The organism is Vibrio hepatarius (assembly GCF_043642085.1).
Lineage (GTDB): Bacteria > Pseudomonadota > Gammaproteobacteria > Enterobacterales > Vibrionaceae > Vibrio > Vibrio hepatarius_C.
In genome coordinates, this window is record NZ_JBHZSA010000002.1 from 461,372 (window position 1) to 692,057 (window position 230,686).

Consider the following 230,686-nt stretch of genomic DNA (forward strand, 5'->3'; position numbering starts at 1 on the left):
GTCCGGACTGAGCAAACTCGATGATTTGGACACCTTCGGCTGCAAGGTTATAGCCGCACTGGTTAGCAAGTTCATTGAACAGCCAAACTTCGGTTTCACCTTCAACCAATAGCCAACAGCGAGCAAATAGTGCCCCTGGGCGATGAAAACGAATATGAAAACCAATTCGACGAAACTCGTCACGGCCTAATCCTTGGTCTGATAAATAGGTGGTAATAGTGCGATCGGACTGCCTGACTAATCGACGAATACTATGCAGTGGAACTTGACCTAATAGATCGCCACTGTTGGTGGTGAGAATCTTCTGCATCGGCAATAACTGCAGTAGGCCCCAAGCGCGAGCCAAGTGAGTAGGGTGCAAACGTCCTTCGGGATCTTCAATGATCAATAGAGGGCGGGCACATCGCCTTAATGTAGTGGGACCTTTGGCTTGTAAGTATGCGTTGAGTAACCCCATAAACAATAGCCGCGTCTGTTTATCTTTGGTTTCTTCGACAACCTCAGAAATACTCTTACTACCGGGTGAGGCATTGAAAAAGATCCCATCGCGCTGTTTGCGCAGGTTACTACGAACGTTGGGTTTAAATGAGAAATAGTGCTCGACCAAAGCATTCATGGAGCTCAAGCTGCTTCTCATTTCCCCCTTATTGACATGTCCCGGGATCGCCATCAAACGTCGACAAGTGTTATCGATTCGTTTCTCAACTCGTGCATTAACATCTTTAGTGTTGTTGATTGGTCGTTCAAAGCGGCGAGAGTCTTTCAAGCGAATAACTGGATGCAACGACATCAATTCTTGAGCGAGTTTCTCTGAATGGTGGAGAGGTAAAGGCATACCTTCCAAATCAAGAAATGAATAGCGAGTCACGATATCGTAGCCATCTCTTGACGCACTTAACCGATAAATAATCCGATTTACACCATTACCATCTTGAACCCAGATAGGTTTGATTCTTCTGTATCGACCAGAATGGATTTCGTTTTTGTCCGTAGAAACTAGGCTCAATACGATTTGTAAGTGCTGGGTCTGAGGATGCGAGACGGAATAGTCGACATGAAAGTCCGCCATTTCAAAACTGTAAGGGTCACCTTCAGGTGGGAGTGCGACAGAAAGCGCATCCAATAGTGATGATTTGCCCCAAGTGTTCTCACCAATCAAAGTGGTGAGCTCATCAAAGGCAATAGATAAACGTTTGATTCCGCGAAAACCAGAAATTTCGATTCGCTCAAGCTTCATTGAATCACTCCATTACGCCATTTCTATATTAAGCATAATAGAATTTTCCTGTTATAGCAGACATTTAGCTCACAAACTCGCATCAATACTGGATTGGGTATTGTCAATAAGTGAGTGATTTTGCTCAAAGATATCAATGTATATGAAACGTCATGTTTAATATAAGTGTGAAATATAATGAATCTGTCACATTGGTTGCGGTAGGATGTGAGTGAAAAGAGAGATGAATATGACAGATAAAAATAACAAAACGACAAAGCTAAGAATAGCGCACATTAATGACACACACTCATACTTTGAACCAACGTCGCTGCAACTCACCATTGATGTAAACGGAGAAAAGCTCGCTCCATTTGTCAGTGCTGGTGGCTTTGCACGTATCGCGACACGCGTAGAACAATTACGCCAACAAGCTCAATCACAAAGTACAGAACTCCTATTTTTGCATGCCGGTGACTGCTTTCAAGGCACGCTTTACTTCTCCTTGTTTAAAGGTGAAGCCAATGCGACCTTGCTCAATAGTCTCAAGATTGATGCAATGGCACTGGGTAATCATGAGCTTGATATGGGTAACGAACCCGTTGCTCAATTCGCTCAACAAATCGAATTCCCATTACTTGCGGGTAACTGGGATCTTTCAAATGAGTTAAAATCCAAATCGATTCGCCTTGCTGATAACCCGAGTGTTATTGCCTATAACCGCGCAACCAAGGCCGCCAATTGGATTGAGAAATCGGTTGATGATGACAAGGTGGCGATATTCTCCTTAGCGCTCGACAAAATGGCTGATATTTCTAATCCAGATATCGATACACCCTTCACCAATGCGATTGAAACGGCGAAGCTCACTGTGGAGCGGATACACGCTGCGGGTATCAATAAGATTATCTTGTTAAGCCATATGGGCTATGATGCAGACCTAGATCTCGCCAATCATGTTGATGGCATCAGCGTGATTGTTGGCGGCCACAGTCATAGGTTACAGGGTGACTTTAGTAGCTTAGGGTTAGTTAAAGACGATGAGTACGGTGTAAGAGTTAACAATACTTACGTCGTACAGGCTGGTTATCACGCTCTGAGCCTAGGTCACTGCGATATTGAGTTTAATCAAGATGGTTCTGTCGCCACGTTCAATGGCAAAAACGAGTTGCTATTAGGGCGACGCCTGTTTATCGACGCCAGCATGAGCCAAACACACAGCGAAACGCCATACCAACGGGCAAGAAATTTTATTGATAACCATCCGAATGTGGTGGTATGTAAAAAAGATCGCGCTCTGCAATCGATACTTGAAGAAAAATATATCTCGCGCGTACGAACTCTACAAAAAGAGATCATTGCCAGTGCCAACCAAAAATTGCGTCATGTTCGCGTTCCAGACCAACAAGGGCCTAGTCAACTAGCGCCGCTAGTCGCGGAATCCTTTACCTATAAAATGATGCAGTTAGGTCATAAGGTCGATTTCGCCATTCATAATGCGGGTGGCGTTAGGAACTCACTTAATGCCGGTGATGTTTCGGTGGCAGACGTTGCCGGAAAGCTGCTGCCATTTGCCGTTCCCATTGGTGTATATAAGATCAAGGGAGAATTCTTGCCTCTTATCATCGAAGGGGCGATTAATAATGCTCTGAATAATGGCGTCAATGGTACTGGGGACGGTTCTTATCCATACACAAATAACCTTCGTTTTAAGTACGTCTACGAAGCTGAAGCTGGCAATAGAGTGCAACAGATGGAAATTCGTGATGTACAAGGCGTTTGGCAACCTGTTGAATCAAATAAAATTTATACAGGGACATCGTCGGCTTATACCATGAAGGGCAAAGAAGGCTATGAAGCGATTCTAAACATGCAAGGGGAAGGGTTAATCACAACTGTTTCCATGGCGGATTGTTTTATTGAGCTACTTAGCAAAATGCCTGATGTACTCAATCGCGATCAGCGCAGCGAACAAAAAAGGCAATGGCATAAAGGTTGCTAAATAATCTCTGGGTTCATGCTATGTATGAATAATACTCAGGGGGTATTATGTGGAGTCGAGATTGGATTGATGTGGCTGTCGTTGTTAGTTGGATTGGCGTATGGTCTGCACTTGTCTACTTTGTTCCTATTGGTGGCGTATAGGGTTGAAATAACCAAGCCAATAGCGTTGAGGAAAAGGAGCATTTTTTTGCTCCTTTTTGATTTTTCTTATAGACGAATTCAATTTTCAGGCATAAAATCCGCCTTGTTTGGGGAGTAGTCGCCTCTGGTTTACTTATCGTCATCTCGTTAGACGTCGTTCTATCCGGTAAGTATAAGTATGTACACTGAATCACTCAGTTAGGCATATTTCGACGAGACCAACGCAATCAATGTTACCTAGCTTTCACGCTGGGTAATGAGTTTGTTTGCGGTAGGGATCGTCACACATCTTTAGTTCCTCGATCCCTCCGCCTTTGGAGGATACATGACCCCAATTACTTACTTCAGTTTCGGTTTATTGACGCTTACTCTGGTCGCTCTGGACATTTGGCAAACTCGTGGTGGAAAGATAACCATCAAGAAAGCCGCTGTATGGAGTCTATTTTGGTTTGCACTCGCGTTTCTGTTTGCCGCTACTATCTACCTATTTTGGGATGTGTACGCACCTGGCAGTGAATACACAGCAGAAAAAGCGACACTATCGTTTATTACCGGCTATTTGCTTGAGAAATCCCTCAGTGTAGATAACTTGTTCGTGTTCGCGATTATTTTCCACCAATATGCGGTGCCAGAGCATTTGCGCCCTAGAGCGCTGTTATGGGGTGTGATTGGTGCATTAGTACTACGTGCAATTATGATTGCGGTCGGTGCTCAGCTGCTTGCTCAGTACCATTGGATTCTTTACCTATTTGCTGCTTTCTTGATTTGGACAGGTATCCAGTTAGCACGCGATAAAGGTGAAGATGAAATTAACCCATTGCCTGAACGCATCATTCGTAAATTTGTACCGGTTTCCGATAGCTACGCGGGTAACGCGCTGACAATCGTCGAAAAGGGTAAGCGAATCGCAACGCCAATGTTCATCGTGATCGCGGTTATTGCGTTTATGGATGTGATGTTCGCACTAGACTCGATTCCTGCGATATTTGCGGTAACAAGAGAACCGTTCCTAGTCTTGGCTGCGAACGTATTTGCGCTGCTTGGTCTACGTTCACTGTACTTCGTACTACAGGGTATGATGGATAAGTTTATCTACCTTAAACCTGCGCTATCTTTCATCATGGTATTTATCGGTATCAAGATGATGCTAGTAGGGTCGGCGTGGGAAATCCCAACAGCCGTGTCATTACTTGTGCTATTGGCGACGATGACAGTGGCGGTGATCGCTTCAATCATTAAACAAAGAAATAGTTTGGTAGAAACAACAGTAACTGCTGATAAATAAACTAATTAACTTGCGAGTGACTTCCTGCTTTCGATTGCGAATGTTTGTAAAATATTTGTGATCCAAAGCAGGGGTTATTGCTGTGTCAAAAATAATAATGCACTAGTAGTGGTTACTTATGCTGCTTGTGTGAGTCTTTTGTGCATAAATGCAAAGTTACACTGTTAATGCATTGTTTCATTAGAAAAAGTAATTCGAAAAACCAAAAATAGTCATTTTTTGTGCAAATAAATATTGCCTATTATTGCCTCAACAAAACGAATTACACCAGTTTATAGAGAGGCAATCATGGCACAAGCAATGCAAATGGGTACTATCGACGCACCTATCTCTATGGATAAAAAAACCTACGCGGTTTCTTTCAAAGGATTGATTGCACACTTATTAGATATTCTTTTCACTGACAACAGCGAACCACGTGCGTACTACGCAAATGATTTGTCTGGTCACATGCAGAAAGATATCGGTCTATATCGTTAATTCGAACGAGCAGATTTTAAAAACGCCAGCTAGGAATAGCTGGCGTTTTTTTATGCTTGTAGGAAATGAAAAGTGCGTCGTTAAGCATTGGCTTACGATGTGAATTCGATAACAGACATAGCACAAGATCATGTTTCTCATAATTGAGGCACTTTGTTGTAATCCTACAGCTCGTCATCGCTCTACTGCTACAAAGTGTTGTATAACTCACTTTTTTTGCCATAGCTGTGTAATGTACTGATCTAATTCATCCTCTTCAATGTGAGCTTAAATCCAAAACTGAATCTACTCCTTTTGATCTACGCCCATGGATCACTTTGCATAGGATGAGGTGTTATTTCGATATCCACATATAACGTCAACTTGAGGCTTTTTGACTTTATTTCAAAGAGTTCAACCTCACGACGTGAATTTAGAATGGATATAACAATGAACATCAAGCTAACCAAACTCAGCATAGCCATGGCATCGATCGGGCTTCTAGCAGGTTGTAATGATCAACTAGAAGTACAGGTGATGGATGGCTACCTCGAAAACGCCGAAGTGTGGCTCGACGTTAATGGCAACTATAAACAGGATGACCATGAACCGTCAGCGACGACAGATGAAACCGGATACGCTGCGATCGATATTAGCGGTTTATCTAAACAAGACCGCAACGTCCACCTTATCGCCCATGTTACGCGCGGTATTTCAATAGATAGTGACATTCCTGGCGTTACAGCCACAAGAGATTACTTGATGCTAGCACCGGCAGAGCATAGCTACATCACGCCACTCTCTACGTATGTTTCACTTCAGATGAAGGATGGTCAGAGTGAAAAAAGAGCAACAGCTAAGCTTAGACGTCAGCTAAAACAGCCCAAGCTGGATTTGGACGCAGATTATATTGAAAATGGCCAAAGCTTAGTTGCGAGAACCGCAAAGGCGTTGAGCCAAGTTTTACCTGATAACATTGAAGAACACAGCTTAGAAAACCTTTTAGAAACGGTGGAGATCGGCACAAAGGCCTTAGGCCAAGAGAAAAAACAGGGCAACCGCCGTCTAGAAGGCGTGACCTTGATGATTAATGGCAGCGGCCAGCCTGTTGTCGCAAAAGATACCGACGGTGATGGCGTTGCCGACTTAGGCGATGTGTTCCCAACAGATATCCAAGAGTCTGCCGATAGTGACAAAGATGGCATTGGCGATCATCGTGATTTAGACGATGACAACGACGGCTTTGCCGATAGCGTAGAATTTAGCTTAGGTACGGATCCTTATGACTCAGAAAGTCAGCCAAACGACCTTGATGGGGATAAGATTCCAGACAGTTTAGACTCTGATATCGACGGCGATGGTTGGAGCAACGCCGATGAAGAGCGCTTAGGTAGCGATCCATACTCGGCTGAAAGTAAGCCAAGCGACTATGACGGAGATGGAATTGCGGATTCAGAAGATCAAGACCTCGACGGTGATGGGGCGCCAAACGCCAGCGATGCTTTTCCAAAAGATAAGTTCGAAAGTACCGACACCAATGGTGATGGTTTAGGAGACTTTGCATCGAGTGATGACGATGGAGACGGCATTCCTGACTCGATCGATCCAAATCCTAAGAGCCCAGATAACACCTCGACCGAACCGGCACCAACGTACCAAGAAGCTGTTATCTACTATAAGCGTGATGATGGCAACTACGCCGATTGGGGCTTACACCTATGGAACAACGCCAGCTGTGACGCGGTTAGCGATGGCGCATTAGATGGCGTAGATTGGGGCAACCCACTTATCTGGCAGGAAATTCACCCTGAATATGGCGCAAAATATACAGTAGCACTTAAAGAAGCTCACGGCGCTTGCATGAACTTAATCGTGCATAAAGGTAACGACAAAGCGCTGGGTGGTGACGACCTAAAACTTGAGTTCACTAAAGGCAATACACTCTACACCACGCATGGCAGTTCAACGCTTAAATACTCACCTGATGAACAAACTATTGTCGAGCTATCTGGAGCAGCGGTACATTGGTTAGATCTTAATAGTTTCGCTTGGTTTGATCACTCACAAGCAAAATCTTACCAACTTTGGTCAACGTCGGCAGGTGCAGGAGATATTAGTAAACCGGAGCAGTTTACTAAGCGTGAACTTGCGTTAGCGGGCATTGTTGATAATGCTAAATTTCCACATCTAAAAGGTCGAGTCCAATTTGACTTGGCGATAACAGGCGAGGAAGCAAAGGCACTAGTAAAACAGCAGCTAATTGCCGTTGCACTCGATGAACAAGGCCAACCCCTTGTTGCAACACGCGTTCAAATACCGGGTGTGATTGATGTCCTGTACACCAGTGGTCCGAACGATGCTGACGAAGCGAAGCTCGGTAGTTGGATTGAGGCTGATACAGCAAACTTCGCACTTTGGGCACCAACCGCTCAAGATGTAGAGCTTTATCTATACGATAATGACAAAGCACTTGTTCAAGAGTCGCCGATTAAGATGACACCAAACTCAGATACAGGTGTTTGGAGCTATCAAGGAAGTGCTGCGCTAGAGAACATATTCTATCGCTACCGCGTCAAAGCTTACCATCCAAAAACGGATCATGTTGAATGGATGATGAGCACAGACCCTTACTCACTGTCTCTCAGCACCGATAGCTTACATTCGCAGCTTGTGGACTTAAACTCGGCGCATACTAAGCCAAACGGTTGGGATAGTCACGATATCCCTGAGCTCGAAAATCCAGAAGATCACATCATTTATGAGTTACATATTCGTGACTTTAGTGCGAGTGACCAGCTTGGCACCCCAGAGAGAAACGGCAAGTACACGGCATTCTTAGAAGATGAACGTGACAGTGTTAAGCAGCTTAAGTCATTAAAAGATTCAGGCTTAACCACGATTCATTTACTGCCAAGCTATGACTTAGCCTCTGTACCTGAGCATGAGTCTAAAACCGTGAATCTTAACGATACGGTCGGTAAGTTGTGTTCCGTCAATCCGAAAGCGAAACTGTGTGAAGATGGAACAAACCATGGTGCGACAATTCTATCGCTTCTTGAACAAACCGATCCAAATACCGGTGAAGCTCAGGCTTTACTGGCAGATATTCGACCGTTAGATGGTTTCAACTGGGGTTACGATCCGTTCCACTACAGCGCGCCGGAAGGCAGTTATGCGGTATTGAAAGATGGCACTGATCGAATCCGCGAATACCGTCAAATGGTTAAGAAGCTCCACGATATGGGTTTCCGCGTCGTTCAAGACGTGGTGTACAACCACACTTATTCATCGGGTCTTTATGATAAGTCGGTACTCGATAAAACCGTTCCGGGCTATTACCACCGTCTAAATCCAATGACAGGTGTAGTAGAGAACTCAACGTGTTGTGATAATACCGCTTCTGAAAACCGCATGTTTGAGAAGTTAGTGGCTGACAGCGTCATGATGTGGGCGCAAGACTACAAGATAGATGGTTTCCGTTTTGATTTGATGGGCCACTTAATGAAGTCGAGCATGTTACATATCTACGACAAAGCGAAGCAAGTTGATCCAGATACTTGGTTCTATGGTGAAGGCTGGAACTTCGGTGAGGTTGCTAACGGTCAGCGCGGTGAAAACGCTACGCAGTGGCCGATGGCAGGCACTGGGATTGGTACTTATAACGATAGACTTCGCGATGGTGTCCGTGGCGGTGGGCCATTCGATAGTGGCGATGCACTGCTTCAAACTCCTGGATTTGCTAATGCTGGCAACCGATTCGATGAAGGTCTTAAATCGAAAATGGATCTGATTCGTTACGGTATGACAGGTAACCTGCAAAACTACCCATTAGAGACTTACAGTGGCAGCGTGGTATATGGCAAAGACTATCAGTATGGTGGTCAAGGCGCTGCGTATACTCTCGATCCACAAGAGTCGATCAACTATGTATCTAAGCACGACAACCAAACGCTGTGGGACTTTAACCAGTACAAAGCCTCGGCAGATATGACCTCTGAGCAACGTGCTCGAATGCAGATTGTTGGGCTATCAACGGTGATGTTAGGCCAAGGGGTACCATTCCTGCATATGGGCTCAGAGCTACTTCGCTCTAAGTCAATGGAACGCGATAGCTACGACAGTGGTGACTGGTACAACAAAGTCGATTTCAGCAAACAAACCAATAACTGGAATATTGGCTTACCGCGCGCAGACAAAGATCAAGCTAACTGGAACGCGATCCAATCCGTGATTAGTAATCCAAACACCGTCGCTTCTGCACAGGATATCGAATGGACAGACAGTGCATTTAAAGCATTGCTGCAAGTACGCGCGTCAACGCCACTACTTAAGCTGGTATCAGAGCAAGAGGTGGTCGATCGAGTTCGTTTCCATAATACCGGAAGCAACGCGCTACCGGGCCTGATTGCAATGTCTGTGAACGATGGAGTTTCAGTCGGCTCGGACTTAGACCTAAACAATGATGCGATCCTTGTGTTGATCAATGCGAATACCTCAGAGCAAAGCATCAAGATTAGCGGTGCACAAGGTTTTGAGCTGCATAGTGCGCTTGTAAAGTCGACTGATGACGTAGTTAAGCAAGCTAACTTTGCTAATGAAACCTTTACGGTTCCACCACTGACTGCAGCGGTATTTGTACTACCACAAGCTGGTGAACAGGGTGAAGGCTTAGTTGTTGATAACAAACCTGTTGATGTTGCGCCATATGGAAGTACCCAGCTCTATGTTCGTGGGTCAATGAACGGGTGGAATACTAGCAATGAAATGCACTACCAAGGTGAGGGTATCTACACATTTAATGGATACTTAACCCCTGGTGTGTATGAGTTCAAATTGGCGTCTGCAGATTGGAGCGCGGTAAACCTTGGCTTTGGTGCCTTCACTCAAGCAGATGGTTCGGTCACGCTTGAAGATGCGGGTAATGGAAACATTAAAGTTACCGTCATCGAGCAAGGTGTTTATGACTTTAGTTTAAATGCCAAAGACCAGTCATCTCTACAAGTTGCGGTGAAAGATACAGGGCTAGATTACGGTTGCTACAGTGATACCAATACGGCTTGTGATTTACGTATCTATCAAGTCATGGTTGAGTCCTTTGTTGATGGTGACTCAAACCACGACTACGGCGTAGGTTATGGCAACTCACATCATAAAGGGGATCTTCAAGGGATCATTAATAGTCTCGACTATATCAAGAGCCTCAATATGAATGCGCTTTGGTTAACACCGGTGTTTGATTCATGTGCTGGACAAGGAGGCGACGACAAACTCGATGCGACAGGCTACTTTGCTTGTGACTTCTTTAACGTTGACCCTAAATTTGGAACCAACGAGAAGTTAAAAGAGCTGATTGATACGGCACATTCAAAGGGACTGTATGTATTCTTAGATGGCGTGTTTGGCCATACCAACATCAATGGTGCTAAGCCTTCACCAACCGGTAAAGTGCCTAGTTTAAGAAAAGAGTCAGGTTACCCAGGACAATATGTCATCTATCCAAATACTGATAGCGAAGCCTTCTTCACTGAAGTGGCCACATACTGGATCAAGGAGTATGGGATTGATGGGTGGAGATTGGATCAAGCTTACCAAGTCCCTCTAGATAGCTGGCGTAATATCCGCACTGCGGTAGAAGCGGTATCTATGGAAAATGTGCTAGCCGGTAAGGCGTGGGGGACACTTGGTTACATGGTCGGTGAAGCATGGAGTAGTGCTGATGAAATCACTGGCACTGTCTATGGAAGCGACGCTAAACCAGGCCTTTCATCTGCATTTAACTTCCCACTTCGTTACGGCTTAGTTCAGGCGCTTGCTGTGGAAGAGTCGGGTGCTAAGGGCACCGCTCGCGTGCTTGATGCAGAATGGAACTCTAGAACTAAAGCGCCGTATCATGCGATGCCAAACTTAATGATTGGTAACCACGATCTGGTTCGCTTTGGTGACTTGATTCAACGTGGTGGATTAGGTGACTACTTCCAACGCCATAAAGCCGCATACAGTTTCTTAGCCGCATATTCTGGCCCAATTACCTTCTACTATGGTGAGGAAATTGGTGATGAAGTAGAAAACTTTGCCGCTAAAGTAACCTCACATTGTGTAAGCCAAGGGCTATGTGATGACCACGTTGCTCGCTCAAGTGCTAAAGTTGAAGGCGTTACGTCTACAACGCTTAGCACTGATCAAAGCGATCTTAAGCAATACGTCGCTAAATTGATGAAGGTTCGCAGTGAGCATTCAGCGTTATTCAACGGTGAAAGAAGAAACCTTTGGCTAGATGATACGCTCTATGCCGATCTTAAAGTTGATGGTGAGCAGCAGGTTATCTACGTTCTTAATACGAGCGAAAGCCAACGCACGCTCAATGTGGATTTATCGCGTATAAAATCAGCGACAGAGTTTGTTGATCTTATGACGGGTGAGAGTATTAGCATTCAGTCTACTAATGGAGCTGTTGAAGTTCCGCCATTAACAGGTCGATTGCTGTTGGTTAAATAATAAGCTGGAGATATCAAGCTAAAACAAAAAAGGCGCTCAATTGAGCGCCTTTTTAATATCTGTCGAAAGTAACTGGTGATTACTTCTTACGGCAGTATTCTGCGATAACGTACATAGATTGGCCGCCGTTCGCTTTACCAGAAACGAGCTTAGGATCGTCGCCGATGCTGATGCCACGGATAACCGTGCCTTGCTTGATTACTTGGTTAGTACCTTTAACTGGTAGGTCTTTGATAACCGTTACGTCGTCACCTTTTTTAAGTTCAACGCCGTTGCAATCGAATGGTTTGTCATCAGCTGACATCCCCGTCATTGCCCAGTTCATTTGATCTTCTTCCATGTACATCATGTCTAGCGCATCTTGCGCCCAGCTTTCAGTGTTTAGACGAGTTAGTTGGCGCCATGCAGTTACTTGAACAGCAGGAACTTGGCTCCACATGCTGTCACTTAGACAACGCCAGTGGTTGATGTCTTTTGGCTCTTCGATTTCACCTAGACACTTGTCACATACCATGATGGCGTAATCTACTGTCACGTGGCTGTGCGGAGGAACGGCATAAGCGGTTAATGGTGCATCAGCAGCACATAATTCACATTTTGATTGGCAGCGTTCTAGCATAGTAGCTTCAGAAGACATAATGGACTCACATTAGTTAGGTGTTAATTACGCGGCTATTATGCACTTTATCCATCGAAAAGAAAGGGGTATACCGAATAGCAAAGGTTTAACTGATATAAAATTGCTTTACTCTGACTTTTGAATACTAAAGGTAAACAAAATAAGCCTCATCAATGGCTTAATCTGTGTGACATTGTCACATTGTTAGCATTTTCTTTACCTCATTAGTCAGGATAGGCATAATCAACGGCGTCTTTATAGCAAATTAATAGGTTACGAGCGTTGGAACTTCTCTCGATTGAATTTTTAGGTAAGCCGCTTCGTCTAGAAGGCTCTATGGCTGGTTGGCAGCAACTGTTTTGGAACAACCAGTTGGTCTCGCAACTTGATGCCAATTCAGAGCGTGGCGATAACTCGCATCATCAGTTTACTTTGATGAATGGAGAGCAAGAGCTGGTTTGTAAACTTGAAACGACTCTAATCTGGCAGCCTTTCACTATTGATTACCATGCAACGGTGAACGGAGATACTATCCAACAGGGGAGCCGTGATACCAAAGATATTGAGAAGCAGGTTCCGTTCACGCCACCGACACCAGAAAAACGTTTTAGCCTAATTGGTTTACTCTCTTTAGGTATGAAGGCGCTAAAGAGTGCCAAGTTAATTAAAGTGGTGTTGGCTTCAGCGAGTTTAGCTGCTTATTCATGGCTATTTTCATTTCAGTTTGCCCTCGCATTGATTGCTTGTTTGGTATTTCACGAATACGGCCATGTTAAGGCGATGAAGTATTTTGGCATGAAAACAAAAGGAATTTACTTAGTGCCATTTCTAGGTGGTTTGGCCCTCAGTGATGAGAAGATCAATACCCGTTGGCAAGATGTTGTTATTTCGATTATGGGGCCAATGTTCGGCTTGATCCTTTCGATTATTCTGTTAGTTGTCTACTTAATTACTGGCGAGATGTTTTTCGCGGGATTAGCGGTGTTTAACGCCTTCTTAAACCTGTTCAATCTACTGCCGATCTTACCGCTTGATGGCGGGCATGTACTAAAAAGCATTAGCTTCTCAATGAATAGCGTTGCGGGAATCATTCTTTGTACTGCGGCAGCGGCTGGTGGAGTGGTGCTTAGCTATTCGTTAGGCCTGACCTTATTTGGATTCTTACTGATTATGGGTATGCTAGAAATCGTCATTGAATGGCGCGGCCGTCACCATAGCCATTTGTTACCACTAGACAGATACGGGCAAATTATCTCAGCTGTTTGGTATGTTGGTTTGGTGGCATCGCTGATTGGCATTATTTGGTTCTTTGCGTCAACAGGGGATCAATTACTGCAGCTACCATTACTTATCTTAGGAACTTAACCGAATTAAAAAGGGAGCATGATGCTCCCTTTTACTTATGAACAATTTGGCCGTTTAGCGTTGTAGTTTGGCAAGCTTTGGATCTTCGCTTTTAAATCTTGGATACGCGTACTGTGAGAAGGGTGCGTAGAGAGTAATTCCGGTGGTTGTTGGCCACCTGATGCTTTGGCCATGTTCTTCCATAAATCGACACTTTGGTTAGGATTAAAGCCTGATTTTGCCATCAATTCTAATCCGACAATATCTGCTTCAGACTCTTGCGTTCGACCATAAGGCATTAAGACGCCATATTGTACCCCTAAACCCAGTGCTGCCATGGTGACACCTGTGTATTGGGAATACTCTGACGAACCCAACGCAAGATTAGTAATTTGTAGACCCGCATTGGCGATTTGAGACTGGGATAAACGCTCGTTACTGTGGTCTGCCAGAACGTGAGCAATTTCATGACCGATCACGGTCGCTAGCTGATCTTGGTTGACCGCAACATCTAATAGCCCTGTATATACGCCAATCTTTCCGCCGGGGAGTGCAAAAGCGTTAACTTGCTCGCTGTCAAATACCACAACCTCCCATTGATTGAAGCCAGGCTGAGGCGGAACGTGCTTAGTAATTGCTTGTGTAACACACTGTACGTACGCGTTTTTCTTCGCATCTGTGCTGACTTTCTGATCTTTCTTCATTTGATCAAAAGACTGTGCACCCAAGCTACTCATATCATTATCAGAAAATAACAATAACTGATTACGTCCCGTTGGAGAGGCGCTACATGCCGCAATAGCAAGTGTTGTAACGACGGTTGATAGCTTTAGCCACTTTTGCATTGAGTTCCCTATAGCAAACGTAAGAATCTAATTAGGTAAATCATAACATTAGGTTACAATCCTTGTAACTGTAGTTGCTATTGGAAATATAAATGAGCATTTGGAAACGCCCGATTGATCTAGAAGTGCTAAATAAAACCTCAAAAAATACATTGATAGAGCATCTCAATATTATTTATACCGAATTTGGGGATGACTATATTTCGGCGACCATGCCAGTTTGCTCGTTTACCCACCAGCCACTGGGCATGTTACACGGCGGGGCTTCTGTGGTATTAGCGGAAACTTTGGGTTCTGTTGCGGCAAACTTTTGTGTGCCTGAAGGTAGCTATTGTGTCGGGTTAGATATCAATGCTAACCATGTCCGCTCAATGCGTAGTGGCCACGTGATTGGGACTGCCAAACCGATTCACTTAGGTGTTTCTACTCAAGTCTGGCAAATCAATATTACCGATGATCGCGAAAGACTCGTCTGTACCAGCCGATTAACCATCGCGGTAAAAAACAAAAAGTCGACTACCCGACGTAAAGAGGCGGAGTAATGGTTATTCATTTCAGTGCCGGAAAGGTTATTGTTACGCCTCATGAAATTGTCGTAAAACTTGAATCTGCTTCGATGGTGACGCTTCAATCTCAAGTCGATGCAATTACTTTAATTGGACGCGGTGCGAATGTGATTGCTGCGAACGGCAGTGAGACAAAATGGTCAATTAAGCTAGATAGCGAAGATCAGCTTCAACAAATTGCGCAAGAAACAAGCATTGCGATTCAATAATCCAATTAGCACTTGATCCTATCTACATAAATGAGGAAACTCATTAACATCCCAATGTTAGTGAGATTTCCTCTTTATGAGTAGCCCCCGCCTAAGAGTTCAGTTTGAAACGCTATTTGAACACTACAAAGGACAAGACTCCGGTGTTCAATTAGAAGAAATTACCGAAATCCTATTTTGTACCCGTCGTAATGCACGAATCGTACTCAACAAAATGGAAGAAGAAGGGTGGCTAGAGTGGCATCCTGCCCCTGGGCGTGGAAAGCTTTCCCAACTCAACTTTAAAAGAAGCCGAGCTGACGTTAGTGAGAATTTAGCTAAACGCTATTTGGAAGAAGGCAAAATCGGCCAAGCGTTAAAAGTGCTGGATCATGATAGTGCCAAGCTTGCTCAAGTAGTTGAAAAGTATCTAGGTATTGTCCATCAAGAGGGACAGCAAGTGGTGCGCCTTCCTTACTATCGACCGCTTTCGAACCTCAATCCTTTTGATCAAATGAGGCGTTCTGAGCTGCACATCGCTCAGCAAATTTTTAGTGGATTAACTCGTATTGATGAACAAGAGCAATTACAGCCTGATCTTGCACATACATGGGAAATGGTTAGCTCAACTCATTGGCGCTTTTACATTCGCCCGAGTGTACGATTCCATAATGGCGACCTCCTGACGGTTGAAAATATCCTCGACTGCTTAGCTGAATTAAAGCAAAAAACGCTGTTTTCCCACATTGAACGCGTGGAGTCTCCGGGTCATTTGATCGTAGATATTCATCTAGATCGTGCAGACTATAAATTGCCTCTTTTGTTGTCGGAGTCATGCGCGAAAATCACCTTACCGCTAGAAAGTAGAGCGGATAACTTTGATGAGTTGCCAATCGGTACTGGGCCTTATCGTATTGTGCAAAACGATCAAAAACGTTTGGTTTTACAAGCGTTTGATGGATACTTTGGATTTAGGCCATTACTCGATCGAGTAGAGGTTTGGGTGATTGATGAAGCGCATTCATCAATGGTGTTTCCAAGCCTAGCAAATCCTGTTCGACCTGAGACGGCTGAGTTTTCCGATGAAGTTGAGTTGGACCCAGGTTGTACCTTATTGATGCTCAACCGAAAGGATGGCTTGGCTGCTACAAATGATTGGGCAAATTACTTTAGCCAAAAACTCACCACGCTGAATCTGTTCCAGCAGCTTCCACAAGATAAATTGGCCGAGCTCGGCGTGTTACCTGCTCATGGTTTAAAACCGGGTTGGTATCACCATACCAAACAAGGCTACACATCACCGCCGTCATATCGCACGGTGACGATTGCCTACCACGGACAACACCCAATGTTCCCAACACTGGTTAAGTGTATTGAGTCATTGCTTAAGCAAGATGGGTTAGGCGTCAATCTGATTACTTATGATCAAACTGTCGAAGAGACGTCTGCTATCGATATATGGTTAAAGCCAATGGGAATTTCAACCAACCGTGATGATGCATTAGCAGGCTGGCTACTTAACTACAGTGATATTGCTGCGCTAAGTAAAGAAGAAGACTTTGATTATTGGGCACAGCTAGTAAGAGACTGGCAAGCGACGCCAAACGCAGCGTTTCCTTCAAAAGCATTGGGTAAGTCGTTAGCTGAAAAAATGCAGTTGATCCCGATGTTTCACTGCTGGCTTGGGGTAAGTAAAGATCAGTGTGGCTCATTACAAAATGCAAAGTGTAATGCACTGGGTTGGTTTGATTTTAGCAAGGTGTGGGTTAAGCCTCAGCTTCTTGAAAAGGGCGACGGTACTGAGTAGTGGCAAAACCAAATAAGAAGCAGCCAAGTAAAACGGTCAATATCTACTGTGCAAAGTGTAAAGCGCAATTGTTTAAGTATCGCAAGGGAGGCAAGGGCGCTCTGGTTAAGTGTTTTAAAGAGCGTATTGTCGAAGATTTCACGAAAACGTCCTGTTTTTGCCCCGAGTGTGGCGGTGAATTTGCGCGCGACACGCTAGTTAGGGGAACGCCTGCTTACAAAATAATCGGTGGAAAAGTGACCATGAAATAGTGGCGTTCTAGAATATTATTTTGGCAAACCTGCTGATTAAAAAGGATACAGAAAGTGTAAATAACAGAGCACTCAAGGTTAATTTTGATCTGAATCGATAAAATACGTAAAAACCTTGTTAAGAGCTATCAATGTTATTTAAAACTGTTAGAATATCCGCAGTTAATCTTCGGTTTTTCCAAATATATCTCAGAGGTACACAATGGAACTAGGTCTGATCATCACTTTTATCGTTGCAGCTGCTGTTATGGTAAAGAAAGAGATGGCTAGCGCTAAGTAATTCTCACATTTGCTCCATTTTTTATAATCTTTTTAGCAAATGTCAGTGATTAAAGCTCCTTAAACGGGAGCTTTTTTGTTTTGTAGAGCTTAATAATCAATTGGTTATGCCCATAAACGTAAAAAAGCCAGCATTGAGCTGGCTTTTGTTCACTAAATGGAAATTAGAATTGGTAATCTAAGCTAACACCCCAGTTACGGCCCGGCTCAGAGTAACGATCATTATATGAAGCTGTGCTAGCGCTAGAATCGACCGTAAAGTTGTCATACTGCCAATACTTCTTATCGAACGCGTTAAACAGACCTGCTCGTAGCGTAAGATCTGTCACTGGTTGATAATATGCTGTGATATCAACAACGCCATAACCCGCTGAATCTTCATAATCATAAGTTTCTGTTGGCCAGTCAGTTTTGCTTGCTACCAACTTCAAAGTAGCCAAGCCACCAAATTTGTGTTCAAAGTTGTCATAACCAAGGCCAATAACAGATGTTAAAGGTGCTACAGAGGTCAGTTTCTCACTGGTTTTCTTATCTTCCCCTTCAGCGTACGCAATAGAGAACGTAGTGTATGTACCTTCAGGCGCGCTAAACATCTGATCGAGTAGCAATACATTACTAAATTCAACCCCTTTGATTTCTACTTCATCGAGGTTAACCAATGTGAAGTGCTCTTTGCCTGGCGTCTTTTCAGGTAGTTGTTCTGTTGAAATAAAGTCTTTGTAGTCGTTGAAGAAGCCAACTAGCTCAAATTGAGCGAACTCGTTTTTGCCACGGAAACCGATTTCGTAAGATGTGCTTTTCTCTGCTTCAAGATCTGAGTTTGGTGTAAAGTCAGAACCTTTATCGTACTCGTAATACAGTTGCTCTACGGTAGGCGCTTTGAAGCCTTGACCAATTTGAGCGAAGGTACTCAATTGATCATTAAAGTGATAAACCGCACCAACCTTACCAGTGAATGCATCGTCTTCGTTTACCTTATGCGCTGTCGAGAATCCGTCATCTGTTGATGGGTTGGCCTCATAAGCGTCATAACGTAGGCCTACGTTAAGAACTAACTGTTCATCAAGTAGGAAAATGTTGTTTTGCGCAAATACACCCCATTGATCCATCTTTGCGTCTGGAACATTTGTCGCGCCTGGTGAAGAAGCACCATTGTCGTGGAAGTAATCGACATTGTTTAGTGAGAAATCAGTATTGACGTAATTCAAGCCATAAGTGATCTCATGAGTTGAGTTACTTAAGGCAACGATTTTATCGAACTGTGCATCGAATTGAACTGTTTCGTCTTCAGCGTAACGTGTTCGTGTACGCTCGCCGCTGTAACCGATCATTCCAAGGTGGTCAGTGACTAAAGCGTAGTTCTCGTTAGTACTTTCTGTCGTTTGGAAATTCAGATTAAGCGCCATGCTATCGAAAGCAACGTTATTACCAAGCAGCTCATAACTGATACCGATTTTTTCACGTAACGTTTCATCGTCAGAAGTTGAATTGTCGTACGTAACAATGTCGCCAAACATAGGGTGGCTAGATGTGTAATTACCACTTAGCTTGTTTTCTTCAAAGTTCTGGTTATTGCGCTCGTACGTTAAGCCGATACGGTTTTGTTCGTTTAATTGGTAATAGACTTTTGCAAGGATATTGCTCATGTCTTTATCAGCAGGGTTTGAAATTCCGCGATCTTCACCTTCGACGTCAGCACCATCACCATAAGCTTCTGTTTCATGACCTTGCGCATATGTGCCGATAAGAATGGTTTCTAGATCGCCACGTCGCATAGCCCAAGTTAAGGTGTTTTTAAACTGTTCATCGCTTGATGAGTATGAGGACTTAATACCAAAGCGAGATTCATCTCCGTCAGTTACAAGAAAGTCTTCAGGATCTTTAGTTTTAAGAACAACCACACCGCCCAACGCATTTGAACCATAAAGGGTCGATGAGGCACCCTTGTTAATTTCAATCGCTTGAAGGGTATCGACTTCAATTGTGTTCGGGTAAATTGCCTGAGTGCCACCGCCTGAGTTGTATGGGGTAACTTGTTGAACACCATCTACAACAACTTTAACTCGGTCACCATCCATACCACGGATATTGAAGCCTGAAATACCGAAGCGACCAGAAGTCGTCGCATCGACCCCAGGGGTATTGAGAAGAACATCTTTTAAATCGTTTGAAAGAGAGTTGTCGATATCTTCAGAGGAAAATGAATCAATAGAAGCAGCTACGTCTTCTTTGTTTTGCTCTGTACGCGTTGCAGATACCACAACTTCGTCAAATAGGGCATATTCTTCGGCGGAGGCAGTTGACGTCAGCGCGAAAACGATTGAAGCTGACAGTAGAGATTTTTTATACATTATGGTTATTACCTTTTATCCATATAGGTTTTCGTTGAGCGATACGAATCTTATTGGATCTAAATGATAATTACTATTGTTCGCATTGGTGTTTTTTTGGGTTTTCGTACGTCAAACTTGTCTTAATTACGAGAAAATCTTTAAATTACAGCGAGATATGCATTTATTTAACATTTGTAAAGGTTCAATTAATACGTTTAATGTGTGATTTTTATCACACTATGTGCAGTGGGTATAGATAAGGAAAGCAGTTGTGCAGAGTCCAATAACATTAGAAGCACTTCATATATTAGATGCGATCGAAAGGAGAGGTAGCTTCGCAGCGGCAGCCAATGAACTTGACCGAGCACCTTCATCGCTGAGCTATCAAATTCAAAAGCTCGAACAAGACCTCGATATCATGATATTTGACCGATCCGGGCACAAAGCGAACTTTACCGAAGCAGGGCGACTTATACTTGAGCGAGGAAGAGACATTCTTGCCGCGACGGAAAAGCTGGTGAATGATGCGAGCGTATTGGCCAATGGTTGGGAGCTTGATATTACACTTGCGTTTGATGGCATTATTCCAGTTAAAAACTTCTTTGGCTTAGTTGCTGAGCTTGGCAATGTGAGTTCGACACGCATCAAGCTGCAGGAGGAGATTCTCGCGGGTTGCTGGGAGTCATTAAACAATGGTCGGGCTGACTTACTTGTTGCCCCGAGAATCGATACCTTACCCCAAGATGTGAAAGCGGAAACCATTGGCACAATGGAAATGATTTGGGTCGCAGCGGTCGACCATTATGTACATAAGCGTGTGGGTGAGTTTGATGAGCAGGCGCGCGAAAAATATCGAATCGTTGCCATCGCAGATACGGCGAGAGAGCAACCTGCGCTAACGGTTAACATCACCCAGCGTCAGCCACGACTTACTGTGACAAACTTTTCAGCCAAAGTGGATGCACTTAAGTTGGGGTTAGGGATTGGCACCTTACCAAAGGAATTGGCGCAAGAGCTCATTGAAGAAGGGGTAATCAAACAAATTGAAGGGACCAAACCTCAGCCTATCGACATCATACTGGTATGGAAACGCAATAAGATTGGTGAGGCAAAATCTTGGTGCATTCAATACTTGATGAAGCACTGGAAGAAGCAATCAAAAGTATAAACAATAAGGGGAGCTCAATGGCTCCCCTTAATCTATTCCGTTAAGCAAAGGCGCATATCTGCAACGCCATCTTCAAACTGAACATCTAACTCGAATCCTAGCTTTTGAGCCAACATTAACATGCCTCTGTTAGTTGGCATTGTCATCCCCGACATTTGTAAGGTGCCTTTGTGGCGACAATATTGGATTATCTTATTCATCAGCACCTTACCTAAACCATTTCCCTTAAGATCAGAACGGATTAAAATAGCAAACTCGGCATCGGTGTTTTCTGGATTGATCAATGCACGTGATACGCCAATGATGGGTGAACCAGGACGAGACTGGCTCACGGCGACGAATGCCATTTCCCTGTCGTAATCAATTTGAGTCAAGTTTGCCAGTGCTTCATGGTTGAACTCGCCAACATCGGTAAAGAAGCGCTTATAGAGATCTTCTTTTGATACATTATGAATAAAGTCCGCATGGTGAGGCTCATCTTCAGGAAGAATAGGGCGCAGCAACACTTGCTCACCGTCTTTGAGCTCAATAAGCTCTTCATACTCTACAGGGTAAGGACGGATCGCCAATCTTTGTTGCGCATCCCCCTCATATCGTTTCAATACTAAATCTGCATCGATAATGGTGAAATTGGACCCATTTGCGAGTACTGGATGAATATCCAGTTCATGTACTTGAGGGCAATCAACCACCATTTGCGAGATTCGAACAAGTAACTCTGACAGACCATGAATATCCATTGGTTCAGGCAGTTTCTGTGGGCGAATCTTGCCATTTTTGATCGCTCTAACGATAAGGTAACGCGCTAGGGCCATATTGAGTGGCGGAAGAGCAGAAGCAGCATCGAGAGATTCATCCCACTCAGAACCGCCTTGACCCAGCAAGATCACCGGACCAAACGTATCGTCATGTTTAACCTTGATACGTATTTCTTCACCACCGGCAAGCTTTGCCATCCCTTGTACCAACAGGCCGTGTATGTTCGCAGAAGGATAGGAGAGTTTAGTACGATCAAGTATCGCATCGGAAGCACTTGCCACCTCAGTACTGTTTCTTAAGTTAAGCATGACACCTTGTACATCTGACTTATGAGCGATGTCAGGGGAACGCAGCTTGACCGCAACTGGATAGCCGATTTGCTCCGCAACGTGAACCGCTTCGCTTGAATCTGAAGCAATCCAAGTCGGCAGCACTTCAAAGTTAAAGCAGCGCAAGAATGGACCGATTTGATGAGTATCCAGTGATACTGTGTTTTTATCCAGTAGCTTTTCTTCTATCCAATTATTCGCTTCTTTTAACTCTGCGATGTGCACGGGTTCTGCGGTGGTTGGCGTTTCCATCAGTTGTTTTTGGTTACGTCTGTACTCGACAAGGTGCATGAAGGCGACCACGGCACTTTCAGGCGTGCGATAAGTAGGAATACCGGCTTGGGTGAAAATATCGCGAGCTGGTTTTGCGGTCAGTTCACCAGACCAGTTGGTTAGAAAGTTAAAGCGCTTGTGGCGTGGGTGCGCTTTAATCGCATCGACCACCGCTTTGGCTGTTAACTCTGAATGCGCGACAGCAGACGGGCTGTGCATGATCAAAATGGCATCAGCGCAATCCGTATCCATCAGTGCGTTGAGTGTATTCACATAGCGTGACTGATCCGCATCGCCAACCATATCAATAGGGTTGTTGTAACTCCAGCTGGTGGGCAAAAGCGAAGTCAGCTTATCCAACGTCTCATCAGATAGCTCTGCTAATTTTCCGCCACGTTCAAGCAGTGTGTCGACGGCCATGATTGCAGGGCCACCACCGTTGGTAATGATGGCAAGCTTCTCACCACGCAAAGGGACCGAGTGCGTCAGAGTTTCTACCGCTGCAAATAGCTCATGAGAGTTGTTTACGCGCAGCATACCCGTACGGCGAATAGCGGAATCGTAGATGATATCGAGCGTGTCGTCGCCACCGGTGTGTGCTTTTGCGGCAAGACGCCCAGCAGACGTTCTACCGCCTTTCAGTACCAAAATACGGCGGTTACGAGACGCAGCACGCGCGGCAGACATAAAGCGTCGTGCGTCTTTGATCGTATCAACATAAAGCAGGATGGCTTCGGTATGAGTGTCGGTACTTAAATGATCAAGCAGATCAGCGAAATCGATATCTAGAGCATTACCTAATGAGATAAACGCCGAAAATCCGATGTTTTTGTCATTGGCCCAATCAAGAATTGTCGTACACATTGCCGCTGATTGAGAAATAAAGGCGATTTTCCCTTTTTCTGCGGTAACAGGAGAGAATGAGGCGTTGAAATTCACCCAAGGTAGAACCAAGCCCAAACTGTTCGGGCCAAGTATGCGCATACCACTTTGTTTTGCGATTCGAAGACAGGCAGACTGAATACTTTCGCCATCGTCATTGGATAAATGCATATCGGCAGAGAGGACAATAACCGATTTTACCTGCTTGTCTGCGAGCTGTTGAAATAGAGCCTGATTGTATTTCGCATGAGTACACAAAATGACGACATCGGGAACGATCGGCAGTTGATCAATCGAAGGATAGGCGAGCACACCACACACCGATGAGTATTTTGGCGTGACGGGCATGATTGCACCTTCGAAGCCGCCATGAAGCAAATTCTTCATTACGATATTGCCGGCTCGCATCGGTTTAGTCGATGCACCAATAACGGCGACAGAACGAGGTTTAAAGAGTTGGTTCAAGTTGCTCATCTCATGCTCCCAATACAGCGACAACACTCATCCTAGCGAACCTAACTGGTAAATACTCATCGATTTTGATGTTGTTTTAATCAGATCACTCCGGTGCTGGTTAAGTTTGTGCCATGCGTCACAGTGTATTGATATATAATTAGAATGTTGGGTTGATTCTCTTCCTTTCTAGCGGCATGATTTACAGTAATTTCTAGTTAAGGCATTTAAAATTTCATGAAAAAAATTGCGATTGTTGGCTTATCAGTGGTGCTTTCTGCATGTGTGTCGAGTGATTATGTCACCGATGTAAGCTCGGAAAGCTATCGTGAGGATTACAAAACAGCTAAGGTTGAACAACCAGTTGTATCACAGCAGGGAATGACCAACGGCATTTCAGAAGACAACGTTGCTGTTGTTAATATGTCTACTCCAGAAAAACAGGCTGTGAAGACGCAGGCTAAAGCGAAACCAGCTGTAGCGATTATTCCGCCTACCGCTAAGCAGAAAGCGATGAACCCTCGTTACGGTTTCACTATCCAAGTGGTTGCTGTCGGTTCACAAACTAAGGTTGATCAGTTTGCACGTAAATTGCCACGTGACAACCAACCTATCTGGGAAAACTACAAAGTAGTGAACGGTACTAAATGGTACTCAGTACTTTACGGTGACTATGCAACTCGCACAGATGCTAAAAAGGCGATCGGTGAACTTCCAAGTGAATTCCAATCTATGAAACCTTTTGTGAAGAGCATTGATGCTATCAAGAACTCTCAATACCCAACTTTGAACAAGTTGAATTAATACCATTTTTATAAGAAGGGGCTCTCGCCCCTTTTTTTACGTCTAAATTGTAAGCACTCAGAAGCCAAATTCAGAAATTCTTTGCGAAAACCGTGTAACTGTATGCGCTTTTGATTATCATGTTTTTCTAATCCCTCTGTTGTGTCACGGAAAGATCGATTAATGACTAGTACGACAATTCTTCTTCTTTGCGGTGGTGGTTCATCTGAACATGAAGTATCACTCGTTTCTGCAAACTTCCTTCAATCTCAGCTAGAACAGACGTCTGACTTTAACGTTGTACGCGTAGAGATGAAAACAGATGGGTGGTACACCGACAGTGGTGACCTTGCATACCTAGATACCAACTCTGGTACATTGAATACCGACTCTCAGCAGATAAAGTTAGACTTTGTCGTTCCTTGTATTCATGGTTTCCCTGGTGAGACTGGCGACATTCAGTCAATGCTAGAGCTATCGGGTATTCCTTATTTAGGTTGTGGCCCTGAAGCGAGTACAAACAGCTTCAACAAGATCACATCTAAGTTATGGTATGACGCGTTAGGCATTCCGAATACGCCGTACATTTTCCTTTCTGAGAATAGCCAACAAGCTTATGAGCTAAGCGCGCAAGCTTTTGAAAAATGGGGAAGTGTCTTCGTCAAAGCTGCACGACAAGGTTCATCTGTAGGTTGTTATAAGGTAACGGAATTGTCGCAACTACAAGCTGCTCTAGATAATGCGTTTGGTTATTCAGACCAAGTACTTGTTGAGCAAGCGGTTAAACCTCGTGAACTTGAAGTGGCTGCGTATGAAATTGATGGTCAGCTTCATATCACTGCACCGGGTGAAGTAATTGCACCGGAAGATGCGTTCTATTCTTATGAAGAGAAGTACAGCACAACAAGTCACTCTACAACTAAAGTGGTGGCGACTGACTTGAACGAAAATCAGCTAGCGGTGATTCGTACCAGCTCAGAGAAAGTCTTCACGCAAATGCGCCTTCGTCACTTATCTCGAATCGATTTCTTCTTAACGCCTAGCGGTGAGATTTACTTGAATGAAGTGAATACGTTCCCAGGAATGACGCCAATTTCGATGTTCCCTAAAATGCTAGAGAACAACGGACACAGCTTTGCAGAATTCCTCGCTAACTGTGTCAAAACATCAATTTAAGTCCAAGGCTTAATTGATTTAAAGACTATCTTTTCTTCTTCTGCCTGTGCCTTATTACCGAGATAGTGATAAGGCATAGCTGCACTTTGCCAGCGACCTAGTTGCTGGATCTCCCTCACTTTTTTTCCCTGTTTAGCAAGGTTCTCAACTGCACCAACTCGCAGTGATTGACCGGAAAACTGAACATCTAAGCCAAGCTTGCTACTCGCGTTACGTAATATACGAAAGATAGAAGAGTCATCTAATGGGTTATTACTTGTGACACCATGCTTATCAATGGCTGTAAAAAGTGGCCCAGAGGAATAAGCTTTCGATTCAATCCATTTGTCCAAGAAAAGGCTAGCAGATTCAGATAATGAATAGATTGCAGAGCCAACGGATAGTTGTTTGGCGTGTTGGTCACCGATAACATCTTGATGGGATAACACTTTTAGCTCCCCACGTTTCAACATGCACTCGAACATGATGTAGTAGATCGCGAGGTCTCGTTTGTCTTTCAACTTCGTGGAAGACTCAAGGCGTTGAGTAATCATCTTTAAATGCTTGAGAGTAAAAGGTTGAGCTGAGGTTGCATCGTGCTTTTTCTCAAGCCTTAGCCGTGCCATAAGGGTTTGAATGCCTTGGGTGCTAGTAGGATCGACAATCCCTAGGATTCTATGAATCAAACCAATAGTGACGCCGTAACGCTTAATGGTCGCATATTTTCTTTTCTGAGCTTCACGTTCCAAAAATAATCGAACAGCAGTCGATGAGGCAGGAATAGGGCGCACATGCTTGCTCTGACAAAATTCAGTGAATAGATTCCAATCTTTTCTCATAGCTAACAGTGAGTTATGAGAGTAGGAGTTATCTGTTAAAGAATTGATATCTTCCAATTCGATAGGACTAGAAAATGTAGAAGCAAATTGATTTCTTTCGTCTTTGCATGTGATGACGCGAACGATTTTCTTCATTTATACGCACTATAACCAATAAAGTTATGATAAATATACTTGATAATGAGCAATTTACAATTATTATTAAACTAATCTACTACAACGATAATAATCATTATGGCTGCTGCTACTTACAGAGGCTTTGTCCTCAAAACTGCTGGAAATTCAACGGAAGTTTGGCAAGTTCAAATCAAGAGCCACGTGCTGTCAGGCAGCATGGCTGCTGTGAAAAAGAGTATCGATTGGTTCTGTGATACGGCTACCATCATCGACCCTAAAGAGTTTAGCTCGTTGGCTGAAAAGAAAACGCCGACAGGGAGCCCTGTACAGGAAAACTTTAACGGTTATACGCTCAAAAATGACACCGGTGACGTGAACAGTTGGTACTGTTTCTTCAACGGTCGTCTAATTAAGGGTGGAAAACTTGCTATACAGAAGCATATAGAGGCATACTTGCTGGCTAAGCAAAAAGCCGAACAGCAACAGAAGAAATAACACTTATGACTCTTGTATATAGTACTGATGTAGGTCGAATCAAACCTGAAGAAGAAAAGCCACAGCGTGAAAAAGGCGATGGAATCGTTCGTATCATTCGCCAAACGAAAGGACGCAAAGGTAAAGGCGTTTCTATCGTAACTGGTTTAGATTTGGATGATGCACCTTTAAAGCTGCTAGCAGCAGAGCTTAAAAAAGTATGTGGCTGTGGTGGCTCAGTAAAAGATGGCACAATTGAAATTCAGGGCGACGCACGTGACAAGATCAAAGCGCACCTTGAAAAGAAAGGCCACACAGTAAAATTAGCCGGTGGCTAAACCTAAGAACAGGTTTGTTAATCTCTGATTATCAAACTAGTTATTAGGTATTTTATGTAAAATTCGATTATGTTGAATCAGACAGCATATAGAGCGTAAAGCAGGCTAGTAGAATCAGAGCACTTCATTGTGCTCTTTTAATTTGATACGATATTAAACTATTCTTGGTTGCGATTAAGTACGCGAGTGAGTTAGTCGTTAAACCTTACTAATATCTAACATTCTAAATCCCATGAAGTGAAAATTGATTCATGAAGTTGTTTTTTCTTCATCAAAGCGCAAGCTAAAGAGGAAAACAGAAACAGTTAGTTCATGAACCTCAGTTTCTGTTTTCAATGTCATATACTCGTTTTTAAACACCAGTGGTTAGCCATCATTTGGTCACAGACTTGTCTTGCTGTGGTCGTAATTCGAAATTGGACATAAACGAGTTTCAGGAATTCTAACATTAGCGATTCATGAATAGCTTTTTATAAGGCAAATATTGCCAATTAACACGCCTCTCAACTCGATTAGCTTTATCTCATTCAAAAGAGTGGGATGGTTTTCGAATGTGCAATCAGAAGCTAGAGCTTCCTACTGGTCGCAAGGTGTCCCCGCAAGAAAGACTCACCGCTGTTTGCTTATTAGATATCAAGTCCGAATTTGAGGTAAGAACATCCTCTAAATTACTTAAAGTTGCTAGAGCGTTGGCATTGGTACGATGTTCTGATGATTAAAGAAAGAGCGTAACCCCTTGAATTGTTTTTATGCATATCGTTGATAGAAAAAAAGTTATATATTATCGAGCAATAAAATTAGAGTCACAGAGCTATACATAATGAAACATATCAAAAATCGAAGTGCTCTCAATATTGATCAGACTAATGGAAAAATTGTTCATATTAAGACTGATCCAGCTTCAAAAGGGGGAACCCATTTTTATTGGAACAAAAGCCGTTCTGAGCTGATTTGTGGTAGTAAGATCCAATTTCCTGTTGAGTCTCTAGCGTCGGCTTCTATAACAAGAGAAGCTTGTTATGCATTCCCTCGTAGTGAAATACAGATTGGTGATTCTGTCGTGTATCTTTTGTACGCGGAAGCGTTGCCAATAATGTGTGCTACAGTGATTGGGAAAAAAAGGGAAGACGGTAAGCTTTGGCTTTATCTTGAGCCGACATCAGCTCAGTGTCCTATAGCTGGTACTTTAGCTCCTTATGATAAATCTCTATTTTTTATTGTGTCCAATAACAAAAAATTCAATAGAAGGTTAGCGACAAAAAACAAAGTGTTTGCAGCTTACGAAGATGAATTGGAAAAAATTGAGTTCATATATTCAGCTATCAAGTCTAAAAAACTGATTGAGGAATATATGACACAGAGCAAAAGTCTTGGCGAGTCTATTTTCATAAAATGCCATACTGAGCTTTTTGGAGGGATTTATGACTGGGGTGGCAAGTATCGAAATGATGAAGTTGTTATTTCTGCTCGAAACTTTCCAACAATGCACCCTGATGAAGTACCCGAACAGATGAGATCTTTTTGTGCTGATTTTGCTTCACAGTATTTAAGTAAAGTAAAACATGACAAAGAAAAGTTGATAGATGCTTTAGTTTTTGCTCATGAAAGGTTGGCTTGGATTCACCCTTTCTCCGATGGGAATGGAAGGACAATTCGCTTGTATCTTGAAATCGTAGCTAGGACTCGTGGGTTTGAATTTAACTTAGCGAAGGCGCTTTCAAAGAACAAAAGATACTATCATTATGCAGTACGCTCTTGCGTTAGAGAGGGGAGCAAAGACAGGAGTCATTTAAGAAGAATCATTGCAGCAGCCCTAGGCTAAGGGCTGCAAATAACCTATATCAAAGTAGCTAAACGACTACTAGCGTTTGCGATTCGTTTCCAATCCGCGTCAGAGATTTTATGTCCTTCTAGTTCGAAAGATAGACGCACATTATCAAAGATAGATTTCTCAAGCTTTTTAAGATTCATGGACACTTTGCTTGGAGTGTTTGAACCTCTAATTATTACATCGATGCAATTGCTTGAATTTCTAACTGCTTTCATAAATTCTCTCAAAACTCGGGATACGATAAAACCAAAACATAGTTAACACATGGTTATCAAATTTGATTATTGACCTTAGCGTCAATGTTTGTCAACTTTTTTAAGTCACTTTTAGGTCAGGCTAGAACTTGGAAAGTGAAGGATATCAGTATCCCTTATCTAAGAGCTTTAGTCAAAAGAACTCCATGAGGAGCCTCTGTTAATTTAAGGGGGAGAAGTTATTGAGAGTTCTATTTAAACGGTGAAGGGCTTTTTACGAAACAGACCAAAAAAGCTATCAACAGGTAGCATTTAATGGTAACTATTGTCGTTTCAGCGATCCAAAACAAATTTCTGATAGGGGCGCAGAACTCGGCTTTTGAGCCTTGTCATCACTCCAGTAATGCAAACTCAGCAGCGAACATCATACTAAGCAGAAAAACTTTAAGGCTTAAGGATTAAGAACCAATATGTTAGCTGAATACATAAAAGTAATTCGTCCTTAAAGGGAATTGAGCGTAAGTCATGTTCACCGAAGCCTAAAAAGTACTGTACCGTTGCGTTTTTCTAATAATGGTACAGTACTCTATAATCAGAATTCCAAACGTAGTGATCAATATTTATATATAGATATCTAAACGAGGTTGGGTAGTTCTGAGCTAGCCACATCAACTAGACTACCAAGACATTGTCTGGGCTGCGTCAAATTGACGTAGCATATAGCTAACCTACACCAGTTCTTATCCTAAGATTAACAGTCCAACATCTAGTCAAATTAGATCCCAACTTTGGCTTGGATTTTTCAGCACTAAGTTGCCGTCAGCTTACGTTTTTCAGGTGACTCCACAGCGAGTTTGTCGCTTTCATATACTTAACGTCTTCAACGAACCCTTTGGAAAGTTAACTCATATTAGGTTTATCCGAGCTACCCGCAAAATCATTACATAGTTCAGGTATAGCACTATGCAGGTGTTTAGTTACCCGCTATAGCTAAACTCGAAGATAACTCATCTATATGCTCGTAATGTCATGAATAAAGATTAGTTTTCTGAATAGCATCCGTTGAAAAACAATGCACCTATCACCATATGATATTTAGAATATTGCTATTCTCGAGTGACTAAATCTAGAAGCAGATAACCATGGCAGAAAAAGAAAAAATTGATGTGCTTATTGTATGCGCATTAAAGGATGAATTTGAGCAAGTCTTACAAATCAAGGACGGTATCGAGAGTACTGGTTGGATAGAGAGAACTTTATCAAGCGGGAGGTTAGTTGCTGATGCTCGTTTTGCAGGTAAAGATAATGCAATAATATCTGCTCGAGTTACTTGGTCTTCATATATGGGGCGAGAAGAAGCGAGCGCTCTAGTCCATAGCATGCTTTCCGAGGCCGACTTTAAGTGCATTGCAATGACGGGTATATGTGCAGGCCGAAGAGGAAAAGTCTCCCTTGGCGATGTTATTTTTGCGGAAAGACTTTGGTCTTATGATGCAGGTAAGCTCATTAAAGAAGGTGATATCGAGGTATTTCAAGGTGATATGCTTCAATACCGTCCTGACACAGAAATTGTTCAAAGAATGCAAAACCTCTCTGTAGATTTATCCGCTTGGCCGATATCTCGACCTAAGTACCCACTCGAAAATCAAGAGAATTGGGTAATACAGTGTTTAGCAAATCAAATTAAACCATTTGAACATGACGAATTTGATACCAAATGCGCAGATTGGCAGTCTGTGCTAGCCCGATTACTAAAGAAAAAATTAGTGACTAAGGAACTTACTTTAACTGACAGTGGGATCGAGAAAGCCACTGAGTTGAATCTATGGCACCCGAAAGGGTTACCTGAGCCTGAGCCATTTAGAATTCATGTCGCTCCTATAGCAACTGGGGCTGCTGTTGTTGAGGATTCAGGCTTGTTTTCAAGGCTTTCTCATTCTATGCGTAAAGTTCTTGGTGTTGATATGGAAGCAAGTGCACTAGGTGCTTTAGGTAATATAAATCGAATTCCTGTAATTGTAGTAAAAGCAGTTTCTGATTTTGGGGACACATTTAAAGATGATCAGTACAGGCACTTTGCTTCTCAAGCATCCGCTCAGTGCATGTTGAAGTTTCTTCGAGATAATGCAGATATGTTTACTCACCACCAGGAAGTCGAGTTGATGAATGTTTCAACTGATGACCTAATTGTTTTTTTAGCAGAAGAGTACCCTGATATTTCAGATGCTAGGGCTCTTTGGAAGAGAGCTGGCGGGCGAAATAGTGATATTGCGAGCAACTCGAGACCAAAAGATATGTGGTTGAATATTTGGCAAAAATCAGTCAATGGTGCAGCGGTGAAACCAACTGACCTGTTGAATACTGTTGCTCATGACTATCCTGAAAGCGATTTAATTGAAAGCTTTTTAATTCATTTATCCGTCAACGAAAAACTGTACTAAGGAGCTAGCATGGATACTATTTTAAATTCATTTTTAAGTTTAGGGATGATCGACAACATTGATGGTAATGATGAACGTTATGCGAAAATAGAACAAGCTGCCACAAATTTGTCCGAATATTATCGAGAAGAACGAGAACAACTGATTCCAGCAATTTTATCTGGAATAAACCCTAATGTTTCATTAGATGAGCCTACTATAAAAAAAGCAAAAGAGCTTCTTCAGGATGAGTGGAAAGCTTTCTTGACAGCATATACTGATGAACCAATTAATTTATATAGATCTATTATTCTCGAAGCGTGCTCCCTAGTATCAGAAGAAGACAACAATGCAGCAATAATGTGGCTCACCGCTTGTGACGTTTTCCCTTTGTTAAGGTGTGGAAAAGAAGAAAATCTATTGCGAACCTTTTTGCAATCATTAGGGCGTACTGCTGAGCAGAATGCAATCGTTAGTGCGCCAGATTTGTCATTTAACAAAGCGAAAACAATTAAGCTAGGTGAGCTACCAACTCCTGTTGTTAATAAAAGAGATGTTGATAAAAATGATCTTCGCGAGCGTATAGGTGGGGCTGCTAATAATACTTATGTCGATAAGGATGGCCAACATGTTGCTGGTATAAACCCCAATAGATACGCCGCTCATCAGTACCCAGCCCAGTGGGCTGGCGATTTTGCTGCAAGAATGTCTGACATTATTACTTCGGAGCTTGCTTTAGTTGAGGAAAATTCAATTGCTAACAACAAATCAATGGAGAATCTTAACTTACTGAAGAAGTCCGTTGAAAAAGCGCTAAACGAGCAAAGGTTAGTCCTCCAAAGACAGCAAAATGCATTTTTAAATTATCAAAAGCAGGAGCAGACGAGGCTAAATGTTTTATGGTGGGCTGAAGCTCTCTATTCAACCTCTCAAAAAGAGGGCTATCGATCGTACCCTCCTGAAATAGCTTCAGTTTTAATGCCGTATGATTTGCTCGAAGAAATCCAGCTGCCGTCACCAGCTAGTGTTGCATTTACGTTAGCTGAGGCGGTAGGCAAGTTACCTGAATGCGGCCATAACAGTGACTATAGTTTTTGTGAAATTTTAACTGAAATCCGAAACAAACGTTCGCAGCTCGCCCCTTGTTGGTTAGAAGCACTTACTTCTAGATCAGATGAGAAAAGCTCAAATATAGGGGGGGTGGTTGTTCGAGCTTTAGTTGATGAGAATTGCGATTTGGATTCGTTGATGGAGAGTTCTTTTATCCCTCAAGAGTGGCGTTGTAGTTTGCCCGAACTATCAAGAGCAATCTTTAGGCAGGAACAAGCATACCGATTGGTCACGGAGGTGTAGGTATGATTCGGTGCTCAAATCCGAATTGCTTCGTACATGAAGGTGATACTTGCTGTATGGGGGAGCTCAATCATGAAGATTGTCCTTCTTGGAGCAGGAATATAAGAGTTGAAAAAATTGACCCAGAAAAAAATGAAAACGATATTGCTTTTCGGGTGCCTTGGTCATCTTCTGCTCTAGGAAGCTCAGATTTATCACGTCTATATCAACAAGGTCCGTCCATTTTTATTGGATTACTTGGCGCCCAAAACACAGGGAAAACGACTTTTCTAGCTGCGAATTATTTGCAATTACTGTCAGGTGAAAAGTACAACAATTTTGAGTTTTGTGGCTCTCAAACTCTTGGGGCATGGGAATCAATAGCATCATGGGCTCGAATTAACAATGAGAAGCAATTGCCATCATTTCCTCCTCATACTCCACGTGGGGTGGATCGAACGCCTGGTATTCTTCATCTCGTGTTACAAGATTCCAAAGATAAGCTTAAGAACATCTTTCTTACGGATGCTCCTGGTGAATGGTTTACAAGGTGGGCTATTGATGTCGACGCTATAGATGCAGAAGGAGCAAAATGGACAGCATCGCAGAGTGATGCATTCTTAATATTTGCTGATTGTGAAAGGCTTGCTGGAGAAGAGCGCAGTGTGGCAAGGAGAGAGCTGCGGACAATTATCGAACGCTTAGGTGAATCTGTCGGTTCCAGGCCAACAGTACTTGTTTGGGCAAAAAGTGACAAACAACCTACAGAGGGAATAAAAAAAGCAATTCAAAGGGCTTTAGAAAGCAATATTCCTCATGCCAAAGAGTTTGAAGTGACAGTGGAAGAGCCTGCTTCTTTTACAGTAGTGTTAGAATCAATCTTAAATGAGGCTTGGATACCTAGGTTTTGTGAGCCTATCGCGGAACCTATTCTAGGGAACACTTCATTTTTCGCTTTTAGGGGGCACCATGGAAAATACTGAAATACTGCTTCTTGGTGGTCCTAATAGTGGTAAGACACACTATGCAGGACAGCTCTATGGAAGACTGAAACGGCGGCCAGGTAAGTTGAAAATCAGAACTGGTGATGGTGCGTCAGTTAATTTAAGTGCTTTAGAAGATGTACTAACCCAGTTGGAAGACGGCAATGCAGCTGAGCACACTCACGCCGAACAGTACTCCGAAATACTATTCCCGTTAATTGATAGCAATCAGATAACAATTGATATGTACTGGCCTGATTACGGTGGCGAGCAATTATCTCAGGTTTTTAAGCTGCGAGAGATCTCTTCAGATTGGCGTAGTAGGTTACAAAGCACAGACGGGTGGTTAGTATTTATTCGCCTTAGTGGAGAGAAAACATACCCTGACGCTTTGTCAAAGCTAACTTCTATACCAACTAACACTCCAGGTGAAACTACAAGACCTGAAATTTGGGATGCTAACGTATATTGGATAGAACTTCTTCAGATGTTGTGTCACGTGGCAGGCTTAAATCTAAGCTCTAAGGAAAATAAGCCTCCGTTAGCAATCGTATTATCTTGTTTCGACGAAGTACTTGAAGAGGGTCAAGTGCCTTCAGAAGTCTTGAAAAGTAAATTACCGTTATTCTTTTCATTTATCCAAGCAACTTGGCCGAAAAAGATGACATCTATATGGGGGGTGTCTTCCTTGGGTAAAACTCTTCAACCAAATAGCAATGATGATGATTTCATCGATGAGGGCCCAGAATATCAGGGCTGGGTAATTGCTCCTGAGCAGAGTAACAAGGATTCTGACTTAACAGCTCCACTCTCTTGGATACTAGATAATATATGATGATGAAACCACTAAAAGCTATTTATGGTTGCAGGAACAATAGTCATGATTTGCTATTCTGGGAGGGAGATTCTCCCCTTCCTCCTGAGTTACTTGGTTTGACTGACAAACCAGGGGGATACGTTACCCCTAAAGAAAAATGGTGGCCAGCAATCAACTGTGGACCTGTTGGTAACTGGTGGGCGCTGTGGAGTATTGAGCCTGATTTAGGTGCGCCGCGCAGTGGTATGGTTAAAAGTACGGTTTTACTTTGGGAACTGGATAAGGTGCCTCAAGTGCACTGTCTAGAAGAATTTATTTATCAACTAGTTAACCATGATGAGTGCAAGCCGCCTTACTCCAGCTTGTTGCAAAGTGTCGCAAACGAACTGATTTGTACCGATAACATCCTAGCCATAGAAGCTGACGAAACCTTACCTTTATTAATCGCTCACCTATGGGAGAATTTGTGGGGAGAAGCACGAAAAGAATTTTCTGTTAGAAGCGCATTCACGCCTCCTCAAGCATTAGTACGTGCTAAGTTGCCTACATTTTACTATGTTCCCGCATCAGTTTTGAATCAATGGTATCTGCCTAATGTATCCTTAATTAATAGTACAACTACCACTGAAACCTCTCGAGCAGCTAACTACCTGATTAGTAGAACCAAAAATGATTCTATACTTCATCAACTACTGCTTAACTGTTCCGAGTTAACTGGTGATTTGAAAGTATTGAATAAGCTAGGAAGAGCAGCTGACAACATCGATCAGTTTAGTGCAAATTCTACTTTGACTAATGCTATCGTGGCACTTAGGACTTTAATCGCTTGCTCTCCTTCACCAGATAAAGCTACAGATATAAAAAACGAGCTCTTGAGTTCGATTAAGATGCTAATGGTGAGCAAAGGCGACGCTTCTGATATTTTGACTATGTGCAATTTATCAAGTGACGCCGTTCCTAAAGGAGCTATGCCGGAAGTGGAACTATCAACTTGGATAGAGCACAACTTAATAACTCTTAGTCATGAAGACCTTAACAAGTACTTTGAAAGAGCGTTGCCGGATAAATCAACGCAGTGGTGGTCACAGTCAGTAGTCAATGGGATCAGCACAATAGTTAATAAACCCGAAACCAGTGAACATATATTGTTCTGGCTTTCTATAGTCCACTTTCAAAAAACTTTCTTACGGCTATCTTCTGTGCGGCAAGATCTTGAGCAAATGTTGTTTGAGAGCGCAAAAACAAGTGATATGACAGCAGTTAGCTTAATGGCGCTAGAGCAATTTTCTATCTCTCAGGAATGGGCAAAGCTACACGCTTGGGCTGTTTTCAACCTATATGATGAAGAGCAAGTATACAATAAGCACTGCAACTCCATGCCCAATTGGACTGAAGGTGTACCATTCATAGTTCAAAGTTTGTCCCACAGGCATGCGATTAATCTACTCAGGGATAGTGCTTTCTCTCCATTCATTAATTTATTGGCTGAAAGATCCCTAAAAGAGCCAATTCTTCTCAACTATATTGACGTCGCAGAACCGAATGCGTTTCTAATGTGGCAAAAACAGTTAGATATAGGCGGACGATTTTATCCTCCAAACATAGAAACAGAGGCTTTTCTAGCAAAACTCTGTGATTGTCTTCAAACTAATATTTTACCTAGAGTTTTTGAGCAGATATCTCAGGAAATTTCGGAGTATCTATTATCAAATGAAAGTAGAAGTAAGGTTTGGTCTCAGCTCGACCCGACAAGAAGTAATATTCTAGCTAAAGATATGACTAAAAAAGTTGTGACAACCCCTCAGGCTTTACAGCACTTAAGTGACACAGAACCTTATTTTATCAATGAATTGAAAGCCCACATGACTGGCAATCATATCGAACCTGCTTTTCTTCTTTCATACTTATCACAATCGATTACTCATCGTGAAGATGATGTCTTGAACTGGGTTAAAAAAGCTCACTCGAAAAACTTCCACTCTCATGCTCATATGCTTGGGAATGTAATATTAGAAAAGCGTTGGAGCAAAGTTGCCAATTACTTGTACCAAAGTAGTTATGGTTGGCTACCGGACACACCATACTTCAAGCCTGCAGTAGAAGCTTGTTCAGGACTATTGAATGCGAGTAATAAGTTTTGGTTTTCATTCCATACCGGCACTTCAACCCAACCTCACCAAAATGAGATCATTAAGAAGTTTTCGGAAGTCAGTGCCGATCTCGCTTATGATAGGCTTGACTATATTTGGCAGAAGGCTGGCGGTAAACCAAGTAGATTAAAAAACTCTGGAACAGAGTTAGATAAATGGTTTTATGCCGCCAGCGAAGCAGAAAAAGGGGCCTTAAACCGAGGTTTAATAGACTTGTTAGACGTCTTAATAGAAGAGTACCCCCATAATAAACGATTACGTGAGATCCATTATATTGTTTCAAATAGATACTAATCAGGTAGTGTAAAAAATGTCAGCTAGAGAATACGGCACAGAACAAGCAGAGCACTTTAAGAAAAAAGCGGATCACAATAAAAAAGAATCACTTTGGTGTTTTAGAATTATCATGTTTGGCACTCTATCTGCCCCTCTTTTAGTCGGCTTAGGTGAGGGCGTATTGTACGCAAAAGTGTTACCATCAATCTTGTCGGCTGTAGCTGCATTTTGTACAGCATGGCTACAGTTACGTAAGCCTCAAGAGCTATGGTCAATTTACCGGAATGCACAGAGACAAATTGAAGTACAGATTACCCACTTTGATTTCAATGTGGCAGAGTACACTGGCTTAGATGAAAGCAAAGCAAGTGAACTGCTAGCGTTTACTGTTAGCAACTTGGTACTGGAAACCAACAGCCGATGGACAAAGCATGTTCCTAATCCATCTAACTTGAAGTTAGAGAGTAACTAGCATGAGGAACGGTTATTAGCTGACATTGTGTATTAGTGAAGTGAAGACTACCAGTTTCGTTTCTACAATATCTAACAGGTACTTCTATTTGAAACGACTCAAATACTTTGTTGAAGTTAAACCCCGCAACTGAATGCTCACCTTTTTGCATAACGATGCTTACTGTAGATATTAAGTTTGCTCAGGAAACTCAAGAGCACAAATACTGATTTTCTATAGAAGCAAGACTCAGAAAGGAGCAAAGTTAATTTACGAAACAGCTTGTTTCGCAATTGTGCAAGAACCTGTTGCACAATTAGGTTGGTAAAAGTCGTCCAGCAGCAAAAACTATTTTAATAGGCCTACCTCTTCCACATGCAGCACGTACAAGAGTCATTAACGGTGGCTCTTGTCGTTTCTGGGTTCCAGAACAAACTTCTGAAAGATAGGACTCAATGACCCTGCATAACTTCTTTTAATTCAAGCTCATAAGTGATATATATTAATAAATAGCCTATCGATTGCATATGTAAAAGTAATTCGTCCTTAAAGAGAATTTGGCGGACATCACTTTTCATCGAAGCCTAAAAGTACTGTACCGTTGCGTTTTTCTATAAGTGGTACAGCACTTCATTAACAGAACTCCACACGCAGTGAACAACATTAAGTACGGATATCCCAACGGCTTTGGGGGAAGAAACAATTTACAGCACCTGGATCGGACCAAGGAAATGAAACTGACAGGTTTCACTTTGTTTTGCTATCCACTCTTCAAGCTTTTCTACATTTATTCAGCAGATATGTTTAATCTCGTTTTTTAGCAACAGCTAGTTCTCTAACTAAATATTCACCCAGAACTTCCTCTACTTTCATGGGCGTAATCGATTCGACGTAATGAACTATGTCTGCTACCGCTAGTACGTTAAGCTCATATTTTTCTTTGAACTCATCTCTCTCTTGTTTATACCTCTCAGCTTTTTGGACATAGGCTTTCGATACTCTACCTTTTGAGAAGTTTTCATGCTCTTCATCAGTGAATTCACTGGTGTTGTGCTGACGTTGCTTTGCATCCTCAATCATTTTCTTGCGGTGAGGTGTACTTAAGGTGCTCAGACCACCCTTGATAATTCCTCTCGCTACGAGTCGGGCGTGCACAGTGGATGGTTGGATAGGGGACTTCTCCAAGCCTTCTCGAATCATCATCAGCAATTCATTTTGGATGTACTGGTCGAGTTCTTTTCCCGCTAAGCGTTTCTCTCTCATTGTTGATTACTACCTTTTTTCAGCGCCATCACGCTCTATTCGTTTTTGTTCAATGTAGAAAAGGTCTGCCAAGGTCTTTGGAGTTTTCCCTACGAGGTCTTGTTCTCTTATGGTCTTTACAAGGTGAGCAAGAGGATTTTGTGGTTTGTCACTTAAAAGGGAAACTAATTCTGACTCTTCTAGCGATTTGAGAGCTTTATTCTTCAGCGCCTCATAAAGCAATAATGATTGCTCTTGCTCATCAAGAGCTAGTTGAAAGGCTGGGTTGGTCGAGGTTAATTCTCTTAGTGTTTCTACTTCTTTTTGTTTGCGTTCTAATCTAAAGACAATCTCTTCTGCTTCTCCCATTCGGCCAGAAAGCTCGAAATACCCACAAGGTACACCTTCCTGGCATCGCATTGCGAAAGGGCAGCACCAGTTAACTAAATGTCTAGTGCATACCCCAAAGACAAGCGGGTAAATTCGAGCTTGACGTTGAAGTAGGCGTTTAGCTTCCAGCTCTTGCTTGTTATTGATGAGCTTATCGTGCGCTTCTTTTAGTTCAGGTATGAAGCTTTTTGACATCGAGTCACTAACAAACCTCACCATCTCTTCACTGGTTGCACCATATGTTTGCATAGCTCGCTTTATATTGGTCTCAGTTGATAAGTCTTTTGAGATAATTATATTCGCAGTGCTTTTGATGGCTTCAATACCCGTATGAGTGCGATTGGATTTTGCGTATGCAGCCATTCGCTGAGTTACTTCTGACTTATCCTTATCTTGAACGGTTAATGAGTGCTCAACTGGCGTGTATAAACACGATATTTGAACATCTTTAGTAAATACATCTTTCTTGGTATTAAAGGTCTTCTCTAGTGAGACCATAGCCATAGCTGATGTTCTATATTCAAGGGATTCGACCCCATGCTGATAATGTTTGTTCTGTGTGAGATCTACTCGACCCATCAAGATCGCTTGTAAGTGATCTGTTACGCCAGCAATTGCCAAAAAAGTATTTATGTTGTGGCGAGGGGTGTGCTTAGGGACTCGTATCTCTGAGCCATCGTCTTCAGTCATTCCAAAGGAAGAGAAAATGGATTTACCTCCAGATACGTTGCCGAGCCACTTTCTGAGGTCTATTTCCTGTAACGGGAGGATTACTGACAAATGACGGAAGTCATTAACTTGATTTCCATTACCATAGGGAGCCAAGAATAGTAATTCTTCGTAGTTAATGTTCCAGAATGTACCATTGTCGTTATAGGTATGTACCCCTCGGTGTCCTTGTTCGAAGTTGGTGGTCTTTGAATATTGAGCGGTGATGTAGTCATTTATCTGAGCTTTTGTGTAAAAGTAGTGTTTGAGTTGTTTATGTACCTCGTGAACTCTAGGGCTACATCCAGTGAGGGATTTGATTGATGTCTGAATACTTCTAACGATCGCTCCTCTAGCGCCGCCACTCCCAGCAACAACATGATCAACTAGCTCTCTGGATTCTACTTCATCTCTCGACATATTACGGATAGCAGCAGGCAGGAGATGTGTGAAATCTGACTCTCGATAGTGAATTAACTGTGTGCGTTGTTTGTTTGTTAGTTCCGTGACCCTCTTAACTATCATTTCGACAATAGGATAGGTTGAAGGGGCTAACCAGTGTATGCGTTTGCCAGCGACCTTTGCTCCGATATAGTCGATGCCTAGATAATAACTAGGGAAACCCATATCCTTGGCATATCGCAGTTTATCGGGCTCGGTTATTTCTCGCCTGACAAGACAATTAACTTTCAAGTTCTGCAACTCTTGGAATCGAAAACCTGTAATTAGTAACAAAAGCAAGCCTGATAACAACACGTTATCTTCATCATTCTTGGTTAGATGAATCAGCTCAATAACTGACATGAACGCCTTAATCGAAATTAAGTGTTCATCGTCGGTTTTCAGAGGATCTAGCTCAGCTATATCAACTGACTTATTTCGGTGAGGGTGTAGGTTTTGTATGTTGAGAGTTATTAAAGTTAGCGATTTTGCATTCAGCACTCTCGCTAGTGCGACTGCTTTGTCAGCATAATCACTAACAGTAATTGGCGATGCCGCCTTAGCGTGGGTGTCCATTGCAGCGTGAATAATGTCTGACGTCAAATACATAGGGTGTGATTGCCCCTTAGCTTTAACAAGCTCAACGTACCAACGCTTCATGACCAATAACTCTTGACGAAAAACAGATCCCGATGGAGTGCGTTTGCCGTTCATGCGCAGTGTCTCAACCAACATTGCTTTCATGAAGTATTGATATATGGGGGTGATGTCCATATTTTCGACACCCCTCACTTGGTCGGTGTTGCTAAAGAGTAACCTTCCCCTAGCTGCACCCTTAAGCCACGCGTAGCCTGTTTGACCAAAGTCCCAACCCTCAGACTCCCATAAAAACACATCCTCAACGCCGGCTTCCTGTGCCTTTATACGGAATACATTACAGTTTTCGCTTATATAGGTATCAACATTCTTGCTTACATTAAGCATATTACTTTCTCACATCTCGATGATGTTCTATTCGAGTTATTACATTAGCAACATTGGTTTGGCGACGAATTAAATCATTGCCAAGAGGGTGGCTTTGAAGGTTGGTGTCTACAGATAGTTTTATCAATTCGTCCACTTCTCGACCAAATGCGTCGTAAACTTCCTTATGTTGGCCGTCCAGGAATGGGTGGAAGTACAGACACCCATAACAAGCTCGCCCTTGGCTGAATGGGCAAATCAGTTCTTCATAGTTGCACCCACCAGTGTGCGTGTGTAGGGTGCCTCCAATTGAACCAGCTACTCTACGCCCATTCCAATTTTTACTATGAACAAGATTCCCTGTTAGTATCAAAGCCATCATGTTCTTGAATACAGGGTTTCGACCTAGGACTTGTTCTCGAATATCAGCTATATCAGGCGTCACAGCAATATAGCGAGAAGCTACCCTCGTATTACTGTGTCCTAAAATATAAGCAATGTCAGTGGCACTAGCGCCGCTCATTGCCATTGAGTGCCCGACATTATGCCTAAAGAGAATAGGTGTATAGCGAGGAAGCTCTAGCAGACCTTCGTTAACTGCGTCTTTGGTTTCTTGAGGCGAAAAACGAAAGAGCATTTTATCGATAGATGCAATCGCTGCTTTTGATGTTGATTTCGACTTTGGAAATAAAGCTTGATCAGGATTAATATTAGCCAATCGTATATAGAATTTGATTAGCTTTCCTAATTCATCGGGTATTGCAACCAATACCGGATCTGGGTTTTTTCTTGATTTTTTTGATAACGGGATCAGGATCGAAAATCGATTGCCTGTTTTATTTTGGGTATCCAAACTCAAATCGCTGGCATAAAGTTTTGCAAGTTGTGCAGGTCTAGCTCCAGTGTAATAAGTCAGGCCAAGAGTAACGCAATCACGGAGTGTATCGACGCTAATTTGGGTCTTGATTCTGCTTAGGTGCGCTTTGATTTCGGCTTTACTTTTCAAGCTAGGTGTCAACTTGGATGCCCAGCGAACAATACCAGCCTGAATCATCGAGCACACTTCTACTGGAATCACGTTATCAAGATTTTGATAAACCCCGAAGCTATCAGTGAAAGGACGAGGGATAAAAAGCAGTTGCTCTTCAAGATCTTGTTTTGAATCATCCGTACTTTTAAAGAATTCAGCACGATCTAGCGCCCTTAAAGCATATAGAATATGATAAAAGTCCTTATTATCTGAAGCGTTAGGCTTATTATTTCGAGTGGCTAGATGCTCAAGGTGCGCTAGAAAAGAGGCTTTAGTGAATTGCTCACAACCCTTGAAATAATGAGCTAGGGAGAGACATAACTTAGGTACATTCGTCGCGCAATTCTCCCAGAGATAACAAAGGGCTACGAACTTTATTAAGCTTAATTTGAAATTATCAAGCTCAGAGAAGGCCGGGGAACTTTTAAACCGAATGTAACGCTCTTCACCTGAAAAGTAGTAACGCCAATCGTCGTCCAAAGTTATGGTTTTATCATCGGTTCTTTCAGCATGCTTGAGGAACACAAGCTTTGGTAGATCAATCTCGCTGATCCATGTTAGTTGCTCCGCAGAAAACGCAGCGTCACTGACTGCATGAGGGCTTACAAAATCAAGGGTTACTACATTAGAAGAACTCATCGTAATCTCCAAAGTTGTTGTCGTCATCGATAGCACCTACATTGCTCGTACTCGATAGATCGCCTTTAGTTGAAGTTGATGGTGTTTGGGAGCGTTTTGTTACCATATTCGTTCTCTTAATATTGCTTTCATTTGCTACTTTTTCAATGAATCGGTTAGCGTACTTCATTGGCATTGTACTAGTGAGAGTCCACCCACCGAGGGCTCTCAACTTGTCAACAGCAACGTCTAGTAACCCCTTCATTCTTGACCGAATCCCATACTCTCGCTTCAATTCTAACTCTTCAATAAATAGCTCGTTATAGATGAACTCGAGCGTTATATAAGCCCACGTATGCCTTCCTACATGGGGGGTGATTTGGGGCATGAATTCGATATTCACCTCTGGCATCGCCCTGAAATGCGGATGTTCTTTTATGAACGCACTATCAATTTTTCGATAGTAAGTGTTGACGGCATCGTAGGATAGGGGAGCTAATTCACCACGTACCCCAATGAAAAGAAAGCCATAGTCAAGTGTCTCGGGCTTTGCTTTAAATAGCGCAGCTCTCTTTTCACAGTAGATAGTAAGCATCGTGTAGTCACTAGGCTCTAATTGGATTTTTCGTTGGGAGTTCTTGGTTTTTATTGAAGGAGGATTTCTTCTAGGGTCATTGAAACCATCGGGTAGGTTCTGGACAAGAAGGATATAAGAGCGTTCTCCGTTTGGGTCTGGGATGGTTGGGCCGAAGGATCTCAGTGAGAGCAGCAAACACTCACCGATTCTAAGTCCATACTGAAACATTAGCCTATGAATGAGGTAATTTCGGAATTGCTCAAACTGACTTGAAAAAGGGTTTTGAGGGTTTGTAACGGCAGGATGAATCTCGCCAGTGTCTGAGTCTACAAACTCTTCTGTAGATGGTACAAGCATGTTATCCAACAACAGTGCTTGTTGCTCGGTTAGACTCTTGTATCGTGTTGTCGAAGAATTAGAGTCTACGTCCAGTGCAGAGTATTCCTTTATAATGTGCTTGATTTTCTTATCTATTTCACGATGCATTATAGAGGCATCCAGTGGAGAGCAGTCTTGATAATCCATACACGTATATCTGTCATTCAGGAACTTGAAGTAACGCGTAACCACATGAACATAAGCCACATACGCTTCTTTTACTGAAGCGGATGAAGAAAGAGGACTTACGGAAATGTATGAAGAAGAGCCATCGATATGTTGTTTTGATAGAAGATATTCAAAGAAGTAATCTACTTCTTTCAGGAATGGTTCAATATAGTACTTGGCATCTATGAAGGCACCGTCAAAGGTACAGCCATGCTTTCTTTCATAGAACTCGTAGAAGAAGCGCAGTGCTTTAAGGGAGTTGGATTGAGTTCCAAGTGCTTTCTTTGTGAGCCGACTAATCGTATAAATCGTTAAGAATAGTGATGGCAGCGTCGTGACATCATCAACAACCAGTTTTAGGTGCTGTCCGTTACGCTTTGTGTGGGCAATGCTATAACTCATATTCGCTCAAAAATCCTTTTGGTCAACTTCTGTGAACATATTCGCTAAACGACATAGTACCTAGGTTAAACCTCGTTTCTAATAATCAATTAATCATCGCAAGATGATCAACTGATTATTAGGTACTTTATGGTAAATCTGAATACTGTTAAATACGCCTTCTTATGAACTTACCAGAAAACCTTGAACATCGACTCATAAACTCAGTGTAGACATAAAACATTTAATTGTAAGCATTGAGGGGTGGGACATAAGTTATTGATTAGTGGTTGTTCGTGAACCTAGGAAGTAACCATCAATATTTAACATAATATACATAATGCGCACTGAGAGTGTAAGCGCAAAGTTGTAATGTCACTATTTATCAAAGTTAAAATGTCTCTTTAGCACCAGCTCACTAAACTTGGTTCACAGCCCTTAGCTAAGGACATTGAGATGCTAGTGACTATGAGTGCTTCTGACCGTCGAATTCGCAGAGCCGATGCTGCGGATATTTTGAGTTTAAGTGTCCGGCAAGTTCAACGACTCATGAACCGCCTTCGTAAATCTGGTGCAGCTGGACTCGTACATCAATCTCGAGGTAAACCAAGCAACAATCGCTATCCGAATGACTACCGTAAAACAATTCTAAAATTAGTTCGCACCCATTACGTAGATTTCTCACCAACATTAGCTAGAGAAAAACTCTACGAGTTACACAACCTTCCAATATCAAATGAAACTCTCCGCCAATGGATGATCGCCGATGGCCTTTGGGTTCCGCACTCCAAGCGAAAACCTCGAATCTATCAACCTCGTTATCGCCGAGACTGCTTAGGTGAATTGATCCAAATTGATGGCTCTCACCATGATTGGTTTGAAGGACGCTCTGACAAATGAACGATTTAAATCTTATCCAATAGCACCTTTAAATATGTTCGCATGTGGACATTGTTCATTAAAGGTCTTTGCTTGATAAATGACGTTTTAGATGCATACAGGCTTATCGTTACTATGACAGTATAGCTAGCCTTCCCGGTTATGTGGACATCAGTTGTATGCAAATAAGTCAAACCAAACGAGCTAAGTCATTCTGCTTGAGCGCAAAAATAGTATAGGTTGCATATACCTGTGATACATTATTGATGTCTTAAAAATTGGTGTATATGGATACTTTTAAATGATATTTGATGAGATCGACTTAACCGGCTTATCTAACAACGAACTGAAAGATGCTGCGATCGCTATGAAAACACGTGTGGAATCTCGTAGGCAGTACTACAATCAGGTTCGTAATTGCATTTTCGAAAGGGAAAAATGGAGCGAATATAATATTGCTTATAACGAGTTTGAAAAAAATTTCTATCCTAACTGGAATAACCAGTGGGGTCAGTTACAAACAAATAACCATTTAAATAGTTATGAAGCGTATTTTGAGCGATTAAATGAAGCTAGCGCCAAGGTCGAAGCAGTCCTAGATAAAATAAATCCAACCTCAGAATTACTCTTAACTACAGAAAGTTTAAGGGATAAGCTATTAGACAGCGTTCGTTCAGAAGTTAATGACCTTAAAGATATGGTCAAAACTGAAATCGAGTCAGGAATAAAAGATCTTATAGGTCTTAAAGCTGAATTAAGGCTCTCTGGAAACTTTGCTGATTCCATCGAGAAGGAACTTTCAGCTAGTGAAACTTATAAGTCTAGATTTATGTGTGGCTTTATCGGTTCTTTAATTTTGATACCTTTATTTTGGCTAGGAATTGCCTACATCAACTCTTTGCTCTCCCTTTCTACGGTTGATGTTAACGTGTTAAGGTTAGGTGTTTCCATCCCCCTTTTCATTCTTTCTTACTTCCTCTTCAACCAATATAAGCTTTATCAAATGATGTCTGTACGCTATACGCATCTCAAAGGCTTTGTTGGTGGTGGTGCTAGTTTCATTTCTACTTTAGTAGATTCAGAAGATAAAGCAGTCAAACTAGAAACGAACAAGGCACTTGCTGAACTATTTATGCGTAACGATGAAGTTTTCGGATTGGTTAAGAAAAATGACCACCCTGCAGATTCGTCAATTGAGAAAATGACAAAATTAGTTGCTGCAATCCATAAATCTAAATAGGCTCCAGTTGCAGCCTAACATTACTTTAATGTATTTCGGCCAATTTTGTTATAGCGTAATACTAGTCCGTTTCTTGTATTAAAAGCCCGAAAAGTTCGGGCTCTTTTATGGCTTTATTTTTGTGATCTAAAAGCATGAAAGTTACGACGTCACTCATTTCAGCACTTCTTTAACCGGCGCTAGCTGCCAATCGTTATATGCATATGACCTTGCACTCGCCATGTAGCGCAAATTCAGGTTTCTACTCTTTAATAAGATCTCTACAAATAGATCGTTTTCACTGCGGTTAATTGGTTCAAAGGCCAAGACTGAATCGTGACACGTACGGGAAAATTCAAGTGGCGTTCCGTTCGCGAGAATGCTGACGTTGGCTTTATCAGTGAAATATTCATTTTGACCACACTCTACACCCGCCAAAGACAACTTAAGCTGTTTGCCACTCAAGACGCTCAATGTTGGTAGCGCGATAGATTCAGCCAATACAGCTTGAGTTTGAGCAGATACCGAGATTGGTGCAGCTAAACTTAAGGCTGCGAGTGCGAGTGTTTTGCACTTATTAATAACCATGTCTATTCCTAACCCTGGATTATGAAAACGAATAATCAATAGGTTAGCACATCAATCCCACCATGTTCAGGTGGCACTTCTTAGTTTTGAAGATTTTCTAATTACACGTCTGTTAAACGATTCAGTTAGTGAACACTTTTGTTACGCCATAACCACGCAGAGTATTACACTGGCTGACAGTAAGCGCTTACACCGGAAACTTACAGGTATGTAATTAAATTACAAATCGGTTTTTAAAGGTGTTGTGCTAAGTGTTTTGTGCTTTTGTAAGTTATTGATAACTAGTGCTTTGGTCGTAATTGTTGGTTTATTTGATCGGACTTTCAGTTTTATTACAAATGGATATTTTGTTGGTTGTGAGAGGTGTTAGGAAGGTAGCGGTTGGAGTGTGTCACCTAAGAGCGATATTTTGTTCTGTTATAGTGCGCATTAAAATTTAGGCATAAAAAAAGAGCAGTGCCCTGCTCTTTTTAATGATGTGTGGTCAGTTATTGTTTTGCAGCTTCTGCCCTAATCTGCTCAGCAACAACTTTGATTGCTTGGGCTGTACTCATGCCCTCTGCCATGAGCTGTTGAATGCGCTCTACGGCTTTCTGTTGTTCTTCGTGTGATAGTGGCGGTAAATCGTCAAACATAAAAAAGGCTCCTAACATTTAGGAGCCGACTATATTACGAATTGTACGATTAGGCTAGTATCACCTACCCCGTTGCTTAGTAACTGGTTAAGAAGTTTACGTAAGCACCCATAGAGTTTTCATTGGTGTAGCTCGCACCGATATCTAGTTGGAACAGATTTAACGGAGATAAACCAATACCTGCCGTCACGGTATCGTCGAGATCATCATAAGCTAGGTTACGTTTCCAACCGGCGCGCAGCTTTAACTGACGCATAATATCAATTTCACCACCGACGCGAAGCATTTGAGTGTTGTCATCAAAGTTAGTGTAACGCTCTTCTTCATTAAGATCGTAATCAACACTTATAGTTGCGTAGTCTGCAACTAGGCCAACACCGACTGTATAAAGTGGACGCATTTGGTATGCATAAGATACAGGATCAAATGTCCGGCTTTGTGAACCATCGATACTTGATGTAACAGTTGAACCCGCAAGCTCTATGGTTTGGATATCACGAGAGATAAGGTTTGTTGCAGAAAAGCCAACGCGTAACGGCCCATGGAACCATAAGAAACCCGCGTCCATATTAAACATGGTTTCGCCAGTGCCATTATCGCGTACGTCTTTAATGTCGTAATTGTTTAGGTTCGCTGAGTAAACGTAGGTATAGATACGTTGGATCTTAGGCGTAATACCGAACGAAATGTGTTGGCCAAGGAATGTTTGGTATTTTGCTAGTGAAATACCTACTTCAGTTACCCCTACACCTACAGCGTTGACCGCACTTAACTCAGCATTGATTGCTGGGTTTAAAGCCGGATCAATGCCGCTGTTAGCGCCATCATAAATATCAGTTTGTGCGAACGATTCTGCGTAGGCTTTACCAAAGACGTTTGCAGCAACATAGCGGTTCGGAATAGCAAACGCGACAACGCCACCGAATTCAAGCTTAGCGATATCACCATTTAGGGCATCTAGAGTACTTTCGAGCTCAGAGATATTTGAATAGTCCCCACCAATAGCTTGATCAATTAGGCCAGCAGCCTTATCGAGATCATCAACCATCATATGCTCATCGCTATATGATAAACCGAAGCTTGGTGTGATCATGCCAACATCGTCGTTACGACGGTAAATAGCAGTCAGTGCTGGGTTATAAAAAGGAGCGGTCAGAAAGTTTGCTGAAACAACGCCAACACCACCCATCGCATCGCCACGGGCTTCAATTGCATAGTTTGCTGCAGACGCGGATGAAGCAGCAAACATAATAGACAACGATAAGAGCTTTAATTTATTTTCCATATCGGTATAAACTTTTTCTATTCCATGTGTTTATATCGACATATTGTGAATTAACTTGAGCTATTCATCCACTGAAACATCATACGTTTTACTGATTATTTGTGATTGCTCTACAATAATTGGCCCTTGCCAGCGTTGATGTTTCATTGATACAGCAAGAACGTATCGTCCTGGCTCAATTGGCACGTTACCTAATGCGGTCGGATAGTCGGAGTCGTAGCTCTCTCCCCACACTTGGCTATAAGTCCCATCCACATAGTCATAAACGGCCGTTTCTAACTTAGGTAATGGACAGTGTCGATTGAGTAATGCGTTCTTTTCGACTTTCCACTGCGCTTTTGAGTTCCAGCGTACAGACACTTTTGCCTTTGGCTCACCAAGTAATAGCCATGAGCTCCATGATGTTTCATCAGCAGCAGTAATGTCGATACGGTAGAGCCCCATTTTAACGCGACTGTTTAAGTTGTAGCGTTTGACGTAACGAGTGAATTTACCGTCGTCTTCGTTTGGCGTTTCGGTAACCGTCGTATCAGTGGAGAGTACTTTTGATACCCAGCGGGTTAATGAAATCTCTTTCAGCTCTTTGCTTGAACCAACTTCAACGATCGCGCGGTAAGAGTCTCTGCCTGGGCTTTGAATTTCTGTGCGACGAACCAAAACGGTATTGATCCAATCTGGGAGAGATTTGTTGTCTAGTCCTTTTCCGCAGTCCACTTCAAGAGATTGCAAAAAGAGATCGTTTAAGTGTGGAACAATGCTTTCGTTCTTCTCAAGCTGCCAAACTTCGACTAATGAGCTGAACATACCAGGCAAGTCGCCATCAAGCAGATGCTTGTGCGCTTGTATTAAAGGTGAGTTACTTTCAAACCAAGGTATTTGCGCGGCTGAAAGAGGTGCACTTAATACCAGTGCACCGATTAATGTTGCTGTTCTAACCATTAAGCTTTCATTTTGTAGCCAACGCCACGAAGCGTTTCAATCTCGAGGCCAGGCAACTTCTGACGCAGCTGTAGTACGTGAGTATCTACAGTACGTGTTGTTGGGAAGTGGTTGTAGCCCCAAACGTGGTCAAGTAGCTCGTCACGTGTGAATACTCGACCAAGGTTGCTTGCTAGGAATAGCAGCAGATCGAACTCAGTACGCGTTAGCGTGATCGCTTCGTCTTTGTACTGAACTTCACGAGTTGCTTTATCAATAACTAGGTGTTCAGTGATTACTTTACTGTCATCAGCGGAATCACCTTCTGGCGCGCGAAGCTGTGCACGAATACGAGCAAATAGTTCTGCTTCAGCAAAAGGTTTAGTTAGGTAATCATTCGCACCAGCGTCTAAGCCCATAACTTTATCTTTAACGGTAACTAAAGCCGTTAATAGAATGACAGGCACTTCTTTGATGTTCTTCCATTCAGGTAAGTGTGTCACTGAATCACCATCAGGTAACTGACGGTCAAGAATCACTAAGTCTGCCTTGTCCCAGTACTGAGCAACATCAGCGATGGTTTCTGAGTGGAAGCATTCGTATCCCGCTTGCTCCAAACTTACTAGAAGTCCATCAGCTAAGTTTTTGTCGTCTTCAACAAGAAGCAGTGTCTGTTTCACAGGGTATCTCCAAAATAAACGTTGTCGGCGGACCAACTAATGACATTTTACCGCCCATTCGTCCGACCATTGATTCAACGATGGTTAAGCCTAAGCCAAGGCCGCTTTTACTTACAAAAGGTTTTCTGAGCTGACGCCAATCTTTTGAAGACAGCTCACCTTGGTCAATCACTTTAACCGTAATCTTTTGCTTAGATGTGGTGACATCAAGCACCACAGGCGCAACGCCGTACTTAACAGCGTTACGTATTAAATTGTCTATACACGTACCTAACCAATATACATTAAGTTTGGCCGCGATATCTTCATTGATAACGAATTCGATATTACTATTAAATTCTTCTTCAATTTTAAACTCAAGCCACTCTTTAACCGATGGAACCCAGTCAGTTGCTAGCGGCTTATTGTCTGATTGTAAGTAGTCTTTACTCGCTTCAGCTAATTGCCTTAAGCGTCTAGAGTCTTCACATAAACGTCGGAACTCATCATAAACCGTTTCAGGTAGCTGCTCAAACTCACGTCTAAAGCCTTCTACTGTTAACGACAAGCTCGCAATTGGTGTTCGAAGCTCATGCGTAAGAATCTGCAAGATGAGCATGCGACTTTTCATCTCTTGTCGCTTGGTGTTCCAACGGTACACTGACCAACCAAGCACCAACAAAATGTTAGCGATAACAAGAGCGACCATGCTCATGCGTAGTAGATCGGAATGATCTTTAGCATCCCAACAAAGGTTGCCTCGACGCACGAAACAGCTGCTCGACTCCTCACGAAGAGTAAATGACAGCCCTGCCGTTTCGACATTTCGTCTCCAGATATACTCTGGGAATATTAAATAGTTATCGCTTTGTCTCAACCAAAGCTCATTACGTTCAATGAACATGCTTGACCCAGAAATCAGCGCAATGATGGCGTCTTCATCCATGCGTTGTAAACGCCCTAGTAACGTAGAATCTGGCGCTAATGAACGTTCTTTAATATGCATGTATTGCAGAAGTTCATCTTTTCTATCTGGATAAACGTCAACATAGCGACTCGCATAAGTCCCCCCGCCTGGGTGTATTAATGCACTACGCGTGAACCATTTGTTTGTTAGTCTATTACCCTTACACATTGCACGTGTGTATACCAGCGGTTCTGTAATCAGCGGGCTTAGGGGTAATTTACCAGTACAGTTCTTGGCGAGTTGATAAAGCCTCTGGATATCTTTCAAAGGATACGCAGAAGTCTGAGGCAACATGGACTCAGGGGTCAGTAGGCGCGTCGGGTAATCTGTTTGTAGACTGCGAATATCATAAGATGCAGTCGCTTTTTCTTGATCAAAAAGATCGACGAATTGGTCAATACGCTCGGGTAATGACTCTGAGTATGCGTTACCACTTAGCAGTACCAACGAAATTGACAGTGTTTTAATCGTCGTTTTAATCAATGTAAAAATTCAATAAATCAGTGAGTTAGATTTAGAGTAAAACATTATCGCAAAAAGATAAAACTGAAATGTGATATCAATGTCAGAAATAATGCGGACAAATGAAAAGAAGCCAGCTGTTATAGCTGGCTTCTTAGTTAGGAAGGTTGCGTTATAGCGCTTTAGAAATCGCGTCTACGCTCTCTTTCGCATCGCCGAAGAGCATATGCGTGTTCTCTTTAAAGAACAGCGGGTTTTGAACGCCAGCGTAGCCAGTATTCATTGAACGCTTAAACACGATTACGTTTTTCGCATTCCAAACTTCAAGCACCGGCATACCTGCGATTGGGCTGTTTGGATCTTCAAGCGCCGCTGGGTTTACCGTGTCGTTTGCACCGATAACAAGAACCGTATCTGTTTCGCCAAAGTCATCATTGATTTCGTCCATTTCTAGTACGATATCGTAAGGGACTTTTGCTTCAGCAAGTAGTACGTTCATGTGACCAGGTAGACGGCCCGCAACTGGGTGGATACCAAAGCGAACGTCAATGCCTTGTGCGCGCAGCTTCTCTGTAATTTCATGCACTGGGTACTGAGCTTGCGCTACCGCCATGCCGTATCCAGGAGTGATGATTACAGATTTTGAGTCTTTCAGCATATCAGCAACATCTTCAGCGAACGTTTCGCGGTGCTCGCCATGCTCTACGTCATCAGAAATAATCACTTCTTGACCAAAGCCACCTGCGATTACACTAACGAACGAGCGGTTCATCGCCTTACACATGATGTAAGACAGAATCGCACCAGAAGAACCTACTAAGGCACCTGTTACGATCAGTAGGTCGTTTGCTAGCATGAAACCTGCTGCCGCCGCTGCCCAACCAGAGTATGAGTTAAGCATTGAAACAACCACCGGCATATCCGCACCACCGATTGAAGCAACCAAGTGGTAGCCAAATGCAAAGGCGATAAGCGTCATTACGATAAGCGCGAACATGCTACCGTCAGCTTTTACGAAGTAGATCATAAGCAGCGTTGAAACGACGATAGCCGCAAGGTTCAGCTTGTGTTTGTGAGGTAGGTTTAGTGGGGATGATGAAATCACGCCACGTAGCTTACCAAACGCAACAACAGAACCTGTAAATGTTACCGCACCAATGAATACGCCTAGGAATACTTCCACTAAGTGAATCACGTGTGCCGCGTGCGCTTCTTGAGGGTTCAAAGAAGCAATGACGGGGGCGTCAATGTAGCTGTTGTAACCAACAAGTACCGCTGCCATACCAACGAAGCTGTGCAGAATTGCCACAAGTTCTGGCATTTCTGTCATTTCAACTTTCTTAGCGTAATGGATACCGATACCACCACCGATCACCATAGCGATGATGATCCAAACAAGACCTTCTGACTCTGGGCCAAAGATCGTTGCGATCAACGCGATAGACATACCAGCAATACCGTAGTAGTTCCCCGATCTTGCTGACTCTTGCTTAGACAATCCTGCCAAGCTCAAAATAAAGAATAATGCAGCAACAATATAAGCTGCTTGTACTAATCCTGCAGACATTCCCTGTTACTCCTTAGTCTTTACGGAACATTTCAAGCATACGCTTGGTTACGGTGAAACCACCGAAAATGTTGATACTTGCTATAAGCACGGCGATGAAAGATAAGAATGAGACGACCCCATTCCCTTGTCCTATTTGCAGTAATGCACCTACGACGATGATGCCTGAGATAGCGTTCGTTACCGACATTAGAGGTGTATGCAATGCATGCGTTACGTTCCAAACAACGTAGTAGCCAACTACACACGCAAGTACGAATACGGTGAAGTGAGATAAGAACGCAGCAGGAGCAACAGACGCTACCCAACCGAAAGCACTTAGGCCGATGGCAAGAGCAGCTAGCTTCTTAACTGGAGAAACTGGCTCTTCAACTTTTGGCTCAGGTTTAACTGGTTGCGCTGCAGGTTTTTGCTCTGGTTGAGCTGATACTTGGATCGGCGGTGCTGGCCAAGTAACCTCACCTTCTTTAACGACTGTTACGCCACGTAGAACGACATCTTCAAAGTCGATGTTGATGTTGCCATCTTTTTCTTTGCTGAGAAGTTTTAACAGGTTAACAATGTTGGTTGCGTAAAGCTGAGAAGATTGCGTCGGTAAGCGACCAACCATGTCGGTGTAACCCACAATCTTAACGCCGTTAGCTGTCGTGATAACTTGGTCTGCGACTGTGTATTCACAGTTACCACCATTGGCAGCTGCAAGGTCAACAATCACGCTGCCCGCTTTCATGCTATCTACCATCTCTTTGGTAATTAGCTTAGGAGCAGGTCGGCCTGGAATAAGTGCGGTAGTGATGATGATATCAACATCTTCTGCTTGCTGCGCGTATAGCTCAGCCGCTTTTTTGTTGAATTCATCAGACATCTCTTTCGCGTAGCCGTCACCAGAGCCAGAATCTTCGTTGAAGTCGACTTCTAGGAATTCTGCACCCATTGACTGAACTTGCTCTTTTACTTCAGGGCGTACGTCGAATGCGCGAACAATTGCACCTAAACTACCTGCTGCACCAATTGCAGCAAGACCAGCAACACCAGCACCAGCAACGAGTACTTTCGCTGGTGGCACTTTACCTGCAGCCGTAATTTGACCTGTAAAGAATCGACCGAACTCATGAGCCGCTTCAACGACTGCACGGTAACCAGCAATGTTCGCCATCGACGATAATGCATCTAGAGCTTGTGCACGCGAAATACGCGGCACAGCGTCCATCGCCATGACGTTAATGTTCTTGCTAGAAAGCTGCTCCATTAACTCTGGGTTTTGGGCTGGCCAGATGAAGCTGATAAGACTCGCACCTTCTTTAAGCAGAGCAATCTCGTTGCTCTCTTCAGAATACAAAGGTGCATTCACTTTTAAGATAAGATCGGATTGCCAGACTTCTTCAGTCGTAACAATCTTTGCCCCTGACGCTTCAAATGCTGAGTTGTCGAAACTCGCTAGTTCCCCAGCTCCTGTTTCGACGACAACGTCGAAGCCTAGTTTTAATAACTGCTCAACCGATTTTGGCGACGCAGCCACTCGCGTTTCTCCGGCGAGTATTTCTTTTGGCACACCAATTTGCATTAGCTATTCCTTGACTATTCGCAACAATGATTGTTCTGTTTTTATCCAACGGTTAGAGATACTTCAAGCATTTTGTAAGAAAAACACAAAATATCATTACATATAACCATTGGTAATGAGCCTGCATGCTGTTTAATTAGTTTTTCAACAACGAATTACATAAGTTGTAAGAGGTCTAACCAGGAGCAATAATTCACCATAAAAACAAAGAATTACGTTCATTACATAAACAAAAGAGCCATCAGCATAACGACTAATGGCTCTTAAATTTATGATGTTTATCAAATTGGTACGGATCTATTGAAAAATATTGTCACCCATTTGATCAACGAACATTTGCGCTTTTTTGAGCATAAACTCATTTGCATCGCTTTCACTGGGAAGTACGTCTGAACGAATAAAGCGATGTGTTTTTGTTTCATCACCAAATTGTTTTGTAATGCGCCCTGCGATTCGATACTGCCCGCCTTCCGACAGAGCTTCTTGATAGATTAGATAGCCTTTGTATTCCACCGGCTCAACTTCAACTTTCGGTTGCTCTTTCGAGCCCCCAAACAAGCGTGAAAACAGTCCCACTAACGACTCCTCGAATTTACTTTTCTTTCTTCAAGATTGGTTTTTCAAACCATTCTAGCTCAATGTCATCATCAAATCTTTGTTTACTAAAGATAACGGGAACTTCGTCCTTACGGTGCTTGCGGCGATCATCGACTATCATGCCTACAGCAGCGTCTACGGCTACCTGAGAATAAGTTTTCAACGTAACTAAGCGTTCTTCAGGTAACGCGGATAGAAAATCGATATCATGCCGTATATACACTGGGCGAAGTTGGCTGAGTGCTAGACAAGCGAGATCGGCAAGTTGCTCATGATCGAAGTGATCGACAAATTCCGGCTTAGCGAGTACTTGCCCTACGAGAGTTTCCATATAGTTATGCACATCTACACTTATTTGCATATGGCTTAGCTCCTTCTAAGATAATGCGCTGATTATACAGTATGGCTAAAACGTTCAATTGATACTATAGGTTGCACACTCTATCATCAACTTTTGTCCGCAATTTATCCATGCCCGCACTTTTCATAGATAAGTTTAGTAAAAAGCTTGGAAATTCATCAAATAAAAGTATTCTTAACAAGCATTCAATCAATAATTCATTCGTCTTAGGCTGGGTTTCATGTCGTTTTCCATCGTCACAACTAATTGGTTCCGTGTTGCGTTACCTCTTCTACTGTTGACGTTTATTGCTTTTGGCATGAACAACGTGATTCTATTAACTCAGTCTAATTTGGGGATTGTTTCTAAACTTCCTTTCGTTCTGTTTGCAATTACCATTGTGTTGGCTAATGCCTTTAAGCAGAGCCGGATAGCTATGGTTGCCTGTGCACTAGCACTTTCGTACTGGGTCATTCAAAATCGATTACAGTCATCGCTCTCTTCAGGTACGACGATATTAGAGCTGTCACTTCTTGCGGCGCTTCTGCCGATTGCACTGCTTTTTGTCTTTACTTATCGTGACTCGACACTGTTTTCGCGCTCATTTGGTATATATCTAGTTACACTGTCACTATTTGTGTTTTGGTGTTACCTCATTCTCAGTCACTTTTATGATGGTGGGTTTGATAATATCGATGAAACCTTCCTATTTGTTCTGCCTGAGGTCTCTAAGCTGCCGTTTATCTTAGTGGTTTACTCGCTCGCTATGGTGTTGCTATTCGCGATCTGCGTGTTGAGCAAAAATCGTATCGTCGATGTTGTTATTTACTCGGCTACCCTTCTCGCATCAACAACGTTTGTCTTTTTCCACATTCCTCACATATCCAGCACTATGTTCTCACTGGCCGGTGTGTTGCTGTTGGTCTATTTGCTATCCGCCAGTTATGAGCTTGCTTTTACTGACTCTCTAACCGAGATACCGGGCCGCCTTGCTCTTGAATCTGACCTAAAGCACTTAGGCCGTCGTTATACGATTGCTATGCTTGATATTGACCATTTCAAATCGTTTAACGATACGTACGGACACGATACTGGCGATGAAGTTCTTAAGCTTGTTGCATCGAAGATGTCGCACATTGGCGGACGCGCAAGAATTTACCGTTACGGCGGTGAAGAGTTCACGGTGCTCTTTAAAGGAAAGTATGCTGATGAAGCGCAGGATCACTTAGAGCTACTACGTGCATCAATAGAAAATTACGATATGGTGCTACGAAACCAAGATGCCCGCCCTAAAGACGACAAGCAAGGGAGTAAGAAACGTGGCGGTAAAAAGGCCAGCGATACTGTGAATGTCACCATCAGTATTGGTGTAGCGGATAGTAGTGAGACATCAAAGGTTTCTGAAGTAATGAAGTCTGCCGATGATGCCCTGTACAAAGCTAAGAAAGCAGGTCGCAATAAGGTTTGTCTTGCTTAATCGACTTGGTTAAAGAACAAGACGATACTGCCCCCTTTTAGATTGCTGCCGTAGTTAATATTCAGTCCGATACCCACGTTATCAATCCAATCAGATTCAAACGGCGGCGTCATTAACCATCCTATCGAGCCCTCATAGTAATACGGTGTACCCAGTGGTGTACTGGTATCTCCACCAATATCGATACGTCTAAAGCTACTGTAGACCGACTGTACAGAACGACCTAATTTACTGACGTTATAGTAAGCTTCGATTCCATTGGCCATATACCAGCCCTCAGGGTTGCCTACGTCGCCGTAGTTGGCTTCACCCCATCCTTTGCCATAGAAGTAATGGTATGAAGACGTGACATTCCAACTGCCCCAATTTGTCGGTTTGTCGTATCTAAGCTCGGCGTGAGGCTCAACAGAGGCTGCCCAAGCGTCAGTATTGAAAATGACCTTGTCTAAAGCGGGTTTTACATTCTCATTAGAAAAGTCACTTCGATACTCGTGATTATTATTGAAATACTGCAGGTGCATACCAATACCTGGTGTCAGAGCCCAATGTTCTGATAGCTGGTAACGGAAGCGATAAGCAGTAAATGCCCCGAGGATGATCTCGTGTTGGAAATCATCTGCGTCTGATGGCCTGATCTCAAAATCCTGGCGTGAACCAAGAATTGAAAAACGAGTGAATATTTGATGCTTGTGAACCGCATCATCATCGCTTAGGTCTATCGTAAATGGGAGTGTTGAAACTGCGATTTGCTGGCGCAACTGAACCGACTCTTGAGAGCCGATATCTTCATTATCGAGGTTAAACCAATCATTTGGGTCAAAGTCATGAACCCCAACAGTGAAGACATCACTGTCAGTCAAAACAATGGCTGCGGAAAAAGCCTGTTCTAAGTAGTCTTGGAAGTGAGGGTTGCCTTTGGCTAAAGCAATCGGTGAAAAGCACGCTAACGACAAGCCTAGATAACGGCAAGATTTAAACGTTACCATCTAATCAAAATTCCAAATTCATTCGCAATTAGAGTAAGTTACTTGAAAATCGGGTTCAAAACAATCACTGATGACTATTGGTGAACGCTAATATATTGGTTCCGGCCAGCCTGCTTCGCTTGGTAGAGTTGCTTATCGACAAGCTCATAAATTTGTTCAATGCTCTCTTTGCCACTTGGAATAGTTGTGAACACACCCTGTGACACTGTCACTATACTGGCGACTTCGCTGTACTCGTGAGGGATGTTCGCCTCAGCTAGCGCAGACTGTATACGCGACGCATCTTTAATGGCCTTTTCCTGATCGGTATAGCCGAGAATAATCACAAATTCTTCACCACCGTATCGCCCAACAACTTCACCACTACGTACAAATAGATTGCTTAAGAGCTCCGCTAATAAAATTAAGCACTTGTCGCCTTCGATGTGGCCATAATTGTCGTTAAATAGCTTAAATTTATCTACGTCGAGCAATATCACGCTGAGTGGTAACTCATGACGCCCATGAAGCAGAATCATCTCTTGTAGCTTTTGATCGACAAATCGGCGATTTTTAACCTTAGTTAAGCCGTCCTCTTGTGCGAGTTGCTCAAGCTCTTGATTGGCTTTGGCCAGTGCTGCTGACTTTTGCTTAAGCTCTCGACGCATAAAGGCGATTCTTTGCATCGCAATCAATTTGGAGTTAAGGACAATTTTGTTGACGGGCTTTATTAAGTAATCATCGCCCCCTGCTTCGATTGCATTGGCGATCATTGAAGGTTCGTCGTGACTACTTAAGAAAATAATCGGTACCCACTCAGGGTATTGCTTACGAATTTGAGCTGAAACTTCAAAGCCATTCATATCTGGCATAGAGACATCGAGTAGTATTAACTCAGGTTCAAAATCACGATAGAGCTCAAGCGCACGGCGGCCAGAATCGGCCATTTCAACCGTATGCCCTAGCTGCTTTAATCGAATTGCCAGTTGAATACGTTCCATTTGAACATCATCAACCAGGAGTATCTTCATAGAAGAACCGCGTACATCCACTCTAATTGCTCCAAGGTTTGATAAAAAGAGTTACAAATAAGAAATAGGCATTAGATTAAAACTAATAAGAAATCACATGCTTAGACTAAAAATACTACACAATTACATAATCCTCCATTCAAGGTTGACATTTGGCGCCAATTTTTTACGATAACGCCGTCATATACACATATAAGAGAAGATCAACATGTCTGACGTTAATCAATCAGAACAACCAAAAGTAGATTTAGCAGAAGTTTCTGCAGAACTGCGTCAAGTTATTGAGTTTGACGGAGTACCAGAAGCAATGCACTACATGGTGACGTCAATCCATGATGTTTCCGAAGAAGCTGTTCGTGAAGCTTGGAACGAGCTACCAAATAGCGCACAAAACGTTCTAGACAACTTCGAACAATTTCACGCACTTATCTCAGTAAGCCAAGCATTTGCAGGCTTAAATGTGATGGAAGAGTTCCCAACACTGAATCTTCCACAAGACATGACTGAAGAGCAAAAAGAAGAGTACCGCGCTCAGCTGCTTGACCAAGTTTTACACAACTGTGTTAAAGACATGGTTAAACAAATTAAAAAAGCACGACGCGACCCAATTCTTAAGCGTGATTTCACGGACGTATTTGCTAAGTAAGCTGATGCAAATAAAGAAAACGCCGCTATATGCGGCGTTTTTTTAATGGGATAACACAATATCTTTCTGGGTAACACTCACCCCTTTGATCTGAACATAAACGCTCATACCCGGTGAGAGTTGCAATTCGTCTTTCGCCCATGCCGTCACTGTGGCATTCAAATGGCAGCTGTCAGCCAGTTCTATTTGCACTGAAACGCTCTGTCTTTCATGACCATGAGACTGAGTCTCAATTTGGCTGATCGTACCCTTAAGAATGTTTCGTATAGACGTCTGCTTTGGCTCTTCTAACATCAATGAAACGTCGTTGGCCCTCACTTGTAGTCGCACTGAGGAGTCAATATCACCATCAATTTTTTGCACCCAAAGCGTAATGTTTTTGGCTAACTCAATTTGAGATAAAGCATACTCTTCGTTATGACGAATCAGTTTGCCTTCAAACAGCGTACTTTGCTCAGAAAAAGATTGCCAAGGGCGCATGGCTTTCGATGCCCATACTTGCTCTATAGGCCCCGCTATCGCCACTTTACCTTTTTCAATGATAACTAAATGGTCAGCCAGTCTCAGCACCTCATTTAAGCTGTGAGACACATAAACAATGGGAATTTCGACCTGCAAAGCCAGTTGTTCAAGAAATGGCATCACTTCTCTCTTACGTGGCAAATCCAAAGAAGCTAGAGGTTCGTCCATTAAAAGAATATCGGGCTTAGACAGTAGTGCACGACCAATAGCAACGCGCTGTTTTTCCCCACCAGATAACTGATTCGGATAGCGTTCAAGCAGTGGCTTTAAGGCCAATAAGTGCGTTATTTGCTCGAAATGCTGCTCATCGTGAGCTTTCACCCCGTAGGTCAAATTGCGTTTAACTTTGTAATGAGGGAATAACCGCGCATCTTGAAAAACGTATCCAACGTTACGCTTAAAGGTTGGAATATCGACCTTTCGCTCAGAATCATAAAGTGTGGCGTTGTTTATTTGGATCAGGCCAGTGCTTGGTTTGCTTAATCCGGCGATGACGTTGATTAAAGACGTTTTGCCAGCACCTGAACGACCAAATACGGCAGTGATTCCTTTCTCTGGCAACTGTAGGTCAATATCAAAATCTAGCACCCCGAGGCGCTGTTTATACTGAATGGTTAAGTGACTCATTTAGCTCCTCCTAAACGACGAGCCGTAACACGACTCAATTGTTCGGAAGCAATCAAAGACGCTAAAGCAATCACGATCGAGATAATACATAGGCGCATTGCTTCTGCTTCAGAGCCAGGTGTTTCAATAAAGTTGTACATTGCGAGTGGAATTGTCTGAGTCTCACCAGGGATGTTAGAGACAAAGCTGATAGTTGCACCAAATTCGCCTAGACTACGGGCAAAAGCCAGCATGGTACCAGTGATAATTCCCGGGATAGTCAATGGTAAAGTAATCGTGAAAAAGATCTTAATGGGAGATGCTCCAAGGGTCGCCGCGGCTTGCTCTAACTTCGTATCAACCGACTCTAAGCTCAAGCGAATTGAGCGCACCATTAACGGCAATGCCACCACAATGCAGGCTAATACCGCTCCTTTCCAACTGAATGAGAATACAACGCCGAAGTATTGGTACAGCCATTCACCAAGAAACCCTTGGCGTCCCATTGAAATCAGTAACAAATAGCCGACAACGACAGGAGGAAGCACGAGAGGCAAATGAATCAAGCTATCAATGAAGCTTTTACCGTAAAACTCCTTACGAGCTAACAGCCAAGCTAACCCTATTCCTAAGGGGATAAGCCAAACAATCGCGTAAAAGGCTACCTTTAAGCTAAGTATCACTGCTTGATATTCGTACTCGGTCAATATTTCCATTGGTTATTGCGTACCTTGATTAAATCCGTACTTTTTCAGTATCTCTTTCCCTGCCTTTGAATGAACAAATTGGGTAAAGTCCACCGTTGTTGGCTCACTGTTCATGATAGCCATTGGGTAAATAATGGCGTCATGGCTTGTTTCAGGAAGGCTAGCGACAACTTGGACATTGGGACTCGATAAGGCATCTGTCTGATAAACGATGCCAAGTGGCGTTTCTTTGCGCTCAACTAGCGTTAATGCAATCCTAACGTTCTTTGTTGGGGCTAATTGACGCTTAAGCTGTGACCAAACATTCAGTGATTCTAGCGACTGCTTTGCATAAATACCGGCTGGAACCGCATTAGTCTGTCCAATTGCCAAACGTTGGCCGTTTAGTGCTGATTTCCAAGAATTCTCGTTAGTGACATCGAGTTCAATTGCAGTGGCTGCGATAACAACAAGCTTATTGGTTGCAATATTGGTGACGTTGTCACCTGAAATAAGGTCTTTGTCGACCAAGTAATTCATCCATTTCGTATTTGCAGCGATAAACACATCAACCGGCGCACCTTGCTCTACCTGTCTAGCTAACGAAGAGGTACCACCATATACAGTGGTCACTTTTACCTTGTTATTGCTTTCATAAACATCGACTAATTCATTAACAGCATTCGTCATCGATGACGCTGCATAAATTCGAAGTTGCTCTTGCGCAGATAATGACGCGCAAAATAGCAGCGCAGCCGTACCAATAATATGGCGAAATTTGGTTATTTTCATTTAATCTTTTAATTGTGGCCAAAGAACATTGAGTTTGAGATGGCTTTCAATTGCATCTGCTATGCGGTCAATGGCTTGTTGTTGATTGGTTTGATGATCAATCTGAGCGATGTTATCAGCGCCTGCCCAGCGGCAAATATCATTAACCGCTGCAGGAATATCGAAGATACCATGTAAGTAGGTACCAAACACTTGATTGCAATCACTAATTGCCCCGTCCGCTTGTCCAGACTGCAAATAAACAGGCGCCTTTGATTTCACCTCGGTGATACCTGCATGGATTTCATATCCGCGCACCGGGATATCTGAGCCATTTAGATTAAGTTGACCTGTGACATTAGTCAGTGTTTTATTAGGTTTGAGTTCGGTTTCCGCTTCCAAATAGCCAAGTCCGGTCGTTGAGCCGGCTTCGCCTTCAATCCCCTGTGGATCATGAATCGCCTGCCCCAACATTTGATATCCACCACAGATGCCCATAACTTTACCGCCGTAGCGCAAGTGACGCTGAATGTCTTGATCCCATTTTTGACTGCGGAGATAGTCCAAATCGCTTCGGACCGCTTTAGAACCTGGAAGTATGATTAAATCGACATTTTTTATGCGTTCGCCATTACCGACATACTGCAAATCGATATCTGGATTGACTCTTAACGCATCGAAGTCAGTGTGATTACTGATTCTTGGAAATACAGGTACCGCAACCCTTAGCTTGGTCTCTTCGCCGGTAAGCTGCTCTGCGTTAATCGCATCCTCAGCTTCGAGATCAAAACCATGAATGTATGGTAGGACGCCAATAACAGGCTTGCCTGTTTTTTCTTCCAGCCAATCAAGCCCAGGTTGTAGAAGAGAGATATCGCCTCTGAAACGATTTATAACGAACCCTTTTACGCGCTGTTGTTCACTTTCCGATAGAAGTGCCAACGTACCGTACAGATGGGCAAATACGCCGCCTCGGTCGATATCTGCCACGATTATCACGGGAACATCAGCCTCTTCAGCAAATCCCATGTTGGCGATATCATTTTCGCGCAGGTTTATTTCTGCTGGGCTCCCTGCTCCTTCAATCAATACCGTGTCATATTGCTGCTGTAAGATCGAAAAAGATTCCATAACGACAGGAAGAGCGACTTTCTTATACGATTGGTAGCCAATAGCATCTACGGTTGTCGTTGCCTTTCCTTGAAAGATTACTTGTGCGCCCATGTCCGTATGGGGTTTAAGCAACACTGGATTCATATGAACACTTGACTCAATGTTGCACGCTAGAGCTTGAACGGCTTGAGCTCGGCCTATTTCACCACCATCCGCCGTGACTGCACTATTGAGCGCCATATTTTGTGGCTTAAAGGGGGCGACATTTACCCCCTTTCGCGCTAACACACGGCATAATCCTGCCACTAACACACTTTTTCCGGCATCAGAAGTGGTGCCTTGTACCATTAATGCTTTTAACGTCGACTGCATTCCGTTTCAAACTCAATAAACATTTGTTCTGCTTGCCATAATAGCGGCTTTTATAGCAATGACTCAACAAGATGAATCGAATATGAACCTTGTCCTCAGTATCGATTCAACTTCACTCTGTTTTAATAGCTCCATCGAAACAAACACTACCGAATAAAACAGAGGAAACCTCAATGAAAAAAGTAATTTTAGCGACTGCTGCAACCATCATCCTAGCTCCAACATTGGCGATGGCAAAAGACGACGACAGAAACCATCAATCCGCGATCCAATATACGGGTCCTGTTGAAGTAGTAACGGTAGACTCATTACTTAAAGACACAAGTATGTTTACTGAGAAGAACGTTGTGGTTGAAGGTGTACTTGTGCGTCAATTAAAAGGCGATACGTTTATCTTTTCCGACGGTAAAGGCGAGATTCAAGTTGAACTAGACGATGATATTCACATGACTCAACCTCTTGATCATACGACTAACGTACGTCTATTTGGCGAATATGAAGGCGGAAACACCCCGGAAATTGAAGTAGATCGTATCCAAGTATTATAAATCGCCTGAATTAGTCTTTCGATTAAGTTATTATTGGCTTGCTTATTGCAAGCCATTTTTATAACTACATTTTAATGTTAGTCGGAGACTACTTTTGAAAAAAATTATCTTGGCCAGTGCCTTAGCGATCGCAGGCATCAGCGGAAATGTTCAAGCAAACAATTTTAACTACAACTACCTTGAAGTGCGTACCGCCATTGGTCCAGAAATGACTGGGGTAGAATTTAGTACACTCTTTACTGATAACTCCCACTTCATCGTGCGTGTAGACAGCCAGTTTGACAGCGATTACGACTTAGCGGGCGGTATTGGTTTTAATGGCCCAGTAAACCAATTTGTAGACGTATATGGTCAGCTACTTATCCACCAAGTGAAGCTTACGGAAGAAGCCGGTGGCGACAGCAATACTCAAGCAGAATTCAACATCGGTTTAAGAGCTTGGCTGACGAATCAAGTAGAAGCTACGGGGCGACTTGGTCGTAACGACGACTCTTCTGTTTTCCACGCAGGTGTTCGATTCCATTCGACAGAGCAACTATCGCTTTCTGCAGAAACTCGTAACAACGGTCTTTACGGCCCTCAAGTTACGATGTCAGTTCGTTTCCAATACTAAACCATTTCGGCTACTCATAGTCGAGTAGCCACCTTATCGAAAGATTGGATACGCTCGCATATATTGGGAGGACAAGTTTTACCGATATATGACCGCGATACATAAGCTATATAGCTTACTTAGATAGAATAAGGCCCTGACTAGCAATAGTCAGGGCCTTATTGTTATCAGATTGATTTAACGAACGACGATTTTTCGTGGGATAAGCTCAACGCCTGTTTGGTATCGTTTCGACGCCGCATTTAGCGCGAGCGCCATTGCACTGTCGGCGATAAGCTCAAACTGCTGAGGCAATGAATTGATTTTCATCGGCAGAAAATCTAACAGTCGATTGTCACCGAACGTGGCAATTTTGATTTTCCCTGCCAGTTCAGGACGTTCCAGAAGCACATCAAGCACCCCTTCTAGTAGCGTGTAAGAGGTAGTGACAATAGCATCAGGAACGGTATCACTTGCTACCCATTGATCGAGTACGCGCTTGCCTTCACTGCGGTTAAAGTGATCGCCATAGCCGATTATTGACGTAATTGCGTGGTTCTTTGCAGCAGAAGCAAAGCCAAGTTCGCGTTCCTTTGAGATGTTTAGCTCTGGCAATGCTCCAATAAGTCCAATTGAAGTGACATTGTCACTAATAACGGATGAAGTCAGTTCAAATGCACCACCAAAATCTTCACTGATAACGCAGCAAAAGTGCTCATCATCTAAAGGACGGTCGAGCGCAATCACTGGTGTGCCACTATTTTGAAGGTTTACATAATAGTCGCTGGCCTCTGGGATGACGCTTGCTACGAATAACGCATCCACTTTGCGACTGACCAATGCACGCACCACGTTTTTCTCCGTTTCCGGATCATCATCAGAACAGGCAATCAATATTTGATAACCGGCTGAACGTGAGTTTTGCTCTAGTAGCTTGGCTAAACGTGCGTAACTGGTGTTTTCTAAATCGGGAATAATCAGCCCAAAGGAACGGCTATGCCCCGCTCTCAAAGTACTTGCGGCAAGATCCGGACGGTAATTGTGCTCTTCTACTACGGCCATTACCTTACGCTGAGTCTTTTCACTTATACGGTATTTTTGCGCTTTTCCGTTAATCACGTAACTCGCTGTAGTTTTTGAAACCCCCGCTAATTGGGCTATTTCATCGAGTGTCATATCACAAACCTCTTTATTGTGCGCTGGATCATAATCCGCCACTTACGATCTTTGACGAAGTTGAATTATAAGCTGAAACGATTCAGTATAAAAGCTGAAAGGATTCAGCAAGGCTAATAGAGTGACAAGAGTCACCTATTTGTTTCTTCTTTCAACCCGACAGGAAACCTGTTGTTTAGGTGATTGCTGAATCCTTAATTTATTTTCTTTTTGCTGAATCGATTCAGTTATATTCAGCAAATGAGTTCGAAGCTGATTACCGACCGTGTAATTAGTATGTTTTTAGAAAGCTGGAGAAGCCACCATGCTTAAGTTGTCCACTAGCGATATTACGCTTGCACAAGCTGCAAATGACAAATACGAGGCAATTCGTAACGTTGCGCGTAGCCTTACCACTAACGAACTGGTCGATGAAGGCTATGTAGAAGGAATGCTGAATCGCGAAAAGCAAAACTCGACTTTTTTAGGCAACGGCATTGCCATTCCTCACGGGACAATTGAAACAAGACCTTTAGTTAAACAAACGGGTGTGGCAGTTCATCACTACCCTAATGGTGTCGACTGGGGGGACGGTAACATTGTTTACGTTGCAATCGGTATTGCAGCTAAGTCTGACGAGCACTTAGGTATTTTGAAGCAATTGACCAAAGTTTTGTCTGCGGACGGTGTAGAGCAAGCGCTTAAAACAGCTAAGTCTGAGAATGAAATTGCTGCCCTACTACTTGGTGAAACGCAATTTGAAGCCGAACTTGATGCTTCGCTTGTTCAACTAAACTTTCCAGCAAGCGATATGGTTCAAATGAGCGCGGTTGCCTCTGGATTGCTAAAAAATACAGGCTGTGCTGGTAGCGATTTTGTCGCTGATATCGTCGCCAAAACACCGACTCATCTAGGCAAAGGGTTGTGGCTAGTAGGCAGTGACAAAGATGTAACTCGTACCGGCGTTTCATTTGTCTCTACCGCTAACGATTGTTCACTTCAAGGCACTCCTGTTCGTGCTTTGATTGCATTTGCTGCTTGCAATAGCTCGCACAGTTCAATCCTACAAAACCTGTCATCAATCGTTTTTGAGAACAAACAAGAAACTCTGATTAACGTATCAACTGAGCAAGTTATTGCTCTGTTAAACGGTGAAACCGTAAGCGCGCCAAGCAAAGAAAATGACGAAAACACTGCGGTATTTACGATTAAGAACGCTCATGGTTTACACGCTAGACCAGGCGCAATGCTGGTAGCAGAAGCGAAGAAATTCGAATCCAATATCCGTGTTGCTAACCTAGATGGTGATGGCAAAGAAGTGAACGCAAAAAGCTTGATGAAAGTAATCGCATTGGGTGTCAAACATGGGCATCAACTTCAGTTCAGTGCTGATGGCGAAGATGCTGTAATGGCACTTGAGTCGATCGGTGTTGCCATCGCATCTGGCTTAGGCGAAAGCTAAGGGTATCTCATGACTAAAACAAATAAAGTTGTGACAGTAACACTGAATCCAGCACTCGATTTAACAGGCTCTATCGAGATGTTAAGCGCTGGTGCAGTGAACCTAGTTTCTTCAAGTAATCTCCACGCAGCGGGTAAAGGCGTCAATGTTGCAAAGGTACTCAGTGAGTTAGGTGCAAATGTTACGGTCACTGGCTTTTTGGGAAAAGAAAACCCAGAGCTATTCCATCAGTTATTTGCCCAGATTGGTGTAACGGACCGTTTTGTCGAAGTTGCAGGTGCGACGCGCATCAACGTCAAACTGGTTGAGAAGAATGAGCAAGTAACGGATATCAACTTCCCTGGCGTGACCGTGTCACAGAGTGATATTACACGCTTTGAAGAGACTTTGTACGCACTCGCTGAAGATCATGAGTTTTTTGTCTTTGCAGGTAGCCTTCCGGGTGGCGTATCTCCTGAGCTGTGTGCGTCTTGGATTTCAGAGTTACGTAAACGCGGCAAGAAAGTGCTGTTTGATAGTAGCAAAGCTGCGCTACGTGCGGGCATTGATGCTCAGCCATGGTTAATTAAACCCAATGACGAAGAACTTAGTGACTTCATCGGCACCAAACTCTCAACGGCAGACGAGTGTAAATCAGCAGCGCAGAGCTTAAGCAGCAAAGGTATCGACAACATCGTGGTATCGATGGGTAAAGATGGCGTCATGTGGCTTCATGAAGGTGAATGGATTTCAGCTCAGCCGCCAAAAATGAAAGTCGTGAGTACCGTTGGTGCCGGAGACACATTAGTTGCAGGGCTTTGCTGGGGCCACATGCAAGAGTTACCAAAAGAATCATTAATTCGCTTCGCCACTGCACTATCAGCACTTGCTGTTAGTCAAGTTGGCGTGGGCTTAACCAGCCAACAAGAGCTGGATGAGATCAAGAGCAAGACACAAGTTCAAGCACTTGACTTAGCAACAACTCATATCGAGAACTAAGGAACAAAGGTTACCATTATGAAATTAGCAATCATTACTGCGTGCCCTAGTGGCGTAGCCAATAGCATCTTAGCAGCGGGTCTATTAGAACAAGCGGCTAAATCACTAAACTGGGACGCGAAAATTGAGTGTCAATCATCAGTCATGGACTCTGCAGTCCTTAGTGCTGAAGAGATCGACCAAGCCGATGTTGTGATTATTGCGGCAGACAAAACTATCGATACTAGTCGTTTCGTCGGTAAAAAAGTGTATGCGGCTTCAATAGAAAAAGTTGCGGCTGATTCAAAGGCTTTTTTACAGCACGCAGTTGAACATGCCAACCTACTACAAAAATCAGATGTGCAAATTGAGTCGACTCAAATTCAAGTCACTAGCGAACTGAAGAAAATCGTCGCGATTACTGCTTGCCCTACAGGGGTTGCACACACGTTTATGGCTGCAGAAGCACTTGAAGAAGAAGGCAAGAAACGCGGTCATCAAATTAAAGTTGAAACCCGTGGTTCAGTTGGCGCAAAAAACCAGCTGACTGACCAAGAAATCGCTGATGCAGACCTTGTGATCATTGCAGCAGATATTGAAGTGCCCCTAGACCGTTTTGATGGAAAGCTAATGTATCGCACCAAAACGGGTCCGGCACTTAAAAAGACATCTCAAGAGATGGATAACGCTTTCTCTAAGGCTACTGAATATAAACACAGTGGTGCAACAGCTTCAAATAACACTGATGAAAAGAAAGGCGCGTATAAACATCTAATGACCGGTGTTTCTCACATGCTACCCGTCGTAGTTGCTGGCGGCTTGATCATCGCCCTCTCTTTCGTGTTCGGCATTGAAGCCTTTAAAGAAGAAGGCACATTAGCGGCAGCACTCATGACAATTGGTGGTGGTTCTGCGTTCGCACTGATGATTCCGGTTCTTGCTGGTTACATTGCATTCTCAATTGCTGACCGTCCGGGTCTAGCTCCTGGCTTAGTGGGCGGTATGCTTGCAAGTTCAACTGGTGCAGGCTTTTTAGGTGGTATTGCAGCAGGCTTTATTGCAGGTTATGCGGCGAAGTTCCTAGCGGATAAAGTGTCGTTACCACAATCAATGGAAGCTCTAAAACCAATCCTGATCATTCCTTTTGTTGCCACGCTATTCACTGGTTTGGTGATGATTTATATTGTTGGCGGCCCTGTATCAGGCGTGATGAACGCATTGACTGACTTCTTGAACAACATGGGATCTGACAGTGCTGTTCTTTTAGGTCTACTACTTGGCGCAATGATGTGTTTTGACTTAGGTGGCCCTGTAAACAAAGCGGCATACGCGTTTGGTGTTGGCCTGTTGGCATCGCAAACTTACGCACCGATGGCTGCAATCATGGCTGCGGGTATGGTCCCAGCTCTAGGCATGGGTCTAGCGACATTCATTGCAAAGAGTAAATTTGAGAAAAGTGAGCAGGAAGCAGGTAAAGCATCATTTGTTCTGGGTCTATGCTTCATCTCAGAAGGTGCTATCCCATTCGCAGCCAAAGACCCTATGCGCGTAATTCCTGCATGTATGGCTGGTGGCGCGTTAACAGGTGCACTGTCTATGTTGTTTGGCGCAAAACTTATGGCACCTCACGGCGGCTTGTTTGTATTGCTGATTCCAAATGCAATTACCCCTGTCTTCATGTATCTAGTTGCTATTGCAGCCGGTACAGCGGTGACAGGCTTCAGCTACGCATTCCTTAAAAGTAAGGCAAAAACGAATGAAGTTGCTGCATCAGCACTGTAATTCATAACCCCCAAGATAAAAGCACCTACTGCAGGTGCTTTTTTTGTATCCGTTTACACACATAGCAACAGATTGCTATGTGTGCATAGGAGATGACATACTCAATAGCTATATACTCAACAAGGCTCACAGTAAATGGTATAAAATATGTGTATAGTCGTCGGCTACTGATTAATTTGAAGTTTACATCGATATAATGCGCCAACGCAGTTCCAAATTTGTTCTTCAATCTATCGCCGTATTTAGCGTATTGGCGTTCGTGCCCTTTTTATACTTTTTCAATCAACTCTCCTTAATTGAGCTTAAAACCGAATCCAATATTGAGCAGCAGAGCCGCAATAAACTCGAGTATTCAAAGGTTGAATTACAGTCTTCGTTAGACAAAATGTCTGCGTCATTACGCTACCTTTCTCACAACAACATACTGTTGCAAGCTGTGACCAACCCATCAGAAGACAATTTGGAAGCCCTCCAAGATTTCTGGGTTCTGATTGCACGCACTCAAGGGTATTACTCGCAACTTAGGTTTATTGATATCGATGGTAATGAGGTTGTTCGTATTAATAGTGGTAACAACTTCATCGAGCTTGTTGAAGCAGAGCATTTACAAAATAAGAGTGATAGAGACTATTTTGAGTACGCTAGAAACTTAGGAGACCGCGAGGTCGGTACGTTTGGCATCGATCTAGAACAAGAAAATGGTGATCTGGTCTACCCGTTAACTCCTACCTATCGCGTCATCTACCCTATTTCATTTGATGGTGAACGCTTAGGCTATTTTGTAGCCAATTTAGATATCGTCAGAATATACAACAAACTCGCTTATAAAAATCGCGCTGTCAATTTGCCGAAAATAGCCACTCAAGAAGGCTATTACTTAATGACACCAATAGGCACCGACATTATGGGGCATTTGGTTTATGAAAATCAGGAAATGAACATAGCCAAGCAATACCCAGCGCTTTGGAGTAGCATTCAACAAAGTGACTCAGGAACAGTAAAAGATCAAGACGGTTGGCTTTCTTACACTAAAACTCAGATAGATAACGTTGATAAAATCAGCAATATGATTCTTTTTCTCAAAACTGATTTTTCTGAAGCAAACGCGTTCACACAAGATGAAAGGCAAGAGCTATATCAGCAAGCAACTTTTATTCTGATCATATTGTTCCTATTAACCTTTACCTTCGTTACATGGAACTATAACCACGAGAAAAACAGTCTAGACAGTAAAATTGCGCGCGCAGCGATGAACGGTATGTCTGCGGTGATCATTACTGATCGCAACAATCGTATTATTCAGGTTAACGAAGAGTTCACACGTGTCAGTGGATTTGAGTTAGAAGATGTTAAAGGTCACAAGCCTTCACTATTTTCATCCGGTAAGCACTCACAAGAGTTCTACTTAAAGATGTGGAAGCAGCTAGAAAATACCGGTCTATGGGAAGGTGAAGTCATCAATAAACGCAGAGATGGCTCACTTATCACTCAGATACTGCGTATCCAAACAGTAAAACACAATAGCGATACGATTCAGTTTTATGTTGCGTCATTCGTTGATATTTCTCATCGTAAAGAGCTCGAAAACCGTCTACGCGCTTTAAGTGAAAAAGATTCCATGACGTCACTTTGGAATCGTCGCAAATTTGATTCTGAAATGCAGACTCACACAGCGCGTGCGAAACGCTATCAAAACCAAGCTGAATCTGTTCTTGCGCTTATCGATATAGACCACTTCAAACGTGTCAATGACCGGTATGGGCATGACAAAGGCGACGCGGTCATCAAGCAAGTAGCGCGTTCGATCGAAAAACAGTTAAGGGAAACCGACTTGGTTGCGCGTATTGGTGGTGAAGAGTTCGCTCTTATCCTTCCTCACACTGGTTTACGAGAAGCAGAAGTCGTGTTAAATCGAATTCGTATTGCGGTAAATTTAGAAAGCGACTTAAACATCACTGTCAGTGCCGGGCTTACCGAAATTTGTTCGCACCAAGATGAAACCTATAAACGCTCTGATATTGCACTCTATGAATCAAAATCTTTAGGACGCGATAAAGTCTCTATCCTGTCGATGACTGAAAATGATTCAATTGCTTAAGCGTCATCAGATTAAATCGAAAAAGGCCTTGGATATCCCCAAGGCCTTTTTATTAGTGTTTGACTATCATTTTAACTACTGTGGACAAGGAACTTCATCCCAGAACCAGTTTGATTGCGTCGGAGACTCCCAAGTACCTGGGTTGTTCTTAGCAACGAAACATTGGCCGTTATAACTGTATGTGTCACCGTTTGTTGCTTGAGTAACACCTGGTTCCCACGCTGTAACGGTTCCAGAGCCTGTGTTACCGCCAGTGTCTCCTCCGTTACCACCTGTATCACCGCCATTACCTGCTGATAAATCCGCTAAAGGTAAGTCTGGTTGTTCGAACTTAAATGCGTAATCTACCCCGTTAATATTCACCGTGTAGTTAGCAGGACCTGAGATCGGTAGGTAATACACCATATCTAACTCGTAAGTGCCACCAGCAGGTAGATCTTTCCAACTTGGTAAGCTGAACGCAACGCGGTGCATTGTTCCTTCTAGCCCACCAATGTTGTTTGCTTTTGTATGACCAGAAGCAATAACTTTAAGGCCACCACCTGACTGGTCTTTTGCATTATCTGGCGCCGAGACTGGAATATCAAATTGGAACTCAGTACCACCAGGGATCGCTTGACCACTGTTGTTAGTGAACGTCACTTTCGGGTTAATTGGATAGTTCTGATCGCCAACTTTAAAACCGCCGATTGAAACGGAGATATCAACAGCTTCGGATGGGATTGCACCTGTCGCGATCTTATTGCCATAAGGGGTTGCAGACTTAAACTTATCGTAGATAGCTTTCGTCATGGTATTACCCATATGGTATTCACCAGTACCCGATTTACAGGCCTGTTCGCTAACATCGACGTTAATACGCTGACCATTAGCATCGAGTTCATAACAGTTATAGTCACCTGCTAGTTCCCAGAACATGATACCGCCGATCTCTTTATCAATAACGTAATCCGCTTTGACGCTGACAGAGGCTTCATCTTCCGTCGATAGGAATACGCTCTTCTCTGCGTTCCATAGCCATGGCGCTACCGCCACACTGTCATAATTACGTTGATACGTACCGACGAGTCGATCCGTCGGATCATTCACAGGATCTAGTTTATAGGCGTCGCTGTAGCTACCCCAAATACCATTTTCTAGGTTTTTCGCATGCCACATTGGTCCTGAACCTGCGCCCATTTCGTTGCCGTTAGGGTCTAGGTCATGCCACATATTGTCGATGCCCATTGCACCGTTACCACAGTTGTTCTTCTCACCTTCACCTGTACCTTCCGCACACTGGGTTTGATCAGGTAGCGCTGCGCGGCCCCATAGGCCATTTGTTCCGCCTGTGACACCTTGCCAACCGCGAGTATAGTATGGAACACCAATGTTAATGCGCCCTGCAGGCATTGAACCACGGAAGTAGTGATAAGCCCAGTCGGTATTTAGGTAACCAATACCACCATAAGCCGCGGTGCCGTATACGTTCCACTGCGCTAACTCTGAATCTTCACCTGTATCAAACAGCGCCGCATTGTGACCAACATGATCATTCCAAGCTCCGTGCAAGTCGTAAGACATAATGTTTACGTAATCGAGATACTTAGTAACATCAAATGTCTCCATACCACGTAGCAAGTAACCTGATGACGGAGCCGCAATGGTTAGCATGTAGTGAATGCCATCTAGAGCTGAAGCTGCATCGAGTTTTTCACGCAGTACTTTCATCAGTTCTTGGTATGATGCCCATAGATATTGGCGACGTGGCTCCATAAACGCCTTATCATACGGATTACCAGCCCCTGCCATTGAGGTTGGGTATTCGTAGTCAATATCAAGACCATCGAATTTATAGGTACGCATCATTTCTACGGCAGATGCCGCAAATTTCTCGATACCCGCATGGTTAATAGAGCCATCTTCATTAGTGGTCATTGTATAGAAACCACCATCCGCGACTCGGTTTCCATCAGCGCCAAAGTGGCCACCGGTTTCAGCCCAACCACCGATAGAAATCAGCGTCTTGACACCGTAGCGTTCTTTGTATGTTGCCAATGCACCAAAGTGCCCTTTGAAACCTAGGGTTGGGTCGATGTTTACCCCAGCCCACTCTTTGCCTGTTGCAGCGTTATTTGGATCGTTAACGTCGCCTAGGTTGACCTTACCGTCCGAGCCAATACCCACAAACGCATAGTTAATATGAGTTAGTTGCTCCCAAGGAATGTCTTTAACCAAATAAGCCGCTTGAGGATCATCCCCCGCACGCCAACTTGTGAAGTAACCTATCACGCGTCTAGGGTGATCCGCTCCCATCAATTCACGGCCTTCTTCGTCGTAAGTCGTACAGTATGGAACGTCAACACCTTGTGTTTGATAAAGACCATCCGGTCGACATGTCGCCACGGTTGGCGCGCTGTTTACTTTAAGAGAAGTTGATGCAGAATTGGTTGACGCGCCTAAGTTATCGGTCGCCTTCGCGTAGACAGCTAGGTTACCTGATTGAGTTGTTGTGTAATCGAGCGTGTAAGGCGCAGTTGCGACAGTGCCAACTAGCGTACCCGCTACGTAGAAATCAACTTTCTCGACGCTTCCATCGCTATCGTCAGCCATTGCGCTTAGAGCAACTACGCTTCCTAACTCCACTGAAGCCGCAGACAGAGTAAGGTCAACGGTTGGCGCAATGTTGTCTGGATTAAGCGACGTAACCGTAATATTTACATCACTCGCAACGCTCTGCGCACCTTTATCGTCGTAAGCGACAGCCGTGATTTTATGGTTACCTTGGATTGCAGTCCAAACGGCAGCATATGGCGCAGATGTGCTCAGAGCAATGACTGCATCATTCAGTAAAAACTCAACTTTAGTTATTGTTCCATCGATGTCTGCTGCATCTGCAGACAGAGGAACGACATCGCCTTCTGCAATACTATCTGTCGCTGTAGGAGAAGTAATCGTAGCGCTAGGAAGTTCATTACCACCCGTCGCATCACAACTGCCAATCTCTTTCCATGGTCCCCACTCGCTTGCCGTCTGAGCAGGGTCATTGGCTTGAGTCCAGTGGTTTGCTTGATAAGCATTTCCTAAGTATTCAACCTGGTCTCCAGAATTGTAAACTGTCGTTGATTCCCAAGTACTTAACGTTGAACAATCAACAGCCGCGTAGCTATTAAATGCCATCAAGCACGATGCGCTCAGGGTACTTAGCGTAAAGACTCTTTTTGCTGCATTCCTTTTTGATAGGTGCATATTGCGTTATCCTTAAGTTATTGTTTACACGTAATAAAAGTGGAATAAAGATCACCACGAACTTAAATTACTCAGTGAAATAACATTAGATAACAGCCGCAGAAACACACGTTTAAAATCGTTAGACTTCAAATTCACTCGCAAATCCAAGTGTCACTTTTGCAACAATGAGACGCTTATTTTGCATCAATAACTAATAACTGATTTATTTTACTTATAAAAAATAAGCCCCTTCACCGAATCGATGAAGGGGCTTGGTTAGAAGATTGACTAGATCTCCTATAGGGGTCTTTAGAGCTTTGCTCTTATTTCCTCTAGTATTACTTAAAGAATTTTCAAAAAACACTGCAAACTTGTAAAATCCAATTTCCTCTTTTAACAAGTTTTGTCGTTAATCATCAGCCGTTGCATTTATTTCAGTCGGCGTTTGATTAAAATGTCGCTTAAATTCGCGCGAAAACTGCGATGTACTGTTGTACCCAACACTTCTTGCCGCGACTCCTACCCGAACTCCCTCTAATTGAATTAGCTCTCGCGCTTTGTTTAATCTTACTTTCTTCATGTATTGAATTGGGGACTCAAGGGTTACATCTCGAAAAGCTTGGTGAAATGCTGACACACTCATGTTTGCTTGTTGCGCCAAGTGCTGAACGGTCACCGTTTCATGGTAGTTGTTATGTAAAAACTCCAGTGCTTTTGCAACTCTCGCGTAATGACCATCATGTCGTGCTAGATCAAACAACACTTGCCCTTCTGAACTCATCAAGGCTCGATAGGCCAGCTCTTCCATTAAGCTATCCGCCAAAATTTCCGCTTCTATCGGACAACATAATGCTTTCATAATGCGCTTGCAGACATCAAGCATTCCATCATCCATTTTTACAGCGCCTAAGCCTGCTCCTACGCAGCGTTCGTCATGTGGCTTATAGCAATGTAGTGATTCCAGTTTGTTGACAAGCCGATGAAGAACTTGCGGATCAATGCTGATACTCAAACCTAGTAAAGGCTCGCCGTTATCAGGAAACGACTCACATTCCAATGGCATTGGCACGCCGACAACTAAATAGTCTTCAGAACCATACCGAACAGGCTTATCCCCTAGGTAGATATTCTTATGCCCTTGCCCGAGAACAATCACACCAGACTGATAAACAAAAGGCTGGCGGTTGTTTCCCTTACTGCTGCGATAGAAGAATACACCTTCAATTTTGGTCTTTGAAATCCCTTCAAGGTTCTCTAGTTGGTTTAACTCAACGTATTGCTGCATTAAATTAGCTAGCGACATTAGCACTCCACAAAATGTAGTAATAGGCAATAATATTAGAGAAATTGGCCTTTTATGATTATAAAGTCAAGACTAATATGCACAATACAAACTCAGCATGTATTCACATAGAACTGAAAGGCACCCTATGAAATTTACCTATGTAAACCCTACCCAAATCCAATTCGGTCAGGGACAAATTCAAAGTATTAATTCGATTATTCCTCAAGGCAGCAAGGTTATCGTGATTTACGGCGGTGGCTCAATCAAACGAAACGGTGTTTACGACCAAGTTAGTGCAGCGCTTGAAGGCTACGATTGGGTAGAGTTTTCTGGCGTAGAGCCAAACCCAACTAAGGAAACGCTCGACAAAGCGGTTTCCATTGTTAAAGAAAAAGGTATCGACTTCATTCTGGCTGTCGGTGGCGGTTCAGTGATTGACGGTTCTAAATACGTTGCAGCGGCGTCTCATTACGATGGTGATGGTTGGGATATCATGATCGGTAAGCACCCTGTTTCGTCTGCCGTTCCGCTAGGTGCCATTCTGACGCTACCTGCAACAGGTTCAGAGTCGAATATGGGTGCTGTAATCACTAAAGCAGAGACTCACGACAAACTTCCTTTCATGACGCCATACGTACAACCAAAATTTGCCGTGATGGATCCTGATGTGATGAAAACGCTGCCTGAACGACAGCTTGTCAATGGTATCGTCGACGCATGGGTTCACGTCTGTGAGCAATACTTAACGAATGTTCACGGCGCTATGGTGCAAGATGGCTACGCTGAAGCATTGCTTAAAAACCTAAAGAAACTGGGTGAAGAGTTCGAAAGTCGTGACAACGATGCGTGGCGTGCAAACCTAATGTGGAATGCCAACCAAGCGCTTAACGGACTAATTGGTTCTGGTGTTCCTCACGACTGGGCAACACATATGATTGGTCATGAGTTTACTGCCCTTTGGGGAGTTGATCATGCACGTTCACTTGCTATTGTTCAGCCATCACTACTTCGTAATCAATTCGCAGTGAAAAAAGCCAAGCTTGAGCAAATGGGCAAAAACGTATTTGGATTGACAGATTCAGACACGCTTGCTGAGCAAACGATCGATGCGATTGAAGCCTTCTACCAATCACTCGGGGTTACTACAGAGTTTAATGAATACCAAGGTAGTAAAAACGATGCTGTTGAAGCGGTAGTGTCACAGTTAGAGCAGCATGGAATGGTAGCATTAGGTGAAAATCAAGCGATTACCTTAGACCAAAGTCGCAATATTCTCGCAAGCGCTATTGCGTAACAGATCGCCAATCATTACTCTAAAAAAGCAGCACTTGCTGCTTTTTTTTTGAGAGAAGGTTTATGTGGATAGCGATTTGCCTGATATGTTTCATTCATATCTGGAGCATTGATAGAAAAAATAGAACGATTTTCTATCTGACTAAAGCAACTCCTATCCTAATGATGGCCTATCTCGTGTTCTCTTTCGAAGGCCATACAAATCAAACTTACGCACTTCTAATTGGAGCGGGCTTACTGTTTTCAAGTATTGGTGACCTCTTCCTGATGCATCCAAAAGACAAGTTCATTCAGGGATTAAGTGCGTTCTTCCTCGCCCATATTGTTTACACCGCAGCATTTTTTAATGAGACCACTAGCTTTAACTACACCACTTTAAGTCTTTTGCTTGCGATTGGGGTCATCGTCTATTTGTTTCTTTTGCCCACACTCGGCGAGATGAAGATCCCTGTTGCCGTTTACAGTATCGCTATTCTATGGATGGCCTGGGGAGCGATCGAGCTGTGGTCAGCTTCTCCGTATATTAGTGCCGCCTATGGAGCACTTGGAGCAATTGTGTTTATCGCGTCAGATTTAGTATTAGCCATCGACAGATTTCGTAGTAGTTCCGCTTTCTCACGACACGTGATTATGGTGACTTACTACACCGCACAAGCGCTTCTGACCTTATCTGTATTGAGTTAGCACTGAGGCTCTTCTACATGGTAGCGGTAAATAAGGTCGTCATAATAGTGTTCGCCTATTTTGTACGCGTCTTTTTCACGCTCAGCTAGAGAAAACCCCGCCTTTTCAAGCACCTTACACGAAGCAATGTTCCCATCCGTAACAATCGCGTTGACGGTATCTATTGGGAAACTGTCAGTCATATAGTCAATGAGGCCGATCAAAGATTCAGTGCCGTAGCCTTTACCGTGAAACTCAGGAAGAAGCAGATAACCAACTTCCACATGACGATCATTTTGTTCTGAAATACATAGACCTGTTACTCCAATCGCTTTTCCTGTCTGCTTTTCCCTTATCACTAAACATAACCAATGATTGCTCGGCCAAGACCATACTGGTAAACGTGATTCAAAGCGTTCGCGAATAGCTGTGACAGACGGTTTATCAAAAGCATATCGAATGACTTCGTCATCCTGGTGTAAACGTTCGAATAGCGCCCAATCTGCTTCTGAGATTTGGGACATGTTTAAATGACTAGTTTCAATTACGTACATTAAAGCTCTCTAATCTAATAGTTCTTTTAAGGCTTGTTTTGACTGCTGGACCAATTGGGTAAGCGCCTGTTTGTTGTTGGTATAACAAGTTAAAGGTGCACTATCTTTCTCAATGAGTAGGCAAATATCAAACAGAGCATTGAGTCCCATACTTCCAGCAGAACCTTTGAGTTTATGCGCAAGTTGCTTGACGCCGTTATTATCTTGGGTGGCATCTAGGAGTTTAAGAATCTCATCCGCTCCTTGATTAAACAAGTGGCCAATGTCTCGCATTTTTTCTTTGCCCAGCACTTGCATGTCTGCATTAACGATTTTGCTGTCGATGATTACTCGTTGTTCCATCTCGCTGTCACCCCCACCTTCATAACATTCGGCTTGCTCAAGAATAAGCTCTTGCCCATCTAAGCTGTTTTGTACAATGACACACAGCGCGTCTTTATCGAGCGGTTTAGGTAAATATCCATCAAAACCTGCGGCAAGATAGCTTTGTACTTCTTCATTATATACATGGGCAGATACCGCGATCATAGGTGTTGGTGTTATATTGAGCTCAACCTCAACTTGTTTTAGCTCAGCGAGCAATTCAATACCATCACAATCTGGCAAGTTTATATCCATCAAGACTATGTCGAAGCGTTGATCGGTAAACACGTCCTTTGCTTGCTTGCCATCAATTGCTGTCTGGACAGTATGCCCCATACTTTCTAAGAACCCTTCAGCAACCATGCAATTGACCGGATTATCTTCGATGAGTAGCACTTTGGCTTTGAGTTTACATTCCGAGACGGCTTCAGACTCTTCAACTTCTTGGCCTGCAGCTAACGGAATCGAGAACCAGAAACGACTCCCTTCACCAACGTTCGATTCAACCAGCAACTCACCATCCATCGCTTCGACAATACGTTTACTGATCGCTAAGCCCAGCCCAGTTCCCCCCTTAGAACTTAAGCCCCCGGAGGCCTGAGTAAAGGCATCAAACAGTGTGACTTGCTCTTGCTCACTGATGCCGACGCCACTATCTGACACTTCAAACAAAACGTGGCCGTCACAATCAGGGTCGAGTGACACATAGATATCGACATAGCCCTGATCAGTAAACTTAATCGCATTACCAACTAAGTTATTGAGAACTTGGCTAATACGGGTGACATCACCATGCCAAAATTTCTCTACATCGCTTTCAATAGTACAAGCGAGTTCTAATGATTTCTCTTTTGCTCGTCCATCCAGCAGATGCTTAGTGTCATCGACCATAGAGTATAGGTTAAAGTCGACAGGTCTTATTTCTAGATGACCAGCTTCTATTTTAGAGTAATCAAGCACGTCGTTTAGGATCGCCAGCAATGTTGTGCCACTGCGATTTATCACATCAACGTAATAGCCTTGCTTGCTGTCTAAGCCTGCATCTTTTAATAGTCTTGCTGTGCCGAGTACTCCATTCATTGGCGTACGTATTTCATGACTCATCGTGGCTAAGAATGCAGATTTCGCTCGGCTTGCTTGCTCCGCGAGAGTGCGCGCTCTTGCGTGGTTTTCCACCTCTTCATTAAGGCGGACGTTAGCATCTTGTAATTGGTGAGTTCGTTCAGTCACTAGCTCTTCTAAGTGTTCTTTGTGTTCTTGTAACTCGCGCTTGGCTTTAGCTTCACTTTCCGCGACGACTTTTAACGCATGAGCGGTATTACGAGCTGTGATGATCGCTTGCCCCATATGTGCCAACTCATCGTTACCTTTAACCGTCACATCCACTTTCAGTTGACCTTTAGCGATAGACAATAGCGCCGAAGAGTATTCCGCCAAACGTTTGAGCACCGAGACATAAACCACTTTCCAAACGATCAAAACAACGATCACCATACCGAGCACTGTGATGATCGTTAGTGTCAGTTGGGCATAGTCTAAGGTGGTTTTTAGCTCTGATACAGCCACGGTTGTTGCTGCGTTGGATTCATCAACCAGTTTGTTTACCGTTGTATTCAGAGCCGAGAACTGATCGAGGGTGTTCTGCATTAACTGTTGTGCTAAGGCTTCGTTTTCATAACGCTGCAGCAAGACATCAAACACCACTTCTCGCTCATCAAGCTGCTTTAACAAGTCAACCATTTGGATTGAACGTGTCGGATCTTCTACTGCTTGTACGCGACGTTTCATTATCGATAGATTATTCACAAACTCTTGGCGAATCGTTTTAATACGGTTTATGTCTGAAATTGTGCGAGTTTCTTCAATGTGATTGAGAAGCTTAAACGCCAACAGATGCAGTTCATGGAGACGTTCAGAAAGATCAAGGTCGACTTCGACCAAGGTATCGAGTGCTTTATACGCCTGCAGAGTCTTTTGCTTAGACAACAAGTCGTAGATGTGGGTGACGTTAGCAACAGCAATGGTCGAGGTATTGGAAACCTGGGTACGCGTCAGTTGTTCCAGTTCTTGCGCCAGGTTGCGTAACTCTTCTGTACGAACGACCAACTCTTGATCTAGGAATAGACGCTTTTCCACTGTAATACCCAGCTTGGCAAGTGTATCAATGACAACCTGTAAATCAGTCTCTAACTTGGTCAGAAGTTTGGAATCAAAAGAGTCAGAGCCAAGTTGTTTTATATGCGTGAGTAAAGACTCCAACTGGGCGAACAGCTCCTGGCCGGCTTGTTGACGCTCTTTTTCGGTCTTAGCATTAGATAGGACCTGTACGGAAGATATGATCCGAGAGGAAAGCACAGAGACCTGACGCGCCTCGATCATAGAAGGAATCGCTGAATTAACGACGTTACGCTCTGTTTTAGCCACAAAGCTAAAACCAAACACACCGATAAGAGCGGAAATCAAAACCAGCAAGGCCATTGCCAAGAATGCAAACAATAACTTACGCCCAATACTGGCTTTAGCAAGTAACACGATGAATCTTCACTTCTTTAGTCATCTATAATGCGGTATATTTTGCAGTGTTTATAGGGCCTTTACCAACGAAATACTGCATGTCTTTGATCTCCGCTATTAAAAAGCGAGCTACAACCTTAAGTGCTGTGCTACTGATTGCTTTTGCAAATCAGGCTCAGGCACAAGAACCGCTACGAATCTGTGGAATCTACCCTCATTTAAAAGACTCATACTGGTTGTCGGTCAACTACGGTATGGTTGACGAAGCGAAAAAACAAAACGTCGACTTAAGAGTACTTGAAGCCGGTGGCTACCTTAATCTAGAGAAGCAGCGCCAGCATTTATCTCTATGTGTTCGTTGGAACGCCGACGCCATTATTGTAGGCACAGTTGCTCCTGACCTATTTTATGACTCTCTACGCCAGTACGTTGGCAGCACTCCCGTTTTTGCCACGGTTAATAAGTTCTTAGTCGATGACGAAAATAAAACCAACCTTAAAGGTGAAGTTGGCGTCGATTGGTACTGGATGGGTTACTACACTGGCGAGTATTTAAAATCTAAACATCCTAAAGGTTCAGGCGTTGCAAACGTATCACTTTTGCCGGGCCCTAAATCGAGTGGTGGTACCAAGCCGGTTATCCAAGGTTTCTACGCGGCAATTCAAAACAGTGACATTCATATCACGGAAACCTTATGGGCAGACAATGACAAGGAGTTACAGCGTAACCTAGTACAATCCGCTATCGACAACCCTGATGTTGATTATATCGTAGGTAGTGCCGTCGCTATTGAAGCGGCGATCAGTGAACTTCGTAGCGCTGGAAAAACTAACGAGATAGGCTTGGTTTCTACCTATTTAAGTCATGGCGTCTATCGTGGTTTACTGCGCGATCGAGTTGAGTTCGCTCCTACTGATAAAATGGTTTTACAAGGCCGGTTGTCTATCCAACAAGCGGTTAGCTACCTGCGCGGTGAGCCATACGAAAAAGTGATGGCTCCGATCATTGAGCCGCTCACGCCACACAAATTGAATCCAAAGGTGATTGACCAATCGCTGTCTCCTTCGGAATATCGACCCACTTTTTACGTCTATAACGAAAACAAATAATTAGGAAGTCTAAATGGAAAAAACGACTCGTACTCTACCGGAAAACAAACACATTGCTTTAGTTGCACACGACAACTGTAAGCCAGAGTTACTTCGCTGGGTTAAAGAGAACAAAGAAAAACTACAAGGGCACTTCCTTTACGCGACAGGCACCACGGGCTCGATGCTGAGCAAAGAAACTGGATTAGCCATTAAAAGCATGATCAGCGGTCCTATGGGCGGCGACCAGCAACTTGGCGCTTTGATTTCTGAAGGTAAAATTGATGTACTGATTTTCTTCTGGGATCCTCTAAACGCGGTACCGCACGACCCTGATGTAAAAGCACTGCTACGTATTGCTAGTGTGTGGAACATTCCAGTGGCAACTAACCGCGCAACGGCAAAGTTCATTATCGAATCAGAGCTGATTGAACAAAAAGTGGATATTGAAATCCCAGATTACGAAGCTTACTTAGCTAATCGTACTTAGGATATTCAGATTTAGAAAAGCCTGCATATTTGCAGGCTTTTTTATTGCGTGTTTATTGTGTAGAGAATTCTGAATTTTAAAGTTTGATCGCTGGCGTTATATGAATTGCTTCTCAAACTTTTGCAATTGATCTCGCTGACGGGCTTTCTGAAGAGGAATTAGACTAAAATAGAATTGTAACGACACAGGTATGTAGTTAACCTGTGAACATAATAAAAAAACAACGTTAAAGTCACTTTTGCTGCTAGGAGAACCTTTATGACATCAGAACATACCGACCATGATGTACTTTGTTGCCCACTTTGCGGTAGCGAAGAGTATTTGTTATCTAGCAACGACAAAATGTTATGCGCAGAATGCGGGTCATTCTTTGAAGACATCAAATCTATAGTCATCACCCAGCCCGTTATGCCGCATATATCAGCCTGTAGAGAAATGCCCCCTCTACTAACGTTACCTATGCATTAGCCTTCTAAGACTGCCTGCAATTCTCTAAGGTTTTGAATTTTAAGTAGCTCCAGCTTGTGACTTTTGTTATTCAAACCGACTAAGTGGACAGTTTTCACACCTGCTCTAACACCCGCTTCAAGGCCTTTAGGCGTATCATCAATATAGACACACTCTTGTAGTTTGAACCCCATGTTCATCGCGCTATAAAGAATTAGGTCCGGTTCAGGTTTCCAACTGTTGGTATCAAAAGCGGAAAAGATTTTGCCTTTAAAGAAGGGTAATAGTCCTGTGAGCTCTAAACATCTTTCAATTTTATGACTCGGTCCATTTGACGCTACGCAATATTCAACCCCTGCTCCTTTCAGGAACTCGAGTGTTTCAAATACGCCATCCATAGGTTCGAGCTGTTCTTCGAAAAGAGAGTCAAGAATTTCACGGTAAACGGGTTCAAGCTTATCAATAGAGACGTTGATGCCTAAGCGATGTTTTGTACTGGCTAAGATATCGGCAAGCTTGCCACCTTCAAAATGGCTAACCGCCTCTTCCATTGAAAGTTTGCCCCCAAAACGACTGAAGGTCTCACACAGTGCTTGACAGCAAAGTTTCTCACTATCGACAAGCGTACCGTCACAATCGAAGATTACACATTGAGCATTTGTCTTAGTCATTCAAATTACCTTCTTAATTCGCATTAAGAAATAATAAAAAAAAATGCTGTAATTAAAATGACGAAGTTAACAGTTTATTGGTTATTAAAACTCTGATGCTCAGAACTTTAGAGTACATCACCCTTTTACATAGGCTTTACTTTTCAACAATAAGCTCAATATCAGCGGTAATTTGGTCAGTTAATTTGCCTAGCAATGCCGACACAAAATGCGCAGAAGGCTCATCACTCTTAACGACAATGTCTGAAATCAGTATGCTTTGTTCCGTTTGAGTAACAATCGCAGCCGCTACTGGCTCACCAGACTGAAACCCTAGATACAATGAGCAAGGCTCTGAATAGATGATTTGAGTTAGGAACTCAACGATCATTTCTCGCTCAAACTCGTTTTGCCATTGACTAGCTTGAATAAGGGCGAACATCACCGTCAGGCGATGAAAATCAACGAGGAAAATGTCATCAGAATGAAACGATGTTTCTGCGGACGGTAACTCGGTGAGAACTTCATATTCACGCGCCGAAGCAGCTCGTTTATAGAGTTCTAAACCTTTAAGGCTTTCTTTGGTAGGAAATTGCACATCGACTTGTTGGTACAGCCATGAATTCTTAACTTGAGCAATTTGGGGAATCAACGTCGTCACGACTAAACCTGTCTTTGTACTATAACTAGCTGAAGCTTACTCGATAACACATTGAGCTCACAAGTCTTTTACATACATATTGCCCATCTAAACAAAAAAGCTGATATGCTAATTGTGTTTCACCTAAATATACTTAGCAAAGGACTCGTTAAAATGTTCAAAAAAACTGCAGTAGTCGGTTTACTCGCACTAGGACTAACCGCATGTGACAGCAGCGATGAAGTGGGTGATGTAAGCCTAGGTTTGTTTACGATGAAGGATATCAAACTAAACCATATGCAAGATCCTGTTGTAACAGGTGTTACCTGTCATGTCGCTTCGATTGAAGCAGACTTCAGTCTAGCTGACCCAAGCGACAGCTCAATCTCTTGTCGTCAAACGGGTGAAATAACTCCAGAGATGATTGCTAAAATCGACAAATCTAGCAATGGCGAAGTGGTATTTAAGAAATCAAAAAGCATCTTTTTCAAGGCCATGAAGATTCGCCGTATTATCGACGTCGAAAACCAAACTTTGATGTACTTGTCCTACTCTACCAAAGAGACATCAGGTAGCTTCAAACACAGCCTATCAACAGTTCCACTTTGGGGAACGAAAGCGTACGGCGCTTATCAAGGCGAAAAATAGGTTATTAAAGGGCCAAACAGTTACGCTTGGCCCCTTTTTATGTAATAAATATGAAAGCAATCTTTCACCTTTGTGATATTATGCGGGAAAATTTCCAACTCCACTTTTAACATGAAGTTTCCCGGACAGCGCAAATCTAAGCACTACTTTCCAACTCACGCTCGTGATCCACTCATCAATCAGATGAAGCAAACACCAAAGCTATTTCGCCCAATTGTGGTCGGTGTTGGCCAGACTATCGTTGATATCGAAGCACGAGTTGACGACGAGTTCCTCGCAAAATACGAACTGAGCAAGGGACACTCATTAGTTTTAGAAGAAAGCCAAGCGGACGCTCTTTATGAAGAGTTGGTTGAACGTGAACTCATCACGCACCAATACCCTGGCGACACCATCGGTAACACGCTTCATAACTATTCTGTTCTTGCTGACAGCAAATCAGTCTTGCTTGGCGTTATGTCACGTAATATCGAAGTAGGTTCTTTCGCTTACCGTTACTTATGCCGCACTTCTTCACGCATGAACCTTAATCATTTACAAATGGTCGAAGGCTCTATTGGTCGCTGCTACACATTGATTTCGGAAAATGGTGAACGTACGTTCGCGATTAACGAAGGTCATATGAACAAGCTTCGCCCTGATAGCATTCCTGAAGATGTATTCGACAAAGCGTCAGCGCTTGTTGTCTCTTCATACCTAATGCGTGGTAAGCCTGAAGATCCAATGCCACAAGCTGTTGCTCGTGCTATTGAAATCGCTAAAGCGAAGAATGTTCCTGTTGTACTTACCTTAGGTACGAAATGGGTCATTGAAGGCAACGCGAAATGGTGGCAAGACTACATTAAAGAAAACATCTCAATTGTTGCGATGAACGAAGAAGAAGGTGAAGCCTTAACGGGTGAGAAAGATCCGCTTCTGGCCGCAGACAAAGCATTAGAGTGGGTGGACGTTGTCCTTTGTACTTCTGGCCCTGTTGGCTTATATATGGCGGGTTACACCGATGATTCTGCCAAGCGCGAAACAGAACTGCCATTGTTACCGGGTAACATCCCTGAATTCAACAAATATGAGTTTAGCCGTGCAATGCGTCGTTCTGACTGTGTTAATCCAGTTAAAGCATACTCTCACATCGGCCCATACCTTGGCGGTCCTCTTGAGATTAAGAACACCAATGGCGCGGGTGATGCCGCTTTGTCAGCATTACTTCATGATATGGCAGCAAACAGCCATCATCAAATGAACGTTCCAAACTCATCTAAGCATGATCAGCCTTACTTAACATACTCGTCATTGTCGCAGATTTGTAAGTACGCGAACCGTGTTAGTTACGAAGTATTGACTCAGCACTCTCCTCGCCTCGCTCGTGCACTACCTGAGCGCGAAGATAGCCTAGAAGAAGCATACTGGGATCGATAATAAAAAAAAGCCGCTAAAGATAGCGGCTTTTTTTATACGACTTTATTGCCTTGGGCACGGATAAAACTTCAGTTCACCCTCTTCAACAAGTACACAGTCCATTTCTGCGGAATGTGCTGCTTGTAACCCCAGTAATGTATCTTCAAAGACGACACACTCTTGCGGTTTAAGATCCAGTAATTCGGCGGCTTTGAGAAAAGTATCTGGATTTGGTTTGTGGTTTTCTACATCGGTAGCCGTAACCACTGCATGAAACTGTTCGATTAGCTTTGCCTTGGTTAATAGGCGAATCGCGCTCTCACGTTGACTCCCCGTCCCTACTGCAAGTTTTTTCTGACCATTAAAGTAATTGAGAACTTCTACCGTACAGTCAATGTTTGAGCCATGCTCATCAAGTTCAGCAAATGCAGCCATTTTATAGCGTGAGACTTCAGCCGGATCGAGCGTCATTCCATGATTAGCATTGACTTCAGCCGCGATTTTAAAACTTGGCATTCCACCTAAGCTGTGCAACCACTCTTTGGTAAAAGGAAAACCAAAATGCTGCGCCGTTTTAGCCCAAGCAGTTAGATGTGCCGGCATTGTATCGATCAAGGTTCCATCCATATCAAAGATAATTCCTTGATACTTTTCTAAATTTTTATACATCTGAAACTCACTTTTAGGCATACAAACATAATTGTCCGCTATACTTCTTACGCAATTATTGCATTGATATATTTATTATTAACAACTAACATCACTGTAAATACTTATAAATCGCTAACTTAACGGACTAAGGTAATCTCATGAATATCAAGAATAAACTGTATTCATTGGGTGTTGTAGCCATTTTTGGGGTTGTAACGGTACTTTTTGCAACAACCCACTTTACCCAGACGACTTCTCAATTGAATCACGCGAGCTTGTTGGTCGCCAAACTTGAAATACGTTTACTGAATTTGCGTAGGAACGAGAAAGACTTCTTACTACGTAAAGATATGAAATATTTAGATAAGTTCAACAAAAACATGGATACGTTCCTTGACTTAGAAAAGGAACTTTCAGTTATTTTGTCTGAGCACTCTCTCCCATCCAGTGCTCAACTAAAGAAAGATATTCTCAATTATCAAGACGGTTTTAATAAACTCGTAAGAGCCTATGAGCAACTTGGTCTCAAAGCTGAAGATAACTTAGCAGGACAATATTTAGCAGATTTAACAGCCGTTAAGCCCTCTCTTTCGAGTGATGAGCTAGTAAAGTTGTTTGAATTCAACAAACAAGTGTTAGCTGGTCAATTCATGCCAGAGTATCTGCCTTCGAACGCAACTAGCCTTACCGCATCTTCTCAAGCCTACATTAACCAAAGTAAGGTTATTGGGCTTAAATACAACGAAGGCCTGTTGGGTGATACTCGTAACCTATCGCATACCGTCGAAAAACAATTCAAAGCATTTGTCCAAGCACTTGATGAGCAATCTCAAGCAACTAAAGACCAGCTCGCTACGCTAAAAATGGTCATGACAGCATTAGTCGTCTTGATAATCTTTGGTTTCATTTTCCAGATTTCTCGTTCAATCAACCAACAAGTCGCGTCATTACTTGCGGCTATTCAAGAAATCGCCAACACCAACAACGTATCTCTGCGCGCAAATTTAACTCGCAACGACGAGCTATCTGAAATCGGTAATTACTTTAATATGCTCCTTGATAAGTTTGAACGCCTTATCTCAGGTACGCAGACCAAATCATCGGCACTTTCAGGTAGCACTTCAAACATGCATGGCGAGCTGCAAAATGTGATGGAACAATTCCACGTCCAAGCTAATCACACCAGTATGATGGCAACATCAGTGCAAGAGATGGTGTCGACCATCAATGAAATCTCTGAAAGTACAGCAGTAGCCGTAGAAGGCGTACAACAAGCATCCGTCAATGCACAAAATGGTCGTAAAGTGGTTGAAACAACCGTGAACAATATCGATCAGCTATCAAGTATTTTGGGTAGTAGCCAAGAGTCGATCAATTCGTTGAACAATCACGTCGACAAAATTGGCGATGCGGTCAATATTATTCAAGAGATTGCCGAGCAAACTAACTTACTCGCTCTTAATGCCGCGATAGAAGCTGCACGTGCCGGCGAACAAGGCCGTGGTTTTGCTGTGGTTGCCGATGAAGTTCGTGCATTGGCAAGCCGCACTCACCAATCAACTGAAGAAATTACCAAAGTCGTTACCGCGATTCAGAGCCAAATGTCAGAGGTGGTGACCAATATCGATCAATGTAACGATCAAGGCGCGCAAACACTGGAAGCATCACAAACACTTGATAGTAGTTTGTCGCAGATTATTGATGATATGACCAACATTCAGGCTAACTCTGAACGTATTGCCTCAGCAATTGAAGAGCAAGGTATCGTGATGAACCAAGTGAGCGACTCAATCACTGAGCTGAATACGATTTCTGAAGGTAACATGGGTTCTGCACAGCAATGTCTCAATGAGGTTGACGACATTTCCGAGCAAGCAACAGATATGGACAGCGCCGTTGCTGAGTTCAAGACATCCCAATAGAGTCAGTGAAGCCTAAACATAAAAAACCCTAGCGATTACGCTAGGGTTTTGTTTTTTACGCTGCTTTACTCGTCATCCAAAGGGATCAACTTAGTATTGCCACCATGAGCTTTTTCACGTTTACGCTGAACCATGGCATAGAAGCCAGGGATTAAGAACGTACCCGCAAGTAGTACACACAGAAGTCCGCCAATTAGGGAGATACCTAATGAGTTCTGGCTTACATGGCCCGCACCTGAAGCGAAGATCAGTGGGAAGATACCCAAGATAAACGACCAAGAAGTCATGTTCACCGCTCTAAATCGCAGTTTACCACCTTCTACTGCCGCCTTATCAATCGGCACGTCTTTCTCTTCACGCTCAACCTTAGCGAATTCAACAATCAAGATTGCGTTCTTCGCCGCGAGCGCTATGAGCAGTACTAAACCTATCTGCGCATACAGGTTTAGCGGTGTCCCTGTTAAGTTCAAAGCTAGGAAAGAGCCCAAAGTCGCGATTGGTACTACCAATATAATCGCGAGCGGAATCGTCCAGCTTTCATATTGCGCGACCATAAACAAGTAGATAAAGATCAACGCAAGTGCAAAAGCGAAGATAGCTTGGTTACCCGCCAATACCTCTTGGTAAGCCATACCTGTCCACTCGTATTGATAGCCTTGTGGAAGTATCTCTGCCGCGACACGTTCCATAGCGGCAATCGCATCACCACTCGAGTAACCCTGCGCAGGCTGGCCTTGGATAATGGCACTGCGGTACATGTTGTATCGCCAAGCCACATCAGGCTCAAAGATTTGCTCATAGCTAACCAAGGTGCTGAGGGGAATCATCTCACCGCTTGATGAACGCACATGGAAACGCTCGAGGTCTTCCATTCCTTTACGGTGTTCTCCATCCGCTTGCATAGTCACGCGGAAGTTCTTACCGAACATGGTAAAGTCATTCACGTAGAGCGAACCTAAGTTACCCTGTAGCGTTTGGAACACACTTGATAGTGGAATACCAAGTTGCTGCGCTTTTTCACGGTCGATATCAACATAGTAGTGCGGCACATTGGCGCGGAACGTACTGAAGGTGAAGCCAATTTCAGGTTGCTTGTTCGCTTCCTCAATCATCTGGCCCATCACCATCGCCAGATCGGTTCTGCTTCTACCTAGCGTATCTTCTAGCACGAATTCAAAGCCTGACGCAGCGCCCATACCAGGAACAGCTGGTGGCCCCATGGCAAACACAATTGCTTGTGGCAGTTCCATTGCCGCGCGTCCGTTAATACGCTGTGCAATGGCGTTAGCTGAATGGTCACCATCAAAGCTATTTCTTGTATCCCAATCATGTAGCTTGATAAATAGTGATGCACCATTCGATGCTGCCGCCCCAGTCATAAACGCATAACCGTTAGCAACAGTAATACCATCGACACCCGACTCTTGCTCAACCATATCGATAAGCTGTTCAGTCACTTCTTCAGTACGAGATAGCGACGCCGCATCTGGCAACTGAACATTAACTAACAATATGCCTTTATCTTCTTGTGGTACGAACGCCGTCGAAGTGGTCTTGGCGAAGAATGTCACCGCACCGACCGCAACAACAAAGAATGTCACTAGAAGCAATGCTTTCTTAACCAAGAAGCCCGCAATTTGACCGTAACGTACTGTGATGCGCTCTAAGCCTGAATTAAATGCAGTAAACCAGCGGGATGTATTACCACCGCCCTGCTTCAACACCAACGAACACAATGCTGGTGACAGCGTCAGAGCATTAATTGAAGAGATAACAACTGAAATACAGATCGTCAGCGCGAACTGTCGGTACATGATGCCCGTAATGCCCGGAAGCATCGCTACGGGTAAGAATACCGCCAATAGTACCAAGGTAGAGGTGATAATTGGCCCAGTCACCTCTTTCATCGCGATCAAGGTCGCTTTACGTGGTGACAACGAAGGATCTTTCGCCATTGTCGTATCGACGTTTTCGATGACCAAAATTGCGTCATCAACCACGATACCAATCGCGAGAATCAAACCAAACAAGGTCACTGTATTGATCGTGAAACCTGTGGTCTGCATGATCGCAAACGTACCAATCAAAGAGACAGGAATCGCAACCACTGGGATAAGTGTTGCTCTCGCACTACCTAAGAACAGGTAAGTTACGGCAATAACCAGTAGAATCGCTTCCACCAGCGTTTTTACTACCCCTTTAATCGACTCCGCAACAAACACTGTCGTATCGTAACTGGTCTCGTATGCCATCCCCTCTGGGAAGTTCACACTTAAGTTATCAAGCAGTTCCATTACCGCTTTACCACTTTCAAGTGCGTTAGCATCAGATTGAAGAGACAAAGCAACGATTGATGCATCTTGACCGCGGAATTTACCGCTACCGTCGTAGAACTTCTTACCTAGTTCAACGCGTGCAACGTCTTTGAGGTAAACAGAAGAACCATCAGGGTTAGCGCGCAATACCACGTTCTCGAACTCATCAACACTTTCCAATCGACCTTTGGTTACAAGGTTAAATTGTACTTCTTGCGCTTCACTGTAAGGCGCAGCACCAACACGACCCGCAGCAACCTGCACGTTTTGTTCTGCTAATGCACCGTATACATCACTCGTGGTTAGCTTTAAGTTGGCCATCTTTTCAGGATCGAGCCAAACACGCATTGCGTATTCACCACCACCAATTACGCTAACTTCACTAATGCCTTTTACACGCGCCAATTGGTCTTTCACATTGAGGTTAATGTAGTTGATCAAGAATTGATCGTCATACTTACCATCTGGTGAGTAGAAGTTAAGTACCATCAACAAGTCAGGCGAACGCTTTTTAACGGTCACGCCAACCATGCGCACTTCTTGTGGCAGTTTAGACTCAATTTGAGAGACACGGTTTTGTACGTTTACCTGCGCCATGTCAGGGTCAGTACCAACGTCAAACGTTACGTTCAGGTTATATGAGCCGTCGTTAGCGCTTTTCGAAGACATATAAATCATGTTTTCGACGCCATTAACGGAGGTTTCTATTGGGTCAGCTATCGCCTGCTCGACGACTTCAGCACTTGCACCTGTGTAATAGGCAGTTACGCTCACTGATGGAGGACTGATTTTCGGATATTCTGCTACAGGTAAGATCGCTAATGAGATTGCACCCGCCAGAGTCAATATGATTGAGATGACCAGCGCAAACTTAGGGCGCTGGATAAAGAAACGACTTAACATTTACACCTCTCTATTCAGCAGATTGTGGCTGTTCAAAACGAACTGGAACACCATTACGGATACGTTGTAATCCTTGAGTAATGACTTGCTCGTCCGCATTGATACCACTTCTGACAATGACTCCTTTCTCCAATTGCCTTCCAAGCTCAACGTTTCTTCGCTCCGCGACGTTTCCTTCTGCGACCACCATGACAAAGTTACCTTCTAGGTCGGTTTGTACCGCTCGACGTGGCACTACGATAACGTCTGTTGACTGTTTTTCGCGTAGTTCGATACGAATGTGCTGACCAGGTAGTAAACGATAGTCTGGGTTATCGACAATCGCGCGCATGGCCAAAGTACCGGTATTCAGGTCTATACGATTACCTAAAAAGTCTAACTTGCCTAAATGTTCAAACGGCTGACCATTTTCCAATACCACTTGCACTTCTACAGCATCAGCGGAACCATCACCCTTGATTTTGTCCATGCCTAGCTCAAGACGCTCGCGTTCACTTATACTAAAGCTAGTGTGGACAGGATCTAAGCTAACTAATGTCGTTAATATGCCAGATTGGGGAGAAACCAAATCACCAGTACTTACTTTGCTTTGTGCAATGCGACCTGAAAACGGGGCTTTGATTTGGGTATAGGAGAGATTGACCTCTGCAAGGTGAGTCTGAGCCTTTCCTGCTTCGACTTGTGCTTGTGCACCGAGCAAGGTTGCGTTGAGGTTATCGAATTCAGATTGAGAAATGCTGCCTTTTGGCAAAAGGTTTTTACCGCGTTCGAAATCAAGTTCCGCCTTCTTTAGCGTCGCTCTCGCTTGAGCTAAGGCAGCTTTCGCACTGGCTAGTTGTGCTTCAAATGATGAGGGTTCGATTGAATAGAGTAACTGGCCCTTTTCAACCATCTCACCTTCTTCAAAATGTCTCGCTTTAAGATAGCCAGTCACTTGAGCAGTAATATTGGTGTCTTCAACAGCTTCAACGCGTCCGATATACGACTTGCTCTGCTGATGAGGGGTAAATTGAGCTTGCTCGGCTACAACGAGCTGAGCCGGTAGTTGTTTCTGTCCTTGAGTATTGTCGCCGCATCCTACGAGAAAAAGAGCACTACTTAGTGCTGTGAAGAGTAACGTTTTTTTCATTGAATAGACCGTTAGATAAATAAAAAATGGGCTTATCTAAAGCTACCTAACGGTCTACAAATTAATGTCCGAGAATTATCAGGACGGTTGGCTTAAGTGTATCAAGCTGTTACAGATTCAGACTTTATGTGACCAGCCACACTATCTAGCAGTTTTTGCCCGGAACTCCACGTATAGACAAGCTCTGGCACTTGGTTACCACAAGGTGCGTTCCATAACCTTTCTAGGTCACATTTTCCGCCTAGATGGTCATAAAACTCTACCGCTTGTTTATTGTCCTTCATGACTTCTAAATAGACGCCGTTATCAGGGAAATATTGAGCGATCCACTTTGCCATTTCTGATAATAGCTGCACACCTAAACCACGCCCACGATAAGCAGGATCGATATGCAGGGCATCAATAATGGTTCCCTTTTCAAAGTCATGATTACCAAATGCGCAAATAAAGCCACAAAGCAGCCCGCCCTCTTCGAGGATCACGACATGTTGGTTAAAAGGAGGATTAATCAGGCGAGTTTGCCAAATTGCGGATCGTTCTTCTTGAACGTCATTTTCGAGGAAGTCTTTACCTAGTATTCCATAGTAAAACTTCTTCCAGCTCTCTGCATGCAGTGTAGCAATGCGCTCGTAGTCGCTATATTCAGCTACTTTCAATTCCATTTGTAGTACCTTATTACTTCCTGTAAGGATTGTTTACCCCTTCATACTATAAAACATTTAACTAAAAGCCAAACATTCTGAAACATTACCCATTGGTAATGCATAGTCACTCTTATAAAAGCTACAAATCGTTACCAAATATCCCCGTTTACTCCTCATAAATTTGAACCATGCCGTTTGACTTACACGTGTACGCTGATATTCTAGCGCACAACTGTTAGCTGAAAGGAAATTCACCATGTCTGGCTCTAGTAAACCACCGCTGATTTGGTTAAACATCTTTATCTTTTTATCGTCATTTATCGTCGCCTCTGTGATTGTACCTTGGTATGGAATCACATTAGGCTACGGCGCTGAGCACCTCATTTGGTTTATCGTCGCGTTTTCATTTTGTAACCTATCAATTACTGCTGGTTACCATAGATTATGGTCACACAAAACATTTGAGGCGCATTGGTCATTGCGTTTCCTTTTTGCTATTGGTGGGGCCTTCGCCCTACAAAATAGCGCGTTGCATTGGAGTTCAGATCACCGCATCCACCACAAGCATGTCGATAACAACGACAAAGATCCTTATTCAGCGAAACGTGGTTTTTGGTTCTCTCATATTGGTTGGATGCTGCGTGAGTACAATGCCAATACCTATACCGACTACTCAAACTGCCGAGATTTACAGAAAGACAAGATAGTGATGTGGCAACACAAGTACTATGTACCACTCGCACTTGCGACTAACTTTGGTTTCCCAATTCTTCTCGGCGCAATCTACGGCGACATGATCGGTATGCTACTTGTAGTGGGTGTACTGCGTTTGGTACTGAGTCATCACTCGACATTCTTTATTAACTCGTTGGCGCACATCTGGGGTTCACAGCCCTACACGAAAAAGAACACTGCGCGCGACAACGCTGTACTGGCCGTATTCACCTTTGGTGAGGGTTACCACAATTACCACCACATTTTTGAGAACGATTACCGCAACGGTATTTACTGGTGGCAATATGATCCAACTAAGTGGTTAATCAAGTCGTGCTCTTGGTTGGGCTTAACCAAAAAACTTCGCGTGACGCCTAAGCTAAAGATTGAAAAAGCCCGCGCTAAACAATCGTTATCCGAAGCGACTCAGAAAGTCAGTAAGCTACCCAACGCTCAACAGCTTAATGAAGCGTTAAACAAGGAATTTGAAGCGCTCGTTGCAAAAATGTCCGATTACTACGACATCAGAAAGCAAATTCTTGAAGCGAAAAAGGCTAACTTAGCAGAAAAGTATGAACGCTCGATTCTTAAGGTACGTTACCAACAGATGAAACAAGATCTTGCTGCTCAACGTAAGAGCTGGAACGCTATGGTTGCGCAGTACGCTTAAACCAAGCCAAAGAATAACAAAAGGCCCTCATTTGAGGGCCTTTATTGTTTGAGTTAGAGAAAAAGGTGGTTAGCGTTTTTCAAGACACAGGTATATTCAATACAATCAATACTCTGTCCATTCAGTTTCGCATAATCTTCTACTACGCGAACTTTGGTGAAACCATTGGATGTTAAGACTTTCTGTGACGCCATATTGTTTACTTCCGCATAGGCGAACAGACGTTTAATGCCGCGCTTTTTTAGTACAGACATTCCTCTTGCTAATGCCGTCTTCGCCACCCCTTGAGAAGTGAACGCTTTCCCGACCCTATAGCCGACATGGGCCGTACCTTTTTTAAGATCGACGTTGGTAAAGTTGAGTCTTCCGGCAATCGAGCCAATTGACGTTCTAATGATTAGAGGCAGCAATTGGTGACATTTGTATTCAAGCAAGAAATGCTCAATATGAGTCTGAACACCTTCGGTACAATAGAAGCCTTGCTCTCTTGGGGGGATGAACTGCTCGAACCAATCTTTGTTCTTAAGTTCAAAGTCAAGCAGCTGCTCGGTATCAGAAAAACTGAGCAGCTCAAGTTTTATATCAGCAAAATCCTTTTGCTCGATCATTTTTAACCCTTAGTAATTAGCGCCTTTTTCCACGGCTAGCGTGAATCTTAAGTTTAGCTTTCATTTTGCGCTTGTCAGAGTTTCGGCCTTTGCGTTTTGGAGAGCGATCAGGTTCGATCTCTTCAATCAAACTTGGTTCAAAGCCTTCAAGCCACTCCTGAGGTAACTTACTGTCCAATAGGCGTTCAATCGCCTCTAGTAAATACTCTTCATCACGGCTCATCAGAGATACCGCAAAGCCTTCTTGACCTGCTCGGCCAGTACGACCGATGCGGTGAACATAATCTTCAGCCTTATATGGCATATCGAAGTTAACAACCTGTTCAAGTTGCTGAATGTCTAAACCACGTGCTGCGACATCCGTTGCGATAAGTGCACGCACCTGACCAGATTTAAAGTCATCTAGTGCCTTTTGGCGAGCACCTTGGCTTTTATCACCATTAATAGACGCTGCTTTAATACCATCAAGTTTTAATTCTTTTGCCAGAGCGTCACTGCCCTGCTTGGTTTTGGTAAAGACGAGCACTTGCTGCCAGTTGCGAGAACCAATTAGATAAGCTAACAGCTCTGCTTTGCGCTTTTTATCGACTGGGTAGACCATCTGTTTGACGGTTTCAGCGGTACTGTTAGATGGCGTTACTTGAACTTCAACTGGCTCACTGAGCATCTTATAAGCGATGGTTTTGATGCGCTTATCAAACGTTGCAGAGAAGAACATCGTCTGGCGCTCTTCATTACATCGTTTAAGGATGCGTTTGATGTCTGGCATAAAGCCCATATCAAGCATACGATCAGCCTCGTCCAAGACTAGGTATTGTGTCTTAGTCAGGTTGATGTTTTTGCAAAACAGATGATCAATTAATCGCCCAGGCGTGGCAATGAGGATATCGCAGCCCTGATCTAGGTTGCGCGTTTGCACGTTCATGCTCGTGCCACCATAAGCAGTGACGACCTTAATGTTAGTGTCTTGGGCATACAAAGTAATGTTGTCGAAGACTTGCTGAGCAAGTTCACGTGTAGGAACAAGTACAAGCGCTAACACGTCATTACTTTGAATATCGCGAGTCGTCTGAGACTCAAGTAAGCGCTGAATAATAGGTAAGCCAAACGCTGCCGTTTTTCCGGTTCCGGTTTGAGCGCCAGCAAGCACATCTTGGCCTTCTAGCACATGTGGAATGGCGTGCTTTTGAACTTCGGTAGGCTGTTTGAAATTAAGCTTTTCAAGCGTAGTTAAAAGCGTTGAGCACAGCCCAAGAGATTGGAAATCGGTCGACATGTAAATTACCTATAATTGCAAGGTCGACGATTCTATCAGAATCTTTTGCTAGCGGTTAGTATCTCTGGGTAGAAGGCACTAAATACTTCATCAAGCTGATGATAGTTTGACTCAATGTAAGGGAAGCACTCTGCTAGTACTTTCATGGTTGGCCGTCGATTAGACATACGATTTAGTGCAAACTCGATGTTTTCAATATGCTGATAAGACTCAAGCCAGCGCCCTTTCCACATGGCCGTAGACGTACGAACAAAGGATTCAGGCAAAGTCGTAAGCGCATCCGATTCAACATTCTGCTGTGCAAACTGACAAAAACCACCCAGCTGCATAGAGTGGAATTCAGACCAACGCTTAGCTAGACAGTGATCCCAGAACATATCTAAAGCAATGCCTGAAAAGCGTCTTACTCCTTGAGGAAAGTGTCCCTTAGACTCAATCACCAATGGATGGCTATCTGTAAATGAATCGACAAAACGGTGCAGTCGTACCCCTTTTGATATTTGCGGTGAGAACTGGCTTTCAGGATTACCTCTGACAAAATCACCTAACAAGTTACCGAGCAAACTAGACTGGCAATGATCGGCAATATGAAGGTGAGCAAGATAATTCAAGATGATTCCTAGTCGGCGGTTATTGAAAACTACCTAGTAGTATAAAGCACAAAGCCAGCGCATCTGCACTGGCTCTTTCTGTTAACCACCAAAATGGTAGTTTTTATTTCCGAAGAATTTTATTTAAAGATCTCTTCTGCGAGTTCTTCAATTGACTGCTCATAGTCTGAGAGCTCAAAGCCAATTTCCATCGCATCAAGTAGCTCAAGGCATTCTTCGTTAACTGTTTGGTCACTCATTCTGACCTCCTTTTAAAACATTATTTCAAGACCGGCGAAGGCCCTAGTACCAATATGCGGTACTTGTGTTCCTTTTTAAACCACTTATATGACAGTTTTTTGAAAGGAGAAAGTAAAAACTGGCGATGGTTTGAATCATATCTCAAGTAAACGTTTACGTGAAAACAAAAACAACCAATGTACACTTAAATTTACAGTGATGGTAAATAATCCGTACATTTAGCTTGAAATCATCCAGTTCATCTTGAATAATGCCCCTATTGATAGTTATTTCGTTCACTAATGTAGCCGCGAGTGGGCTAAATGACTAAAGCCTCACCACAATAACGTAAAGAAAAATATACAATGGATAAATCAAAGGTATTGGGTAGTACTTTGATCATCGCTGGCACTACTATTGGTGCTGGTATGTTGGCACTACCACTCGCTTCAGCCGGAATTGGATTCACAACATCACTAATCATTATGGTCGCACTTTGGTCGCTAATGGCTTATACCGCACTACTAATGATTGAAATACACCAACACGCCGAACAAGATGCCACCCTGCACACCTTAGCAAACAAATTTTTGGGTAAAAAAGGCAAGTGGGTAGCAAGCTTCTCGATGATGTTCTTGTTCTACGCGTTATGTGCTGCATACATTGCTGGTGGTGGTTCGCAGTTCGCTGATCGCATTTCCGGCTTTACTGGAATCGAGGTTTCCAACACCACATCAACCCTACTGTTTACCGTCATCGTAGCTGCAGTAGTAACGATTGGTACATCAACGGTTGATAAAGTAAACCGCGTGCTTTTCTTAGTTAAGATTGTAGCGATGGCGATGGTACTGACCTTCTTAGCGCCTAATGTCACCGAATCATACTTACTTAGCATGCCTGTTGAGCAAGGTCTGGTGATTGCTGCTATCCCAGTAATTTTCACGTCATTTGGTTTTCACGGCAGTATCCCAGCGATTGTTAACTACCTAGATGGGCACACGCCGTCGCTACGTAAAGCCATCCTGATTGGTTCAGCAATTCCGTTAATCATCTACGTATTTTGGCAGTTGGTAACTTTGGGCGTTGTTAATCAATCTACCTTGCTTGATAACCAAGGTTTAAGCGCGCTTATTTCAACGCTTGCAACAACCGTTCATCAATCAAACCTTGGCCAAACAATCGGTGTATTCGCAGACCTTGCGCTGCTAACCTCTTTCCTTGGTGTGAGTTTAGGTCTGTTTGAATTCTTGGGCGACAGCCTTAAAAAGCAAGGTAAAGGCAACTCACGAGTACTTGTTGGCGCCGTTACTTTCTTACCACCAATGGGTTTCGCTTTGTTCTACCCACAAGGCTTTATCATGGCGTTAGGTTATGCGGCTATTGCTCTGGTTGTGTTAGCTATCTTCCTGCCAATCCTGATGGTGAAGAAAGCACGCGCGCAATCTGAACAAAATCATTACCAAGTTATTGGCGGCAACCTTGGCCTCGCAGTGACGAGCACTATTGGTGTGTGTATTGTCGGCGCACAGCTACTTATCACTATGGGTGTGTTACCTGCTCTAGGTTGATAACTTTCCCTAGATAAATAATCAAGAAAAACGGCGTCTTTATAGGCGCCGTTTTTGATCGTTTTGAAATTTAATCGACTAAAACTTCACATAAGGTGCAATTTTTCTTTTTGTTGCCCGTTCTTATTACTCAATACCGATACATAATCGATGAGGTTGATATGAAAACGAAGTTTAAGTTTGCCTTCTCTGCTATTGCTGCCATCGCGATCCTTGCCTCTTTTGTAGGCAACGCGGACAGTGATATGCCTGAAACAAAAACTTCAAAAGGATATGAAGTTGCAACACTTGCGGGTGGTTGCTTTTGGTGCACGGAATCGGACCTTGAAAAACTGCCTGGCGTCTTGGACGTAGTATCAGGCTACGCTGGCGGAAATGTTGATAACCCAACCTATAAACAGGTGTCATCGGGTAAAACCGGGCACATCGAAGTGATTGAAGTAAAGTATGACCCTAAAGCGGTCAACTATGAGCAAGTGCTCGATCAGTATTTCCGTCACATTGACCCGACTGACGATCGAGGTTCATTCGTAGATAGAGGTCGCCACTATCGCCCTGCTATCTTCTACCATACTGATCAACAAAAGCAGATTGCTGAAAGCTTCATGGCTGAAATCGATGCACTTGGCATTTTTAAGAAGCCACTTAAAACTGAGCTGATAAAGTTCGAGAAGTTTTGGCCTGCCGAAGACTACCATCAGGATTACTACAAGCGAAACAAAGTTCGCTACAACTACTACCGGTATGCGTCTGGTCGTGACCAATACTTAGATGACATATTCGGTGATGATCGTGAAGACAATCCTGTCACTTTGCGCCAATTAATTGATGAGAAAAACGCCGTTGCAAACATTAAGGCTTACAGCAAACCGTCTGACAAAGAGATCAAAGCAAAGCTGACGGACCTTCAATACTACGTGACACAAGAAGAAGGCACTGAACGCGCATTCAATAACGAATACTGGGACAACAAAGAGCACGGTATTTACGTTGATATCGTGACTGGTGAGCCTCTGTTCTCTTCAACCGACAAATATAAGTCTGGTACAGGTTGGCCAAGCTTTACCAAGCCAATTAATGAAGGTTACATTGTCACGAAAACCGATTACCACCTACTTTACCCACGTACCGAAGTAAGAAGCCGATTTGCCGATTCTCACCTTGGGCACGTATTTAAAGATGGTCCAGCACCAACGGGCCTGCGCTACTGTATGAACTCAGCCGCCATGCGATTCATCCCTGTTGATGAGTTAGAAAAACAAGGCTACGGCGAGTATTTATACCTATTCGACAGCTAATCCATCCAAAACGTCGATACAAAAAAGGCAACCTCAGTTAGAGGCTGCCTTTTTTATTTGCCTAAGCAAGCAGTTATTTTGCGAGCAGCGTCTCACCAAACAATCTATTCACATCATATTGTCATTTGTTTATAGGCCCTATTCGAATCAAATGATGATTAGATTAAGTGATTATTAAAATCAAAGCTTCAACGTTACGGGCTGGGTAAGGTGGGTTCACTTTGCCTAACACATAAAAAAAGCCGAGAAGCAATCCTTGCCCCCCGACTTTTGTAGGTATTATAAGTTAAAGGTAACTACAGTTGTTAGAAGCTGTAGTATACGCCAGTTACAACTGTCATCGAGTCGTCAGTAGCCCAATCAGCATCAACTTGTTGGTATTCTGCGAATGCTAGGATATTTGACGCAATAGAGTAATCAGCACCTACTACAAAGTTGCTCACATTTCCATTTTCTACATTAGATTCTACGTCAGCGTTGGCATAAGTTGTATAGATTCGGGTCTTTTGAATGCTGTACGATGCCGCTAGACCGAATGTACTGCACTAGTCTTGTAAAAACCAAAGCCTTCAGTACCTTTAAAATCAGCATAAGTTGCAGCTAAGTAAAGGCCGTTGAACTCGGTAGATGCCGACCCAGGAGCTTCGGCCGAAGAGGTAGCGTATCAGGTGACCGATACGATTGAAACGAAACTACAAGAGATGGGAGAGTTAAACCGCTTGCGTTGACTCACCTTCAGGCCGGTAGCATCAATTACCAAATTCTGGATTGAACCTTTAGTTTTTGTCTTGAATGTGACATTAACGGGAGATGGCCAAGTCGTAAACAAGACTTGGCCATTGGTCTGAGTATTTGAATGAACTTACCTGATCAGATCGTAGGTTGATGATTTAGGAAACAAAGCGATGATTAATTACTGAGCCCACCATTGCGCCACGTAGCCCTCCCCGTTATTCACAGTTACGTGGTACGACTTAGCTCCGGCTGCATCACCATTACAACCGTAGGCTTGAACACCAGCTAATTGGATCAAGGTAGGGCTTGTACAAAGGCCAAATAGATCTACTTGGTGATCTAGCTGCCCCCAAAAACCCCAATAGTTGTTCAGATATTCCCCCAAAATGATTTCATTTACGTAATAATGAAAACCATATGGGCCACCATACATCGTCATACTACCAATGCTCTTGCCATCACCATCGGTTAAATCAACCACCCGACTACTATTATACGTACCTGAAAATTGTTTCCCTCTGAGTTTACCAATCACCCCACTACCACCGAAGCTGATTACACCGCGGTAAATATCTACCGGATCAGTTGTCTGCATGTACCAATTTTGTACAGTATCATCTGGGTCTTTATCTATCGTTTTGAATGATGGGTCTGAGGTATAAGTTACTCGAGAATACACTGAACTAAATTTAGTACGCAACTCGGAGTTAGTAATGCGGAAATCGTTGTAGTTAACAGTTCCATTCTTAATATTCACAAGCCCTCTACCATTGAGGAACAACGAGCCATCAAACTCTACTCCTTTTCCTCGTTGAGAGAAAACAGTTGTATTTCCACCAAAGCGTTGCAGATTAGTCCTCTCTGAATATGACCAAACGAGTGTATATCCGCCCACAGTTTTATCCAAGGCATCCGCTTCTACTTGGGAAACCATGTCGCATTGTGTTTTATAACTATATGTATTATCGCCACTTCTCAACCAGTATTCTCCATCATCTGCTACCAACACATACGGAGAGTTATACTCCCAGAAGATTTCTTGACAATCTGTCGCTGGGTGTTCGAACGAACCAGCCACAATTTTAAAGAAATCAAATGATCCGACCGAGTAAGTAACTTGGCCAAACACATCGTAACCAACTACAAAAAGAGTCACTTTGTAACTACGTTGCTCTGGCGTAATAGTAAAAGACTTTTCTTTTGAGATCATTTCACCATCGATCACCCATTGATATTCGTATTTACTGACATCACAATAATCACAAGTAACCGATGCTGTAATGACATCATTTATTCCCTCAGTAGCTTCAATGGCTGAGATGACTAAAGCTGGTGGGTTACCAATATGAACAACTACGTTGCCGGCGATTTCTGCTCCTGAGTTAGTCTTAACTTCGAAAATGAAATCATCCACCCCAATTTCATTTCTAAAAGGCGTATAAATAACTTTATGTTTACTATTAGTAGAAACTTTAACACTGCCTAAAAGTGCACCTGACGTACTTTTGACTTCTACGGATGCTTTCTCATCAACGAGGTACCCTTCAATTAATGACGATATATCGATAGTTAACGGAGTCTCCGTATCCACGTTAAATGTTCTTTCTAATTCAGTTTTTAGATATAAATGGGTATTTGAATTAACTATGACTACCCAATGCTGAGTGACATCGTTATTTCCATCAGTCAACACAACATCAAAGAAATGGGTGCCTTCAGAATCGACTTGTGTGTCAAGTTGTATTTTCGATTTATCCGTTGAGATTTTAGCTTTGACTTTACCTGATGTTGGCTGAGTAACTGACTTGAAAGTTATCGTATCTCCATCAACATCAGTTGCTAGGCCTGAGGCGTTAATCGACATTCCTGCATTTTCATTTGCATACCAAATATAAGGGCTGTCTTTTAATACTGGCGCACTGTTTTCTTTTACGTCGACACGAACGATCCCTGTCGCAAAACCACCATTGTGATCACTAACTTGGTAGTTAATATCATGCATACCAGTGCGAGTAAATGTTACATCAAACTTAGTATTATCTAACAGGATTAGGCTCGTGGGCGCAACAATTGCGTCATACGCGTAAACCCCAACTAACTGTAGGGAATCGTTGTCTGAATCATAAATACAACTACCTTTAATATCTGACGGCTCGCGTCCATAAGTACACTCTGGACTAATATCATCCATTACATCGATCGTGTATTTATTGCCAACTTTGATGTCTATACCATGATTAGTCCACTGGAAATACTTAGTTTCAGGGTTACTATTGCCACTAGATGAACTTACGCTTATATCAATCGCACCAACTTTAAAATCGCCTACACCATCACCATCAAAATCATCAGATAGTGAATATATTAATCGTGTAATGCCACCTATGTCGTAAGTGTCACTTGTGTATTCAACAATGCTTTTATTCAGAACATCGGTTGTTGCTTTAACCTCCCCCGAGCCAAGGACCAAAATCGTGCTTGATAATATGTAGTTTTTGCCGCCGCTATCTTTCGGGTATACGCTTGCTAGTTGTGAGTTCAAATCGATGTTTATCACGCTTCCAGGCATAGAAACAGATACCTGAATTGGTGGTAGTTCGCTGGAAGGTAACGAACGCATCTGTGACCTGCTATTTGGCATAGTCACCTTTCTCTTTTCAACCAATACATTCATCACCATTCTTGGGTTGGTGAATGTTATTCCTGACTCAACACCGCGCAACGAATATTGATATTGACACAACGTTGGTTCTTCAAAGGTGTCTAACTCAAATGTCATGTTCGATACTACAACAGAGTCGCACATGCTGCTGCCCGTAACATTAGTAACATCATTTATTGATAAATCTTCGCTAGTTGAAATCGAATTTCTTTCACTCAAGTCAATCGTAATTTTTTGGTCAGTATAGGTACGCACAATACTATCTTGTGTATAAACCAATGGCGTTTTTTCTATTAAATCACTATCATCAGAGGCAACAAAATATTCTTTCTCATTACACCCCAATAACGTAATAGGTAATATTATTAACGACAAATACGATTTTTTCATTATTATTCTCACACATCCAGTTATATTAAAACGATTTAATTTTCATAATTACAATAATCATATTACTATTTGTAGTTATTGGGGATATTTTACTTTTACAATTTCGCCAGGATAAATATAATCAACATCTCGATCTAAAAAGAAAGTTTGATTCATATTCGCAAACTCGTCAAAAGACATATTAAAACGCCTACATATTTGGTAAATATGATCGCCTTCTTTAACTACGTAATCAAGCGTGCGTTTCATTACTTCATCAATAACAGGATCTGGAATTTTTAAAGATATAGGCTGCACTACATTTCTTCCAGTAAAAATACAATCACAAACAGACTCATCGCCTACAACATGCTTATTTTCATAAAACCTATATTTCACGCCTAGGCTATAAGCGTATTGATCCGAATAATTTGAACTGAAAGACTGGTTAAAGCCCAAAACAAGAGCCCAATTATTATTGATGCTGTAGTACACATCAAATTTAGTGTAGGCATTTGTTTCTTTGCTACGAGAGGCACTCCCCACATCTAGATCTGTCAAGATTCCCCCAGAAAATCCTAAGCTTATTTTCTCGCTGAATGAATAACCCACCCTTAACGACATGCCATACTGAAGTGTGTTGCTTTCAAATTCCTCTGAGTTCCAACCTATATATCTAATAGTATTCTCTACGGACATAGTTTTATAAATTGGTATACCAAAATCTATTGTATGGGCAATTACAAAATTAGATTCATCTTCTAAATCGAGTTGATCAATAAAATCAAACCTTGATGAAATATAAAACAATTCATCATATTCAGTAGCAGTGCAAGTGATCGTAAAGACAGAAGCAATTGTTATAATGTTTTTTTTAAACATATTAATAATCTAATCCAAATATCACGACAAAGGAATCAGAATAAGTTCCAGTAGAAACGTCATGGACCGTTTTATCACTGTAACCAACTGTTAATGAATAGCTAATTTTTGTTTTATCACTTCCCACTGGAACCAATACCACGCCAGAATTATTTAATACTGACGAGGTCACTTTACCGTTATCTCCGACAATAATTTTATCCTCACAGATATCACATCGAACATAATATGGTATGTTTCTATCCATTTGAGATTCGTGATTTAAGTAATAACCTTTCGAGGTATCAATCTTCATTTTGATTCCAGCATTAAAATATCCTAACACCTCAATATTAAATCGTGTTTCACCTTTTACTTTACCATAACTGTATTGAGGAGACATTACACCACCGTTTTCAGGAATCACAACCAGAGAAGTAAATACTTCTGGGATATAGTTAACTTTAAAGGTCAAATTTAATAAAAGATTTTTATACGTCAGTATTGACATACTATTGTAGTAATAATAACGAAATGGGACTTTTACGCTTCCTATATATACACCCTCAGACTTTCCTTTTAACGCATCTAATAAATCCTTTACTTCGAATACCGGTCTAACAAAATAAAAAGGAATATTTCCCGCGTTCTTATTGCTTACTAATGCTTTTGAAGCAATGCAAGATTGTAATGAATTGGTAGTTATTGTAATGGTGCTTGATGTCTTGGTTTGGCTACAGTAATCTGCTTCCAAACCTAAATTAGCATTGATAACAGTTGAATGATTTAAACTTCCCCAATCATACTCTAATCCATTGACAAGCACTTGAAGATTTACTTGCTCTGAAGATGGACCAATAAGTACCACATCTTTATCTACCTTTAAAATTGCAGGTATCCATTTATTAGTTGGCTCTAAGCTAGAAAAAATTTCAGAGGTCGTTGCGACGAAAGAACCAGCCCCACGGTCACGCGAATTTTCGTATCGGACTTTATCTCCTTTAACCGTGATGTTTATCGTTAAAGCGTTACCGGACGCACTAAATATCAAAGACAGCACAAGCAGTATTAAATACCTCATAAGCGACAACACATCATTAAAGACCTTCAGGACGAATGATAATTTTATCTCGATAGCTTTCGTCATGGTTTAGCACCGTGACATTAAGCCTTTTGTCTACAAGACTATTTGGTAATTCAAAGTTCTTTTTTCTACCTTTTATCAACGTGTAGAAAACTCTACAAGAGCTGTCCTTTACACCTTGACAGTTATCAACTAAAAATCGTAGCATAGTGTTACTTTTGTTATGGATAGATAGATTTCTTCCTGTAACGTTAATGTCATAATCGACCTTCGGTTCTTTAGCTGGAACAATCAATACAGGCGCATATCCAACAAAAATATTCACCGACTGTTCACCCTGTTCATAATCGTTAGCATACGGCTTTGGAACAAATACAATTTCATATGTACGGTCTTGATCCCATGAACATATATCCCCGCAGATTGCTCGAATACCAAGAATTTTTGTTCGACCCGGTTCAATAATAAACTTGGGGTTACTGACAGCAACAGTCCATTCAACTAAATTTTTTCGTGTGTAAGGTTTTCGAATTAACGCTCCATCTTCGGTGGTGACAATTTCATTGATTTTCGTTTCGACGAAATAGTTCATATTTTTGTCATTGGTAACGATAAACGAAGCATTCCCGTTATCATCCGAAACCTGTAACATTTTATCAAGGTACACAGCGTTGGATAATGTCGAGAAAAGACAAAAAAACGTAGCAATTGAAAATTTAGATTTCATCTTACTTTCTTACCTCACCAATATCTATTGGATTGTTTGTTCTAGCGAATTTTAGAAGAATATCCATACCTTCTAACTGTTTATCGGAGAGAAGGACTTTATCTCTATAAGATACATAGATCGCGATTCGATCGCGCTTGTCTAGCATATGAAATTGTATATCTGAATTTTCGATATTAAATATGAAATCAGATATATTGGAACCTTTATAATACTCGCCTAAATATTTAACAACCTTATCTCTATTAGGACGACCTGATATTAAAATGGATTCGCCCACCCCTAACTCTGGTAAACAATAGTTAGTCCCGTAATTGGTTTTCTCTTGATAAATTTCCAAGTCACACACCAAGCCATCGGATCTTAAATTAAAAGGCAAATTATTAAATATTGTGATATCGAAAACACCATCATAAATTTTGTGAACCTTTAGACAACCAGCGCCATCACATTTTAGATTTACAATTGGTCTATCAAAGATATCTTTGAAACCGGAGATAACTTTTTTGGTAACACCCACACTAGTAGTCAACTCAATCACGCTAGATGGATACGAATACCCCGAGGCGTAATCGAGACCGTTGTTTTGCAAATCACCGACGTCCGTATTTAGTTCGATTGTGTATTCACGATAATCATCAATTGGAACAACCGCTCGGTAATTGTAAAGTGATACTTTTTTTATTTGACCTCCAGTGTCTTTGACGGTCAAATAAGCTTTAAGCTTATTATCATCTGCGCTCTGACGACCACCGTAACGTTGCAAATCAACGATACTGTAACTGCTACTTTTATCGGAAGTAATGTATCCTTTATTGTTTGCGAAGATCAGTGATGAATCAAAGCCTAGCGAAGCCCCTTTTTTACCTAGTGTATCTGCGGTCACTAGTCCGTTTGCGCGCAAATAATTATTTTTGTAATTGGCCGAATAAGAGGTATCGATTCTCGTCGGAGATTCAGAAACGTTGTTATAAACATGGCTGACTTCAGCATAATCTCGGTAATTTCCTCTCTCTATGATTGACGAGGCAGACAACGAATTTCGTATTGATGATATCTGCCGATTATAACCATGAACAGTTGAACGATAAGAAACAAAATCTTGCGGGTCTAAATTTATCGTCACGGAAAAAGTTCCGTCAAGTTTGTCTAACTCAAAATGTTCCCGCAAGGAGTTAGTGGTGTAACCCAAACTCATATCCATACGAATATAGTTATTAATTTGACGTCCTAAACCAAAAGCGAAGTTATAATTTTCATAGTTAATCGACGTAACATCGCTTTTGTTAAAGTTATACGCGGCACTTAACCTTGCTTGTCCTAAGTTAAACAACTTGAATGAACTACCAATGTACGCACTTTTAGAATCGCCATAACCGTACAATAAAGATGCTAAGTTACTGTCTTTCCCACCTTTATATTCTTGGAAAGAAGTCGTCAAAAAGGCTACGTTCAACATAGTATTAAAATAGGTTTCGCCACTGTTAGCGTAGTTATAGGTTGACTGCAAAGAAAGACTCCAGGGCAAATCGAGCGCTAGCCCCGCTGTTGCGATTGCCCCTAACTCACTACCTGTAACGCCTAAACCCAAAAGTGTCGAGTTGTGTACCTTTATACTCGTGAGACCGCGAGCAAACATCAATTCATTTGTTTTTTCATTGTCAACGATGTTTTTGCTTTCAAGCTGTCCAACAGAAAGCAAAAAATCGTAATCGTTAACTACTAAATTATCAGTACGTTTGTTATAAATAGTATGTTCTTCACGTAATAACACATCGTCGTTATTGCGAACTTCTAGAACCACATCGTAAATACCATATGGCAGCTCAGAATAAGACACATACTGTTGTCCTGGTGCAGTGTTCCTATTTAATAAAATACGTCCATTGTCGGCATTTTTAACAATTAGTCGGCCAACAGATGTCGAGAAAAAATAGAGTACTTTGTTCCCATTCTTATTACCCAACAGTAGGTTGTCCGATGAACCTAAGTCTATTGTACGCTCAGTTACGCCGTTCAACGTTGAACCTTCACGCAAGAAATCTGTGCTGTTCATCGATTCATGACCAATAAACTGACCAACTCGAAAATTGTATCGGTCAAAATCGAGATGATACGCAATCTTGTATATATCAAACTCATCATTATAGCTCTGGTATTGTACATCACTTTGAATGTAACCGTAATTCAGTCCCAGCATCATTTCGTTGTTGATGCTATAGTTGAAATCAGTGCCGTCGTATTTATCAAAATTAATAGCAAAATGATTAATTGTTGCTGGGTTGTCTTTTTTGGTTTGTTGATATTCCCCATCACTCTTAAACTCAACTTCATCTAATAAGTTGGGACTAATAAATAGCAATAGAACCTTGTTGTCATAATCCAAAACCCACGCGTAATCTTCGTCGGTTAGTGATAATACGCATTTTAATATTTCTTGTTCTTTACATTCATTATTCCTAACCGTCATGCCTCTGCTCAACTCGATTAGAATTTTTTCGGTGTATTCGTCCTTCACATTGTTGTCTAGCAACATACGTTTAATTTTTGTATTTTCGGCCGAATCGCCTGTTAACTTTACACTATCGTAAGTAACCAATAGAACCACATCACGGTAGTCACCGTTAGGCAGTTTGAACTTAAGGTTCTGTTTTTGGTATAGGAAGAAATCTTCAAAACCTTCTGGAACGTTGTTTCCCATAGATAAAACATCTAACGAAACAATCAAGAAACAGAACGTCAGCAATTTACACACATCTCTCATATATCATACCTAAAACCTACAACAAACGCGCCGTTACAGCTTTTAACGTCCTCACCTACAGTTTTAAACTTAAGCATCAGATCATGAGTTTTTGATTCAAATGTTGTATTTGAGTAGGTAATCGCTTCACCGATGGTCATTGGTTCTGCTTTATTGTCTATATGTACATTGGCGATATTTTCATAGGCATCTAACTTATTGCCGAACTCTGCTTTTGTTGATGCGTAACAATTAGAAATGTTATTTAAGAGAAATAATTGATAACTTTTTATTTTCAATTTTGAATCAAATGAGCTAAAGTCAGATTCAATAGTTAGCTTTATTAGCTTATTAGCAAACGTGCTAATAGTAGGGTCATAAGATAATGTTATCGAACTAGGGCTGAGTTTTAAACTAACGGTATCTGCCAACATATTTGATCGATCAATATTGGCCGATACTTGAAATGTATAACTTTTATAATTGGCAATGGTGCTTGGTGCCATCAAAACCAATATTAATGCTGCACTAAGATAAATAGATCTCACGTAAAACTTCCTAACCCAATAATTTGAGGCAACTTTAATTAACATTGCCCCAAATTAGTTCATAAGTTAAAGCTCTGAAGCAACTACCGTTACTGATAATGCCGCGTCTTGACCTGTATATGTATCTATTGTACTTGTGTTAGATGTGGAAACTGCGTTTAAACGAAGAATATCGCCTGTGTGCGACGCAACTTGTTTAACGCCAGTTGAAGACACGGTAGCTAATTGAACTCCCTCATTTTGTACTGACCATTCGATGCTAGTAACTGGTGAACCATTAGCGTAAAACGCCACATCAGCGATAGTCCACTCGATAGAACGTGCTTCTGTACCGCCAGCACCGTCATCACGTTTAGTGGTAGAAACTAATTCACCAACGACAGGAGCGGCAGCTGTACCTGTATTATCGCGAGCTTCTAATTGAATGTTTGGGGCGATTATTGCGCCATTTTGATCACGCATTAACTGACCGATAGGTGTAACCAGCTCACCCCCTTCGCCAGTAATTAAAAATCCGTCAGATTGGATTACACCAGGGATAACACCTTGCCAGTTTGCAGTAGCCGTTGCTGTATCACCCTCAGCAGCATTTGCACCTAAAGCGATGAAAGCAATTGCATAAATTTTGTTAAATTTCATATATTTACCTTTTCTGTAAATCTAAGTAAGAATGTTCGTCTGGTAACTCACCTACATTACTAGACACGCACATTAGTTCGTTAGCATGCTTCGAACGTTTACACTTCACGTGCTACAAAGGTGGCATTCCCAGCTTTATTAGGTAACTAAATCATCAACCTACGATCTGATCAGCTAAGTTCATTCAAATATTTAGACTAGCGGCCAGGCCTCACTACAAAACAACCAACTGGAAACACTATAACCAAGGATTAATCGATGCCAGTTCGCCGCCATTTTTGATTGATTAAGAAGGAAATCAAGCAGATCAACCGTAGAAGCCCTCGGGTTTTCAGCGACTTAGCCATCATTATGGTTAAACGAATATTTTCAAGACCGTTGAGAAGTCTTAAGGGGTCATCAATTCGATTTTTTAAGCTCGTTCAACTACCGTTGTTATGCCTTCATTATTCATACATTATCAAGCGAGCTAAAATGGTCCCCATAGCATTCAAGGCAAAACAAAAATTCGACAATTGATGCTACAGAACGCGAGGTCTACGCTAAAGACGAGTAGAAAATCAAAAAGTCTGGCACTGACGGAAAGTACCGAGTCTGGTGAAGAATCAAGAGATATATGACGCAGAGCTTATTACACTCGGATGTGTAAAGAATCCGTTCGCATCAAACAAGTTGTTCCACTGATTCAGCACAGCTTTCTGGGAGCACGGTTATCCGCGTAATCTAGCTGGTGGTTGTCAGAATATATATGGTTTAAATAAGCCTGCCAGATTACGTAGGTTTTCATCAACTTCAAAACTAAAAAAGGCGACAGTTTGACCTGTCGCCTTTCACTAATTAGAACCTAAATTTTCCTATTCCCAATCAAGGATAACTTTGCCAGAAAGCCCGCTTGGAAGTCATCAACCTTGAAGTGGTGAGTGATGATTGGTGTTAGATCTAGGCCTGATTAAATCAGTGAAGCCATCTTGTACCAAGTTTCAAACATGTTGGGCATGATAGAATAAAAATCATTTACTATTAGTGACTTAGAAAATTACATAATTTCTATGGGACCGGTTTGGGGCATTTAGATTCTAATTAGTATCGATACCTTATTTTACTATTGAGACTAATTACTAGAGACTAGTTTTGAGAAGGATACAATAGGATTGTCAGGAATCCGTTTCTAGCAGGGAAACAGAGTCTAAGAAGCAAAATAAAAAGCCGAGAAGCAATCCTTGCCCCCCGACTTTTGTAGGTATTATAAGTTAAAGGTAACTACAGTTATTAGAAGCTGTAGTATACGCCAGTTACAACTGTCATCGAGTCGTCAGTAGCCCAATCAGCATCACCTTGTTGGTATTCTGCGAATGCTAGGATATTTGACGCAATAGAGTAATCAGCACCTACTACAAAGTTGCTCACATTTCCATTTTCTACATTAGATTCTACGTCAGCGTTGGCATAAGTTGTATAGATTCGGGTCTTTTGAATGCTGTACGATGCCGCTAGACCGAATGTACTGCCTTCCGCATACGCACTAGTCTTGTAGAAACCAAAGCCTTCAGTACCTTTAAAATCAGCATAAGTTGCAGCTAAGTAAAGGCCGTTGAACTCGGTAGATGCCGATACGCCATACAATTCGTAATCTTCATTTGCGTCTGTTTCGCCTTGAACGAATGATGCACCCACTGATACTACGTCATTAGCGTAGTCTGCTGAGAAGCCAAACGTAGCATCTGTATTTTCATCTTCTGCTGTATTAACATCAGCAACAAACGTCATTGGTCCAAATTTTGTCTTTGCAACAATGCCGTTACCCTTTGATTCGCGGTGATGACCACCTGCCGAACCCATGTAGTTGCCTTCATTGGTAATATCGTCTTTCTCAATCGCATCTGCAGAGTCAGCTACGTCGCCAACTTCACCAATTGCAACACCCCAGTTATCTGATTTAATACCAATGTGGACATCATCAAATTTTGCCGAATTATTAGTACCGTCGTACCATGAGCCAGATTCAATTTCAAAAGAAGCAAAACTTGTTAGGTCTTCCGTAAGTTTTTGCTCCACATCCATTTGAACTTTTGCCCAAACGTTCACGTCTAGATCAGTCTTAGTTCCTTTAATATCAGTTGTTGCTAGGTACGCATCAACTTCACCTTTTAACGCTACGTTCGTCGTGTCTGTAGAATAAATGTCACCTGCAGCTACAGATGTTGCCGAAGTTGCCAGTAAGACTGCTAGAATTGTTTTTTTCATTGCCACTACCAAATATAATATCTTCTTCATATTGTCGCCCCATGGCGACAATTCAGTGCAAATATACAACCCATGAAAAGTTCAATAAATATATATTTCATTTGGAGATTAAAAATTAATAGGATAGACACAATTAATGAAAAACAGGAATTTTTACCAGTTTACTCCCAATACGAAATAATAATGCATAGTGCGGACAACACCACCAAAAACAGACATAAAAAAAGCCCGAACACATCGGGCTTTTATCTAATTTCAATTTAGAAGCTATAATTCATCATCACGCCAAAGAAATGGACATTTGCACTATATTCCCCGGACAGTTGACTTTCAATGATCGTGTCATCAAATGTCGTATATTCAATTTTCGGATGACCTCCGTAGAGGAACTCATAATACATTTGCATACGCCAATCTGACGTTAGATCATATGTCGCACCGGTAGCAAACTTCCATATTTCGCCTGTAGGTACGTCAGGGTACTGAAATTTAGGATCATCTTGAGGTGATGTTTCATAATATACGCCCCCTTCCAATCTTAGCTTTGGCTGAATTTGGTAATGCGCACCTACACTTACTGAATAGGTATCTTCCCACTCTCGCGCTATGGCTGCATCAATATTTGTAAGTGTAACTGTCGTTTCCTGTACTTTACTAAAATCACTCCAACCTACACTCCATAATAGAGCAAGCTCTGGATAAATGCTGTGGTAACCACTTACAAGTGCCATTGATGGCATAATGATATTAAACGAAGCGTTGGTAGATCGTTGATTACTTTCTAACTTCCCATCCATGTCATGGTTCGTTTCCGAACGATAAACTATACCGTATCGGTTATTTTCGTCTGCCTCGTAGTGAGCACTGATTGTGTAGCCAAATTCCAGGCTATCACCGCTTCCTTGCAATGCTGGTAACGTTGTGTCCCTGCTCCCTGCAAAGTTTTGTTTCAAATACCCAAGTTCACCTACTAAGCCAAGGCCAATAGAAAGCTCATCGTTTACCTTGTAGGCAACACTAGGATTAAGTTGAACAGTCATTAAGGTTGCATCTTGCAATAATAGTGAACCTGAAAAGTTAGGGCCATAATCTATTGCCGAACCACCGGCTGAAGCTAACGCGAAGCCGACAGAAAACTTATCGTTAACTGGTTTTACGTAATAAAAAGAGCCTGCTGGCATTTTAGTACCAGCCGAAGTCTTTTCAGCTCCGCCATCGAAAATCCCCGTAGAGCCAGTGTCCGTGTAGTCTATTTGAGAAACCATCCCCTGAAAATTGAATGCAATTGTATCGGTTTCTAGTCGTGTCATTGCCGCAGGGTTGGCAAACGCTGTCTCTGCACCTTCAGCAATCGCTTGTGCCCCGGCACCAGCAGTGCTCACACTCATCATTCCCAATTCAGGGAAGATATAAGCACCTGCCATTGCATTTGATGCCGAAAAAATCGACAAGGCGATAAGTGACTTTCTGTTAAGTAACATTTTTGTTCCTATATTTTAATTTTTTTAATGTGCAAACCTTTAGAAATATCACGGACATCTTGTTCACTAATCGTCCCAACTTGATATTTCAATGATAACTTACTAATAATGTAATCATACTGTGCTTCAGACAGCATTCTATTTGAACTATATAGTCGACGACTGGCTTGCAAAACATCGATAATAGAACGTGTTCCAACATCAAATCCCGACTCTGTTGCTTTAAGCGATTCTTTTGCAGACTTTGTAGACTGGGTATGAGCCTTTATGAGTTCAGAGTTTGAAATAATATCATTGTGCAGCTTATTTATGTTTTGCTCCGTTTTTCGAATCATAGAATCAAATTGCTCTTGCGATTCTACAAGTGCGAATTTTTCCTGTTTAACACTTGAACTAATCTGACCACCTGTATAAATAGGCACATTCATCATAATTCCCACATTCCATGTATCACCATCATCAGTATATGGATCTAATACATCGCCATTACGATAGTTTGTGTGCTGATAACTTGAATTTAATTTTACATTTGGAGCGTGGCCAGAATTCGCATAGTCAATTTTAGCCTTGTGTATTTCCATAGAAATTCGTCCAGCTAACAACTGCAAGTTTTCTGTTTTTGCTTGTTGAAATAGTTCATCAACTTTAGAGTTGGGTATTCCGTGACTAAATTTATTTGTATCTAACGGAGACAGTTCGCTATATCTTTGATTGGTTAATAACCATAACTCATGCTTTCTATCTTTAACTCGGTTCTTAGCGGTAATTTCGTTCGCTAACATCTGGTCATATTCTGCTTGCGCATCATAAACATCGGTAGCTGTAGACAGACCTAAGTCAAATCGCTTCTTGGTATGATTAAGGTGTTCTCTAACCGCTTTCTTTTCCGCCTGTGTCAATGTCAGTTTGTCAATAGCCTTAAGAACATTGAAATATGATGTCGCTACCGACAATATAAAACTCTGCTTGAGGTCATCAAACTGGACATCTGCATAATGAGCATTTAACTCACTAAGAGACAACCTTTGCCAACTTGATTCGTCGTAAATCACCTGTTGCATTGCGATAGAGGCGTTACTTCGTTCAATATCATAACTGTCACCTTCACTAACAACATAACTCGCAGACAAATTTACCTGAGGTAATAGCGCACCAGTTTGTTGCTCAATGTTCTCATGCAATCGTTCCCGCTTTGCGTTTGCTTGATTCAGCATTGGTGAATTGTTCTTTGCGTCTTCGTAAACTTCTTCGAACGTCACAGCAAGGGCTTGACCACTGCAAAGTAAACTTGTACATAGAACACGAGCAATAACTTTATCCATTTCTATTTCCAGTTGTATTAAAAGGCTGCCCAATAACTATTTGGGAGGTTACGGTTAACTGGATCTTAAATCGCCAAATCACTTACCTAAACTCGAAATTTTCCCAGTTGTTGATAAAGGTTCCACGAGCCATGATCAAAGTCACACATAGACTCTGGTTTCGTTTCCAATTAGACGTGATAATAATCAGTGTTAAATTGAATACACGAGTCGAATACAATGAATGAACTAGAGAGTTTTTCTGAAATCGAACAATTTACTATCGAAATATCAAAGTGGTTGCTTGACAATGACACAGCAGACTTACCATCAGCGATCAGCCATTCATTAAAATCGTTTTTGCCGTACATTTCGGCTCAGCGAATGTCTCTGTTACGGATGGATGAAAATAATGGATTTCAATCTGTTTTTTCTGCTGTAGAAGACGGCTACCGTCCAGTCTTAACTCCTAACGTTGGAGCAACAGCTCATTATCTAGAACTCATAGCGAGTGGTGAAGTTGTAATAATTACTAAGGACAACCTGCAAGCGGTTTTTTCTACTGAAGACGACTATTACTTTCGACAAGAAGGCATCATTTCTCATATTGCCATTCCTATCAAAGTTAGGGGTAGTATTTGGGGAAGCATCAATGCGAGTCGATATACAGGGAAAGAGAGTTGGAGCGATACGACTGTCCAACGTATGCAGAGTTTTGGACAGATCCTTGCGGCCACCTATGAAAGGTACTCATACTGGCAAACCATTCAAAATAAAAACATTGAACTAGAAAAGCTTTCTCGAGATCTTATTCGCAACCAAGAAGTCGAACGGAACTTATTGTCTAGAGAATTACATGATAACTTTTCTCAAAAAATGGCACTTTTGACATTTGAAGCTTCGAACTTAGTTGGCCAAGCTGAAAATAGTCAAATTGAAACTAGTTTGCGTGAACTTCAGCATCAGATCCAACTCGTTGCCACTGAAATGCAGGCTCTATCGCGTTCATTACACCCTGCAATATTAGACGACTTGGGTCTTACTCCTGCTATAATTGCTGAATGCCGAAGAATCTCAGAGTTAAAAGATTTTGAAATCCAAACCTTGATTTCCCCTCTTCAAACACTCAGCAAAGCTCTATCACTCAACCTTTACCGAATTTTGCAAGAAGCCCTTAATAACGTAGCAAAGCATGCTAAGGCTTCTGCAGTATTTGTTATTTTAGAAATTAAAGATTCAGTTCTCAACTTCCAAATTGTTGATGACGGCATAGGCTGCGATCTTGAAGGTTTACAAACTAAGACTAATATCGGTCTACGAAGCATCACTGAGCGAACACTTCAATTTAATGGCGAAGTCACATTCAATTCACCAAGTGACGGTGGTTTTTCAATAGATATTAAGATTCCAAACATACAGGGGTATTATGAGTAGAATAATTCTGGCCGATGACCACCTCATCGTAGCGCAAGGCGTTGCTGGCATTTTAAATAAAGAGCATGATGTTATCGCTATCGCGCAGTCCGGGGAAGAGCTAATAGAACTCGTGAAACAACATAACCCTGAGCTCGTTATTACTGATGTTAGCATGGGCGATATGACCGGAATTGCTGCGTCAGCCGCAATACAAAGGCTTAATAAGGACGTCAAGATTATTTGTCTCACAATGCACGAAGAGCAAGAGTACGCGGAAGGTGCTTTTGCTGCTGGCGCTCTTGGCTACGTTTTAAAGAACGAAGCAGCAAATGAACTTATTCAAGCTGTTGAGACTGTACTTTCCGGGGAAAAGTATCTCTCTAAGTCAATTACTATCAACGAAGATAAACCTCAACTTACCTCTCGTCAGTTAAGTGTCTTAAGATTACTGGCAGAAGGTAAATCAGCAAAGCAAGTGGCAGATGAACTTTTCATCTCATCCCGCACTGTCGAGTTCCACAAATACACTATGATGAAATTGATTGATGTTAAAACTGGCGCGGCTTTAGTTCAGTACGCATTGAGACATGGTTTAGTAAAATAAGGCTCTAATTGGTGCTCAGGCGGTATGTCATATCATCACCTGAGCAACATAAGATCCAAGCTTCAGTTTAATAAATTAGCGTTACTCTTCAGATAAAACTAAACGAAAGCCAATATCCGCCATCATCGCTGTCTGACTCGCAAAATCTCGACTAGTATTCTTTGACGACTCTGGAGGGTACGAGAAACTACCACCTCTTACCGATTTGTACGCAAGGTGATGTTCAGAATCTATATCGTTGATCGGGTCACTGAGTGATTCAAAACGATTGTATCCTGCCTCATACGCATCTTGCACCCACTCTCCTACGTTGCCAGTCATATCATACAAACCCAATTCGTTTGGCAATTTAGATCCCACAGAGTGCGCTTTATTCTTCGCGTTACCTTTGTACCAAGCCACATCATCTATGTTATTAGAACCACTAAAACGTAAACCTTGTGATTGGTTGCCACCTTTAGCCGCGAACTCCCACTCGGCCTCGGTTGGCAATCTGAAATTCTTCCCTGTTCGTTTATTAAGTTGTTCTATAAAATACTGAACCTGCTGCCACGTAACATGATTCACTGGCATATTGTCGCCGCGAAAGTAACTCACATCATTACCAACCACATCAAAGAATATATCCTGAGTCATTTCAAACTTTGATATGTAAAAGCTACTCACTGCTACAGTAGTGGCCGGACAAGCAGTGGCATCTTCTTCACATGACTCGCCAAGCTCATAATCGCCGCCGGCAACATGAACCATTTGCGACATAATTTTGTCCCTAAGCGCGATATCCTCTGCTTCCATAAATAAAGAAGTCGAACAGCCCTGTAGGAAGGCGGCAGCCGTCACGGCCATCATTAAATTCTTCATTACTGGTACCTCTATGCAATATATGTATATTTGAAAGCTATAATTAAACTGTACATCATTGATACGAGCGATTCTGCTCGTAGTTTTACGAGAAAGGCCCAACACTAGGTTGGGCCTTTGACATCACTATAGCGGGGGGAAACGCTATTGTGCTTTTTGTGTAGCTTGAAGCTGCTTCATCACTTTTTGAAGTTGAAGCGTATTGTAGTTGATACCTGCTGCACTAAAGCCTTGGCCTTTCTGCATAGGGTAACCTTCTAGTGAAGCAAAGAACTTCTGTACTTCTTGTGACATAGGTACAAACAGCCACATGTTATCGATCATCCAACGTACATACATTGGTGATTCATGCGCCGCAATTTCGTATGGGTCTGCGTACAAGTTAGTTAGCTCAGGCCAAGCTGGAGCCATACGTACCGCAGATTGCATATTACCTTCCATCATTGCGAATGTCGCTTTCCATTCATTCCAGCGAAGTGCGTTTAGCTCACCGTTAGCGCTAAAGTAAAATTTAGTAGTACGAGGGCCTTTATCTTCTTTACCTTCAAAGAACGGTTTAAAGTTGTGACCGTCTAAGTGTACACGCCACTCTTTGTTGTTGAACTTAGCGCCTTTCTTAAGATCACCGACAACATCATCCATACCAGCAGCAGCAGCAAATGTTGGCAACCAGTCTTCATGAGACATCATTGCATTAACTTTTGTACCCGGTTCAATTGTACCTGGCCAGCGCACTAGCTGAGGGACGCGCATACCACCTTCAAAGGTAGTACCTTTTTCACCGTGGAATGGTGAAGTACCGCCGTCAGGCCATGTAAATTTCTCAGCGCCGTTATCTGTAGAGTAAACAACGATTGTGTTGTCGTCGATGCCCAGTTCTTCTAACTTGTCTAAAAGCAAACCAACGTGATAGTCGTGCTCTGTCATACCGTCTGGGTAAATACCCACACCTGTAATGCCATCCCATTTATCTTGTAGACGAGTGTGGATATGCATACGCGAAGCGTTTACCCAAGTAAAGAATGGCTTGTCTTCTTTAACTGCTTTTTCAATAAACTTAATAGACGCACCTACAAACTCATCATCCGCTGTTTCCATACGTTTACGAGTCATAGGACCTGTATCTTCTACGCGACCATCAGCAAACGCGTGGATGACACCGCGTGGGCCAAAGTTTTTGTTAAACGCAGGGTCTTTAGGGTAGTAGTATGTTTCTGGCTCTTCTTCTGCATTCAGGTGGTATAAGTTACCGAAGAATTCATCAAAACCATGGTTTGTAGGCAGGTGTTTATCTTGATCACCAAGGTGGTTCTTACCGAATTGACCCGTTGCATAGCCTTTGTTCTTAAGTACATCTGCAATAGTCGGTGCCCAATCTGGAATACCGTGATCAGAGCCAGGCATACCGATGGTCAAAAGACCCGTTCTGAAAGGGTGCTGACCTAAAATGAAAGAAGAGCGGCCTGCAGTACAGCTTTGCTGAGCATAGTGGTGCGTAAATAGTGCACCTTCATTAGCAATACGGTCAATATTAGGTGTTTCGTAGCCCATCACACCATTGTTGTACGCACTGATGTTCGAATAACCAATATCGTCACCCCAAATAACAAGAATATTCGGACGCTCAGATGTAGCAGCTACAGCAGCATGGGCAGTTGCTAGAACACCCAAGCCTACTGTGACTTGTCCAAGTAATTTAGACATAATTGTTCACCTTATCAAGATATTAAAATAACCAAACGCATGGTTAAAAATGTTTTCGGACTCATTAAACGACGACAAGGAAAACAAACCTACTAGCAAATTTTCTAGTTATCATTTCAGGTTGATCTATCTCATATATCCATACTGGTAATTTTCCCAGTTTTACTTAACCGGACGAATATTCATTCGAAACAACACCCAGTCACTGATATATTCACAAGTGAAATAAATGACCTTTAATATTAATACTGGGGGCGCGACATGAACGCCATAACAACTTACCTTCACAATGGTAAAGCTAGCAAACGAATGCATGTAATGACCAAGCCAATTGGGGCTGCGTGTAATATCGACTGCACTTATTGCTACTACTTAAGTAAACAAGACCTACTGGAGTATAAGGAAGGCTGCTCCCCTAAAATGTCTTACGAGGATCTTGAATCCTATATTTCTCAGTATATTGAGCAACAAAACACCCCTGAAATAATATTTTCTTGGCAAGGGGGAGAGCCGACGATGCTCGGATTACCTTATTTTGAGGAAATTGTTAGACTACAAAAAAAATATGCCCCTATTGGTGTTAAAATTTCTAATGATTTACAGACTAATGGAACCTTGCTAAATGATAAATGGTGCGAGTTTCTAGGCAAAAACAACTTTTTAGTGGGATTAAGCATTGATGGCCCACAAATGTATCATGATGCCTTCCGTACAAATAAATCTGGCAGAGGCACCTTTTCGCGAGTAATGCAGTCTGTTGAATTACTACATAAACACAATGTCAACTTTGCAACGTTGACTTGTATAAATAGTTTAACGAGCAAACAACCCGTTGAGATTTATCGATTTCTTAGAGACGTCGTTCGTTCTCCTCAAATTCAGTTCATACCAATCGTCGAACCAAAATCATTTCGTCAAACCGCGCCACAACACTGGAAATCTCGCGAGATGCCAGTAATGGATTCGAAACAAACCGACCCAACAGAAACCGATTCAATCGTCGAATCTTGGTGTGTGAAAAGTCAAGACTGGGGGACTTTTCTATGCAAAGTCTTTGATGAATGGTTTAACCACGATTTAGGCCGAGTCAACGTACAGTATTTCGAAGCTGCTTTCATTTCTTGGACAGGTCAAGATAGCCCTCTTTGTACTCAAGGAAGTATTTGCGGTAAAGGTTTAGCGATGGAGCCTAATGGCGATGTTTTCACTTGCGACCACTATGTTTATCCAGAGTACAAAATTGGCAATGCATACGAAAATAAACTCGATGACATGGCATTCTCAATGAAGCAGCAACAATTTGGGTTCAACAAAACGAGAACATTAACTCAACAATGCAAAAAGTGTGACTATGCTTTTGCTTGTTATGGCGAGTGTCCAAAAAATCGTTTCGTTCGCTCTCATGACGGTGAGGCTGGCCACAATTATTTATGTTCTGGTTGGCATAAATTCTTTAAACACATCGACCCTTTTATGTCCTACATTGTACGAAGCCTAGGATACGAAGTTAAAAAGCAAAGCAACTTTCGATAGCTTAAAGGACTCATTTCAATATAAAAAATGTCTCGTCACGGTACTAACAAAAGGCATTATGAATAGTACCTACTAATAGACACCTCATCACTAAAACATTCGTCAACTCAAAATGGATGGCTAGGAGTTGACGAAGGATGAAACGGGTTACTAAGCCGTACTTTAATTCACCTTTCCAAGCCCGAAAAACGTATGCGCTTTTTGAATATATTTAAGTATGAGTATGACGCCGCTCTACGATGTTCGCCTCACTAAAGTAATGACGTTTTACCTGCATTGCACGATAAGACTATCCGCAGCCTACGGCACCAGTATCCATTTAGCTGACACAATAACCTAGAGACATGCCATGAAAATGATCTCCTATAACACTGGCCTAAATTTATCAGCTGGCCGAGCAATTCGTACTTTAACAACCAACACGAGTTCAAAGTACGTTTTGAGTCTATTTGTCTCTATGAATTGTAATGCATTCGGCCTTACAGAAGCACAATCTGTAGGAATGGGAGGAACTGGCGTGGTCTCGGGGACTTTTGTCTCTGCTCCTTATTTTAATCCAGCTCTCTCTAGTATCTATCGCACTACAGATAACGCAGCTTTTTTAGGTCCAACTTTCACCACTACGGCTACGTCTTTAGGTAACTTTGTATCTAACTTATCGGATGCATCAAATGCCATAGAAAATGATGAAGACCCTAACGATTCACTTATAGCGCTTGATGGAAGTTCGTTGACATTAAATACGAGCATTGGGATGGCATTTGCTGTCCCTAACTCAACCGCTGGTATATCAGCTTATACGTCCATCTACAGCATTGATACCATTCAACCAGAGATAAAGTATGATCTATTCGGAAATCCCAATGAGGATAGTTCATTAATTAAAACCAAGTCCGTAAAAATAAAAGAACTAGGTCTAGCGTTATCACGATATGCTTCCATAGGGCATCAACACTTTACATTTGGCGTAACACCAAAATTACAAACGATCACAACGTATACGTATCAAAGCCGAGTTGACCGTTTTAATTTAGACGATATTAAAGAGAATAAAAATTCTAGCTTTTTGATAAACTTCGATGCAGGGTTACTATGGTTTTATGGCCCATTACGGATTGGTGTGAGTTCAAAAAACATTCGCAATAAACAATTTTCCACTACTGCAGTCGAAAACCTATGGGGTGGCCATAAAGAACAAGATGTTTACGAACTGTCACGTACTTCAACAGTAGGCCTAGGTATCGTAGGGGATACTGGCACCTTTTCTCTCGATTACGATTTAAATGAACGAGAGGGCTACCTGAATACTAACGATAATACTAGATACCTAAGAGTTGGTATGGAGTCTCAGTATATCCTTCGCTCGATACGATTAAGATTCGGATATTATGACAATCTAGCCAATGAAGAAGAAAAAGCGAGTCTCACCACAGGTGCCGCTCTTATCCTATTTAATGTAATTCAGACGGATGTCGCATTAACTTATAGTAGAAAGCAAACTGCTGGGTTCTCTGCAAATTTCACATTGAACTTTTAAAACGTGTAAATAGTAATGATTTACCACATAACTTACTTTCACACAGCGATAGTCTGTCTGCATTTAACAATAATGCATCAGCTAACACCACTTAGCTGATGATTTATTCGATTCCTAAAATAATGTGTATTGTATTCATGTTACATCTTTACTGGCGATGGTCGGTGTATATAATATCCTTGACTATAAGAATTACTTAATGAGGAAAGAAACTTAAAATCCTTTTCACTTTCAACACCTTCAAAGACAATTTTCTTTCCTTTAGAAACCAATAATGAATGCATATAAAGAAGCTCTAGATACCTATTTGATAGCATGTATTTCTTATCAACCTTAACCAATTCAAAATCAATATTATCAAGGCGATTTCTTGCCACTTCATCAGCATAGTCAAAATCATCTAAAGCTCGGGTAGTTGTTGGAAGCAACTTTGATAACAAATACCCATACAGCATGCCTTCATTACGCGAAGAGGATTCAAGAATTTCAAAGCAAACTCTCTTTAACGGAATATTATTAGAACTCATTCGTTCTTTTATCTGTTCGTATCTTCCTGAGTCAACAGAATGCAAAACCGTGTCGCTAGATAAGTTAATAAAGCAGATCCCTTCTAGCTTAGAAGTAAAAAAATACTCCATATGCATGAAACCTAATTCAACTTCAGTTTCAGTACGCTCTTCCATGATCAAAGAGTTTAAATAACTATCAACGCTTACATCAACACCGCCTACCTTAAGTCGACATAGCATTTCATGGCCAATAACCTGATAATTGCTATCGACAATTTTTTGATGATGACTTTCACATTCAATCATCCTACCGGAAGCGTCAATATAATTCATAAAATCAGTCTAACTCAAAATACGTTGCTTTATTACGTAGTTCATCAACCATTTCTGACACTGATATCGTTATCTCACTAAACTGTTCAATCAACTCATCATTAGAGTCAAAAGCGCTTTGCAAAGCGATAACTTGGTTATCAAAAACAGTCACAAACGTCTGCTGTTTACATAATGCAGACTCTATGCTCTTCACGGACTCTAAGTTGTTTCCTGTTTCGATTTCAATATGTTTTCCAAACAGTTCAAGCTGGTTCGCTACGGTCATTAACTCAGTAATTCTAGATTTATTTGCGTTGGCTTCTTTTTCAACAATTCGACTTTGAGAAAGCATTTCGTCTACGATATTTCGAGTATTAAGAGTCGCCTTTTTAGTCTTAATTGACAGTGAGCGCACCTCATCAGCGACTACAGCAAATCCACGGCCATGTTGACCAGCTCGTGCAGCTTCGATTGCAGCGTTTAATGCAAGCAAGTTAGTTTGCTCTGATATGGCAGTTATATCATCGATAATAGTACTGATCCTTTCACTCATTCCGACAAGTGCCATTATGCCTTGATTTGAACTGTCCATCCCGGTAGAGACTGATTCAATAAGCTTAAATGATTTATGCAACGTAGATTTGCTTTCTTCAAGGGTAGAAACTGATTGATGGGTTTGCTGCATTGCTTGAGAACAGACTTTGGCTGCATCATCTATAACATGTAGCAAATCATTTTTTGTTTCAGCCAACTTAGAGAACTCAACTGCATTTCGATTGGTCGATGTGAAAATGCCCCCTAATTCCTTTTGTGAAGCCTCTACACGGGATATAGCATTCTTTGTATTTGAAACGAAATCTGAAAATACGGTTGATAGTTTTACCAACGCATGCTCAACAGCTTTCACCTCAGGTACTTTTCCATCGCTAGAAATCGGCGTATCGAGTCTTCCTTGACTTATCAAATCGATGGCTAGGGTTAGTTTTTTAAGCGGTAGTAAATTCTTAGTGACAATAAATATCACAAGCACAAGAGTTGATATCCCGAGGAAAAATAAGCTGATCAGCAACGCTACTAAATTGTTTGTTATATTATCTTCAACCTCTGTCAGAGGTGTAATTGCATAGATAGTAAACACGCCGTTATAAGCAGATTGAGAAGCTACTGCGAATCTATCACTTTGTTCATTCGCATACTGAATGATGTTATCCCTTGAACTAGCTAAATACATTGGCCTCAACTGTTCAATATTCTTACCTAACCAACTCATATTTACGCTATCTGTAGCGACGACAACGTTATTCGAATCGGCAATAGCGTACTCAGTATTTTTAATCGATGGCATTAAACTTGAGAGTTCTACATCAAAGCCAAGTACCGTTCTGGTCCCCTTTTCTGACAATAAGGCGATGGACATAGTGACATTCATCAAACCTCTGTCTCCAATGTAGGCATTACTAAGAAAATGAGCGCCTTCCTGATTAATTACGTCAAGAAACCAATTCCGTTTTTTCTCAATTGCATTAAAACCCTCAACCCAATACCCGTTCTCTATAACAGATGCAACATAACCTTTATCATTTGCAATATAGATATCTATATATTCATTATTTTCATCTTTGACTGCTGATAATAGTTCCATGTATCGTTCTATATCATCGTCATTGTTAACGTCATTTACGAGTCGTGAAATCGAGCGTACTTTATTAATGGATGAAGCAAGATTTCCTTCAAACGTAGATGTTAATGTATCAAGGGAATTTAAGGAAAGGCGACTTATTTCAAGACTTTTTGATTTTTGAAAATGGTTATAACCTAGTAAAACCACTAGAAATGTAATTATTAAAACGCTAATAGCTACATGTTGAAAAATCTTCTTTTGCACATCCTTTCCCCTCAGTATAAAGTTAGACTCTATGCTACTCTTAACAGAGCAAGAACCTTACTAGAAAAAATACCTGATTTTTGCAAAAAAATAATTTACAGCAGTATTTATACAGCTTTGTTGCTTAAATAGATGGAACTAAATCATAAAGTTACGAACTGATCGGCAACACCCATTGTTCGTCGTAGCCTCACGCCTAAACTTCGTTACAAAACAACTAACTGGAAGCAGTACAATAGAGCCTTAATCAACTGTGGCTCTCTGATTTTTTAGATTGTTGGAGAAGCGATAGCCGAATGAAAGCAAAAACAAACAAGGCAAGCATGGTAAACCTCTCCGGTTCAGCAAGTTAGCTATTATTACCGCACTGATGGTGAAACACGTTTTTTCCTATATCATTGAGATATCAGTTGATAGGTCATGTACTATCGTTCGTTGTTAATTTTTTTCCACAATTTTAAGACCGTAGAAACCTTCGCGTTGTCAGCTCGAGAAGATGGCAAAAAATGCTGTTCAGACCATTCGTTTACCTCTTTTTCAGGTACACCCCCCCTGATTTCAACGCGCCCTGTTTTCTTCATATTTTGGTTATACAAATGTCTATGCACTTCTCTCCAATCTCTTGATACAAGGCTGCGCATCAGGAAAAAGATTGGTGGTAAATTCTCTTGGTCAAAGCGACGAATAAAGTAATGTACAGAGGCCGTCAATAATGAAATCAGTAATCCGATAACGATACAATGAACCCAGTACTGCATTAACCAACTTTTAGGAGTGTGAGGTATATTTACTTCCAAACCCGTTAATTCTACGCTTCTTATGCTTTGCGTTTTAGTATCCCACCACTCTAACTCTATTGGCGGTACCATTAACGTGCCACTATTATGAACAATATAAGTATGGACAACCGTTTTTTCTGCAGAATATCGTCCTCGACTTTGCATGTCTTTTGATGTTAAAACTTCGCTATAACTATTAGTACCAACCAATTCAAGTGCGTTGAGTTCTGGCAATAGAGATACTGTCGTTTCATCGGCCTTTATGCGTAGCGTTCTCGTAATGGCGTCTCCGACTTTTACGTCACCCAATTCGTTCCACGTCTGACCGAATTGTAAGTCTGTCGATGCCGGAGTCTGCGATGAGTTAACACCATTAGATTGCATCACCTCAAAGCTAACACTGGGAGTCTGTATATAGCCTTCTGCACTTCCACCTTCCTCCAAAGACACCGAAGCCGCGAGCGTTAGGTTCGGTATATGAAAGCGACCACTATCAAGCGGATAGATGGCGAGTTGCCACTCCTGAACTGACCAGGTTTGACCTTGCAGTTTCTCAGTATAATTGGAGGCAAGCTTATCTCTTTGCTGAACAAGGGCTTGATTAAGGCTTAGAGGAGTAACTCGAGTGCCTCGAGTAAACCATCTATGGGTAGACACTTTCACAATGAGATCGATTTGCTCATTGACTGCTGCTGCTCTATATAATTGGTTTGCGCGCTTTGTTTGCCCTTCAACTGATAGAAAGACTTCCACTTTCAATTTGCCCTCATCAAGCAAAGCCCTTAGATCGGTTGATGCCGCAGAAAAAGCAGGAAAAAGTAACGCAACAACTAATGACATTAGCTTCAAGTAAGCCTTTTTAGTCGCTTTCATTAGACGAATCCTTCTTCTGTAGCTGTATTGCAAATTTTGTCGCCAAAAAGGCTTGTTGATTGCCTTCCACTTGTTTCATCCATGCATCGAACATGGCTTTATTAGCTCGCAACTGATTTGCGCTAAACTTCTGCTTTTGAACCTGTTTCTTGGCCACTTTTTCTTCAGCACCATCGCTTGTTTGTGGCGCATCTCCAAGCTCTTTGCTTGACTCGTTTTCAGTATTTGCTTGGCTTTCACTCTGTCGATTAATGTCTTCGATAATTTTTTCGACGATCAATAAGTTCGTCTTAGCGGCTTCAAAATCCGGGTATTGCCTCAGGATTTGCTTATACATCTGCCTAGCAACAACATACTCTCGCAGTTGGGCTGCAGAGTTTGCTGCACCCAACATCCCTTGCTTATTGTTTACCCGTAGATAATACGCATTGGCCAACTCAAAGTTCTCAGCTAAATAGTAAGCTTGTGCTTTATGCTCCGTTGAGACGAATAGCTCGGCGGCTTTTTGGTAATCACCTCGATTGAAGTACCACTGCGCTTGTTGATCTTTTGTCATCCACAAATCAATAAACACAAAGTTACCCCTAGTGCCATCGGTATTCTCAGCACTAACGGGTTGAGCATGCATAACCAAGATGAGTGGTAGTAAACACCAATGCACAGTCCACCCTTTCCTAAACCACAGTAAAAAAATTGCCATAATAATAAATACAAGTGGGTACCCCATATCCTTCCACGGCTGAGCCTGCTCTCCGTTAAGACGAGTGTGATTGGTTATATGGTTCGATAGCCACTTTATGTCTGAGTCATCACTAGTCATTCTGTGATAATCCCCACTGATTTGGGAGGCGAACATCTTTAGCCCTCGTTCATCAAACGGGATGTTACTGGTTCTTGTTTGATCCCCAATTCCCAAGATCAAAACTTTAATAGAGATGTCATTACGCTGTGACAACGCCGCATAGAACTCTTTTGCACTGCTTCCTACCCCGTCACTAAGCACGACTATCGTCGCAGAAACCGCTTTCTGAGACATTTTGTTTAACTGGTCTTCAATAACACTCACTGCAAGTTCTGGATACTTACCTTGTAGCGGCATAACCGCTGGACTAAGTGACTGTAGTATTGGAACAAATACGTGTTCATCTTGTGTCAAAGGAACAGCAAGATGAGCGCTGCCAGCATAAGCTATCAATGCCGTATTCTTGCTACTGTTTTCTGCCAAAAGATCCTGAACTTTGAGTTTTGCTCTTGAAAGTCGATTAGGTTTAACGTCCGTTTCCAACATCGACTCTGACGTATCCAAAACAATAAACAGCGGTGAATGGTCCTCACTAAATGGCGTCGTTTCTCGTTTCCATGTTGGGCCTGAAGCGGTGACAATCACAATGATGCTAACCACTAGCCAAACTTTTATTGGTAGTTTTTTACGCCATTGTTTATCACGGGTACCTAAAGCGAGAGCCAAGTGTTTCGGTAATTTTTTTTCCCAAGATGGTCTATTACTTTGCTGTCTTAAAGCAACGTAAGCCATTAATAAAACGGGGATTAATGCCAGAAGCCATAGAGGGCGTATAAAATGAAAATCTAATAAGCTACTCATTTTATTTACCCAGTTTTTCTCTACCGGATGAAACTCGGCTCATAAAGTTAACAATGTAGGCAAATAGGTAAACACCCAAGCCAAGACAGATAGGCACATGATGCGCACTTATTTTGGGTTGATAGCTGAAACTAGCGTATTCCGATGGTTCAAGTTCGTTGAGTGTCAAGTAAATAGCTTGCAGCTCTTGATAGGACATTGCTTGGAAGGACTCTCCGCCGCTAAGACGAGCAATCTTTTCAAGCTCTTCAACGTTCATTGCAGACTCTCCCACGGTTTCAGGATCTCCAATTGCAATTGTATGTATGCGGACATTGACGTCTCTAGCCAAAGAGGCCGCCTCTATTGGTGGGACCTGACTATCCGTATCATTGCCATCGGTGAGTAAAATAATCACTTTTTCTACTTGATTAGATTCATCTCCATTCTCTTCAAACGCTGTCGAATCCTTAGCAATCACTTTCATCGCTAACCCCAAAGCGTCACCAATATGGGTGCTTTGACCAGCCATCCCCACCTGCGTTTCCTGTACAAGTGACAGCCAGGTTTTGTGGTCTGCAGTAAAAGGCGCTTGCAAGTACGCTCGGTCTCCGAACAAGATCAATCCCAGACGGTCCCCTTCCCGCTTACCTGAAAACTCGATCAATACATTCTTTAATGCTTCTAAGCGGGAGATTGGTTCATTACTTCCAGGGAGTTTAAAGTCGCTTGTCTCCATTGAACCTGACAAATCAACGACAACCATTAGGTCTCGCCCTGCCTTAGTAAAGGTTTGAGGCTCTCCTAAAATAACTGGCTTGCATGCCGCAATAACCAACATGAACCATACAAAAACAAGACACAATTTTTGCCACCACATTGGGGTAAGGACTTGGCCACCAGTTGTTAGACGCTCCCCACTAAGTTCGATGATTCGGCGAAAAAAAGGAACTTTTATGGCCTCATCAGACGTGCGAAAAGCGGGGGCATAGCGGTAAATAATCCAAGGTAGCGGAAGTGAAAGCAACATCAAGGGATACTCAAGCTCCATAGCTGCCCCCTTTTTCCAATTCACCTTTTTTTTCTACTGAATTACTATGATTCAAGATCCATAATTCGCAGCACTCCAACAGGTGTTTTTTTTCATGAGAGGTCATCGTGTCTTTACGCTGGCCAGTCAGAAGCTTCATCCATTCACGTCCAATATTTGAATCGAAATTTGAACGCTTTGAACACTGTTCATCCATAGCTTTAAGCCACTCTCGCCCAAATAGATGAGCTTTATAATACGGGTTATCGTTATTCGAAATTGTTCGTATTTTTGTCATTATTCGAAAGGAGTCATATTCAAAAGAATGACTTTCAATGTTTGGTAGTTGCGACATGTATTGTTTTCGATAGCGATTTTTGGCCCAATGGAGAATACTTGAGCGCACTCGTAGACAAACATATAGGCACACTACGAGCAAAACCACTAGCCAGCCAACGGTTTGAGGTGTAAAAGGAATGGCTAGTACAATAAGAGGTTCATGAAAGCCTGTCGGCTCTCCTAATCCATATAGAATCAGGTTTCCAAAACCATTGGATGTCAATTCAGAAATAGACTCGCTCATTACGCTCTCTAAATTCAAAGAAAATAACTGCGAAAGGCTTCAATTTCATGCCCGTCGGTGGTTAGTGTTATGAGTGGAAATTCTGCAGTCGATAATCGTTTGGACAACAGTTTAAACTGCTCTTCTACTGCATCGCTGTACTGTTGCAAAACATCATTATTTGTTAGGCCAAATTGGCTCAGTTGCAACTGATGCTGGCCATCGGAAATGTTCACACCATCCCAGTCGTGAATATTGGCTTCTATTGGATCAATGATTTGAACGCCAATAATACGATTGCTTTTTTGTAGGTGTTGTATTAGCCGCATTGAACTCGCTTCAAGTCCATACCAATCGCTAATTATAATAATGGTCGTATTGACCACATTACGCTTCTGTATGCACTTAAGTTGCGTTAAGAAAGACTTGCTCTGATCGACAAAGGCGATATCTTCACCTAATCGGTGATTTTGAGTATGTAGCTGTTCAAGTATTCCCTTTGCATGGCTTTCACCTTTCTTACAAGGAACAAAAATTGCTTCTTCATCTCTTGAGATAAGAGTACCTATTCTGTCGCCCTTGCCAATCACGGACCAGATACAGTAAGCAGCCACATTTGCGGCGACAACAGACTTCATAGTATCAACACTACTGAAGAACATGGATTCGCGTTGATCGACACAGACGAGTACGTTTTGCTCTTTCTCTTCGCTATACGCCCTAATGTGGGGTTTACCGGTACGCAGGGTAGTTTTCCAATCTATATGTCGAACATCGTCTCCACGTTGGTAGTGGCGAAGTTCTTCAAAATTCAGCCCTCGGCCTCGGTGATTTGATGAATGAGAGCCGGAGGGACTGCGCGCATAAACTAACTCAGGGAACCTACTCTTTGTATTCGTAGCGCGTTTAATTCGATACAACAGATCGAGTTGAGTGTACACTCGGCGATCATGCTTCAAACCTTCATATAACGGGTTCATAAGAAATCACCCTATAGACACGTGCTTTAAAAGGTCATCAACCACCATATCTGGTGTCACTTGCTCATACATCGCTTCATGGTTAAGCGTTAGTCGATGACCTAAAACACTATGAGCTACTGCACGGATATCATCAGGCTCAACATAGTCACGATTATCTAACCAGGCATGCGCTCGAGCACATTTATCTAACGCAATTGAAGCACGAGGGCTAACACCGACCTCTAACCATTTCGGGAAAGTGGCGTTCGGGTGCTCTTCACCATATCGAGTTGCCGTAGTAAGGTTAACAATGTACTGCTCCATAGTCGGAGCTATATGAACTTGAGAAACTTCTTTCTGTGCCATCAGTACGTCTTCAACACTTGTATGCAGCGAGTTTGAATCATCTGCGCATTGAGTCTGATATTCTTCACTTCTTACTAGGCGAATGATGTCTAATTCAGCTTCTTTTGAAGGAAAGTCCACGTTGACTTTAAGCAAAAAACGGTCAAGTTGAGCTTCTGGAAGGGGGTACGTTCCCTCTTGGTCAAGTGGGTTTTGGGTTGCTAGCACCAAAAAGAGTTCAGGCAATTTATGGGTTTGCCCCGCGACAGTTACAGTGCGTTCTGCCATGGCTTCTAGCAGCGCAGCCTGAACCTTTGCCGGAGCTCGGTTTACTTCATCAGCTAACACTAGTTGATTAAAGATAGGGCCTTCTTCAAAGGTAATTGAAGGCTTGCCATTCACTTCACGATAGACTTCTGAACCTGTGACATCGGAAGGTAAAAGATCTGGCGTAAACTGAACCCTACCTAATTGAGCATTTATTGCCTTAGCAAGGGTCTGTATCGACCTTGTTTTTGCTGTCCCGGGCAATCCTTCTAACAACACATGCCCTTTAACCAATAAGCCAATAAAGATTGATTTAATCACTTCCTCTTGGCCAATAACTGAACGACAGACCGACTGATAAGTTCGCTGCAAATTATTGTAAGGTTCACTATTGCTCATGTTAAGCCTCCCATTTATCTGCATTCAATTTATATGGTTGAGAGAGACTAAATAACTCGTAAATATACGAGTTTTTATTTGCACCAATTAAAAAAGCCACTTAATTAAATAAGTGGCTTTTTATGGTTAAATAGTTAAATACGTTACATAGCGTTTAGATATGATTTATATGAATGCAGTCTGACAGTTGCTGCACCGATAACATCAATAAATCCTAATAGACTATGAGGCTTCTTCGCTGAAATCCAAGCAGAGCCAGTTGCACCAATCGGAATATACTTACCGTCAGGCTCAATAACTTCCAATATCACTGTTCGGCCATGGCTACTCGTATTTGCACCAACGTGTTGGCGTACACTCTGTGGCCCTTGAATAGGAGAAACTGACGATTCACCAGTACCCGCGGTAAAACTATGTACTCGCGCACGGAAAACTTCACCTGGATACGCGTCTACATAAAACTCGGCAAATTGGCCAGGCTCAACATATCGGAACGTTTGATCTGGGATTCGCATCTCAACAAATTTACGCGATATGTCATAAATATGCATATTACCCACACGGCTACCATTTGCTACGTTCACCACTGCGACTTGACCATCAAAAGGCGCTGTCACAGTTTTCAGAGATTGAACAAATTCAACCTTCTTGTAGTCAGCTTGTAATGAATCAAGCTGAGAGCGGGCAATTCTCAATTGTGAAGTGTAATTTTCAACATCTCGTTCTTTAAAGATTTCCGGAGAAGTTTTAGCACGTTCAAGATCTCGCTCCATTTGAGCAATCGACTCTTCTTGCTTTGTAATCGCTGCAGTAATTTTCGCAAGCTCCGCGGCAGAGGTAGTGTCAACAAGTGTATATATAGGGTCACCCTGCTTCACGACCTGGTTATGGTCAACAAAAATCTCATCGATCTGTTCACCAAAAATTGGAGATAAAACTGCATGAGGTGCTTTTACCGTAGAAGAGTACGTCATATCTACTGGTGCCCACAACCTAGAAAGTATACCTAAGAATACTAAGATGAACACACCGCCAGAAATAATCCAAAAAGCACTCTTAAGAGTCCATTTAATTGCTCCTGTAGATACAAGTATCCACATCAACAAAATATAGGGAATCATAATTTCTTTCATTATTAGCGCTCCGACTTACTCATGTTGATATCTTTATTGTCTGTATCATCAAACTTCATACTTGATATACCATCTCTTATTACTTGACTCAGCGAAGAACCAATGTGCTTCCAATTCGCAAACGCAATGATCACAGCTAATACCCACCACGCTTTATGTATTAGTAGACCACATAAAGAAAGCGCAAATACGAGTTGAACGTGAGTACTCTTTTTCTCTTTGGCTTTATGGACGGCTACTTCATGAATCTCCCATAGCAAGTAGGCAACAAAAAGCGCTAACGCTATGGTTACCGCAAACAAATAACCACTAAAATATTCACTATTTAAAATGGTCATCATGGTGGGATTTGGTGTATTGGTAAACATGCTCATATCAATGTCTTTGGAATTGACCATTCCCATTGGAGCAAGCACATACGCACCGCCTAACATCACGGCCATAAACGCAAAAAACTTTATAAATACCAATATAATGGCCCAAATGACTCGACCTATGCTCTTTAGAACATTCATAACAGCCCTCGCTGGTCTGGCTAAAAAAATAAGAAGTTTATAGAGCGAATGCTATGGGTTATCTCTCTTTGTAACCACCCGAAAATTTACTAGTCCAATGACAAACATAGGGACTATCTCATTTTTCGAAAAAGTGATTCCTGAAAATAGACAATTATTCGAACACCGTTCAATTGTAGTATGTGATAAAAAATTAAGGACCATCACATGAACATGAACTTACAACGTCTCTGCTTAGCCATGCTTTCTTTAAGTTTGCTTGGTTGTAATCAAGCTTCTACCAACACTCCTCCTCCTATCGACAAGCCCATACAGGTTATTGAAATTGAATCAACGAAAAACGGTAGTTTGAAACACTTCAACGGTACTGTTCTGTCACAAAAAAAAGCAGGGCTGTCATTTCGTGTACCAGGCATGATCGAAAACATTCTGGTCAAACAGGGAGATTCTGTCGTTAAAGGCCAAGTGTTGGCATACCTTGATCGTCATGATTATCAAGTCACACTCGAAGAGTTAAAGGCTCGTAAGTTAGAAGCCGAGTCTGCACATAAACTTGCGAAAGCTGAACTCGAGCGCGTAAAACAGGCAACGGCTGACAACGCTATCGCTAGCGTAAATCTCGATCGAGCAATTAGTGGATATGAGCGCAGTCTATCTGCAATTAAAGTTGTAAATAAAAATATTCAACGTGCACATGATGCGCTTGGCTACACCGAGTTAAAGGCACCATTTGACGGTGTCGTAGGCCGAGTCAACTTTGATGCCTACGAACAAATACTGCCAGGGGTCAGTGTCATCGACGTTCAAGATTTAACCCAATTGGAAGTTGAAATTGATGTACCAGAAACGCTCATTAACCAATTTCACATTGGTCAGTCTAGTCAGGTTAGTTGGCACCAAGCAGAACGCCACTTAGCTGCGACTGTATCGGAAATTTCCACCTTTCCAAACATCCTGAAACAAACTTATAACGTCACACTCAATCTCGATGAGTTGGATGACGCTTTGCTTCCAGGTCGTTCTGTAACAGTTTCGAGTCAACTGGGTAATGAGCTACCTGTCTACTGCCTGCCCTACTCTGCACTTATTGGTAAGCACAATGACCTACATGTCAACCTAGTGCGCGAAAAACGCATCATTCGTCAGCCAGTTCAGATGCGTACTTTAGACGCACACGTTGCTTGTGTTTCTAGTCATTTCAAAGCCGACGACCTCGTTGTTATCAGTGGTTCACCCTACGTTATTGAAGGTGACGCTGCCACCAACCTCATTGTAAAAACACAGTAGGACAGGACCATGATTAATCTCGCAGAGTTTGCAATTAGGCAGCGCACATTCGTACTGTTTTTTACTGTGCTTTCGATCTTCGCTGGTATCTACTCATACTTTGATTTGGGGAAATTAGAAGATCCCAGCTTTACAGTAAAGACAGCCGTAGTGGTTACACTCTACCCAGGAGCTTCAGCCGAAGAGGTTGAGTATCAGGTGACCGATACGATTGAAACGAAACTACAAGAGATGGGAGAGTTAAACCGCTTGCGTTCACTCTCAAAGCCCGGTATTTCAATGGTGTTTGTCGATTTAAAAGAATCGCTAAGCTCAGACAAGCTTCCCCAACAATGGGATATTTTACGACGTAAGATCAACGATGTATCACTACAACTCCCGTCGACGGCACAAATCAACATTGTCCAAGACGAGTTCTCTGAAGTGTATGGCATGCTCTTTTCTATTCACAGCAGCGATGCAACAGCTAGCGATCTACGTCGTTATGCAGAAGAGCTGCAACGTCGCATTAAGACTGTAAAAGGCATTAAAAAAATTGAGCTTCACGGCGTTCAACCTCGTGTGGTTTACATCGATATTCCAGATGAGCGCCTCAGCCAATATGGACTTTCTATCTCGCAGGTGTGGAACCAACTCAATACCCAAAACATGACCTTCGAAGCCGGTCGGTTCAGTGCTGGGCATGAACGCATACGCATTCAACAACGTAGCGAGTTTCAGTCATTAGAAGATGTAAAAAACCTCATCATTCGAGGTGGTGTAAGTGAACTAAGCTCAGGCTTGATCCGACTAGGAGACATTGCCGACGTAACGATGGGATACCTAGAACCCGCATTGACTGAAAACCGCTATAACGGCGAACCTGCGGTCACGCTAGCGGTGAGCCCTGTCGACGGCATTAACGTTGTATCACTGGGCGATACAATTCGCACAATCATTCAAGAGTATGAACAAGAACTGCCTTTAGGGGTCGATATTTCGACTGTGGCTTATCAACCTGAAGAGGTACAGAAAGCCATTGATGACTTCGTTGTCAATTTATTAGAAAGTGTCGCGATCGTCTTTGTTGTATTGCTTATATTCATGGGTTTTAAAAGCGCAGCCATTGTCGGTTCGAGTTTATTAATCACCATTCTCCTCACACTGATCTACATGAATATTCAGCAGATCGATCTACATCGAGTTTCGCTAGGTACATTCATTCTCGCGCTTGGGATGTTGGTGGATAACGCTATCGTAATCACCGATATGATGATCTCTAAAATGAATAAGGGCATAGATCGCACCCAAGCAGCTATTGATTCAATAAAAGAAACCTCTCTTCCCTTACTTGGCGCGACGGTAATCGCCATAATGGGTGCTAGTCCCGTGATTTTTTCACAAACTGACGCTGCGGAATTTGCCAGCTCGGTATTCTACATCGTGGCTGCATCGCTGTTGCTATCTTGGTTTGTCGCTATGACCTTTACCGCGTTGATGTGCTGGTTACTACTCAAACCCACTGCTGTAAACGAAGACGGTAAGCTAAACCTATTCAAACGCTTTGTTCACTGGACTGTTGATAATCCGCTTAAAGCAATGTCTGGCCTGATTCCACTGCTAATCGCTACTGCTATCGCCGTTCCCTACATTGCGGTTAACTTTATTCCACAGTCAGACAGACCCATTGTATTTCTAGACTATTGGTTACCAAACGGCGCGAAGATTGAACAAACGTCCGCCGACATGGCAAAAATTGAGCAGTGGCTGATTAAACAACCAGAGGTGGCTTCTATCTCTACCGCGGTGGGTTCGAGTGCACCACGTTTTTCGGTCACGGTAGAACCAGAGCCAATTGATCCTGCCTATGGTCAGATTCTCATCAACGTACATGAATTCCACGATATTGTGCGCCTTGTTACTCGCGGAGACCAATGGTTAGCGAATGAATTCCCGAATGCTGAACCACGCTTTAGATCGTTGAAGTTGGCAACCTCTGACAAATTTTCAGTTGAAGCGCGATTCTCTGGCCCAGATCCTATGGTGTTGCATGAACTGTCGCGTCAAGCGCAAACAATTATGTCGGCCCACCCAGATACGAAATACGTTCGTGATGACTGGCGTCAGCAGAGCAAAGCGTTAGTTCCTGTCATCAACCAAGAAAAAGCAAGGCTAGCTGGAATCAACCGTGCTGACATCGCTTTTGCCCTAAAGAGAGGCTCTGATGGTATGCCATTGGGCCAGATGAATCTTAACGAGGAACTTATTCCTATCCAACTGCGCGGTTCTAACCAAACGATGGCATCACTTGAAACGCTTCCTGTGAAATCCATTCTTGGCCTGCATACTGTGCCACTTGGCCAGGTTGTCGATCGCTTTGAACTGGTAGCAGAAGAAAGCATGATATGGCGACGAGATCGCGTTAAAACCATCACCGCTCAAGCAGGTATCCAGCATTACACTACGCCAGCTCGTGTTCGTAATGCCATCAAGGCAGAGATTGAAGCGATTGAACTACCACCAGGCTATAGCATGGAATGGGGAGGCGAGTACTACGATGAACATAAAGCGGTCACTGATATTCTAAAGCAACTGCCAAAAGCGATGCTAATCATGGTGATTATTCTCGTAGCAATGTTTAATGGATTTAAGCAGCCTCTAATCATTCTGACTACCTTACCACTAGCTTCAATTGGAGCCAGCTTCTCATTGCTAATATTCAGCAAACCTTTTGGGTTTATGGCGTTGATTGGCGCGGTCACCTTAACAGGCATGATCATTAAAAACGGAATCGTATTAATGGACCAGATTGAACTGGAACGTAGAAACGGCAAAAACCTCTCTGATGCGATCAAAGAAGCCACCATCAACCGCACGATGGCGATCTCCATGGGCGCATTAACAACGGCTTTGGGCATGATCCCGCTGATGAGTGACCTTCTGTTTGACCAAATGGCAGCAACCATCATTGGTGGACTAGCAGCAGCAACCGTGTTGTCACTGCTTGTCATGCCAGCACTGTATAAGTTGGTAAGTAAAGACGATCCCGCTCGCAGTGAGTCACCGTCCCCTTCAACCAATAACGTAACAGCCACTGATAATGCATAGGAATTACTAATGAAACGTTTTACTGCGCATAAACTTTCTGCCGTCGCACTTGTACTATTACTTAGTGGCTGTGCGGTTGGCCCAGACTACCAACAACCAACGGTTTCCATTTCGGACACATACTTAAATAGCCATGGCTCGACGCAGCAAGAGTCTGGCTTTTGGTGGGAGTCACTTCAAGACGATACACTCAACCAGATGGTACGTGATGTTCAGAAACAAAACATACCCATTTTGATCGCCGCTGAGCGCGTAAAAATGGCCAGCTCTTATAAGAGCATGGTGGATTCATTCAAAGTCCCGACTATCAACGTTGGCGGCGGCTACGTAAACTACCAACTGAGCCAGAACGACTCACTGCTTGGTCCTGTGTTTGATCTATCTAATACCGTTGAAGGGGCTACAGGCATGACTCTTCTAGACGAGCAACATGATGGCGGTTTTATAGGGGCGTCTATCTCTTGGGAGTTGGATCTCTTTGGCCGCCTAGATAGGCAAAGTACTGCTGCTGCCATTCGAGTCGAGCAAGCAGAGCTGATGCAAAATGGCCTAACGACCTTGATAACAGCGGATTTGATTCACAATTACATTCAATATCAGGGAGCACGCGAGAGAAAGCAACTTGCGTTAGACAATATATCAGACCAACGTAAAACGCTCGATCTGGTCGAAAAAGTGGTCAGTAGTGGTTACGGTTCTGAACTTGACTACGCTCAAGCACAGGCAGCGTTGGCAGCAACTCAATCCCTCATCCCACAACTTGAGATCGCCGAACAAGTCCACAAGCATCGTTTAGCTATCTTGCTTGGTGAGCCACTATCACAAGTCGATGTTCGTTTAGCAAATGTACAAGGTGTGCCAACATTCGATGGCGTGATTCCCGTTGGACTACCATCAGATCTGCTGCAACGTCGACCTGATATCCGCATAGCAGAACGTGAAATGGCAGCAATTAATGAGGAGCTCGCTGCCAGCATCGCAAACAAATATCCAAAGTTCTTCTTAACGGGTACACCAGGTGTGGCTGCTAGCAACTTTGACGATCTATTTAGCGGCGACTCGTTTGGTTGGGTTGGATCAGCAGGGGTAAGTTGGAATGTATTTGATGGTGGCAGATCGGATGCCATGGTTGAATTAAATGAATCTCGTTTCCAGTCGGCTGCGTTGGGTTATCAACATGCGGTTGACTCCGCAATTACTGAAGTGGATTCAACTCTATTTGCCTATGGACGAAGCCAACAAAATCAAGCGCAGATAGATAACGCATTACATGCCACCCGCAAAGCTGTATCCAAAGCGAAATCATTGTATCAAGCCGGGTTGATTGACCATCTGTCAGTGCTCGATGCTCAAAGGCAGCAACGCATGATGCAAGATCGAAAAGTCGCCGCCAAACTTCAAACGGCTCAGTCTACTGTTGCTGTATACAAAGCTTTGGGTGGAGACTGGCAAGTTGAGCCAAACCCAGTGGCTCATTCTGGTTAATTCGGCTACTGGAAGTAAACCACATACTGACACGATTAGCACTTTGTTAGACAAGACAAGTGATATGATAACGCAAGCACGCAAAGGCTATGTTCGCGTGCTTGCTCTCTGCAAAAAGAGAGTGCGCAATGAGATATGCATGCAAATACCCTTTAATCTATTTAGTTTCACTCACAACGCTGCTTGCAGGTTGCTCGTCATCTTCAAACATAACGAATGCAGAAGTGACACCAACAAATACGCCTCCCTATTCAGTCATTGAAAAAGCCAAACAGCAAGAACGTCGCAATGTATTGGTTCTCGCAAGTTTTTCTGGTGGTGGTACACGAGCAGCAGCTCTCTCCTACGGGGTACTTCAAGGGCTACGTGATCACAACTATGTCGATCAACATGGCGTTGAAACAAATATGCTAGAACAACTGTCGGTTATTAGCTCTGTATCAGGTGGTAGTTTCACTTCAGCGTATTACGGCCTGTATCAAGATGAAATATTCACTCGTTATGAACAAGAGTTTCTTTATCGTGATGTGAGTAAGAGCTTAGTCAATATTCTTTTTAGTCCAAGCTACTGGTTCTCAGGAGATGATCGCTCTACCGCCGCAGCAGATTTTTACAATAAAACGCTATTTAGCGGTTCAACATTTGACGATATGAAAGACGAAGGTCCCATGATCATCATCAATGCAACTGACCTCGGTCGTGGCGTTCGATTTTCATTCGTCCAAGAATACTTCGATTTACTCTGCTCTGATGTCAATAACTACTCAGTAGCCAGCGCTGTTGCGGCTTCGTCTGCAGTGCCGTTTATTTTCACACCAGTCGTGCTAGAAAACCATGATCATTGTCACAACCGACATCAATATGAATTCACAGAATCTGATAACGCTCATACTCAAAGCAAACATTTAGGATTGCAGAGTTACGGCGATAAAGAGTCTCGACCATTTATTCACTTAATTGATGGCGGCATTACCGATAACCTTGGCATGCTAGCGCTTTACGATCTGATGCAAAGCAACTATGACCTGTTTGAAGAAATGACACAACATGTCGATACCGTCATCGTTGTCTCCGTTGATGCCGCTACCACCCCCGATAGGGGCATTGATAGTAAACCGTCAACACCCAACGCGAGCGATATGGTAGGGGCAATTACTGGCATCCAGCTTCATCGTTATAACGATATGATTAAATTGTTGGTTCAAGAAGAGTTAGATAATTGGCAGCATGCCCAGCCTGGGCGCAAAACACACTTTATCGATATCAATCTGACTGACGCTGAAAATCAAGAGTTTATAAATGCGATTCCTACCGACTTCACACTAGAGCCCAAGCAGGTAGATGCACTGATAGAGCACGGCTACCAAACCATCGCAAAAGAAAAAGCACTGCACCTATCACGCGATACACATAACCAGTAAAATTACTGGTTATGTCCTTTAACTAGTTAATTCAATACCAATACACACCTTGATGCGTATAATAAATAAACAATTCGTTCTACAAATATGAATACTGACATGAATATTAGCGTCAATGTACTTAAGATTTTTCATAGTGTTGTTGAATGCGGTGGCTTTTCCGCTGCAGCAAAAAGCTTAGAGTTACCAGTAACCAATGTCAGTAGAAGAATTATTCAGCTAGAAGAAGAGTTAAATGTTTCTCTTTTTAAGCGAACCACTCGTGTCGTTGTACCCACTGAAGCGGGGGAAGTTTTCTACCAACGAACGAAGTCGATATGTTCAAACTTAGACAGTGCTATTGAAGAGTTAACCAGCCGCCATACAGCTTTAGAAGGTAAAATCCGGATTCAATTGCTTCCCGCAGCAATACCTCTACTTCCTTATCTCAATAAATTCCAAACAATCCATCCAAACATATCGCTTGATCTTGTGGTAGAAAGCCAAAATATTGGATTAATTGAAAATGGTATTGATTTGGCAATTAAAGTTGGGGATCAAAATGATTCTAATTTGAAGTGTCGAAAATTACTCACAATGAAACGGGTAATCGTAGCATCACCAGAGTACTTAATATCAAACCCTCAACCTAAGTCTATTCAGAATCTTGCCAATCACAACTGCTTAAGGTTTCGCGATTCAGACAATAAAATAGAATCAATTTGGGAAAGTGCTGACCTTGATCTTGAAAAAAGACAGGGTAATTTTGTTTCAAACGATATCAGTTTAATTCATCAAGCAACACTGTTAGGACAAGGAATTGCATTACTTCCTTGGATCATATGTGAAAAAGACATTAAACAAGGAAAACTCGTACAACTGTTGGAAAAAGAGCATACTTTCAATACAGACATCTGGTTATTGTACCCAAATCACCAATACCAATCTTCATCATTAAAAACACTCATAGAGTTTTTAGTAACTTCAGCTCAAGAGTTTTCTCCTGACTGATCGACTCCTACCCATCGAAGCGTCGGTTCAAATGACAATTCCCCATTCATTCAAAACCCTACCTACTTTGGCTAGGAACTCGGAGACGGACTCAAAAGTTTAGGCTGATGTTGATGGTTCATAAGGCATAATTTTCCGTTACTCCGTTTTCTACACTCGTCTAGCTAACCTCGACATCAACATGAATGCTAAAAATCGGTCACTTTTGCTTCGCTTCATCTATCAGTTCAAGCAATGTCTCACCAACGATAGAACGCAGCCACACTAACTTAGGGCTATATCGATACGGCTCTGCAAAATACAAAGCAATTTTAATATCCAGTAAAGAAAACTCCTCCGGCATAGCCAAAACCGTCAAGCCTTTAGGTAAAACGCAAGAAACCAACGAGGAAACAGGCATGCCAGCATCCTCTCGTAACAAAGCGTCGAAACATATATCGATTTGATCACTTCTCAGGAGAATGCTAGGTTCAATTTGATTCTGGGATAAAATCTGTTCAGCTTTACTGATTTTGTCTGCAAAATCAGGCATAACCATAAGGACCAAAGGATATTTTCTAAGAGAATTGTCGTTTATCCCTTCAATATTAAATGACGCGTTAGTTGAACAACACAGCCCGAACTCTGCATCACATATGAGTTCACTGCGAATATTTATGGGTAAATCAATAGGAGCGAAATTAATTCCCATCGTCACTTGACCTTGCTGCAACATCGTATCAGTGTCTTTTGTCCAGTTAACAAACCGTAAAGATGCATTTGGGGCTAAATGCCTAAATTTTGGATAAAGCTTACGGATCAAAGGTTGGTAAAATAACGGATTTATTGCAATAGCAACTTCTTCAGAGTAACTAGCTGGGTCAAATGTACGGTGTGGGCTAAGAGCTCGGTCAATTGCATCAAAAACACCGGGAAGTTGACCTAATACTTGCTCACACAAAGGGGTCGGACGCAGTCCATGGGGCTCGCGCACAAAAAGCTCGTCATTAAACAATGCTCTTAGGCGCTTTAACGACTTACTGACCGTCGATTGGCCTACAAACATACGCTCGGCTGTTCGGCGAGTATTTCTCTCTTCACCTAAAACTTTTAAGAGTTTTAATAAGTTTAAATCAACCTTAGCTATTTCTTCGTATCGCATGATTATAGTGATATTCATTTAGGGAATATCTGAATATTATTTTTTTCATTATCAAGCTTCAAGCAAAGTGAATAGATTCGCTTTTAGTTAATCTACTTATGTGACAACGATATGAAAAAGAACATCATTTTATCGGCTTCAGTTATTGCTTCCCTTCTAGCTTCAACATCCTCTTTTGCCCAAGAAGAGGTTCAAGATATGTCCGATCCTCTTGCTATTTATACTCAAGTCGGCGCAGGGACAACAAACAAAGGGCTCAATCTAAAAATAGGTAAGACTTACGACACTGGTTCAGATGCCACTTTAGGCATGAACTTGATTGAACTTAAAGGCTTTGGCGGAGAGTTACTAGGCTGGGACGGTAGTAGCCAACGTGATGACTCGATCGACTCATTTCGTTTTCGAAATTTTACTGTGAACTTGGAAAATGGTCGTGGCGCACAGATCGACATTTCTTACAGTGTTGAAACTGAGCGTGCTGATGCCTCTTACAGCTTCATTCAAGCGTTACCAAAATTTGGTCCAGTTCAGTTTTTCCCTCTAGCGGGTATTGGTGCCAGCATTCAGAATAACGCCATCGGAGATTATGGTATAGAAAGCGGATATACTATGCCTGGTACTTTCGCTTTAGTGGGTACTTACACTAAGATTGAAGTAACCGACAAGATTTGGCTTAACTACAACCCTATGTACATGGCCGCTCTATCTGGATCCGATTTCTATAAATCAAACGCCTTTGGTATGGGTGAAGGTGAACAACTATTCCACGAATTTGCAATGTCTTACCAATTTACTCCACAATTCAACGTGCGTTACTTTGCTAACTGGAATGCTGATATCGACTTCGGTGAAGGTGATCACCGTTTAGAGTTTAACTACCAACTGTAACTGGTGATTAGAAATCACTTTGTACCAGATAATAAAAATGACGCCTCAATGTTAGTCGAGGCGTCATTCATTTTCTTGAATCAGCTCAATACATTGCCGAGCTCTTCTGCTGTATAGAGGAAACTGGCTTTTTGTTTGATGCTTGGATTGCTAGTACGAAGTATGACAGTTACCTCTTATTGTCTTTGATTTTGGATTCAGCACCTTTTATCAAAGTGGGTAACTCTCTTCCTTTCAAATTGAAGTGTCAGCTTGAGCCACTACTAATACATTATAGTTGGCGACTACCATTCGGACCATTGTCTAGTTCAGTGACGTCCATAGACTCTGTTGTTGCCCAGCCAACTTGAACACCATTTTCATCAAACAACTTACCAATAGTTTCCAACATACCACCCGGTTTCCCCATAGCTGGCATCAAGTTTGGACAACAAGGCTCAACTCTGTATTTTTTACCCTTAACCGGAATCTCAAAGTCCCAGCCATATGATACCCAAATACCTGACTCAAGCTTGGTATAACCATTTTGTTTTTGAGTAAAGCCAACATCCGTTTGCTCACGTGTTCCATCAGCTTTGAACCACGTACACATTTGAAGATTCTCGTGGAAGAAATTGTACAGGTTGATGCGATCGCCATCAGCAAACAACAAGCCAGTCCATTCCCATTTGATTGAGTCAGGGTCAACCAAGTCACACACTTGATTATCTAGCCAACCACGACCATCGAACTCTACACGTGTTTCCTTATCACCTTCACGCTTTACATAGTGACCATGAGAAGGCATGTTTGGACATGAGTAGTACAATGTTGAACCGGCACCTTCACGCATAAAGCCTTCTTTATCTAACGCTGGATCATTATACCAGCGAGCTTCCCCTTTAGCGCTAAGCTCAATTACACCTGATTCACCTTGTGCAGTTAAGTGCATACTGTCTCCATCCCAACTTAAAGTTGCAGAGAAGTTCTCACCAGAGTAACGCCAAGTTTTCGTTTCAACGTCATACAAATCGTCGTAGCTGATGTCTGTATATTCCTGATGGTAGAAGACTGTTTCACCAGTATCGACATTAGTTAAGCGATAGAATACCGACGTCAGAGGTGCATCCATTTTGTAGTCTCTACCCGTTTCCGCATTGATTGGCGCGTAGAAGCCATGGCCACCAGGTTGGAAAATTAGGTAGATGAAGTATCGAGCGCCATCTGCACCGACTAAATTGCCCGTATACCAACGCCATTCTAAAAACCAAGTATCTTGTGGAATATGTGGGCCCCACTCTTCTACTGCGTTTCCACGCGTCCAGTTCTTAAAATCATATGGCATAGGGTTAGTAATTTTCATAATTGACCTTTATTGTTGTTTCGTTGATTCAGTAAGGTCAGAATCCAAGATAAATCAGTTATGAAAAATATGAAGAAATGGGAAACACTTTCGCAAATAGTGGGAACAACGTCTCCGGTAGAGGCCTTTTTATTGAATACCAAAATGTCCCATAAATTTAAGGGACATTTTGATAGGTAAATATGGCTATACTTGCCATTCACCTGTTCAGGTAATCAGTGAATGGGTGAACAACGATAAGGCTATGTTAACCCTGTCGCACCCTACTCCCAATCAAGGATAACTTTGCCAGAAAGCCCGCTACGCATGGCGTCGAAGCCCGCTTGGAAGTCATCAACCTTGAAATGGTGTGTAATGATTGGAGTTAGGTCTAGGCCTGATTGAATCAATGAAGCCATCTTATACCAAGTCTCGAACATCTCACGACCGTAGATACCCTTGATGATAAGACCTTTGAAGATCACTTGGTTCCAGTCGATACCCATGTCTGATGGTGGAATACCTAATAGAGAGATCTTACCGCCGTGGTTCATGTTAGTTAGCATGCTGTTGAACGCAGATGGAACACCTGACATTTCTAGACCTACGTCGAAGCCCTCTGTCATACCGAGCTCAGACATTACGTCTTCAAGCTTCTCTTCCATTACGTTTACTGCGCGTGTAACGCCCATCTTCTTAGCAAGCTCTAGACGGTATTCGTTCACGTCAGTAATTACTACGTGGCGCGCACCAACGTGTTTAGCTACTGCTGCTGCCATGATGCCGATTGGACCAGCACCAGTGATCAGTACGTCTTCACCTACTAGGTCGAAAGATAGCGCTGTGTGCACTGCGTTACCAAACGGGTCAAAGATAGACGCTAGATCGTCAGAGATCTCTGCAGGAATCTTAAATGCGTTAAACGCTGGGATTACAAGGTATTCAGAGAACGCACCCGTGCGGTTTACACCAACACCTGTTGTGTTACGACATAGGTGAGTACGACCGCCGCGACAGTTACGACAATGACCACATGTGATGTGACCTTCGCCAGATACGCGATCGCCAATGTTAAAACCGCGAACTTCTTGGCCCATACCTACAACTTCACCTACATACTCATGGCCAACAACCATAGGAACAGGAATCGTTTTCTGTGACCATTCGTCCCAGTTGTAGATGTGTACGTCTGTACCACAGATAGCGGTTTTCTTAATCTTGATTAGAAGGTCGTTGTGGCCAACTTCAGGTTTCTCAACCTCAGTCATCCAGATGCCTTCTTCAGGCTTTAGCTTAGAAAGAGCTTTGATTTTCATATTGTTACCCAATTCATCTCGCCCACCGTTCGGGCGAGAATCAATAATTTTGTGTTATCTGTTTTCGTCTATTGCGAAAATTAAATGAGGCCCATGTCTTTACCAACTGCGATGAATGCATCGATCGCTCGGTCTAACTGCTCACGTGAATGCGCTGCAGACATCTGAGTACGGATACGTGCTTGGCCTTTTGGTACTACTGGGAATGAGAAGCCCACTACGTAGATGCCTTTCTCAAGTGCGCGCTCAGCGAACTCTGCAGCTATTTTTGCATCACCCAGCATGATTGGAATGATTGCATGGTCTGCACCGCCCATCGTGAAGCCAGCGTCTTCCATACGTGTACGGAAGTGTGCTGCGTTTTCCCATAGACGGTCGCGAAGTTCGCCACTCTCTTTCAGTAGATCAAGTACGCGGATTGAAGCGTTAACGATCGCCGGAGCAACAGAGTTAGAGAACAGGTATGGACGAGAACGCTGACGTAACCAGTCAATCACTTCAGCTTTACCAGACGTGTAACCGCCTGATGCACCACCCATTGCTTTACCTAGCGTACCCGTGATGATATCAATACGGTCTACAACGTTGTGGAACTCGTGCGTACCAGCGCCAGTTTTACCCATAAAGCCAACTGCGTGCGAGTCATCAACCATTGTCAGTGCGCCGTACTTATCTGCTAGGTCACAGATAGCAGGAAGGTTTGCAACCACGCCGTCCATTGAGAACACACCGTCAGTCACGATAAGAATGTGGCGAGCACCTGCTTCTTTCGCTGCGATAAGTTGCTGCTCTAGCTCTTCCATGTTGTTGTTCGAGTAACGGAAGCGCATTGCTTTACATAGACGTACACCGTCGATGATAGAAGCGTGGTTTAGTGCGTCAGAGATGATTGCATCTTCTTTGCCTAAGATTGTTTCAAATAGGCCCGCGTTCGCGTCAAAGCATGATGTGTAAAGGATAGTATCTTCTTTACCTAGGAATGTTGATAGCTTGTCTTCTAGCTCTTTGTGGATATCTTGAGTACCACAGATGAAACGTACAGACGCCATACCAAAGCCGTGCTGTTCCATACCCGCTTTACCTGCTTCGATAAGCTCAGGGTGGTTCGCTAGACCAAGGTAGTTGTTTGCACAGAAGTTCAGTACTTCTTCACCTGTTGAGATCTTAACAGCGGCTTGCTGCTGAGAAGTAATTACGCGCTCAGACTTATAAAGGCCTTCCGCCTTTACTTCTTCGATTTGTTGTTGGATCTGATTGTAGAATGCAGAAGACATTGCAAATTCCTTCCTAGTTATTATTGGCAAGTCGTTTCACTTGCTTCCCGTCTTCAGCCTTGCTGTGACAAACAAGATCTGAAGAGCAAAATCTAATGTCTTAAGTGTAATTCAAGCACGTAATTTTCATTATCCCATCGAGTGGAAAAACATTAGTGAACTGAAGGCACAAATAAGAGCGTTTAATGACCAAGGTCACAGGTTGCTGCTTATAAGGTTGTTATTATTGATGTTTGAATGGGGTAAGCTTAGAAGCTGATGCGCGGGAAAAAACCTAAGGGCGACCAAACGTGGCATGGTACGCCCGTCAAAGGCTAGTCATATTGAGGAAACAAGATTTTACTCTCGATTTTCGAGCATTAATGTCATTACAGAAAATGCGAACACACCCAATGTTGCAAATAAGATGTTTTCAAGCATGGACCAAAGATCGAGTAACGTAGTGGCTTGCTGCATAAGTCATCTCCTTTGACTATTACGACCCTTTCAACATATCGTACAGTGCTGTCATAAACTGCGATCGCAATCTCAACATAACATTATTAACAAACAATTAACCACAACGGATTATGAAAAATACCAAACTCATCGCCCTACTTCCTGATCTTGCCAGCTTCATCCTTATTGTCGATGAAGGCAGCTTTACCGCGGCGGCGAAGCAGTTGAACGTAACGCCTTCTGCGTTGAGTAAACTGGTCACTCGGCTAGAGTCATCACTGTCGGTCAAACTGTTTGAACGTACTACGCGTAAACTCATTATCACTCGCGCGGGCCAGCAAGTTTACGACCAAGCAATGGTAATGCTAAATGCCGCCAAACAAGCGGTTGAGCTTTCAACATCGGCCCATGAAGAGATGTCTGGTGCACTGACCGTCGCAGCGCCAGAAGCCTTTCTAAACTCTGTATTGCAGCCCCACGTTGTGCCGTTCTTACGACAATACCCAGATATACAGCTTAAACTGCGTGTTGCAGATGGGGAGATTGATCTTATTCGTGATGGCATTGATGTGGCGTTCAAACTGACTGATAAACCGGATGAAAACTTGGTACTTAAAGAAGTCAGTAAAACCAACCTAGTACTCTGTGCGAGTCCGGATTACATCGCTCAACGAGGAATGCCAGAACACCCAACTGAGTTAGAGCAGCACGATTGTTTATACCTGGCGGAAAACGATCGTGACCATATTTGGGACTTCTTCAAAGACGACGAGTACCACTCAGTCTCTGTTTCAGGTCGTTACGCGGTAAACCATTCCCAGATGCGCTTAACGGGAGTTAAAAATGCGCTAGGAATTGGGATATTTCATGACTTTGTGATTGCTGATGCCATCGCACAAAAGCAAGTGGTGCCTGTTTTATCAGATTGGACAATCAAGAGTAACTACCACGGTGCGATCGCCATGCAGTACCCACAAACGAAATATATGCCAGCAAGGTTACGCGGGTTTATTGATTACATTACCGAGCAGCTTCGAAACCAGTAGCCCGAATAGCAACAACCAAAAGCGAAAACCAAAAACAACAAACCAATACAAAAAAGCCCAGAGCATTCACTCTGGGCTTTAGATTTGGAAATTAGGTATTGATTAAAGCAGGATAAAGATACCCGCTAGACACGCACTCATTAAGTTAGCTAATGTGCCCGCTAGTACCGCTTTGATACCTAGGTTTGCAACTTCCGAACGACGCTCTGGAGCAATCACACCGATAGAACCAAGCTGAATAGCGATAGAACCGATGTTAGCAAAACCACACAGTGCGAAAGTTACGATTACTTGAGTATGCTCAGATAGCAGCGCTTTGTGCTCAACAAAGTCGATGAAAGCAACGAACTCGTTCATTACGATCTTCTGACCAATGTATGACCCAGCCATCAGTACTTCATTTGAAGGTACACCAATCAACCACGCTAGTGGCGAGAATAGGTAACCGAATAGCGCTTGCAGTGTAATACCGCTAAAGCCCGCTACTTCGCCTAGGCTTTCTAGACCAGTGTTAACCATTGCGATAACACTAACAAAAGCAATCAGCATAGTACCTACCGCAACCGCAACTTTCATACCGTTCATCGCACCGCTTGCAAGTGCATCAATCACGTTGCTTTCTTGCGCTTGATCCATCTCGATATCCGATTGATCAACTGGTGTGTCGCGCTCAGGTACGATGATTTTAGCCATCATCAAACTACCTGGTGCCGCCATAAAGCTTGCAGCAATTAGGTATTTAAGCTCAACGCCTAAACCCGCATACCCACCAAGTACACTACCCGCTACCGATGCCATACCACCAGCCATTACAGCAAACAGTTCAGAACGAGTCATTCGAGAAAGGAAAGGACGAACAAGAAGTGGGGATTCACCTTGTGAAAGGAAGATGTTACCTGTCGCAACTAACGACTCTGCTTTACTGGTGCCTAAGAATTTTTGGATGCCGCCACCGATAAACTCGATAACTTTTTGCATGATGCCTAAGTAGTAAAGGGCAGAAATAAGGGCACTGAAGAAAATGATAATAGGAAGGACGCGAACCGCAAAAATGAAGCCAGTGCTAGCTAAATCACCAAACAGGAATTTAATCCCTTCATCGGCGAAGCCCAATAGACTCGAAACACCACCACTTAAGGATGTTAAAGCCGCTTGGCCTAAAGGAAAATACAAGACTAACGCGGCAAAGCCTACTTGAAGCATTAAAGCGCGCGACACTGTTTTCCAGTTAATTGATTTTCGACTTTCTGATAGCAACACTGCACAAAGCAGCAAAGATGCCACACCGATTAAGCCAAATAACACATTCATTTAAAATTACCTCTACAAGCATTGAATAGATAGCTGGTCCTGTCCGTGGGGTCATTCACCATTCCGTGTGACGGCTTGTATTGGTAGAGCGATTACTCTCAACCGGGCGGAAAGTATAGCGGCGCAAGTGAGATATTCATCACATATTTTTACGCAAACGTTCAAGCGTTCATATTTCAATCAAAATGACTAAATCTAGTCCTCTGTTTAACGTCATCTTGACAAATTGAATGGCGAAATTTGCTCGAAGTTTTGTTGAATCGACATCACATTTTTTGAGCGAAAGGGAACAAATATTTATTATTTACTGGCTAAGTTATCAATAGCTTCTAATTTTAATGGATGAGATTTACGACAAGAATAAGTTCTCTAACAACGTCATAGGCTAACCTAGCAAGCACAACAATAAAGTTTCCCCGCCAAATTGCGGGGCTTTTTTTGCCTTTCTGACACGCATCTGTACTAGCAATCTGCCTGTGAGCCGTTAGAATACCTGCCCTACTCATCATCTCTGAGAAAAACAATGCAACGCGATTACACTTATCAATCTCTCTCTGTAATGTCTCGAGATGAACTCGAAGAGCTTAGCCTTCGTATGGTTCATCGACTTGTTCCTGAAGAGTCCATGACGGAGCTTTTTACTTTCGAGCAAAGTGAAACTGAAAACGAAGATAAGCTGCAAGAAGCGCAGTTTGATGCCATGCTTCGAATGAATGCGATTGCGCTCAGCGAGCTTCCTGCCCTGTTCAGTGAATCAGAGAACAAAGAGCAAAACATTCTGCGCATGCAGCGTCTATTACTGTGGCACTTTTATACGGTCTCTTTCCACCTTGAGCGTGCGATTCCCCTTGATACCCACTGTAACCACGTCGAGGTTATCCTTAAGCAGAGCCCACAAAATGCGCTTGAATGGGTGACTACTTTGACCGACCTACTTCGCCAGTACGCGCAAATCGCTCAATCTTAATCATTGCCAATGCCAATCACTTCTGCGATTGGCATTTTACTTTCTAGCCCTGAATTAACTTAGTTATTGACCAAGCGAATCTATCCTCGCCATACTTATCTCTAAGTTTTCTATTGTTGTATTTCCATTGCGTTCAATTGCTCTCCCATTCTTATTTGTAAGCGTTACTTGTTTGGCTGAAGACGAAGTCGATTACTCTTCGTGTCACAGCCAGCCCGACTCAGCGCAAATTCTTGATACCGCCTTTAACTACGTAAATAGCCGTGTTTGTCAGCCAGCAATATGGTTTGATAATTTCTTTGTTGATGAGCGTATTGATGAAGACGCCAATGCTGGCAGTGTGATTCGATGGCGAAATGACTTTTCTTATGTCGAGGGAGAAGGCTACCAGTATAAGACCCGCTTAAAAGCGCGCTTTTACTTACCTAAAGTGACCAAGCGACTAAAACTGGTCATTGAGTCAGATGATGAAGATGACCTGTTTGGCCTATTCCCAAATAACAGCGACGATGCCGAAAATGTCTTCGCGCTGCGATACGACTGGCTCAACAGCGAGCGAACCAGTCTTAACTTCAAAATAACCGCTCACCCTGGTGCAGAGGCACGTTTCCGTTACACCTACCCGATCTCTGAAGATCTGCTGCTGCGCGCAACGCAAAAAGTGTATCAAAATAAAAAGCTGACTGGCGAATCAACTGAGCTCGATCTTGATTACTCAATTAGCCCTGAATTCTTACTTCGTTGGAGCAACTTCGCCACCTATGAAGATGATATTAAAGGTTGGGCGTTGGGTTCGGGACTTACCCTTTATCAACATATCTCAGACCAGCAAGCACTGAGCTATCAATTAAGTACAACTGGCACTAATCGTCCGTACCATTATATTTCCAACACGCACATGTCAGTCACCTATCGTCAAAACATTCTGCGCCCTTGGTTCTTTTACGAATTAACGCCGGAATACAATTGGTCTAAAGATCCTGACACCGAGCGCGAAGGTGAATTCAAAGCCACGATTAGGCTAGAGATCTTATTCCACAACATTTAATCCCAGCCATACAAACGAAAGAACCCCACCAATTGGTGGGGTTTTGCGTATTCATACTACAAGCTTAAGAATTACTTCATGATACGAGCTTTAAAGTTACGCCCTTTCATTTTGCCTGTTTGTAATTGCTTTAGAGCCGGCTTAACGATGTCATGCTCAACCGCTACGTAAGAAACCATCGCCAGAATATTAATCTTGCCGATTTTCTTACCGTCTAAGCCTGCTTGTTTAGTCAGCGCGCCCAAGATATCACCAGCACGAACCTTTTGCTTTTTGCCGCCTAAGATTTGAATCGTCTGCATCTTTGGATAGAAAGCGCGCTCAACAGGCTTCTCAGGTAGCTCTGATGCATTGATTGCGATATCCATGTATTCATCAATACGCGCAACACGGTATTCTTCTTTTTCACTGAAGAAGCTAAATGCCACACCTTTCGAACCTGCGCGGCCAGTACGGCCAATGCGGTGTACGTGCACTTCAGGGTCACGTGACAACTCAAAGTTAAATACGGCATCAAGGTTATCAACGTCTAGACCGCGAGCCGCTACGTCAGTTGCTACAAGAATAGAAATACTCTTGTTGGCAAACATCGTCAGCGCTTGTTCACGTTCGCGTTGCTCCATATCACCATGAAGTTCAACCACGCTAAAACCACGGTGACTTAATTCGTCTGTTACGTTTTGTACTTCTTTTTTAGTGTTACAGAACACAACTGAAGATTCTGGCTTATGCGTAAGTAAAAGAGCTTCTAGTGCATCATCACGCTCTTCTGTGGTATTCAATTTGAAGAAACGTTGCTCAATGGTGCTCTTTTGGTGCATTGATTCAACCTTAACCATCTCTGGGTTAACCATCACTTTGGCAGCCAAAGAGTCGATGTTGTCTGGGAAGGTTGCACTAAACAGTAGTGTCTGGCGTTTAGCCGGTACTGCATCAATGATGGTATCAATCGCATCTTCAAAGCCCATATCTAGCATACGGTCCGCTTCGTCCAGCACTAGGGTATTTAGCTCATCAAGGCTAATGCGTCCTTTAGACATGTGATCAAGAATACGACCTGGCGTACCGACTAAGATGTGCGCGCCATGCTCAAGTGAACCAATTTGCGGGCCCATTGGCATACCGCCACACAGTGTTAGCACTTTTATGTTATGAATGCCGCGCGCTAACGTACGGATCTCTTTCGCTACTTGGTCTGCTAGCTCTCGCGTTGGACAAAGAACCAAAGTCTGTACACGGAAACGCTTTACGTTGAGGTTGCTTAGTAGGCCCAACGAGAACGTTGCCGTTTTGCCTGAACCCGTTTTACCTTGTCCAATAACATCTTTACCTGCTAATACCATAGGCAGTGCTTGCTGCTGAATAGGCGTCATCTCTGTGTAGCCAAGGCTATCAAGTGTTTCAGTTAGCTCAGGTCTTAGGTTCAAGGTTTTAAATGAAGTTGTCACAATTTTATCCTTTAAGGATGTGTTAACCAAAGTTCGGTTAACGAAAAAAACAAAAACCGCTTCAATAACGAAGCGGTTTGAAAATCGGTTGAATCGTTACTCAGCCCTATCGAATTCCGTGCAGGAACTCATGTCTTGTTGCTGGATTCGATTTGAAGATACCACCAAGCGCTGTTGTGGTTGTTTCGCTGGTTGCATCCATTACGCCGCGTGATTTCACGCAGTAGTGTGTCGCATCAATCGTTACTGCTACGTCATCAGACTCTAGCAATGTTTGCAATGCCACCAGGATTTGCTGTGTCATTCGCTCTTGTACTTGTGGGCGCTGAGCAAAGAATCGAACAATACGATTGATCTTTGATAAGCCAATGATTTTACCACGTGGGATATAAGCCACGGCAGCACGGCCATCAATCGTCACTAAATGGTGTTCACAAGTACTGGTTACGGTAATGTCTTTCACGCGTACCATCTCGCTCACGTTCATCTTATTTTCGATAACCGTGATTTTAGGGAAGTTTGAATAATCCAACCCTGAGAAAATCTCATCAACGTACATCTTTGCGATGCGTTGTGGTGTTTCTTCAAGGCTATCATCGGTAAGGTCAAGTTCTAACAGAGAAAGAATCTCACGCATATGGTGTTGAATTTTCTCTTTTTTCTCATCTCGACTGAACTGATTAGGCGCCATTGGCGTTTCTAATCCTCGTTGTTCTAGCGCATCTTTAACTAACTTCGCTGATTCGCTAAGACCTGACATACCACTTCCTCTTACTTTACCCCTTTCGGATGGCAGACAAGGATACTCGGATTTGTGATTAATTACACCCACATTTTGTCAGTGGGGATCGTTATCGATGCTATCGTCCTGCTTAAGTGGAAGCGTGATGACAAAGTGTGCACCTGATTGGTCTTCATCGATGTATTTGATTTTCCCTTTCAGGCGCTGACAAACCGTATTGTATATAATGTTTGCTCCCAACCCCGTTCCGCCTGAACCATGCTTAGTGGTAACGAAAGGTTCAAATATTTTGTCTTTGACACTCGCATCAACACCTCTACCAGAATCACGGTAGTCAATGACCATCTCCTCTTGTTGCTGAGATATATCAATCACGATACGCTTTTCATGTGCCCAACCATCAAAGCCGTGATTGAGGCTGTTGGTAATCAGGTTGGTGAAGATTTGAATGTACGCGCTGGCGTAGCTAGTTACATTTAGACTGTCATCGCAATCAAAGTCGACCTCCACATTACGAATTCTTAGCTCATGAGAGAGAGAAACCAGTAACTTTTCGATATGCTCTTTGACATCAAACTGGCTCACCGTTTCGTTAGTTTGATCAACAGCGACTTGTTTGAAGCTAGCGACAAGCAGTGCTGCTCGTTCTAAATTAGCACTTAAAATGTCCATCGACTGATGGACATTACGCATTGCATCACCAAACGTACTCTCCTGAAGTTTACCTTCTTCGTAATCCTTAAGAATTTGGTTAATTTCGCTTGATGCGAAACTACTTGAGGTGATGCTCACGCCCAATGGCGTGTTGATCTCATGCGCCACGCCAGCCACCAGCGAACCAAGCGAAGCCATTTTCTCGTTCTCAATCATGGTTGCTTGGGTCTCTTTAAGCTCATCCAGCGTATCTTCTAGCTCTTGTGTCCGATCTTTAACCATCAGCTCAAGTCCCTGTTTGAACTCAATTTCTCGCTCAAGAAGAACTTGCTTTTCCTCTAGGGCTTTGGCTAGCTGATGTTTTGATTCCAGTACTGAACCATAGGATTCGCTGAGTTCGTTACACATGCGATTAACCATAGTGACCATAAAATCAATTTCATCGTCATTGGCCGCTTTACGCTCAATAATCATAGGTGGGTTATCACGCTGGAACTGATAAGCTTTGAAATACTCACTCATTTGATTCAATGGTTCTGTAACCAGTGCCTTGACCAAATAGATAATAAATCCAGCGACGATAAAGGTTTTCAGTCCATTGGAAAGTAAGATAACTAACGCCTTGTCGATTAAGCTGTGATACACAACCCACAAGTCGGACTGAACGATCAAATAACCAAGCGGTATCGCTTTTTGATTGATATAGGAATATTCCAAACTGATTGTTTGTTGTAGAACATGTTTATCTTTGGGTGTACCTTGCTCCCAGTATTCTTCGGTTGTGTCTTCAATTCGCACATAACTGATATCTGGAATACTGATTATGCCGTTTATCTGCGACTCAATGAGCTCATTATTTAGTACCCATAAACTCTCTTCCAACGCATCTTTGTATGAGGTGAAGATATACTGCTGGCTTACCTTAATGTTATCTGTCGCGACTAAAAAATCAGAATAGAGTTGAAACGCCGTTATAAACAGCGTTACAACCGTACTAAACATGACAATGAGCAGTGTCAGTTGTTTATTAATTGAGTGGCTTGTTTGCATAAACCATCACACCTATCGGTACTAACGATAGACTTCAATGAGCTCTGCTAAACTGCCGTCTTTACTCATCTCTTCTAAGTTATCAGTGATGATCTTTACGTATTCTTGATCGCGGCCAACGACATAGATGGTGTTTTTTAAAGGAAAGATCTCATGGAATGTAAACCCTTCCATGCCTTTAACCCCGGCTTTTTGCGCATAGTAATAAGCCATACTACGGTCAAGTAAGATCACTTGAGCACGATCTTTCATCAGCATATCGAACTGAGCTTGTTGATTCTCTATCTCTTTGTACCCTTCCCAGTTGGCAAGCTCTTGATTATAAAAGGTCGTAAAGGGCTCTTTTAAGTGTTGGCTAGCATTATTAAATGCGACGATATACTTGCCCTTCAAATCAGAAACGCGGTCGATCTTGAGGTCGAGACTCGTCTTAGTCACCGCAACATTGTCAAATTCATACACCTTACCGTAGGAGTAGTTCACTCTGAAGTTAAGCGGCGTCCCAATGAAAACATCAAGCTCTTCAAAAGCATTTAATGGGTCTTGGTCAAATTGTTTACTGGGAAACTTATAATTCGAGATGGTGTAACCGGAACGCTGTAACGCTGCGCCAACGATATCAACCAATATCCCAGACTCGCCAATCACAAACGGTGGAATGCCAACAACAAAGCCGACATTCACAACCTTTTCTTCGGCATATAATTCACTTGGTGCTACAAACAGCAATACCAACAGTGCGCGCTTCAATAGTTTTCTAAACATGTGGCTCTCCCTGCCTATGTCCAAAACTAGACAAATTAAAGATGAATAGCAGCCAACGACATTAATTATTTAGATTGAGTATAGGTTAGAATTACCATCCCTTAGTTGTAGATGCTGGGCATCTACCACTTTAGGAGAGATTTAGCGTTTAACGTGCAAGTTTTGCCCAAAGTTGAGCTGATAAAACTGGGATTGTTAATAGAGGTCATTATTGCAAATAGCTTTCTGTGGTAAAGTGACCCGATCATCTGACAATAATAAAAGAGTAGGATTTTGATATGGGCTGCTGTGACGCTCCTGGCTTGATGCCGATCGAAGATGCGATGGAAAAAATGCTGTCGCCAATTAAACCTATCCAAGCGACCTTACAACTCCCACTAGCCGAAGCAATTGGCTTTGTATTAGCTGAAGACATTTTATCCCCTATTTTCGTTCCTCCATTTGATAACTCAGCAATGGACGGGTACGCGCTACGTCTAGCGGATTTAGCGCAAAACAATGTAATGCCTTTAGCGGGTAAGTCATTTGCAGGTCAACCATTCCACGGTGAATGGCCTCAAGGTAGCTGCATTCGCATTATGACCGGCGCAAAGATCCCTGAAGGCTGTGACGCGGTGATCATGCAAGAAAACACCGAAGTGACCGACGCAGGTATTCAGTTCAATCAAACCGACGTTAAGCCACAAAATAACATTCGCCCAATGGGTGATGATATTGCGGAAGGTGCGACAGTGCTGGCTAAAGGTGCTCGTCTAACCTCGCGCGATATTCCGATGATCGCGACTCTCGGTATTAGTCATGTAACCGTAGTCCGTAAACCACGTGTTGCATTTTTCTCAACTGGTGATGAGCTAAAACCATTAGGCGAAACACTAGCAGAAGGCCAAATCTACGACAGTAACCGTTACGGTATTAAACCTCTGATCGAAAACTTTGGTTGTGAAGCAATCGACCTAGGCATTATCCCTGATTGCCCAGAAACACTAAAAGCGACATTCGAGCAAGCTCAAACACTCGCTGACGTAGTCGTGACTTCGGGCGGTGTCAGCGTGGGTGAAGCAGATTACACCAAAGATATTCTTGAACAGCTCGGTCAGATAGGCTTTTGGAAACTAGCCATTAAACCGGGTAAACCGTTCGCCTTTGGTAAGCTTTCAACGGCTTGGTTCTGCGGCCTACCGGGTAACCCAGTGTCTGCTGTATTAACCATGTATGTGCTTGTTCAGCCGCTACTAGCAAAGCTTGCTGGCCATAGTGAATGGAAAGCGCCTGAATCCATCCCAGCGGTGACAAAGAGTGCTTTCAAGAAAGCGCCTGGCCGTACAGATTACCAACGCGGCATCTACACTATTGAAGATGGCAAATTTGTAGTTGAAACCACCGGCAACCAAAGCTCTGGTGCGTTCCGCTCTATGAGCCTTGCCAACTGCTTTGTGGTACTTGAGCGTGAACGCGGTCGCGTAGAAGCCGGTGAAACAGTCAACATTCAGCTGTTTAACTCAACGTTATACTAGGAGCAGTCATTGGAGATCTTATCTGATCAAGAGATGCTGCGTTACAACCGCCAGATCATCTTGAAACAATTCGACTTTGATGGCCAAGAGGCACTTAAACAAAGTTCGATTCTGATTCTGGGTGCTGGTGGTTTGGGTTGCGCATCCAGTCAGTATTTAGCAACGGCTGGTGTCGGTAAACTTACCTTAATTGATGATGATGTCGTTGAGCTATCAAACTTGCAACGCCAAGTACTCCACCACGATGGCGACATTGGTGTTAAGAAAGTTGATTCTGCCGCTCAATCATTAAAGCAATTAAACCCACACATCAATATCGAAACTGTCGACAAACGCCTGTCAGACGATGAACTCGCAGAACTCATCAAGCAGCACACTGTAGTACTTGATGCATCAGACAACGTCGAAACACGCAATCAGCTTAACAAGTTGTGCTTTGAGTCAAAGATACCACTGGTTTCCGGTGCCGCGATTCGTATGGAAGGTCAAGTCAGTGTCTTTACCTATCAAGATGAGAGCGAGCCATGCTACCAATGTCTGAGTGCCCTATTTGGTAACGCGGCTTTAAGCTGCGTTGAGGCCGGTGTTATGGCGCCAGTTGTCGGTATCATCGGTGCAGTACAAGCTATGGAAGCAATCAAAGTTATCGCCAACTACGGTACACCGAAACAAGGCAAAATCTTAATGCTTGATGCGATGAGTATGTCTTGGCGCGAAATGAACTTAATGAAGATGCCAAGTTGCCCGGTTTGCGGCAGTAAATAATACCTATTGCGAGTTAGTTTGTTGGACTAACTCGCTCTAATTCTCTCTTCTCACTTTAAGCTTCTTTCAACTAACCGACTTCTGCCCCTCACTAAGAAACGCATATAACCTGCAATAAACTTAACTTTTGAATTAGATAATCACAGTTTTCCATATAAGCTTAAGAAGAAACAAGGAGTTTATAGGCCATTGAGCCAGGGAGACTTATGTTTAATTTGTCTATCGCAAATAAAATACGTGGCGGATTTGGCGTCTGTTTGATCCTATTTGCTATTGCCAGTTATGTTAGCTTTAACGGCATGTCCACCGCTGCCTATAACTTTAAACATTACGGTGAGCTTGCCGCTGAAACAACCTTAGCGGGGGAAATACAAGCCAACTTCTTGAAGGTCCGTTTAAGCGCCTTGCAGTACGCAAGTACCCTCTCTTCATCCTACCTCTCTATATACACCGAACGCTTAGACAAACTTAAAAAGCTGATAGATAAAGACCTTAAGGCCACCACAGATCCCCTAAGACAAAAGCATTTGAAGACAATACTTGATGAAGTAAACCAATTTGATGCTGCCTTTTCTGTTGTTAAAGCGTCAAGTGAGTCGGTGGAAGAAAAAGTCTATGTTGAAATGGTAGAGCTAGAAAAAAAGGCTCTTTACGATCTTGAGTCTCTTATTGAATCCGCTCATAAAGTGTCAGATGCCGAAGTCGAGTATTACTCTTCTTTAATAATGGAGAAGTTTTTACTTTCTAACATCGCAGTGCTTAATTACTTACACAATGAGAAAAGTGAAATTGTTGAGCAAACTCGTGCCTATTTTAATGTCGAGTTACCTCAACTTGAGGATAAATTCCGCACTCACCTCAAAACAGATAAAGAAAACGCATTGCTAAATGAATTCGTTGAACAGCGCACTGCATATGCTCGCGGTTTCGAAGAAGTGATTCAATTGAGAGACACTCAGCATAAAGCCGAAAAGCAAATGCTCGAACTAGGTAATGACATTTCAAAAGAACTTGAGTTGATCAAACTGGAATCAATGGATGAACAACACACTCTCACCACTGATTTACTCGCACAAAAGCAGCAAACCATTACGACAATTATCGTTCTTACCTGCGTTTCTTTTGTCATCGCTATCATCACCGCATTTGTCATCATCCGTTCGATTAAAAATGGTATCGATCAAGTGAAGAGCATTTCTTCTAAACTTGCCCAAGGCGATCTGTCGCATAACGTCGTCGTCAAAGGCAAAGATGAAATTGCGCAGCTGCTATCAAACATGCGCGATACCATTGTTTCGTTACGGGAGATTGTGCATAAGGTTAACGATTCATGCATTAAAATCGGTCAAATGTCCGAGGAATTATCAGCCATTACCTATACAACCAATCAATCTTCAGAGCGACTAAGTAGCGAAATGCAGCAGATTTCCTCTGCCGTGCAGCAGCTTTCGACCAGCACTACAGAAATATCCCAAAGTGCGACTGACGCTTCCAATTTCACCGAGCGTGCAGCTCTCAATGTCGACAGCAGCCTGCAAGAAGTCGAAAAAACGCTTCAGGCTATTGAACAGGCAGAAGCCACTATGTCCAAAGGAGCAACACAAGTAACTAAGCTCTATGATGAATCGATGAGCATAGGTACCATCTTAGAAGTCATACACGCTGTCGCGGAACAAACCAATCTATTGGCGCTCAATGCAGCTATTGAAGCAGCACGAGCTGGTGAACAAGGTCGTGGTTTTGCCGTCGTCGCGGATGAAGTGAGATCGTTAGCGAAGAAAACTCAAGAGGCTACCGGACAGATCGAGTCAATGATTAGCTCTCTCCAAAATGGTGCGGAAAGTGCGCAGAAAACCATTAACGACAGTCATCATACGGTTTCAAAAGCCTCTGAACAGGCTGTATCAACATCAGACAACTTGAACACCATTCACGGCACCATTCAAGAGCTCAACGACACCAACGCGCAAATTGCCGCAGCCGTGGAAGAGCAGTGTATGGTGACAAACACGGTGAGTGAAAACCTCACTGAAACGTACAACATCACCCAAGAGAACAGTACCACTGTGAAGCATGTGGCCATCTCAGCCGCTGAGCTCACCGAAGTTGCGCAAGACTTAGATTTGCAAATGAAACGCTTTAAACTCGCATAAGCTTTATCCGAACACTCTTAAGTTTGCAAGGTGCTGAAATCAAACCAGCCACAGTGCCTTGCAAATATCTATATCGACAAATAATATTTAGAGTAACTTTCCACGATACCACAACGACTTAGTTCGTATTTTTATGCCTCAAAATCGCATAAACAACCAAAGGAACAGTACTCTGACAATGAACAATCCAAAAGTATTTACTCTTATCCTAATTTTTACTTTTGTATTACTTATTGTTGTATTAAAACTTCGTCCAGAGAAACAATCCGTCACCATTCGTGCAACGGTGATCAGTCAAACTTTGACGCAATCGCTTGATGGTCATAGACGTTATTTAAACGTCATTACCGACACTCAACAGCAACATATTGTGGCAACAGACCCTAAACTGGACTGTCCGGAAGGTTCGGTTGTAGTGCTAGAATCAAAACAAAGTTTGTCATCTAAACTAACGTCGTATCAGCTGATTCAGTGTCTTGCTGCGCAACAGAATAAACAATGAAGGACTCAATATGAACCCATTAGTTACACCGCAGTGGTTATCTCAACAACTATCATCAAACCCTGATTTGGTTGTTTTAGATGCAAGCATAGACTTTCAAATCCCTGGCGAAGTAGAGAAAGATAAAACCAACCTTATCCCCCACACTCTAAGATTTGATTATGACAAAGAGTTCTGTGACCCAGATAGCTCCCTACCTCATATGATGCCTTCAGAGTCGCGATTTAATTCACTCGCACAACAACTAGGAATCAATAATGATTCAACCATTGTCATTTACGACAATAGTGGGACATTTGCGTCACCTCGCGCATGGTGGATGTTCAAAGCGATGGGTCATAAAGAAGTATTTATACTTGATGGCGGCTTAACCGAATGGAAAGCGCATCAACTCGATCTTGTTCAGCAATACGCAAGTGTGCAATCTCAAGGTAATTTCCAAGGCTCCCTTGATGAGCGCTTCTTTGTTTCCGCCTCTTTCGTGGTTGATCAGATTGATAACCCAAATAGCCTTACGGTTGATGCCCGTTCTAGAGCGCGCTTTAACAAAGAGGTTCCAGAGCCGAGAAAAGGTTTACGGAGCGGCCACATTCCAAACTCTACCTGCCAACCTTTTGCTGAGTTGATGAATCAGCATAAACTCAAAACCGCACAAGAATTGGCTCCCATTCTATCCAAGTCACTTTCACATGACGTCGGCCACACCATTTTTAGCTGTGGCTCCGGGGTTACAGCCTGTATTGTACTGCTCGCTGCAGAGGTGTGTGGCTATAGCAACTTTGCGGTTTATGACGGTTCATGGACTGAATGGGGACAAAGGGAAGATCTCCCAATTGAATGATGAATGAGCCCCAGCATTTACTGGGGCTTGTTGTTTATTGAATTTCTTTGTTCATCACTTCGACCAAGGTTCCACTTGGGTCACCGGACAGCTCCCAAGTAAAAATACCGCCGAGCTTAGACTCTTTCGCCCACTTCGCTTTGGCCTTGATAGAGCGCTCATCCTCAAATGAAATAAACACTTTCTTTACTGGATTCCATAGATACGGCGCTTGCGCTTGCTCGTCATACTTGTACTCGTAGCCTTGTTTATCACCATAGTTGTTTACAAGATCCCAGAACATGAAGTAACCATTTTCTCCAGTACCAAACTCAGCACCTTTCTCGGACACTAAATCACCCTTAACATTCTCTCCGTCAAAGTCTTTAGTACCCTGCCAGCCACGACCATAGAAAGCTGCGCCGATCACCAGCTTCTCACTAGGAATGCCCTGCTCTATCATTTGGTTAATGAACACATCGCTTCCCATGCCCCACCAGCTATTGTCTGTCGCATGCAAATTAGTCATATGGCCCGTTTGTTGACCCCAACCACCAAGAAAGTCGTATGTCATAGCAAACATGTTTGTTAAGTATGGGCTGGCTGCTTTCCAGTCAATTTGCTGTGCTTTAGCACCTACTCCAACAGCGGTTGAAAGCTCATAATTACGCTTCGTTTTATTTGCAAGCAGATCAAGATCGGCTCTAAGGGATTTTACCAAATGATTAAAGGCTTCTCGTTCACTTGCTTTTTGTTCATCTGTTAGTTTGGTCGCTGGATTCCAAGGCGATGTTGTTAAACCGCCACCTCCAGGGTACTCCCAATCTAAGTCAACACCGTCGAAGAAGTCATATTTAGCGATAAGCTCAACAGCTGTTTTAGAGAAATGCTCTATCGCTTTTGGATCTTTTGCCATTGCATGGAAAGGCTCAGACATCGTCCATCCACCAAAAGAAGGTAAAATAACGATTTCAGGATGGTCTTTTTTAAGTTGGGCGAGTTGAGCGAAGTGGCCTTTATATTCTACCTTGACCGAAACTGGGCCAAAGTCTTCGTTTAGAGCGGCTTGTTGATCGACGACGATGGCACTAAATGGCTCTTTACCTTCACAGTGTTGAGCCACTTGTTTTTGAATCACTTCACTAGCCCCTTCATGCAGGCCACACATACTTAAAAACGCGTAAATAATGTGGGTGAGGTTTTCTGCAGGAATATTTTTAACTTGGTATGGGTTATCAGGATTGTTGTATTGCCAATCAGCAAAGTATCCAGCAACTACTTTTTCTTGTGCATGAGCGGATACACCCATAATACTAGCCAAAGCTGCAGCAGCGATTGTCTTTTTCATTATATTCTCCTTGTTAATCTGACTACTAATTAATCAAGGGAGAATAATTTTTGCGTCCAAACAAAATAGGGATGCGAGCTACCTAATGCCTTTTTCATTGCTATTACACAGGTTGCAAAGCAACATATTGAAAAGCTAGTTATTTCATTTGTTCGTCTAAGTTAAGTACCGTCAACGCATTACTTACGCTGGTCGCAATAACGTCAATCACACCGGTTCGTAGTGCGCCTAGCAAAGCGAGAGGTTTGCTGTTTTCAGCCGCAATCGCGATAACCTCAGCAATCGGTCGAAACTCTTCAATGCCGAGACCAATAACGCGGTCGCTCATTACCGTTTTAGCTGCCCCGCCATGAATATCGAAGAAGTCATAACCAGCAAAGTCACCCACAACACCCTGCAACATTCGAGACTGGACCACTTCACCTGCCGTGAACCAACCTAAATCGACCATATAGCTGTTTTCACTCATGTCACCAATACCGACTAAAGCAACATCCGCCTTACGCGCTAAATCTAATGTCTGCTTCACCGTGGCATTTTGCATAAACGCCATCTTTTGCTCACGGTTCTCTGCATAAGCAGGCGCATAGAGTGTTTCTGAAGTTCCACCATAGGTTTTAGCGAACTGACGGCAGATATGGTCGGCGTTAAACATACCGCCACGCGGGTGAATACCACCGATACCACAAACAAACTTCACATCACGCTGAGGAATGACTCCTACGTGGTGGGCAACCGCGGAGACGTTTCGCCCTTGTCCGACGGTGACAACCGAACCGTTTAGAATCGAGCTCGCCATATATTTAGAGACTAAACCCGCAACTTGCAGACGTTGCTGCTCTTCACTTGGTTGATCGAGAGCGACCAGTGCACGCTTAACGCCAAAGCGCTCAATCAATCTTTGTTCGATCTTGGCACTAAATACCGGGTGGTACTTTACGGTAATTTCGACAATGCCTTCATCACGCGCCTGCTTGAGCATTCGCCCCACTTTGGCACGTGATACAGAGAATTTTTTTGAAATCTCTTCTTGAGTGGCACCATCTTGATAATATGCGACTGAAATTTCAGTCAATAGATCGGTGTTATCGTCAGACATCTCATTGTGAATCTTACTCATAACTACAGCATTCCTATCTATAAACAGCACGTAACATATGCTCAAGGGTGTAGCATATGTCATAGTGGCAATTATTACCATCATTTGCTCACGCGCAATACAAATTCTCAGTCGCAATTTTAGTCTCTTTAAATCTCCCTTGCGCCCTTATACAGCTTGGCAAACGTTTAATCGGTTTAATCACACATCTAACCTTAAAAAATCCTTGATGAATGTCACCATATCCCGGTTTAACCAATTGACATTCTGGGTAGATGATATAATTATGGACCCATCATTTACTCAACATGAGAGCAAATGTTCACAACATCTGCTCTGGTGCTGAAATTTCGGGTTTGTTGATTTCACAAGCATCGTTATTGCTTGAAGAGATCGACACCACGCTTGCAATTGCACAAGTCATATCAGCTAACGTGGTATGGCGGCTTATTAAATAGGATGATCGGAATGAGCAACAAATTAGAGCAACTTCGTAAACTAACGACTGTAGTAGCTGACACTGGTGAAATTGATGCAATCAAAAAATACCAGCCAGAAGATGCAACAACTAACCCTTCTCTAATCCTGAAAGCAGCTCAAATCGAAGAGTATGCACCTCTAATCGATGCTTCAATTGAATACGCTAAAGCGCAAAGTGACGACAAAGCACAACAAGTACAAGACACTTGTGACATGCTAGCGGTAAACATCGGTAAAGAAATCCTAAAAACTATCCCTGGCCGTATCTCTACTGAGGTAGATGCTCGTCTATCGTACGATATGGAAGGCAGCGTAGCGAAAGCACGTCAACTAGTTAAAATGTACAACGATGCTGGTATCACTAACGATCGCATCCTTATCAAACTTGCTTCTACTTGGGAAGGTATCCGCGCCGCTGAAATCCTAGAGAAAGAAGGCATCAACTGTAACCTTACTCTACTATTCTCATTCGCCCAGGCTCGCGCATGTGCTGAAGCTGGCGTATTCCTAATTTCTCCATTCGTTGGTCGTATCATGGACTGGTATAAGGCTAAAGAAGGCCGTGACTTCGAAGCTCAAGAAGATCCAGGCGTACTATCTGTAACTAGCATCTACAACTACTACAAAGAGTATGGCTACAACACTGTAGTTATGGGCGCAAGCTTCCGTAACATCGGTGAGATCCTAGAGCTAGCTGGCTGTGACCGTCTAACAATCGCTCCTGCACTTCTTGCTGAACTAGAAGCGGCTGAAGGTGAAGTAGTAGAGAAGCTAGTTGACTCTAAAGGTGCTAAAGAGCGCCCAGCTGCAATGACTCACGCTGAGTTCCTATGGGATCACAACCAAGACCCAATGGCAGTTGAGAAGCTTGCTGAAGGTATCCGCAACTTCGCAGTTGACCAAGGCAAACTTGAAGCAATGATTGAGGCTAAGCTTTAATCAACAGAATTTCTAGAGGGGAACGTTTGCGTTCCCCTCTTAACATCCTTTCTAAGAAACAATCTATTTATCGGTATTTATTATGGATCGTAAAAATTTAGCAAACGCAATCCGCGCTCTAAGCATGGACGGTGTACAACAAGCAAACTCTGGTCACCCAGGCGCACCTATGGGTATGGCTGACATCGCTGAAGTTCTTTGGCGCTCTCACCTAAACCACAACCCTTCAAACCCTGAGTGGGCTGACCGCGACCGTTTCGTTCTTTCAAACGGCCACGGCTCTATGCTGATTTACTCTCTACTACACCTTGCTGGTTACGAGCTATCAATCGACGATCTGAAAAACTTCCGTCAGCTACACTCTAAGACCCCAGGTCACCCAGAGTACGGCTACGCACCAGGTATCGAAACAACAACAGGTCCTCTAGGTCAAGGTATCACTAACGCTGTTGGTATGGCGCTAGCTGAGAAGACTCTAGCTGCACAGTTCAACAAAGAAGGCCACGACATCGTTGACCACTTCACTTATGCATTCATGGGTGATGGCTGTCTGATGGAAGGTATCTCTCACGAAGCATGTTCACTAGCGGGTACACTAGGTCTTGGTAAGCTGATCGCTTTCTGGGATGACAACGGTATCTCTATCGATGGTCACGTTGAAGGTTGGTTCTCTGACGATACACCTAAGCGTTTTGAAGCTTACGGCTGGCACGTAATCCCAGCGGTAGACGGTCACGATCCAGAAGCGATCAACGCAGCAATTATTGCGGCTAAAGCTGACCCGCGCCCTACTCTAATCTGTACTAAAACTATCATCGGTTTCGGTTCACCTAACAAGTCTGGTTCACACGACTGTCACGGTGCACCACTAGGCGCTGAAGAAATTGCAGCTACACGTAAAGAGTTAGGTTGGGAGCACGGTCCTTTTGAAATTCCGTCGGAAATCTACGCAGAGTGGGATGCGAAAGAAGCAGGCGCAGCTAAGGAAGCAGCGTGGAACGAGAAACTTGCAGCTTATGAAGCAGCACACCCTGAGCTGGCAGCTGAATTCAAACGCCGCGTAAACGGTGAGCTACCTGCGCAGTGGGAAGAGAAAGCAAACGCAATCATTGCTGACCTTCAAGCGAACCCTGCAAACATCGCATCACGTAAAGCGTCGCAAAATGCTCTAGAAGCGTTCGGTGCTATGCTACCTGAATTCCTAGGCGGCTCTGCTGACCTTGCGCCTTCTAACCTAACTATGTGGTCTGGTTCTAAGTCAGTATCTGCTGAAGATGCGTCTGGTAACTACATCCACTACGGTGTACGTGAATTCGGTATGACAGCGATCATGAACGGTATTGCGCTACACGGTGGTTTCGTACCATACGGCGCTACTTTCCTAATGTTCATGGAATACGCACGTAACGCAATGCGTATGGCTGCTCTGATGAAAGTTCAGAACATCCAAGTTTACACGCACGACTCTATCGGTCTTGGCGAAGATGGCCCAACTCACCAGCCTGTTGAGCAAATCGCGTCTCTACGTCTGACTCCAAACATGAGCACATGGCGCCCATGTGACCAAGTTGAGTCTGCAGTGGCTTGGAAACTGGCTATCGAACGCAAAGACGGCCCAACGTCTCTAATCTTCTCTCGTCAAAACCTTGCACAGCAAGAGCGTGACGCAGAGCAAGTAGCTAACATCGCTAAGGGTGGTTACATCCTGAAAGATTGTGAAGGTAAGCCTGAGCTTATCCTTATCGCGACAGGTTCTGAAGTTGAGCTAGCGGTTAACGCTGCGGCTGAACTAACAGCTGAAGGCAAGAAAGTACGCGTTGTTTCAATGCCTGCTACAGACGCATTCGACAAACAAGACGCTGAGTACCGTGAATCTGTACTTCCATCAGACGTAACAGCACGTATCGCTGTTGAAGCAGGCATCGCTGACTTCTGGTACAAGTACGTTGGCTTCGGTGGCAAGATTATCGGTATGACAACGTTCGGCGAATCTGCACCAGCGGGTGAGCTATTCAAGATGTTCGGTTTCACAACTGAAAACGTAGTAAACACAGCGAAAGAGCTTCTAGCTTAATCAACGTTAGTTCTAACATTAAAAGCCCCGCTTACTAAAGTGGGGCTTTTTTATACAAATCAATACCTTAAATCGACACTCCAAATAGAATTTCGACTATTCCAAATTTACACCCTTAAGCGCTTATTATTCACCTCAAGCAATAATTAAGGCTGTATTTATGTCATCGAATAATAAGTTACCTACCCTACATCCAGGAACGGACAATAAGCTGACACGGATTGCTAAAACACTCTTCTCTTATTCACTTAAGGTTACAGTAGCTCTGTTTATCTTAGTTAGTGCATCGGTGCTTTTATCGAAACTCGGCACTATTCACGGTAAAGACCTTCCGGAAGAGTATTTTTCGAATGGCTACCCAACCATTTTGAAACTTTTGGATTCCGAAGCTTTCATGGGCTTCATCTTCTTTGTCACCGTAGCGATTCTAGTCTATGTCGTTTACTTAATGTGGCAGCTACATGAAGTCGCTGTACACCGAGCTGCTAAGATGTCGAGCGCTCATACTCAGATCGTTTTTGCTCTATCACTTTGTGGTTTATTCATCGATAAAACGTGGTGGGTTCTGGCTATTATCATCGCCTTCGCTCGTTGGGATGTATTAGCAGCCGAAGTCTCAAACATCATTCGTAACGGCCGTAAGCCAGTCACTGAATCTAAGGAATAAATCATGAAAGAGATTATGCTCCCTTATGTGTTCATCTGCTGGTTGTTAGTAAAAACTGGCGTGATTCGTTGGACGTTAAAAAACGCCGTTGTGATCGTAGGTATCGGTGCCCTGTTAGCTTTTTCACTATTTACCGCTCACCGCTTCTGGTCACCGGCTGATCTTACTGATAGTACGACGGTCAAAGCGCCTCATGCAGTGCTTAGCCCGCTTGTCGGTCAGGAAGTTGAGCAAGTATTCGTTCAGCATAACCAAATACTCAAACAAGGCGATTTGATTTACACACTGCGCACAGAAGATACCGCCTCTCAAATCGACGGTCTGAATGCACAAAAAGACGCAGCTCATGCTGAGATTTTGGCGTTGACTCATCAAATAAACAACGACAAAAAACAACTTGATAGACTGACTAGACTTAATGATTTTGCTCAGGAATCTGCTCGTGATGATTTAAGAACGCGTATCGAGTCGACAGAAGCTAAAATTGCAGCGGTTAATGCACAGATTTTGAGTGTGGAAGCACAAATTGCTACAGCAACTTGGCAAAATGATCGCCGCGAGGTACGCGCTCCGTTTGACGGACAACTATCGATTGCCAACATTGTTGAAGGTACACGTTTAGGCAACATGCACTTGTATGATACCAGTAAGAAGTTCGTTGAAATGCGTATCGCCGATCAAACTTACCGCAATATTGAAGTGGGTCAGTTCGCGGAGTTCTATGTGAATGCCTACCCTGGTGAGATCTTTCGCGGCCGCGTTCACAGCTTAACGGCAGGTACCGGTGAAGCCAGAGTATCAGTGATGAATGGTTCGCAACATGTACGCCAACACGTCGGAAACAACATGGGTAACCATGGACGCACCATCGTTATTGAGTTTGAAGAGCCTGAAGGATACAACGTCCCTATCGGCGCGACAGGTTCAGGTTGGGTGTCTGCTAAGAAGCCTCACGAGTCACTCGGTTTTATGGATATCATTGGCGCGGCAACCGTTAGATTGAAAGCGTATAAATCTTATCTTTCTGCGCTTTAACGCTACAACGTGTAAAGCACCTTAGCTAAGGTGCTTTAGCGTTTCTCTGTTTGATTTTCGCTGCGTGATATGACCGTCAACGATTGGGATAATCAAATCCGTTAGCCATTTCTGCTTCGCCGCTCCTCTTAACGATGCTTTATAGATTAACGCCACGTCGAGATTTAACGGGTAGAGTCTTTCATCATCGTAATAAGGCTCATATCTTAGCGTAAAGCACTCATCCATAAGCTGGTTCATCAAGTGGACACTATCAACAATAACTCCAGCTTCGATAGTCGGGTCTAGTGTTTTGAAGTGGTCATGGTGTTCATTCACCCCTGAGATAATAAACTTTACGTACTCCCCGTCTTGATTACCTTCAAAGTAACCTCCACCAGAATGGATTTTCTTTTGGTAGAAGCTTTGGGGTTTATCGGTCAATACATGCAGCCCAATATCCACTTTGTCATCAAGGATCAGGCCCTCGCTATGTTCACTCCACTGTAAAAGCTCAATAACCGCATCAGTTTGCGAGCGAATCTCTTTAATTAAATCTTTCCCAATCTCTACCAAATAGGGTTCAGCGATATGTATCGAAACTTTACTTAGGTCTTTCGGGTTAAACTCTTCAGGCGCTAATGCCAAATCGAGCTGCTCTAATGCACTTTTCACTTTGGGTTCTATCGACAGTGCATAGTCCGTCGGCACTAAGCCACTTCCATCACGAACAAACAAAGGATCACCTAAATCATCTCTTAACTGCGCGAGTACCTTAGAAACATAAGATTGTGAGCGTCCCAACTTTTGCGCCGCGCGTTGAGTGGAATGGGTCTGCATAAGAGAAAGGAATACATGTAAAGCGTTTAAATCGTGCATCCGTAGCTGGCCTCGTATTGTTATCCATATAATCTAACGGATAAAAATGCCGAAACCAACTTAACTGTGTTTAAAGTGAGTGATACGTAAATCATCAAGACTCATGTCAGTTGGGTTTGTTTGTATAAGCAGAGCCAAATCCGAATATTAAGAAAGTTTAATGTTTCATAAATACTCACTGAATGGCGCATAGTGAATAATTAAACCTCCTAATATTTAAAGAGTTTTTCGGTTTACCCCCTAAACCGTTATGGCTCGCATTAGTCACGCGAGCCCTCTTTTTCCTCACCATCAATACGCACAAATCGGATATGATAGTAACGCGAGAATAAGGAGCGACTGTGAAACTGCTGATCATTGAAGACGACCAAACCACTCGAGAATTTGTTGCTAAAGGGCTACAAGAACATGGCTACATTGTCGACCAAGCTCCTGACGGTAACGAAGGATTGATGATGGCGCTCAGTGGCGAGTATGACCTAGTGATTCTCGACCGAATGCTGCCTTATCTTGACGGCATGAAAGTACTTTCCGCCATCAAAGCAACTCAAGAGAGCCTGCCGGTACTGATTTTAAGTGCTATGGACAGCGTAGAAGATCGCGTTGATGGCCTTCAAGCTGGTAGTGACGATTACTTAATCAAACCCTTTGCTTTAGCAGAGCTGATTGCCCGCGTTGATATCATCATTAATCGCTCTCAACGTCAGTCTCGACCGCAAACCTCGCTGAGTTATGACTGCCTTGAAGTAGACCTACGTGCTCATCGCGTCACCTGCAACAAGATAGAACTGCAGCTTCAACCAAAAGAGTTCCAACTTATTCAGCATTTCATTGAACACAGTGAACAAGTCGTTTCTCGGATGCGCTTATTTGAGAGTATTTGGAGCTATCACTTTGACCCTAAGACCAATGTCATTGATGTACACGTCGCCAATCTAAGGCGCAAACTGGAAGATGCGGGCTGCCACGACCTGCTGCATACGGTTCGAGGAGCTGGCTATGTCCTTCGTCGATGACTATACGCTTACTCGCTCTTCAGTATTTAAGACCTTAATTAGCCTTTTTGTCGTCATCACCATCATCAACATTATCGTGGTACGACAGGTCTACATTGACTCTGATAGCTTTCATCGCCAGCAACTGACTAAGCAGCTCAATGACGAGATCATGGAGTTCAGCTACCTCGCTCAGCAAAGTCGTGAAGAGGTAGAAAAGCTACTCAAAGCGAAGCAAACATCTAACACGCCTTTTTACTATCGATTAATTGAACCTATCGAGCCAAGTTACATTTCTCAGTACTATCCGATCAGTTCACTGCCGACAAAAACCACTAACATTGTAATTGGTGACAACGTTAAACTCGAGATTGGTGTAAACCCTCAAGTTGTCGAGGCCTACCGAAATGCCCTCGTACCGATTGTGTTGTCGAGCATTGTATTACCGATTGCGGTCATGCTTGTTGCGGCACTTTTCTTCACCGTTTTAATTTTGCGCCGATTGGAAAACGTCAACAGAGCCATGAACCGTGTCCTCTGCGGAGAACGCGACGTTAAACTCAAAGTGTCTGAGCAAGATGATGAGTTCGATATATTAGCCATCCACCTTAACTACATGATTGAGCAGATGACGAAAAATGAGGAGACGCTTAAATCCCTCACCGTCGGGATGGCCCATGACATGCGCACACCAATGGCACGTTTGAAACTCAGATTAGAAGATGTGTTGACCCACCAACAATTAGATCCAGTCCAACAAGATCAAATTTCCGCCTGCCACGACGAGCTCGAACTGATCTTATCCTTGTTCAACGGCATGTTAGAAATTGCCAAAATCAACAGTGGACAAATCAACCGCCAGATGGGTGAGGTTAACCTAGGTAAAATTAGCCAAGACGCTGTTGAATTTATCTCTCCAATTGCCGAACAGAAAAACCTTCACATTACATTTAGAGAAGACCAAACGTTGAATGTAAAGGGAGACCCTTCTCTGTTATTTCGCGCCGTATTCAACCTAGTCGAGAACGCAGTCAAATACACACCCAATAACGGCGCTATCGAAGTGATTGTTGACCAGCTTGGTGTAGTCATTGCCGATAGTGGTATCGGGATTGAAGATGACGATAAGCCACATGTTTGCCGGCCTATGTATCGAGCCGATAAAAGCCGCACTGAACATGGTAATGGCCTTGGGCTTTCATTGGTTGACGCCGTTGTACACCAACACGGCGCAAGTCTGATTCTTAAAGATAATAAACCGGGACTAAGGGTACGGATTCTATTTAACTGATCAGCTTAATCCCTTATTATTTGTATTGTTATCGTTTAAAGTGGAAATTTCATCGCTTAGCGCTAAAACTTTAAGTACAAGGAGGTGATTATGCAAAAATTCAACAACATACTGTTCTTGAGTAAAGGCGTGATGGATAACAGTCAATCGCTCGATTTGTCGATTCGTTTGGCTTGGCGCAATAAAGCCAAATTGGCAGGCCTTGTTGTGTGCCCTCACCTTCCGGATGATATGCACGACTATAAGGAACACTACGAAAAGTCGTTGCTAGACTCGCTGGAAAACCAAATCCAAAGCAGCCTATCTGACCATCACCTCTCCAAAGAGGATATGCCGTTTCCTGTTACGCTCGCGACGGCGCAAAAGCCCGACGTGCAAGCAATTCAATATATTCGAGAGAACTATATTGACCTCGTTTTCAAAGATGCCGAGCAAAGCAAAACAAACGCAAAAGGCTTACGTGCGCTCGATATGAGTTTACTGCGTAAATGCCCTTGCCCTGTTTGGCTTAATCGACCGTCAGAAAAACCAAGCATAAAGCAAAGAGTCGCAGTTGCGGTCAACCCTAATGCAACGACAGACGAAGAACGCGCCCTATCCATTGACCTTCTCCAACTCAGCCGTTCAATTGCCGATGATTGCGATAGCCAACTGCATATCATCTCTTGTTGGGAGTATGTGCTAGAAAGCTATCTGAAGGATAATGTCTGGTTTAAAGCCTCTGACGAAGAGCTAGAAAGTCACATCACTCAAGCTAAGAAGCAACATAAAGAAGCGTTACAAGCGTTAATCGATGCCTCAGGCATTAGTGGTGATATTACGCTACACCGACTTCACGGCACTCCAGATGATGAAATCCCAACTTGTGTCGATAAGATTAAGGTCGATGTGTTAGTGATGGGAACATTAGCTCGAACTGGGATTCAAGGCGTGATGATCGGCAATACCGCTGAGAACATCGTGCAAAATGTCAGTTGTTCACTTGTTGCTCTTAAATCCAAACAATTTCGTTCTCAGATTTAATAAGTAAACATACAAAAAAGGCCGAGCACGTTGCTCGGCCTGAGTTTTGACAGCCTTTCTATGTCGCGACGGTCGATGCCACTGGCTCGGAACCTGACATCTGCTTCATCGCGTGCGCAATCTCTTCTGCTTCAGTACCGACAATCACTTGTAGATTGTTGTTGCCCATCTTCACAACGCCTAGCGCGCCGATAGACTTTAACGTATCTTCGTTGACCACTGACGTATCTCTCAGGGTTAGACGTAAACGGGTAATGCACGAATCAATTGTCGTTAGGTTGGCGTGTCCACCTAAAGCTTTTAAATACTGCGCCGCTTTGTCATGACTCGTGACACCACTCTCTTGCTCTGCCACCACATCTTCACGACCCGGCGTTTTTAAGTCGAACTTCAAAATCGCAAAGCGGAACACGAAGTAGTAAATCGCACCAAAGCAGAGGCCTTGAACAATCAACATGTAAGGTTTGTTGGCAAGCGGAAGATTAAACGACAATATAAAGTCGATGAGACCGCCGCTGAAGGTAAAGCCCGCTATCCACTGCATGCTTGCGGCAATGTACAAAGATAGTGCAGCCAATAGTGCGTGTATAACGTAAAGCACAGGCGCAACAAACATGAACGCGAACTCAATTGGCTCTGTCACGCCCGTTAAGATGGCCGTCAACGCTGATGCACCTAGAATGCCGCCGACTTTCTTTTTGTTTTCTGGTTTAGCGCAGTGGTACATCGCCAAACATGCCGCAGGTAAGCCGTAACCCATGAATGGGAAGAAGCCACCTTGGTAGATACCGGTTACACCTAACTCACCCGTGCCTGACCAGAACTTGCTGATGTCATTAATACCAACTAAATCAAAGATAAACACTTGGTTAAGAGCATGGTGTAAACCGATTGGAATCAGTAGTCGGTTGAAGAAGCCATATATACCTGCGCCCGTTGCACCCATTTCTGAAATGGCGATGCCGAAGTTTACCAACGCACCGTAGACCACAGGCCAAACATACACCATAACCAAACTGATGGAGATCGCCGCAAGAGAGGTAACAATAGGAACAAAGCGTCGACCACCAAAGAAGCCAAGTGCCGCAGGGAGTTTGATAGTATGGAAGCGGTTATATAAGGTTGCCGCGACAATACCCATCATAATACCCGTGAACGCACTCACCGCCGCCTTAGAGGCAACGACTTCTGATGAGCTCATCTGGTCAACAGGCACCCCTGTTATTTGGGATATAACGTTCACATTGCCGACGATCATTTCTACGATCAATAGGCCAAGCAAGCCTGATAGCGCCGCAGCACCGTTGTTATCTTTAGCTAAACCATAGGCAACACCGACCGCGAACAGCCACGCTTGGTTGTCCATGATACCTTTACCACCATTAACTAAAATACTGGCAATAGCGTTGTTTGCGCCCCACCCGGCTGGGTCAATCGCGTAACCCAAACCAAGCATTAAACCACCCGCAGGTAGTACGGCTATCGGCACCATCAGTGCCTTACCGATTTTTTGTAAGTAGCCTAAAATGTTCACCTTTCATCCTCTTAGGTTAATTGTTATGACCCAAGAGTAACGAAAGGTGGATTAAGCCTCGGTTGAGGCAAGATTAAGGTTTGTTAATGTAGAAATATTTGTGGTATTCGGTTGGAGAATAAATATCGTGTTGACTCTAAAAACGCTCCTTTATTATATGGACTAATCTATAGTTCGGGCTCAAATCGAATAATAACTGAATCTGTGTACTTACCTTCATTTACGGAACCATAGCTCACATCATTGAAGTGGAAGTTTAGTTTAAAGTGTATGTTGTTACTACTAATCGCGTTAACTTTACTTGGTCCGTGTATGTTAAGCTTTCCATCCGTCACAACATATGGATTCAAACACATGTTACATTCCAAGTTATAGGGTATTCGACTAGTACTAGAATCATGTTTAAGTGCGAAGTCTTCCTTAACACCATCCGATTCGAACGTCATAAGAAGGCCACTTCTAAGGTATCCTTCGACGTTAACGCTGAAATCTGTCGATCCACGTACTGAGTTTTTGTTAGTGTCATAATCTAAATCAAAAACACCATTTCCAATGATGCTTACGGACGATAAAAACGATGGTTTGTATCTAACTGAGAAGTGTACAGTGTGAGAAAAAGTTCGAAAGCTATGCGTAGCACCGTACTTAACTAAATAGCGGATTGGTACGGTTATTGAACCTTGATAATTCCCGGCTGGTGCATCCTTAAAGCTTTTTGACAACTCATCTGAATTAAACTTGAACCCGCTTCGGAAAAAATGGAATGGCATATACCGTTCTTTAGATATAAAACTAAATTGACCACCACACTCCTTTCCAGTTTCATCTGCTAAACTAACATAGCCGTTACTTGACTCAACCCTTTGGCATAAGGGATAGGCATTCGAAAGAGTTGAGTTTTTACTTATTTCGAATTCATCATTACTTTGGAACTGTAGACCGGTAAGTGACACAGGTACTGTTACTGCATAATTATTAGAACTATTAGTAGGGCGAAATTGAATTGACAAGTTGCTTGGCTGTACTAATAGTGGGCTCCATTCTTTTATCTTTTGCAAATTATAAGAAGAGCTACTCTGCCAAACGACCTGAACTACTTGGTTACCAATTTTATTTGCATTATTCCATTTGATAGAATTACCAATAATTTCAGCAGAAATAGTCTCAGCTTGCGTAGCAAAAGAAAAGGAACATAGTGAAAATATGAGTATACTAAAAATATACCTGCTCATTTATTTCCTCATTAGCATTAATAATGTTGGCCTTAATTGATTTCTTTTCCCACGCTTCAGGTGGAAGTGAAAATGTTTTAGATGAACCAGGTAGAAGGCGATTCTGGTAAATACATTCGGTTTTAAAGTCGTATTTGCAATAGTTAATTACAGCATTAAGCATCGTGTTGCTATTATTGGTAAACTGGAAGTTCTTTTTATCCTTCCTATAAATTTTATAGTCTAACTTAACATTTGATGCAGGGTCTATAAAGTAAACTCGATATCCAAATGCAACTGACACGGAAGATGCTTTACCATCTATATACGGAACAGGTGTAATGTCAACAGCGTAGGTCTCGTCAATTTCATTATTACATTCATGTTTGTAACAATTATTAATCATTCTAAGAACTCTTTGCTCTCCTGGCCTTAGGATCATCTGACTAGGTGAAATTGAAAAAGTCCAATCTGAAATATTATCCTTGCTTACTTTAGTTACAACTTTCTTCCCGTCGATATACTCTACCTTAGACATCTGAAAGTTAACAAACATATCTTTTCCATCATTGTTAGCGATAGTTATCTCTGCCGAACGCGTGTCTGGATCAGCAGCCTCAAGTAAACTACTAACAGCAATTGAATTAGCTAGCGGACTAAAAATCACCAAACCTAAAATTAATATTTTCTTGTACATTAAATCACCTGATAACTGTGTAATTTTGAACATGTTTACTATCTACTACATATTCCTGTATTCTTGCGACCAAACTTTTTAAGGAGACTAACTCTATGGAATTTACATCATCCTCTGAAAGCACATGTGCAAATAAATGAATGTTATCACCAAACTTATAGTCGTCAATACGAATTCCTGATTCCAATATATCTTCCTTAATATTTCGTGGAACCGGTTTTTCTCTAATCCCAAGATAATAAATTAAATCACCTTCCTTTCCTAACCCCTGCATAACCAACTGTGCGCCATTATCTTTTTCCTTTATTGTTGGAAAGCAGTAACTTGTACCATTCATATTATCAAGTCCGAAGTCTTTTAGAAGACAAACTTGGTTATTTGAAACTATCTTAAATCTCTCTCCTTTTACTACTGATATATTAAATATCCCCTCACCAACGTTACTAATACTCACGCAAGCTTTGCCTAAACAGTCGACATTGTTTAAAGGTTCGTTATTAAAATCAGAAAAGTATGTTAAAAAATCAACAATCTCAGTAACTTTGTTGTTAATAACCTTCACAGTACCTGGATAGGAAAACATATGGTCATGTGGTATACTGTCTTTTGCACCAATAAATCCGCTCACCTGCGTGTCAATTGCTATATCGTAATCTGAATAGCTTTTTAAATTAACAATAGTATTGTTACCATAGATTTTATGTCGCCTAATATATCCTCGATCAGAATTTAGTGTCACTAGACCTATATCAGATAGTTCTTCTGTTTGAATGGTGGTGTCATTATTAAGTATTAAGTATGAATCAGATTTTTCATTAGTAAAATGAATCCCGTTTTTACTCAACACTGTTGTGAACTCTAAATTAGAAGACAGAGCCCCTGCTTCTTTTTCTGTTATATAACCAAAGGCGTTCCCTTTGAAACTATCATTACCGAACGCAACATTTCCACCAAAAGTTACATCCGAAGAATAAAGGTCGACATAATGAGAAATGTAAGGACTTGCATATAAGTCTACATTGCCCAAACGGTAACTTCCTGCTTCATAACTGACTGTGTTAGTGAACCTTGTATTAGAATCCTGAAAATAGTCGAAACCTGTATTATAATTTAAGGTTTTTCCTAAAGGGAATGATATATTCATACTTACAGAATGATCGTCAATCTTAGAGTTACCGTCGACGACATCCTTATTATATGAATATCCAAGTGTTAAGTCAGTGTTAGTGAATATCTTACTATTATGATTTAGTGACAAACTTAATATTTCTAATGGATTTTCCTGTTCGCTGGTAATATCTTCTTTGTAAATACTTAAGTTTACGCCCAAGTTCCCATATATAAACCCTGATGTGTACGAAAAACCAGTCTGTGAATAACTATTGTCACCATACCGCACAGCTGTTAAATTTGAAGGTAAAGAACCATTACTTAGTGTCAACTTTCTGTAATCGAGTGATAAGCCTAAAATCCCTGCATTAATGTTTATTAGTGTGCCATCGGCAAAAGCACCAATAAATCCGCTTGTATTTAAACTATTCCCCTTAAAATTGTAACCAAAGCCTAAATGAACAGTTTCTTTATCAAACTGAGTTTGAGCATTAATCAATAGCCTTCTGTCCAAAAATGAGCCGACAAAAGATGTATCTACATAATCGGATGAGTATTGGTTTATGCCACTCTCGAAGTTAGACTTCTTAAAAGAAAAACTATAATCATACCCTCTTTTTGAAGTGTACCATGGAGTGTTGTTGATAATTTTTTTGTATCTTTCCTCTTGGTATCCATCCGGCTTAACAATCAATATTGCGTTATAGTTACCAGAAGGTAACTGGCTATAAGGTATAAAATTCTGACCGCGTAATACTGAACTGTTATAGATAACTTTACCATCTCTTACTAAGGTAACAAAACCTGCTCCTTTCATATCGAAGTAGATCTTTCCAACTTCATCTTTTCTCTTAAGTAGCAAATTGTCGTTTGAATAATAAGACAAATAACTTCCGTGTACATCATAAGCATAATCAAATGTGCTAGTTGAATTATTGACTGTTGGAGATGCCTGGTTTCTATATCCTGCAGTTATTGACGCTCCTTGAAAGTCGTATGTGTATGAATATTTGTCAATTTCCAAGTTGAAATCGTTTGATATGGTCGTGTCAAGTTCAAAATGTCCTCTGCCAAGACCAAGAGTTGATTGAGTGCTCAATGAACCAATAAAATTATCACTAGCAGAAGTAGTGAATAGCCTGTTATTTACAATCAGAGCAGTCGAACTCGGTTCTTGTTTTGTAAACTCTAATTTATGATAATCTCCATCCATATACTCTGATGGTACATGAACAATAGCTGTGTTATAGTCCGGCAGGTACTCAACATATAAATCTTGTTTAACTAGATACTCAGATATTGAGGATATGTTTTCAATTATTTCATTGACATATTTTTTTTTGATACCAGACTCGGATAACCCTTTTGAAGTTAATTCAATATCTACAAAATTTTTGATATGTTGAAAGTTTGCATCTACTTTTAACTTAATTTTTTTTTGGTTTGGTAGTTCAAAAAGAATATTCTTTCTCTCATACTTATAAAAATGTTGAAAATCCTCAGGAACGTACATCGCATTTACATTTGAGACCCATAACACAAATAAAATCGCACAAACTGGTATAAATATAATATATTTCATAACGTAACACTTACTTCAGTTCACACTTAGAAGTCTAAGCCAATATTTAATACAACTTCCCCAGAACAAGGTGTGTTTTTGAAATCAACTATTGAACCGATAGAATCAAATATTATTTCAAACTTTTTGTCCACCCAAAGATAAGCATCCGTCCTATAGAAGTCATCAAGCAACATCGTGTCAGTTGAGTTAATTTCGATACCATTTATATAATATTTAGCAAAACCATTAACAACCTCATCACCATTTAACCTTTTACATGAACTCACTAAATTCGTTGCTATTATTTCATAATTTGGAACTATTGGTGACGAAGAAGGAATCGAAGTTTTAATTATTAATCTAGTTTCTTGATTTTTTAACTGATTGTTTCTAGGGTCTACTTCAACAACCAAATTATTGTTGGAAAATTCAAACCTTTCTATCCTATATGAAAAGAATTTATTATTATCTATTTCTGTCGATAATTTCACAGACCTAGTTAATAGCTGTGAACTATAAGCAGTCGTAGAAATCAATAATATTGAATAAGCATAAACAAAACTCCTACGATTAAACATTAACATTCTCATATTATAGCTAGTAAACAACATGGGCCGCATATTGCGGCCCGAATATACGTATAATTATCGATTAGTTTGTGATGTATGATGCATCAACTCGAATTACAGCTTCTGCTGTAACGTTCTCACCACCAGTTAAAGTTGGGAATGATTCACCATTTGCATTATGAATAGTCCAAGATGTAACCGTCGCAACAGTTTCTTTACCTGCAGAGTCCACTGGACCAAGAGTGCCTTCTTTTAGTTGACCAGAAACACCTGATAAATCGGTACCTTTATCTGATTCAAAGTGCGTGCGCTCTACTGCATAACGCAATGTTCCTACAGTAACACCTGTAGATTTACCTACTTCAAGTAGCTCTCCGATTGTACCGGTGTTTGCATCAAATGAACGAATTTCCATTACAATTGGTTCTGAATCAAATGTACCGTCGTTATTAATTGTCAATGCTCCGTTATCTAGAGCCGCTTTACCACCTTGACCAGTAATTGTCATCCACTCACCGTCAGCAACGATTGGCATTTCCGCAGACCATTTTAATGTAGCACTAGCTGTATCAGTATCGCCGTCTTTTGGTGCAGCAAAAACTGCTGTCGAAATGCCTGCCAATACTAATGAGGCTAAAGTTAACTTTTTCATATTTTCTCTCTTAATATAAATAAAATAATTAATTCTCGCTTTGCGACGTATCGCATTAAGCTCAATCAAATAATAACAACATCAAGACCACTCAAATTAGCAATTGACTGTAATTTAAATCACCAATGCTAAGACTTAAAACCAAGTAATCTATACAACAAGATTCATTTCAAATTATTTGTAATTTTAATTCGGCGAATAGCAAACAATAAAAGCTCTACCATTTGAAACATTTGATAGTTCCTGTCTAGCGTTGATTAAATTATATGCATCTAAACGCTTAGCACCACTTTTGTCATACCAACGCTCGTTAGAATATGGAAAAACTGTTGGCCAACCATATTTTGACATATCACCCAATTTCTTCGTTATCTCTGACACTCTAAAATAAGTATTGTTTGGTTCCTGACTTCTAAAACTTCTCCAGTTAGTTCTACCTGCGAGTCTTATATCATTATATGCTTTACACAAACCGTGTGTACTACCTTTAAACGCCGTATCATTCCAATGCCCATAGCTTGCGCCTATCCTCACGTATCCATTATAAGTTTGAGCAACCTGTTTTCCCTGTGATAAATAACTACTTAGGTTTGTTCGACTTACAAGTGTGTTCCAAAACGTTGAACTCGTTCCTGCAGTGATTAATCCCTTACTACTTAGAGTAGGATAACTTGCAATTTTGACACAATTACCACTTGAGTTATTTCTTTTATCATTTATGACACCACCACAAATATAGCTCGCGAAATTTACTTTTTTCGTTTTTTGGTTATTACCATAGGTGGCCTCAATATCACATTGATATCCGTTTGGATAATTCTCCGGGATCCCTGAAAATGTTATGTTGACATCAGCATGTCCTTCGTTGTTGCTAACCACACTGACGGGGATATCGAAGGCATTATTATTGTTAATCAAGCACAATCTGTCTGATGAGAGATAATTAACCGTCACGCCTGCCTTACCGTTGTTGTCGACATCTTTCATTATCGCTCTAACAACATTTATACCATCTCTTATACTTTCATAGTCCTTTACAACAACTAAATCAGTAAACTGAGCGACTAAAAACGTCACTATGCTACTTTTGTGAAACAAAACGTCATCAACAGCACGCAGGTAAGATGAAGACACTTCGATAGATGTGTCATTAATAGGGATTATCGTGCTAGCCCACGTTATATCAGCCCGCTGTCTACCACTAGCATCAGTTTCGGTGTTTTTTACTCTAATATCGACATCTGGACTTGAGGTAACGAATGAAATCGACTCGAACGGAACATTATTGTCATTAGCATCAATTAGAGATGCGGTTACCTCATTACTTTCTGTATATATATTAGCATAATCAATTGTGGTATTTTGGTATAGTTCAGCTGTCTTCGCATCTCCAATAAATGAAATATTTATCGTTCTAGTTTGAGATTTAAAAGTAACTGTTGCTGTAAATGATTCTGCTTTTAAGCTAGATAGTTCAAAGACCACAATTCCGTCAGAATTTGTCATTACAGTCGAAGCATCGATTGAAGACTCAGCACTTGAAGGTATAGATATACTCACGAATTCATTAGCTAATGGACGATCATTAAAAGTTAGCTTAACTACTATCTTTGCTTTGTCACTCTGGTCGGCAACAACGTTAGTAACATCGGAAGCGACAGTATCGATATCAAACCCAACAACACCGACGCACGTAACGTAATATCCAGTATAAACTTTAGACGCTTGTTCTTCTCCAGTGTCTAATCTAACCACCGTATTAGAGTCATTCGTCCAATATGCTAATTCTGTTGGCCAATCTTTAGAAACAGGGGACTTATTCGTGTAAAGTTCTTTTAATTCAGTAGTGCTAGGCAGTCTACCTAGCGTTCCACAATAATCTTGAGCCATATTATGATTAAACGAAGCAATCCAAAGCCCTTTCATATTATTTGCATTATCATCAAAATTTGAGTCGGTATATGCAACATTTGAGATAATAGCATCGGTCGTACTTAATGGAGCGTTAAATAGCTTTAATCGATCCCAAATTGAATCCCAATCACCTTCAGTAGCGGGATCACTGACATTAACTTTAATCAAACCAACGTCGTATCCCCCACGGTGGTCTGAGACTATGACGTTGACAAAATAAGCCCCAAGCATCGGAGCTTCAAATACAAAGCTCTTGTTGTCTGTATCGACAAGACTTGTCAATTTAACATTTGCACCGAAAGCACTTACATATATCAACTGGTAGTTGTCGTCAACGTTCGTTACATATTTCTCGACGGAAATCTTCTTCGGCTCATTCACGACTATATCATCAAGAATTTCAATTTTCTTATCGATAGATATACTTTGTACAGAACCTTTGCTAACAGTAACAGTAAAGGTTCCTGCTAGCATTTCTCCATTCAATTTTTTTAGCGAATAGGAGATTCTTTCATTCCCAACAAATGAGCTAGAAGGGGTATAAGTTATGGTTTTCGCGTCTGGGTCGACGACAACATTAGAAGTGCCCGCTAATGGAGTGATTACTACATTATCAGTTAGTGAAAAGCCTTCAAGAGACGCATGTTCCCCGGCTTTGATTAATTCCTGTTCTATATCGACAACTGTTTTTGAATTTTGAAATACTGAAATGCCAAAGGGTACAAGTTCCACGTCCTGAGAAGGCGTTGAACTCATAACGACTCGTTTATAACCTAAAGTGTCTCCTATTAGATGAACATCTGGAGAAAACTCCTTTAGCTTAATCTTGTATTGGTAATCACAAACTATAGATTCATTACTTTCAATTGTGAATCCTTGAACGTCATACTGTTGAATATCGCAATTATGATCATTATTTAATGTTTTGACTTCGTCGATTTGAACTTCTCGATTTTCAGATAGTTTAATATTTTTAAGTAACGAAATCTGATGTCGATTTTGCTCGCCGATTGTATAAAATCCATAATCGTCCATTATTGACGCTGTCACAAAAGTGTCGTGATGCTCTAGGATGCTCCCCCCTAGTCCATCTACATCATTACCGCCCTCGTTACACCCCGTCAAGGCGAAGAAACTGACAGATGAAAAACATATTAAAATACTACGACAAGCAGAATTCATTATCACCTTTACCCTATTAACATGTAGTCTTAATAATTATTACAAAACACACACAACAATAAGTTAGCATGATCTGTTTTTTCTTTCTCATCGTGCTAAGCACACTTAGCTCAACCACTTTTATAAAGCGAAGTAGACATCAATGTGCTTGCCCCGAAATTGTGATAAACTATACAGTTGAAGTTATATTGACTATATATTTAATCCTACACTTGCTTTGTTTCCTTACTCGGTTTTAGTTAAAAACGCGCCTAAAATGACTAGTTGTTAGGCTATTACTACTGTTTTAGGCATACCTAACCCTGTCAGCTTATTTAACGCTTTTATCATGGCGTAAGTCTCACCAACCTGCGCATTGTAACTTCTTAAACTTAATGTACCGCTGAGCAGTTTTCTTCACACGGAACATCGCCGTCTCTGAGAGCAAACGTTTATGGTAGCCGTACTTCTTTTTCCAATGCTCATTTTAACCATATAGCTTCTGACAGCCGACCGCTAGATTGCGGGGATGACCTTGCTCCCAGAAGGCTGCGCCTTCCCTCGGAGGAATAAGCGGAACAGCATTTTTGAGGCGAATAGCTTCGTAGCACAACCTTGTGTCGTAAGCACCATCGCCAGATATTTCATTGATTCTTCGGCGAGTCTGTTTGAGTAAGTTTGGAAGTGCTTCTCCGTCACTTACATTCGATAAACTTAATTCAGCGGCAATGATTTCATGCGTGTTTGTATCGACCGCTAAATGTAGCTTTCTCCAGACTCGACGCTTCCCATCAGTGCCATACTTTTTGACTTTCCATTCGCCTTCGCCGTAGACCTTCAGACCAGTCGCATCAATGGCTAAATGCTGGATAGCTCCTTTAGTTTTTGGCTTGAACGCGACGTTGACCGTTTTGGCTCGCTTGCTAATGCATGAATAATGAGGGCATGACAATGGCAGTTGAGCAAGCTTGAAAACAGAATTGATGAATCCTTGCAGGCCTCTCAACGGCATTGAAAATACCCGTTTGACCATAACAGCCGTCGTAATGGCTAAGTCACTAAACAAACGAGGTCTGCCACGGTTACCTTGCTTGACCTGTTTCCAGTGTTGGATTGCCTCTTCATCAATCCAAAACGTCAATGAACCACGATTGATTAAAGCTTGGTTATATTGCTTCCAGTTAGTTGTTTTGTAGCGAGGCTTGGCCATTGTTCTAAGTATTTGAGTGAACTTAGCTGATCAGATCTTCGGTTAATGAGTTAGTTCCCTGATTTAAGAAACAAAGCCTCTTACACTATTATTATTCGAGTGAAGGGATCGTTAGTTCAACTCTGCGGTTTTGAGCCCTGCCTGATTCGAGAGTATTACTTGCAACGGGATTCGACTCACCAGCTCCACTGACGTTTATCTGTGAAGGTTTTACCCCAAAATCGATAAGCGTGTCCGCAACAGTTTGAGCTCGCCGTAAAGAAAGGATTTGATTGTATGAAGCCGAACCTACTGAATCAGTATGGCCAACTATATTGACTTTTGCGTTAACGTGGTTCAAAAGAATATCGGACACTTCTTTTAGCTCCTCGCGAAAAGCCTGACCAATAGCGGTAGAGTTAGCATCAAAAGCATATGCACCACCAGTTGAATGTGAAGAAAAAATAAATTTTATAGGCTTTATCTCTTCTACTTTCAACTCTTCAATAACACTCTTTGGTTCAATTTTTTCTTCAAACGTACGATTAGTTTTTAACGCTTTGGCTACAGTCTCGAGGTTTGGTTCTTTCTCGATATTTAAAGGAGATTTACTGTTGAACTTATAATTTAACTCTAAAAGTAACCCGTAACTATCATACCTATAAACCTCTGACTTACCGACATTGTGTATATATTGGTAACCTATATTTAAGCGTAGGTTTTGATTAATTTTATAGTTAACCCCAACACCAAAGCTAGGAGAGACTCCAAAATATCCGGGAAATGAAACCTCCCTTGTACTTTTTTCAATGTACCAATAAGCCAAACCAAGACGACCATATATATCTAACTGGTCTTGTAATGCAAGGTCATAACGCAACGCACTGTTTACAAGCCATGCCTTTACATCTTCTGACGTTTGATTAAGGTGCATATCAGGGAAGTGTTGATAACCTCCTTCTAAATGCCAATTTTCATCAAATTCAAGGCCAAACTGAAACCCCCCAAACACTCCTTTTGGTGCGGGTTGGTGATATGTATCGCTAAGGACCATGTGCCCCCCCAGCATTATTCCAGCATAAGGAGTGACTTCAGCCACTGAATAAAAAGGCAATAGAATTAGCGTAAGTACCATACTCCGTAAGTTCATCTTTCCATTCTCTGAATTAAAAAATAAGAATATAGAGAGTGGTGAATGAATAAAATTAGCAGCAACCATCGCAATAGTCACCAAATGCTAAAACAAAATTTGGCCGATGTTATAATGCAGAATTTCAATTATAAGCGGTAGGAGAAAGGCATTTTTGCAAGACGAAACAGTGCTAAATCACGGAACAAATATATGCCAATGAGAAAACATAAGCACAATTAGCACCAACAACCGTAATAACACAACAACGCCTACAATTGACACAGCTACTCGTAGATAATCTAAGCACACTCATTATAGGAGGTCAAAATGAAACCATCTAAACTAACTAACATACAAAACCAGTTAACGAACTTAGATCATAATGAACTATCAAATATATTAAAGTTTATCCAAGCTGAATTAAGAGTCAAAGCTCCAGAATTTAACAAACGAATTATAAATGATGAAGAAAGAGAGTTTATATTAAATGTCCTAAGCACTCAATCTTAATAAAGTTATATAAAACGAGGGCTATTAAAAGCCTAATTTAAGAGTACCTAACGAAACCCCCGAACTACTAAGCCTTTCAAAATATTTCTTATAAGATCTGTTATGTTGTTTTATTAAGGTCAAAACAATCACATTGCTAAATAATTTCTCAGTTTCAAAACTATATAGATAAAGATTTCCTAACTCGTGGTTTTTCTTACTAGCGATCAACTCCCCACCAATTTTTTCGAAATACTGCATGCCAGCACTTCCTCTTACTGTAAAAATAATTTTTTTCCGATCAAAGAAGTTGCGTAACAAATGGTTAAAAGCAAAAGAACTAATTATCTCACAGTGATCACTATTTTTAAAAAAAGACACACCAAACAACACACTGTTTCGTGCATCAAAATCTACACCTGCCGTACTCAAAACTTCGCCTGCACTGTCATGAAAAAATAAACATGACTCCGCACAATTCTTTTGTCCAATGTAAAAGACATTAAGCTCAATACCTATGCCTGCCATGTCTAACTTCTCTTGTAATGCCTTCAGAGTTGAAAACTGAAATACATAAGAAAACAAATAACGGCATTTGGTGTTTTCTTCTCTCAAAAAATACAAACTGTCACCGCAATTAGGGTTTCGTATTCGATGATAGACTGAATCAAACTGTTCGGAGTATTGTTCAAATTGCCGAATGGCCTTTCCACTTGGCATTGGAGTCATACATGAATCCAAATAAAATGGCATTTCGTCGACAAAATCAGCTATCAACAACTGACGATATAACGACGGCGAAGTGTTGCCGTTAACCCAGCGACTTAAGGTTATTTCATCAAGTCCATTAAACTCCACATACTTTAATTGAAGCCCCGTCAACAACTCCCTTCTAGACGTATTAGCCAATATCACTTTTTTAAGGAAATCACTAAATTCCACTCTAATCACCCCTTAACTTTTATCTTGCTTCACGTAATCAGACTAATCTTATGAGTTTCTCTATCATAGCATAGATGCGCTCTAATTTGAGAAGCATATTGATTGCCATTTTCGGATATCAAAAATAAGACAGTGACCACAGGCCAATATAACATCAATCGCAGTGCATTATTGTGTTACATACTAAACATGTGTGTTGGAGTGGGGACGGAAGCTACTCATGGTAGACAAAGCCAAGCTCGCACTTAGTTTTCAGCAACTTCCTTTGTAAGATAAAGAGTGTATTTTATGAAGCTGTTGTGTAGGATTCAAGAATATTGGCTAATAACATGCTCAATCAAGTTACATTTGTTACAAGCATCTTTATAACAAGTGGATAAGCACGTTAGCCTTTCCTTGACTAGAGGAAAAATTACTGGGCTTGCTATCGCCTTTATAATATCAATCCGCACTAGATAAACACCGTTGTTATCATCACCCCTTGGAGGATAGAACTTTAACTCTTCAGCACCATAAATTTGCTTCGTAAATTCTAGTATTGGGTAGCTCATCAAATGCACGTAGGCATACCTTTTGTTTGGCTTATTCATAGTAGTCAAATAATAACTGATAGCAACAACAATCAGTTCGAACATTTGACGAGTATTATTGAAATATGCCAGCTTTAATAATATCCCTTCTTCAATTTCTTTTTCATCCAAGCCAGAAAACACATCGAGTTCTTTGAGTAAATCAATCTTTCTTAATGCCAACCAATGACCTACGACTCCACCATCTGAGTTTTTGAGTAAGAAAACTTCATAGTTCATAGAATCCTTATTTTTTACAATCAGTTTTCTTAGGGCATTGATAGCAGATATGTTGTGATAAAAGTCCCCTAACATTCTCACATAGTCGTCGTACTGAATTGAATGCACCTCACACCTAACTGAACTTAACTTGAGATAAGATAATGCGTTCATTGATTGGTCAATGATTCTTTCAAGCTCCTTTAAGGCAAAGGCGACTTTGTGAGAAACCCCTTTATTTTCAACAGATAAAATAAATTTTACCAGATCTACTTCTAGGCACAAAGCTATCCTTAACTGCCTTTCAATAGGTGGAACACTTTTACCATTGAACCACCTTGATAAAGTTATCGCGTCCACCCCTTGGAAATTTGAATAGTCTTTTAATTGAAGCAATGCTATCAGCTCTTTTCGTGAGAGCTCTTTATCCTCAGTCCATTGATGTAATATATCTTTAAAAACCATCATCATTTATTGTAAATAAACATCAAATGACATTATTACATAAATTAGCTGAAAGCCGTTAGCACGACACGCACCAACAATCCAAGCATGCTAACAAACACACACTCGTTTTCCTACATAACTGTCGGAGTGTAAAGATAATTCTCCCTTCCACTTTCATGCCTTGGTCTAAAGTAATGTTCAAACCTTCTATCAAAGCTTCCATTTTTCACATCTATATAAAGTTGTTTTTCTTTATCGCTTAGTACTAACTTGCGTGACTCTCCCTCACTATGCCCCTGCTCTTTAAGAGCATATATTTTAATTCTATCCTTAAGTGTGATGTCAAAAAGTTCAATCGCTAAAAAATGACCTATGTTCTCAGGTGAAAGTCTTTTAACTATTAATAAATGAATTAAGTTCTCGGATGTTTTTCCATTCATAGCACACCATTGATAGCTTTAACATTAACTTCATACTACAAAATGGACCTACCGTCCGATTAGCATCACCAACAAAAATTTAACACCCGTGCTTAAAACATATCGATATTCAAGTGCTCTATTTACAAAAAACAACTCTGAACCAATCTTAACTATCTGTTTTTTTTACACATATTAGAGACAATCTTCATAGTAATTGATTCATAGACCACCTCGTATTGTTTGTGTCTATAAATACACATGGCTTTGTTTCCTTACTCGGTTTTAGTTAAAAACGCGCCTAAAATGACTAGTTGTTAGGCTATTACTACTGTTTTAGGCATACCTAACCCTGTCAGCTTATTTAACGCTTTTATCATGGCGTAAGTCTCACCAACCTGCGCATTGTAACTTCTTAAACTTAATGTACCGCTGAGCAGTTTTCTTCACACGGAACATCGCCGTCTCTGAGAGCAAACGTTTATGGTAGCCGTACTTCTTTTTCCAATGCTCATTTTAACCATATAGCTTCTGACAGCCGACCGCTAGATTGCGGGGATGACCTTGCTCCCAGAAGGCTGCGCCTTCCCTCGGAGGAATAAGCGGAACAGCATTTTTGAGGCGAATAGCTTCGTAGCACAACCTTGTGTCGTAAGCACCATCGCCAGATATTTCATTGATTCTTCGGCGAGTCTGTTTGAGTAAGTTTGGAAGTGCTTCTCCGTCACTTACATTCGATAAACTTAATTCAGCGGCAATGATTTCATGCGTGTTTGTATCGACCGCTAAATGTAGCTTTCTCCAGACTCGACGCTTCCCATCAGTGCCATACTTTTTGACTTTCCATTCGCCTTCGCCGTAGACCTTCAGACCAGTCGCATCAATGGCTAAATGCTGGATAGCTCCTTTAGTTTTTGGCTTGAACGCGACGTTGACCGTTTTGGCTCGCTTGCTAATGCATGAATAATGAGGGCATGACAATGGCAGTTGAGCAAGCTTGAAAACAGAATTGATGAATCCTTGCAGGCCTCTCAACGGCATTGAAAATACCCGTTTGACCATAACAGCCGTCGTAATGGCTAAGTCACTAAACAAACGAGGTCTGCCACGGTTACCTTGCTTGACCTGTTTCCAGTGTTGGATTGCCTCTTCATCAATCCAAAACGTCAATGAACCACGATTGATTAAAGCTTGGTTATATTGCTTCCAGTTAGTTGTTTTGTAGCGAGGCTTGGCCATTGATCTAAGTATTTGAGTGAACTTAGCTGATCAGATCTTCGGTTAATGAGTTAGTTCCCTGATTTAGGAAACAAAGCCAATACACATTCCAAAAAAGCTATAACTTATTTGCTGTGTAATGTGAGATAATCGGTCGCTTCCCGTCAGTGCCATGCTTCTTGACCCTCCATTCACCTTCGCCATAAACCTTGAGACCTGTCGTATCAATGGCTAAATGCTGTATTACACCTCTAGTCTTTGGTTTAAATGAAACCTCGACTTGCTTAGCTCTTCGACTGATACAACTGTAATGTGGACAGACTATAGGGACGTTAGCCAAAAAAAAACAGAATCGATAAACCCTTGCAATACTCTCAACGGCATTGAGAAAACTCGTTTCACCATAAGCGCAGTGGTAATAGCTAAGTCGCTGAACTGACGAGGTCTACCACGTTTACCTTGTTTACTCTGCTTCCACTTGTGAATGGCTTCTTCATCAATCCAGAAAGTGAGTGAATCACGGTTGATTAGGGCTTTGTTGTACTGTTTCCAGTTCGTTGTTTTGTAGCGAGGTTTCGGCATGAGACTAGGGTAATTAACTTACTTAGCCGACCAGATCGTAAGTGTCTGATTTAGTTCCCTCGAATTACGCAACAAAGCCACCATAGAACACCGGCCTTCGGTACTTAGGCGCAAAAGCTACATGATATTTACAATTCCATCGCGTGTGCGCTAAGCTCTTTTCGTCCCCCATTGGTACCCCCTTTCAATTCTTAATTAACTCTTGCAGTTGCCAGACCACAAGACGTTTTTATCAAATTGAAAGGGGTTATTTAACTTGTAGCTGTAAGCTGTACAGAACCCCCAGCCTAGCTGGGGGTTCTGTACAAAAAAGAGCCGCAATCAGCGGCTCTCATTAATTCGTATTTTCCGAATAATCGTCAGATTACTCTTTACCGAATACGTTGTTCTCTTGCTCTTGTACGCGGATGAAAGTCGTACGCTTAGTTAGCTCTTTAAGCTTTGCTGCGCCTACGTATGTACACGTTGAGCGTACACCACCAAGGATGTCAGAAATTGTATCGTGTACTGTGCCGCGGAATGGCAGAAGAACGGTTTTACCTTCAGCTGCGCGGTACTTAGCTACGCCACCAGAGTGCTTAGCCATAGCAGACTGAGAAGACATCCCGTAGAACTTCATGAACTGCTTGCCATCTTGCTCAACGACTTCACCGCCTGACTCTTCGTGACCTGCTAGCATACCGCCTAGCATTACGAAGTCAGCGCCGCCGCCGAATGCTTTAGCAACGTCACCTGCACATGAACAGCCACCGTCACCGATGATCATGCCGCCAAGGCCGTGTGCTGCGTCACCACATTCGATGATTGCAGAAAGTTGCGGGTAACCAACACCAGTTTTAACGCGTGTTGTACATACAGAACCTGGGCCGATACCTACTTTAACGATATCTGCGCCCGCTAGAATTAGCTCTTCACACATGTCGCCAGTTACGACGTTACCTGCAGAGATAACTTTGTTCGGGAATTCTGCACGAACTTTCTCTACGTATTCAACTAGGTGCTCTGAGTAACCGTTCGCGATATCGATACAGATGAAGATTAGCTCTTCAGATAGCGCCATGATTTGCTTAGTTTTTTCGAACTCAGCGTCAGACGTACCTGTAGAAACGAATACGTTGTTTAGTGTCTTCTTGTCTGCGTTCTTAACGAAGTCAGCCCACTGCTCTACTGTGTAGTGCTTGTGTACTGCTGTCATAACACCGTGTTCAGCCAATGCAGCTGCCATTTCAAAGCTTGCTACCGAATCCATGTTCGCAGCGATTACAGGTACACCAGACCATTGACGGCCGCTGTGCTTGAATGTAAACTCGCGGGTTAATTCAACTTGAGAACGACTTTTAAGAGTAGAACGCTTCGGGCGGAATAGTACATCTTTAAAGCCTAACTTAAGTTCTTGTTCGATACGCATGATAAATTTTCCTGTAATCAAATTTACGTGTCGTGCGTTTTCGGTAAACGTTGGCAGACGCTTTACTGAGTTTCGGACACAAAAAAACCGGAGCGTTGGCAGACGCTCCGGTTTTCAGCATTATAGGTCGCGATTTAATTCTCGCAAGACTGATATTTTCAATTTTTTTGTGATACAGTCCGGTTAAGTTGCATACCTAACCCACCGCAACTCTTTCTATTTTCAATACTTTCCCCTTCAAAACAATCACTTAGCTCAATTCATGTAAAACGTTTGCGCAATCCTTTTCGTCTCACTATTGAAAGTATATTGACCAAACGAACCGTTTTTTACCTGAAAACACGAAAATATCACCGAAAACTGCCCCTTTAGACTCATCACTAAATAACAAAAATAAGTACTGTTTGGTTGATTTTTAGACATTCAACAACGTTTTTCTTCGCTTTGCCCTTCAAGGCACAAAATCGAGATACAAAAAAAGCAGAAGCCGTTACCGACTTCTGCTCTTGTTTTTCGTTAAAGCGTTACAGTTTGAAGAAAGCTAGCTGTGCTTTCTGCTTCTCTGCAAGTGCTGATAGTTCGTTACTTGCGCTTGCGCTTTGGCAAATACCCGAAACGTTTTGATTCACAAGCTCAGACATGTTCACCACATTGCGGTTAATGTCTTGAGTCACTTGTGATTGCTGCTCTGCCGCTGTTGCAACTTGGGTATTAGCGTCGTTAATGTTAGTAACAGACTCTGTAATACCTTGTAGTGCGCTGTTTGCTTGCAGTGCTAGCTCGTTGTTCTTATCTAGCATCTCTAGGCTTAACTGCATGCTGTCGTTTGCTAGACCAGATTGCTTCTGAAGCTCTTCGATGATCGTTTGGATTTCACCAGTAGACTCTTGAGTACGCGCTGCAAGCATACGAACTTCATCCGCTACCACAGCAAAGCCACGTCCAGACTCACCCGCACGCGCCGCTTCAATAGCAGCATTCAGTGCTAGCAGGTTAGTTTGCTCAGAAACGCCACGAATCACTTCAATCACGTCGTTGATTTGCTCTGACTGCTCTTTTAGCGTTAGAACAACAGTAGCCGCTTCATTAAGTGCTTGGCCCATTTGAGCGCTTGCTTGGTTGCTTTCTTCAAAGATATCTAGGCCAGATTTTGCAAGTTGGTCTGCTTCGCGCGCTGTTGAATCCGCTAGTTGCGCGTTGTCACTCACGTTATCTGCTGTGCTTGATAGCTCATTAACTGCAGAAGCCACTTGTTCGATTTCAGCCAGTTCTTGCTGTGCGTTGGCTTGAGCTTGCGTCATTACTGCCGCCAGTTCTGTCGATGCTGAAGCCACCTCTTCACTGATACGCGTTAGCTCGTTAACTGTTGCATGAAGTTTTTCAGCTGTTTCGTTCACATCTTCGCTCAGGTGTGCAATTTCGTTGTCACCATCTACGTCAGCACGTACAGATAGATCGCCCGCAGCAATTTTACGCATCACTTCTTGTAAGCGTTGAATTGGCGTCACGATCATACCTGATAGTACCCAAGCAACCAGTAGCGAAATAGCTAGAACAGAAAGTACAAGAATCATCGCAAGGTTTTGTACCTTTGCGTTTTGTACTGCACTGTTATCCATTGCAGCTGAAGCGAACGTATTTACTTTCGCAGATAGCTTATTGATGCTTTCAACCATCTGGTTGCCAGAATCACGGTATTGAGTGATAAAGTTTGAGTACTCCTGCTCGCTTACCGAACCTTGGTCACGACGTGAAAACAGTTCAACCGCGCGGTTAGAGAACTGGACGTAGTTTTCAATAGCACGGCGCACACCATTAACATCTTCACGGAAAGTGGCGCGACGCGCCATCATATCTAGGTCTTTCTGAATTTGAGATAAGCCAGTTTTTAACTCACTCAGAAAAACATCACGGCGCGACGAATCGTAAATCGCGTAAACCGCACTGATTCGTAATGGGTATACTTGGTCATCAATATGAGCCAGTTTATCTTTATAGAACACTAATGAGTCTGTGTTTGAAGAGATGATCTCTTGCTCTGCTTCTAGATTATTCTTAGTAATCCAAAGAGCGATTAACAGCGCGAAAGTGGTAAATAGTACAGGTACCAAGACCTGCGTTCGAATAGACAAGTTTTTAAGCGATAATTGCATTATTTTTCTCAATCAAGTTTTGTTTGATTTCATCCTTGATCTGGGAATATTCCCACAACATAAAGGGCGCGGAGTCTAGCACAAATAACAGCCGAAATGACAAACAACCACTTAAAAAATCTGGATTTTTTTCTTTAACCGTTTGCGTGCGCTGTTATGCCCTAGATTCCATATGCAACCGATTTATAAAACATATGCTTCCATCCCTCTTTGACCCAAAACAAAAAAAGGCCAAGCAATGCTTGGCCAATTAGCTGAACTTCAGGCAGTTCGAGTTAGAAATCGTAGCGAATACCCGCTTGTAGTTCGTCTTCTGTATTGTCTAGCTGCTGGAACATGTAGCCTACGTACGTGCGAAGGTTACCGTTAAACTTGTGCTCCACTTCTAGCGCAATGTGATCCGTTGTGTCTGTGTTATCGACTTCTTGGTAGTTGTACACGGCGATTAGCGAGGTTTTTCCTAGCTTGTATTTTGCGCCAAGCTCGAACATATTCGCATCGAACTCTTGGTTTGCCGTTACTACAGTACCATCACCATAGATTGCAGCGAGCGTTAATGCGTCTAGCTTGAAGCTCGCACCAAGGTTGACCTGATCTTCAGACTTATCACCTTGATCTTGAGTTGTGTAGCCAAGTCCTAGGTCAAGACCAAAGTCAAAACCGTAAACCGCAGACAGACCGAAGCTGTCGTTATCTTTTTGGTCTGATGCGATGTAGTTCGCTTTAACGGTTAGCGCTTCAAAGTTGCCGGAGTAAACAAAGTTGTTTTCGCGCTTGTCTTTGTTCGCACCAATAAGGTCTGCGGCTGCTTCATCAAACGTGTTCATTAAATCCGTGAAGTCGGTAACCTGAACCTGCGCAGAGTCTTGTTTGCCGTAAGAGAACTCGCCAAAGTTAGTACCGAAACCTGCGTATACGTAACGGTTGTTGATGGTAGAGCTTGAGTCTGTACCGACTTCCGCTTCATATTTACCAAAGCCGTACAAACCGTCAGATAGCTCTGTTTTACCTACAAAGTTAAAACGTGCACGAGACTTGTCATCAAATGAGCTGTCCGTCGCTGATTCGTTTTCGTCAGAGATATTGAAACGCGCTTCCGCACGACCGCCAACTTTTAACTCTGTGCCTTCTGATTTGTAAACTGTCGCTGCTAGTGAAGAACCTGATACTAGGGCTGCAAATACTGCTGACGCTACCGCTGCTTTTTTCATCTTATTTACCTTGCATTTATAATGAGCTTCTGTGCTCGAACTGTGTGATGCGAGATAAATTAGAGGGATAGCATTAAGCTTTAATTGCTAATCCATTACGATTAGATGGCGATTAAGTGTATGAATTATTACAGATAGTACTATTTAGCCTGCATATTCACTCACTTGCTATCGTTCGTCTTTCGATGAGTCCATCACTACCATGGTGGTGATCGATTGAACGTGTTCACACTCGCCAAGAACATCAGCGTGAAACTTCTTATAGCTAGGTAAGTCACGAGTCTCTACCCGGAGAAGGTATTCGTTAGCGCCCGTAATGTTATGGCATTCGACCACTTCATCAACGAACTTGACGTGTTGTTCAAACTCTAGTTGTGATTGCTTGCGGTGGCTCGATAAGCCGATAGAGACGTAGGCAATGAAACCAACACCAAGCTGACTGCTATCAATAAGTACCCGATAACCTTTGATCACGCCTTGTTTTTCAAGTTCTTGGACTCTTCTTAAGGTTGCAGAGGCTGATAACCCAATCCTTTCAGAAAGCTCTACATTGGTGATTCTTCCGTCTACTTTAAGCTCTTGCAATATTCTTTCGTCAAACCTGTCCATGCCTATCCTTTATTGCGTAATTTTCCCTTTGAGTTCGAATAAAAGCATAAAATTGCTCACAAATCCACCTACTATAAGTGTGACCGGTCAAAACACCCTTTTTCACGCAATTATCTTGCGTTCGTTGAACTCATAAGGAAATCAATATGGAATTCGAACAGCTTAGCGCACTGGTGCTATTTGCTTTTGTCTCTACGTTTACGCCCGGTCCAAACAATTTAATGCTGATGACTTCCGGTGCTAACGTCGGTTATATGCGCACCCTTCCCCATATGAGCGGTGTCGCGTTTGGGTTTGCCTTTATGGTTCTTATTGTTGGCCTAGGCCTATCGTCAGTTTTCACCGCATATCCCATTACTCATACCGTGCTTAAGTACGTTAGCTTGGCATATTTGGTCTATTTAGCAGCAAAGATCGCATTGAGCGGCCGCGCAAAAGATGTCGAAGATTTTAAACCAATGAGCTTTTTTGGTGCTGCCAGTTTCCAATGGGTCAACCCTAAAGGTTGGTCAATGGCCTTAAGCTCGGTAACGCTATACAGCAACGGCGGTGGTTGGTTTGAATTGGGTATTATTTCAGTAACGTTTCTACTGGTTAACTACCCATCGGGCACCTTTTGGATTCTGGCTGGACGTGAGCTACAACGCTGGCTAACCAATTCATTTCGTGTTCGTGCGTTCAATATTTCGATGGCGGTACTGCTAGTGGGTTCTACCCTGCCGATGTTCTAAATAGTCAGTAATGTAAATTTGTTTAAAAATGCTATTCAATTTACGATTCTGTTGTTAAGCTAAATGCGAACAAGAACAATTATCGAGTCGTAATATGAAAAAGCCATCACCAAAACAAGTTGCTGTCGTCGCTACTGAGTCCATCACACCAAACATGCAGAGAATTACTTTCCAATCAGAGTCATTACGTGAGTTCCCTGCCAACTGTGAAGGTAGTTACATCAAGCTATTGTTTACCCCGTCAGGCTCTACTGACCTATCGACAATGGGCCCAGACGACAGACCGGTTATGCGCACTTACACTATTCGTCAGTTTGATGCCCAAGCAGGTACTATCGAAGTCGACTTTGTAAGGCATATTACTGAAGATCTTCAGTGTGGCTTCGCAGCACGTTGGGCGATGGATGCAAGCGTGGGTGACACTATGTCGATTGCTGGTCCTGGTGCGATTCAAGATATGAACACCGAAGCTGATTGGTTCTTTATGACGGCAGATATGACCGCATTACCAGCCCTATCAGCCAAGATCAAACAACTGCCTCGTGATGCAAAAGGCTATGCCGTCGTGAAGGTTGTTTCTGAGCAAGACATTCAACCTTTCGACGCACCAGAGCAACTTGCTGTGCATTGGGTATTTGAACAAGACGATCTTGCTGAATCAGCGCGCCAGCTAGAATGGCTTGATGGTAGTGCGTCAGTTTGGTGTGCGTGTGAGTTTGATTCGATGCGCGCCCTGCGCCAATACTTCAGAAATGAAAAGCAGGTAGAACGCGAAAATATCTACATCAGCAGCTATTGGAAACAAGGCGTTGCAGAAGATGGCCACAAAATGATCAAACGACAAGATGCCGAAGCACAAGAAGCGTAAAACGCAAAAATTAAGGGGGAATACTATTCCCCCTTATTGTTAACCTAGTTTTTCCGCCAAGAAATCAATCAGCAAACGTACTTTTGGTGACAAGTTACGATTTTGCGGATAGAGCGCCCATATCCCTTCTCTCTCATCACGATATTCGGTCAGAACTTCCACCAGCTCCCCTGAGTCTAACGCTTCCTGAACATAGTGATCAGGCAACTGCGCAAGGCCTAAGCCTCGCTTGGCCGCGTCTAATAGTGCGTAGCCAGAGTTACAGTGAATACGCCCGGACACTCGCATCGACTTCTCACCTTTGGTATCTCTAAAGCGCCAATATTCCACAGAACCCACTAAGCACTGATGATTACTCAGCTCTGATAACGTATGAGGTTCACCAAGTCGGTCTAAATAATCTGGGCTGGCACACACGTAAAGCTGTCGGCTTGAGAGACGCTTAGCGATAAAACTGGAGTCTTGCAGTCGACCAAGACGAATCGCCACATCGACTCCAAGCTCAATAAGATCGAGCTTTTGGTTAGTGAGCATCAAGTCGAGATTCACCTGCGGGTAGATCTCTAAAAACTGATGAAGTAGAGGAGCAAGGTGTTGTTCACCATAAGTAACCGGCGCCGTCACTTTAAGCAGCCCTTTTGGCGTTGATTGCATTTGGGTCACGGCTAATTCAGCTAACTCAAGGCCCTCAACCAAGTGCTTACACTGTTGATAATAGAGCTGCCCCGCTTCCGTGAGCGATACTTTACGCGTGGTACGATTGAAAAGCTTAACCGCTAAACGTTCTTCTAATGCAGACACTCGTCGACTTATCTGAGCGACGGAAGTATCTAATTTTTTTGCTGCGGCGGTAAATGATTGGGTCTCTGCTACCCCAACAAATTCACTTACCCCTTCCCAGTTGGCCATAAGCTGCTCTGCAATATTAGGTGTTATTTTTGCGAGCATTATTACAGATATGCAATAGAAGTGGCAATGTAGCGGATGCTTCAGAGATTGGTCAAAACTCCACCCGATAGCACAACAATGAGGTTTAAGCGTATCAAGATCACATTTCTAATGACACTTTATGCTAGAGTAACGCTCTGTTTCGCTTTTCTAATTTCTAGCTATGTCCAAACTTACCCTTTCCATCGGTGCTATTGTTTCTGCCATTTCTGTTCTTCTTGCTTGGGTGTTTATTCCAACACATGTCAGACTCAGCAGTGAAATTTTAAGTAAACCAATTGGTAACGGCTTTCAGATTGTTGGCTATAAAGCTCTATCAACTAAACCAGAAGATGGCAAACTCAATCATTTCTTCCTGATTGATAGCAATGGCGACGTAAAAGACGCCGAACCATTTTTGATCACCTCTGACCCTTTCATTCAATTTGAAACCACCGACGAAAACAAACTCTCTTTGACCGTCAAAGGCCGTATCAAGCACTTTGATAACGATCTTTGGGTAGAGCGTGAAGATGGCACTGTCCAACACTGGTTCATCAGTGTAGATGCCGAGTACACGCGTTAGTAATTCTTTGTAGCATTCACACCTCAAACAGGTAAAATCAGCGCCAATTGATTTTACCTGTAGTGAATAGTTATATGCACCACCCTAACAACCTGTTTATCCGCTTTGCCTCTGATATTTCCAACTATTCACTACCAGAAAAGTTCACCTTTCCGTTCTACTATCAAGCGCACCCTTTATGTGTACTAGCAGCAAATCAACTGCAAGAACACCTAAAGCACCAGCAAGAGTGGCAGCACGATTTTGGACTCGATAACTCGGCCAATGGCACAGGCAAGATGTTTGGTGTTTTGCTAGTTGAATCTGCGCAAGGTGAGATCGGTTACTTGTCAGCTTTCTCAGGAAAAATCGCAGACTCAAACTTGCTACCGGGCTTTGTTCCACCTGTGTTTGATATGCTGGCGGAACAGAGCTTTTTCCGTTCAGAACTAGCCGAAATCACTCAAGTCAGTGATGAAGTAAGGTCGCTCGAATGTGAACCAAAACTACTACAGCTTAGAGAAGCGTTAAAAGCGGCACAAGAGCAATACCAAGCAGAAGAACAAGCGCATCGAGCGCAGATGATTACCAGCCGTGCTGAGCGTAAAGCGCGCCGAAAAACTGCAGAACAAACGCTAGATAAAACGGATGTGGATTCACTGCTCGTTGAGCTTGGGAAAGAGAGCGTGGCTGAAAAAAACGTTCTCAAATACCTAAAGCTCGAATGGGACGCTAAAATTGCCGAGATTGAATCAGAGCTGAATGTGCTTGAAGACGAACTCACCTCGCTGAAAGACCAGCGCAAGCAGATGTCTAATACATTGCAAAACAAGCTATTCGAACAGTACCGATTCTTAAATGCTAACGGCCAGCAAGAATCATTGAGAGCGATCTTCAAACCAACCGCAACACCGACTCCACCAGCGGGTGCCGGAGAATGCGCCGCGCCTAAGCTGTTACATTACGCCTTTAAGCATGGCTTTAAGCCGTTGGCATTGGCTGAGTTTTGGTGGGGTGCTTCGCCAAAATCAGAGATCAGGCAGCATGGTAAGTTCTACCCGTCTTGCAATAGTAAATGTCAGCCAATTCTAGGCCACATGATGCAAGGCTTAATGGTTGATGATAACCCACTAGAAGAGAACTGGGCTGAAGACAAAGAGCTTGAGATTCTCTTTGAAGATGAGTCAATGGTGGTCGTTAATAAGCCTTCAGGCCTACTGTCTGTTCCGGGCAAAACCATTACTGACTCGGCATACACGCGCCTGCAACAACGCTACCCTGACGTTGAAGGGCCTTTTGTGATTCATAGATTAGACATGGCGACTTCTGGCCTGTTGGTGTTTGCTCTGACCAAACGCGCCAATAAGAGTCTGCAAAAGCAGTTCATTTCGCGCAGCGTGAAGAAGCGTTATGTCGCACTACTTGATGGGGTAATCGAGGAGGCTCAAGGTGAGATCAGTTTGCCAATGCGAGGCGACCCTGTAGACCGCCCTCGTCAGCTAGTTTGTTATGAGCATGGCAAACCTGCAGAAACCTATTGGGAAGCCATTTCTACTATCGACAACCGAACTAAGTTATATCTATACCCGAAAACAGGTAGAACGCATCAACTTCGCGTTCACTGTGCCCACCACCTTGGACTCAATATCCCTATGGTTGGTGACACCTTATACGGTGAAAAAGCAGATAGACTTCATCTTCATGCCGAGCGTTTAGAGTTTGATCACCCATACAGCGGCGAACGATTAAGTTTTCAGGTCGATTCGGAGTTTTAATACCGGGCAGCCATAACTTAATAAGCCACTGTTCTAATCACGACAAATATCTTTAATTGAACAAAACTTACATTTAGACTACCCATACCGTATAATCTCAACTCCGAGAAAGGAGTTGAGATGTCATCAGCCGCACTACAAAAAATTCAAGCCTTACTGGCACAAATGCAAATCTACTATGGTGTAGAAGGTTTTTTTCGCCTAAAAAGCGCAATCGAAGCGATCTGTCTAGAGTATGACTTCCCTCTCCCTCTTGCACACAAACACTTTCTTGCGGGACTTCAGCATGATCGCCTCGATCAACTTGATGAAGCCATCACACAATACAACCTTTGTTTAAGCCACTGTACGTTGGCGGATAAGCTGCTGGGCCTTCACGTTCATATTCTAATGGGCTCCATTTACGCGGATCGGGAAGACTACCATCAGGCCCATCACCTCTACAGCTATGTATTGGACAATACCCGCTTTCTTGATAACAACTATCGAGCATTCGCCTACACCAATATTAGCGACTTTCACCTGTGCTTAAAGCAATACGAGTCGGCGCTAAAGCTTGCGTCACTCGGTGAGCAAAGTGCTCGCACGGTTGGTAACCATGTCAATCAGTCTATTTGCTTACTCAATATGGGCTACGCACTGGGCTATCTTGGTCAGTCAACTGAAGCGGTCAAATATATTAAGCAAGCAAAGCAGATAGCGAACTCGATGAACAATACGCGCGTGGAAGCAATCTCTAACGGTTACTTGGCTCAAGTGATGTCCGTTAACGAGGGTTTCCCTGTACAGACCGTTATCGAATATTTTGAGCAAGCTGAAGAGCTCTATAAGTTAGTCATTGACACTCATAACCGCCAAGAAAACCTGGTCTACTTTGCTCAATATTTAGAAAAGCACGGCTTGGATGAGCGAGCAGAGCAAATTTGTCGAGAGCTGACGTCAAAGATAGACGCCAACAGCAATTTTAGCTTCTTTGAAATTGTGTACAGCACCTTAATACATCTTACGGATAAGCATAGCCTCCAGTCAGAGGTCATTGCGCTACAAGGAGCTCTGAACAAAGCCACCAAGGCAGCGTTGGCACGCTCTCAAGACAAAGAGTATTCGGCGATATTAAGCAATGTGAAGCAATCCACTGCTGCTCAAGAGCGCCTGCTCCTTGCTCAGATGGAAGAGCACATTGGCTTGATCACCGAAATTGGCCAGCACATTGCGACTTCGGACAGTATTAAGCAGCAACTGCCTTTTATCTTCGACAAGATTGGCGCTATTTTCCCAACCGACGAATTTGGTATTGCTCTGTATGACAGTAACACCCAAATCTTGAGCTATGACTACTTTTACGATCGCGATGGTTTTGTTGAAAGCACATCCATCGACTGTAACCGAGAGTACTCCGTCGGAAGCTATGTGGTACAAACCAAAACCACGGTTCACCTCAATCATATCGTTGATGAGTCGTTTGACTCTATGGTGCCAGCAGAGGATCGCCAAAAGGTTGATAGCATTCATTATGACAGGTCGAAGCCAGTTCAATCGATCATATTGACGCCTATCACGCTTGGCAATCGCGTACTCGGTGTACTGTCGATTCAACACAGGCTGGCAGACCAATATCAGCAGTACCACCGTAATCTATTCGAACAATTGGCTAACTTTATCGCCATTGCACTAGAAAACCATGTGCAGAAACAACGGCTGCAGCAAGTGAATAGACAACTTGAAGTCCTGTCACAAACGGATCCACTGACGGGACTGTATAACCGCTATCAACTCGACACTATTGGCCCAGAACTAACCCAGCACGCGGCAAACAGACAGAATAACCTAGCGGTGATTATGATAGATATTGACTACTACAAAGGCTTCAATGACTTCTATGGGCACCAAATGGGTGATAGTGCTCTAACTGAAGTGGCAGCGGCGATGAAAACAACATTCTCTAGTAGCAATGATCATCTCTTCCGCTATGGTGGCGATGAATTCTTGATACTGTGCGACAACCAATCACTGCAAGAGATCGAGGATAAGCTACTCACATTGCAAAAATCTATTGAATCACTAAGCCTTTCCAACCCGAGGTCGGCGTGTAGCCAGCTTTTGACCCTCTCTATAGGCGCGGTGAATTTCATGCAAGTTGAAAGCAAACATGTGGGTTTCAATCTATTGTGTAACCTCGCAGATAGAGAGCTGTATAAGTCGAAACAAAACGGCCGTAACACCTACAGTATTGTCGGTAGGACAATCAGCGCACCGCGCCCTACTCTTGAAATCTAGCTTCTCTAGAAAATAACCATTAACTCAAGCTCTTGGTTTTAACCGAGGGCTTGTCACTCCTGAGACTTACTTCGCTTTTTGTACTCTGCCGACACATAACCACTCGTCATTGCGCAGTGAAAACCGTAGCATGTCAGTATCTATTCAAGGAGTGATGATATGTCTAGTTATTCTGCTGTTATTAAATGGCACAAAGGAAACCATGAGCCTTTCAGTGACAATCAATACAGTCGTGGCCACACCTGGGAATTTGATGGTGGTGTGACTGTCCCCGCTTCCTCTTCGCCACATGTGGTTCCACTGCCGCTCTCCGTCGAGGAGAATGTTGATCCAGAAGAAGCGTTCATCGCCGCTATTTCTAGTTGTCATATGCTGACCTTCCTCGGTATCGCCGCCAAACAGCGCTATGTCATCGAGAGCTATATTGATCATGCAGTGGGCCTTATGGAAGAAGATGAGCACGGCTATACCTCGGTGACCAAAGTAACACTGCGTCCCAAGATCGTATTCTTAGGAGATAAACGGCCAAGCCGTCAGCAGCTAGAAAAGCTTCATCACCTCTCCCACCAGCATTGCTTTATCGCCAACTCAGTGAAAACTGAAATAACCACTGAAATCTTAGATTAGGGACCACTATGAAAAAGAAAGGCTTATGGCTGATTGGTATTGGTTTCGGCCTGTTTGTTATTTATGGCCAGCAGACAGGTTTATTTGGTTCAAGTAACCCAGATTCGTTCCCTAAATTGCCGCAAACACCAGACTTTGTGGTTTCAACTGTTCATGATGGCGAATGGCTAGGTCGACGCATTGACGTCACTGGCAATAACCTCTGCGAGAGAACAACCATGACCGGAGTGGTTAAAGGTGGCTTAGCGAAACTCACGCTAACGTACAACGGAACTTCACTAAAAGGATGGATCAACCAAGAAACCAGCGAGCTCGTTCTGTATGCCACCAATCGTCAATGGGATTATCGCTTCCAAGGCACGGTCAGTAAGAACAGAATTCAAGGTAATTGGTATCTGACTAACGGTCCTTGTAAAGGTAACTGGTATCTAGAAAAACAAAGCTAATCACACTCGCGACTTCATGCTACACTCTGCGTCATTAAAGGGATGAAACTCCCCTGATTCATCTAGATCCAGAGTGTAAACATGCCATTCTCAAAACTCGGCTTAAGCCAATCTATCACTACCGCAATTTCTGAACTTGGTTACGACAAGCCAACCAACATTCAAAACAAAGCTATCCCTGTCATTCTTGATGGCGAAGATTTGATTGCTGCTGCTCAAACCGGTACCGGTAAAACAGCAAGTTTTGTCCTACCAATTTTGGAAAAACTATCGCGCGGTGAAACTCAACGTAAGAAGCGTATTCGTGCGTTGATTTTAGCTCCAACTCGCGAGCTCGCGGTTCAGGTTGAGCAGAAAGTTCAAGAGTACGGCAAACACTTGAACCTTACTTCTTTAGCAATGTACGGTGGCGTTGACGAACAGCCACAGAAACAAGCATTGATCGAAGGCGTAGACATTCTTGTTGCTACACCTGGACGTTTGCTTGATATGTATGGCAAACGCGCCGTCTATTTTGAAGAAGTCGAAATCTTAGTCCTCGATGAAGCTGACCGTATGTTAGATATGGGCTTTATTGAAGACATCAACAAGATCTTAGACAGACTGCCAACAGATATTCAGAACCTGTTGTTTTCCGCGACGCTTTCGAACAAGGTTCGCGATCTTGCAAAAACCGCTGTTCACAACCCATATGAGATTTCAATTGCGGCTAACCAAGCGTCGAAGAAGAACATCGAACAATGGCTAATTACGGTTGATAAAGATAAGAAGTCTGCTCTTCTAAGCCACTTAATTAAAGAGAACGAATGGGATCAAGCGTTGATCTTCATTGAAACTAAGCATGGCGCAGCTAAATTGGCGAGCCAACTTGAAAAGCGTGGTATCGAAGCTGAAGCCTTCCACAGTGGTCGCAGTCAAGCAATCCGCTCAAAGCTACTGGAAGATTTCAAAGCCGGTAAAATCAAATACATGATCGCCACTGGTGTTGGTGCCCGAGGCATTGATATCGAAGGGCTAAGCCGTGTAATCAACTATGATTTACCTTTCCCAGCCGATGAATATGTCCACCGCATTGGTCGTACAGGTCGTGCGGATGCGCAAGGTGAAGCAATTTCGTTCGTGTCGAAAGATAACTTTAAAAACCTTTGTATGATTGAGAGCCGTTTGGGTCACTTACTTGAGCGCCGCGAAGTGGAAGGGTTTGAGCCTCGTAAGCCCGTGCCTATCTCTATCTTAAACTACGTACCAAAACACAAGCGTACCGAACAATAGCTGATGACCCCCTAGCCTAACCTAGTTGCTGGCGCCCTTTCGTCAGCAACCATTTCTTTCTTGTTCTAATCCCTCTCGACAACTCACTCTTGGTTACTCATTTATCTCTTTGTGAAGGTTCATATTTACCATCAAGTCGGTACTGCATTTTAATTACATCGTCTACGCTTATGGTTAGGTAACAACATAAGGCTAAAGGGGTAAGTATGGCTGGGACTGATTATGTGTCTCTTCTATGGTTATTAGCCTGTACATGTATTGCCTTTTTTATGCAGGCTGGCTTTACTCTTGTCGAAACAGGCTGTGTTCGCGCAAAAAACTCGGTCAATGTGGCGATGAAAAACATGGCCGACTTTTTAGTTGTGTCAGTCGTGTATGTCTTTGTTGGATTTCACCTCGCTCAAGGCAGTTCTCTGCTCTCTTTCAACACCTTTCCTCTTGCTTCTGAGCAGCTCCCAATACTCATGTTTAACCTTATGTTCGTAGCCACCGCAGCGACCATTGTTTCGGGCTGTGTAGCTGAGCGAATGAGTTTCCGCGGATATATTTACGCATCCGCATTAATTGGGCTACTCACTTACCCGGTAGCCTCTTATTGGACATGGAACCCTAATTCTTGGCTATCTTCATTAGGCTTTCATGATTTTGCCGGCGGCGCGACGGTTCACGTTGTCGGAGGAATGATTGGTTTAATTGGCACTATGGTTATTGGCCCCCGCAAAGACCGCTTTAACTCTGATCAGCAAGTTAATGAGATCCCATCATACAACCACACCCTCGTTACAATTGGTGTATTTCTAATGGTGTTTGCTTGGATGGGGTTTAACGGTGGCAGCTTGTATCAATTTAACGAACGGGTTGCGACGGTCCTGTTTAACACCCTAATGTGTGGCGTGGTTTCCGGCTTCATCACGTTAGTTTTGGTCCATCGTTCTAAACACATTCCCGTGTTCGTAACACTCAATAGCGTGTTAGGCGGCCTAGTGATCGTCACTGCCGGCGCCGACATCTTCAGCACCTTGGATGTCCTCTTGCTTGGTGTCATGGCTTCTCTCACCGTTTATTTCGGTGACAAATTACTGATCATTTTACGTATTGATGACCCAGTCGGCGCTATTCCCGTCCACCTATTTTGCGGGTTTATCGGTACACTTTATGCGGGGGTTACTTTAAGCTCTCTCGAACAATCCAATCTATTATGGAGGACGACAATACAGCTGATCGGATTGTTGGCGATTTTGCTTTGGTCAGCGATTAATTCGTATGCTTGCTTTTATCTACTCAAGTATTTCAAGATTCATCGGGTCAGCGAACAAGCGGAACAACTTGGGCTCAATGTCTCCGAGCATGGCGTGAAAATGAGTTGGTTGGAAACTTTAAACGTTATAGATAACATCAGTCGGGATGGCGATTACTCTCGCCGTGTACCCGTCGAAATCGGCACAGAAGCCGGTGACGTAGCCATGTCGTTTAATCATTTAATGGATAGACTCGAATCCAATATTGACGTACTGCAACATGTCGCCAAGGGCAACCTAAATGATATTAACGTTAATCCAAGTAGTGACAAAGACGTGATGGCTAACTCTCTTCACTCAATGATTATCAGCTTACGATCGTTAATCAATGAAGTCGAAGATGAGATTCAAAATAAAGACATGCAGCTAGAGTCGAGCGAGCATTCAATTCAAACTTTGATTGAAAAATTCAAACGCACTCAAGATCAACTCATGGAGGCAGAAAAAATGTCTGCACTCACTGGTATGGTGGTTGGTGTGGCTCATGAGCTCAATACTCCTTTAGGCATCTCTGTGACCAGTTTATCCCTGCTCAGTGAACAGCTTGACGATGTGGCCGATAAGTTCTCAGGCAAAACAATCACTACAGACGACCTCAACAAATTCCTGCAAATCGCTAACGAATGCGTTGAAATGATCGTCAGTAATATCAATCGCTCGGTCGCCCTAGTCAGTAAGCTCAAACAGATCAATCAAAAAATGACTGCGGAAGAAGCAAAAGTCATAAACCTTAAACAACTCCTCGACGACGCCGTCCTTCACGAACAATGCATCCTATCTAATAAATCGATTGGCATCGAAATAGAGTGTAACGCATCACTGCAGCTATTCCTGCCGCCAATATCTTTACAATGCGTGTTAGAGGAGCTTCTTAACAATAGCGCGGTACATGGATTTATCGGCAATGAGACGCAGCAAGAACGAATGATCTTACTCAGCGCGAATGAGGAAAATGGCAAGCTTAATATTGTTGTCGAAGACAATGGTGTCGGCATTTCTCCTGAGAACCAAAAGAAAATCTTCCAACCCTTTTTTACTACCCTTAGAGCTAAAGGTGGCACGGGGCTTGGCATGCATATGGTATACAACATTTGCACGCAGAAACTTGCTGGTGTGATTGACGTAAAAAGTGAAGTAAATAAGGGAACCCGAATCGCACTATCGATAGATACTGTAGCCGCGGTCACTCAATAGCACTTTCTAAAGTAGCGCGACTCAATTAAAATGCCGCTCCCATTATCTAGAGCTTTCACTCATAAATCTAAGCAGGTAACGCAATGGAAGCACCAACTAAAATTACTTTCTTCGAGTTTTTAACTCCCTTAGTCGCGTCAGGAAAGAAAACCATTACGATCAGAGACGAGCCTGAGTCCCATTATGTACCAGGCACAACGGTTGAAGTTTACACGCTTGAAACTGACCAAAAGGTATGTGAAGTGAAGATTCAGTCGGTCAAACCGCTGCACTATGACGATATTAATCAGTTCCACGCAGAGCAAGAGTACATTGAGCTGCCAAAGCTTAAGAAGCTGATCAGAGAAATTTACCCAAACACAGACACGCTATTTGAAATCAGCTACGAGCTTGTTTGATCTAATTACGTCCTGCAGGTAGCGATCACTGCCTGCTAGGCTCAATATTTGACCCTAGTCCCAAAGTTTACTTTTAACCTCACCCAATTCCTTACTCAACTACACTTATATAAGAAAAACTTCAATTTAATCAATATCCTCTTATTAAGTGTGGAAATTAATGACAGCAACTCTCAACCGATTCCAATTTCTGCCCATCTTAGCACTGGCCATTTCCATGATTGCTGGGGGATACTACTTCCACCATACGCTTAATACATGGACCACTAAAATCGTCAGCGGCTATATGTCGAGCCTACTTGATGATGTTGCTCACCAAATTGAAGAGAAACAACTCGATCTTTACGATATGAGCCAACCGGAAATCGACGCCTTTATTGATAACTTATCCCAATCCCGTTTTGGACAACGCTTTACCGTCATTCATAGTAGCGGACTTGTGCTCGGTGACTCTCAGTTATCGAACTGGGAGATAAACAAACTAGAAGACCACAGTAGTCGCCCAGAAGTAATCAGTGCTTTGAATGGTGAATTAGGCATGTCCAAGCGCCACAGTGAAAGCATCAACCAAGACTTACTCTATGTCGCCAAACAATTAAAACTTCCCCCTGACGAACATGGCCACGATACCAAGTATGTCATCAGGCTCGCCATGCCACTGACCGCATTAGCCGAGATGACCAATGACCTAGAAGTTATCTTTTACTTCCTGATGGCGTGCTCATTTGCCGTCTTGATATGCTCTTCTTGGTTTAGCAATCGAAAGATCTTCTCAGTGGTTAACCACGAACGCCAACTTCAAGAACAGCGCATTGAGAAAAGTACTCGCGAAATCGAACTCCTCCACCAACTCGCCAATATGCTCGCGGCATGTAATAGCATTAAAGAGGCACAAGCTGTAGTGGCGGACATCATTCCGCGCATCCTTGGAGATATCAACGGCTGCGTTTCTATTATGCGTGAATCACGCAACCAACTTGAAGTGAAGCTAGATTGGGGAGGTCACTGGCCAGCGAGCACAGTTTATGCACCAAACGATTGTTGGGCATTACGCAAAGGTAAGTCTCACTTATCTCACGCCAAATACCACAACTTAGAATGCAGCCACATGAGCGGATTGGAGCACGGCGGTACTACCCTATGCGTCCCTTTGACCGCTCACGGTAATACGGTCGGTATGTTCCACCTCTATTTCGGTCGTAATGAGCATGTTGTTAGCGAAGAGACCAAACAGATCGCCTACACTCTAGCTGAGCACCTTGGCTTAGCGCTCGCCAACCTCAGCCTACAAGAGAAACTTCGTTCTCAAGCAATGCGCGACCCACTCACTGGCCTATACAATCGACGTTACTTTGAAGAAGTGCTCGACACTGAATGGTCAAAAGCCAACCAAGATGGGGCTAGCCTTTCTTTGCTAATGCTCGATCTCGACCACTTCAAGCGATTTAACGACAACTTCGGTCATGATGCCGGAGACTTTGTCCTTAAAGAGGTCGCAAGCTTGTTGAACCGCAGTATCGACGATGTTCAGGTTGCTTGTCGTTTAGGTGGAGAAGAGCTGGCGATCATCTGCCCGAACACAACGATAGATGAGTCATTAGAGCTGGCGAACCATATCGTCGAAGATGTACGTGAACTACACCTAGATATGAAAGGCCTTTCTCTAGGTCAACTTGGAGTTTCCATCGGCGTAACCACGTTCCCCGATCTCAATGCCTCACCACAAGAACTTGTAAAGGTTGCTGACACCGCGCTGTATCAAGCCAAAGATAATGGCCGTAGCCAAGCGATTCATAGCCAGTTAAAACTTGAGCCTACCAAATTTAGTACACAAGATGGCCCATCAGAAGTACTGCCACTTAAAAAAAGTGAATGAAGAACTAGAAATTGGGATCTTTAAAAGATCAAATGTTACTAGACGACTGGTCTAATCATCATTATGCTTGTCGCCATGAATGCAAAAACACAAGACACTCGCCAGCACATTTTAGATGTTGGTTATGAACTCATCGTCAGTAAAGGCTTTACTGCCGTGGGTTTGGCTCAACTATTGAAATCTGCTGACGTACCAAAAGGCTCATTTTATCACTACTTTAAATCGAAAGAGCAATTCGGCGAAGCTTTGATTGAAGAGTATGTTCGCAGCTACATGGCTCGTATCCAATTAGTGCTCGACCAACCAAATACGAATGGTCGTGACTGTTTGCTTGACTACTTTTCACGCTGGTTGGCGATGGATAATGGCGTGTGCAATGCTAGCAAGTGTCTGATTGTAAAATTAAGTGCAGAGGTTTCTGATCTCTCCGACACTATGCGCGTATCACTTGCCAACGGTGCAGAACTTATCATTCAAGCACTCGCAAATACGCTGCAACGAGGCATTGATGATGGCTCTATTGCCCCACTACATTGCCACGAGGTTGCTAGCCAGCTTTATCAACAATGGCTTGGAGCAAGCCTACTCAACAAGTTGATGCAAGACCAATATCATCTTGAATTGTGTCTAGCGACTACAAAGCAGCGTTTAGGCACTAATTAGCTATTAATTTGTTCTTAGCTAATAATCATTGAATCGTTAAATCTCCCGTCCATTTGAGGACGGGATTTTTTGAAACAACAACTAGACGACCGGTCTAATAAGGAATAACAACCATGTCTAACCCTACTACTCATCGCCAAATTGTATTGGCTTCACGTCCTGTTGGTGCACCTACCCCTGACAACTTTCGTCTAGAACAATCTGAAATTCCAACACCTGCACAAGGCGAGCTCCTGCTACGTAGTGTCTATCTTTCATTAGACCCTTACATGCGTGGTCGAATGAGCGATGCTAAATCTTACGCAGACCCCGTAGCCCTTGGTGAAACAATGGTTGGTGGCACGGTCTGTCAGGTTATGGAGTCTAATCACCCTAACTTTGATAAAGGTGAATGGGTATTAGCGTTCACGGGTTGGCAAGACTACGGCATTTCTGACGGTGAAGGCCTGATTAAAATGGGCATGAACCCAAGCCACCCATCTTATGCACTTGGTGTTATGGGTATGCCTGGCTTTACCGCTTACATGGGTCTTCTCGACATCGGCCAACCAAAAGAAGGCGACACATTAGTTGTGGCTGCGGCTACTGGCGCTGTGGGTTCGATGGTTGGACAAATTGGTAAATTAAAAGGATGTCGAGTGATTGGCGTTGCAGGCGGTGAAGAGAAGTGCCGTTACGCAAAAGAGCAGCTAGGGTTTGATGAATGTATCGACCACAAAGCGGAAGATTTCGCTGAGCAGCTTGCCGCTGCATGTGACCAAGGTATTGATGTTTACTTTGAAAATGTCGGCGGCAAGGTGTTTGATGCTGTTATGCCCCTACTCAATACTGGCGCTCGTATCCCACTGTGTGGTTTGATTTCACAATACAACGCAACCTCACTGCCTGATGGGCCTGATCGTATGTCTATGTTGATGGCGCAACTGCTGATTAAACGCATCAAGATGCAAGGCTTCATCATCTTTGACGACTACGGCCACCGTTATGGTGAGTTCGCCGCGCAAATGACCCAGTGGCTGTCTGAAGGGAAAATCCACTATCGAGAGCATTTGATTGAAGGATTAGAAAACGCACCCGAAGCCTTCATTGGCCTATTAGAAGGCAAGAATTTTGGCAAACTCGTCATCAAAACGAACGAACCAGTATAGGAGCTAGCATGATTACTTTACACCACTTAAACCAATCTCGTTCTAAGCGTATTATCTGGCTTCTCGAAGAGCTCGAAGTGGAATATAAGATCATTCCTTATCAGCGAGACAGCGTGACGTTTCTTGCTCCACCAGAACTCAAATCCATTCACCCACTTGGCAAGTCCCCTGTGATTGAAGATCAAGGTCGAGTAATTACGGAATCTGGTGCAATTACACAGTACTTGATCAGCAAATATGCCGCAGAGCGTCTTGCTCCAAGCCGTGACAGTGAAGAGTACGTCGACTATATCCAATGGCTGCATTTCGCTGAAAGTTCGGCGGCTCTACCACTACTTCTAAAGATATTTGTCGCTAAAGATGGTGCGCCAACCAACTTTCTTTCTGATTACGCAGAACTAGAGCTTGATAAAGTGATGAGCTACGTCGACCAATCGCTTGAAGGCAAGCGTTACTTTGTGGCTGATAAGTTGACTGGCGCTGATATTATGATGTCATTCATTGTTGAGGCACTGAACAAATTCGGACTAATGGAACGCTACCCGAACATCACTCAATACGCCAAACAACTCGCGACTCATGCAGCTTGGCAAAAAGCAGAACAGTTGGAAATTCAATACGGCTAAACCTTTGGCGCTGCTGTTTGATAGCAGCGCGACTTTCCCCTCTCGTACTACTCTCTATGTTCGTCTAACTCCCTGTTTAGATTACGATAGAAAATACCTATCGAAAGCATAGCTATAACCAGATTTATAAAAACGCCAGAAGCTCCTATTCTATGTACAACAAAGACCACACTATAAGCGTGGTTCTTAACTCACACTACTTACTTGCTGTGACACTCTAGGAGCAATTCATGGAACATAAAAAAAACAACGGCGGTCAATGCCCAATCATGCACGGTGGAGCAACGTCTTCCAATTCTTCAAACGTCGCGTGGTGGCCAAATGCGCTTAACCTAGACATCCTTCATCAACATGATAAAAAATCTAACCCTATGGGTGAAGACTTTAGCTATAAAGATCAACTCAAAAAGCTAGATGTTGAAGCCTTAAAACAAGACTTAAAGCATCTGATGACAGACAGCCAAGAATGGTGGCCTGCTGACTGGGGACACTACGGCGGTTTAATGATTCGTATGGCTTGGCACTCTGCTGGTACGTACCGCATTGGTGATGGTCGTGGCGGTGCTGACACCGGTAACCAACGTTTTGCTCCTCTAAACTCATGGCCAGATAACGGCAACTTAGATAAAGCTCGCCGACTACTTTGGCCAATTAAACAGAAATATGGCAACAAGATCAGCTGGGCTGACCTGATGATTCTAGCGGGTAATATGGCTTACGAATCAATGGGATTGAAAACGTTCGGTTTCGCCTTTGGCCGTGAAGATATTTGGCACCCAGAAAAAGATATCTATTGGGGCGCAGAGCAAGAGTGGTTACAAGAAAGTGGCGGTGAAAACAGTCGCTACTCAGATGACCGTGATCTAGAAAACCCACTAGCTGCAGTAATGATGGGCCTAATCTACGTAAACCCTGAAGGTGTTGACGGCGAGCCTGATCCAATCAAAACAGCAAAAGACATGCGTGAAACCTTCGCTCGTATGGGTATGAACGATGAAGAAACCGTGGCGTTAACCGCAGGTGGTCACACAGTCGGTAAAGCGCACGGTAACGGTGATGCGTCTAAACTTGGCCCTGAGCCAGAACGCGCTGACATCGACGAGCAAGGTTTGGGTTGGAATAATCACAGCGCTCGCGGCATTGGTCGTGACACCGTAACTAGCGGTATCGAAGGTGCGTGGACAACCAACCCAACTGAGTGGGATAACGGCTATTTCTATCTGCTGCTTAACTACGATTGGTGGCTACGCAAGAGCCCAGCGGGTGCATGGCAGTGGGAACCAATGGATATCAAAGAAGAAGATAAACCCGTTGATGTTGAAGACCCAAGCATTCGTCTGAATCCAATCATGACAGATGCGGATATGGCGCTGCGCGTTGACCCTGAATATCGCAAGATCTCTGACCGTTTCTACACTGATCCTGAGTATTTCTCTGAAACGTTCGCTCGCGCTTGGTTTAAATTAACCCACCGCGACATGGGTCCAAAGAGTCGCTACTTCGGTCCAGACATTCCTGCAGAAGAGTTAGTTTGGCAAGATCCCGTACCAGCGGGCAATGCAAGCTACGATGTAGCAGCAGTAAAAGCGAAGATTGCTCAAAGTGGTCTATCGATTAGCGATATGGTGGCAACAGCATGGGATAGCGCACGTACATTCCGTAACTCAGATAAACGTGGTGGCGCAAACGGTGCACGTATTCGCCTAGCACCACTTAGCCAGTGGGAAGGTAATGAGCCAGAGCGCTTAGCTAAGGTGCTATCTGTTCTGGAAGCTATCGCCGCTGAAACAAGCGTTAGCATTGCTGACACTATTGTTCTTGCGGGTAACTTGGGTATCGAACAAGCAGCGAAATCAGCAGGTTTCGAGGTTAGCGTACCGTTCGCGCTAGGTCGTGGCGATGCAACTCTTGAGCAAACGGATATTGAATCATTTGCTGTGTTAGAGCCAATCGCTGATGGCTTCCGTAACTGGCAAAAACAACACTACTCTGCGACACCAGAAGAGTTGATGCTTAACCATGCACAATTGTTGGGTCTAACGGCACCTGAAATGACGGTACTTGTTGGTGGTATGCGAGTACTAGGAACTAACCATGCAAATACTGCGCATGGTGTATTTACCGATCAAGTTGGCGCACTAACCAATGATTTCTTTATCAACCTGACAGACATGCGTTACTTGTGGAAACCAACAGGTCGTAACTCTTACTCAATTGTTGAGCGTCGTTCAGGTGAAGAGAAGTGGACTGCGACCCGTGCTGACCTCGTCTTCGGTTCAAACTCGATTCTACGTGCGTATGCTGAAGTTTATGCTCAAGATGACAACAAAGAGAAATTCGTGAAGGACTTTGTGTCAGCATGGACCAAAGTAATGAACGCTGACCGTTTTGATTTGAACTAATCGCAGGTCAATCTTTAGTTGGAGTTGGTAAAGAGTCCAATCATCAACTAGGGTTAACTATGTAGCACTTAAATGAGAAAAGAGGTGCATATTAGCACCTCTTTATTTAAACCTCAGTTCAAGGAGAGTTAGATATGGATAACTTTAACTTCTTTAAGCTATTTGATACCAAAGAACTGTTTATTTTTTACTAGTTGGTTTACTGCTGACTTTTCGCAACCGCTTTCATGAGTACGGACGTGTCCATGCGGCCAAAACCATCTTCTTGTAGCTCCGCGTACTGCTCGTCCACTTTTTTGGTTAGTGGAAGATCAAGACCAACACGCTCCGCTTCTTTTAAACAGAACCCTAAGTCTTTACGCATCCAATCAATGGCAAAGCCAAAATCAAATTTGTCTTGAGACATAGTGACAGCGCGGTTTTCCATCTGCCATGAACCCGCAGCACCATGTTTTAATGTTTCTACCACCTGTTCAACGTCTAATCCCGACTTTTGCGCCAGTAGCAAGGCTTCGCTGAGACCTTGTAAAATACCGCCAATACAGATTTGGTTAACCATCTTACAGCGTTGACCCTGACCATTTTCACCCAGCAGTGTCATTTGCTTCGCGTACACATCCATGATCGGTGAAACAGTATCGAAGATCGCTTGCTCACCACCACACATAATGGTTAATACGCCATTTTCAGCGCCCGCTTGACCACCAGACACAGGTGCGTCAATGAAGGTATTGCCATTCTCTTTTGCAGCTTGCGCTAACTCAACGGCTAACTCCGCTGACGTCGTTGTATGATCAACGAGTATTGCGCCCGGTTTCAAAGTGGCTAGAATGCCTTCTTCGCCATACACTACGCTACGTACGTCATCATCATTACCCACACAAACAAATACAACGTCGGCGTCTTGCGCTGCTTGGCTTGGCGTTTCACAGGCCTGACCCGCGTATTCTGTTGCCCATTTGTCAGCCTTAGCTTTTGTACGGTTGAAAACCTTTGTCTCATGCCCTGCTTTGCTCAAAAAGCCCGCCATTGGGTAACCCATGACACCTAAACCAACAAACGCTACCTTTTTATCCTGCACTTTCTTCCCCTCAGAGTTTATTACTTCTCGTTTTCACAGGAGTGTACTAAACATTGGACCACAAATTAATATCCGCCGAGTACATAAAACAACAAAGCCCCATAAAGGGGCTTTGCATCGCATCTATTTGTGACTAAAAGGTATTATTTCACTTTTTCCAATGTGCTCGTGTCAGTGTGAGCAAAAGGCTTACCGTAAATATCCAAACTCGTGGTTTGTGAATAAGTCAACGTGTCATCAGAGATACTGATGTTCATAATAAAGTCCGTCGTCTTCGCATTTGCCGTCATATATTCAGACTCAGCAATACCGCGTACCGAAGCCTTTAACATCATCGTCTCTCCTGCTGGACCTTCTGCTGTCACACAGGTTGTTCTTGGTACACAGAATGAATTGTAAACAATCTGATTCTCTTGGTCGTAAATCAAGTAACCGCGCTGATCGTGGAATTTAGAATCATCCGCTTTACGGAACACTTCCTGTTTGTAATACAGTGCAACCAGATATTGGTCACTCGCGTTGGTCGCGTCAGCCGCAACTTCAAACGTCATCACTTCGTAGAAAGGCGTCACTGCTGGTCCACCTTTACCCACTGCTGAGTCAGTTTGGCCCGGCGACATATCCACTCCACTCGTTTCGACTGATTTCCATGTACCCACTAATGGAGTAAGAGGCCCGAAGTCCATGCCATCGATGGTTGAATGTTCTGCCATTACAGGTGCTGAAATGGCTGCTGTGATACCCAGTGCTAATAGTTTTTTCATTATAATAATCCTTTTGAGGAATTGACTTTGAAAAGCACTATAAAGACATCGGGCTATAATTTATTAATCCAGATCATTTTTTAACCTAAATTCAGAATGAGTGTGTAAATGAATATGTACCCATTCACACCTACAATTAATAATAATTATAGATTATAGATTTATATAAATTTGTCTCTATTAGCTTTAGAAAAAGTGTGACAAAATCAGTCCACTTTCATTCTATTCAAGTTGTAACTATGAACTACCAAGCTGCGATATTCGATATGGATGGCCTATTACTCGATACAGAGAGAGTCTGTATGAGAGTATTTAAGCAAGCCTGTCTTACTCAAGAACTGCCTTTCTACGAAGACGTATATCTTTCTATTATTGGTAGAAACTCTGCGGGTATTGAGAAGATTTTCCGCGACGCATACGGTGATGACCTTGAACGATTGCACAACGAATGGAAAGTGAATTACCAAGCCATCGTAAAGCATCAAGCGATCCCGGTAAAAGAAGGCGTGATCGATATGCTCTCTTGGCTCAAGGCGAATAACATTCCAACTGCCGTTGCAACCTCGACACATAAAGACATTGCAGAGAAAAAGCTTGAGCTGGCTGAGCTAACAAGCTATTTCGACTCTGTAACTTGCGGCTGTGAAGTGTCAAACGGAAAACCTGATCCAGAGATTTACCTTTTGGCCGCCAAACGATTAGCCGTTGAACCAAGCCAATGCCTAGCCTTTGAAGACTCAAATAACGGCGTTATAAGTGCTGTAAGTGCAAATATGGTGACCTTCCAAATCCCAGACTTAGTTGAACCAAGCGCTGAAGTCATTCAACTTGGCCACTCTATCGTTCCTTCTCTAAACACTGTTTTGGAGCAGTTAAAACAAACTCGCCGCTAATCGACTCTGAAGCTTGGTACTGCCAAGCTTCTCACTCTTACATTAGAACTTACTTATATCCAATCTCCATTTTCAATAACCAAGCGTTCTATACAAAAATTCCTTCCCCCCCTTTTAACCGATTATTTTATCCCAACTGTAATAAGTGTATGTTGAGTTAAGTTTACGCTTGCTTGTTAACGCTCAACCTAGCCTGATATCAATCGGAATAAGGAATAACAATGACTAACCAATACGTACCACCGAAAGTATGGAAAATGGAAGACGAGAATGGCGGCCAGTGGGCAAGTATCAATAGGCCAGACTCTGGCGCTCGTCATGAACAAGCGCTTCCAGTTGGTGAACACCCGATTCAGTTACATTCGATGGGCACACCAAATGGCCAGAAAGTGACGATTATGCTGGAAGAACTGCTAGCACTTGGCGTAACAGAAGCAGAGTACGACGCTTACCTTATCCGAATTGGTGAAGGCGATCAGTTTGGTTCAGGTTTTGTCGAGATTAACCCAAACTCTAAGATCCCAGCACTCGTTGACCAGTCGGGCGATGAGCCGATCAATGTTTTTGAGTCCGGCAATATCTTGCTTTACCTTGCAGAGAAGTTTGGTCACTTCTTGCCAAAAGACATAAAAGCGAAAACCCAAGTGATGAACTGGTTATTCTGGTTACAAGGATCAGCACCTTACCTTGGCGGCGGTTTCGGCCACTTCTATGCCTACGCACCAGAGAAGTTCGAGTACCCAATTAACCGCTTTGCGATGGAAGCAAAGCGCCAGTTAGACGTACTCGATAAACAACTTGCTAAAACGACCTATCTCGGTGGCGACGAGTACTCCATCGCTGACATCGCGACCTGGCCTTGGTATGGCAACTTAGTGCTTGGTAAAGCGTATGACGCGGCTGAGTTCTTAGATACCGATAGCTACAAAAACGTTAAACGTTGGGCAGAGCAAATTGAAGCACGTGAAGCAGTACAACGGGGCCGTATTGTAAATAAATCATGGGGAGAAGAGTGGGAACAAGTGCCAGAACGCCATAGCGCGGAAGATATCGATAAGGTCCTTAAACTCAAGCCTTAACTTGTTTTATCATCAGTTATCAATCCCGCTAATGCCCAGTATTAGCGGGATTTTTTATGTCATCAGCTTAAAGTTGGCCTACAAAATCTATGGTTGATTAACACTCCATCATTTGATAATAATTATCATTACAATATATAACGAGGTGTGTATGGATAGCCAAAACGTTCTTTACAACGCATTTTACAGAGCGCAAGATCGCTTTTTGGAGCGTTATACTCAACACGGTTTTGAGCCGGATGTCATCCATGACTACATCCACAGTGCGATGATGTTGTCCTCGCTGTATGAGAATGGTTGCGAACAAGAAAATCCCCTGCTCTACGAACTCTTTTTACGTCAGCTCTATTATCATCTTCTTGATGCTATTCAAGACCCTGCGCGTAGCCGAACGTTTAGACGAGTTTGTTTGGATTCGATACACACACCCCTTTTATGCCTTAAACGCCATTATTACCAATGGGATGATGGCGATATCAAGTTTTTACACCTACAACAATTATTACAACGCGTACAAGCGCCATTAGATTAGATTTCAAAAGGATCCAGATATGACTTTAGCCTCTACAACCCAACCGTTCCGTACTGAACAAGACAGTATGGGCGAAGTGAAGGTGCCAGTGGACGCTCTTTACCAAGCTCAAACTCAGCGTGCGGTAGACAACTTTCAGTTCAGCACTCACACCATGCCAATACCATTTATTCAAGCTCTTGCGTACATTAAGCAGAGTGCTGCGTTAACCAACGCGACCCTAGGGCTGCTTGAAGGTGACATCGCGGAATCAATCAACGAAGCTGCACAAACCATCATTGACGGCGAGCACATCAACCAATTCCCTGTTGATGTATTCCAAACTGGCTCTGGCACCAGTTCAAACATGAACGCCAATGAAGTGATTGCAACCTTGGCATCTAATTTACTTGGCGCTCCGATTAGCCCAAATGATCACGTTAATATGGGTCAAAGCAGCAACGACGTTGTCCCTACAGCGATTCAGGTCAGCACTGCCATTGCCGCAGAAACTCGGCTTATCCCAGCGTTAAACCATCTTGTTGCTACGCTAGAGTCTAAACGAAATGAAATTGGCGGAAAGGTTAAAACAGGCCGCACCCATTTGATGGACGCTATGCCGATCACCTTCGATCAAGAACTGGGCGGCTGGCAATATCAAATTGAGCAAGCTCTGGCCGGTATTCAACACTCACTCATCGCAGTGAAAGCGCTTGCCCAAGGGGGGACGGCCGTTGGGACAGGAATCAATGCCGACCCAAGGTTTGCCGCTAAGTTTACCGATAACCTAGCTCAAGTGACACGAATTGACTTCACTAGCAGTGATAACTTTTTCTACAACTTAAGTACCCAAGATGCCATTGTTGCGCTGTCAGGCCAAATAAAGACAGCAGCAGTCGCACTGCTAAAAATTTCGAATGATTTACGTTGGATGAACTCAGGACCATTAGCTGGATTAGGTGAGATTGAGTTACAAAGCTTACAACCTGGCTCTTCAATCATGCCGGGTAAGGTGAACCCAGTGATCCCTGAAGCGGTAGCCATGGCCTCAGCACAGATCATAGGTAACGACACCACCATTACCGTTGCAGGGCAGTCCGGTAACTTCCAGCTTAACGTGATGTTGCCAGTGATCGCACACAACGTATTGGAGAGCATAGAACTGCTGACAAACAGCGCGACGTCGCTTGCAGATAAAGCTATTGCGACTTTCACCGTTCGTAACGATAACCTGAGTGTGGCTTTGTCTAAGAACCCAATCCTTGTCACGGCGCTAAACCCGGTTATTGGATATTTAAAAGCGGCGGAGATCGCCAAGAAAGCCTACAAACAAGGTGAAGCAATCATTGATGTTGCCGAGCGTGAAACGGAGTTAGATCGAGCGACACTAGAAAGATTGTTGGATCCTGCAAAACTGACCGAAGGCGGTATCGCAGATTAATAGAGCAGGATGAAAACTTGAAAGCACACATCCTTGTGCTGTGTGCTCTGGATTAAATCCAAACCAGAGACAATAGCAAAAATGGCAGTGCGATTACTGAAGCCATTTTAGCTAGCGCCATTGTTTCTCTTAGTAGCACTTCACGTTTCGGTGAAGTTGCTACTGCAGAATACGACGCCGCAACTTGCGCGCTATTCATATGTCCTCACACATTTACAGCAATGAAAGGAGCGGCAATTCTAGCGAGTGGTCAATCTAACTGCAACTTAAAACACGGCAGCATGATCCACCAGCCAACGACCCTCGACTTTCATCATCACCATTTCTGCCACAAACTCCCCTTTTGCAACGCTAAAGCCTTGCTTCCAGACGAAGGCGATAGAGTTTTCGCGTCTAAAAATTTCGACAGGAGTTCGCTTAGTGAACAGGCCTTTTTCTTGTTGGTATTTCTTAACGACACGCTCAAAGTATTCAGGCTGAACAATGTCACTTAAGCGTTGAGTAAAGTCCTGAACATGGCGCTGATGGTCGATCTCTGTTGATGCTTGCATCAAGTTATCCATTAAACCATTACCAATTTCCCACAACTGCTCATCACTGTATTGAGTCATTTCCATGTGTGTTCCTTTTTCAAACCGATGTCTACCATTTTCACATCAAATAAGAATCAGTATCAATAGCCAATCTGGGTGATAACTATCTTATGGTCAGAACCATTCGGACGCGCAACACTTTGCCTTTCACATATTCGCCGACCACTAGCCGCCGATTTTAGCCACAAGTGATCAATCGCAATCATTGAGAAGTCTGGAGTGGAAAAGTCACTTGCCCAATTTGGCCAACTTGCGACAGGAAGGGTCTGATAACTCGGAAACAGCGTACCAAACCTTAAGCTGACTGAAGACAAGTTGAAATCACCGACGACTAACACTTCTTCATCTGGGTAGATTTCATTTAGGGACTCAATGGTACGTATTAGTGCATTGCGCCTGTACCATAGAGGTTTTGTCCTTGGTGAAGGAGGATGAGCCGCAACCAATGTCATTGCAATATGTTTATTGGGATGCCAAGTACCACGGATGATCGCTTGTTGATCTGGTGTCATATAAACCGACATATTGGTTAATGGCGAACGGCTCAATATCATTTGACTTGAAGGGTAGCCCACCCCTTCCTGGCCGCCATAATAGTAGGGATAGATATCCGTTAGGCTTTGTAGCTTTTCCCCCACTTCAGGGGCCACTTCTTGAAGAACGACGAGATCCTTAGGCGCAGACATTAAATAACTAATAAAGGCATTCACATCGTCATTTGCATAATAGAGATTGTACTGGGCTATGGTGATTGGATTAACACAGTTACTCACTTGCTGTTGGTGGGATTTTGGTGCAAGCATAAAAAATACAGAAGATAGCAGCAGACAAGTTACACCAGCAAACCAATGACGACATAACAGCAATGCTGCACTCATAGCCCAATATGCAATCAAGAACAGCGCAGGAAAAGCAACGATATTTTCTACCCACCATGTCGTCTCATAAAACGACAGCGTCACCCAAGCTATTGCTGGAGTAAAAACCACAAGCCATATCATCACTCTTTTCACAATTGTCCACCTTGCAAAAAACTGTGTTAAAAGTATGGCTCAGGTTAATTAGATATACCGATTAATTATTTCTTGCAACGACCCATTGGCTTTCATTTCAGCTAAGCGTTGATTGATAAACAGCCTAATTTCTGGCTTCATCTCACCAGAAAATGCCAAATGAATTGGGTAATCAGCAATAACATCACTAAACGCCTCTAAACGGAAACTCTGCTCCGTTAAGCCTAGTCGATTTAAATGGTACTTTACGCGCGATTCCATTTCGACAAACGCGGTATCACTCGGCAACCTCTCCATGATACTAAACGCAGCCTGATAGTTTTTAACCCGAATCTCGCTAAAGTCGCCCTGCTCAATATAGGGGGTTAATTCTGCGTAGTCGAACCCTAGCAGTAACACCAGCCCTTTACCCTTAATTGAGCCGAGATCCTCATAATGAAAAGACGCTCTCGTACTGGTCACCAGGGTATGTTTCACCTGATAAATCGGTAAATCCGATAGGTGTTCAGATTGAACCCGACCCCAGCTTGGACTCCCATACGTAACCCAGTTTTGTTCACCGCCCGCCTCAAGTGTCGAAATCATTCGATTGAAAGGGTAAGTGTGATAGTTGAGTTGATAATCACTTCCAGCAAATATTTCGGCAATAATATCGGAAACAATACCCTTATGACTCTTGCCTTGTTCCTCAATTTGAAATGGCTGCGCTTGCCCTGCAATCACATAGTAATTGACCACATCACTTGCCATTGTTTGATACGTGCTAACGCTAAAAAGCAGTGCAATCAATGAATTTCGTAACCTAACCCGCTTCACCACCAACTCCTTGTGATTTTTCTTCCCACTTTATCGATATTAATACTAGGCTATTTATAAGCAACAAGACACATTGATATGGATTGTTAACCAATGAAGCAATTGAATTGGGGTATTGCCAAGCAGCTTGTAATCACCATAGTGACAGTAAGTGTAGTACTGGCGCTAATCATTGCCGGAATAAATTTTTATCATGGCTATCGGTCAGAAATGGATTCCATTGACCAAAAATTACATCAATTGGAAGATAGTTTTCTTGCAAGCGTTAGTGCCAGTCTATGGGTGGTTGACACCGAGCAAATTGAGACTCAAATCGAAGGGATATATCAGCTCCCTTACATAGATTCCGTCAAACTTGAAGACGGCACTAAGCTCATGGCCTCAGCAGGGAGTGTCGACAGTGAGCATATCATTGTCCATCAATGGCCAATCACCCATTCACTTGGTGATAAAGAATTTACCATCGGCACTCTCACCATAGAGACCGACATTGCGCCCCTGCATAGTCAATTATGGCGCGACTTTCTGTGGCTGCTTTCTATCACTTTACTCCAGACCAGTCTCATAGTTGCGAGCTTGCTTTATATCGTGTTAACCATGATTGTGAGGCCCATCCAAAATGTTTCCCGCGCGATGTCTGGCTTTGAAGGTAGCTTAACTCCCAATAAGATTACTGGGCATCCTCGCAAGTTCAATGACGAAATCGCACAGCTAATCAAAAAATACAACGCCTGTATTACCCAGTTAGAGATTAACTATCAACAACTCAAATCAGCCAAAGATAAAGCTGAAGTCGCCAATGTTAAGAAAAGCGAGTTTCTCGCCAATATGAGCCACGAGATTCGAACGCCAATGAACGGCATTGTTGGAATTGCCACCCTTTTAGAGGAAACAAATCCAGATGAGGTACAAAAAAGTTACCTAGACATCCTCAATAGCTCATCAAGCACCCTACTCGATATTATTAACGACATTCTTGATTTCTCAAAAATTGAGGCTGGACACTTTTCCCTGAGTAATGAACCCTTCGATATTCGCCAACTGCTCCAACAGCAATCCAATGAATACAGTATTCGAGCGGCACAGAAACAACTGATGTTCCAATGCAATATTGAACCCAACTTACCTAATGAAATTAACGGCGACCAAATACGCCTAAAGCAGGTGTTAAATAACCTCATCGGCAATGCGCTTAAGTTTACTCAGCAAGGCCATATCGAACTTAAAGTGAATTCCTTACACATTGAACAACGCCCTCACTTATACGTTGAGGTCAAAGATACCGGTATCGGCATCGACCAAGACAACCTTTCGTCTATATTTGAAAAATTCCAGCAAGCGGATGGCAGCACGACAAGAAAATATGGAGGTACAGGCCTTGGCTTAGCAATCAGTAAAAAAATCATCGAGATGATGGGGGGGGAACTCAAAGTAATGAGTCAAGTCGGGCTTGGCAGTAATTTTTACTTCACCATTCCAATGAATATCACCAATTCCGACGTGAAAGAGTCCCCTCCGGTCAAACGGAACTTAGTCAGCTTCACTGAAAAGTACTCTCAGGATGAGATTACGTTGATTAATGACCAAGTCGATAGCGACGTTAACGTTTTGGTTGTCGAAGATACTAGAGTGAATCAGCAAATCATCAGCGTGATGCTCAATCTACTCAATATTCATACGACCATCGTCAATAACGGCCAAGAAGCCATAGACATTTGTCATACACGCCAATTTGACGCAATTATGATGGACTGCCATATGCCCATCATGGACGGTTATGAAGCGACACGGATGCTACGCAGTTATGATGATTGGCGCGGTGAGGTCCCGATCATCGCTGTCACCGCTAATGTCATGAAAGAGCATAAGGCACTGTGCTATCAGTCCGGCATGAACGACTTTCTAACCAAGCCGGTTGAACCCAAAAAAATACGTTCTGCATTACTTAAGCATATTCCGAATTTACAGCACAT

General features: G+C 42.8%; 183 protein-coding genes and 9 pseudogenes (2 of these 192 cut by a window edge). 90 read left to right on the plus strand and 102 right to left on the minus strand.

What is annotated here, in order from left to right:
* A protein-coding gene (locus tag ACHUFZ_RS05175) for an ATP-dependent endonuclease (protein WP_394126194.1) crosses the window boundary here: on the minus strand, positions 1-1,237 show its 5' portion. The gene continues 395 nt to the left of window position 1, outside the view; 1,237 of the gene's 1,632 nt are visible here — the first part of the coding sequence; its start codon is at positions 1,235-1,237; the stop codon falls past the left edge of the window.
* A 229-nt stretch (positions 1,238-1,466) separates the two neighbouring features.
* On the opposite strand from ACHUFZ_RS05175, the gene ACHUFZ_RS05180 reads away from it, so the two are divergent.
* The 4 genes from ACHUFZ_RS05180 to pulA all read left to right on the plus strand — a co-directional run bounded on the left by ACHUFZ_RS05180 (position 1,467) and on the right by pulA (position 11,600).
* Positions 1,467-3,218 (plus strand): bifunctional metallophosphatase/5'-nucleotidase, encoded by a 1,752-nt coding sequence (locus tag ACHUFZ_RS05180; RefSeq protein WP_394126195.1) that lies wholly within the window; start codon positions 1,467-1,469, stop codon positions 3,216-3,218.
* A gap of 468 nt (positions 3,219-3,686) precedes the next feature.
* Positions 3,687-4,646 carry a TerC/Alx family metal homeostasis membrane protein gene (locus ACHUFZ_RS05185; protein WP_394126196.1) on the plus strand — a complete coding sequence of 320 codons (960 nt, stop codon included), beginning with the start codon at positions 3,687-3,689 and terminating at the stop codon, positions 4,644-4,646.
* 288 nt (positions 4,647-4,934) lie between these two features.
* On the plus strand, positions 4,935-5,126 hold the full coding sequence (locus tag ACHUFZ_RS05190) for a hypothetical protein (RefSeq protein ID WP_134834676.1): 192 nt from the start codon (positions 4,935-4,937) through the stop codon (positions 5,124-5,126).
* A 429-nt stretch (positions 5,127-5,555) separates the two neighbouring features.
* Positions 5,556-11,600 (plus strand): pullulanase-type alpha-1,6-glucosidase, encoded by a 6,045-nt coding sequence (pulA, locus tag ACHUFZ_RS05195; protein ID WP_394126197.1) that lies wholly within the window; start codon positions 5,556-5,558, stop codon positions 11,598-11,600.
* Positions 11,601-11,679: 79 nt separating this feature from the next.
* On the opposite strand, the gene ACHUFZ_RS05200 is transcribed toward pulA, so the two are convergent.
* A complete protein-coding gene (locus tag ACHUFZ_RS05200; RefSeq protein WP_134834682.1) occupies positions 11,680-12,237 on the minus strand; it encodes a PhnA domain-containing protein in 558 nt (185 codons plus the stop codon).
* 264 nt (positions 12,238-12,501) lie between these two features.
* Between ACHUFZ_RS05200 and ACHUFZ_RS05205 the strand changes: the two genes are divergently transcribed.
* A complete protein-coding gene (locus ACHUFZ_RS05205) occupies positions 12,502-13,584 on the plus strand; it encodes a site-2 protease family protein (RefSeq protein WP_394126198.1) in 1,083 nt (360 codons plus the stop codon).
* A gap of 35 nt (positions 13,585-13,619) precedes the next feature.
* Here the strand turns inward: ACHUFZ_RS05205 and ACHUFZ_RS05210 are convergent, their stop codons facing one another.
* A complete protein-coding gene (locus tag ACHUFZ_RS05210) occupies positions 13,620-14,408 on the minus strand; it encodes a M48 family metallopeptidase (RefSeq protein ID WP_394126199.1) in 789 nt (262 codons plus the stop codon).
* A 92-nt stretch (positions 14,409-14,500) separates the two neighbouring features.
* Between ACHUFZ_RS05210 and ACHUFZ_RS05215 the strand changes: the two genes are divergently transcribed.
* The 4 genes from ACHUFZ_RS05215 (at position 14,501) to ACHUFZ_RS05230 (ending at position 17,220) form a co-directional block, all read left to right on the plus strand.
* A complete protein-coding gene (locus ACHUFZ_RS05215; RefSeq protein WP_394126200.1) occupies positions 14,501-14,950 on the plus strand; it encodes a hotdog fold thioesterase in 450 nt (149 codons plus the stop codon).
* Positions 14,950-15,183: a DUF3389 domain-containing protein gene (locus tag ACHUFZ_RS05220; RefSeq protein WP_394126201.1), complete on the plus strand. Its 234-nt coding sequence runs from the start codon at positions 14,950-14,952 to the stop codon at positions 15,181-15,183. The genes ACHUFZ_RS05215 and ACHUFZ_RS05220 overlap by 1 nt, the downstream gene beginning before the upstream one ends.
* A gap of 76 nt (positions 15,184-15,259) precedes the next feature.
* Positions 15,260-16,969 carry an SgrR family transcriptional regulator gene (locus ACHUFZ_RS05225; RefSeq protein WP_394126202.1) on the plus strand — a complete coding sequence of 570 codons (1,710 nt, stop codon included), beginning with the start codon at positions 15,260-15,262 and terminating at the stop codon, positions 16,967-16,969.
* Positions 16,969-17,220 carry a hypothetical protein gene (locus tag ACHUFZ_RS05230; RefSeq protein ID WP_394126203.1) on the plus strand — a complete coding sequence of 84 codons (252 nt, stop codon included), beginning with the start codon at positions 16,969-16,971 and terminating at the stop codon, positions 17,218-17,220. Before ACHUFZ_RS05225 ends, ACHUFZ_RS05230 begins: the two co-directional genes overlap by 1 nt.
* Before the next feature lie 443 nt (positions 17,221-17,663).
* Here the strand turns inward: ACHUFZ_RS05230 and ACHUFZ_RS05235 are convergent, their stop codons facing one another.
* Positions 17,664-19,850 (minus strand): TonB-dependent hemoglobin/transferrin/lactoferrin family receptor, encoded by a 2,187-nt coding sequence (locus ACHUFZ_RS05235; RefSeq protein WP_394126204.1) that lies wholly within the window; start codon positions 19,848-19,850, stop codon positions 17,664-17,666.
* Positions 19,851-20,103: 253 nt separating this feature from the next.
* Here ACHUFZ_RS05235 and ACHUFZ_RS05240 point away from each other — a divergent pair, with 253 nt between their 5' ends.
* A complete protein-coding gene (locus tag ACHUFZ_RS05240; protein WP_134834688.1) occupies positions 20,104-21,000 on the plus strand; it encodes a LysR family transcriptional regulator in 897 nt (298 codons plus the stop codon).
* A gap of 32 nt (positions 21,001-21,032) precedes the next feature.
* Here ACHUFZ_RS05240 and ACHUFZ_RS05245 read toward each other — a convergent pair whose 3' ends face one another.
* Complete coding sequence (locus ACHUFZ_RS05245; protein WP_394126205.1) at positions 21,033-23,717, minus strand: bifunctional acetate--CoA ligase family protein/GNAT family N-acetyltransferase; 2,685 nt, start codon at positions 23,715-23,717, stop codon at positions 21,033-21,035.
* Positions 23,718-23,933: 216 nt separating this feature from the next.
* Between ACHUFZ_RS05245 and ACHUFZ_RS05250 the strand changes: the two genes are divergently transcribed.
* A complete protein-coding gene (locus tag ACHUFZ_RS05250; RefSeq protein WP_394126206.1) occupies positions 23,934-24,500 on the plus strand; it encodes an SPOR domain-containing protein in 567 nt (188 codons plus the stop codon).
* A gap of 162 nt (positions 24,501-24,662) precedes the next feature.
* Positions 24,663-25,655, plus strand: a complete 993-nt coding sequence (locus tag ACHUFZ_RS05255) for a D-alanine--D-alanine ligase (protein ID WP_394126207.1) — start codon at positions 24,663-24,665, stop codon at positions 25,653-25,655.
* On the opposite strand, the gene ACHUFZ_RS05260 is transcribed toward ACHUFZ_RS05255, so the two are convergent.
* Positions 25,652-26,608: a tyrosine-type recombinase/integrase gene (locus tag ACHUFZ_RS05260; protein WP_394126208.1), complete on the minus strand. Its 957-nt coding sequence runs from the start codon at positions 26,606-26,608 to the stop codon at positions 25,652-25,654. The genes ACHUFZ_RS05255 and ACHUFZ_RS05260 overlap by 4 nt on opposite strands.
* Before the next feature lie 99 nt (positions 26,609-26,707).
* Between ACHUFZ_RS05260 and ACHUFZ_RS05265 the strand changes: the two genes are divergently transcribed.
* From ACHUFZ_RS05265 to ACHUFZ_RS05310, 10 genes and pseudogenes are all read left to right on the plus strand, one after another.
* Positions 26,708-27,085, plus strand: a complete 378-nt coding sequence (locus ACHUFZ_RS05265) for a DUF3319 domain-containing protein (protein ID WP_394126209.1) — start codon at positions 26,708-26,710, stop codon at positions 27,083-27,085.
* A 5-nt stretch (positions 27,086-27,090) separates the two neighbouring features.
* Positions 27,091-27,402 carry a stress response translation initiation inhibitor YciH gene (gene yciH, locus ACHUFZ_RS05270; RefSeq protein ID WP_171760574.1) on the plus strand — a complete coding sequence of 104 codons (312 nt, stop codon included), beginning with the start codon at positions 27,091-27,093 and terminating at the stop codon, positions 27,400-27,402.
* A gap of 536 nt (positions 27,403-27,938) precedes the next feature.
* Positions 27,939-28,121 (plus strand): annotated as a pseudogene (locus ACHUFZ_RS05275) (regulator); the annotation flags it as partial.
* Positions 28,122-28,222: 101 nt separating this feature from the next.
* Positions 28,223-29,224 carry a Fic family protein gene (locus tag ACHUFZ_RS05280; protein ID WP_394126210.1) on the plus strand — a complete coding sequence of 334 codons (1,002 nt, stop codon included), beginning with the start codon at positions 28,223-28,225 and terminating at the stop codon, positions 29,222-29,224.
* Positions 29,225-30,569: 1,345 nt separating this feature from the next.
* Entirely contained in the window at positions 30,570-31,868 is a 1,299-nt protein-coding gene (locus tag ACHUFZ_RS05285; protein ID WP_394126211.1) for a 5'-methylthioadenosine/S-adenosylhomocysteine nucleosidase family protein, read from the plus strand.
* 9 nt (positions 31,869-31,877) lie between these two features.
* Positions 31,878-33,200 (plus strand): GTPase-associated system all-helical protein GASH, encoded by a 1,323-nt coding sequence (locus ACHUFZ_RS05290; RefSeq protein WP_394126212.1) that lies wholly within the window; start codon positions 31,878-31,880, stop codon positions 33,198-33,200.
* A 56-nt stretch (positions 33,201-33,256) separates the two neighbouring features.
* Positions 33,257-34,162: a TRAFAC clade GTPase domain-containing protein gene (locus tag ACHUFZ_RS05295; RefSeq protein WP_394126213.1), complete on the plus strand. Its 906-nt coding sequence runs from the start codon at positions 33,257-33,259 to the stop codon at positions 34,160-34,162.
* Positions 34,149-34,997, plus strand: a complete 849-nt coding sequence (locus ACHUFZ_RS05300) for a TRAFAC clade GTPase domain-containing protein (RefSeq protein ID WP_394126214.1) — start codon at positions 34,149-34,151, stop codon at positions 34,995-34,997. The genes ACHUFZ_RS05295 and ACHUFZ_RS05300 overlap by 14 nt, the downstream gene beginning before the upstream one ends.
* Positions 34,994-37,423, plus strand: a complete 2,430-nt coding sequence (locus ACHUFZ_RS05305) for a GAP1-N1 domain-containing protein (protein ID WP_394126215.1) — start codon at positions 34,994-34,996, stop codon at positions 37,421-37,423. Before ACHUFZ_RS05300 ends, ACHUFZ_RS05305 begins: the two co-directional genes overlap by 4 nt.
* A 16-nt stretch (positions 37,424-37,439) precedes the next feature.
* Positions 37,440-37,877: a DUF4231 domain-containing protein gene (locus ACHUFZ_RS05310; RefSeq protein WP_394126216.1), complete on the plus strand. Its 438-nt coding sequence runs from the start codon at positions 37,440-37,442 to the stop codon at positions 37,875-37,877.
* A 783-nt stretch (positions 37,878-38,660) separates the two neighbouring features.
* Here ACHUFZ_RS05310 and ACHUFZ_RS05315 read toward each other — a convergent pair.
* The 4 genes from ACHUFZ_RS05315 to ACHUFZ_RS05330 are packed head-to-tail and all read right to left on the minus strand — an operon-like array spanning position 38,661 to position 44,773.
* Positions 38,661-39,119: a hypothetical protein gene (locus ACHUFZ_RS05315; protein WP_394126217.1), complete on the minus strand. Its 459-nt coding sequence runs from the start codon at positions 39,117-39,119 to the stop codon at positions 38,661-38,663.
* Between the two features lie 9 nt (positions 39,120-39,128).
* Complete coding sequence (locus ACHUFZ_RS05320; protein WP_394126218.1) at positions 39,129-41,621, minus strand: hypothetical protein; 2,493 nt, start codon at positions 41,619-41,621, stop codon at positions 39,129-39,131.
* A gap of 1 nt (position 41,622) precedes the next feature.
* On the minus strand, positions 41,623-43,296 hold the full coding sequence (locus ACHUFZ_RS05325) for a tyrosine-type recombinase/integrase (RefSeq protein WP_394126219.1): 1,674 nt from the start codon (positions 43,294-43,296) through the stop codon (positions 41,623-41,625).
* Positions 43,256-44,773 (minus strand): site-specific integrase, encoded by a 1,518-nt coding sequence (locus tag ACHUFZ_RS05330; protein WP_394126220.1) that lies wholly within the window; start codon positions 44,771-44,773, stop codon positions 43,256-43,258. Before ACHUFZ_RS05330 ends, ACHUFZ_RS05325 begins: the two co-directional genes overlap by 41 nt.
* Before the next feature lie 435 nt (positions 44,774-45,208).
* Here ACHUFZ_RS05330 and ACHUFZ_RS05335 point away from each other — a divergent pair.
* A pseudogene (locus tag ACHUFZ_RS05335) lies at positions 45,209-45,649 on the plus strand (helix-turn-helix domain-containing protein); the annotation flags it as partial.
* Between the two features lie 283 nt (positions 45,650-45,932).
* The gene (locus tag ACHUFZ_RS05340) at positions 45,933-46,871 is read left to right on the plus strand and encodes a hypothetical protein (protein WP_394126221.1); all 939 of its coding nucleotides are present in this window, start codon (positions 45,933-45,935) and stop codon (positions 46,869-46,871) included.
* Positions 46,872-47,024: 153 nt separating this feature from the next.
* On the opposite strand, the gene ACHUFZ_RS05345 is transcribed toward ACHUFZ_RS05340, so the two are convergent.
* The 10 genes from ACHUFZ_RS05345 to ACHUFZ_RS05390 all read right to left on the minus strand — a co-directional run bounded on the left by ACHUFZ_RS05345 (position 47,025) and on the right by ACHUFZ_RS05390 (position 56,453).
* On the minus strand, positions 47,025-47,438 hold the full coding sequence (locus ACHUFZ_RS05345) for a hypothetical protein (RefSeq protein WP_394126222.1): 414 nt from the start codon (positions 47,436-47,438) through the stop codon (positions 47,025-47,027).
* A 488-nt stretch (positions 47,439-47,926) separates the two neighbouring features.
* Positions 47,927-48,073, minus strand: coding sequence for a YoaH family protein (locus ACHUFZ_RS05350; RefSeq protein WP_134834698.1), 147 nt, complete (start codon positions 48,071-48,073; stop codon positions 47,927-47,929).
* Between the two features lie 76 nt (positions 48,074-48,149).
* A complete protein-coding gene (locus tag ACHUFZ_RS05355; protein WP_394126223.1) occupies positions 48,150-49,358 on the minus strand; it encodes a conjugal transfer protein TraF in 1,209 nt (402 codons plus the stop codon).
* A gap of 60 nt (positions 49,359-49,418) precedes the next feature.
* A complete protein-coding gene (locus ACHUFZ_RS05360) occupies positions 49,419-50,297 on the minus strand; it encodes a DUF2861 family protein (RefSeq protein WP_394126224.1) in 879 nt (292 codons plus the stop codon).
* Positions 50,297-50,956 carry a response regulator transcription factor VxrB gene (gene vxrB, locus ACHUFZ_RS05365; RefSeq protein WP_394126225.1) on the minus strand — a complete coding sequence of 220 codons (660 nt, stop codon included), beginning with the start codon at positions 50,954-50,956 and terminating at the stop codon, positions 50,297-50,299. Before vxrB ends, ACHUFZ_RS05360 begins: the two co-directional genes overlap by 1 nt.
* On the minus strand, positions 50,931-52,394 hold the full coding sequence (vxrA, locus tag ACHUFZ_RS05370; protein ID WP_394126370.1) for a sensor histidine kinase VxrA: 1,464 nt from the start codon (positions 52,392-52,394) through the stop codon (positions 50,931-50,933). Before vxrA ends, vxrB begins: the two co-directional genes overlap by 26 nt.
* Before the next feature lie 142 nt (positions 52,395-52,536).
* Positions 52,537-53,931 carry a Re/Si-specific NAD(P)(+) transhydrogenase subunit beta gene (gene pntB / locus ACHUFZ_RS05375; RefSeq protein WP_394126226.1) on the minus strand — a complete coding sequence of 465 codons (1,395 nt, stop codon included), beginning with the start codon at positions 53,929-53,931 and terminating at the stop codon, positions 52,537-52,539.
* Between the two features lie 13 nt (positions 53,932-53,944).
* A complete protein-coding gene (gene pntA / locus ACHUFZ_RS05380; RefSeq protein WP_394126227.1) occupies positions 53,945-55,495 on the minus strand; it encodes a Re/Si-specific NAD(P)(+) transhydrogenase subunit alpha in 1,551 nt (516 codons plus the stop codon).
* 297 nt (positions 55,496-55,792) lie between these two features.
* Positions 55,793-56,071: an HlyU family transcriptional regulator gene (locus ACHUFZ_RS05385; protein WP_134834704.1), complete on the minus strand. Its 279-nt coding sequence runs from the start codon at positions 56,069-56,071 to the stop codon at positions 55,793-55,795.
* Between the two features lie 16 nt (positions 56,072-56,087).
* Positions 56,088-56,453, minus strand: a complete 366-nt coding sequence (locus ACHUFZ_RS05390) for a late competence development ComFB family protein (RefSeq protein WP_394126228.1) — start codon at positions 56,451-56,453, stop codon at positions 56,088-56,090.
* A gap of 220 nt (positions 56,454-56,673) precedes the next feature.
* On the opposite strand from ACHUFZ_RS05390, the gene ACHUFZ_RS05395 reads away from it, so the two are divergent.
* Positions 56,674-57,909 carry a GGDEF domain-containing protein gene (locus ACHUFZ_RS05395; RefSeq protein WP_394126229.1) on the plus strand — a complete coding sequence of 412 codons (1,236 nt, stop codon included), beginning with the start codon at positions 56,674-56,676 and terminating at the stop codon, positions 57,907-57,909.
* On the opposite strand, the gene ACHUFZ_RS05400 is transcribed toward ACHUFZ_RS05395, so the two are convergent.
* Together ACHUFZ_RS05400 and ACHUFZ_RS05405 are read right to left on the minus strand one after the other, a co-directional pair.
* Positions 57,906-58,895, minus strand: coding sequence for a Solitary outer membrane autotransporter beta-barrel domain (locus ACHUFZ_RS05400; protein ID WP_394126230.1), 990 nt, complete (start codon positions 58,893-58,895; stop codon positions 57,906-57,908). The genes ACHUFZ_RS05395 and ACHUFZ_RS05400 overlap by 4 nt on opposite strands.
* Before the next feature lie 74 nt (positions 58,896-58,969).
* Complete coding sequence (locus tag ACHUFZ_RS05405) at positions 58,970-59,905, minus strand: GGDEF domain-containing response regulator (RefSeq protein ID WP_394126231.1); 936 nt, start codon at positions 59,903-59,905, stop codon at positions 58,970-58,972.
* 208 nt (positions 59,906-60,113) lie between these two features.
* On the opposite strand from ACHUFZ_RS05405, the gene ACHUFZ_RS05410 reads away from it, so the two are divergent.
* A complete protein-coding gene (locus ACHUFZ_RS05410) occupies positions 60,114-60,551 on the plus strand; it encodes a DUF3069 domain-containing protein (protein WP_134834709.1) in 438 nt (145 codons plus the stop codon).
* 42 nt (positions 60,552-60,593) lie between these two features.
* Here the strand turns inward: ACHUFZ_RS05410 and modC are convergent, their stop codons facing one another.
* The 4 genes from modC to ACHUFZ_RS05430 are packed head-to-tail and all read right to left on the minus strand — an operon-like array spanning position 60,594 to position 64,621.
* Positions 60,594-61,700, minus strand: coding sequence for a molybdenum ABC transporter ATP-binding protein ModC (modC, locus tag ACHUFZ_RS05415; RefSeq protein ID WP_394126232.1), 1,107 nt, complete (start codon positions 61,698-61,700; stop codon positions 60,594-60,596).
* Positions 61,697-62,395: a molybdate ABC transporter permease subunit gene (gene modB, locus ACHUFZ_RS05420; RefSeq protein WP_394126233.1), complete on the minus strand. Its 699-nt coding sequence runs from the start codon at positions 62,393-62,395 to the stop codon at positions 61,697-61,699. The genes modC and modB overlap by 4 nt, the downstream gene beginning before the upstream one ends.
* A gap of 3 nt (positions 62,396-62,398) precedes the next feature.
* Entirely contained in the window at positions 62,399-63,157 is a 759-nt protein-coding gene (gene modA, locus ACHUFZ_RS05425; protein ID WP_394126234.1) for a molybdate ABC transporter substrate-binding protein, read from the minus strand.
* Positions 63,158-64,621: a cobyric acid synthase gene (locus tag ACHUFZ_RS05430; protein WP_394126235.1), complete on the minus strand. Its 1,464-nt coding sequence runs from the start codon at positions 64,619-64,621 to the stop codon at positions 63,158-63,160.
* Between the two features lie 173 nt (positions 64,622-64,794).
* On the opposite strand from ACHUFZ_RS05430, the gene ACHUFZ_RS05435 reads away from it, so the two are divergent.
* Together ACHUFZ_RS05435 and ACHUFZ_RS05440 are read left to right on the plus strand one after the other, a co-directional pair.
* The gene (locus ACHUFZ_RS05435) at positions 64,795-65,169 is read left to right on the plus strand and encodes a YgiW/YdeI family stress tolerance OB fold protein (RefSeq protein WP_394126236.1); all 375 of its coding nucleotides are present in this window, start codon (positions 64,795-64,797) and stop codon (positions 65,167-65,169) included.
* A gap of 94 nt (positions 65,170-65,263) precedes the next feature.
* The gene (locus ACHUFZ_RS05440; protein WP_134834714.1) at positions 65,264-65,782 is read left to right on the plus strand and encodes a hypothetical protein; all 519 of its coding nucleotides are present in this window, start codon (positions 65,264-65,266) and stop codon (positions 65,780-65,782) included.
* Between the two features lie 177 nt (positions 65,783-65,959).
* On the opposite strand, the gene cra is transcribed toward ACHUFZ_RS05440, so the two are convergent.
* Entirely contained in the window at positions 65,960-66,937 is a 978-nt protein-coding gene (gene cra / locus ACHUFZ_RS05445; RefSeq protein WP_394126371.1) for a catabolite repressor/activator, read from the minus strand.
* 304 nt (positions 66,938-67,241) lie between these two features.
* On the opposite strand from cra, the gene fruB reads away from it, so the two are divergent.
* The 4 genes from fruB to ACHUFZ_RS05465 all read left to right on the plus strand — a co-directional run bounded on the left by fruB (position 67,242) and on the right by ACHUFZ_RS05465 (position 73,215).
* Positions 67,242-68,378, plus strand: a complete 1,137-nt coding sequence (fruB, locus tag ACHUFZ_RS05450; protein WP_394126237.1) for a fused PTS fructose transporter subunit IIA/HPr protein — start codon at positions 67,242-67,244, stop codon at positions 68,376-68,378.
* 9 nt (positions 68,379-68,387) lie between these two features.
* Positions 68,388-69,356 (plus strand): 1-phosphofructokinase, encoded by a 969-nt coding sequence (gene pfkB / locus ACHUFZ_RS05455; RefSeq protein ID WP_394126238.1) that lies wholly within the window; start codon positions 68,388-68,390, stop codon positions 69,354-69,356.
* A gap of 18 nt (positions 69,357-69,374) precedes the next feature.
* Positions 69,375-71,117, plus strand: coding sequence for a PTS fructose transporter subunit IIBC (gene fruA, locus ACHUFZ_RS05460; protein WP_394126239.1), 1,743 nt, complete (start codon positions 69,375-69,377; stop codon positions 71,115-71,117).
* Positions 71,118-71,313: 196 nt separating this feature from the next.
* On the plus strand, positions 71,314-73,215 hold the full coding sequence (locus tag ACHUFZ_RS05465; protein ID WP_394126240.1) for a sensor domain-containing diguanylate cyclase: 1,902 nt from the start codon (positions 71,314-71,316) through the stop codon (positions 73,213-73,215).
* 75 nt (positions 73,216-73,290) lie between these two features.
* On the opposite strand, the gene ACHUFZ_RS05470 is transcribed toward ACHUFZ_RS05465, so the two are convergent.
* Together ACHUFZ_RS05470 and ACHUFZ_RS05475 are read right to left on the minus strand one after the other, a co-directional pair.
* Complete coding sequence (locus ACHUFZ_RS05470) at positions 73,291-76,443, minus strand: chitinase C-terminal domain-containing protein (RefSeq protein WP_394126241.1); 3,153 nt, start codon at positions 76,441-76,443, stop codon at positions 73,291-73,293.
* Positions 76,444-76,834: 391 nt separating this feature from the next.
* The gene (locus ACHUFZ_RS05475) at positions 76,835-77,728 is read right to left on the minus strand and encodes an AraC family transcriptional regulator (protein WP_134834721.1); all 894 of its coding nucleotides are present in this window, start codon (positions 77,726-77,728) and stop codon (positions 76,835-76,837) included.
* Positions 77,729-77,855: 127 nt separating this feature from the next.
* Here ACHUFZ_RS05475 and ACHUFZ_RS05480 point away from each other — a divergent pair, with 127 nt between their 5' ends.
* Both ACHUFZ_RS05480 and ACHUFZ_RS05485 read left to right on the plus strand, forming a co-directional pair.
* The gene (locus ACHUFZ_RS05480; protein ID WP_394126242.1) at positions 77,856-79,004 is read left to right on the plus strand and encodes an iron-containing alcohol dehydrogenase; all 1,149 of its coding nucleotides are present in this window, start codon (positions 77,856-77,858) and stop codon (positions 79,002-79,004) included.
* A 62-nt stretch (positions 79,005-79,066) separates the two neighbouring features.
* Positions 79,067-79,687 carry a lysoplasmalogenase gene (locus tag ACHUFZ_RS05485; protein WP_394126243.1) on the plus strand — a complete coding sequence of 207 codons (621 nt, stop codon included), beginning with the start codon at positions 79,067-79,069 and terminating at the stop codon, positions 79,685-79,687.
* Here the strand turns inward: ACHUFZ_RS05485 and ACHUFZ_RS05490 are convergent.
* Positions 79,684-80,220, minus strand: a complete 537-nt coding sequence (locus ACHUFZ_RS05490) for a GNAT family N-acetyltransferase (RefSeq protein WP_394126244.1) — start codon at positions 80,218-80,220, stop codon at positions 79,684-79,686. The two genes, ACHUFZ_RS05485 and ACHUFZ_RS05490, sit on opposite strands and share 4 nt — an antisense overlap.
* Positions 80,221-80,229: 9 nt before the next feature.
* A complete protein-coding gene (gene torS / locus ACHUFZ_RS05495) occupies positions 80,230-83,115 on the minus strand; it encodes a TMAO reductase system sensor histidine kinase/response regulator TorS (protein WP_394126245.1) in 2,886 nt (961 codons plus the stop codon).
* An 80-nt stretch (positions 83,116-83,195) separates the two neighbouring features.
* Here torS and torT point away from each other — a divergent pair, with 80 nt between their 5' ends.
* Together torT and ACHUFZ_RS05505 are read left to right on the plus strand one after the other, a co-directional pair.
* The gene (gene torT, locus ACHUFZ_RS05500) at positions 83,196-84,206 is read left to right on the plus strand and encodes a TMAO reductase system periplasmic protein TorT (RefSeq protein ID WP_394126246.1); all 1,011 of its coding nucleotides are present in this window, start codon (positions 83,196-83,198) and stop codon (positions 84,204-84,206) included.
* A gap of 13 nt (positions 84,207-84,219) precedes the next feature.
* Positions 84,220-84,675 carry a methylglyoxal synthase gene (locus ACHUFZ_RS05505; protein WP_134834727.1) on the plus strand — a complete coding sequence of 152 codons (456 nt, stop codon included), beginning with the start codon at positions 84,220-84,222 and terminating at the stop codon, positions 84,673-84,675.
* A 464-nt stretch (positions 84,676-85,139) separates the two neighbouring features.
* On the opposite strand, the gene ACHUFZ_RS05510 is transcribed toward ACHUFZ_RS05505, so the two are convergent.
* Complete coding sequence (locus ACHUFZ_RS05510) at positions 85,140-85,793, minus strand: HAD-IA family hydrolase (RefSeq protein ID WP_394126247.1); 654 nt, start codon at positions 85,791-85,793, stop codon at positions 85,140-85,142.
* Between the two features lie 136 nt (positions 85,794-85,929).
* Entirely contained in the window at positions 85,930-86,433 is a 504-nt protein-coding gene (locus ACHUFZ_RS05515) for a flavodoxin (protein ID WP_394126248.1), read from the minus strand.
* A 153-nt stretch (positions 86,434-86,586) separates the two neighbouring features.
* Here ACHUFZ_RS05515 and ACHUFZ_RS05520 point away from each other — a divergent pair, with 153 nt between their 5' ends.
* Positions 86,587-87,060, plus strand: coding sequence for a CreA family protein (locus ACHUFZ_RS05520; protein ID WP_134834733.1), 474 nt, complete (start codon positions 86,587-86,589; stop codon positions 87,058-87,060).
* A 111-nt stretch (positions 87,061-87,171) separates the two neighbouring features.
* Positions 87,172-88,476, plus strand: a complete 1,305-nt coding sequence (locus ACHUFZ_RS05525) for an inosine/guanosine kinase (protein WP_394126249.1) — start codon at positions 87,172-87,174, stop codon at positions 88,474-88,476.
* 42 nt (positions 88,477-88,518) lie between these two features.
* Here the strand turns inward: ACHUFZ_RS05525 and ACHUFZ_RS05530 are convergent, their stop codons facing one another.
* Complete coding sequence (locus tag ACHUFZ_RS05530) at positions 88,519-89,124, minus strand: beta-phosphoglucomutase family hydrolase (protein ID WP_394126250.1); 606 nt, start codon at positions 89,122-89,124, stop codon at positions 88,519-88,521.
* Between the two features lie 140 nt (positions 89,125-89,264).
* Between ACHUFZ_RS05530 and ACHUFZ_RS05535 the strand changes: the two genes are divergently transcribed.
* Positions 89,265-91,028 carry a methyl-accepting chemotaxis protein gene (locus tag ACHUFZ_RS05535; RefSeq protein ID WP_394126251.1) on the plus strand — a complete coding sequence of 588 codons (1,764 nt, stop codon included), beginning with the start codon at positions 89,265-89,267 and terminating at the stop codon, positions 91,026-91,028.
* A gap of 65 nt (positions 91,029-91,093) precedes the next feature.
* Here ACHUFZ_RS05535 and ACHUFZ_RS05540 read toward each other — a convergent pair whose 3' ends face one another.
* The 3 genes from ACHUFZ_RS05540 to ACHUFZ_RS05550 form a co-directional block, all read right to left on the minus strand.
* Entirely contained in the window at positions 91,094-94,246 is a 3,153-nt protein-coding gene (locus ACHUFZ_RS05540) for an efflux RND transporter permease subunit (protein WP_394126252.1), read from the minus strand.
* 10 nt (positions 94,247-94,256) lie between these two features.
* Positions 94,257-95,375: an efflux RND transporter periplasmic adaptor subunit gene (locus ACHUFZ_RS05545; protein ID WP_394126253.1), complete on the minus strand. Its 1,119-nt coding sequence runs from the start codon at positions 95,373-95,375 to the stop codon at positions 94,257-94,259.
* 101 nt (positions 95,376-95,476) lie between these two features.
* The gene (locus tag ACHUFZ_RS05550) at positions 95,477-96,037 is read right to left on the minus strand and encodes a GNAT family N-acetyltransferase (protein WP_394126254.1); all 561 of its coding nucleotides are present in this window, start codon (positions 96,035-96,037) and stop codon (positions 95,477-95,479) included.
* A gap of 238 nt (positions 96,038-96,275) precedes the next feature.
* Here ACHUFZ_RS05550 and ACHUFZ_RS05555 point away from each other — a divergent pair, with 238 nt between their 5' ends.
* Complete coding sequence (locus tag ACHUFZ_RS05555) at positions 96,276-97,403, plus strand: acyl-CoA desaturase (protein ID WP_394126255.1); 1,128 nt, start codon at positions 96,276-96,278, stop codon at positions 97,401-97,403.
* A 53-nt stretch (positions 97,404-97,456) separates the two neighbouring features.
* Here ACHUFZ_RS05555 and ACHUFZ_RS05560 read toward each other — a convergent pair whose 3' ends face one another.
* The 3 genes from ACHUFZ_RS05560 to ACHUFZ_RS05570 are packed head-to-tail and all read right to left on the minus strand — an operon-like array spanning position 97,457 to position 99,898.
* Entirely contained in the window at positions 97,457-98,011 is a 555-nt protein-coding gene (locus ACHUFZ_RS05560) for a GNAT family N-acetyltransferase (protein ID WP_394126256.1), read from the minus strand.
* A gap of 16 nt (positions 98,012-98,027) precedes the next feature.
* Positions 98,028-99,287, minus strand: coding sequence for a DEAD/DEAH box helicase (locus ACHUFZ_RS05565; protein WP_394126257.1), 1,260 nt, complete (start codon positions 99,285-99,287; stop codon positions 98,028-98,030).
* A 35-nt stretch (positions 99,288-99,322) separates the two neighbouring features.
* Complete coding sequence (locus tag ACHUFZ_RS05570; protein ID WP_394126258.1) at positions 99,323-99,898, minus strand: acyl carrier protein phosphodiesterase; 576 nt, start codon at positions 99,896-99,898, stop codon at positions 99,323-99,325.
* Between the two features lie 584 nt (positions 99,899-100,482).
* On the opposite strand from ACHUFZ_RS05570, the gene ACHUFZ_RS05575 reads away from it, so the two are divergent.
* Complete coding sequence (locus ACHUFZ_RS05575) at positions 100,483-101,685, plus strand: aromatic amino acid transport family protein (protein WP_394126259.1); 1,203 nt, start codon at positions 100,483-100,485, stop codon at positions 101,683-101,685.
* Between the two features lie 161 nt (positions 101,686-101,846).
* On the plus strand, positions 101,847-102,983 hold the full coding sequence (gene msrB, locus ACHUFZ_RS05580; protein WP_394126260.1) for a peptide-methionine (R)-S-oxide reductase MsrB: 1,137 nt from the start codon (positions 101,847-101,849) through the stop codon (positions 102,981-102,983).
* Between the two features lie 305 nt (positions 102,984-103,288).
* Here the strand turns inward: msrB and ACHUFZ_RS05585 are convergent, their stop codons facing one another.
* The 8 genes from ACHUFZ_RS05585 to ACHUFZ_RS05620 all read right to left on the minus strand — a co-directional run bounded on the left by ACHUFZ_RS05585 (position 103,289) and on the right by ACHUFZ_RS05620 (position 113,351).
* The gene (locus tag ACHUFZ_RS05585) at positions 103,289-103,426 is read right to left on the minus strand and encodes a hypothetical protein (RefSeq protein ID WP_394126261.1); all 138 of its coding nucleotides are present in this window, start codon (positions 103,424-103,426) and stop codon (positions 103,289-103,291) included.
* Positions 103,427-103,896: 470 nt separating this feature from the next.
* Positions 103,897-106,770, minus strand: coding sequence for an Ig-like domain-containing protein (locus ACHUFZ_RS05590; RefSeq protein WP_394126262.1), 2,874 nt, complete (start codon positions 106,768-106,770; stop codon positions 103,897-103,899).
* Positions 106,771-106,845: 75 nt separating this feature from the next.
* The gene (locus ACHUFZ_RS05595) at positions 106,846-107,631 is read right to left on the minus strand and encodes a LysM peptidoglycan-binding domain-containing protein (RefSeq protein ID WP_394126263.1); all 786 of its coding nucleotides are present in this window, start codon (positions 107,629-107,631) and stop codon (positions 106,846-106,848) included.
* A 1-nt stretch (position 107,632) separates the two neighbouring features.
* Positions 107,633-108,757 carry a hypothetical protein gene (locus ACHUFZ_RS05600; RefSeq protein WP_394126264.1) on the minus strand — a complete coding sequence of 375 codons (1,125 nt, stop codon included), beginning with the start codon at positions 108,755-108,757 and terminating at the stop codon, positions 107,633-107,635.
* Positions 108,708-109,421 (minus strand): hypothetical protein, encoded by a 714-nt coding sequence (locus ACHUFZ_RS05605; RefSeq protein ID WP_394126265.1) that lies wholly within the window; start codon positions 109,419-109,421, stop codon positions 108,708-108,710. The genes ACHUFZ_RS05600 and ACHUFZ_RS05605 overlap by 50 nt, the downstream gene beginning before the upstream one ends.
* 1 nt (position 109,422) lies before the next feature.
* Positions 109,423-112,185, minus strand: coding sequence for a CS1-pili formation C-terminal domain-containing protein (locus ACHUFZ_RS05610; RefSeq protein ID WP_394126266.1), 2,763 nt, complete (start codon positions 112,183-112,185; stop codon positions 109,423-109,425).
* Positions 112,182-112,712 carry a hypothetical protein gene (locus ACHUFZ_RS05615; RefSeq protein ID WP_394126267.1) on the minus strand — a complete coding sequence of 177 codons (531 nt, stop codon included), beginning with the start codon at positions 112,710-112,712 and terminating at the stop codon, positions 112,182-112,184. Before ACHUFZ_RS05615 ends, ACHUFZ_RS05610 begins: the two co-directional genes overlap by 4 nt.
* Before the next feature lie 66 nt (positions 112,713-112,778).
* Positions 112,779-113,351, minus strand: a complete 573-nt coding sequence (locus tag ACHUFZ_RS05620) for a hypothetical protein (protein ID WP_394126268.1) — start codon at positions 113,349-113,351, stop codon at positions 112,779-112,781.
* Between the two features lie 188 nt (positions 113,352-113,539).
* Here ACHUFZ_RS05620 and ACHUFZ_RS05625 point away from each other — a divergent pair.
* Positions 113,540-114,092 (plus strand): annotated as a pseudogene (locus ACHUFZ_RS05625) (transposase); the annotation flags it as partial.
* A gap of 113 nt (positions 114,093-114,205) precedes the next feature.
* Here the strand turns inward: ACHUFZ_RS05625 and tdh (ACHUFZ_RS05630) are convergent.
* The 4 genes and pseudogenes from tdh (ACHUFZ_RS05630) to ACHUFZ_RS05645 all read right to left on the minus strand — a co-directional run.
* Positions 114,206-114,381 (minus strand): annotated as a pseudogene (tdh, locus tag ACHUFZ_RS05630) (L-threonine 3-dehydrogenase); the annotation flags it as partial.
* A 239-nt stretch (positions 114,382-114,620) separates the two neighbouring features.
* Positions 114,621-115,595, minus strand: coding sequence for a porin (locus ACHUFZ_RS05635; RefSeq protein WP_394126269.1), 975 nt, complete (start codon positions 115,593-115,595; stop codon positions 114,621-114,623).
* Positions 115,596-115,855: 260 nt separating this feature from the next.
* Positions 115,856-117,076, minus strand: coding sequence for an OmpP1/FadL family transporter (locus ACHUFZ_RS05640; protein ID WP_394126270.1), 1,221 nt, complete (start codon positions 117,074-117,076; stop codon positions 115,856-115,858).
* A gap of 8 nt (positions 117,077-117,084) precedes the next feature.
* Complete coding sequence (locus tag ACHUFZ_RS05645; RefSeq protein WP_394126271.1) at positions 117,085-118,398, minus strand: TolC family outer membrane protein; 1,314 nt, start codon at positions 118,396-118,398, stop codon at positions 117,085-117,087.
* Positions 118,399-118,617: 219 nt separating this feature from the next.
* Here ACHUFZ_RS05645 and ACHUFZ_RS05650 point away from each other — a divergent pair, with 219 nt between their 5' ends.
* Positions 118,618-119,811, plus strand: coding sequence for a GAF domain-containing sensor histidine kinase (locus ACHUFZ_RS05650; protein WP_394126272.1), 1,194 nt, complete (start codon positions 118,618-118,620; stop codon positions 119,809-119,811).
* Positions 119,804-120,397, plus strand: coding sequence for a response regulator transcription factor (locus ACHUFZ_RS05655; RefSeq protein WP_394126273.1), 594 nt, complete (start codon positions 119,804-119,806; stop codon positions 120,395-120,397). The genes ACHUFZ_RS05650 and ACHUFZ_RS05655 overlap by 8 nt, the downstream gene beginning before the upstream one ends.
* 81 nt (positions 120,398-120,478) lie before the next feature.
* On the opposite strand, the gene ACHUFZ_RS05660 is transcribed toward ACHUFZ_RS05655, so the two are convergent.
* The gene (locus ACHUFZ_RS05660; protein ID WP_394126274.1) at positions 120,479-121,258 is read right to left on the minus strand and encodes a formylglycine-generating enzyme family protein; all 780 of its coding nucleotides are present in this window, start codon (positions 121,256-121,258) and stop codon (positions 120,479-120,481) included.
* 144 nt (positions 121,259-121,402) lie between these two features.
* Positions 121,403-122,962 (minus strand): arylsulfatase, encoded by a 1,560-nt coding sequence (locus ACHUFZ_RS05665; RefSeq protein ID WP_394126275.1) that lies wholly within the window; start codon positions 122,960-122,962, stop codon positions 121,403-121,405.
* 261 nt (positions 122,963-123,223) lie between these two features.
* Here ACHUFZ_RS05665 and ACHUFZ_RS05670 point away from each other — a divergent pair, with 261 nt between their 5' ends.
* Positions 123,224-124,495: an anaerobic sulfatase maturase gene (locus tag ACHUFZ_RS05670; RefSeq protein ID WP_394126276.1), complete on the plus strand. Its 1,272-nt coding sequence runs from the start codon at positions 123,224-123,226 to the stop codon at positions 124,493-124,495.
* Positions 124,496-124,844: 349 nt separating this feature from the next.
* Entirely contained in the window at positions 124,845-126,032 is a 1,188-nt protein-coding gene (gene traF, locus ACHUFZ_RS05675; protein WP_394126277.1) for a conjugal transfer protein TraF, read from the plus strand.
* Positions 126,033-126,172: 140 nt separating this feature from the next.
* Here traF and ACHUFZ_RS05680 read toward each other — a convergent pair whose 3' ends face one another.
* Together ACHUFZ_RS05680 and ACHUFZ_RS05685 are read right to left on the minus strand one after the other, a co-directional pair.
* Positions 126,173-126,874: an EAL domain-containing protein gene (locus ACHUFZ_RS05680; protein WP_394126278.1), complete on the minus strand. Its 702-nt coding sequence runs from the start codon at positions 126,872-126,874 to the stop codon at positions 126,173-126,175.
* Positions 126,875-126,878: 4 nt separating this feature from the next.
* The gene (locus ACHUFZ_RS05685) at positions 126,879-128,741 is read right to left on the minus strand and encodes a methyl-accepting chemotaxis protein (RefSeq protein WP_394126279.1); all 1,863 of its coding nucleotides are present in this window, start codon (positions 128,739-128,741) and stop codon (positions 126,879-126,881) included.
* 174 nt (positions 128,742-128,915) lie between these two features.
* Between ACHUFZ_RS05685 and ACHUFZ_RS05690 the strand changes: the two are divergent.
* Positions 128,916-129,132 (plus strand): annotated as a pseudogene (locus ACHUFZ_RS05690) (IS5/IS1182 family transposase); the annotation flags it as partial.
* A gap of 34 nt (positions 129,133-129,166) precedes the next feature.
* On the opposite strand, the gene ACHUFZ_RS05695 reads toward ACHUFZ_RS05690, so the two are convergent.
* From ACHUFZ_RS05695 to ACHUFZ_RS05730, 8 genes are all read right to left on the minus strand, one after another.
* Positions 129,167-130,393, minus strand: a complete 1,227-nt coding sequence (locus tag ACHUFZ_RS05695; protein ID WP_394126280.1) for a hypothetical protein — start codon at positions 130,391-130,393, stop codon at positions 129,167-129,169.
* The gene (locus ACHUFZ_RS05700) at positions 130,380-131,996 is read right to left on the minus strand and encodes a vWA domain-containing protein (RefSeq protein ID WP_394126281.1); all 1,617 of its coding nucleotides are present in this window, start codon (positions 131,994-131,996) and stop codon (positions 130,380-130,382) included. Before ACHUFZ_RS05700 ends, ACHUFZ_RS05695 begins: the two co-directional genes overlap by 14 nt.
* A gap of 1 nt (position 131,997) precedes the next feature.
* The gene (locus ACHUFZ_RS05705) at positions 131,998-133,026 is read right to left on the minus strand and encodes a VWA domain-containing protein (RefSeq protein WP_394126282.1); all 1,029 of its coding nucleotides are present in this window, start codon (positions 133,024-133,026) and stop codon (positions 131,998-132,000) included.
* Positions 133,016-133,588 (minus strand): DUF4381 family protein, encoded by a 573-nt coding sequence (locus ACHUFZ_RS05710; RefSeq protein ID WP_394126283.1) that lies wholly within the window; start codon positions 133,586-133,588, stop codon positions 133,016-133,018. Before ACHUFZ_RS05710 ends, ACHUFZ_RS05705 begins: the two co-directional genes overlap by 11 nt.
* Positions 133,589-133,602: 14 nt before the next feature.
* Entirely contained in the window at positions 133,603-134,547 is a 945-nt protein-coding gene (locus ACHUFZ_RS05715) for a DUF58 domain-containing protein (RefSeq protein ID WP_394126284.1), read from the minus strand.
* Positions 134,548-134,553: 6 nt separating this feature from the next.
* Positions 134,554-135,540 carry an AAA family ATPase gene (locus ACHUFZ_RS05720; RefSeq protein ID WP_394126285.1) on the minus strand — a complete coding sequence of 329 codons (987 nt, stop codon included), beginning with the start codon at positions 135,538-135,540 and terminating at the stop codon, positions 134,554-134,556.
* A gap of 143 nt (positions 135,541-135,683) precedes the next feature.
* Positions 135,684-136,673, minus strand: coding sequence for an efflux RND transporter periplasmic adaptor subunit (locus ACHUFZ_RS05725; protein WP_394126286.1), 990 nt, complete (start codon positions 136,671-136,673; stop codon positions 135,684-135,686).
* 2 nt (positions 136,674-136,675) lie between these two features.
* A complete protein-coding gene (locus ACHUFZ_RS05730) occupies positions 136,676-137,188 on the minus strand; it encodes a magnesium transporter (protein ID WP_394126287.1) in 513 nt (170 codons plus the stop codon).
* Positions 137,189-137,395: 207 nt separating this feature from the next.
* Here ACHUFZ_RS05730 and ACHUFZ_RS05735 point away from each other — a divergent pair, with 207 nt between their 5' ends.
* From ACHUFZ_RS05735 to ACHUFZ_RS05755, 5 genes are all read left to right on the plus strand, one after another.
* Entirely contained in the window at positions 137,396-138,475 is a 1,080-nt protein-coding gene (locus ACHUFZ_RS05735) for an efflux RND transporter periplasmic adaptor subunit (RefSeq protein WP_394126288.1), read from the plus strand.
* Between the two features lie 9 nt (positions 138,476-138,484).
* Positions 138,485-141,562, plus strand: coding sequence for an efflux RND transporter permease subunit (locus ACHUFZ_RS05740; protein WP_394126289.1), 3,078 nt, complete (start codon positions 138,485-138,487; stop codon positions 141,560-141,562).
* Positions 141,563-141,571: 9 nt separating this feature from the next.
* Complete coding sequence (locus tag ACHUFZ_RS05745) at positions 141,572-143,047, plus strand: efflux transporter outer membrane subunit (protein ID WP_394126290.1); 1,476 nt, start codon at positions 141,572-141,574, stop codon at positions 143,045-143,047.
* A gap of 128 nt (positions 143,048-143,175) precedes the next feature.
* Positions 143,176-144,468 carry a patatin-like phospholipase family protein gene (locus ACHUFZ_RS05750; protein ID WP_394126291.1) on the plus strand — a complete coding sequence of 431 codons (1,293 nt, stop codon included), beginning with the start codon at positions 143,176-143,178 and terminating at the stop codon, positions 144,466-144,468.
* 99 nt (positions 144,469-144,567) lie between these two features.
* Positions 144,568-145,458 (plus strand): LysR family transcriptional regulator, encoded by an 891-nt coding sequence (locus ACHUFZ_RS05755; RefSeq protein ID WP_394126292.1) that lies wholly within the window; start codon positions 144,568-144,570, stop codon positions 145,456-145,458.
* A 199-nt stretch (positions 145,459-145,657) separates the two neighbouring features.
* Here ACHUFZ_RS05755 and ACHUFZ_RS05760 read toward each other — a convergent pair whose 3' ends face one another.
* A complete protein-coding gene (locus ACHUFZ_RS05760) occupies positions 145,658-146,599 on the minus strand; it encodes a LysR family transcriptional regulator (RefSeq protein ID WP_394126293.1) in 942 nt (313 codons plus the stop codon).
* 111 nt (positions 146,600-146,710) lie between these two features.
* Between ACHUFZ_RS05760 and ACHUFZ_RS05765 the strand changes: the two genes are divergently transcribed.
* Entirely contained in the window at positions 146,711-147,487 is a 777-nt protein-coding gene (locus tag ACHUFZ_RS05765) for a hypothetical protein (RefSeq protein WP_394126294.1), read from the plus strand.
* Between the two features lie 271 nt (positions 147,488-147,758).
* Here ACHUFZ_RS05765 and ACHUFZ_RS05770 read toward each other — a convergent pair whose 3' ends face one another.
* The 3 genes from ACHUFZ_RS05770 to ACHUFZ_RS05780 all read right to left on the minus strand — a co-directional run bounded on the left by ACHUFZ_RS05770 (position 147,759) and on the right by ACHUFZ_RS05780 (position 151,398).
* Positions 147,759-148,829, minus strand: a complete 1,071-nt coding sequence (locus tag ACHUFZ_RS05770) for a lipocalin-like domain-containing protein (RefSeq protein ID WP_394126295.1) — start codon at positions 148,827-148,829, stop codon at positions 147,759-147,761.
* A 263-nt stretch (positions 148,830-149,092) separates the two neighbouring features.
* On the minus strand, positions 149,093-150,124 hold the full coding sequence (gene tdh, locus ACHUFZ_RS05775) for an L-threonine 3-dehydrogenase (RefSeq protein ID WP_394126296.1): 1,032 nt from the start codon (positions 150,122-150,124) through the stop codon (positions 149,093-149,095).
* A gap of 80 nt (positions 150,125-150,204) precedes the next feature.
* A complete protein-coding gene (locus ACHUFZ_RS05780; RefSeq protein WP_394126297.1) occupies positions 150,205-151,398 on the minus strand; it encodes a glycine C-acetyltransferase in 1,194 nt (397 codons plus the stop codon).
* Between the two features lie 569 nt (positions 151,399-151,967).
* Here ACHUFZ_RS05780 and ACHUFZ_RS05785 point away from each other — a divergent pair.
* Positions 151,968-152,882 (plus strand): LysR family transcriptional regulator, encoded by a 915-nt coding sequence (locus ACHUFZ_RS05785; RefSeq protein ID WP_394126298.1) that lies wholly within the window; start codon positions 151,968-151,970, stop codon positions 152,880-152,882.
* A gap of 102 nt (positions 152,883-152,984) precedes the next feature.
* On the opposite strand, the gene ACHUFZ_RS05790 is transcribed toward ACHUFZ_RS05785, so the two are convergent.
* Positions 152,985-154,193 carry a NupC/NupG family nucleoside CNT transporter gene (locus tag ACHUFZ_RS05790; RefSeq protein WP_053439208.1) on the minus strand — a complete coding sequence of 403 codons (1,209 nt, stop codon included), beginning with the start codon at positions 154,191-154,193 and terminating at the stop codon, positions 152,985-152,987.
* A 523-nt stretch (positions 154,194-154,716) separates the two neighbouring features.
* On the opposite strand from ACHUFZ_RS05790, the gene ACHUFZ_RS05795 reads away from it, so the two are divergent.
* Both ACHUFZ_RS05795 and ACHUFZ_RS05800 read left to right on the plus strand, forming a co-directional pair.
* Positions 154,717-155,160 carry an exoribonuclease R gene (locus tag ACHUFZ_RS05795; protein ID WP_394126299.1) on the plus strand — a complete coding sequence of 148 codons (444 nt, stop codon included), beginning with the start codon at positions 154,717-154,719 and terminating at the stop codon, positions 155,158-155,160.
* A 172-nt stretch (positions 155,161-155,332) separates the two neighbouring features.
* The gene (locus tag ACHUFZ_RS05800; protein ID WP_394126300.1) at positions 155,333-156,208 is read left to right on the plus strand and encodes a hypothetical protein; all 876 of its coding nucleotides are present in this window, start codon (positions 155,333-155,335) and stop codon (positions 156,206-156,208) included.
* A 71-nt stretch (positions 156,209-156,279) separates the two neighbouring features.
* On the opposite strand, the gene dbpA is transcribed toward ACHUFZ_RS05800, so the two are convergent.
* The 4 genes from dbpA to ACHUFZ_RS05820 all read right to left on the minus strand — a co-directional run bounded on the left by dbpA (position 156,280) and on the right by ACHUFZ_RS05820 (position 160,867).
* Positions 156,280-157,656 (minus strand): ATP-dependent RNA helicase DbpA, encoded by a 1,377-nt coding sequence (dbpA, locus tag ACHUFZ_RS05805; RefSeq protein WP_394126301.1) that lies wholly within the window; start codon positions 157,654-157,656, stop codon positions 156,280-156,282.
* A gap of 106 nt (positions 157,657-157,762) precedes the next feature.
* Entirely contained in the window at positions 157,763-158,416 is a 654-nt protein-coding gene (gene folE / locus ACHUFZ_RS05810; RefSeq protein WP_053439212.1) for a GTP cyclohydrolase I FolE, read from the minus strand.
* A 78-nt stretch (positions 158,417-158,494) separates the two neighbouring features.
* Positions 158,495-160,102 carry a sensor histidine kinase gene (locus tag ACHUFZ_RS05815; protein WP_394126302.1) on the minus strand — a complete coding sequence of 536 codons (1,608 nt, stop codon included), beginning with the start codon at positions 160,100-160,102 and terminating at the stop codon, positions 158,495-158,497.
* 21 nt (positions 160,103-160,123) lie between these two features.
* A complete protein-coding gene (locus ACHUFZ_RS05820; protein WP_394126303.1) occupies positions 160,124-160,867 on the minus strand; it encodes a substrate-binding periplasmic protein in 744 nt (247 codons plus the stop codon).
* Positions 160,868-161,145: 278 nt separating this feature from the next.
* Between ACHUFZ_RS05820 and moeA the strand changes: the two genes are divergently transcribed.
* The 5 genes from moeA to ACHUFZ_RS05845 all read left to right on the plus strand — a co-directional run bounded on the left by moeA (position 161,146) and on the right by ACHUFZ_RS05845 (position 166,642).
* Positions 161,146-162,381 (plus strand): molybdopterin molybdotransferase MoeA, encoded by a 1,236-nt coding sequence (moeA, locus tag ACHUFZ_RS05825; protein ID WP_394126304.1) that lies wholly within the window; start codon positions 161,146-161,148, stop codon positions 162,379-162,381.
* Between the two features lie 9 nt (positions 162,382-162,390).
* Entirely contained in the window at positions 162,391-163,146 is a 756-nt protein-coding gene (gene moeB, locus ACHUFZ_RS05830) for a molybdopterin-synthase adenylyltransferase MoeB (RefSeq protein WP_394126305.1), read from the plus strand.
* Positions 163,147-163,352: 206 nt separating this feature from the next.
* Positions 163,353-165,299, plus strand: coding sequence for a methyl-accepting chemotaxis protein (locus ACHUFZ_RS05835; RefSeq protein ID WP_394126306.1), 1,947 nt, complete (start codon positions 163,353-163,355; stop codon positions 165,297-165,299).
* 178 nt (positions 165,300-165,477) lie between these two features.
* Positions 165,478-165,801: a hypothetical protein gene (locus ACHUFZ_RS05840; RefSeq protein WP_394126307.1), complete on the plus strand. Its 324-nt coding sequence runs from the start codon at positions 165,478-165,480 to the stop codon at positions 165,799-165,801.
* A 10-nt stretch (positions 165,802-165,811) separates the two neighbouring features.
* Positions 165,812-166,642, plus strand: coding sequence for a sulfurtransferase (locus tag ACHUFZ_RS05845; protein WP_394126308.1), 831 nt, complete (start codon positions 165,812-165,814; stop codon positions 166,640-166,642).
* Positions 166,643-166,676: 34 nt separating this feature from the next.
* On the opposite strand, the gene ACHUFZ_RS05850 is transcribed toward ACHUFZ_RS05845, so the two are convergent.
* Entirely contained in the window at positions 166,677-167,969 is a 1,293-nt protein-coding gene (locus ACHUFZ_RS05850; protein WP_394126309.1) for a glycoside hydrolase family 18 protein, read from the minus strand.
* A gap of 139 nt (positions 167,970-168,108) precedes the next feature.
* Positions 168,109-169,089, minus strand: a complete 981-nt coding sequence (locus tag ACHUFZ_RS05855) for a sugar-binding transcriptional regulator (protein WP_394126310.1) — start codon at positions 169,087-169,089, stop codon at positions 168,109-168,111.
* Between the two features lie 447 nt (positions 169,090-169,536).
* Between ACHUFZ_RS05855 and tal the strand changes: the two genes are divergently transcribed.
* From tal to ACHUFZ_RS05875, 4 genes are all read left to right on the plus strand, one after another.
* Positions 169,537-170,487 carry a transaldolase gene (tal, locus tag ACHUFZ_RS05860; RefSeq protein WP_053439218.1) on the plus strand — a complete coding sequence of 317 codons (951 nt, stop codon included), beginning with the start codon at positions 169,537-169,539 and terminating at the stop codon, positions 170,485-170,487.
* Between the two features lie 82 nt (positions 170,488-170,569).
* Positions 170,570-172,561: a transketolase gene (tkt, locus tag ACHUFZ_RS05865; protein WP_394126311.1), complete on the plus strand. Its 1,992-nt coding sequence runs from the start codon at positions 170,570-170,572 to the stop codon at positions 172,559-172,561.
* 160 nt (positions 172,562-172,721) lie between these two features.
* A complete protein-coding gene (locus tag ACHUFZ_RS05870; RefSeq protein WP_394126312.1) occupies positions 172,722-173,228 on the plus strand; it encodes a magnesium transporter in 507 nt (168 codons plus the stop codon).
* A gap of 3 nt (positions 173,229-173,231) precedes the next feature.
* Positions 173,232-174,263: an HlyD family secretion protein gene (locus ACHUFZ_RS05875; RefSeq protein WP_394126313.1), complete on the plus strand. Its 1,032-nt coding sequence runs from the start codon at positions 173,232-173,234 to the stop codon at positions 174,261-174,263.
* 21 nt (positions 174,264-174,284) lie between these two features.
* Here the strand turns inward: ACHUFZ_RS05875 and ACHUFZ_RS05880 are convergent, their stop codons facing one another.
* Positions 174,285-175,121 (minus strand): LysR family transcriptional regulator, encoded by an 837-nt coding sequence (locus ACHUFZ_RS05880; protein WP_394126314.1) that lies wholly within the window; start codon positions 175,119-175,121, stop codon positions 174,285-174,287.
* Between the two features lie 341 nt (positions 175,122-175,462).
* Between ACHUFZ_RS05880 and ACHUFZ_RS05885 the strand changes: the two genes are divergently transcribed.
* From ACHUFZ_RS05885 to ACHUFZ_RS05895, 3 genes are all read left to right on the plus strand, one after another.
* Positions 175,463-176,137 (plus strand): response regulator transcription factor, encoded by a 675-nt coding sequence (locus ACHUFZ_RS05885; protein WP_394126315.1) that lies wholly within the window; start codon positions 175,463-175,465, stop codon positions 176,135-176,137.
* Positions 176,121-177,407, plus strand: a complete 1,287-nt coding sequence (locus ACHUFZ_RS05890) for a sensor histidine kinase (protein ID WP_394126316.1) — start codon at positions 176,121-176,123, stop codon at positions 177,405-177,407. The genes ACHUFZ_RS05885 and ACHUFZ_RS05890 overlap by 17 nt, the downstream gene beginning before the upstream one ends.
* A gap of 90 nt (positions 177,408-177,497) precedes the next feature.
* A complete protein-coding gene (locus tag ACHUFZ_RS05895) occupies positions 177,498-178,430 on the plus strand; it encodes a universal stress protein (RefSeq protein WP_394126317.1) in 933 nt (310 codons plus the stop codon).
* 58 nt (positions 178,431-178,488) lie between these two features.
* On the opposite strand, the gene nagE is transcribed toward ACHUFZ_RS05895, so the two are convergent.
* From nagE to ACHUFZ_RS05940, 9 genes and pseudogenes are all read right to left on the minus strand, one after another.
* A complete protein-coding gene (gene nagE / locus ACHUFZ_RS05900; RefSeq protein ID WP_394126318.1) occupies positions 178,489-179,964 on the minus strand; it encodes an N-acetylglucosamine-specific PTS transporter subunit IIBC in 1,476 nt (491 codons plus the stop codon).
* A gap of 167 nt (positions 179,965-180,131) precedes the next feature.
* Positions 180,132-181,196 carry a hypothetical protein gene (locus ACHUFZ_RS05905; protein ID WP_394126319.1) on the minus strand — a complete coding sequence of 355 codons (1,065 nt, stop codon included), beginning with the start codon at positions 181,194-181,196 and terminating at the stop codon, positions 180,132-180,134.
* Entirely contained in the window at positions 181,177-181,872 is a 696-nt protein-coding gene (locus ACHUFZ_RS05910; protein ID WP_394126320.1) for a fimbrial biogenesis chaperone, read from the minus strand. Before ACHUFZ_RS05910 ends, ACHUFZ_RS05905 begins: the two co-directional genes overlap by 20 nt.
* A gap of 4 nt (positions 181,873-181,876) precedes the next feature.
* Positions 181,877-184,564 carry a CS1-pili formation C-terminal domain-containing protein gene (locus ACHUFZ_RS05915; protein WP_394126321.1) on the minus strand — a complete coding sequence of 896 codons (2,688 nt, stop codon included), beginning with the start codon at positions 184,562-184,564 and terminating at the stop codon, positions 181,877-181,879.
* A gap of 26 nt (positions 184,565-184,590) precedes the next feature.
* Complete coding sequence (locus tag ACHUFZ_RS05920) at positions 184,591-185,124, minus strand: hypothetical protein (protein ID WP_394126322.1); 534 nt, start codon at positions 185,122-185,124, stop codon at positions 184,591-184,593.
* Between the two features lie 73 nt (positions 185,125-185,197).
* A complete protein-coding gene (locus ACHUFZ_RS05925; RefSeq protein ID WP_394126323.1) occupies positions 185,198-185,767 on the minus strand; it encodes a hypothetical protein in 570 nt (189 codons plus the stop codon).
* A 186-nt stretch (positions 185,768-185,953) separates the two neighbouring features.
* Positions 185,954-188,863, minus strand: coding sequence for an Ig-like domain-containing protein (locus ACHUFZ_RS05930; RefSeq protein WP_394126324.1), 2,910 nt, complete (start codon positions 188,861-188,863; stop codon positions 185,954-185,956).
* Between the two features lie 267 nt (positions 188,864-189,130).
* Positions 189,131-190,052, minus strand: a pseudogene (locus ACHUFZ_RS05935) (IS5 family transposase).
* A gap of 91 nt (positions 190,053-190,143) precedes the next feature.
* Positions 190,144-191,250 carry an OmpA family protein gene (locus ACHUFZ_RS05940; RefSeq protein WP_394126325.1) on the minus strand — a complete coding sequence of 369 codons (1,107 nt, stop codon included), beginning with the start codon at positions 191,248-191,250 and terminating at the stop codon, positions 190,144-190,146.
* A 240-nt stretch (positions 191,251-191,490) separates the two neighbouring features.
* Here ACHUFZ_RS05940 and ACHUFZ_RS05945 point away from each other — a divergent pair, with 240 nt between their 5' ends.
* Entirely contained in the window at positions 191,491-191,673 is a 183-nt protein-coding gene (locus tag ACHUFZ_RS05945) for a hypothetical protein (protein WP_394126326.1), read from the plus strand.
* A gap of 24 nt (positions 191,674-191,697) precedes the next feature.
* Here the strand turns inward: ACHUFZ_RS05945 and ACHUFZ_RS05950 are convergent, their stop codons facing one another.
* The 10 genes and pseudogenes from ACHUFZ_RS05950 to ACHUFZ_RS05995 all read right to left on the minus strand — a co-directional run bounded on the left by ACHUFZ_RS05950 (position 191,698) and on the right by ACHUFZ_RS05995 (position 201,429).
* Positions 191,698-192,594, minus strand: coding sequence for a hypothetical protein (locus ACHUFZ_RS05950; RefSeq protein WP_394126327.1), 897 nt, complete (start codon positions 192,592-192,594; stop codon positions 191,698-191,700).
* A gap of 308 nt (positions 192,595-192,902) precedes the next feature.
* A complete protein-coding gene (locus tag ACHUFZ_RS05955) occupies positions 192,903-193,853 on the minus strand; it encodes a helix-turn-helix domain-containing protein (protein WP_394126328.1) in 951 nt (316 codons plus the stop codon).
* A 107-nt stretch (positions 193,854-193,960) separates the two neighbouring features.
* Complete coding sequence (locus ACHUFZ_RS05960; protein WP_394126329.1) at positions 193,961-194,269, minus strand: hypothetical protein; 309 nt, start codon at positions 194,267-194,269, stop codon at positions 193,961-193,963.
* A gap of 296 nt (positions 194,270-194,565) precedes the next feature.
* Positions 194,566-195,487, minus strand: a pseudogene (locus tag ACHUFZ_RS05965) (IS5 family transposase).
* Positions 195,488-195,614: 127 nt separating this feature from the next.
* A pseudogene (locus ACHUFZ_RS05970) lies at positions 195,615-196,048 on the minus strand (IS5 family transposase); the annotation flags it as partial.
* A gap of 79 nt (positions 196,049-196,127) precedes the next feature.
* Positions 196,128-196,220: pseudogene (locus tag ACHUFZ_RS05975) on the minus strand (IS200/IS605 family transposase); the annotation flags it as partial.
* Between the two features lie 192 nt (positions 196,221-196,412).
* Entirely contained in the window at positions 196,413-197,456 is a 1,044-nt protein-coding gene (locus ACHUFZ_RS05980) for a GMP reductase (protein WP_394126330.1), read from the minus strand.
* 524 nt (positions 197,457-197,980) lie between these two features.
* Positions 197,981-199,609, minus strand: a complete 1,629-nt coding sequence (locus ACHUFZ_RS05985) for a methyl-accepting chemotaxis protein (protein WP_394126331.1) — start codon at positions 199,607-199,609, stop codon at positions 197,981-197,983.
* 275 nt (positions 199,610-199,884) lie between these two features.
* Positions 199,885-200,820 (minus strand): porin, encoded by a 936-nt coding sequence (locus tag ACHUFZ_RS05990; RefSeq protein WP_394126332.1) that lies wholly within the window; start codon positions 200,818-200,820, stop codon positions 199,885-199,887.
* Positions 200,821-200,988: 168 nt separating this feature from the next.
* Entirely contained in the window at positions 200,989-201,429 is a 441-nt protein-coding gene (locus ACHUFZ_RS05995) for an Lrp/AsnC family transcriptional regulator (protein ID WP_394126333.1), read from the minus strand.
* Between the two features lie 146 nt (positions 201,430-201,575).
* Here ACHUFZ_RS05995 and ACHUFZ_RS06000 point away from each other — a divergent pair, with 146 nt between their 5' ends.
* Together ACHUFZ_RS06000 and ACHUFZ_RS06005 are read left to right on the plus strand one after the other, a co-directional pair.
* Complete coding sequence (locus ACHUFZ_RS06000; RefSeq protein ID WP_394126334.1) at positions 201,576-202,160, plus strand: LysE family translocator; 585 nt, start codon at positions 201,576-201,578, stop codon at positions 202,158-202,160.
* Positions 202,161-202,254: 94 nt separating this feature from the next.
* Complete coding sequence (locus ACHUFZ_RS06005) at positions 202,255-203,028, plus strand: siderophore-interacting protein (protein WP_394126335.1); 774 nt, start codon at positions 202,255-202,257, stop codon at positions 203,026-203,028.
* Between the two features lie 39 nt (positions 203,029-203,067).
* On the opposite strand, the gene ACHUFZ_RS06010 is transcribed toward ACHUFZ_RS06005, so the two are convergent.
* On the minus strand, positions 203,068-203,937 hold the full coding sequence (locus tag ACHUFZ_RS06010; RefSeq protein WP_394126336.1) for a LysR family transcriptional regulator: 870 nt from the start codon (positions 203,935-203,937) through the stop codon (positions 203,068-203,070).
* 202 nt (positions 203,938-204,139) lie between these two features.
* Between ACHUFZ_RS06010 and ACHUFZ_RS06015 the strand changes: the two genes are divergently transcribed.
* The 13 genes from ACHUFZ_RS06015 to katG all read left to right on the plus strand — a co-directional run bounded on the left by ACHUFZ_RS06015 (position 204,140) and on the right by katG (position 220,522).
* Positions 204,140-204,541, plus strand: coding sequence for a hypothetical protein (locus tag ACHUFZ_RS06015; protein WP_134837039.1), 402 nt, complete (start codon positions 204,140-204,142; stop codon positions 204,539-204,541).
* A 74-nt stretch (positions 204,542-204,615) separates the two neighbouring features.
* The gene (locus ACHUFZ_RS06020) at positions 204,616-206,295 is read left to right on the plus strand and encodes an RluA family pseudouridine synthase (RefSeq protein WP_394126337.1); all 1,680 of its coding nucleotides are present in this window, start codon (positions 204,616-204,618) and stop codon (positions 206,293-206,295) included.
* Between the two features lie 120 nt (positions 206,296-206,415).
* A complete protein-coding gene (locus ACHUFZ_RS06025) occupies positions 206,416-208,572 on the plus strand; it encodes a diguanylate cyclase (RefSeq protein WP_394126338.1) in 2,157 nt (718 codons plus the stop codon).
* Between the two features lie 159 nt (positions 208,573-208,731).
* Complete coding sequence (locus tag ACHUFZ_RS06030; RefSeq protein WP_394126339.1) at positions 208,732-209,199, plus strand: OsmC family protein; 468 nt, start codon at positions 208,732-208,734, stop codon at positions 209,197-209,199.
* 8 nt (positions 209,200-209,207) lie between these two features.
* Positions 209,208-209,645 (plus strand): hypothetical protein, encoded by a 438-nt coding sequence (locus ACHUFZ_RS06035; protein WP_394126340.1) that lies wholly within the window; start codon positions 209,208-209,210, stop codon positions 209,643-209,645.
* Positions 209,646-209,726: 81 nt separating this feature from the next.
* The gene (locus ACHUFZ_RS06040; RefSeq protein WP_394126341.1) at positions 209,727-210,917 is read left to right on the plus strand and encodes a DEAD/DEAH box helicase; all 1,191 of its coding nucleotides are present in this window, start codon (positions 209,727-209,729) and stop codon (positions 210,915-210,917) included.
* Positions 210,918-211,123: 206 nt separating this feature from the next.
* The gene (locus ACHUFZ_RS06045) at positions 211,124-213,409 is read left to right on the plus strand and encodes an ATP-binding protein (protein ID WP_394126342.1); all 2,286 of its coding nucleotides are present in this window, start codon (positions 211,124-211,126) and stop codon (positions 213,407-213,409) included.
* 83 nt (positions 213,410-213,492) lie between these two features.
* Positions 213,493-213,807: a N(4)-acetylcytidine aminohydrolase gene (gene yqfB / locus ACHUFZ_RS06050; RefSeq protein ID WP_394126343.1), complete on the plus strand. Its 315-nt coding sequence runs from the start codon at positions 213,493-213,495 to the stop codon at positions 213,805-213,807.
* 160 nt (positions 213,808-213,967) lie between these two features.
* Positions 213,968-215,683 (plus strand): sensor domain-containing diguanylate cyclase, encoded by a 1,716-nt coding sequence (locus ACHUFZ_RS06055; protein ID WP_394126344.1) that lies wholly within the window; start codon positions 213,968-213,970, stop codon positions 215,681-215,683.
* 75 nt (positions 215,684-215,758) lie between these two features.
* Positions 215,759-216,346 (plus strand): TetR/AcrR family transcriptional regulator, encoded by a 588-nt coding sequence (locus ACHUFZ_RS06060; protein WP_394126345.1) that lies wholly within the window; start codon positions 215,759-215,761, stop codon positions 216,344-216,346.
* Positions 216,347-216,459: 113 nt separating this feature from the next.
* Positions 216,460-217,494 carry an NADP-dependent oxidoreductase gene (locus ACHUFZ_RS06065; RefSeq protein WP_394126346.1) on the plus strand — a complete coding sequence of 345 codons (1,035 nt, stop codon included), beginning with the start codon at positions 216,460-216,462 and terminating at the stop codon, positions 217,492-217,494.
* Positions 217,495-217,502: 8 nt separating this feature from the next.
* Entirely contained in the window at positions 217,503-218,120 is a 618-nt protein-coding gene (locus ACHUFZ_RS06070; protein WP_394126347.1) for a glutathione S-transferase family protein, read from the plus strand.
* A gap of 230 nt (positions 218,121-218,350) precedes the next feature.
* On the plus strand, positions 218,351-220,522 hold the full coding sequence (katG, locus tag ACHUFZ_RS06075) for a catalase/peroxidase HPI (protein ID WP_394126348.1): 2,172 nt from the start codon (positions 218,351-218,353) through the stop codon (positions 220,520-220,522).
* A gap of 199 nt (positions 220,523-220,721) precedes the next feature.
* Here the strand turns inward: katG and ACHUFZ_RS06080 are convergent, their stop codons facing one another.
* On the minus strand, positions 220,722-221,603 hold the full coding sequence (locus ACHUFZ_RS06080) for an NAD(P)-dependent oxidoreductase (RefSeq protein WP_394126349.1): 882 nt from the start codon (positions 221,601-221,603) through the stop codon (positions 220,722-220,724).
* 143 nt (positions 221,604-221,746) lie between these two features.
* Positions 221,747-222,367 carry a heme-binding beta-barrel domain-containing protein gene (locus ACHUFZ_RS06085; protein ID WP_394126350.1) on the minus strand — a complete coding sequence of 207 codons (621 nt, stop codon included), beginning with the start codon at positions 222,365-222,367 and terminating at the stop codon, positions 221,747-221,749.
* A gap of 239 nt (positions 222,368-222,606) precedes the next feature.
* Here ACHUFZ_RS06085 and ACHUFZ_RS06090 point away from each other — a divergent pair, with 239 nt between their 5' ends.
* From ACHUFZ_RS06090 to ACHUFZ_RS06105, 4 genes are all read left to right on the plus strand, one after another.
* A complete protein-coding gene (locus ACHUFZ_RS06090; protein WP_394126351.1) occupies positions 222,607-223,260 on the plus strand; it encodes an HAD family hydrolase in 654 nt (217 codons plus the stop codon).
* 221 nt (positions 223,261-223,481) lie between these two features.
* The gene (gene yghU / locus ACHUFZ_RS06095; RefSeq protein WP_394126352.1) at positions 223,482-224,339 is read left to right on the plus strand and encodes a glutathione-dependent disulfide-bond oxidoreductase; all 858 of its coding nucleotides are present in this window, start codon (positions 223,482-223,484) and stop codon (positions 224,337-224,339) included.
* Between the two features lie 151 nt (positions 224,340-224,490).
* A complete protein-coding gene (locus ACHUFZ_RS06100; RefSeq protein WP_394126353.1) occupies positions 224,491-224,871 on the plus strand; it encodes a hypothetical protein in 381 nt (126 codons plus the stop codon).
* A gap of 19 nt (positions 224,872-224,890) precedes the next feature.
* Complete coding sequence (locus ACHUFZ_RS06105) at positions 224,891-226,291, plus strand: class II fumarate hydratase (RefSeq protein WP_394126354.1); 1,401 nt, start codon at positions 224,891-224,893, stop codon at positions 226,289-226,291.
* Positions 226,292-226,343: 52 nt separating this feature from the next.
* Here the strand turns inward: ACHUFZ_RS06105 and ACHUFZ_RS06110 are convergent, their stop codons facing one another.
* From ACHUFZ_RS06110 to ACHUFZ_RS06125, 4 genes are all read right to left on the minus strand, one after another.
* Complete coding sequence (locus ACHUFZ_RS06110; protein ID WP_394126355.1) at positions 226,344-226,490, minus strand: hypothetical protein; 147 nt, start codon at positions 226,488-226,490, stop codon at positions 226,344-226,346.
* A 67-nt stretch (positions 226,491-226,557) separates the two neighbouring features.
* The gene (locus tag ACHUFZ_RS06115) at positions 226,558-226,908 is read right to left on the minus strand and encodes a hypothetical protein (RefSeq protein ID WP_394126356.1); all 351 of its coding nucleotides are present in this window, start codon (positions 226,906-226,908) and stop codon (positions 226,558-226,560) included.
* Between the two features lie 56 nt (positions 226,909-226,964).
* Positions 226,965-227,897 (minus strand): endonuclease/exonuclease/phosphatase family protein, encoded by a 933-nt coding sequence (locus tag ACHUFZ_RS06120; RefSeq protein ID WP_394126357.1) that lies wholly within the window; start codon positions 227,895-227,897, stop codon positions 226,965-226,967.
* Between the two features lie 48 nt (positions 227,898-227,945).
* Positions 227,946-228,647 carry a substrate-binding periplasmic protein gene (locus ACHUFZ_RS06125; RefSeq protein WP_394126372.1) on the minus strand — a complete coding sequence of 234 codons (702 nt, stop codon included), beginning with the start codon at positions 228,645-228,647 and terminating at the stop codon, positions 227,946-227,948.
* 159 nt (positions 228,648-228,806) lie between these two features.
* Here ACHUFZ_RS06125 and ACHUFZ_RS06130 point away from each other — a divergent pair, with 159 nt between their 5' ends.
* Positions 228,807-230,686 carry the 5' portion of an ATP-binding protein gene (locus ACHUFZ_RS06130; protein WP_394126358.1) on the plus strand. It continues 40 nt past the right edge of the window, so the window shows 1,880 of its 1,920 coding nt (coding positions 1-1,880); its start codon is at positions 228,807-228,809; its stop codon lies off the right edge, out of view.

What these genes read in the sequence shown, in the direction of transcription:
- ACHUFZ_RS05180 (WP_394126195.1), top strand. Translation starts at nt 1,467, where the DNA reads ATGACAGATAAAAATAACAAAACGACAAAGCTAAGAATAGCGCACATT.
- ACHUFZ_RS05185 (WP_394126196.1), top strand. Translation starts at nt 3,687, where the DNA reads ATGACCCCAATTACTTACTTCAGTTTCGGTTTATTGACGCTTACTCTG.
- ACHUFZ_RS05190 (WP_134834676.1), top strand. Translation starts at nt 4,935, where the DNA reads ATGGCACAAGCAATGCAAATGGGTACTATCGACGCACCTATCTCTATG.
- pulA (WP_394126197.1), top strand. Translation starts at nt 5,556, where the DNA reads ATGAACATCAAGCTAACCAAACTCAGCATAGCCATGGCATCGATCGGG.
- ACHUFZ_RS05200 (WP_134834682.1), bottom strand. Translation starts at nt 12,237, where the DNA reads ATGTCTTCTGAAGCTACTATGCTAGAACGCTGCCAATCAAAATGTGAA.
- ACHUFZ_RS05210 (WP_394126199.1), bottom strand. Translation starts at nt 14,408, where the DNA reads ATGCAAAAGTGGCTAAAGCTATCAACCGTCGTTACAACACTTGCTATT.
- ACHUFZ_RS05215 (WP_394126200.1), top strand. Translation starts at nt 14,501, where the DNA reads ATGAGCATTTGGAAACGCCCGATTGATCTAGAAGTGCTAAATAAAACC.
- ACHUFZ_RS05220 (WP_394126201.1), top strand. Translation starts at nt 14,950, where the DNA reads ATGGTTATTCATTTCAGTGCCGGAAAGGTTATTGTTACGCCTCATGAA.
- ACHUFZ_RS05225 (WP_394126202.1), top strand. Translation starts at nt 15,260, where the DNA reads ATGAGTAGCCCCCGCCTAAGAGTTCAGTTTGAAACGCTATTTGAACAC.
- ACHUFZ_RS05235 (WP_394126204.1), bottom strand. Translation starts at nt 19,850, where the DNA reads ATGTATAAAAAATCTCTACTGTCAGCTTCAATCGTTTTCGCGCTGACG.
- ACHUFZ_RS05245 (WP_394126205.1), bottom strand. Translation starts at nt 23,717, where the DNA reads ATGAGCAACTTGAACCAACTCTTTAAACCTCGTTCTGTCGCCGTTATT.
- ACHUFZ_RS05250 (WP_394126206.1), top strand. Translation starts at nt 23,934, where the DNA reads ATGAAAAAAATTGCGATTGTTGGCTTATCAGTGGTGCTTTCTGCATGT.
- ACHUFZ_RS05255 (WP_394126207.1), top strand. Translation starts at nt 24,663, where the DNA reads ATGACTAGTACGACAATTCTTCTTCTTTGCGGTGGTGGTTCATCTGAA.
- ACHUFZ_RS05260 (WP_394126208.1), bottom strand. Translation starts at nt 26,608, where the DNA reads ATGAAGAAAATCGTTCGCGTCATCACATGCAAAGACGAAAGAAATCAA.
- ACHUFZ_RS05265 (WP_394126209.1), top strand. Translation starts at nt 26,708, where the DNA reads ATGGCTGCTGCTACTTACAGAGGCTTTGTCCTCAAAACTGCTGGAAAT.
- yciH (WP_171760574.1), top strand. Translation starts at nt 27,091, where the DNA reads ATGACTCTTGTATATAGTACTGATGTAGGTCGAATCAAACCTGAAGAA.
- ACHUFZ_RS05280 (WP_394126210.1), top strand. Translation starts at nt 28,223, where the DNA reads ATGAAACATATCAAAAATCGAAGTGCTCTCAATATTGATCAGACTAAT.
- ACHUFZ_RS05285 (WP_394126211.1), top strand. Translation starts at nt 30,570, where the DNA reads ATGGCAGAAAAAGAAAAAATTGATGTGCTTATTGTATGCGCATTAAAG.
- ACHUFZ_RS05290 (WP_394126212.1), top strand. Translation starts at nt 31,878, where the DNA reads ATGGATACTATTTTAAATTCATTTTTAAGTTTAGGGATGATCGACAAC.
- ACHUFZ_RS05295 (WP_394126213.1), top strand. Translation starts at nt 33,257, where the DNA reads ATGGGGGAGCTCAATCATGAAGATTGTCCTTCTTGGAGCAGGAATATA.
- ACHUFZ_RS05300 (WP_394126214.1), top strand. Translation starts at nt 34,149, where the DNA reads ATGGAAAATACTGAAATACTGCTTCTTGGTGGTCCTAATAGTGGTAAG.
- ACHUFZ_RS05305 (WP_394126215.1), top strand. Translation starts at nt 34,994, where the DNA reads ATGATGATGAAACCACTAAAAGCTATTTATGGTTGCAGGAACAATAGT.
- ACHUFZ_RS05310 (WP_394126216.1), top strand. Translation starts at nt 37,440, where the DNA reads ATGTCAGCTAGAGAATACGGCACAGAACAAGCAGAGCACTTTAAGAAA.
- ACHUFZ_RS05315 (WP_394126217.1), bottom strand. Translation starts at nt 39,119, where the DNA reads ATGAGAGAGAAACGCTTAGCGGGAAAAGAACTCGACCAGTACATCCAA.
- ACHUFZ_RS05320 (WP_394126218.1), bottom strand. Translation starts at nt 41,621, where the DNA reads ATGCTTAATGTAAGCAAGAATGTTGATACCTATATAAGCGAAAACTGT.
- ACHUFZ_RS05325 (WP_394126219.1), bottom strand. Translation starts at nt 43,296, where the DNA reads ATGACGACAACAACTTTGGAGATTACGATGAGTTCTTCTAATGTAGTA.
- ACHUFZ_RS05330 (WP_394126220.1), bottom strand. Translation starts at nt 44,773, where the DNA reads ATGAGTTATAGCATTGCCCACACAAAGCGTAACGGACAGCACCTAAAA.
- ACHUFZ_RS05340 (WP_394126221.1), top strand. Translation starts at nt 45,933, where the DNA reads ATGATATTTGATGAGATCGACTTAACCGGCTTATCTAACAACGAACTG.
- ACHUFZ_RS05345 (WP_394126222.1), bottom strand. Translation starts at nt 47,438, where the DNA reads ATGGTTATTAATAAGTGCAAAACACTCGCACTCGCAGCCTTAAGTTTA.
- ACHUFZ_RS05350 (WP_134834698.1), bottom strand. Translation starts at nt 48,073, where the DNA reads ATGTTTGACGATTTACCGCCACTATCACACGAAGAACAACAGAAAGCC.
- ACHUFZ_RS05355 (WP_394126223.1), bottom strand. Translation starts at nt 49,358, where the DNA reads ATGGAAAATAAATTAAAGCTCTTATCGTTGTCTATTATGTTTGCTGCT.
- ACHUFZ_RS05360 (WP_394126224.1), bottom strand. Translation starts at nt 50,297, where the DNA reads ATGGTTAGAACAGCAACATTAATCGGTGCACTGGTATTAAGTGCACCT.
- pntB (WP_394126226.1), bottom strand. Translation starts at nt 53,931, where the DNA reads ATGTCTGCAGGATTAGTACAAGCAGCTTATATTGTTGCTGCATTATTC.
- pntA (WP_394126227.1), bottom strand. Translation starts at nt 55,495, where the DNA reads ATGCAAATTGGTGTGCCAAAAGAAATACTCGCCGGAGAAACGCGAGTG.
- ACHUFZ_RS05390 (WP_394126228.1), bottom strand. Translation starts at nt 56,453, where the DNA reads ATGCAAATAAGTGTAGATGTGCATAACTATATGGAAACTCTCGTAGGG.
- ACHUFZ_RS05395 (WP_394126229.1), top strand. Translation starts at nt 56,674, where the DNA reads ATGTCGTTTTCCATCGTCACAACTAATTGGTTCCGTGTTGCGTTACCT.
- ACHUFZ_RS05400 (WP_394126230.1), bottom strand. Translation starts at nt 58,895, where the DNA reads ATGGTAACGTTTAAATCTTGCCGTTATCTAGGCTTGTCGTTAGCGTGC.
- ACHUFZ_RS05405 (WP_394126231.1), bottom strand. Translation starts at nt 59,905, where the DNA reads ATGAAGATACTCCTGGTTGATGATGTTCAAATGGAACGTATTCAACTG.
- ACHUFZ_RS05410 (WP_134834709.1), top strand. Translation starts at nt 60,114, where the DNA reads ATGTCTGACGTTAATCAATCAGAACAACCAAAAGTAGATTTAGCAGAA.
- modC (WP_394126232.1), bottom strand. Translation starts at nt 61,700, where the DNA reads ATGAGTCACTTAACCATTCAGTATAAACAGCGCCTCGGGGTGCTAGAT.
- modB (WP_394126233.1), bottom strand. Translation starts at nt 62,395, where the DNA reads ATGGAAATATTGACCGAGTACGAATATCAAGCAGTGATACTTAGCTTA.
- modA (WP_394126234.1), bottom strand. Translation starts at nt 63,157, where the DNA reads ATGAAAATAACCAAATTTCGCCATATTATTGGTACGGCTGCGCTGCTA.
- ACHUFZ_RS05430 (WP_394126235.1), bottom strand. Translation starts at nt 64,621, where the DNA reads ATGCAGTCGACGTTAAAAGCATTAATGGTACAAGGCACCACTTCTGAT.
- ACHUFZ_RS05435 (WP_394126236.1), top strand. Translation starts at nt 64,795, where the DNA reads ATGAAAAAAGTAATTTTAGCGACTGCTGCAACCATCATCCTAGCTCCA.
- cra (WP_394126371.1), bottom strand. Translation starts at nt 66,937, where the DNA reads ATGACACTCGATGAAATAGCCCAATTAGCGGGGGTTTCAAAAACTACA.
- fruB (WP_394126237.1), top strand. Translation starts at nt 67,242, where the DNA reads ATGCTTAAGTTGTCCACTAGCGATATTACGCTTGCACAAGCTGCAAAT.
- pfkB (WP_394126238.1), top strand. Translation starts at nt 68,388, where the DNA reads ATGACTAAAACAAATAAAGTTGTGACAGTAACACTGAATCCAGCACTC.
- fruA (WP_394126239.1), top strand. Translation starts at nt 69,375, where the DNA reads ATGAAATTAGCAATCATTACTGCGTGCCCTAGTGGCGTAGCCAATAGC.
- ACHUFZ_RS05465 (WP_394126240.1), top strand. Translation starts at nt 71,314, where the DNA reads ATGCGCCAACGCAGTTCCAAATTTGTTCTTCAATCTATCGCCGTATTT.
- ACHUFZ_RS05470 (WP_394126241.1), bottom strand. Translation starts at nt 76,443, where the DNA reads ATGCACCTATCAAAAAGGAATGCAGCAAAAAGAGTCTTTACGCTAAGT.
- ACHUFZ_RS05475 (WP_134834721.1), bottom strand. Translation starts at nt 77,728, where the DNA reads ATGTCGCTAGCTAATTTAATGCAGCAATACGTTGAGTTAAACCAACTA.
- ACHUFZ_RS05480 (WP_394126242.1), top strand. Translation starts at nt 77,856, where the DNA reads ATGAAATTTACCTATGTAAACCCTACCCAAATCCAATTCGGTCAGGGA.
- ACHUFZ_RS05485 (WP_394126243.1), top strand. Translation starts at nt 79,067, where the DNA reads ATGTGGATAGCGATTTGCCTGATATGTTTCATTCATATCTGGAGCATT.
- ACHUFZ_RS05490 (WP_394126244.1), bottom strand. Translation starts at nt 80,220, where the DNA reads ATGTACGTAATTGAAACTAGTCATTTAAACATGTCCCAAATCTCAGAA.
- torT (WP_394126246.1), top strand. Translation starts at nt 83,196, where the DNA reads ATGTCTTTGATCTCCGCTATTAAAAAGCGAGCTACAACCTTAAGTGCT.
- ACHUFZ_RS05505 (WP_134834727.1), top strand. Translation starts at nt 84,220, where the DNA reads ATGGAAAAAACGACTCGTACTCTACCGGAAAACAAACACATTGCTTTA.
- ACHUFZ_RS05510 (WP_394126247.1), bottom strand. Translation starts at nt 85,793, where the DNA reads ATGACTAAGACAAATGCTCAATGTGTAATCTTCGATTGTGACGGTACG.
- ACHUFZ_RS05520 (WP_134834733.1), top strand. Translation starts at nt 86,587, where the DNA reads ATGTTCAAAAAAACTGCAGTAGTCGGTTTACTCGCACTAGGACTAACC.
- ACHUFZ_RS05525 (WP_394126249.1), top strand. Translation starts at nt 87,172, where the DNA reads ATGAAGTTTCCCGGACAGCGCAAATCTAAGCACTACTTTCCAACTCAC.
- ACHUFZ_RS05530 (WP_394126250.1), bottom strand. Translation starts at nt 89,124, where the DNA reads ATGTATAAAAATTTAGAAAAGTATCAAGGAATTATCTTTGATATGGAT.
- ACHUFZ_RS05535 (WP_394126251.1), top strand. Translation starts at nt 89,265, where the DNA reads ATGAATATCAAGAATAAACTGTATTCATTGGGTGTTGTAGCCATTTTT.
- ACHUFZ_RS05540 (WP_394126252.1), bottom strand. Translation starts at nt 94,246, where the DNA reads ATGTTAAGTCGTTTCTTTATCCAGCGCCCTAAGTTTGCGCTGGTCATC.
- ACHUFZ_RS05545 (WP_394126253.1), bottom strand. Translation starts at nt 95,375, where the DNA reads ATGAAAAAAACGTTACTCTTCACAGCACTAAGTAGTGCTCTTTTTCTC.
- ACHUFZ_RS05550 (WP_394126254.1), bottom strand. Translation starts at nt 96,037, where the DNA reads ATGGAATTGAAAGTAGCTGAATATAGCGACTACGAGCGCATTGCTACA.
- ACHUFZ_RS05555 (WP_394126255.1), top strand. Translation starts at nt 96,276, where the DNA reads ATGTCTGGCTCTAGTAAACCACCGCTGATTTGGTTAAACATCTTTATC.
- ACHUFZ_RS05560 (WP_394126256.1), bottom strand. Translation starts at nt 98,011, where the DNA reads ATGATCGAGCAAAAGGATTTTGCTGATATAAAACTTGAGCTGCTCAGT.
- ACHUFZ_RS05565 (WP_394126257.1), bottom strand. Translation starts at nt 99,287, where the DNA reads ATGTCGACCGATTTCCAATCTCTTGGGCTGTGCTCAACGCTTTTAACT.
- ACHUFZ_RS05575 (WP_394126259.1), top strand. Translation starts at nt 100,483, where the DNA reads ATGGATAAATCAAAGGTATTGGGTAGTACTTTGATCATCGCTGGCACT.
- msrB (WP_394126260.1), top strand. Translation starts at nt 101,847, where the DNA reads ATGAAAACGAAGTTTAAGTTTGCCTTCTCTGCTATTGCTGCCATCGCG.
- ACHUFZ_RS05590 (WP_394126262.1), bottom strand. Translation starts at nt 106,770, where the DNA reads ATGAAAAAATCGTATTTGTCGTTAATAATATTACCTATTACGTTATTG.
- ACHUFZ_RS05595 (WP_394126263.1), bottom strand. Translation starts at nt 107,631, where the DNA reads ATGTTTAAAAAAAACATTATAACAATTGCTTCTGTCTTTACGATCACT.
- ACHUFZ_RS05600 (WP_394126264.1), bottom strand. Translation starts at nt 108,757, where the DNA reads ATGACGAAAGCTATCGAGATAAAATTATCATTCGTCCTGAAGGTCTTT.
- ACHUFZ_RS05605 (WP_394126265.1), bottom strand. Translation starts at nt 109,421, where the DNA reads ATGAAATCTAAATTTTCAATTGCTACGTTTTTTTGTCTTTTCTCGACA.
- ACHUFZ_RS05610 (WP_394126266.1), bottom strand. Translation starts at nt 112,185, where the DNA reads ATGAGAGATGTGTGTAAATTGCTGACGTTCTGTTTCTTGATTGTTTCG.
- ACHUFZ_RS05620 (WP_394126268.1), bottom strand. Translation starts at nt 113,351, where the DNA reads ATGAAATTTAACAAAATTTATGCAATTGCTTTCATCGCTTTAGGTGCA.
- ACHUFZ_RS05635 (WP_394126269.1), bottom strand. Translation starts at nt 115,595, where the DNA reads ATGAAAAAAACAATTCTAGCAGTCTTACTGGCAACTTCGGCAACATCT.
- ACHUFZ_RS05640 (WP_394126270.1), bottom strand. Translation starts at nt 117,076, where the DNA reads ATGTTACTTAACAGAAAGTCACTTATCGCCTTGTCGATTTTTTCGGCA.
- ACHUFZ_RS05645 (WP_394126271.1), bottom strand. Translation starts at nt 118,398, where the DNA reads ATGGATAAAGTTATTGCTCGTGTTCTATGTACAAGTTTACTTTGCAGT.
- ACHUFZ_RS05650 (WP_394126272.1), top strand. Translation starts at nt 118,618, where the DNA reads ATGAATGAACTAGAGAGTTTTTCTGAAATCGAACAATTTACTATCGAA.
- ACHUFZ_RS05655 (WP_394126273.1), top strand. Translation starts at nt 119,804, where the DNA reads ATGAGTAGAATAATTCTGGCCGATGACCACCTCATCGTAGCGCAAGGC.
- ACHUFZ_RS05660 (WP_394126274.1), bottom strand. Translation starts at nt 121,258, where the DNA reads ATGAAGAATTTAATGATGGCCGTGACGGCTGCCGCCTTCCTACAGGGC.
- ACHUFZ_RS05665 (WP_394126275.1), bottom strand. Translation starts at nt 122,962, where the DNA reads ATGTCTAAATTACTTGGACAAGTCACAGTAGGCTTGGGTGTTCTAGCA.
- ACHUFZ_RS05670 (WP_394126276.1), top strand. Translation starts at nt 123,224, where the DNA reads ATGAACGCCATAACAACTTACCTTCACAATGGTAAAGCTAGCAAACGA.
- traF (WP_394126277.1), top strand. Translation starts at nt 124,845, where the DNA reads ATGAAAATGATCTCCTATAACACTGGCCTAAATTTATCAGCTGGCCGA.
- ACHUFZ_RS05680 (WP_394126278.1), bottom strand. Translation starts at nt 126,874, where the DNA reads ATGAATTATATTGACGCTTCCGGTAGGATGATTGAATGTGAAAGTCAT.
- ACHUFZ_RS05695 (WP_394126280.1), bottom strand. Translation starts at nt 130,393, where the DNA reads ATGAAAGCGACTAAAAAGGCTTACTTGAAGCTAATGTCATTAGTTGTT.
- ACHUFZ_RS05700 (WP_394126281.1), bottom strand. Translation starts at nt 131,996, where the DNA reads ATGAGTAGCTTATTAGATTTTCATTTTATACGCCCTCTATGGCTTCTG.
- ACHUFZ_RS05705 (WP_394126282.1), bottom strand. Translation starts at nt 133,026, where the DNA reads ATGGAGCTTGAGTATCCCTTGATGTTGCTTTCACTTCCGCTACCTTGG.
- ACHUFZ_RS05710 (WP_394126283.1), bottom strand. Translation starts at nt 133,588, where the DNA reads ATGAGCGAGTCTATTTCTGAATTGACATCCAATGGTTTTGGAAACCTG.
- ACHUFZ_RS05715 (WP_394126284.1), bottom strand. Translation starts at nt 134,547, where the DNA reads ATGAACCCGTTATATGAAGGTTTGAAGCATGATCGCCGAGTGTACACT.
- ACHUFZ_RS05720 (WP_394126285.1), bottom strand. Translation starts at nt 135,540, where the DNA reads ATGAGCAATAGTGAACCTTACAATAATTTGCAGCGAACTTATCAGTCG.
- ACHUFZ_RS05725 (WP_394126286.1), bottom strand. Translation starts at nt 136,673, where the DNA reads ATGAAAGAAATTATGATTCCCTATATTTTGTTGATGTGGATACTTGTA.
- ACHUFZ_RS05730 (WP_394126287.1), bottom strand. Translation starts at nt 137,188, where the DNA reads ATGAATGTTCTAAAGAGCATAGGTCGAGTCATTTGGGCCATTATATTG.
- ACHUFZ_RS05735 (WP_394126288.1), top strand. Translation starts at nt 137,396, where the DNA reads ATGAACATGAACTTACAACGTCTCTGCTTAGCCATGCTTTCTTTAAGT.
- ACHUFZ_RS05740 (WP_394126289.1), top strand. Translation starts at nt 138,485, where the DNA reads ATGATTAATCTCGCAGAGTTTGCAATTAGGCAGCGCACATTCGTACTG.
- ACHUFZ_RS05745 (WP_394126290.1), top strand. Translation starts at nt 141,572, where the DNA reads ATGAAACGTTTTACTGCGCATAAACTTTCTGCCGTCGCACTTGTACTA.
- ACHUFZ_RS05750 (WP_394126291.1), top strand. Translation starts at nt 143,176, where the DNA reads ATGAGATATGCATGCAAATACCCTTTAATCTATTTAGTTTCACTCACA.
- ACHUFZ_RS05755 (WP_394126292.1), top strand. Translation starts at nt 144,568, where the DNA reads ATGAATATTAGCGTCAATGTACTTAAGATTTTTCATAGTGTTGTTGAA.
- ACHUFZ_RS05760 (WP_394126293.1), bottom strand. Translation starts at nt 146,599, where the DNA reads ATGCGATACGAAGAAATAGCTAAGGTTGATTTAAACTTATTAAAACTC.
- ACHUFZ_RS05765 (WP_394126294.1), top strand. Translation starts at nt 146,711, where the DNA reads ATGAAAAAGAACATCATTTTATCGGCTTCAGTTATTGCTTCCCTTCTA.
- ACHUFZ_RS05770 (WP_394126295.1), bottom strand. Translation starts at nt 148,829, where the DNA reads ATGAAAATTACTAACCCTATGCCATATGATTTTAAGAACTGGACGCGT.
- tdh (WP_394126296.1), bottom strand. Translation starts at nt 150,124, where the DNA reads ATGAAAATCAAAGCTCTTTCTAAGCTAAAGCCTGAAGAAGGCATCTGG.
- ACHUFZ_RS05780 (WP_394126297.1), bottom strand. Translation starts at nt 151,398, where the DNA reads ATGTCTTCTGCATTCTACAATCAGATCCAACAACAAATCGAAGAAGTA.
- ACHUFZ_RS05785 (WP_394126298.1), top strand. Translation starts at nt 151,968, where the DNA reads ATGAAAAATACCAAACTCATCGCCCTACTTCCTGATCTTGCCAGCTTC.
- ACHUFZ_RS05790 (WP_053439208.1), bottom strand. Translation starts at nt 154,193, where the DNA reads ATGAATGTGTTATTTGGCTTAATCGGTGTGGCATCTTTGCTGCTTTGT.
- ACHUFZ_RS05795 (WP_394126299.1), top strand. Translation starts at nt 154,717, where the DNA reads ATGCAACGCGATTACACTTATCAATCTCTCTCTGTAATGTCTCGAGAT.
- folE (WP_053439212.1), bottom strand. Translation starts at nt 158,416, where the DNA reads ATGTCAGGTCTTAGCGAATCAGCGAAGTTAGTTAAAGATGCGCTAGAA.
- ACHUFZ_RS05815 (WP_394126302.1), bottom strand. Translation starts at nt 160,102, where the DNA reads ATGCAAACAAGCCACTCAATTAATAAACAACTGACACTGCTCATTGTC.
- ACHUFZ_RS05820 (WP_394126303.1), bottom strand. Translation starts at nt 160,867, where the DNA reads ATGTTTAGAAAACTATTGAAGCGCGCACTGTTGGTATTGCTGTTTGTA.
- moeA (WP_394126304.1), top strand. Translation starts at nt 161,146, where the DNA reads ATGGGCTGCTGTGACGCTCCTGGCTTGATGCCGATCGAAGATGCGATG.
- ACHUFZ_RS05835 (WP_394126306.1), top strand. Translation starts at nt 163,353, where the DNA reads ATGTTTAATTTGTCTATCGCAAATAAAATACGTGGCGGATTTGGCGTC.
- ACHUFZ_RS05840 (WP_394126307.1), top strand. Translation starts at nt 165,478, where the DNA reads ATGAACAATCCAAAAGTATTTACTCTTATCCTAATTTTTACTTTTGTA.
- ACHUFZ_RS05845 (WP_394126308.1), top strand. Translation starts at nt 165,812, where the DNA reads ATGAACCCATTAGTTACACCGCAGTGGTTATCTCAACAACTATCATCA.
- ACHUFZ_RS05850 (WP_394126309.1), bottom strand. Translation starts at nt 167,969, where the DNA reads ATGAAAAAGACAATCGCTGCTGCAGCTTTGGCTAGTATTATGGGTGTA.
- ACHUFZ_RS05855 (WP_394126310.1), bottom strand. Translation starts at nt 169,089, where the DNA reads ATGAGTAAGATTCACAATGAGATGTCTGACGATAACACCGATCTATTG.
- tal (WP_053439218.1), top strand. Translation starts at nt 169,537, where the DNA reads ATGAGCAACAAATTAGAGCAACTTCGTAAACTAACGACTGTAGTAGCT.
- tkt (WP_394126311.1), top strand. Translation starts at nt 170,570, where the DNA reads ATGGATCGTAAAAATTTAGCAAACGCAATCCGCGCTCTAAGCATGGAC.
- ACHUFZ_RS05870 (WP_394126312.1), top strand. Translation starts at nt 172,722, where the DNA reads ATGTCATCGAATAATAAGTTACCTACCCTACATCCAGGAACGGACAAT.
- ACHUFZ_RS05875 (WP_394126313.1), top strand. Translation starts at nt 173,232, where the DNA reads ATGAAAGAGATTATGCTCCCTTATGTGTTCATCTGCTGGTTGTTAGTA.
- ACHUFZ_RS05880 (WP_394126314.1), bottom strand. Translation starts at nt 175,121, where the DNA reads ATGCACGATTTAAACGCTTTACATGTATTCCTTTCTCTTATGCAGACC.
- ACHUFZ_RS05890 (WP_394126316.1), top strand. Translation starts at nt 176,121, where the DNA reads ATGTCCTTCGTCGATGACTATACGCTTACTCGCTCTTCAGTATTTAAG.
- ACHUFZ_RS05895 (WP_394126317.1), top strand. Translation starts at nt 177,498, where the DNA reads ATGCAAAAATTCAACAACATACTGTTCTTGAGTAAAGGCGTGATGGAT.
- ACHUFZ_RS05905 (WP_394126319.1), bottom strand. Translation starts at nt 181,196, where the DNA reads ATGAGCAGGTATATTTTTAGTATACTCATATTTTCACTATGTTCCTTT.
- ACHUFZ_RS05910 (WP_394126320.1), bottom strand. Translation starts at nt 181,872, where the DNA reads ATGTACAAGAAAATATTAATTTTAGGTTTGGTGATTTTTAGTCCGCTA.
- ACHUFZ_RS05915 (WP_394126321.1), bottom strand. Translation starts at nt 184,564, where the DNA reads ATGAAATATATTATATTTATACCAGTTTGTGCGATTTTATTTGTGTTA.
- ACHUFZ_RS05920 (WP_394126322.1), bottom strand. Translation starts at nt 185,124, where the DNA reads ATGTTTAATCGTAGGAGTTTTGTTTATGCTTATTCAATATTATTGATT.
- ACHUFZ_RS05925 (WP_394126323.1), bottom strand. Translation starts at nt 185,767, where the DNA reads ATGAAAAAGTTAACTTTAGCCTCATTAGTATTGGCAGGCATTTCGACA.
- ACHUFZ_RS05930 (WP_394126324.1), bottom strand. Translation starts at nt 188,863, where the DNA reads ATGAATTCTGCTTGTCGTAGTATTTTAATATGTTTTTCATCTGTCAGT.
- ACHUFZ_RS05940 (WP_394126325.1), bottom strand. Translation starts at nt 191,250, where the DNA reads ATGGTTGCTGCTAATTTTATTCATTCACCACTCTCTATATTCTTATTT.
- ACHUFZ_RS05945 (WP_394126326.1), top strand. Translation starts at nt 191,491, where the DNA reads ATGAAACCATCTAAACTAACTAACATACAAAACCAGTTAACGAACTTA.
- ACHUFZ_RS05955 (WP_394126328.1), bottom strand. Translation starts at nt 193,853, where the DNA reads ATGATGATGGTTTTTAAAGATATATTACATCAATGGACTGAGGATAAA.
- ACHUFZ_RS05960 (WP_394126329.1), bottom strand. Translation starts at nt 194,269, where the DNA reads ATGAATGGAAAAACATCCGAGAACTTAATTCATTTATTAATAGTTAAA.
- ACHUFZ_RS05980 (WP_394126330.1), bottom strand. Translation starts at nt 197,456, where the DNA reads ATGCGTATCGAACAAGAACTTAAGTTAGGCTTTAAAGATGTACTATTC.
- ACHUFZ_RS05985 (WP_394126331.1), bottom strand. Translation starts at nt 199,609, where the DNA reads ATGCAATTATCGCTTAAAAACTTGTCTATTCGAACGCAGGTCTTGGTA.
- ACHUFZ_RS05990 (WP_394126332.1), bottom strand. Translation starts at nt 200,820, where the DNA reads ATGAAAAAAGCAGCGGTAGCGTCAGCAGTATTTGCAGCCCTAGTATCA.
- ACHUFZ_RS05995 (WP_394126333.1), bottom strand. Translation starts at nt 201,429, where the DNA reads ATGGACAGGTTTGACGAAAGAATATTGCAAGAGCTTAAAGTAGACGGA.
- ACHUFZ_RS06000 (WP_394126334.1), top strand. Translation starts at nt 201,576, where the DNA reads ATGGAATTCGAACAGCTTAGCGCACTGGTGCTATTTGCTTTTGTCTCT.
- ACHUFZ_RS06005 (WP_394126335.1), top strand. Translation starts at nt 202,255, where the DNA reads ATGAAAAAGCCATCACCAAAACAAGTTGCTGTCGTCGCTACTGAGTCC.
- ACHUFZ_RS06010 (WP_394126336.1), bottom strand. Translation starts at nt 203,937, where the DNA reads ATGGCCAACTGGGAAGGGGTAAGTGAATTTGTTGGGGTAGCAGAGACC.
- ACHUFZ_RS06015 (WP_134837039.1), top strand. Translation starts at nt 204,140, where the DNA reads ATGTCCAAACTTACCCTTTCCATCGGTGCTATTGTTTCTGCCATTTCT.
- ACHUFZ_RS06020 (WP_394126337.1), top strand. Translation starts at nt 204,616, where the DNA reads ATGCACCACCCTAACAACCTGTTTATCCGCTTTGCCTCTGATATTTCC.
- ACHUFZ_RS06025 (WP_394126338.1), top strand. Translation starts at nt 206,416, where the DNA reads ATGTCATCAGCCGCACTACAAAAAATTCAAGCCTTACTGGCACAAATG.
- ACHUFZ_RS06030 (WP_394126339.1), top strand. Translation starts at nt 208,732, where the DNA reads ATGTCTAGTTATTCTGCTGTTATTAAATGGCACAAAGGAAACCATGAG.
- ACHUFZ_RS06035 (WP_394126340.1), top strand. Translation starts at nt 209,208, where the DNA reads ATGAAAAAGAAAGGCTTATGGCTGATTGGTATTGGTTTCGGCCTGTTT.
- ACHUFZ_RS06040 (WP_394126341.1), top strand. Translation starts at nt 209,727, where the DNA reads ATGCCATTCTCAAAACTCGGCTTAAGCCAATCTATCACTACCGCAATT.
- ACHUFZ_RS06045 (WP_394126342.1), top strand. Translation starts at nt 211,124, where the DNA reads ATGGCTGGGACTGATTATGTGTCTCTTCTATGGTTATTAGCCTGTACA.
- yqfB (WP_394126343.1), top strand. Translation starts at nt 213,493, where the DNA reads ATGGAAGCACCAACTAAAATTACTTTCTTCGAGTTTTTAACTCCCTTA.
- ACHUFZ_RS06055 (WP_394126344.1), top strand. Translation starts at nt 213,968, where the DNA reads ATGACAGCAACTCTCAACCGATTCCAATTTCTGCCCATCTTAGCACTG.
- ACHUFZ_RS06060 (WP_394126345.1), top strand. Translation starts at nt 215,759, where the DNA reads ATGAATGCAAAAACACAAGACACTCGCCAGCACATTTTAGATGTTGGT.
- ACHUFZ_RS06065 (WP_394126346.1), top strand. Translation starts at nt 216,460, where the DNA reads ATGTCTAACCCTACTACTCATCGCCAAATTGTATTGGCTTCACGTCCT.
- ACHUFZ_RS06070 (WP_394126347.1), top strand. Translation starts at nt 217,503, where the DNA reads ATGATTACTTTACACCACTTAAACCAATCTCGTTCTAAGCGTATTATC.
- katG (WP_394126348.1), top strand. Translation starts at nt 218,351, where the DNA reads ATGGAACATAAAAAAAACAACGGCGGTCAATGCCCAATCATGCACGGT.
- ACHUFZ_RS06085 (WP_394126350.1), bottom strand. Translation starts at nt 222,367, where the DNA reads ATGAAAAAACTATTAGCACTGGGTATCACAGCAGCCATTTCAGCACCT.
- ACHUFZ_RS06090 (WP_394126351.1), top strand. Translation starts at nt 222,607, where the DNA reads ATGAACTACCAAGCTGCGATATTCGATATGGATGGCCTATTACTCGAT.
- yghU (WP_394126352.1), top strand. Translation starts at nt 223,482, where the DNA reads ATGACTAACCAATACGTACCACCGAAAGTATGGAAAATGGAAGACGAG.
- ACHUFZ_RS06100 (WP_394126353.1), top strand. Translation starts at nt 224,491, where the DNA reads ATGGATAGCCAAAACGTTCTTTACAACGCATTTTACAGAGCGCAAGAT.
- ACHUFZ_RS06105 (WP_394126354.1), top strand. Translation starts at nt 224,891, where the DNA reads ATGACTTTAGCCTCTACAACCCAACCGTTCCGTACTGAACAAGACAGT.
- ACHUFZ_RS06110 (WP_394126355.1), bottom strand. Translation starts at nt 226,490, where the DNA reads ATGAATAGCGCGCAAGTTGCGGCGTCGTATTCTGCAGTAGCAACTTCA.
- ACHUFZ_RS06115 (WP_394126356.1), bottom strand. Translation starts at nt 226,908, where the DNA reads ATGGAAATGACTCAATACAGTGATGAGCAGTTGTGGGAAATTGGTAAT.
- ACHUFZ_RS06125 (WP_394126372.1), bottom strand. Translation starts at nt 228,647, where the DNA reads ATGGCAAGTGATGTGGTCAATTACTATGTGATTGCAGGGCAAGCGCAG.